The 230686-nt window shown below is 45.6% G+C and carries 203 protein-coding genes, 13 tRNA genes, 1 other RNA gene, 1 pseudogene and 1 riboswitch (1 of these 219 cut by a window edge); of the genes and pseudogenes, 136 read left to right on the forward strand and 82 right to left on the reverse strand.

Annotated features, from left to right (window positions below; translation table 11 throughout):
- The 3 genes and pseudogenes from EKG38_RS12405 to EKG38_RS24935 form a co-directional block, all read left to right on the forward strand.
- A partial coding sequence (locus EKG38_RS12405; RefSeq protein WP_221767758.1) for a S8 family peptidase occupies nucleotides 1-1122 on the forward strand: 1122 nt, incomplete at its 5' end.
- 157 nt (nucleotides 1123-1279) lie between these two features.
- A complete protein-coding gene (locus EKG38_RS12410) occupies nucleotides 1280-1687 on the forward strand; it encodes a hypothetical protein (RefSeq protein ID WP_126520578.1) in 408 nt (135 codons plus the stop codon).
- Nucleotides 1688-2067: 380 nt separating this feature from the next.
- Nucleotides 2068-2205: pseudogene (locus tag EKG38_RS24935) on the forward strand (MmcQ/YjbR family DNA-binding protein); the annotation flags it as partial.
- 88 nt (nucleotides 2206-2293) lie between these two features.
- Here the strand turns inward: EKG38_RS24935 and EKG38_RS12415 are convergent.
- Both EKG38_RS12415 and ettA read right to left on the reverse strand, forming a co-directional pair.
- A complete protein-coding gene (locus tag EKG38_RS12415) occupies nucleotides 2294-3382 on the reverse strand; it encodes a metallophosphoesterase (protein WP_126520579.1) in 1089 nt (362 codons plus the stop codon).
- 514 nt (nucleotides 3383-3896) lie between these two features.
- A complete protein-coding gene (gene ettA, locus EKG38_RS12420; RefSeq protein ID WP_126520580.1) occupies nucleotides 3897-5564 on the reverse strand; it encodes an energy-dependent translational throttle protein EttA in 1668 nt (555 codons plus the stop codon).
- 512 nt (nucleotides 5565-6076) lie between these two features.
- Between ettA and glyA the strand changes: the two genes are divergently transcribed.
- The 9 genes from glyA to EKG38_RS12465 all read left to right on the forward strand — a co-directional run bounded on the left by glyA (nucleotide 6077) and on the right by EKG38_RS12465 (nucleotide 13661).
- Nucleotides 6077-7333: a serine hydroxymethyltransferase gene (glyA, locus tag EKG38_RS12425; protein WP_126520581.1), complete on the forward strand. Its 1257-nt coding sequence runs from the start codon at nucleotides 6077-6079 to the stop codon at nucleotides 7331-7333.
- A gap of 165 nt (nucleotides 7334-7498) precedes the next feature.
- On the forward strand, nucleotides 7499-7948 hold the full coding sequence (nrdR, locus tag EKG38_RS12430) for a transcriptional regulator NrdR (protein ID WP_126520582.1): 450 nt from the start codon (nucleotides 7499-7501) through the stop codon (nucleotides 7946-7948).
- Nucleotides 7949-8012: 64 nt separating this feature from the next.
- Nucleotides 8013-9137, forward strand: coding sequence for a bifunctional diaminohydroxyphosphoribosylaminopyrimidine deaminase/5-amino-6-(5-phosphoribosylamino)uracil reductase RibD (ribD, locus tag EKG38_RS12435; RefSeq protein WP_126520583.1), 1125 nt, complete (start codon nucleotides 8013-8015; stop codon nucleotides 9135-9137).
- A 4-nt stretch (nucleotides 9138-9141) separates the two neighbouring features.
- Entirely contained in the window at nucleotides 9142-9804 is a 663-nt protein-coding gene (locus EKG38_RS12440; protein ID WP_126520584.1) for a riboflavin synthase, read from the forward strand.
- Between the two features lie 109 nt (nucleotides 9805-9913).
- Nucleotides 9914-11017, forward strand: a complete 1104-nt coding sequence (gene ribBA, locus EKG38_RS12445) for a bifunctional 3,4-dihydroxy-2-butanone-4-phosphate synthase/GTP cyclohydrolase II (RefSeq protein ID WP_126520585.1) — start codon at nucleotides 9914-9916, stop codon at nucleotides 11015-11017.
- 179 nt (nucleotides 11018-11196) lie between these two features.
- Complete coding sequence (gene ribH / locus EKG38_RS12450; protein ID WP_012141623.1) at nucleotides 11197-11679, forward strand: 6,7-dimethyl-8-ribityllumazine synthase; 483 nt, start codon at nucleotides 11197-11199, stop codon at nucleotides 11677-11679.
- Nucleotides 11680-11687: 8 nt separating this feature from the next.
- Complete coding sequence (gene nusB / locus EKG38_RS12455; RefSeq protein WP_126520586.1) at nucleotides 11688-12092, forward strand: transcription antitermination factor NusB; 405 nt, start codon at nucleotides 11688-11690, stop codon at nucleotides 12090-12092.
- A gap of 115 nt (nucleotides 12093-12207) precedes the next feature.
- Nucleotides 12208-13167, forward strand: coding sequence for a thiamine-phosphate kinase (gene thiL / locus EKG38_RS12460; protein ID WP_126520587.1), 960 nt, complete (start codon nucleotides 12208-12210; stop codon nucleotides 13165-13167).
- On the forward strand, nucleotides 13167-13661 hold the full coding sequence (locus tag EKG38_RS12465; protein WP_126520588.1) for a phosphatidylglycerophosphatase A family protein: 495 nt from the start codon (nucleotides 13167-13169) through the stop codon (nucleotides 13659-13661). Before thiL ends, EKG38_RS12465 begins: the two co-directional genes overlap by 1 nt.
- A 431-nt stretch (nucleotides 13662-14092) precedes the next feature.
- Here EKG38_RS12465 and recN read toward each other — a convergent pair whose 3' ends face one another.
- The 5 genes from recN to barA all read right to left on the reverse strand — a co-directional run bounded on the left by recN (nucleotide 14093) and on the right by barA (nucleotide 20645).
- A complete protein-coding gene (gene recN, locus EKG38_RS12470) occupies nucleotides 14093-15754 on the reverse strand; it encodes a DNA repair protein RecN (RefSeq protein WP_126520589.1) in 1662 nt (553 codons plus the stop codon).
- A gap of 95 nt (nucleotides 15755-15849) precedes the next feature.
- The gene (locus tag EKG38_RS12475) at nucleotides 15850-16809 is read right to left on the reverse strand and encodes an AEC family transporter (RefSeq protein ID WP_185826849.1); all 960 of its coding nucleotides are present in this window, start codon (nucleotides 16807-16809) and stop codon (nucleotides 15850-15852) included.
- Nucleotides 16810-16971: 162 nt separating this feature from the next.
- Nucleotides 16972-17223 (reverse strand): hypothetical protein, encoded by a 252-nt coding sequence (locus EKG38_RS12480; RefSeq protein ID WP_126520591.1) that lies wholly within the window; start codon nucleotides 17221-17223, stop codon nucleotides 16972-16974.
- A 22-nt stretch (nucleotides 17224-17245) separates the two neighbouring features.
- Nucleotides 17246-17857, reverse strand: coding sequence for a YjaG family protein (locus EKG38_RS12485; protein WP_126520592.1), 612 nt, complete (start codon nucleotides 17855-17857; stop codon nucleotides 17246-17248).
- Nucleotides 17832-20645: a two-component sensor histidine kinase BarA gene (gene barA, locus EKG38_RS12490; protein WP_126520593.1), complete on the reverse strand. Its 2814-nt coding sequence runs from the start codon at nucleotides 20643-20645 to the stop codon at nucleotides 17832-17834. Before barA ends, EKG38_RS12485 begins: the two co-directional genes overlap by 26 nt.
- A 97-nt stretch (nucleotides 20646-20742) precedes the next feature.
- Between barA and rlmD the strand changes: the two genes are divergently transcribed.
- From rlmD to rpoS, 13 genes are all read left to right on the forward strand, one after another.
- Nucleotides 20743-22071, forward strand: a complete 1329-nt coding sequence (gene rlmD, locus EKG38_RS12495; RefSeq protein ID WP_126520594.1) for a 23S rRNA (uracil(1939)-C(5))-methyltransferase RlmD — start codon at nucleotides 20743-20745, stop codon at nucleotides 22069-22071.
- 151 nt (nucleotides 22072-22222) lie between these two features.
- Nucleotides 22223-24430, forward strand: a complete 2208-nt coding sequence (gene relA, locus EKG38_RS12500; protein ID WP_126520595.1) for a GTP diphosphokinase — start codon at nucleotides 22223-22225, stop codon at nucleotides 24428-24430.
- Nucleotides 24431-24535: 105 nt separating this feature from the next.
- Nucleotides 24536-25327 carry a nucleoside triphosphate pyrophosphohydrolase gene (gene mazG, locus EKG38_RS12505; RefSeq protein WP_126520596.1) on the forward strand — a complete coding sequence of 264 codons (792 nt, stop codon included), beginning with the start codon at nucleotides 24536-24538 and terminating at the stop codon, nucleotides 25325-25327.
- Nucleotides 25328-25449: 122 nt separating this feature from the next.
- Complete coding sequence (pyrG, locus tag EKG38_RS12510; protein ID WP_126520597.1) at nucleotides 25450-27087, forward strand: CTP synthase; 1638 nt, start codon at nucleotides 25450-25452, stop codon at nucleotides 27085-27087.
- A gap of 118 nt (nucleotides 27088-27205) precedes the next feature.
- Complete coding sequence (gene eno / locus EKG38_RS12515; protein WP_126520598.1) at nucleotides 27206-28501, forward strand: phosphopyruvate hydratase; 1296 nt, start codon at nucleotides 27206-27208, stop codon at nucleotides 28499-28501.
- A gap of 207 nt (nucleotides 28502-28708) precedes the next feature.
- Nucleotides 28709-29011 carry a cell division protein FtsB gene (gene ftsB / locus EKG38_RS12520; RefSeq protein WP_126520599.1) on the forward strand — a complete coding sequence of 101 codons (303 nt, stop codon included), beginning with the start codon at nucleotides 28709-28711 and terminating at the stop codon, nucleotides 29009-29011.
- Nucleotides 29012-29055: 44 nt separating this feature from the next.
- Nucleotides 29056-29760, forward strand: a complete 705-nt coding sequence (gene ispD, locus EKG38_RS12525; RefSeq protein ID WP_126520600.1) for a 2-C-methyl-D-erythritol 4-phosphate cytidylyltransferase — start codon at nucleotides 29056-29058, stop codon at nucleotides 29758-29760.
- An 85-nt stretch (nucleotides 29761-29845) separates the two neighbouring features.
- Nucleotides 29846-30331 (forward strand): 2-C-methyl-D-erythritol 2,4-cyclodiphosphate synthase, encoded by a 486-nt coding sequence (gene ispF / locus EKG38_RS12530; RefSeq protein WP_126520601.1) that lies wholly within the window; start codon nucleotides 29846-29848, stop codon nucleotides 30329-30331.
- A gap of 70 nt (nucleotides 30332-30401) precedes the next feature.
- On the forward strand, nucleotides 30402-31469 hold the full coding sequence (gene truD / locus EKG38_RS12535; RefSeq protein ID WP_126520602.1) for a tRNA pseudouridine(13) synthase TruD: 1068 nt from the start codon (nucleotides 30402-30404) through the stop codon (nucleotides 31467-31469).
- Between the two features lie 64 nt (nucleotides 31470-31533).
- Nucleotides 31534-32283, forward strand: coding sequence for a 5'/3'-nucleotidase SurE (surE, locus tag EKG38_RS12540; protein ID WP_126520603.1), 750 nt, complete (start codon nucleotides 31534-31536; stop codon nucleotides 32281-32283).
- Nucleotides 32280-32915, forward strand: coding sequence for a protein-L-isoaspartate(D-aspartate) O-methyltransferase (locus EKG38_RS12545; RefSeq protein ID WP_126520604.1), 636 nt, complete (start codon nucleotides 32280-32282; stop codon nucleotides 32913-32915). The genes surE and EKG38_RS12545 overlap by 4 nt, the downstream gene beginning before the upstream one ends.
- Before the next feature lie 40 nt (nucleotides 32916-32955).
- Nucleotides 32956-33870 (forward strand): peptidoglycan DD-metalloendopeptidase family protein, encoded by a 915-nt coding sequence (locus tag EKG38_RS12550; protein ID WP_126520605.1) that lies wholly within the window; start codon nucleotides 32956-32958, stop codon nucleotides 33868-33870.
- A 76-nt stretch (nucleotides 33871-33946) separates the two neighbouring features.
- Complete coding sequence (gene rpoS / locus EKG38_RS12555) at nucleotides 33947-34918, forward strand: RNA polymerase sigma factor RpoS (protein ID WP_126520606.1); 972 nt, start codon at nucleotides 33947-33949, stop codon at nucleotides 34916-34918.
- A 224-nt stretch (nucleotides 34919-35142) separates the two neighbouring features.
- Here rpoS and mutS read toward each other — a convergent pair whose 3' ends face one another.
- Nucleotides 35143-37722, reverse strand: coding sequence for a DNA mismatch repair protein MutS (gene mutS / locus EKG38_RS12560; RefSeq protein ID WP_126520607.1), 2580 nt, complete (start codon nucleotides 37720-37722; stop codon nucleotides 35143-35145).
- Nucleotides 37723-38063: 341 nt separating this feature from the next.
- On the opposite strand from mutS, the gene recA reads away from it, so the two are divergent.
- From recA to EKG38_RS12660, 20 genes are all read left to right on the forward strand, one after another.
- Nucleotides 38064-39125, forward strand: coding sequence for a recombinase RecA (gene recA / locus EKG38_RS12565; RefSeq protein ID WP_126520608.1), 1062 nt, complete (start codon nucleotides 38064-38066; stop codon nucleotides 39123-39125).
- A gap of 418 nt (nucleotides 39126-39543) precedes the next feature.
- On the forward strand, nucleotides 39544-42168 hold the full coding sequence (gene alaS, locus EKG38_RS12570) for an alanine--tRNA ligase (RefSeq protein WP_126520609.1): 2625 nt from the start codon (nucleotides 39544-39546) through the stop codon (nucleotides 42166-42168).
- Nucleotides 42169-42841: 673 nt separating this feature from the next.
- Nucleotides 42842-43039 carry a carbon storage regulator CsrA gene (gene csrA, locus EKG38_RS12575; RefSeq protein ID WP_012141666.1) on the forward strand — a complete coding sequence of 66 codons (198 nt, stop codon included), beginning with the start codon at nucleotides 42842-42844 and terminating at the stop codon, nucleotides 43037-43039.
- Nucleotides 43040-43506: 467 nt separating this feature from the next.
- A tRNA-Ser gene (locus EKG38_RS12580) sits at nucleotides 43507-43598 on the forward strand.
- 21 nt (nucleotides 43599-43619) lie between these two features.
- Nucleotides 43620-43696 (forward strand) — tRNA-Arg (locus EKG38_RS12585).
- A gap of 34 nt (nucleotides 43697-43730) precedes the next feature.
- Nucleotides 43731-43807, forward strand: a tRNA-Arg gene (locus EKG38_RS12590).
- 34 nt (nucleotides 43808-43841) lie between these two features.
- Nucleotides 43842-43918: transfer RNA gene (locus EKG38_RS12595), tRNA-Arg, on the forward strand.
- 74 nt (nucleotides 43919-43992) lie between these two features.
- Nucleotides 43993-44069, forward strand: a tRNA-Arg gene (locus EKG38_RS12600).
- A gap of 16 nt (nucleotides 44070-44085) precedes the next feature.
- A tRNA-Ser gene (locus tag EKG38_RS12605) sits at nucleotides 44086-44177 on the forward strand.
- Between the two features lie 120 nt (nucleotides 44178-44297).
- A tRNA-Arg gene (locus tag EKG38_RS12610) sits at nucleotides 44298-44374 on the forward strand.
- Between the two features lie 45 nt (nucleotides 44375-44419).
- Nucleotides 44420-44496 (forward strand) — tRNA-Arg (locus EKG38_RS12615).
- 77 nt (nucleotides 44497-44573) lie between these two features.
- Nucleotides 44574-44650: transfer RNA gene (locus tag EKG38_RS12620), tRNA-Arg, on the forward strand.
- Nucleotides 44651-44727: 77 nt separating this feature from the next.
- Nucleotides 44728-44804: transfer RNA gene (locus EKG38_RS12625), tRNA-Arg, on the forward strand.
- Between the two features lie 77 nt (nucleotides 44805-44881).
- Nucleotides 44882-44958, forward strand: a tRNA-Arg gene (locus EKG38_RS12630).
- Nucleotides 44959-45032: 74 nt separating this feature from the next.
- Nucleotides 45033-45109, forward strand: a tRNA-Arg gene (locus tag EKG38_RS12635).
- 17 nt (nucleotides 45110-45126) lie between these two features.
- Nucleotides 45127-45218 (forward strand) — tRNA-Ser (locus tag EKG38_RS12640).
- 488 nt (nucleotides 45219-45706) lie between these two features.
- Nucleotides 45707-45952 carry an OadG family protein gene (locus EKG38_RS12645; RefSeq protein ID WP_126520610.1) on the forward strand — a complete coding sequence of 82 codons (246 nt, stop codon included), beginning with the start codon at nucleotides 45707-45709 and terminating at the stop codon, nucleotides 45950-45952.
- A gap of 25 nt (nucleotides 45953-45977) precedes the next feature.
- On the forward strand, nucleotides 45978-47792 hold the full coding sequence (gene oadA / locus EKG38_RS12650; protein ID WP_126520611.1) for a sodium-extruding oxaloacetate decarboxylase subunit alpha: 1815 nt from the start codon (nucleotides 45978-45980) through the stop codon (nucleotides 47790-47792).
- An 8-nt stretch (nucleotides 47793-47800) separates the two neighbouring features.
- Nucleotides 47801-48931 carry a sodium ion-translocating decarboxylase subunit beta gene (locus EKG38_RS12655; protein WP_126520612.1) on the forward strand — a complete coding sequence of 377 codons (1131 nt, stop codon included), beginning with the start codon at nucleotides 47801-47803 and terminating at the stop codon, nucleotides 48929-48931.
- A 418-nt stretch (nucleotides 48932-49349) separates the two neighbouring features.
- Nucleotides 49350-49535 (forward strand): hypothetical protein, encoded by a 186-nt coding sequence (locus EKG38_RS12660; RefSeq protein WP_126520613.1) that lies wholly within the window; start codon nucleotides 49350-49352, stop codon nucleotides 49533-49535.
- A 61-nt stretch (nucleotides 49536-49596) separates the two neighbouring features.
- On the opposite strand, the gene EKG38_RS12665 is transcribed toward EKG38_RS12660, so the two are convergent.
- From EKG38_RS12665 to EKG38_RS12675, 3 genes are all read right to left on the reverse strand, one after another.
- On the reverse strand, nucleotides 49597-49932 hold the full coding sequence (locus EKG38_RS12665; protein WP_126520614.1) for a PBPRA1643 family SWIM/SEC-C metal-binding motif protein: 336 nt from the start codon (nucleotides 49930-49932) through the stop codon (nucleotides 49597-49599).
- A gap of 151 nt (nucleotides 49933-50083) precedes the next feature.
- Nucleotides 50084-50269 (reverse strand): hypothetical protein, encoded by a 186-nt coding sequence (locus EKG38_RS12670; RefSeq protein ID WP_126520615.1) that lies wholly within the window; start codon nucleotides 50267-50269, stop codon nucleotides 50084-50086.
- Between the two features lie 174 nt (nucleotides 50270-50443).
- Nucleotides 50444-51727 (reverse strand): dicarboxylate/amino acid:cation symporter, encoded by a 1284-nt coding sequence (locus tag EKG38_RS12675; protein WP_439332658.1) that lies wholly within the window; start codon nucleotides 51725-51727, stop codon nucleotides 50444-50446.
- Between the two features lie 288 nt (nucleotides 51728-52015).
- Here EKG38_RS12675 and EKG38_RS12680 point away from each other — a divergent pair, with 288 nt between their 5' ends.
- From EKG38_RS12680 to EKG38_RS12700, 5 genes are all read left to right on the forward strand, one after another.
- Nucleotides 52016-52438 carry a YqaA family protein gene (locus tag EKG38_RS12680; protein WP_126520616.1) on the forward strand — a complete coding sequence of 141 codons (423 nt, stop codon included), beginning with the start codon at nucleotides 52016-52018 and terminating at the stop codon, nucleotides 52436-52438.
- Nucleotides 52439-52458: 20 nt separating this feature from the next.
- Nucleotides 52459-55293 (forward strand): M16 family metallopeptidase, encoded by a 2835-nt coding sequence (locus EKG38_RS12685; protein WP_126520617.1) that lies wholly within the window; start codon nucleotides 52459-52461, stop codon nucleotides 55291-55293.
- A gap of 216 nt (nucleotides 55294-55509) precedes the next feature.
- Nucleotides 55510-57144 carry a glutamate--cysteine ligase gene (gshA, locus tag EKG38_RS12690; RefSeq protein ID WP_126520618.1) on the forward strand — a complete coding sequence of 545 codons (1635 nt, stop codon included), beginning with the start codon at nucleotides 55510-55512 and terminating at the stop codon, nucleotides 57142-57144.
- Nucleotides 57141-57581: a hypothetical protein gene (locus tag EKG38_RS12695; protein WP_126520619.1), complete on the forward strand. Its 441-nt coding sequence runs from the start codon at nucleotides 57141-57143 to the stop codon at nucleotides 57579-57581. Before gshA ends, EKG38_RS12695 begins: the two co-directional genes overlap by 4 nt.
- A 206-nt stretch (nucleotides 57582-57787) precedes the next feature.
- On the forward strand, nucleotides 57788-58405 hold the full coding sequence (locus EKG38_RS12700; RefSeq protein ID WP_126520620.1) for a transglycosylase SLT domain-containing protein: 618 nt from the start codon (nucleotides 57788-57790) through the stop codon (nucleotides 58403-58405).
- Between the two features lie 141 nt (nucleotides 58406-58546).
- Here the strand turns inward: EKG38_RS12700 and EKG38_RS12705 are convergent, their stop codons facing one another.
- Complete coding sequence (locus EKG38_RS12705) at nucleotides 58547-59767, reverse strand: sensor domain-containing diguanylate cyclase (protein ID WP_185826858.1); 1221 nt, start codon at nucleotides 59765-59767, stop codon at nucleotides 58547-58549.
- Nucleotides 59768-60285: 518 nt separating this feature from the next.
- Here EKG38_RS12705 and purE point away from each other — a divergent pair.
- The gene (gene purE, locus EKG38_RS12710) at nucleotides 60286-60795 is read left to right on the forward strand and encodes a 5-(carboxyamino)imidazole ribonucleotide mutase (RefSeq protein WP_126520622.1); all 510 of its coding nucleotides are present in this window, start codon (nucleotides 60286-60288) and stop codon (nucleotides 60793-60795) included.
- 66 nt (nucleotides 60796-60861) lie between these two features.
- On the opposite strand, the gene dauA is transcribed toward purE, so the two are convergent.
- Nucleotides 60862-62586, reverse strand: coding sequence for a C4-dicarboxylic acid transporter DauA (gene dauA / locus EKG38_RS12715; protein ID WP_126520623.1), 1725 nt, complete (start codon nucleotides 62584-62586; stop codon nucleotides 60862-60864).
- 486 nt (nucleotides 62587-63072) lie between these two features.
- On the opposite strand from dauA, the gene EKG38_RS12720 reads away from it, so the two are divergent.
- Genes EKG38_RS12720 through EKG38_RS12725 form a run of 3 tightly spaced genes read left to right on the forward strand, consistent with a single transcriptional unit; the run spans nucleotide 63073 to nucleotide 64521 of the window.
- On the forward strand, nucleotides 63073-63687 hold the full coding sequence (locus EKG38_RS12720; RefSeq protein ID WP_126520624.1) for a sigma-70 family RNA polymerase sigma factor: 615 nt from the start codon (nucleotides 63073-63075) through the stop codon (nucleotides 63685-63687).
- Nucleotides 63677-63802, forward strand: coding sequence for a hypothetical protein (locus EKG38_RS25350; RefSeq protein ID WP_281277000.1), 126 nt, complete (start codon nucleotides 63677-63679; stop codon nucleotides 63800-63802). The genes EKG38_RS12720 and EKG38_RS25350 overlap by 11 nt, the downstream gene beginning before the upstream one ends.
- Nucleotides 63799-64521, forward strand: coding sequence for a hypothetical protein (locus EKG38_RS12725; protein WP_126520625.1), 723 nt, complete (start codon nucleotides 63799-63801; stop codon nucleotides 64519-64521). Before EKG38_RS25350 ends, EKG38_RS12725 begins: the two co-directional genes overlap by 4 nt.
- A gap of 48 nt (nucleotides 64522-64569) precedes the next feature.
- Here EKG38_RS12725 and EKG38_RS12730 read toward each other — a convergent pair whose 3' ends face one another.
- A complete protein-coding gene (locus EKG38_RS12730) occupies nucleotides 64570-65268 on the reverse strand; it encodes a DNA alkylation repair protein (protein WP_126520626.1) in 699 nt (232 codons plus the stop codon).
- 26 nt (nucleotides 65269-65294) lie between these two features.
- Nucleotides 65295-65771, reverse strand: a complete 477-nt coding sequence (locus EKG38_RS12735) for a hypothetical protein (protein WP_126520627.1) — start codon at nucleotides 65769-65771, stop codon at nucleotides 65295-65297.
- A gap of 199 nt (nucleotides 65772-65970) precedes the next feature.
- Between EKG38_RS12735 and EKG38_RS12740 the strand changes: the two genes are divergently transcribed.
- From EKG38_RS12740 to EKG38_RS12755, 4 genes are all read left to right on the forward strand, one after another.
- Entirely contained in the window at nucleotides 65971-69249 is a 3279-nt protein-coding gene (locus EKG38_RS12740) for a S41 family peptidase (protein ID WP_126520628.1), read from the forward strand.
- A 241-nt stretch (nucleotides 69250-69490) separates the two neighbouring features.
- A complete protein-coding gene (locus tag EKG38_RS12745; protein ID WP_126520629.1) occupies nucleotides 69491-70378 on the forward strand; it encodes an outer membrane beta-barrel protein in 888 nt (295 codons plus the stop codon).
- 168 nt (nucleotides 70379-70546) lie between these two features.
- Complete coding sequence (locus EKG38_RS12750) at nucleotides 70547-71116, forward strand: lipid-binding SYLF domain-containing protein (RefSeq protein WP_126520630.1); 570 nt, start codon at nucleotides 70547-70549, stop codon at nucleotides 71114-71116.
- A gap of 390 nt (nucleotides 71117-71506) precedes the next feature.
- Complete coding sequence (locus tag EKG38_RS12755; protein ID WP_126520631.1) at nucleotides 71507-71740, forward strand: hypothetical protein; 234 nt, start codon at nucleotides 71507-71509, stop codon at nucleotides 71738-71740.
- Between the two features lie 189 nt (nucleotides 71741-71929).
- Here EKG38_RS12755 and EKG38_RS12760 read toward each other — a convergent pair whose 3' ends face one another.
- The 4 genes from EKG38_RS12760 to EKG38_RS12775 all read right to left on the reverse strand — a co-directional run bounded on the left by EKG38_RS12760 (nucleotide 71930) and on the right by EKG38_RS12775 (nucleotide 74870).
- Nucleotides 71930-72409, reverse strand: a complete 480-nt coding sequence (locus EKG38_RS12760; RefSeq protein WP_126520632.1) for a hypothetical protein — start codon at nucleotides 72407-72409, stop codon at nucleotides 71930-71932.
- 138 nt (nucleotides 72410-72547) lie between these two features.
- A complete protein-coding gene (locus tag EKG38_RS12765; protein ID WP_126520633.1) occupies nucleotides 72548-72889 on the reverse strand; it encodes a DUF3325 domain-containing protein in 342 nt (113 codons plus the stop codon).
- 4 nt (nucleotides 72890-72893) lie between these two features.
- Complete coding sequence (locus tag EKG38_RS12770) at nucleotides 72894-74567, reverse strand: PepSY-associated TM helix domain-containing protein (RefSeq protein ID WP_126520634.1); 1674 nt, start codon at nucleotides 74565-74567, stop codon at nucleotides 72894-72896.
- Nucleotides 74568-74570: 3 nt separating this feature from the next.
- Entirely contained in the window at nucleotides 74571-74870 is a 300-nt protein-coding gene (locus tag EKG38_RS12775; RefSeq protein ID WP_126520635.1) for a DUF3649 domain-containing protein, read from the reverse strand.
- 631 nt (nucleotides 74871-75501) lie between these two features.
- On the opposite strand from EKG38_RS12775, the gene hpf reads away from it, so the two are divergent.
- Nucleotides 75502-75858 carry a ribosome hibernation-promoting factor, HPF/YfiA family gene (gene hpf / locus EKG38_RS12780; protein ID WP_126520636.1) on the forward strand — a complete coding sequence of 119 codons (357 nt, stop codon included), beginning with the start codon at nucleotides 75502-75504 and terminating at the stop codon, nucleotides 75856-75858.
- Between the two features lie 135 nt (nucleotides 75859-75993).
- On the opposite strand, the gene EKG38_RS12785 is transcribed toward hpf, so the two are convergent.
- The 3 genes from EKG38_RS12785 to EKG38_RS12795 form a co-directional block, all read right to left on the reverse strand.
- Nucleotides 75994-77916 (reverse strand): monovalent cation:proton antiporter-2 (CPA2) family protein, encoded by a 1923-nt coding sequence (locus EKG38_RS12785; RefSeq protein WP_126520637.1) that lies wholly within the window; start codon nucleotides 77914-77916, stop codon nucleotides 75994-75996.
- Between the two features lie 27 nt (nucleotides 77917-77943).
- A complete protein-coding gene (locus tag EKG38_RS12790) occupies nucleotides 77944-78561 on the reverse strand; it encodes an NAD(P)H-dependent oxidoreductase (protein WP_126520638.1) in 618 nt (205 codons plus the stop codon).
- A 293-nt stretch (nucleotides 78562-78854) separates the two neighbouring features.
- Complete coding sequence (locus EKG38_RS12795) at nucleotides 78855-79031, reverse strand: carbon storage regulator (protein ID WP_126520639.1); 177 nt, start codon at nucleotides 79029-79031, stop codon at nucleotides 78855-78857.
- A gap of 286 nt (nucleotides 79032-79317) precedes the next feature.
- Between EKG38_RS12795 and EKG38_RS12800 the strand changes: the two genes are divergently transcribed.
- The 5 genes from EKG38_RS12800 (at nucleotide 79318) to EKG38_RS12820 (ending at nucleotide 84413) form a co-directional block, all read left to right on the forward strand.
- A complete protein-coding gene (locus EKG38_RS12800) occupies nucleotides 79318-79896 on the forward strand; it encodes a PhnA domain-containing protein (protein WP_126520640.1) in 579 nt (192 codons plus the stop codon).
- Nucleotides 79897-80006: 110 nt separating this feature from the next.
- On the forward strand, nucleotides 80007-80459 hold the full coding sequence (locus EKG38_RS12805) for a YaiI/YqxD family protein (protein ID WP_126520641.1): 453 nt from the start codon (nucleotides 80007-80009) through the stop codon (nucleotides 80457-80459).
- A 403-nt stretch (nucleotides 80460-80862) separates the two neighbouring features.
- The gene (locus EKG38_RS12810; RefSeq protein ID WP_126520642.1) at nucleotides 80863-81954 is read left to right on the forward strand and encodes a PfkB family carbohydrate kinase; all 1092 of its coding nucleotides are present in this window, start codon (nucleotides 80863-80865) and stop codon (nucleotides 81952-81954) included.
- On the forward strand, nucleotides 81948-82862 hold the full coding sequence (locus EKG38_RS12815) for a pseudouridine-5'-phosphate glycosidase (RefSeq protein WP_126520643.1): 915 nt from the start codon (nucleotides 81948-81950) through the stop codon (nucleotides 82860-82862). The genes EKG38_RS12810 and EKG38_RS12815 overlap by 7 nt, the downstream gene beginning before the upstream one ends.
- Nucleotides 82863-83129: 267 nt before the next feature.
- Nucleotides 83130-84413 carry a dicarboxylate/amino acid:cation symporter gene (locus tag EKG38_RS12820; RefSeq protein ID WP_185826850.1) on the forward strand — a complete coding sequence of 428 codons (1284 nt, stop codon included), beginning with the start codon at nucleotides 83130-83132 and terminating at the stop codon, nucleotides 84411-84413.
- Between the two features lie 50 nt (nucleotides 84414-84463).
- On the opposite strand, the gene EKG38_RS12825 is transcribed toward EKG38_RS12820, so the two are convergent.
- A complete protein-coding gene (locus tag EKG38_RS12825) occupies nucleotides 84464-85570 on the reverse strand; it encodes a sensor domain-containing diguanylate cyclase (RefSeq protein ID WP_126520644.1) in 1107 nt (368 codons plus the stop codon).
- A 349-nt stretch (nucleotides 85571-85919) separates the two neighbouring features.
- Here EKG38_RS12825 and gltS point away from each other — a divergent pair, with 349 nt between their 5' ends.
- A complete protein-coding gene (gene gltS / locus EKG38_RS12830; protein WP_126520645.1) occupies nucleotides 85920-87149 on the forward strand; it encodes a sodium/glutamate symporter in 1230 nt (409 codons plus the stop codon).
- Between the two features lie 141 nt (nucleotides 87150-87290).
- Here gltS and EKG38_RS12835 read toward each other — a convergent pair whose 3' ends face one another.
- From EKG38_RS12835 to EKG38_RS12850, 4 genes are all read right to left on the reverse strand, one after another.
- A complete protein-coding gene (locus tag EKG38_RS12835; protein ID WP_126520646.1) occupies nucleotides 87291-87812 on the reverse strand; it encodes an NUDIX domain-containing protein in 522 nt (173 codons plus the stop codon).
- Nucleotides 87813-87989: 177 nt separating this feature from the next.
- Nucleotides 87990-88709 (reverse strand): tRNA (adenine(22)-N(1))-methyltransferase TrmK, encoded by a 720-nt coding sequence (locus tag EKG38_RS12840; RefSeq protein WP_126520647.1) that lies wholly within the window; start codon nucleotides 88707-88709, stop codon nucleotides 87990-87992.
- A 176-nt stretch (nucleotides 88710-88885) separates the two neighbouring features.
- Complete coding sequence (locus tag EKG38_RS12845; RefSeq protein ID WP_126520648.1) at nucleotides 88886-89212, reverse strand: hypothetical protein; 327 nt, start codon at nucleotides 89210-89212, stop codon at nucleotides 88886-88888.
- Nucleotides 89213-89435: 223 nt separating this feature from the next.
- On the reverse strand, nucleotides 89436-89675 hold the full coding sequence (locus tag EKG38_RS12850) for a hypothetical protein (RefSeq protein ID WP_126520649.1): 240 nt from the start codon (nucleotides 89673-89675) through the stop codon (nucleotides 89436-89438).
- Nucleotides 89676-89931: 256 nt separating this feature from the next.
- Between EKG38_RS12850 and EKG38_RS12855 the strand changes: the two genes are divergently transcribed.
- From EKG38_RS12855 to EKG38_RS12865, 3 genes are all read left to right on the forward strand, one after another.
- On the forward strand, nucleotides 89932-90693 hold the full coding sequence (locus EKG38_RS12855; RefSeq protein ID WP_126520650.1) for a transporter substrate-binding domain-containing protein: 762 nt from the start codon (nucleotides 89932-89934) through the stop codon (nucleotides 90691-90693).
- Between the two features lie 212 nt (nucleotides 90694-90905).
- Entirely contained in the window at nucleotides 90906-91085 is a 180-nt protein-coding gene (rsmS, locus tag EKG38_RS12860) for a pleiotropic regulatory protein RsmS (RefSeq protein ID WP_126520651.1), read from the forward strand.
- A 243-nt stretch (nucleotides 91086-91328) separates the two neighbouring features.
- Nucleotides 91329-91586, forward strand: a complete 258-nt coding sequence (locus EKG38_RS12865) for a hypothetical protein (RefSeq protein ID WP_126520652.1) — start codon at nucleotides 91329-91331, stop codon at nucleotides 91584-91586.
- A gap of 118 nt (nucleotides 91587-91704) precedes the next feature.
- On the opposite strand, the gene EKG38_RS12870 is transcribed toward EKG38_RS12865, so the two are convergent.
- Both EKG38_RS12870 and EKG38_RS12875 read right to left on the reverse strand, forming a co-directional pair.
- Entirely contained in the window at nucleotides 91705-92361 is a 657-nt protein-coding gene (locus EKG38_RS12870) for a cupin domain-containing protein (RefSeq protein ID WP_126520653.1), read from the reverse strand.
- 53 nt (nucleotides 92362-92414) lie between these two features.
- Entirely contained in the window at nucleotides 92415-93206 is a 792-nt protein-coding gene (locus tag EKG38_RS12875) for an SDR family NAD(P)-dependent oxidoreductase (protein WP_126520654.1), read from the reverse strand.
- Nucleotides 93207-93405: 199 nt separating this feature from the next.
- On the opposite strand from EKG38_RS12875, the gene EKG38_RS12880 reads away from it, so the two are divergent.
- Both EKG38_RS12880 and EKG38_RS12885 read left to right on the forward strand, forming a co-directional pair.
- A complete protein-coding gene (locus EKG38_RS12880) occupies nucleotides 93406-93729 on the forward strand; it encodes a winged helix-turn-helix transcriptional regulator (RefSeq protein ID WP_126520655.1) in 324 nt (107 codons plus the stop codon).
- A gap of 293 nt (nucleotides 93730-94022) precedes the next feature.
- Nucleotides 94023-95012, forward strand: coding sequence for a sensor domain-containing diguanylate cyclase (locus tag EKG38_RS12885; RefSeq protein WP_126520656.1), 990 nt, complete (start codon nucleotides 94023-94025; stop codon nucleotides 95010-95012).
- A gap of 50 nt (nucleotides 95013-95062) precedes the next feature.
- On the opposite strand, the gene EKG38_RS12890 is transcribed toward EKG38_RS12885, so the two are convergent.
- The 4 genes from EKG38_RS12890 to EKG38_RS12905 form a co-directional block, all read right to left on the reverse strand.
- The gene (locus EKG38_RS12890; RefSeq protein ID WP_126520657.1) at nucleotides 95063-95398 is read right to left on the reverse strand and encodes a hypothetical protein; all 336 of its coding nucleotides are present in this window, start codon (nucleotides 95396-95398) and stop codon (nucleotides 95063-95065) included.
- A 177-nt stretch (nucleotides 95399-95575) separates the two neighbouring features.
- Entirely contained in the window at nucleotides 95576-96157 is a 582-nt protein-coding gene (locus EKG38_RS12895; RefSeq protein WP_126520658.1) for a hypothetical protein, read from the reverse strand.
- A 25-nt stretch (nucleotides 96158-96182) separates the two neighbouring features.
- The gene (locus EKG38_RS12900) at nucleotides 96183-98324 is read right to left on the reverse strand and encodes an LruC domain-containing protein (RefSeq protein WP_126520659.1); all 2142 of its coding nucleotides are present in this window, start codon (nucleotides 98322-98324) and stop codon (nucleotides 96183-96185) included.
- Between the two features lie 305 nt (nucleotides 98325-98629).
- The gene (locus EKG38_RS12905; RefSeq protein WP_126520660.1) at nucleotides 98630-99274 is read right to left on the reverse strand and encodes a hypothetical protein; all 645 of its coding nucleotides are present in this window, start codon (nucleotides 99272-99274) and stop codon (nucleotides 98630-98632) included.
- Nucleotides 99275-99503: 229 nt separating this feature from the next.
- Here EKG38_RS12905 and EKG38_RS12910 point away from each other — a divergent pair, with 229 nt between their 5' ends.
- From EKG38_RS12910 to EKG38_RS12945, 8 genes are all read left to right on the forward strand, one after another.
- Nucleotides 99504-100784: a serine hydrolase domain-containing protein gene (locus EKG38_RS12910; RefSeq protein ID WP_126520661.1), complete on the forward strand. Its 1281-nt coding sequence runs from the start codon at nucleotides 99504-99506 to the stop codon at nucleotides 100782-100784.
- A 351-nt stretch (nucleotides 100785-101135) separates the two neighbouring features.
- Complete coding sequence (locus EKG38_RS12915) at nucleotides 101136-101930, forward strand: hypothetical protein (protein WP_126520662.1); 795 nt, start codon at nucleotides 101136-101138, stop codon at nucleotides 101928-101930.
- A gap of 506 nt (nucleotides 101931-102436) precedes the next feature.
- The gene (locus tag EKG38_RS12920; protein ID WP_246033158.1) at nucleotides 102437-103117 is read left to right on the forward strand and encodes a hypothetical protein; all 681 of its coding nucleotides are present in this window, start codon (nucleotides 102437-102439) and stop codon (nucleotides 103115-103117) included.
- A 146-nt stretch (nucleotides 103118-103263) separates the two neighbouring features.
- Nucleotides 103264-103557, forward strand: coding sequence for a putative hemolysin (locus tag EKG38_RS12925; protein ID WP_126520663.1), 294 nt, complete (start codon nucleotides 103264-103266; stop codon nucleotides 103555-103557).
- Nucleotides 103558-103630: 73 nt separating this feature from the next.
- Nucleotides 103631-104200, forward strand: coding sequence for a type II secretion system protein (locus EKG38_RS12930; protein ID WP_126520664.1), 570 nt, complete (start codon nucleotides 103631-103633; stop codon nucleotides 104198-104200).
- A 346-nt stretch (nucleotides 104201-104546) separates the two neighbouring features.
- Nucleotides 104547-108944, forward strand: coding sequence for a response regulator (locus EKG38_RS12935; protein ID WP_126520665.1), 4398 nt, complete (start codon nucleotides 104547-104549; stop codon nucleotides 108942-108944).
- A complete protein-coding gene (locus tag EKG38_RS12940) occupies nucleotides 108937-109845 on the forward strand; it encodes a diguanylate cyclase (protein ID WP_126520666.1) in 909 nt (302 codons plus the stop codon). The genes EKG38_RS12935 and EKG38_RS12940 overlap by 8 nt, the downstream gene beginning before the upstream one ends.
- A 122-nt stretch (nucleotides 109846-109967) precedes the next feature.
- The gene (locus tag EKG38_RS12945; protein ID WP_126520667.1) at nucleotides 109968-111197 is read left to right on the forward strand and encodes a response regulator; all 1230 of its coding nucleotides are present in this window, start codon (nucleotides 109968-109970) and stop codon (nucleotides 111195-111197) included.
- A gap of 118 nt (nucleotides 111198-111315) precedes the next feature.
- Here EKG38_RS12945 and EKG38_RS12950 read toward each other — a convergent pair whose 3' ends face one another.
- Nucleotides 111316-112314 carry a lipid A deacylase LpxR family protein gene (locus EKG38_RS12950; RefSeq protein WP_126520668.1) on the reverse strand — a complete coding sequence of 333 codons (999 nt, stop codon included), beginning with the start codon at nucleotides 112312-112314 and terminating at the stop codon, nucleotides 111316-111318.
- Between the two features lie 147 nt (nucleotides 112315-112461).
- Nucleotides 112462-112923, reverse strand: coding sequence for a hypothetical protein (locus EKG38_RS12955; protein ID WP_126520669.1), 462 nt, complete (start codon nucleotides 112921-112923; stop codon nucleotides 112462-112464).
- Nucleotides 112924-113203: 280 nt separating this feature from the next.
- On the opposite strand from EKG38_RS12955, the gene ohr reads away from it, so the two are divergent.
- The 3 genes from ohr to EKG38_RS12970 all read left to right on the forward strand — a co-directional run bounded on the left by ohr (nucleotide 113204) and on the right by EKG38_RS12970 (nucleotide 114894).
- A complete protein-coding gene (gene ohr / locus EKG38_RS12960) occupies nucleotides 113204-113626 on the forward strand; it encodes an organic hydroperoxide reductase Ohr (protein WP_126520670.1) in 423 nt (140 codons plus the stop codon).
- Nucleotides 113627-113706: 80 nt separating this feature from the next.
- A complete protein-coding gene (locus EKG38_RS12965; RefSeq protein WP_126520671.1) occupies nucleotides 113707-114093 on the forward strand; it encodes a DoxX family protein in 387 nt (128 codons plus the stop codon).
- A 273-nt stretch (nucleotides 114094-114366) separates the two neighbouring features.
- Nucleotides 114367-114894 carry a type II secretion system protein gene (locus EKG38_RS12970; protein ID WP_126520672.1) on the forward strand — a complete coding sequence of 176 codons (528 nt, stop codon included), beginning with the start codon at nucleotides 114367-114369 and terminating at the stop codon, nucleotides 114892-114894.
- A 151-nt stretch (nucleotides 114895-115045) separates the two neighbouring features.
- Here the strand turns inward: EKG38_RS12970 and EKG38_RS12975 are convergent, their stop codons facing one another.
- A complete protein-coding gene (locus tag EKG38_RS12975) occupies nucleotides 115046-115603 on the reverse strand; it encodes an NnrU family protein (protein WP_126520673.1) in 558 nt (185 codons plus the stop codon).
- A 338-nt stretch (nucleotides 115604-115941) separates the two neighbouring features.
- Between EKG38_RS12975 and EKG38_RS12980 the strand changes: the two genes are divergently transcribed.
- Nucleotides 115942-116337: a hypothetical protein gene (locus tag EKG38_RS12980; RefSeq protein WP_126520674.1), complete on the forward strand. Its 396-nt coding sequence runs from the start codon at nucleotides 115942-115944 to the stop codon at nucleotides 116335-116337.
- A gap of 383 nt (nucleotides 116338-116720) precedes the next feature.
- Here the strand turns inward: EKG38_RS12980 and EKG38_RS12985 are convergent, their stop codons facing one another.
- Nucleotides 116721-117623: a phospholipase D family protein gene (locus EKG38_RS12985; RefSeq protein WP_126520675.1), complete on the reverse strand. Its 903-nt coding sequence runs from the start codon at nucleotides 117621-117623 to the stop codon at nucleotides 116721-116723.
- Between the two features lie 178 nt (nucleotides 117624-117801).
- Here EKG38_RS12985 and hsdR point away from each other — a divergent pair, with 178 nt between their 5' ends.
- The 8 genes from hsdR (at nucleotide 117802) to EKG38_RS13025 (ending at nucleotide 130653) form a co-directional block, all read left to right on the forward strand.
- Nucleotides 117802-120330: an EcoAI/FtnUII family type I restriction enzme subunit R gene (gene hsdR / locus EKG38_RS12990; RefSeq protein ID WP_126520855.1), complete on the forward strand. Its 2529-nt coding sequence runs from the start codon at nucleotides 117802-117804 to the stop codon at nucleotides 120328-120330.
- Nucleotides 120331-120409: 79 nt separating this feature from the next.
- Nucleotides 120410-121909 (forward strand): N-6 DNA methylase, encoded by a 1500-nt coding sequence (locus tag EKG38_RS12995; RefSeq protein ID WP_126520676.1) that lies wholly within the window; start codon nucleotides 120410-120412, stop codon nucleotides 121907-121909.
- Nucleotides 121909-123852: a restriction endonuclease subunit S gene (locus EKG38_RS13000; RefSeq protein WP_126520677.1), complete on the forward strand. Its 1944-nt coding sequence runs from the start codon at nucleotides 121909-121911 to the stop codon at nucleotides 123850-123852. Before EKG38_RS12995 ends, EKG38_RS13000 begins: the two co-directional genes overlap by 1 nt.
- Before the next feature lie 2 nt (nucleotides 123853-123854).
- The gene (locus EKG38_RS13005) at nucleotides 123855-125501 is read left to right on the forward strand and encodes an AAA family ATPase (RefSeq protein ID WP_126520678.1); all 1647 of its coding nucleotides are present in this window, start codon (nucleotides 123855-123857) and stop codon (nucleotides 125499-125501) included.
- Between the two features lie 2 nt (nucleotides 125502-125503).
- Complete coding sequence (locus EKG38_RS13010; RefSeq protein WP_126520679.1) at nucleotides 125504-126370, forward strand: HNH endonuclease; 867 nt, start codon at nucleotides 125504-125506, stop codon at nucleotides 126368-126370.
- Between the two features lie 38 nt (nucleotides 126371-126408).
- Nucleotides 126409-128142, forward strand: coding sequence for an McrB family protein (locus EKG38_RS13015; protein WP_126520680.1), 1734 nt, complete (start codon nucleotides 126409-126411; stop codon nucleotides 128140-128142).
- Nucleotides 128123-129436, forward strand: coding sequence for an McrC family protein (locus EKG38_RS13020; protein ID WP_126520681.1), 1314 nt, complete (start codon nucleotides 128123-128125; stop codon nucleotides 129434-129436). Before EKG38_RS13015 ends, EKG38_RS13020 begins: the two co-directional genes overlap by 20 nt.
- Nucleotides 129437-129477: 41 nt before the next feature.
- The gene (locus EKG38_RS13025; RefSeq protein WP_126520682.1) at nucleotides 129478-130653 is read left to right on the forward strand and encodes a hypothetical protein; all 1176 of its coding nucleotides are present in this window, start codon (nucleotides 129478-129480) and stop codon (nucleotides 130651-130653) included.
- Nucleotides 130654-130887: 234 nt separating this feature from the next.
- Here EKG38_RS13025 and EKG38_RS13030 read toward each other — a convergent pair whose 3' ends face one another.
- The 7 genes from EKG38_RS13030 to smpB form a co-directional block, all read right to left on the reverse strand.
- Nucleotides 130888-131448 (reverse strand): YagK/YfjJ domain-containing protein, encoded by a 561-nt coding sequence (locus tag EKG38_RS13030; RefSeq protein ID WP_126520683.1) that lies wholly within the window; start codon nucleotides 131446-131448, stop codon nucleotides 130888-130890.
- A 188-nt stretch (nucleotides 131449-131636) separates the two neighbouring features.
- Complete coding sequence (locus EKG38_RS13035) at nucleotides 131637-131891, reverse strand: helix-turn-helix transcriptional regulator (protein ID WP_221767759.1); 255 nt, start codon at nucleotides 131889-131891, stop codon at nucleotides 131637-131639.
- 78 nt (nucleotides 131892-131969) lie between these two features.
- Nucleotides 131970-132149 carry an AlpA family transcriptional regulator gene (locus EKG38_RS13040; protein WP_126520684.1) on the reverse strand — a complete coding sequence of 60 codons (180 nt, stop codon included), beginning with the start codon at nucleotides 132147-132149 and terminating at the stop codon, nucleotides 131970-131972.
- A 181-nt stretch (nucleotides 132150-132330) separates the two neighbouring features.
- The gene (locus EKG38_RS13045) at nucleotides 132331-133209 is read right to left on the reverse strand and encodes a hypothetical protein (RefSeq protein ID WP_126520685.1); all 879 of its coding nucleotides are present in this window, start codon (nucleotides 133207-133209) and stop codon (nucleotides 132331-132333) included.
- A gap of 58 nt (nucleotides 133210-133267) precedes the next feature.
- Entirely contained in the window at nucleotides 133268-134467 is a 1200-nt protein-coding gene (locus EKG38_RS13050) for an integrase domain-containing protein (protein WP_126520686.1), read from the reverse strand.
- Nucleotides 134468-134643: 176 nt separating this feature from the next.
- Nucleotides 134644-134998: a transfer-messenger RNA gene (gene ssrA / locus EKG38_RS13055) on the reverse strand.
- Nucleotides 134999-135107: 109 nt separating this feature from the next.
- The gene (smpB, locus tag EKG38_RS13060; protein ID WP_012141754.1) at nucleotides 135108-135602 is read right to left on the reverse strand and encodes an SsrA-binding protein SmpB; all 495 of its coding nucleotides are present in this window, start codon (nucleotides 135600-135602) and stop codon (nucleotides 135108-135110) included.
- A gap of 234 nt (nucleotides 135603-135836) precedes the next feature.
- Here smpB and EKG38_RS13065 point away from each other — a divergent pair, with 234 nt between their 5' ends.
- The gene (locus tag EKG38_RS13065) at nucleotides 135837-136268 is read left to right on the forward strand and encodes an SRPBCC family protein (RefSeq protein ID WP_126520687.1); all 432 of its coding nucleotides are present in this window, start codon (nucleotides 135837-135839) and stop codon (nucleotides 136266-136268) included.
- A 350-nt stretch (nucleotides 136269-136618) separates the two neighbouring features.
- Nucleotides 136619-136951: an RnfH family protein gene (locus EKG38_RS13075; protein WP_126520688.1), complete on the forward strand. Its 333-nt coding sequence runs from the start codon at nucleotides 136619-136621 to the stop codon at nucleotides 136949-136951.
- A 120-nt stretch (nucleotides 136952-137071) separates the two neighbouring features.
- Here the strand turns inward: EKG38_RS13075 and EKG38_RS13080 are convergent, their stop codons facing one another.
- On the reverse strand, nucleotides 137072-137575 hold the full coding sequence (locus EKG38_RS13080) for an outer membrane protein assembly factor BamE (protein ID WP_126520689.1): 504 nt from the start codon (nucleotides 137573-137575) through the stop codon (nucleotides 137072-137074).
- A gap of 437 nt (nucleotides 137576-138012) precedes the next feature.
- Between EKG38_RS13080 and EKG38_RS13085 the strand changes: the two genes are divergently transcribed.
- From EKG38_RS13085 to EKG38_RS13110, 6 genes are all read left to right on the forward strand, one after another.
- Nucleotides 138013-138843, forward strand: coding sequence for an SAM-dependent methyltransferase (locus EKG38_RS13085; protein ID WP_246033159.1), 831 nt, complete (start codon nucleotides 138013-138015; stop codon nucleotides 138841-138843).
- A gap of 180 nt (nucleotides 138844-139023) precedes the next feature.
- Nucleotides 139024-139245, forward strand: coding sequence for a hypothetical protein (locus EKG38_RS13090; RefSeq protein ID WP_126520690.1), 222 nt, complete (start codon nucleotides 139024-139026; stop codon nucleotides 139243-139245).
- 12 nt (nucleotides 139246-139257) lie between these two features.
- On the forward strand, nucleotides 139258-141081 hold the full coding sequence (locus EKG38_RS13095; protein WP_246033160.1) for a tetratricopeptide repeat-containing diguanylate cyclase: 1824 nt from the start codon (nucleotides 139258-139260) through the stop codon (nucleotides 141079-141081).
- A gap of 794 nt (nucleotides 141082-141875) precedes the next feature.
- On the forward strand, nucleotides 141876-143588 hold the full coding sequence (aceB, locus tag EKG38_RS13100; protein WP_439332659.1) for a malate synthase A: 1713 nt from the start codon (nucleotides 141876-141878) through the stop codon (nucleotides 143586-143588).
- Nucleotides 143589-143751: 163 nt separating this feature from the next.
- Nucleotides 143752-145077, forward strand: coding sequence for an isocitrate lyase (gene aceA, locus EKG38_RS13105; RefSeq protein WP_126520691.1), 1326 nt, complete (start codon nucleotides 143752-143754; stop codon nucleotides 145075-145077).
- 408 nt (nucleotides 145078-145485) lie between these two features.
- On the forward strand, nucleotides 145486-146967 hold the full coding sequence (locus EKG38_RS13110) for an HDOD domain-containing protein (protein ID WP_126520692.1): 1482 nt from the start codon (nucleotides 145486-145488) through the stop codon (nucleotides 146965-146967).
- 62 nt (nucleotides 146968-147029) lie between these two features.
- Here EKG38_RS13110 and EKG38_RS13115 read toward each other — a convergent pair whose 3' ends face one another.
- The 6 genes from EKG38_RS13115 to EKG38_RS13140 form a co-directional block, all read right to left on the reverse strand.
- Nucleotides 147030-147563: a nuclear transport factor 2 family protein gene (locus EKG38_RS13115; RefSeq protein WP_126520693.1), complete on the reverse strand. Its 534-nt coding sequence runs from the start codon at nucleotides 147561-147563 to the stop codon at nucleotides 147030-147032.
- 55 nt (nucleotides 147564-147618) lie between these two features.
- Entirely contained in the window at nucleotides 147619-148443 is an 825-nt protein-coding gene (locus EKG38_RS13120; protein WP_126520694.1) for a M90 family metallopeptidase, read from the reverse strand.
- A gap of 107 nt (nucleotides 148444-148550) precedes the next feature.
- Nucleotides 148551-150296 (reverse strand): diguanylate cyclase, encoded by a 1746-nt coding sequence (locus tag EKG38_RS13125; RefSeq protein ID WP_126520695.1) that lies wholly within the window; start codon nucleotides 150294-150296, stop codon nucleotides 148551-148553.
- Nucleotides 150293-151729 (reverse strand): ABC transporter substrate-binding protein, encoded by a 1437-nt coding sequence (locus EKG38_RS13130; RefSeq protein WP_126520696.1) that lies wholly within the window; start codon nucleotides 151727-151729, stop codon nucleotides 150293-150295. Before EKG38_RS13130 ends, EKG38_RS13125 begins: the two co-directional genes overlap by 4 nt.
- Before the next feature lie 286 nt (nucleotides 151730-152015).
- The gene (locus EKG38_RS13135; protein ID WP_126520697.1) at nucleotides 152016-152465 is read right to left on the reverse strand and encodes a CopG family transcriptional regulator; all 450 of its coding nucleotides are present in this window, start codon (nucleotides 152463-152465) and stop codon (nucleotides 152016-152018) included.
- Nucleotides 152425-153168 (reverse strand): AAA family ATPase, encoded by a 744-nt coding sequence (locus EKG38_RS13140; RefSeq protein ID WP_126520698.1) that lies wholly within the window; start codon nucleotides 153166-153168, stop codon nucleotides 152425-152427. The genes EKG38_RS13135 and EKG38_RS13140 overlap by 41 nt, the downstream gene beginning before the upstream one ends.
- A gap of 586 nt (nucleotides 153169-153754) precedes the next feature.
- On the opposite strand from EKG38_RS13140, the gene EKG38_RS13145 reads away from it, so the two are divergent.
- The 3 genes from EKG38_RS13145 to EKG38_RS13155 all read left to right on the forward strand — a co-directional run bounded on the left by EKG38_RS13145 (nucleotide 153755) and on the right by EKG38_RS13155 (nucleotide 155119).
- Nucleotides 153755-153979 (forward strand): DUF3820 family protein, encoded by a 225-nt coding sequence (locus EKG38_RS13145; protein WP_012141770.1) that lies wholly within the window; start codon nucleotides 153755-153757, stop codon nucleotides 153977-153979.
- 143 nt (nucleotides 153980-154122) lie between these two features.
- Nucleotides 154123-154425: an NrfJ gene (locus EKG38_RS13150; protein ID WP_126520699.1), complete on the forward strand. Its 303-nt coding sequence runs from the start codon at nucleotides 154123-154125 to the stop codon at nucleotides 154423-154425.
- Nucleotides 154426-154567: 142 nt separating this feature from the next.
- A complete protein-coding gene (locus tag EKG38_RS13155; RefSeq protein ID WP_126520700.1) occupies nucleotides 154568-155119 on the forward strand; it encodes a GNAT family N-acetyltransferase in 552 nt (183 codons plus the stop codon).
- Between the two features lie 155 nt (nucleotides 155120-155274).
- On the opposite strand, the gene EKG38_RS13160 is transcribed toward EKG38_RS13155, so the two are convergent.
- Complete coding sequence (locus EKG38_RS13160; RefSeq protein ID WP_126520701.1) at nucleotides 155275-157020, reverse strand: bifunctional metallophosphatase/5'-nucleotidase; 1746 nt, start codon at nucleotides 157018-157020, stop codon at nucleotides 155275-155277.
- Between the two features lie 274 nt (nucleotides 157021-157294).
- Complete coding sequence (locus EKG38_RS13165; RefSeq protein WP_126520702.1) at nucleotides 157295-158377, reverse strand: CNNM domain-containing protein; 1083 nt, start codon at nucleotides 158375-158377, stop codon at nucleotides 157295-157297.
- A gap of 156 nt (nucleotides 158378-158533) precedes the next feature.
- Between EKG38_RS13165 and rlmN the strand changes: the two genes are divergently transcribed.
- The 8 genes from rlmN (at nucleotide 158534) to der (ending at nucleotide 167447) form a co-directional block, all read left to right on the forward strand.
- Nucleotides 158534-159655 carry a dual-specificity RNA methyltransferase RlmN gene (gene rlmN / locus EKG38_RS13170; RefSeq protein ID WP_126520703.1) on the forward strand — a complete coding sequence of 374 codons (1122 nt, stop codon included), beginning with the start codon at nucleotides 158534-158536 and terminating at the stop codon, nucleotides 159653-159655.
- 33 nt (nucleotides 159656-159688) lie between these two features.
- On the forward strand, nucleotides 159689-160471 hold the full coding sequence (gene pilW, locus EKG38_RS13175) for a type IV pilus biogenesis/stability protein PilW (protein ID WP_126520704.1): 783 nt from the start codon (nucleotides 159689-159691) through the stop codon (nucleotides 160469-160471).
- Complete coding sequence (locus EKG38_RS13180) at nucleotides 160471-161394, forward strand: RodZ domain-containing protein (RefSeq protein ID WP_126520705.1); 924 nt, start codon at nucleotides 160471-160473, stop codon at nucleotides 161392-161394. Before pilW ends, EKG38_RS13180 begins: the two co-directional genes overlap by 1 nt.
- A gap of 103 nt (nucleotides 161395-161497) precedes the next feature.
- Nucleotides 161498-162613: a flavodoxin-dependent (E)-4-hydroxy-3-methylbut-2-enyl-diphosphate synthase gene (ispG, locus tag EKG38_RS13185; protein WP_126520706.1), complete on the forward strand. Its 1116-nt coding sequence runs from the start codon at nucleotides 161498-161500 to the stop codon at nucleotides 162611-162613.
- 155 nt (nucleotides 162614-162768) lie between these two features.
- Complete coding sequence (hisS, locus tag EKG38_RS13190; RefSeq protein ID WP_126520707.1) at nucleotides 162769-164043, forward strand: histidine--tRNA ligase; 1275 nt, start codon at nucleotides 162769-162771, stop codon at nucleotides 164041-164043.
- Between the two features lie 13 nt (nucleotides 164044-164056).
- On the forward strand, nucleotides 164057-164677 hold the full coding sequence (locus tag EKG38_RS13195) for a YfgM family protein (protein WP_126520708.1): 621 nt from the start codon (nucleotides 164057-164059) through the stop codon (nucleotides 164675-164677).
- Between the two features lie 11 nt (nucleotides 164678-164688).
- Complete coding sequence (gene bamB / locus EKG38_RS13200) at nucleotides 164689-165876, forward strand: outer membrane protein assembly factor BamB (protein WP_126520709.1); 1188 nt, start codon at nucleotides 164689-164691, stop codon at nucleotides 165874-165876.
- A 104-nt stretch (nucleotides 165877-165980) separates the two neighbouring features.
- The gene (gene der / locus EKG38_RS13205; RefSeq protein WP_126520710.1) at nucleotides 165981-167447 is read left to right on the forward strand and encodes a ribosome biogenesis GTPase Der; all 1467 of its coding nucleotides are present in this window, start codon (nucleotides 165981-165983) and stop codon (nucleotides 167445-167447) included.
- Between the two features lie 145 nt (nucleotides 167448-167592).
- On the opposite strand, the gene EKG38_RS13210 is transcribed toward der, so the two are convergent.
- The 3 genes from EKG38_RS13210 to EKG38_RS13220 all read right to left on the reverse strand — a co-directional run bounded on the left by EKG38_RS13210 (nucleotide 167593) and on the right by EKG38_RS13220 (nucleotide 170419).
- Nucleotides 167593-168384 carry a glycine betaine ABC transporter substrate-binding protein gene (locus EKG38_RS13210; protein ID WP_126520711.1) on the reverse strand — a complete coding sequence of 264 codons (792 nt, stop codon included), beginning with the start codon at nucleotides 168382-168384 and terminating at the stop codon, nucleotides 167593-167595.
- Nucleotides 168385-168548: 164 nt separating this feature from the next.
- The gene (locus EKG38_RS13215) at nucleotides 168549-169718 is read right to left on the reverse strand and encodes an MFS transporter (protein WP_185826851.1); all 1170 of its coding nucleotides are present in this window, start codon (nucleotides 169716-169718) and stop codon (nucleotides 168549-168551) included.
- A 29-nt stretch (nucleotides 169719-169747) separates the two neighbouring features.
- A complete protein-coding gene (locus tag EKG38_RS13220; protein WP_126520713.1) occupies nucleotides 169748-170419 on the reverse strand; it encodes an SDR family oxidoreductase in 672 nt (223 codons plus the stop codon).
- A 122-nt stretch (nucleotides 170420-170541) separates the two neighbouring features.
- On the opposite strand from EKG38_RS13220, the gene EKG38_RS13225 reads away from it, so the two are divergent.
- A complete protein-coding gene (locus EKG38_RS13225) occupies nucleotides 170542-171435 on the forward strand; it encodes a LysR family transcriptional regulator (protein ID WP_126520714.1) in 894 nt (297 codons plus the stop codon).
- Between the two features lie 180 nt (nucleotides 171436-171615).
- On the opposite strand, the gene EKG38_RS13230 is transcribed toward EKG38_RS13225, so the two are convergent.
- Both EKG38_RS13230 and EKG38_RS13235 read right to left on the reverse strand, forming a co-directional pair.
- Nucleotides 171616-172908 (reverse strand): HD-GYP domain-containing protein, encoded by a 1293-nt coding sequence (locus tag EKG38_RS13230; RefSeq protein ID WP_246033161.1) that lies wholly within the window; start codon nucleotides 172906-172908, stop codon nucleotides 171616-171618.
- Between the two features lie 225 nt (nucleotides 172909-173133).
- Nucleotides 173134-174036, reverse strand: coding sequence for a LysR family transcriptional regulator (locus tag EKG38_RS13235; protein ID WP_126520715.1), 903 nt, complete (start codon nucleotides 174034-174036; stop codon nucleotides 173134-173136).
- An 88-nt stretch (nucleotides 174037-174124) separates the two neighbouring features.
- On the opposite strand from EKG38_RS13235, the gene EKG38_RS13240 reads away from it, so the two are divergent.
- Nucleotides 174125-174343 (forward strand): DUF2798 domain-containing protein, encoded by a 219-nt coding sequence (locus EKG38_RS13240; RefSeq protein ID WP_126520716.1) that lies wholly within the window; start codon nucleotides 174125-174127, stop codon nucleotides 174341-174343.
- A 95-nt stretch (nucleotides 174344-174438) separates the two neighbouring features.
- Here EKG38_RS13240 and EKG38_RS13245 read toward each other — a convergent pair whose 3' ends face one another.
- The 6 genes from EKG38_RS13245 to EKG38_RS13270 all read right to left on the reverse strand — a co-directional run bounded on the left by EKG38_RS13245 (nucleotide 174439) and on the right by EKG38_RS13270 (nucleotide 181309).
- Complete coding sequence (locus tag EKG38_RS13245) at nucleotides 174439-175005, reverse strand: acyltransferase (RefSeq protein ID WP_246033169.1); 567 nt, start codon at nucleotides 175003-175005, stop codon at nucleotides 174439-174441.
- Nucleotides 175006-175074: 69 nt separating this feature from the next.
- Nucleotides 175075-175797, reverse strand: a complete 723-nt coding sequence (tsaA, locus tag EKG38_RS13250; protein WP_126520718.1) for a tRNA (N6-threonylcarbamoyladenosine(37)-N6)-methyltransferase TrmO — start codon at nucleotides 175795-175797, stop codon at nucleotides 175075-175077.
- Between the two features lie 60 nt (nucleotides 175798-175857).
- Nucleotides 175858-176241 (reverse strand): Rcs stress response system protein RcsF, encoded by a 384-nt coding sequence (gene rcsF, locus EKG38_RS13255; RefSeq protein WP_012141788.1) that lies wholly within the window; start codon nucleotides 176239-176241, stop codon nucleotides 175858-175860.
- Nucleotides 176242-176365: 124 nt separating this feature from the next.
- The gene (locus EKG38_RS13260) at nucleotides 176366-177685 is read right to left on the reverse strand and encodes an amidohydrolase family protein (protein ID WP_126520719.1); all 1320 of its coding nucleotides are present in this window, start codon (nucleotides 177683-177685) and stop codon (nucleotides 176366-176368) included.
- 2 nt (nucleotides 177686-177687) lie between these two features.
- On the reverse strand, nucleotides 177688-180756 hold the full coding sequence (locus tag EKG38_RS13265) for an amidohydrolase family protein (RefSeq protein WP_126520720.1): 3069 nt from the start codon (nucleotides 180754-180756) through the stop codon (nucleotides 177688-177690).
- 160 nt (nucleotides 180757-180916) lie between these two features.
- Nucleotides 180917-181309: an H-NS histone family protein gene (locus EKG38_RS13270; RefSeq protein WP_012141791.1), complete on the reverse strand. Its 393-nt coding sequence runs from the start codon at nucleotides 181307-181309 to the stop codon at nucleotides 180917-180919.
- Between the two features lie 321 nt (nucleotides 181310-181630).
- Between EKG38_RS13270 and EKG38_RS13275 the strand changes: the two genes are divergently transcribed.
- The 3 genes from EKG38_RS13275 (at nucleotide 181631) to EKG38_RS13285 (ending at nucleotide 185326) form a co-directional block, all read left to right on the forward strand.
- Nucleotides 181631-182380: an electron transfer flavoprotein subunit beta/FixA family protein gene (locus EKG38_RS13275; protein WP_126520721.1), complete on the forward strand. Its 750-nt coding sequence runs from the start codon at nucleotides 181631-181633 to the stop codon at nucleotides 182378-182380.
- Nucleotides 182380-183303 (forward strand): electron transfer flavoprotein subunit alpha/FixB family protein, encoded by a 924-nt coding sequence (locus EKG38_RS13280; protein WP_126520722.1) that lies wholly within the window; start codon nucleotides 182380-182382, stop codon nucleotides 183301-183303. Before EKG38_RS13275 ends, EKG38_RS13280 begins: the two co-directional genes overlap by 1 nt.
- A gap of 156 nt (nucleotides 183304-183459) precedes the next feature.
- Nucleotides 183460-183679, forward strand: a riboswitch (Lysine riboswitch).
- Between the two features lie 81 nt (nucleotides 183680-183760).
- Nucleotides 183761-185326, forward strand: coding sequence for a Na+/H+ antiporter NhaC family protein (locus tag EKG38_RS13285; protein WP_126520723.1), 1566 nt, complete (start codon nucleotides 183761-183763; stop codon nucleotides 185324-185326).
- 144 nt (nucleotides 185327-185470) lie between these two features.
- Here EKG38_RS13285 and EKG38_RS13290 read toward each other — a convergent pair whose 3' ends face one another.
- A complete protein-coding gene (locus tag EKG38_RS13290) occupies nucleotides 185471-187624 on the reverse strand; it encodes a M3 family metallopeptidase (protein WP_126520724.1) in 2154 nt (717 codons plus the stop codon).
- Nucleotides 187625-187903: 279 nt separating this feature from the next.
- Here EKG38_RS13290 and EKG38_RS13295 point away from each other — a divergent pair, with 279 nt between their 5' ends.
- Nucleotides 187904-188482 (forward strand): thymidine kinase, encoded by a 579-nt coding sequence (locus tag EKG38_RS13295; RefSeq protein ID WP_126520725.1) that lies wholly within the window; start codon nucleotides 187904-187906, stop codon nucleotides 188480-188482.
- A 180-nt stretch (nucleotides 188483-188662) separates the two neighbouring features.
- On the opposite strand, the gene EKG38_RS13300 is transcribed toward EKG38_RS13295, so the two are convergent.
- The gene (locus tag EKG38_RS13300) at nucleotides 188663-189100 is read right to left on the reverse strand and encodes a hypothetical protein (RefSeq protein WP_126520726.1); all 438 of its coding nucleotides are present in this window, start codon (nucleotides 189098-189100) and stop codon (nucleotides 188663-188665) included.
- A 219-nt stretch (nucleotides 189101-189319) separates the two neighbouring features.
- Here EKG38_RS13300 and EKG38_RS13305 point away from each other — a divergent pair, with 219 nt between their 5' ends.
- Nucleotides 189320-189802, forward strand: a complete 483-nt coding sequence (locus EKG38_RS13305) for a TlpA family protein disulfide reductase (RefSeq protein ID WP_126520727.1) — start codon at nucleotides 189320-189322, stop codon at nucleotides 189800-189802.
- Here the strand turns inward: EKG38_RS13305 and EKG38_RS13310 are convergent.
- From EKG38_RS13310 to EKG38_RS13350, 9 genes are all read right to left on the reverse strand, one after another.
- Nucleotides 189799-190362: a prepilin-type N-terminal cleavage/methylation domain-containing protein gene (locus tag EKG38_RS13310; RefSeq protein WP_342775843.1), complete on the reverse strand. Its 564-nt coding sequence runs from the start codon at nucleotides 190360-190362 to the stop codon at nucleotides 189799-189801. The two genes, EKG38_RS13305 and EKG38_RS13310, sit on opposite strands and share 4 nt — an antisense overlap.
- 455 nt (nucleotides 190363-190817) lie before the next feature.
- Nucleotides 190818-191474, reverse strand: a complete 657-nt coding sequence (locus EKG38_RS13315; RefSeq protein WP_126520729.1) for a 3-oxoacid CoA-transferase subunit B — start codon at nucleotides 191472-191474, stop codon at nucleotides 190818-190820.
- Nucleotides 191475-191490: 16 nt separating this feature from the next.
- Nucleotides 191491-192204: a CoA transferase subunit A gene (locus EKG38_RS13320; protein WP_126520730.1), complete on the reverse strand. Its 714-nt coding sequence runs from the start codon at nucleotides 192202-192204 to the stop codon at nucleotides 191491-191493.
- A gap of 13 nt (nucleotides 192205-192217) precedes the next feature.
- On the reverse strand, nucleotides 192218-193108 hold the full coding sequence (locus EKG38_RS13325) for a hydroxymethylglutaryl-CoA lyase (RefSeq protein WP_126520731.1): 891 nt from the start codon (nucleotides 193106-193108) through the stop codon (nucleotides 192218-192220).
- A gap of 1 nt (nucleotide 193109) precedes the next feature.
- The gene (locus EKG38_RS13330) at nucleotides 193110-195185 is read right to left on the reverse strand and encodes an acetyl/propionyl/methylcrotonyl-CoA carboxylase subunit alpha (protein ID WP_126520732.1); all 2076 of its coding nucleotides are present in this window, start codon (nucleotides 195183-195185) and stop codon (nucleotides 193110-193112) included.
- A complete protein-coding gene (locus EKG38_RS13335; RefSeq protein WP_439332660.1) occupies nucleotides 195185-196009 on the reverse strand; it encodes an enoyl-CoA hydratase-related protein in 825 nt (274 codons plus the stop codon). The genes EKG38_RS13330 and EKG38_RS13335 overlap by 1 nt, the downstream gene beginning before the upstream one ends.
- A gap of 156 nt (nucleotides 196010-196165) precedes the next feature.
- Nucleotides 196166-197773, reverse strand: coding sequence for a carboxyl transferase domain-containing protein (locus tag EKG38_RS13340; protein ID WP_126520734.1), 1608 nt, complete (start codon nucleotides 197771-197773; stop codon nucleotides 196166-196168).
- A 70-nt stretch (nucleotides 197774-197843) separates the two neighbouring features.
- A complete protein-coding gene (locus tag EKG38_RS13345) occupies nucleotides 197844-199013 on the reverse strand; it encodes an isovaleryl-CoA dehydrogenase (RefSeq protein WP_126520735.1) in 1170 nt (389 codons plus the stop codon).
- Nucleotides 199014-199182: 169 nt separating this feature from the next.
- Nucleotides 199183-199581, reverse strand: a complete 399-nt coding sequence (locus EKG38_RS13350) for a MerR family transcriptional regulator (protein ID WP_126520736.1) — start codon at nucleotides 199579-199581, stop codon at nucleotides 199183-199185.
- A gap of 536 nt (nucleotides 199582-200117) precedes the next feature.
- Here EKG38_RS13350 and EKG38_RS13355 point away from each other — a divergent pair.
- The gene (locus tag EKG38_RS13355) at nucleotides 200118-202022 is read left to right on the forward strand and encodes a propionyl-CoA synthetase (RefSeq protein WP_126520737.1); all 1905 of its coding nucleotides are present in this window, start codon (nucleotides 200118-200120) and stop codon (nucleotides 202020-202022) included.
- Nucleotides 202023-202068: 46 nt separating this feature from the next.
- Here the strand turns inward: EKG38_RS13355 and EKG38_RS13360 are convergent, their stop codons facing one another.
- A complete protein-coding gene (locus tag EKG38_RS13360; protein ID WP_126520738.1) occupies nucleotides 202069-203481 on the reverse strand; it encodes an HD-GYP domain-containing protein in 1413 nt (470 codons plus the stop codon).
- Between the two features lie 132 nt (nucleotides 203482-203613).
- Between EKG38_RS13360 and EKG38_RS13365 the strand changes: the two genes are divergently transcribed.
- Nucleotides 203614-204561 carry a hypothetical protein gene (locus EKG38_RS13365; RefSeq protein WP_246033162.1) on the forward strand — a complete coding sequence of 316 codons (948 nt, stop codon included), beginning with the start codon at nucleotides 203614-203616 and terminating at the stop codon, nucleotides 204559-204561.
- Nucleotides 204562-204767: 206 nt separating this feature from the next.
- On the opposite strand, the gene EKG38_RS13370 is transcribed toward EKG38_RS13365, so the two are convergent.
- On the reverse strand, nucleotides 204768-205640 hold the full coding sequence (locus EKG38_RS13370) for a 1,4-dihydroxy-2-naphthoate polyprenyltransferase (RefSeq protein ID WP_126520739.1): 873 nt from the start codon (nucleotides 205638-205640) through the stop codon (nucleotides 204768-204770).
- 421 nt (nucleotides 205641-206061) lie between these two features.
- Between EKG38_RS13370 and EKG38_RS13375 the strand changes: the two genes are divergently transcribed.
- The 5 genes from EKG38_RS13375 (at nucleotide 206062) to ompW (ending at nucleotide 210180) form a co-directional block, all read left to right on the forward strand.
- Nucleotides 206062-206985: an SDR family NAD(P)-dependent oxidoreductase gene (locus EKG38_RS13375; RefSeq protein WP_126520740.1), complete on the forward strand. Its 924-nt coding sequence runs from the start codon at nucleotides 206062-206064 to the stop codon at nucleotides 206983-206985.
- A gap of 109 nt (nucleotides 206986-207094) precedes the next feature.
- On the forward strand, nucleotides 207095-207961 hold the full coding sequence (tesB, locus tag EKG38_RS13380; protein WP_126520741.1) for an acyl-CoA thioesterase II: 867 nt from the start codon (nucleotides 207095-207097) through the stop codon (nucleotides 207959-207961).
- A gap of 97 nt (nucleotides 207962-208058) precedes the next feature.
- Complete coding sequence (locus tag EKG38_RS13385; RefSeq protein ID WP_126520742.1) at nucleotides 208059-208448, forward strand: YbaY family lipoprotein; 390 nt, start codon at nucleotides 208059-208061, stop codon at nucleotides 208446-208448.
- A gap of 203 nt (nucleotides 208449-208651) precedes the next feature.
- A complete protein-coding gene (locus EKG38_RS13390; protein WP_246033163.1) occupies nucleotides 208652-209167 on the forward strand; it encodes a nucleotidyltransferase family protein in 516 nt (171 codons plus the stop codon).
- 365 nt (nucleotides 209168-209532) lie between these two features.
- A complete protein-coding gene (gene ompW, locus EKG38_RS13395; RefSeq protein WP_185826852.1) occupies nucleotides 209533-210180 on the forward strand; it encodes an outer membrane protein OmpW in 648 nt (215 codons plus the stop codon).
- Between the two features lie 90 nt (nucleotides 210181-210270).
- On the opposite strand, the gene EKG38_RS13400 is transcribed toward ompW, so the two are convergent.
- A complete protein-coding gene (locus tag EKG38_RS13400; RefSeq protein ID WP_126520744.1) occupies nucleotides 210271-211038 on the reverse strand; it encodes an SDR family NAD(P)-dependent oxidoreductase in 768 nt (255 codons plus the stop codon).
- Between the two features lie 579 nt (nucleotides 211039-211617).
- Here EKG38_RS13400 and EKG38_RS13410 point away from each other — a divergent pair.
- From EKG38_RS13410 to EKG38_RS13450, 9 genes are all read left to right on the forward strand, one after another.
- Nucleotides 211618-212046 (forward strand): YbaY family lipoprotein, encoded by a 429-nt coding sequence (locus EKG38_RS13410; protein WP_126520745.1) that lies wholly within the window; start codon nucleotides 211618-211620, stop codon nucleotides 212044-212046.
- An 82-nt stretch (nucleotides 212047-212128) separates the two neighbouring features.
- Nucleotides 212129-213073, forward strand: coding sequence for a homoserine O-acetyltransferase MetA (gene metA / locus EKG38_RS13415; RefSeq protein ID WP_126520746.1), 945 nt, complete (start codon nucleotides 212129-212131; stop codon nucleotides 213071-213073).
- A 389-nt stretch (nucleotides 213074-213462) separates the two neighbouring features.
- A complete protein-coding gene (locus EKG38_RS13420; RefSeq protein WP_126520747.1) occupies nucleotides 213463-214653 on the forward strand; it encodes an acetyl-CoA C-acyltransferase in 1191 nt (396 codons plus the stop codon).
- A gap of 178 nt (nucleotides 214654-214831) precedes the next feature.
- The gene (locus tag EKG38_RS13425; RefSeq protein ID WP_126520748.1) at nucleotides 214832-216337 is read left to right on the forward strand and encodes a CoA-acylating methylmalonate-semialdehyde dehydrogenase; all 1506 of its coding nucleotides are present in this window, start codon (nucleotides 214832-214834) and stop codon (nucleotides 216335-216337) included.
- Between the two features lie 219 nt (nucleotides 216338-216556).
- The gene (locus EKG38_RS13430; RefSeq protein ID WP_126520749.1) at nucleotides 216557-217714 is read left to right on the forward strand and encodes an acyl-CoA dehydrogenase family protein; all 1158 of its coding nucleotides are present in this window, start codon (nucleotides 216557-216559) and stop codon (nucleotides 217712-217714) included.
- 141 nt (nucleotides 217715-217855) lie between these two features.
- On the forward strand, nucleotides 217856-218629 hold the full coding sequence (locus tag EKG38_RS13435) for an enoyl-CoA hydratase (RefSeq protein WP_126520750.1): 774 nt from the start codon (nucleotides 217856-217858) through the stop codon (nucleotides 218627-218629).
- Nucleotides 218629-219789 (forward strand): enoyl-CoA hydratase/isomerase family protein, encoded by a 1161-nt coding sequence (locus EKG38_RS13440; RefSeq protein ID WP_126520751.1) that lies wholly within the window; start codon nucleotides 218629-218631, stop codon nucleotides 219787-219789. Before EKG38_RS13435 ends, EKG38_RS13440 begins: the two co-directional genes overlap by 1 nt.
- Nucleotides 219790-219909: 120 nt before the next feature.
- A complete protein-coding gene (gene mmsB / locus EKG38_RS13445) occupies nucleotides 219910-220836 on the forward strand; it encodes a 3-hydroxyisobutyrate dehydrogenase (protein ID WP_126520752.1) in 927 nt (308 codons plus the stop codon).
- 4 nt (nucleotides 220837-220840) lie between these two features.
- Nucleotides 220841-221599 (forward strand): SDR family oxidoreductase, encoded by a 759-nt coding sequence (locus EKG38_RS13450; protein ID WP_126520753.1) that lies wholly within the window; start codon nucleotides 220841-220843, stop codon nucleotides 221597-221599.
- Nucleotides 221600-221657: 58 nt separating this feature from the next.
- On the opposite strand, the gene EKG38_RS13455 is transcribed toward EKG38_RS13450, so the two are convergent.
- From EKG38_RS13455 to EKG38_RS13465, 3 genes are all read right to left on the reverse strand, one after another.
- The gene (locus EKG38_RS13455; protein WP_126520754.1) at nucleotides 221658-221969 is read right to left on the reverse strand and encodes a hypothetical protein; all 312 of its coding nucleotides are present in this window, start codon (nucleotides 221967-221969) and stop codon (nucleotides 221658-221660) included.
- Nucleotides 221970-222592: 623 nt separating this feature from the next.
- Entirely contained in the window at nucleotides 222593-223093 is a 501-nt protein-coding gene (locus tag EKG38_RS13460) for a hypothetical protein (protein WP_246033164.1), read from the reverse strand.
- 1118 nt (nucleotides 223094-224211) lie between these two features.
- Nucleotides 224212-224454, reverse strand: a complete 243-nt coding sequence (locus EKG38_RS13465) for a hypothetical protein (RefSeq protein ID WP_126520755.1) — start codon at nucleotides 224452-224454, stop codon at nucleotides 224212-224214.
- A gap of 141 nt (nucleotides 224455-224595) precedes the next feature.
- On the opposite strand from EKG38_RS13465, the gene EKG38_RS13470 reads away from it, so the two are divergent.
- Nucleotides 224596-224844 carry a hypothetical protein gene (locus EKG38_RS13470; protein ID WP_126520864.1) on the forward strand — a complete coding sequence of 83 codons (249 nt, stop codon included), beginning with the start codon at nucleotides 224596-224598 and terminating at the stop codon, nucleotides 224842-224844.
- 39 nt (nucleotides 224845-224883) lie between these two features.
- Entirely contained in the window at nucleotides 224884-226935 is a 2052-nt protein-coding gene (locus EKG38_RS13475; protein ID WP_126520756.1) for a S9 family peptidase, read from the forward strand.
- A 94-nt stretch (nucleotides 226936-227029) separates the two neighbouring features.
- Here the strand turns inward: EKG38_RS13475 and EKG38_RS13480 are convergent, their stop codons facing one another.
- Nucleotides 227030-227410, reverse strand: a complete 381-nt coding sequence (locus EKG38_RS13480; RefSeq protein ID WP_126520757.1) for a MerR family DNA-binding protein — start codon at nucleotides 227408-227410, stop codon at nucleotides 227030-227032.
- A 143-nt stretch (nucleotides 227411-227553) separates the two neighbouring features.
- On the opposite strand from EKG38_RS13480, the gene EKG38_RS13485 reads away from it, so the two are divergent.
- Together EKG38_RS13485 and EKG38_RS13490 are read left to right on the forward strand one after the other, a co-directional pair.
- The gene (locus EKG38_RS13485) at nucleotides 227554-229812 is read left to right on the forward strand and encodes a heavy metal translocating P-type ATPase (protein WP_126520758.1); all 2259 of its coding nucleotides are present in this window, start codon (nucleotides 227554-227556) and stop codon (nucleotides 229810-229812) included.
- A 154-nt stretch (nucleotides 229813-229966) separates the two neighbouring features.
- Nucleotides 229967-230686, forward strand: partial view of a LysR family transcriptional regulator gene (locus tag EKG38_RS13490; protein WP_126520759.1) — the 5' portion only. The gene runs 210 nt beyond the window's last position; only the first 720 of its 930 coding nucleotides appear in the window; it begins with the start codon at nucleotides 229967-229969; the stop codon falls past the right edge of the window.

The raw sequence follows: 230686 nt of genomic DNA on the forward strand, positions 1-230686 counted from the left end.
CTTAATAATGACACATCTATCACTCCACATTCTCCTGCTCAGGGGTGGCAGGAGGTATTAAATATGTGGATCAGTTTTCAATGCAAATTAGGGGGGAAAGTGGATCAGTTTTGGATGCAAACTAACAAGTACAGCAATGGAACATTGAAAGAAGGTGACAATGGTTATGTTAAGCCAATTTCTACACCTGTTGATATTATCAACTTAAGTTTGGGTGGCAAGTCTACAATGAGTTGTGAGTCTAACAGCTATATGCAAGACGCAGTTACCGCAGCTTATAAGATGAACATTAGTATTGCAATTGCGGCAGGTAACGAAGCAACTGATACCACTTATGTGACTCCTGTAAACTGCGAGGAAGCGCTGGGTATTGCATCTTCAAAGATGAGTGGCGAAATCAGTTCATTCTCTAACTTTGGTCAATTTGCAGACATTGCATTTAACGGTGAAGATATTAATAGTGCTCTCATCGGTACGTCTCTTTATGGTAATACTAGTGGCTACTGTAGTACTTCTGCAAACTATGACAATTGCTATGGTGAAGGATCAGGTACGTCAATGTCTGCACCTAGTGCTGTTGGTGTTTTGGCTTTATTAAAAATGGTTCACCCTGATTTATCTGCAAAAGAGCGTGAAGCAATGATGTTAAGCACTGCTGCACCTTATGAGTTGAATGGTCATGGTCAGGCATCACGTGCTTCCAAGGTGGGCTACGGAGCTGGTGTTGCTAATGCTTACAATGCAATCCGAAATGATGCACTAGCAATTGATAGCGTTAATGTTCAGCATCGTTATGAAGAGTTTGTTTCACCAGCACAAGAAGCATATTTGACTCAGATGATTGAAGTTGTACCTACTGCTTGCTCTATGTATAACGTGCAATTTGGTTCGCTACAACATCATGTTAGCGGTATTAGCTATAACATCATGCAAACTAACGCTACTGGCAACATTAGCTCTGTTAGCTTTGATAAAACCATTGTTACTGATGTTCCTCGAACCATTGTTGACACTACTACATACTTAAGAGCCGCAGTACAATCTTGTAAGAATGGCACTTGTGGTGACATTGTTGAAGTAGATTTTAGCCATTCTGTATCACCTAGCATATGTGAGGGCTAAGGTTTGAAATCATAAATGCCCTTCCTCTTAATGAAGGGCATTTATAGCTCAATCTCTCGTTGATTTCGTCGTTGGTTTATTTGTTTATTTAACGCTTGAGCTAACATAAATGCGAAGCATCATAAGCCAAAGTGTCTCTATATTGCCAAGGATTAGTATGTCCCCCATAAAACGTAAGGCTATCGTTCTCGCTCTCCCACTCTTTCTAGTACCTTTGATGATATCTGGCTGTAGTCAAGTTAACGACAAGCCCATTTCTGAACCTGCAGCAAATATTGTGAAAGAGAACAAGGGAACAGAAAGCCTAAATGCTGAAGCGCAGATGAGAAGAAAAGTCAGCATGACCTATATTGTCTACTGGAAAGAAGGTCTGATTGAGAACGGGTCCAGATTAGAAGCGCTTAAAAAAACCACTAATTTGAATGTTGAGAGCATTAAAACTAGAAAAAATATGGATGTCATTATGGTCAAAGATAACTTAAGTCCACATGACATACTGATGAAAATAAACAACTCAGGTATGGTTAATCAGGTAGTACAAGAGCAACTAATCACAACACAGTGATCACAAGAATCAACCGTGTTAGCCAAGGCTAAATTCCACATTTGGCTGTATTATGCGTCTTAACGGTATTGGTGCCTTTAACCGCCATATGTGGAGGAAATATACACTGCATGGAGCATACATGAGCTTGCACGGCACTCATCGCAGGTGATAGATAACCATGACGTTACTCCTTTCAAACAGACTTTCTTCAAACACACTCCCCAATATAAAAAACCAAAAACAGAAAATGTAACCAGCTTCATGCTCAAGCTTCGACCATCTTTTTAGAATGTCATCTCACTTATTCAGGTCAATTTTTAGGAACAATATGAAGATCCTTGCCGATGAAAACATGCCTTATGTGCGATTTAACTCTGGGTATATTGACACTTAGTGTTAAGGCGTTGTGGAACACCGTCATTCTCGATGGCTCGATCCCACAAGGTGAAATCGAGCGCATGATAGATAACTCATTTCTCTTGGTTGTGGCTAAGATGACCAAGAAGGCACAGGCCTCTGTCTTGGTTCATCTTTAAGTTAACGTTTAGCTAAACCTTTAACTTAACATTGTCTTCGAGTGAAGCCTCCTTTCTCGATGACCCCCCGCGGGGTTATGCCGTCGGGCTATAACTCGACACGGTCCCCGTTATACAGGCCACGAGTCAAGGTATTGTCCTCCATGAGCAATAGCTCACCGGAAATTCCCTCTTTGATACTGCTGTCGACCGCTATGACCTTGTTGTTATACAGGCCCAACACCCGCTCTTGTGAGGTATGACCGACGACGATATGTTTGACATCGAAGTCGCTTAGTATTCTGTCCAGCTCAGCCTCATCATAATCGGACTTGAAGTAGCCCCTGAACCAGGTCGGTCCGTTACCGAAGAAGAGAAAATTAAGTAGCTCGCTCTGTTTCAGCTCTGGCTTGGATCTGTCGATATTCTTGCGGTAAAGGTCATTGGCGATATCAAGCGTTAGCCCTCTGTCGATCCACTCGCCACTGATCCCACCATGTAAAAATAGGGTGTCGTTGATTTTCACTAAGGTGTTTTTGCTACGAAGCCACTGACCTATTTCACTGCTGCTGTCGTAAAGCTCATCGTAACTTCTCTCAAGCAGCTTGCTCGATACTTGGTAACGTTCATGTACGTAACGAAGATCGCCGCGCATCACCATCTGTTCATGGTTCCCCATTAACAGATGAAGTTTTCCACCAGCCTCTGTGGCCTGTCGATCGAGCTTATACATAAACCAGAGTACTTCATTAACCTGATGGCCTCGGTCAAACATATCTCCCGTCATCACCATATGGCCATCACCGAAGGCCCAATTGTTATCTATATCGATAATGTTCTGGTTTCTAAGCAGGGTGATCAATATATCGTATTGTCCATGGACATCACTGAGAGCCACGACTTTTTTGATATCGGTGTAGGTGTTGGCGGAGACATCAAAGGCCTGAGGATTCAGTGTCGGCTGTGGTAGCTGGCCGCAGTTATCGGGACTCACGAGCCGCAAATCTTGAACTTGGGTGGTACGTAGCTTGTCTGAGCAGATCCAGTAAGCGGTTCTGGGCGCGTCTGGATTTGCTTGAGCGAACAGATAGGGGCCATCGGTTACAGTCAGTTCTGTGGGGGATGAACTTGCCGAGGCGATGGCCAATTGACTAAAAGCCAGCAAGGCGAGTGAAGTTAAGGCGATGAACTTTTTCAATGAGGGCTCTCTGTTTTTATTATTAGTTATTTTAGTTATTTTAGTTATTTTTGTTATTTTAAAACTGTTGAATACCACTCTTAGGTGGAGTCCCCATACTAGCATTCTTGTTAATATCTGTCTCAGATTGAAAAGTATAAAAACCAAGCAGGTTCAAGGAGACATAATGAAGGTTTATACCCATCCCTGGTAAATCTTCATAAATGTTCTGACTGCTAAGGATGGCGGAAATGCCAATAAATGAATGGAACATTTATGGCCAGACATAACGAAGATTTATATCCATCCTTGGTAAATCTTCATAAATGTTCTGACTGCTAAGGATGGTGGAAATGCCAATAAATGAATGGAACATTTATGGCCAGATATAACGAAGATTTATATCCATCCTTGGTAAATCTTCATAAATGTTCCAGACATAAAAAAACGAAAACCTAAGTTTTCGCTTTTTTAATGGCTTAACGTTTTAGGGCTCAACCTCAGCTAAGAGAGTCGGGTCACCATTAAGTCGGCTCTACTTGTTCATTCGCTTGTACTTAAGGCGATGAGGTTCGACGACATCGGTACCGTAGGTATCTTTTAACCAGGTAGAATATTCGGTGTAGTTACCTTCATAGAAACTGACTTTACCCTCATCTCGATAATCAAGAATATGGGTCGCGATGCGATCGAGGAACCAACGGTCATGGGAGATGACCATGGCACAGCCAGGGAACTCGAGTATCGCCTCTTCCAGCGCACGTAGGGTCTCTACGTCGAGATCGTTGGTGGGCTCATCGAGTAACAGCACGTTGCCGCCGGACTGGATAAGCTTAGCCAAGTGTACCCGGTTACGTTCACCACCGGATAGAGTGCCGATGATCTTCTGCTGATCGCCACCACGGAAATTGAAGCGGCCAACATAGGCGCGACTCGGGATCTCTGTGTTATTGATACGCATTATGTCCTGGCCGCCGGAGATCTCTTGCCATACCGTGTTCTTGTCATTCATCGAATCACGGAACTGGTCGACAGAGGCAAGCTGCACGCTTTCACCCACTTCGACGGAGCCACTATCGGGCTGCTCTGCACCGGATATCATCTTAAATAGCGTCGATTTACCCGCGCCGTTCGCACCGATAATACCTACGATAGCGCCCTTAGGAACCGAGAAACTTAAGTCATCGATGAGTACACGATCGCCATAAGACTTAGTGAGATTTTTAACCTCGATCACCTTATCGCCTAAGCGTGGCCCTGGTGGAATAAATAGCTCGTTGGTTTCATTACGTTTCTGGTAATCGTTGGTATTAAGCTCTTCGAAGCGAGCCATACGTGCCTTACCCTTAGATTGACGACCCTTAGCACCCTGTCGTACCCATTCAAGCTCTTTGGCAATAGTTTTCTGACGAGCGCTCTGTGTTGCCGACTCCTGTTGAAGTCGGGCGTCTTTCTGCTCAAGCCATGAAGAGTAATTGCCTTCCCACGGTATGCCTTCACCGCGGTCGAGTTCTAAGATCCAACCCGCTGCATTATCCAGAAAATATCTATCATGGGTAATGGCCACAACGGTGCCAGCATAATCCTGCAGGAATCGCTCAAGCCATGCGACAGATTCGGCATCTAAGTGGTTGGTAGGTTCATCGAGAAGCAACATATCAGGCTTCTCAAGCAGCAAGCGACAGATGGCGACACGGCGACGTTCACCACCCGACAGCACTTCAATTTTTTCATCCCAATCAGGAAGACGAAGTGCGTTAGCCGCGCGTTCAAGCACGTTGTCGAGGTTATGGGCATCTTGCGAGTGAATAATGGCTTCCAGTTGTCCCTGCTCTTTAGCAAGTGCGTCGAAGTCTGCATCGGGTTCGGCATATAGCGCGTAAACCTCATCGAGCCGGGTGAGGGCATTTTTCGCTTCAGAAACCGCCTCTTCGATCGCTTCGCGCACAGTCTGTGATTCATCAAGCTTTGGCTCCTGAGGCAGGTAACCGATTTTAAGATCTTGCATTGGGCGAGCTTCGCCCTCAATTTCGGTGTCTATACCGGCCATGATACGAAGCAGGGTCGATTTACCTGAGCCGTTCAGACCGAGTACGCCGATCTTAGCGCCGGGGAAGAAGCTTAATGAGATATCTTTTAGGATCTGCTTCTTGGGTGGAACAATCTTACCCACCCTAAGCATGCTATAAACAAACTGAGCCATATTTTTATCTTATCTGATAGAAGAATTGGGCTAATTCTACTCGAATCCAGAGTTAACATATACCAATTGGTATTTAATCTGATATTCATAGATCGAACCGTCATAGGTATTAATGCCCATTCATCATCGCCTGGTGTGATGTCGATCAACTCGAGCCGATAAAATGGAGCGTTCGATGATTGTTATCCAGTTTGAGAGAGTATTGGGCCGTAAGTCGATAAAAATGCACCTTTAGGCTGGGTTGGCGGAGTTAATCTAGAGATAAACTAAGGTTGAAAACGAAAAAGAGTTTTCTGGAATTGCCTTCAAACCAATGAGTTTTATTTAAAATCTCGAATAAAACAGAGAAAACAGTCACTCAATGGGAAGATCCGCGCGGCTCTGTCTGTTTGTGAGCACTGCTCACAATGAATAGCAAGGAATTTCATGTTCTAAATGCTGGGATTGTGATCAATTGCGCTGTAGAATACCGCGCAACCCTACTATAAGAATTTACAGCTGGAGTGATTTTAATGCTGAAAAAAGATATGAATATCGCGGACTTTGATCCACAACTGTTTCAAGCGATTGCAGATGAAACTCGTCGTCAGGAAGAGCACATCGAACTTATCGCTTCAGAAAACTACACCAGTCCACGTGTTCTGGAAGCTCAAGGCTCTCAACTAACCAATAAATACGCAGAAGGTTATCCTGGTAAGCGCTATTACGGTGGTTGTGAACACGTAGATATTGCTGAAGAGCTCGCAATTTCTCGTGCCAAAGAGCTATTTGGTGCTACCTATGCCAACGTACAGCCTCACTCAGGTTCTCAGGCCAACTCAGCTGTATTTATGGCACTGCTTCAAGGTGGCGACACGGTATTGGGGATGAGCTTAGCTCATGGCGGCCACTTAACTCATGGTTCACACGTGAGTTTCTCTGGCAAGCTATATAATGCCGTTCAGTACGGAATTGATGAGACGACAGGCAAGATAGATTACGCCGAAGTTGAGCGTCTTGCCATTGAGCATAAGCCTAAGATGATCATCGCTGGTTTCAGTGCTTACTCAGGTATCATCGACTGGGGCAAGTTCCGTGAAATCGCCGATAAAGTAGGGGCTTACCTCTTTGTTGATATGGCTCACGTTGCAGGTCTGGTTGCTGCCGGGATCTACCCGAATCCACTCCCGCACGCCCACGTTGTAACGACGACAACCCATAAGACACTAGCTGGCCCCCGTGGCGGTTTGATCCTATCAGCTTGTGATGATGAAGCTATTTATAAAAAGCTTAACTCTGCGGTTTTCCCTGGTGGTCAGGGCGGTCCGTTGATGCATGTTATCGCTGCTAAAGCGGTGGCGTTTAAAGAGGCTCTCGAGCCGGAGTTTACAGCTTATCAAGAGCAGGTCGTTGTGAACGCGAAGGTTATGGCTAAGACGTTTATCGAACGTGGCTATGATGTCGTTTCAGGCGGAACTGATAACCATCTGTTTTTACTTGATTTGATAAGCAAAGATATCACAGGTAAAGACGCCGATGCGGCTCTGGGTCATGCTAACATCACGGTTAATAAGAACTCTGTTCCTAATGACCCGCGTTCTCCGTTTGTAACTTCTGGTCTTCGTATCGGCTCTCCGGCAATAACTCGTCGTGGCTTCAAAGAGGAGCAGTCGGTTGAGTTAACTCACTGGATGTGTGATGTGCTGGACGACATCACAGATCAAGGCACGATTGAGCGTGTTAAGAATCAGGTGCTTGAATTGTGCGCCAGGTTCCCTGTTTACGGTTAACCTTGTAGGTTAAATCAGGTAAACTTCAATGGCCGCTTTTTAGCGGCCATTTTTGTGTCTGGAGATCATCGAGTATCGAGTATCTAGTATCTATGATCTCTATTCCTGACGGTCGAGTAGACCCTCTAAACAGTCATTCCAATTTTTTACTTCTTCGGAGGCTCTATGCATTGCCCATTTTGCAGCGCAACAGATACTAAAGTGATCGATTCACGCTTGGTGGCAGACGGTCACCAAGTCAGGCGTCGCCGTGAGTGCGCCGAATGTCATGAGAGATTCACCACATTTGAAGGGGCCGAACTTGTCATGCCACGAGTCGTCAAACAAGATGGCAGCCGTCAACCATTCGATGAAGAGAAACTCAGAGGCGGTATGCTAAGGGCTGTTGAAAAACGTCCCGTGTCGATGGATCAAATTGAGCAAGCGCTGACTAAAATTAAATCGACCTTACGTGCAACCGGCGAGCGTGAAGTTAAGTCGGAGATGATCGGTAACCTGATGATGGATCAGCTGGTTAATCTGGATAAGGTGGCCTATATTCGTTTTGCCTCAGTCTATCGTGCATTTGAAGATGTATCTGAATTTGGTGAAGCTATCGCTAAGCTGCAAAAGTAAGTGGCATTAAGGTGTGAATAGTTTCAACAGCTACTTACTCTAAATAATATGTGGTTTGAATAATATGTGGTCTGTAGAAGATATTGAGATGATGAGCCGTGCAATTAAACTTGCGCGTAAAGGGCTATACACCACCAGGCCTAACCCTTGTGTTGGCTGTGTGGTGACTAAAGCTGGCCAGGTCATTGGCGAAGGATTTCATATTCGGGCTGGTGGCCCTCATGCCGAAGTGTATGCATTAGCCATGGCTAGTGACAATGCCAAGGGCGCAACCGCCTATGTCACACTCGAGCCATGCAGTCATTATGGTCGTACCCCTCCATGCGCAGAAGCCTTGATAAAGGCTGGTGTTGCACGTGTGGTTGTGGCAATAGAAGATCCAAACCCTCAAGTATCCGGACGTGGGATCAAAATGCTCACGGACGCCGGTATCCAAGTTGACGTCGGTCTGTTGAATGTCGAGGCCGGTGATATTAACCCGGGTTTTATGAAACGTATGCAGTCCGGGCTGCCAAAGATCACAATAAAATTAGCATCGAGTTTAGATGGTAAGACAGCCCTTAAAAATGGTGTCTCCAAGTGGATAACGGGCAGTGAAGCCAGGCGTGATGTTCAGCGTTTAAGGGCCAGACACTGCGCCTTAGTTACAGGCATTGAGACTGTGCTTATTGATAACCCATCGTTGAATGTGCGTCATAGTGAGCTCGGCGTGTTGGCCGGTGAGTTCGCTCCGAGTGAGATTCATCAACCACTTCGAGTGATATTGGATAGTAGAGCAAGGTTAACCAAGGGGTTTAAGCTCTTCTCGGTCAATAGCCCCATCTTGCTGGTCTCCTGTACCGATTACCCTCTCGAAGAACAAACGGCCTGGCCTGAGCATGTATCCCATCTCAAGTTGCCCGCCGATGATTCTGGTCGTGTCGACTTATCACATCTGTTTAAGCATCTTGGTCAATCATGTAACTCAGTGCTTGTCGAAGCCGGTGCAACTCTGGCTGGGAGTGTTATCGAGCATGGGCATGGGGATGAGCTGGTATTATATCAAGCGATGAAAATATTAGGGTCGGCTGGGCGTAATTTAATCTCACTGCCCGGCTATGAAGTGATGGCTGATATTCCAGCCGTCGAGTTAATTGATGAGCGTAAATTGGGTAAAGACACCCGTTTAACGTTAAAAATAAGGTCATAATTTCATGTTTACTGGGATCATAGAGTCAGTCGGTACACTGAGAAAAATTGAACGTTTAGGTGATGATATTCGCTTGAACGTTGCAAGTGGTAAACTCGACTTAGGCGATGTTCGTTTAGGCGACAGTATCGCGACCAACGGAGTATGTCTCACGGTTGTTGAATACCTGAGTGATGGATATGTGGCTGACATTTCGGCTGAAACCGTGAGTTTAACCGGATTTGCCAATTATCAGGTGGGTACTAAAGTTAACCTGGAGAAAGCGGTAACGCCGACGACTCGTCTTGGCGGTCATATGGTCAGCGGTCATGTTGATGGTATCGCTTCTGTTGATGATAGACAGTTCCGCGGTAAAGCGATTGAGTTTTGGCTCACTGCACCGCAGAGCTTAGCGCGCTATATTGCTCATAAAGGCTCCATTACTATTGATGGTGTCAGTCTTACCGTTAATGAAGTGAAAGATAATCGCTTCAGATTAACCATAGTGCCTCACACCGCTGGTGAAACGACTTTGGTTGAGCTGAAGGCGGGTGATACCGTGAACATCGAAGTGGATCTGATTGCACGTCACTTAGAAAGATTGATGACTTACTCAAGTGAGGCGGCAGGAGTGCCAGAGTCCAATGTGACTATGGATCTGTTAGCTCGCTCAGGTTTTTTGCGTTAAACACTGGCAAAACCTGTAAATAGAAGATTAAATTATAACTAAAATATATCTATTCAGTTATTTCTGTTGCTGACTAGGGAATCGTTACAATAAAAATGAAGGCCTTACAATGTCGTTACACAGTATAGAAGAGATCATCGAAGATATTCGCCTCGGTAAAATGGTTATCTTGATGGACGATGAAGATAGAGAAAACGAAGGTGACTTGATCATGGCTGCCGATATGGTGACGCCTGAAGCTGTTAACTTTATGGCTAAGTTTGGTCGTGGTTTAATCTGTCAGACCTTAACTAAAGCTCGCTGTGAACAGTTAAACTTGCCCTTGATGGTGACGAACAATAATGCTCCGTTTTCGACTAACTTCACGTTGTCTATCGAAGCCGCTGAAGGCGTGACAACGGGTATTTCGGCTCAAGATCGAGCCGTTACTGTGCTTGCGGCTGTAGGTAAAGATGCGAAACCTACGGACATCGTTCAGCCTGGTCATATTTTCCCATTGATGGCGCAAGAGGGCGGGGTACTTATTCGTGCCGGCCATACTGAGGCGGGTTGTGATTTAGCACGTCTTGCAGGCTCTGAACCTTCGGCGGTAATTGTTGAAATTCTTAATGACGATGGCACTATGGCCCGTCGTCCCGATCTTGAGATTTTTGCCGAAAAACATGGTCTGAAAATAGGTACCATTGCCGATTTGATCGAGTACCGAAACACCAAAGAGACCAGTGTTGTGCGTGAAGCACAATGTAAGTTACCGACTCGGTTCGGTGAGTTCGATATGTTGACCTACAGAGACACCATAGATAATCAGCTGCATTACGTACTGATTAAAGGTGAGGTCAAAGAGGATGTGTTGGTTCGAGTGCATCTACAAAATACGTTCAATGACCTGTTACATTCAGAACGCGATCAACAGCGTAGCTGGCCTCTCGAAAAGGCAATGAAACGCATTGCCGATGAAGGTGGTGTATTGGTGTTGTTGGGTCACCAAGAACATAGTAGTGACATCTTGGCGAAAGTAAAAACCTTTGAATTGGAAGATAGCGGTCAAGCAGTTGCACCAGCTCAATGGCATGGCACTTCACGTCAGGTCGGGGTCGGTTCACAGATCCTTGCTAATGTCGGTGTGACCAAGATGCGTTTATTAAGCTCGCCAAAGCGTTATCATTCACTTTCCGGATTCGGTTTAGAAGTCACTGGCTATATCGCCGAGTAATGAAGATTACTTCTATCTTAAACTGTTTTTTTAAGCGAAAAATTGTGCCGGGTGGAAACGTTAGTAAGAATAATTGAACAATTCTGATGAATTGCATGGGGAACAACGCTGGGGGCTGTGCTATTATACCGCCTCTTCCGCGCCCGTGCTGGGTAAACAAGCTAATTTAGGTAAGATAAATGAACGTAGTTCAAGGTAATATCGAGTCGAAAAACGCCAAGATCGCTATCGTAGTTTCACGCTTCAATAGCTTCCTTGTTGAAAGCCTACTTGAAGGTGCGGTTGATACGCTTAAACGTTTCGGACAAGTCTCTGATGAAAATATCACAGTAGTACGTGTTCCTGGAGCGGTTGAGTTACCACTTGCAGCGCGTCGTGTTGCTGCTAGCGGTAAATTTGACGGGATTATTGCACTGGGTGCAGTTATCCGTGGCGGTACGCCACACTTTGATTTTGTTGCAGGTGAGTGTAACAAAGGTTTAGCTCAAGTCGCACTTGAGTTTGATCTTCCTGTTTCATTCGGTGTGTTAACTACCGATACCATAGAGCAAGCCATTGAGCGCTCTGGTACTAAAGCGGGTAATAAGGGTGGCGAAGCTGCACTTGGCCTGCTTGAAATGGTTAATGTACTGCAAGAACTAGAACAGCAGTTGCAAGATTAGGAATATAAATGAAGCCTTCTGAGCGCCGTAAGGCCCGCCGTTTAGCCGTTCAAGCCATTTACTCTTGGCAGTTAAGTGGAAATAACATTGCTGATGTTGAGCATGAATTTCTAACTGAGCAAAAGATTGATGGTATCGATGTTGCCTACTTCCGTGAGCTACTATCGGGAACAGCGACAAAACAGTCTCAAATAGACGAGCAAATTATCCCTCACATTGAGCGTCCTTATGATGAGGTCTCTCCAATTGAGAAAGCCGTGTTAAGACTGGCGACTTATGAGCTTACATTCCGTAAAGATGTACCTTATAAAGTTGCAATTAACGAAGCTATCGAATTAGCTAAAGCGTTCGGTGCTGAAGATGGCCATAAGTTCGTAAACGGTATTCTCGACAAGATTGTAGGTCGTAAGTAATACAAGATAACGGCATCCTAGGATGCCGTTTTTTTTGTTCATTCTATTTATCGTTTGTAATGATATTGCCGACAGTCTTAAACTCATCTCAAATATCTAACGGGTTCCTATTACCGTGAAAGAATTCCAATTAATAGAAAATTTCTTCACCAATCGTTCTATCTCGCGCCGTGATGTAGAGCTAAGCATAGGTGATGATTGCGCGTTGGTTCAACCTGCACTGAATAAATCTATCGCCATCTCTTGCGATACCTTGGTTGAGAATGTCCACTTTTATCCCGATATTCCACCTCAGGCACTGGGGTACAAATCACTAGCAGTCAATCTTTCCGATCTTGCCTCCATGGGCGCAGAGCCTGCCTGGATGACACTGGCATTAACCCTACCTGATGTGAATGAGCAGTGGCTGACAGAGTTTAGCTCAGGTTTGTTCGATGCCGCCGAGTATTATGGGGTGGCATTAATTGGGGGGGATACGACTCGCGGACCGCGCTCAATTACTATTACGATAAACGGCCAAGTTTCTACGGGAAAAGCGTTAACCCGTGGTGGAGCCAAAAATGGTGATTGGATCTACGTCACTGGTACCATAGGTGATTCAGCCCTTGGACTCGATGTGATTCGTGGTAAACGACACGTCGATCCTGAGCACCATGAATACCTGGTTAACCGGCATTATTACCCGACGCCGCGCGTGCTGGCGGGACAATCTTTAAGAGGGCTGGCATCGAGTGCTATCGATCTTTCCGATGGTTTGGCTTCTGACATAAAACATATGCTTAAACGTTCACAAGTTGGCGCCGTGATTGATGTTAATCGGTTGCCCATATCGAGTGCGGTGACAGACTCCGTGTCAAAGGATGAAGCATTAAACTACGCTTTAATGGGCGGAGAAGATTACGAGTTACTGTTTACCGTTCCGGAAGCGCAGAAGGGAGCGCTTGAAACTGCCTTGGCCAATGCCGGAGTCCAGTTTACTCAAGTAGGACAGATCACTACGGGTGATTCTGTTAAATTAATTCGCGACGGAGAGCGTTTTATATCGAATAACCTAGGTTTTGAGCATTTTTCTTGATGAATATATTTTCCAAAGATGCAGCATTAACTCGTCTTTCACTGACTAATCCCGTTCATTTTTTAGCTTTAGGTTTTGGTTCTGGCCTAGCTGCTAAGGCTCCCGGGACTTTTGGCACCTTGGCTGCTATTCCCTTGTACCTAATCATGGCTCCATTGAGCTTGCCTTGGTATCTGGCGCTAACACTTTTGAGTGTGATTGCCGGTTTTTATATCTGTGACAAGGCCGCTAAAGATATGGGCGTGCATGACCATGGCGCAATCGTCTGGGATGAGATCGCCGGTCTGCTGATCACTATGATTGCGGCGCCAGCTGGTTGGATTTGGTTACTGGTTGGTTTCGCCCTATTTCGCTTTTTCGATATCATTAAGCCTTGGCCTATTCGTTGGTTAGATGCCAAGGTGAAAGGTGGTTTTGGCATCATGATAGACGATGTACTTGCGGGGATCTTCGCTCTTGGTTGCCTGCAGGGCCTAGCCTACTATTTGGGTTAGACTTTTTATGATTTCCAAGCATGTGGCACTTGATGTGAGTGCCACAGCTTTTGAAATCTTGACGAGGCGTTTAGATACTAGGGCCTGTTGACCTTTCATGGTTGTTTTTGCAGCTAGTTGTTGGCCTTTACTCTTTATCTATGAGAGTTAGGCGGAGCTTGTGTGGTGTAGTTACTCTCGGTAACTGCTCCTGCGTTACTCTACCTTCTGCACCCATGCAGTCGTACATAAATAAGCGATAACACAGTAATTCTTGTTAAAAAAAGGCGGCTAATAAACGCGGCCAATAAACGCTGTCCTACGGGCTCATCTCAATGGTCTTATTGCTGTGTTGCGAGATTTTCGCTTAACCCATTAGGCGTCATTGCTCGATGCCTTGCACTAAATCCATTGAGATTAAGCAAAATTCAAGCTCGAAAGATAAACAGTCCCTAAGAGTGTAAAAGCTCTTTCGCATTAGCCAATGTGTTGTTGGTTATAACGTCGCCTCCCAGTAATCTTGCCAACTCTTCAATACGTTGCGTCTTATCTAATGGCACCATAGAGGTTTCAGTTTTCCCTGCTTTGGTCTGCTTATTTACAAACATATGTTGATGACCCTTGCCGGCAACTTGAGGCAGGTGAGTCACGCAAATAACTTGAGTCGACTCACCTAAACTACGAAGCATTTTTCCTACGACGGCTGCGGTCGAGCCCGATATCCCTACATCGACTTCGTCGAATATCAAGGTCGGCGTGGAGACTTTCTTGGCGGTGATCACCTGAATACCTAAACCGATACGTGACAATTCACCACCCGAAGCGACTTTAGATATTGGTTGTAATGGTTGCCCTGGGTTGGTGGTAACCAGAAACTCTATGTTGTCACAGCCGTTAGGAGAGATATGGGATTCATTGAAGTTTACCGAGATGCAGAACTTTCCCTTCGGCATACTCAATTCGTGAATAGATTGAGTGACTTTTTTATCAAGCTCTTTGGCATAACGGATGCGGCTCAGGCTGAGTTTTTTTGCATGAGCGATGAAGTTTGCTCGACTCGCATCAACCTGCTCCTGTAGTGACGTGAGTGCTTCCTCGTCAGAATCGAGTGATGTAAGCTCGCCGACCAGAGTCTGGTGGTGTGCGTAGAGTTCATTGGGAGTCACTTGATGTTTTCGAGACAGGAGCATGACTTTCGAAAGTCGTTGTTCGAGGTAAGAAAAGTGTTCCGGATCGAGTTCCAATCCATCCAGATAACGTTCCAGTTCGCTACTGCTCTCCTGAACTTGAATGAGTGCTTCGTTCAGCATGTTAACCACACTATTTAGCTGCGGATCATAGCCCTCTAGTTCTTGAGCCTGACCTATGCCGGCGTTGATGAGTGACTCTACACTGCCTTGATCATTGTCTTGCAGGATAAAGAGCTCATTGCGGCAAGCTTCAATCAGCGCAGTACCATTTGCCAGTCTCTTATGCTCAGCCTCTATCTGTACAAACTCACCGTCGCATAGGGCAAATTCGTTAAGTTCTTCAACCTGATATTGAAGTAGTTGTTTTCTGGCTATGCGCTCATGTTGTGATTGTTGAAGTGTCTTAAGTTCTTTCTCGATAAGTTTGCACCGTTGGAAACTGCTCGATACAGACTCTAGCAATAACCTATGGTTGGCGTAGCTATCGAGTAAGGTCAGTTGGTGTTCACTTTTTAGCATCGCATGGTGAGCATGTTGGCCGTGGATGCCAATTAAGAGCTGCCCAAGGTTTTTTATTTGAGCTAATGGCACAGGGTTACCATTAATGTAAGCTCTGGATCGGCCGTCACCGCCTATAGTGCGTCTCAGGATACACTCATCACCTAACTCAAGGTCATTATCTTCAAGCCATCGCTTTGCCAGTGGTACATCCCCCAGAGAAAATCTGGCACTAAACTCAGCTTTAGTCGCACCAGGCCTGAGCGTATTGGCATCGGCTCGGTTACCCAGACAGAGCCCTAAAGCATCAATTGCTATCGACTTACCCGCACCCGTTTCACCTGTGATACTCGTCATCCCGGGTTTGAAGTCAAGCTCCAGAAAGCGGACTATGGCAAAGTTATTGATACTGAGTTGGCAAAGCATAGCGACATCCTTTTTAAATGTACTGTGTTTTTAAACAGTATATACTGATTTTATATACAGTAAAGCTTTGAGTGAATATTACCCGACTAGCTCCTTCAGTGATTTTTTAGCAAGGTTTGGATGACTGGTAGAGTCAAAATACTGAATAAGGTCCCCAACACAATCGCCATGGCACTTATCTGTGCTTTGACGTGATACCTTTGGGCCAACAGATAGACACTGGCCGCAGTGGGGAGTGAAGCTAAAATAACGCCCATGATCAGGTATTCTCCTTCGATGGAAAAGGCTGACAATAAAATATAGGCTAGAAAGGGCTGAATGATAAGCTTACATAGATTTATCCAGCTTAATTCCATAAGTTGGTTCATCTTGTTGGTGTGCTGGTGCTGATTGGTGGCTCGAGCTTTTGCCAGCACCATACCTATAGCAAAAAGTGCACATGGGCTGGAACTCATACCAATCTGTTTTACCATCATAGATATGGCATCGAACATCTGTATCTGTAACGCAGAAAGAAGAACGCCTATGCCACTGCCAATGACGATTGGGTTTTGTAGTAGGGATTGGGCAATCGTTAATAGTGGAGATTGCTTTTTTTCGCCCTGATACAGCTCCAGTGTCACCAATACAATTGCAAATACCACAACCGACAGTAAACTAGCGATTGCCGCCGCCGTGAACGCACTTTGTTGGCCTGGAAACATCATTGAAAGAAGTGGAATTCCAATAAATGCGGTGTTGCCGAAGGTGGTGTTTAACGCCCGTACTGCGGCAATATCTGAACGATTTTTATTGATGAGTAGAGAGATAACGGCAACCAATAGGTATGTCAGCAGCATCGCTATACTGTAACCGGCAATAAATCCCCATTGAAGGATCTCCTCTATGGGGGTCTGCGCCAGCGCGATTAGCATGATAGCCGGGAAGGCGATGTAATAGACATATTGGTTTAGCACCTGATCGGTATCGCTCGGCAGCACTTTGAGCCTTTGGGTCAGTGACCCTAATAACATAATCCCGAGGACTGAAAATAGTGGGGTCAAAATAGGCGACATCAATAGCATTCCTAAAACGTTCGATTGTTACAAATACCATAAAACATTGGGGAAAGGATATTACCCTAAGGTCTTAATACGTCGTTACTTTGTCTGTCAGTTTTTATCTAAATGGAAGGGATTCGATTGTGGGATGGCACTCGAAGAGCAGCCGAATCAAGATTAATTCGACTTACCTCTTTTAGTTGATGGGGCCTTGCCTATCTTTTTTCCGCTATCATTTTTAGCGGTCTTTGCTGCTAACAAACTCACTCTTAGGGGAGGAAGTACGCCAAGCTCTTGATAGAAGTTGACTTGTCTTCTTAATTCAAACAGAGAGCCGATACGGCTCTGTGTCCCAATGATGAGCTTCAAGGTGTCGGTCAAACCTTCAGAATTCGTTAGAATATGACCTTCATAAATCAATTTACGCATAGTTATACAGAATTAGTTAAGACTAAACTTCTGGTGTCGCTATGCCAATATTTGACACGCCTGCCTCGATGATCTCCGTGCGTAATGCCTTAATAAAACCAGCATCCAATTTAGGGGCATCTTCGATAAGTTGCAGTAGATAGTCCTGAAGCGTTTTCTCTTCGACCATGACTTCATGATTAAATATGTAGTCATCGAAAGCATCTTCATCCATACCTACATCTACATCAGAAATGGCTTCAATATAGTTTGCGACTGTACTTGACGACAGCTTACTGATATTGACCATATCCTCTTCGACTTTCCCCTGAATTGCACTGAGAAGTGAGATGAGTGCTGTAGAAGCATCCATAGCAGGATAGACTCCGTAGACATCGAAGTCTGAGGCATCTGGCGTGTTAAGCTCTAATCTTTCCAGGTAGATATCAATATTCAGTTTGAGTTTTTGATCATAGCAAGATTGCCATAGCAAGTTTAAGACAGTGTCTAAAATCTGAGGATCGCCAAATTCACAAACTTGAGAAAACAACTGATAATTGGGAAGCATGCGTTGGCATAAGGCAATAGCAAATACTTTTTTCTGTTGGAAATCTAATGCTTTTACGCGCTTAAAGAAGCCTGGTTTGATTGTCATCGATTATGTCCGTTGATAACTGGGATATTACTTGATTTGCAGCCGATTCTACCTTAGTTAGCTCGTCAAGTAACTCAAGTATTTCAGGTTCGACATCGGCTACACTCGTGCCTTGCTTTAATGTTGACTCAATCTCCTGGCATAGCTTCTGTGTGGTTGGAATGCCACAATAACAACTAGCACCATGTAATTTATGTATGGTAGTTAGCATCTGCTTATCATCGAACTGCTCAAGCGCACCCTCTATCTGTTGAGTCGTTTCCCCAAGAGAGTCTAATAGCATTTTCAGCATGTCGAGGGCTAAGTCCTGCTTATGGTTTGCTTGGGTTAAACATAGCTCCCAATTGAGTGTGAATTGATCGAAGTGAGTGAACTTAGGCCTGGTCTTCCAGCGATTTATCACGCTTTTTAAGGCCGCTTCATCGATAGGTTTAGGCAAATATCCATTCATCCCACTTTGTTGAATTAGCTCACGCTCCTCGGCGATGGCATGGGCCGTGACAGCAATAATTGGCGTATTTCGGTTTAATGAATCCTGACGGATAAGCTTGGTGGCACTAATACCGTCGGTACCCGGCATTTGAATATCCATAAATATCAAGTCGAAGCTACGCTCTTGCGCGATACTCACAGCCCCTTGGCCACTATCGATCACGGTAACTTGATTGACTAGCTCTTTTAGTAGGGTGTCGATAAGCTTTAAATTTGCAGGGTTATCATCGACTGCCAGGACACGTAAAGGTTGCCTTTCAATGGGTTCCGGTATGCCTAAGTCTTCCAATAAATAGGCACTATCTGTATCGGGTTGAGGATCGATGAGGATTTGGGCTAATGCTTTTTCACCAATTGGCGCAGGGATCACTTTATCGACAAAAGGCAATAAATTATGGGTTATGGCTTCATTACTGCTGCATAGAAGGACCAGATATTGGCACTGTGCTTTTATCTCTTTCAGTTGAGATGAAATATTCCCGTTTGCATCTAGCCCTTTACAGCTGATTAATGCGTAATCAAAAGTACTCGTTTGTTGATTGAGGGCGTTACCTAATTGCTCGAAAGAGTGAGCGTTAGTCACCTTCATTCCCCAGTGGTTAACGAGCCTATTGAGCGTATTATTCGATAATTCTCTGGGTTCTAACAAGAGTACGCTCTTGCCCTGTAATTTATCCAGGGGCAATATTTGTCCTATAGAATATTGACTGGTCTGTAGAGGAAGAGTGAACCAAAATGTTGAGCCTTTATCGAGCTTAGAGATACACCCTATCTGTCCGCCCATTCTATTGACCAGACGCTTAGTAATGATTAATCCCAAACCTGTTCCACCAAACCGGCGAGAGATAGAGGAGTCTGCCTGCCCAAATGCCTGAAACAGCATCTCTTTCTGGCTATCATCAATACCTATTCCGGTGTCGGTAACTTCACATCGTAAATTAATCTGTTCATTATTAGATTCGGTCAATTGCAGCCTGAGGTGCACGCTACCTTGATCGGTAAACTTGATGGCATTTCCCACCAAGTTCGTCATTATTTGGCTTATGCGCATTGCATCGCCGGATAGGTCTTCGGGGACGTCAGACTCGATATCGATAACAAGTTCGATATCTTTTTCGCGTGCGCTGTTTGACAGAAGCGTGATGGTATCATCGAGCATTTCTCTGAGTGCAAATGGCATGTTTTCCAGCACCATCTTGCCCGCTTCTAGTTTGGAGAAGTCGAGAATATCGTTGATGATGCCAAGAAGGGTGGTCGCACTCTTTTCTATGGTATTGATATAGTCCTGCTGGCTGGAGTGTAACGGCGTTTTTAGTAGCTGTTTTGCGAAGCCGATAACGCCATTGAGTGGGGTTCTGAGTTCATGGGACATGTTAGCCAGAAACTCTGACTTGATTCTGCTGGCTTCCAGGGCTCGCTTTTTCGCCAGATCGAGTTCGACGTTTTGGATCTCAATTTGCTCGAGCGTTTCTCGTAGATCTGAGGTGGCCTGATCAATATTCTGCTGCATTTCGTCGTGGTAGTCGGACAGGGAACCTGCCATGGCATTGATACCACGCTTAAGTAAATCCAGTTCTCCGATGAGGTTTCCATCCACTCTTGTATCGAGTTTACCTTCACGAATTTTCGCGACAACTCGGACCATCTCGGTGATCGGCTGGGTGACATTTTTTACCAGTCTGAAGGTAAATAGCAGGTTAAGCTGAACGCCGATTAATACGATGATAAATGCGGCAACGGCGGCTCTGTGTTGTTCCAACAGTGCATTTTCTTTATTAATAAGCACGGCGATATAACCCAGCTTAGTCGCAATAAGCTGTTCTGCATCTTGCTCTTCGAAGGAGTTAACTTTGAGTTCATGTTCAGATGAGAAAATCGGGCTGCGTAAAATTAGGCTATCACCCACTTGTTCGAGTTCGGTGCGCATTAAGCTACTCAAGGGCTGATCATATCGCATGAGTTCGTGATCTTTATAGTGGTGAGAGGTGACAATGACTCGGTTGTTGGTATCGAAAATGGCAATAAATTGTACTAATGACGATTTATTCAGTTGAGCTGCGGTGATCAGTTTCTTCGTGGTTTCAAAATCTTTCTTTTCGAGTCCTATTTCGGCGGCTATCGCCAAAGGCTCAATAATATTGCCGCCTTGCTCTATGAGTGTTTGTTCGAGTTCATAGAAACGATTTATGGTAAAATAACTGCCCAGTAATATCCCGACCAGAATTGTCGGAGCTAACGCCAGTACCAGAACCCAGGAACGGAGACTGTATTTGGTCATGTTTTTGGCATTATTCATTAGGTTAGCTGATTTACCAGTTTCTTGACAAACGTTACACTAGACTGCCAGAAGAGAGGCTGTCTTGGCCAGTATTATTATTTATTTAGAGGCCTAAATGGCACAGTTTTTTAAAGCAAAACCAAACAGTTCTAAGCAACTATCGGCAAAAGTTACATTAGACGTGACTAAATTGGATCATTTGGGGGCCGGAATGGCACAGCATCAGGGGAAAATTGTATTTATTCCCGGTGCGCTTCCCACCGAAAAAGTGACCGTACAGCTCACCGAACAAAAAAAGCGTCACGCCCGCGCCAAGTTGCTTAAGATAGAGTCTGATTCAAATGACAGAGTCGAACCAAAGTGCCCTCATTACCAACAATGTGGTGGTTGCGATCTTCAACATCTCTCTATAGATAAACAACGCAGTTATAAACAGTCTGCATTGGTCGATCTTATGGCAAAGCTGAGTCATACCGAAGCCGAGTCATTAGCGCCGGCATTAATAGGCCAGGAGTGGGATTATCGTCGACGTGCTCGGTTAGCGACTTACTACAATAAAGAGAGTAAGCAAATAACCTTAGGCTTCAGGGCCTCTGCGAGCAAACAGGTTATCAATATCGATGCATGCCCGGTACTGGCTAAGCCATTATCTGATTTAATTGCGCCATTATCACTGTTGCTGAATCAACTTTCGGGTAAGAAGGCCCTAGGCCATCTTGAGTTAATTGATGCCGATAATGGCTATTTTGCCGTATTAAGGATGACCAAGGCACTATCTGATAAAGATGCACAAAAACTCACCGCTTTCGCGAATGAGAAAAGCATCAGCTTGATTGTTCAGGGAAATGAAGGTGAATTCACTCTCCTGGGTGATCGTAATGAGTTGCCATATTACGCTTTGGACGATGTGACGCTAAACTTTACTCCCGGTAACTTTATTCAGGTCAATGCTGCCATCAATGAATCTATGGTGAAGCAGGCCGTAGATTGGCTGTCAGTAAAGCCAAATGAACGGGTGCTAGACCTGTTTTGTGGTGTAGGTAATTTCAGCCTGCCGCTGGCAAAATCCGGCGCCGAAGTCATTGGTGTCGAAGGTGTTCCCGAGATGGTTAAACAGGCCAGAGATAATGCTGCTGACAGCGGATTAGATAATGTGTCATTTTTTCATACCGATCTTAGTGCCGACCTCTCTAAAGAGGCGTGGTTAGGAAAGGTAGATAAATTATTGTTAGATCCCGCCAGAGCCGGGGCGTTCGAGAGCCTGCAATGGTTGAAAAAGATGAAACCGAAAGCGATAGTTTATGTCTCATGCGACCCTTCGAGCTTAGCCCGGGACAGTGAGCCACTGTTAAAGCATGGTTATAAGCTTAAAAAGCTTGGCTTGATCGATATGTTCCCTCAAACCCATCATATCGAAGCCATGGCGTTGTTTGAATTAAGCTAAGTGTTGAAAAAATAGCTGATTAAGGACTATTCAGCTTTTGTTAATTGACAATGAGATCACAATGCTGAAGATAGGTCTCTATATTATTGATTTGTGTTGCAGTCATTTTTTTGTAACCTATTTTTGATTCAACGTTAAGGATGAAATTGAGATGGTATCAGTTCGAGAAGCACATTTTAGCGATCCTAATTTTCAACTAGAAGAGTGGGTCAACCGCTATATTAGTGACACGGATGAAGCTCAAACCTTATTCGAACTGCTCTGTTGTATCGAGTCCATGGTTGCAAAAAGCAAAGGGGACAATACTCTTCAGCTTCAACGTGCCAGAGAGATGATAGAGATCTTGGCTCCGCTAAATATGGATATCGAAACCCTGCAGGCATCGGTGCTATTTGTGGTATTCGATGCCGGGATCCTATCTAAAGAGGTGCTAGAGGAGACTTTCGGTAGCGAGCTTGCCAAATTAGTGATGAGTGTCGAGACCATGAATGCCATTGGTGCACTTAAGGTCGACAATCAATCCCGTACCAGTGATCTGAAAATAGATAATATTCGCCGTATGTTGCTCGCCATGGTCGAAGATGTTCGCGCCGTCGTGATAAAACTCGCCGAACGGATCTGTCTGCTGCGAGAAGTGAAAAATGCGGATGAAGAGACTCGGGTTTTATTGGCTCGTGAAATTGCCGACATCTATGCGCCATTAGCAAACAGACTCGGGATTGGACAGCTGAAGTGGGAGCTTGAAGATATCTCGTTTCGCTACCTTCATCCTGAAACTTACAAAGAGATCGCTAAACAACTCGATGGAAAAAGACTCGATCGTGAAACCTTTATCGATGACTTTGTCGCTCAGCTTCAGGCCAGATTAGATAAAGATCAGATCAGAGCGAAAGTGTATGGTCGTCCTAAGCACATCTACAGTATCTGGAAGAAAATGAAGGGGAAGCAGCTCAAGTTTGATGAGCTCTTCGATGTCAGAGCCGTGCGAATTGTGACCGACAGGCTTCAGGACTGTTATGGCTCCCTCGGTGTTGTCCACACGCTTTGGCACCATATTCCAAGAGAGTTTGATGACTATGTGGCAAACCCTAAGCCCAATGGATATCAGTCTATCCATACGATAGTGGTAGGTCCTGAAGGGAAAACGGTCGAGATACAGATCCGTACCGAACAGATGCATGAGGATGCCGAACTCGGCGTTGCAGCCCACTGGAAATATAAAGAGGGCGCGAGTGGTGGCAAGCAGAGTGGATACGAGGAGAAAATTAACTGGTTGCGTAAAATTCTTCAGTGGCAGGAAGATGTCGCCGAAAGCGGCAACCTGGTCGAAGAGGTACGCAGTCAGGTCTTCGAGGACCGCGTCTATGTATTTACACCAGGTGGTGAGGTGGTCGACCTGCCTCTGGGCTCAACCGTGCTGGATTTTGCTTACTATATTCACTCTCACGTTGGCCACAAGTGTATCGGGGCTAAGGTCGATGGCAGAATTGTGCCATTTACCTATCAGGTTGAAACTGGTGAGCGGATTGAGATCATTACCTCTAAGCATCCAAATCCTAAACGAGACTGGCTAAACCCTAACTTAGGCTATATTCGTACCTCTCGTGCTCGTTCGAAGATTCAACACTGGTTTAAACAGCAAGACAGAGATAAAAACATCGTTGCCGGTAAAGAGATGCTCGAAGCGGAGCTTTCACGTTCCGGATTGAAAATCAAAGATGCGCAGAGTGCCGTTGAGCGCTTTAACATGGTGAGCATGGATGATCTCCTTGCTGGAATTGGTGGAGGCGATGTTCGTCTCAATCAGGTCGTAAACCATGTTCAAAGCCAGATGCGGATCAACCATCTGACGGAAGAAGAAGCGGTCGAAGACCTGGTTAAAAAGAGCCAGAGCAAGTCCACTCGAAAGGGGAAAGGCCAGGTTGAAGTCAATGGCGTAGGTAACTTAATGAGCCATATTGCCCGGTGTTGTCAACCTGTACCGGGAGATGAAATTTTCGGTTTTATCACCAAAGGGCGTGGTATTTCAGTTCATAGAGCCGATTGCGAACAGGTAAAAGAGTTGATGCGTGCTCATCCGGAACGTGTTGTCGATGTTGTGTGGGGAGAGAACTACTCCGGGGGATACAAGATCCGTATGCGAATAATTGCCAATGATCGCTCGGGATTACTGCGAGACTTAACATCTGTGCTTGCGGCCGAGAAAACCCATGTCATGGCGATGAGCTCCTCATCAGATGTCAAAACTCAAACCGCAGCGATTGAGCTTGAACTCGAACTCTACAATTTAGATGATTTATCCAGAGTGATCGCTAAGCTGACTCAAATTGATGGAGTGAGTGAGGCCAGAAGGTTATAGAGCTGGCACAGATGCTAATACCACGATAATGACGGCCTAGGCCGTCATTTTATTTTTTATTTTCATTTTCATTTTAAGAATTCAACATTAATTCAAGGATCTTCGATGCATAATAATGCCGATATGCAGCCCCTTCTCGATATCATGGCTAAACTCAGAGACCCGGATACCGGTTGTCCCTGGGACAGGGCGCAGACGTTTGAAACGATAGTGCCTTTTACGCTGGAAGAGGCCTATGAAGTTGCCGATACCATAGAGCGTATGGCACTCGATGAGCTCCCCGATGAGTTAGGCGATCTACTTTTTCAGGTGGTGTTTTATTGTCAACTGGGGAAAGAGCAAGGGCTATTTGATTTTGACGATGTGATAGAGAAAATCTGTACTAAACTCACTGCAAGGCATCCACATGTTTTTGGCGAACTCGAAGGGGCCACCACAGAGCAGGTGAAAGATAGCTGGGAGAAGATCAAGGCTAATGAGCGTAGTGAAAAACAGCTACATTCGGTGCTGGATAATATTCCTCTAGGCTTGCCGGCATTGACTCGTTCGGTAAAAATTCAAAAACGGGTCGCTCGTGTCGGCTTCGATTGGGCAGAGCTTGCGCCTGTGGTCGATAAAATTCATGAGGAGATTGCCGAAGTCTTGCATGAAGTTGAACAAGAGGAGGTGATTCCATCTAAGGTACAAGATGAGATGGGAGACCTTTTGTTTGCGGTCGTCAATTTATCGAGGCATCTTGGTGTTGAACCGGAGCTGGCCCTCAGGCAGGCCAATACAAAGTTTGAGCGTCGGTTCAGAGGCGTTGAAACGTTAGCAGAGCAGAGCGGGAAGTCGATGCAAGAGCACAGTTTAGAGGAGCTGGAGTGTTATTGGGGTGAAATAAAATTACAGGAATAGCCATTTAGTTCAAATTTATTGTTTAACTTGTTTGTCGAATCGCTAGGGCTTTGGTATAATTGCGCCCCGTCCTAGTGCTTTCATACAAGCACATATTTCCAACTCACTTTCTCAGGTTCATAATGACAACAAGGTATATCTTCGTTACTGGTGGCGTAGTTTCATCACTAGGTAAAGGCATTGCAGCAGCATCTTTAGCAGCAATTTTAGAGGCCCGTGGCCTTAATGTAACCATGATGAAGCTGGATCCTTATATCAATGTCGATCCGGGTACTATGAGTCCGACGCAGCATGGTGAAGTGTTTGTTACAGAGGATGGCGCTGAAACTGATCTCGATTTAGGTCACTATGAGCGTTTCATTCGTACCAAGATGAATCGTCGTAATAACTTCACTACCGGCCGTATCTACGAAGAGGTACTTCGTAAAGAGCGTCGTGGTGATTATTTAGGCGCCACTATTCAGATTATTCCTCATATTACCAATGCGATCAAAGAGAAAGTGCTTGCGGGCGGCGAAGGGCATGATGTTGCTATCGTCGAAATTGGCGGAACCGTTGGTGATATTGAATCTCTTCCATTCTTGGAATCTATTCGTCAGTTAAGTGTCGAGTTAGGGCGAGAACGTTCTCTCTTTATGCATTTGACTCTGGTGCCATTCCTTGGCGCTGCTGGTGAAGTGAAGACGAAACCGACACAACATTCAGTGAAAGAGCTTCGCTCCATCGGTATTGCACCGGATGTACTGGTTTGTCGTGGTGATCGTCCTGTTCCAGCGAATGAAAAAGCAAAAATCTCTCTCTTCTGTAATGTAGAAGAGCGTGCAGTTATCTCGCTTAAAGACGTAGATAGTATCTATAAGATCCCTGCACTACTTAAGGCGCAAGGCCTTGATGAACTCGTGGTTAAACGTTTTGGTATTACTTGTCCTGAAGCCGATCTGCATGAGTGGGAACAGGTGATCTATCAAGAAGCTAACCCAACGGCTGAAGTGACTATTGGCATGGTCGGTAAGTACATTGAACTTCCTGATGCTTATAAGTCTGTAAATGAAGCGTTGAAACACGCTGGTCTTTTTAATCGCGTTTCAGTGAACATCAAGTATATCGATTCACAAACGGTTGAAGCTAAAGGCGAAGAGGTACTTCAGGGCTTAGATGGTATCTTAGTTCCGGGTGGATTCGGAGAGCGTGGCGTAGAAGGTAAGATCCTTGCGGCTAAATATGCCCGTGAAAACAACCTACCTTATTTTGGTATCTGTTTAGGTCTGCAAGTTGCTTTAATTGAATTTGCACGTCACGTTGCAGGTCTGGAAGGCGCTCATTCAACAGAATTTAACAAAGAAACGCCGCATCCAGTGGTTGGTCTAATCACCGAGTGGATTAATGATGACGGTGATGTTGAGCAACGCCATGAAAAATCAGATCTTGGTGGGACAATGCGTCTAGGCGCTCAGCTTTGTCATCTTGCTGAAGGTTCTAAAGCAGCGATTGCTTATGATGGTAATACTTGTGTAGAACGTCACCGTCATCGCTATGAAGTCAACAACAACTATAAAGATCGTCTTGAAAAAGCAGGCTTAGTATTTAGTGGTCTCTCTTCCGACCGCCAGCTAGTCGAGATGATTGAACTGCCAAACCACCCATGGTTTGTGGCAGGTCAATTTCATCCGGAATTTACATCAACACCTCGTGATGGGCAGCCATTATTCGTAGGATTTGTTGCTGCAGCCACCGCGTATCAGAAACGCGATTTAGGCTAAACCAATTTAGAGGCCGCTTCCGTTGACTGGAAGCGGCCTTTTTGTTTTTTGGTAATGTAAATTTTGGTGACCAGATTTTATTTTAACTTTTAATTTTTAAACTTAAATCGAGGTAATTATGTCTAAAATCATTAATGTCATTGGTCGCGAGATCATGGATTCACGTGGCAACCCAACAGTGGAAGCTGAAGTTCATCTTGAAGGTGGATTTAACGGTATGGCCGCAGCACCATCGGGCGCTTCTACCGGTAGTCGTGAAGCATTAGAATTACGTGATGGCGATAAAACTCGCTACATGGGCAAAGGTGTATTAAAAGCTGTTGCTAACATCAATGGTCCTATCCGTGATGCTCTAATGGGCAAAGATGCAACCAATCAAGCTGAACTCGATCAGATCATGATTGACCTTGACGGTACTGAGAACAAAGACAAGTTAGGTGCTAACGCTATTTTAGCTGTCTCGCTTTCAGCGGCTAAAGCTGCGGCGTCATTTAAAGGCTTGCCTTTATATGCACATATCGCAGAGTTAAACGGTACTGCAGGTCAGTACTCTATGCCTGTACCTATGATGAACATCTTAAACGGTGGTGAGCACGCTGATAACAACGTGGATATCCAAGAGTTTATGGTTCAGCCAGTTGGTGCTAAATCGTTCCGCGAAGCACTTCAGGTCGGTGCCGAGATCTTCCATAACTTGAAGAAAGTACTTCAAGAGAAAGGTCTGAGTACTTCTGTTGGTGACGAAGGTGGTTTCGCTCCTAACTTAGCTTCGAATGCCGATGCACTAGCAATGATTAAAGTTGCTGTTGAGAAAGCAGGCTATAAGTTAGGTGAAGATGTCACTCTTGCTCTGGACTGTGCGGCTTCTGAGTTTTACAAAGATGGCCAGTATGACCTTACCGGTGAAGGTAAAGTTTTCAGCGCTAACGGTTTCTCAGACTTCCTGAAATCATTGACTGAACAGTACCCAATTGCTTCTATCGAAGATGGCCTTGACGAGTCAGATTGGGATGGTTGGGCATACCAGACTCAAATCATGGGTGACAAGATCCAGCTTGTAGGTGACGATCTGTTTGTTACCAACACTAAGATCTTAAAGCGTGGTATCGATAACAATATCGCTAACTCAATCTTGATCAAGTTCAACCAAATTGGTTCTCTGACTGAGACCTTAGCGGCTATTCGTATGGCGAAAGATGCTGGTTATACCGTTGTTATCTCTCATCGTAGTGGTGAAACTGAAGATTCAACGATTGCCGATCTTGCTGTTGCAACATCTGCTGGTCAAATTAAGACAGGTTCTCTATGTCGTAGTGACCGTGTTGCTAAGTACAACCAACTGCTTCGTATCGAAGAGCAGTTAGGTGAAAAAGCACCATACCGTGGTCGCAGCGAAATTAAAGGTAAAGCATAATTTATCGATTTACTTTTAGCTGACAAATTATCGTTAAGTGATATTTGTATATCGACTCTTAAGTGCTAAAACAGGCAGTTAAGATGACTGATACAGCAAAAAGCGATTAAATTACTGTGAAAATTGAAAAGGTCACCATTAGGTGGCCTTTTTTGTTACTATCCATTCAATATCATCGAATTTTCAATAGTGAGTATTGAACTAGCTATGAAACGTCTCCTGTTTGTATTAGTAGTCCTACTAGGCTTACTTCAATACCAGCTTTGGTTAGGAGTAAATAGCCTACCTGAATCGTTTCACCTGCGAGAGCAGATAGGTTTCCAGCAAGTGAGTAATGCTAAATTAGTCGCGCGAAATCAAGTCTTGCGGGAGGAGATCAGCGACCTTCGCAGTGGTACTGAGGCATTAGAGGAGCGTGCCAGAAATGAATTAGGCATGGTAAAGAAAGGTGAGACATTTTTCCGAGTCGTTGGAGGTCAACGTCAGTCTCTTAATGTTTCAAACCAATAACTCCTCATTATTTTACCGATTAGAAATAGCATGAGCCTTCTAAAATGAATGACAGCCAAGATAAGATTGTCGCTATCGTACCCGCTGCCGGAATTGGTAGCCGAATGGGAGCCGAGATCCCAAAGCAATACCTACTGATTGATGAGAAGACCATTTTACAATTAACATTGGAACTACTGTTAACTCATCCAAAAATAGATCATGTGGTCGTTGCACTTCATCCAGAAGATCAATTTTTTAAAGGCTTACCCCTTTCATCACATCACAAGTTACACACCGTTGTTGGTGGCTGTGAGCGAGCCGATTCAGTTCTCGCTTGCTTGAATCATCTCGGTGGTGATTGTTGGGCTATGGTGCATGATGCCGCTCGCCCCTGTTTGACTCATGGTGATATCGATAAGTTAATTGCATCGCGGCAACGTTTTCCGCAAGGTGCAATTTTAGCGGCGCCGGTTAGGGACACCATGAAACGTGGCAATGCTGACGGAACCGTAAAAGAGACTGTGTGTCGGGAACGGTTATGGCATGCGTTAACCCCTCAGCTTTTTCCGGCTACCCTTCTTAAAGGTAATCTCGAACAAGCGTTAGCTCAGGGGGCTAATATTACCGATGAAGCCTCTGCGATGGAATGGGCCGGAGTGTCTCCGGGATTGGTGGACGGAAGAGTCGATAATATCAAGATCACTCATCCGGATGACCTTTTATTGGCTGGGTTATTCTTAGGGAATGCGAACAGCTTAGAGCGATAATATTTCATTTATTTTTCTAACTGTCGCTGTATTCCAGAGCCGTCCGTATGGCAACGGGCGTTATGAACACAAATATGGATTGCAAATGAATATACGTATAGGTCATGGCTTCGATGTGCATAAATTTGGTGGCGAATCTCCACTCTTGTTAGGCGGGGTTCATATCCCCTATGAGACTGGCCTTATTGCGCACTCGGATGGTGACGTGGTGTTACATGCTATTTCAGATGCAGTTCTAGGAGCCGTTGCGCTTGGAGATATAGGCAAGCATTTTCCCGATACCGATGAAGAGTTTAAGGGAGCCGATAGTCGTCATTTGCTTCGTCATTGTTATCGGTTAGCGAAAGAAAAGGGCTATTCGATAGGTAACCTCGATGTCACTATCATTGCACAAGCTCCTAAAATGTCATCTCATATCGAGGCCATTCGTGCGGTCTTAGCACTCGATTTTGAAACCGATACTGACAATATAAATGTTAAGGCGACAACGACCGAAAAACTCGGGTTTACGGGACGTAAAGAGGGCATTGCCGTTGAAGCCGTTGTGCTTCTCGTTAAGTCAGCCGATTAACTGAACACACTTAATTATACCAATCGGTATAATAGTAACTTGGTACATATGACCGAGATAAAGAGCGACCATGATTGAACTTCATTACTTACACGGTAAACCAGTTTCTAAAGCAGATCTACGTACTCATAACAGCGACTTTCTTGTGCAGGAGATATTACCTTTCGCGCCGACGGGGGAGGGTGAACATCATCTGCTTCATATTCGCAAAGATGGCCTGAACACCGCGGATGTGGCAAAAATTCTGTCGGGTTTCGCTCATGTTCACCCTAAAGAGGTGACCTATGCCGGTCAGAAAGATAAAAATGCGGTCACTGAGCAGTGGTTTGGCGTTCGGATCCCTGGTAAGGAAACACCGGATTGGGCGAGTCTGAACAGTGAGCAACTTACCATCCTTTCGAGCAGCCGACACGGTAAGAAGTTACGTATCGGCGCTTTGGCCGGAAATCGGTTTACTCTGACACTGCGTCAGGTTTCAGATATGGAAGATGTGATTGCCAGAATTGAAAAGATCAAAGAGACCGGCGTGCCTAACTACTTTGGAGAGCAGAGGTTTGGTCATGATGGCAAAAACTTGATCTTTGGTCGTCAGATGTTTGCCGGACGTAAAGTTAAAGATAGAAAAAAAAGCAGTATGTATCTATCTGCGGTGCGTTCCTACCTGTTTAACCTCGTCGTGTCGGCAAGGCTCGCTGAACATGGTTTAGCCAGACTCGATGGTGATAGCGTTATGTTGGCCGGGAGTAAAAGCTATTTTGTTGCAGAGCAATGGGATGAAACGCTACTGAACCGTCTTGCTGAGAAAGACATTCAATTATCTGCTCCAATGTGGGGAAGAGGGGCTGCTTTACCTCAAGGGGAGGCGGCTGAATTTGAATCTAAGGTACTCGCCGAACTTGAACAAGATCGTGATGGCCTGGAACACGCAGGTTTGAGTCAGGAGCGACGGCCCCTGTTATTAGAGCCGCAACATTTCAGTTATCAACAAGAGGGAGATGACGTCTTAGTCATCAAGTTTGCCCTGCCTGCCGGTAGCTTTGCGACCTCGGTATTGAGGGAGCTGTTTGATTATGAAGATGTTAACGACCGCGAATTTCGATTGCGCCAGCAAGCAAGACTAGAGGAATCTACTGCTTAAATAACGAGTCAATTAAGCATAGATTAAAATCAGTATAAAATTGTAAAACCGGGGCCAGTAACTAATGATAAAGATCCTTGTAAGTAATGATGATGGTGTTACGGCGCCGGGCATAAAGGCACTTTCAGATGCTCTATCCACTTCTTATCAGGTGATGACTGTTGGCCCTGACAGAAACTGTTCTGGTGCGAGTAACTCTTTGACCTTGACGAACCCTCTACGTATCAATACCTTAAGCAATGGGTATGTCTCGGTAAGCGGAACGCCAACTGACTGTGTGCATCTTGCCATTCGCGAGCTATACACCGATGAACCCGATATGGTGGTATCAGGTATTAATGCCGGAGCAAACTTAGGTGATGATACCTTGTACTCCGGTACCGTTGCTGCGGCGATGGAAGGACGTTTTCTCGGCTTACCCGCAATTGCGATTTCATTGGTTGGTTCAACGCTTACTCACTATGAGACGGCGGCTCATTTCGCCTGTAAAGTGGTTGCGGGGCTAATGAAGAAACCGATAGCACAAGATCAAATTTTGAATATTAATGTTCCCGACCTTCCCATCAAACAGATAAAAGGGATCAGGGTGACGCGTCTGGGAGCACGGCATAAAGCCGAAGGCATGGTACGCACTCAAGACCCCGCTGGCCGTGATATTTTTTGGTTAGGTCCTCCCGGTGATGAGCAAGATGCCAGTGAAGGCACCGACTTTCATGCCGTGAGCAATGGCTATGTGTCTGTAACGCCATTGACGGTAGACTTGACCGCTTTTGAACAGATCTCAACAATGCAACAATGGATAGATAAGATATGAATGGGGTAGCGACAAAGTCTGCGTTGAATCTAGCGAGAAGCTTGTATGATGCAGGGATTAAAAATGAAGATGTTTTAAAAGCCTTGGCTGATACGCCAAGAGAGATGTTTTTGGATGCGGCGCTTGGTCACAAGGCTTATGAAAATACAGCATTACCCATAGGGCAGGGGCAAACTATCTCTCAACCCTATATTGTCGCAAGAATGACTGAGCTTTTATTGGAAAACGCACCTAAGAGAGTGTTAGAGATTGGTACGGGCTCTGGTTACCAGGCCGCCATCTTAGCTAAGCTCGTTCCTGAACTATGCACGGTTGAACGCATAAAGAGTTTACAAATCCAAGCAAGACTGCGCCTTAAGAGGCTGGATCTTCACAATATCTCTTTTAAGTATGGAGATGGTTGGAAAGGCTGGGCCAATAAAGGGCCGTTCGACTCCATTATGGTTACGGCAGCTGCAAGCAGTGTCCCTGAGGCGCTGCTTACTCAATTAGCGGACAAAGGCGTGCTCGTTATACCTGTAGGGGATGAATCTCAACAATTACTAAAAGTGGTCCGTCATGGCGATACCTTCAGTTCTGAAGTGGTCGAAATGGTTCGATTTGTTCCATTGGTTAATGGTGAACTGGCATAGCGTTCTGCTTGTGGCCGAGAATTATGTTTAGGAGCGTTTTTTGGTAGTTACGTTTAAAAGGTATTGGGGCGGTCTGTTTTTTTGCTTCATATCGCTAATTATAGTCGGCTGCAGCTTTCAGTCTGATAGGCCTGCACCTGTGGCAAGCGTCAATATTCCCGTTAAGACTGCTTATAACAAAGGTTCATTAAAATCTGATTCTTATCGCGTAAAGCAAGGTGATACTCTCTATTCCATAGCGTGGGCATCTAACAATGATTTTATTAAATTAGCTAATAAAAACAAGCTGAAAAAGCCCTATACGATCTTCCCCGGTCAGAAGCTTAACCTCAATTTGACACGCTCTGTTACAAATAGTCAACAGTCTAAAAGTACGTCAAATAATAGTCCGAAAGTTGTACAGCCCATAAAGAAAACCCCTACTAAACAGGAGGATAACGAGCCTTCCTCGGTTCGGGTAGTAAAAGCGACACCGTCAAAAAAATCACTTGATCAACATCACAAGTCTGCGTATTCTGTAACAAGCGGTCAACAAGATGTTAACCGAACTGTCCACAGGCCAACCGATACTCTACCAAAGAAGGTAAGTCGGTGGCAGTGGCCAAGGAGAGGTAAGTTGATTGGCACTTTCTCTGCCAAAGAGCAGGGGAATAAAGGAATTAAGATTACAGGGAATCGTGGTGATATTATAAAATCCGCAGCCGATGGGCGTGTTGTATATGCGGGTAGTGCACTTCGAGGCTATGGAAACTTAGTCATTATCAAACACAGTGATGATTACTTAAGCGCCTACGCACATGCTGATAAGATCTTAGTCAAAGAGAAGCAGTTTGTAACAGTAGGACAAACGCTGGCAAAAATGGGTAGTACAGGTACTGATAGGGTCATGTTACATTTTGAGATCCGTTACCATGGAAAATCTGTTAACCCACTAAAATATTTACCTAAACAATAATGGTTTAGGAGCCAATTTTGGCATTTGGAGGATAGTAAAGTGCAGTAATTTTTGAAAAAATTTGGGAGATCATTTTATGGGTCGTAAAAATAGTACCGCAATAGCGGAGCCTTTAGTGGACTTGTCTAAGAACGAGTCTGATAGTGTCACTAAGAAAGGAAATAAAGCACAAGAAAATGAGCTTGAACAGCAAGTGCAGGGTGATTTACAAAAAAATCTGGATGCTACTCAGCTGTACTTAAGTGAAATTGGTTTTTCCCCCCTACTGAGTGCGGAAGAAGAGGTTTATTTTTCCCGTAAAGCCTTAAAAGGCTGCGGAAAATCTCGTAATCGCATGATAGAAAGTAATCTAAGACTTGTCGTCAAAATTGCCCGTCGTTATAACAATCGTGGTTTAGCGCTATTGGATCTCATTGAAGAGGGAAATCTAGGCTTGATCAGGGCTGTTGAAAAGTTTGATCCCGAGAGAGGTTTCCGTTTTTCAACCTATGCGACTTGGTGGATCAGACAGACTATTGAACGTGCGATAATGAATCAAACCAGAACGATTCGTTTACCTATCCACGTTGTTAAAGAACTCAATGTTTACTTGCGTACTGCCAGAGAGCTAGCACATAAGCTAGATCATGAGCCTACGGCTGAAGAGATTGCAGAAAAGCTTGATCTTCCCAGTGCAGATGTCAGCCGCATGCTAAAGCTAAATGAAAGGATCACTTCAGTAGATACGCCCTTAGGTGGGGATAATGATAAGGCATTACTCGATGTGCTTGCCGATGATGATAGTGTTGGCCCGGACTATAAAGTTCAAGATGAGGATATGTCTAAATCAGTAGTAAAATGGTTAGATGAACTCAATACAAAACAGAGAGAGGTGTTAGCGCGCCGTTTTGGATTGTTGGGATATGAACCATCTACACTTGAAAATGTAGGAAAAGAGATTGGCTTAACCCGAGAGCGAGTTCGTCAGATCCAGGTAGAAGCATTAAAACGACTCAAAGATCTGCTTGGTTCACAGGGATTATCGGTTGAGGCGATTTTTAAAATTTAGAGATGCATGACTACTTAACGCATTTAAGAGTTTTGACTTTTTTAAAAGTAGTTAATGCTCCGATGAGTCCTTATCTCTTTATAATCATATTTATCGGTTTTGGTTCGTCAGTATCTGTATTCGTTGTAGGTAAATGATGATTTTTTCAGGCATCCAATAACTTAAAAGCGCACATTTATGTGCGCTTTTTGTTATTTAGAATAAAATACTTATCCCGATCGGTATTAGTGAGTTAATCGCTTGAGCTCATACAAGATATCGAGTGCTTGTCTTGGGCTCAATTCATCGGGATGTATTTTATCTAATGCATCATTTAAGGCGGAATTTACCGGTTCATCAAATACCATACTCTGTTGATTTGAGCTGGCCGTTGAGTCTACGGCGCTGTTAGTGTCACGACTTTCTAAGTGGTGTAGCTTATGTTTTGCGGCGACAATGACCTTGTTGGGAACCCCAGCCAGTGCAGCGACCTGCAAACCATAACTTTTACTTGCCGCTCCTTCCTGAACTGCGTGCATAAAGACAATCGTGTCACCATGCTCGATAGCGTCAAGATGCACATTTTCAACATTCGACATGAGCTCGGGGAGTTGAGTGAGCTCGAAATAGTGAGTGGCAAATAGGGTCATAGCTTCAATTTTTTGAGCTAAATATTCGGCAGCAGACCAAGCGAGAGAAAGGCCATCATAGGTCGAAGTGCCTCGACCAATCTCATCCATTAATACCAGACTTTCCGGGGTGGCATTATGAAGAATATTTGCCGTTTCAGTCATTTCGACCATAAAGGTTGAACGACCCGAAGCCAGATCGTCTGCTGCGCCAATACGGGTAAATATGCGATCGACAGGGCCGATTATTGCACTCTGGGCGGGGACATAACAACCTATGTGCGCCATTAAAGTGATTAAGGCAACCTGACGCATATAGGTTGATTTACCGCCCATATTTGGCCCGGTTACGATTAACATTTTTCGTGCCGGATTCAAGGTGACCGGATTAGCAATAAATGGTGTTTGGCTTACCTGTTCTACAACCGGGTGACGCCCGGCTTCTATGTGTATACCGGAAGCCAGTGACAGTGTAGGGCAGTTGTAATTCAATGTTTCTGCCCGCTCCGCGAAGTTATTTATCACATCGAGTTCAGCGGCGCCCTGTGCAAAGAGTTGTAAGTCATGAAGCTTAGGCAGTATCTGATCGAATAGTTGTTCCCATAAATGCTTCTCGCGTGCCAGCGCCTTCCCCTGACTAGAGAGGACTTTCTCTTCATGCTCTTTTAGCTCTGCGATGATGTAGCGCTCAGTATTTTTGAGTGTCTGTCTGCGCTGATAGCTCAATGGAACCAGATCAGACTCTCTGCGACTTACCTCAATATAGTAGCCATGGACTCGGTTATAGCCGACCTTAAGTGTCGAGATACCGGTCAGCTCTTTCTCTCTTGCTTCAAGCTCGGATAGATAATCCGTCGCACCTTGGCTAAGTGCCCGCCATTGATCCAGTTCGGTATCGTAGCCCTCTTTCAGTACGCCTCCATCGCGGATAAGCATGGGGGGGTTATCTACAATAGCGCGTTCTAATAGTTCAAGTTCTTCGGGGAATTCGCCGAGCATTCTTGCAAGATGATGCAGATGGGGAGACTGGCAGCTGGCAAGAGATTGCTGAATTTCGGGTAATAAGGATATGGCTTGTTTGAGGCGGGAAAAATCCCTTGGCCGGGCACTACGAAGGGCCAGTCTTGCGATGATCCGCTCGACGTCACCCAGAGCTTTCAGTTGAGATTCCAGCGTCTCGAACAGGCTAGTGTCTAATATCTCTGTGAGTGCACTCTGACGAGACTCGATCTGCTGTCGGTTTCTGAGTGGCTCATGGATCCAGCGCTGAAGCATACGGCTACCCATAGGTGTTGCCGTATTGTCCAGCACCGAGGCCAAGGTGTTTTCATGACCACCTTGGAGGTTGACCGTTAATTCGAGATTACGCCGGGTTGCGGCGTCCAGGACGATACTATCACTCTGATTGAAGTGAACTATCGAATTTATGTGCGGCAGCGCCGTTCGTTGAGTGTCTTTCACATATTGCATTAAACAGCCAGCTGCTTGCAGTGAAAGGCGCGCGTTGTCCAGGCCAAAACCACGGAGATCTTTTGTGCCGAATTGATCAAGGAGTAATTTTTGGCTGGTATCGAAATCAAACTCCCATTCAGGACGTCTGCGTTTACCATTAAAGCCAGAGATTAACCCCATCTCAGAGAAATCTTCGCTATAGAGTAGCTCGGCTGGATTAGTCCGTTGAAGTTCGGCCTCAAGTGCCTCGGTTGAGGCAAGTTCTGCGACGACAAATCGACCCGAACTGATATCTAAGGTGGCGTATCCATATCCACTCTTGCCGTGATAGACGGCCGCGAGCAAGTTGTCTTGTCTTTCCTGCAACAGGGCCTCGTCGGTCAATGTGCCGGGAGTCACGAGGCGCACGACCTTTCTCTCAACTGGTCCTTTAGATGTCGCCGGATCACCGACTTGCTCACAAATAGCGACAGACACCCTGAGTTGGACTAACTTGGCTAAGTATCCTTCAACCGCATGATAAGGGAGGCCCGCCATAGGAATGGGATCGCCGCCACTTTTTCCTCTGGCAGTGAGTGAGATCCCCAATAATTCAGAAGCCTTTTTAGCGTCATCATAAAAAAGTTCATAGAAATCACCCATGCGATAAAAGAGCAGCATCTCCGGATGTTCAGCTTTTAGCGTCAGGTATTGACGCATCATAGGTGTGTGTTTTTCTAAATTTGGGGTATCGATAGCATTCATCTACAGGTCGTCTCTTTTCTGACGTATTAAACAGGCTTTACCAACGAATTGGGCTGCCATAAATAGTTGGCGCCAATATTATCAATATTTTCGACATTGTTGAGCTTTTTGTCGTTAAAAATCGTGAGATTGAATTTTTTTAGCCGTAACAGATGCTTCGATAGTCGAATTAAGTGAGAGAAAAAATAATCATGATCAGTACTTGATACTGTATGATTGTACAGTATACTAGTTTGCATATTGAGACTCCCTGACTGGATATGTTTTTCTGTCTAAGTTAAATCGCGGAGTCAACACGAGATTTATATCAGCGTAATCGCTGTGCCTCTGAGGATATTGAAATGAAGATAGATGCGAACAAAGAGAAAGCACTTAACGCCGTTTTAGGGCAGATCGAAAAGCAATTCGGTAAAGGCTCTATCATGAAGTTGGGCGAGAACCGCTCAATGGATGTTGAGACTATCTCTACCGGTTCACTCTCTCTGGATGTAGCCCTGGGCGCTGGTGGTCTTCCAATGGGACGTATCGTTGAGATTTATGGCCCTGAATCATCGGGTAAAACCACACTGACGCTGGAAGTTATTGCAGCCGCTCAACGTGAAGGTAAAGTGTGTGCCTTTATCGATGCCGAGCATGCACTGGACCCTATCTACGCTAAAAAGTTAGGTGTTGATATCGATAACCTACTTTGTTCTCAACCTGATACCGGTGAGCAAGCGCTAGAGATTTGTGATGCTTTGACTCGCTCTGGTGCCGTCGATGTTATCGTTGTCGATTCCGTTGCGGCATTGACGCCTAAAGCTGAGATTGAAGGTGAGATTGGTGATTCCCATATGGGACTCGCGGCTCGTATGATGAGCCAGGCGATGCGTAAACTTGCGGGTAACCTCAAGCAAACCAACACCATGCTTATTTTTATTAACCAGATTCGTATGAAGATTGGTGTGATGTTCGGTAACCCTGAAACCACCACGGGTGGTAATGCTTTGAAGTTTTATGCTTCGGTTCGTCTCGATATCCGCCGTACCGGTGCCATCAAAGACCGTGATGAAGTGATTGGTAACGAAACTCGAGTCAAAGTTGTTAAAAATAAGATTGCGGCGCCGTTTAGGCAAGCCGAGTTCCAAATATTATATGGTCAAGGTATCAACAGAACTGGCGAACTTGTCGACCTGGGTGTTGCCCATAAGCTTGTTGAAAAAGCGGGTGCCTGGTATAGCTACAAAGGGAATAAGATCGGTCAGGGACGTGCTAACGCCGGTAAGTATCTGATAGAGAACCCTGCCGCTGCACAGGAAATTGATACAGCACTTCGTGCCTTACTGTTAACACCGGCAGGCCCTGTTGCAGAATCGGCGACCGGAGATGAAAACATCGATCTTGAAACGGGTGAAGTGTTTTAATCACGCCAGTGAGTTAAGCGTTTAAACGTTTAAATGAGTAAAGCTGAAAGCCACTTGGCACACTATTTCGCGGTTGCGCAACTTGCGCGCCGCGATTTTTTTGTTTAATTTCATAGCAAACTCAAGGGCTTTGAAGCTGTTGAGATTGAAGCTAATAGTTATTCTCGGCAACAAGCTCCTGCGTTGCTCTGAATTGATAACAATATTTATTGATACTGGTATTAGCATTCCCAAGCAAATATTTTACCGCTTTAAAACTTAGAATCTCTTCAAGAGTGGCACTTTCCCCCCCCCTTTGCGGCTTTGTGTTCCTAAAACTCTGGTTGTTATCATTTAGACTGATTATAATGTTCGGCTAAATAGAATGTCGGTGATTTTAAAAATCACTGTTAGCCTTAATCTTATTCAGGATGATTTCATGTATCAAACCACTGCAGCGCTAAGAAGTGCTTTCTTAGAGTATTTCCGTACTAACGGTCATCAGGTTGTGGACAGTAGTTCACTGGTACCTGTAAACGATCCAACCTTGCTGTTTACTAATGCAGGTATGAACCAGTTTAAAGATGTATTTCTGGGTGAAGATAAACGCAGTTATACGCGTGCGACCTCGTCTCAGCGCTGTGTTCGCGCCGGTGGTAAACACAACGACTTAGATAATGTGGGTTACACGGCTCGTCACCATACATTCTTTGAGATGCTGGGTAACTTTAGCTTTGGTGATTACTTTAAGCGTGAGGCAATCAGTTTTGCATGGAATTTTCTTACTCAAGAGTTAAAGCTACCTAAAGAACGTCTATGTGTCACTATCTATGAGACAGATAATGAAGCCTATGATATCTGGACTAAAGAGATCGGCGTACCTGCTGAAAACCTTATCCGCATAGGTGACAATAAAGGCGCACCATATGCGTCAGACAACTTCTGGCAGATGGGTGATACCGGACCTTGTGGTCCATGTTCTGAAATCTTTTATGACCACGGTGACCACATCTGGGGCGGACGCCCGGGGACGCCGGAAGAAGATGGTGATAGATTTATTGAGATCTGGAACATCGTTTTCATGCAGTACAATCGCCAATCTAACGGTGAAATGTTGCCGCTACCTAAGCCTTCTGTGGATACCGGTATGGGTATCGAGCGTATCGCTGCCATTATGCAGGGCGTTCACTCTAATTATGAAATTGATATATTCCAGGCGCTGATTAAGAAAACGGCCGAAATATTATCGGTTACGGATTTAGAAAATAAATCACTGCGTGTTATCTCCGATCACATCCGCTCATGCGCTTTCTTAATTGCAGATGGTGTGATGCCTTCAAACGAAGGTCGGGGTTATGTTCTTCGTCGTATTATTCGTCGCGCGGTTCGTCACGGTAATAAACTTGGCGCTAGTGATTCCTTCTTCTATAAGCTGGTCCCAACCCTAATTGAAGTTATGGGCGATGCGGCTAAAGGGTTAGTGGCAACTCAGGCTATCGTTGAAAAATCATTGAAAGCCGAAGAGGAGCAGTTTGCTCGTACACTCGAGCGTGGTCTGGGCATTCTCGATGGCGCTCTAAACGCACTGAAAGGTGATGTATTAGATGGTGAAACGGCATTTAAGCTTTACGATACCTATGGTTTTCCGGTCGACTTGACCGCGGATGTCTGTCGTGAGCGTGAGATCACCGTCGATGAGGCGGGTTTTGAGACCGCGATGGCAGAGCAGAGAACTCGAGCTCAGGCTGCAGGACAGTTCAATACCGATTACAATGATTCACTGAAAATTGATGAGCATACGCACTTTTCCGGTTATACCGAATTAACTGCTGCGGGAAAAATTACCGCTATCTATAAGGCGGGTGTATCTGTCGACTCATTGAGCGTCGCAGAGGAAGCGGTTATTGTTCTCGACAGCACACCTTTTTATGGTGAGTCAGGCGGTCAATGTGGTGACAGAGGTGTATTGTCGGCTAAAGGTATCGAATTTAATGTGAAGGATACTCAAAAGTACGGTCAAGCCGTTGGGCATCAGGGAACGTTAACGTCAGGTACTTTATCTGTTGGTGATAGCTTAGAAGCTAACGTTGATAAAAAGCTGCGTCATCGTACCGAGTTGAACCACTCTGTGACTCACTTACTTCATGCCGCATTGCGCCAGTTATTGGGCACACACGTGAGTCAGAAGGGCTCACTGGTTGACTCAGAAAGATTGCGATTCGATTTTTCTCATTTCGAGGGTGTTAAGCCTGAGGAGTTGAAGGCGGTCGAAGAACTTGTTAATACTCAAATCCGTAGAAACCACAAGCTTAGTGCCGAAGTGATGGATATGGACCAAGCGAAGGAGAAGGGGGCTATGGCGCTCTTCGGTGAGAAGTATACCGACGAAGTCAGAGTTGTCACTATGGGTGACTTCTCTATTGAGCTTTGTGGTGGTACTCACGTTGGTCGCACCGGTGATATCGGACTGTTTAAGATCACCTCTGAAGGTGGTATCGCTGCAGGCGTGCGTCGTATCGAAGCGGTAACCGGTGCGGCTGCTATGGCTTATGTTGCAGCGCAAAAAGCGGAGTTAGACCAGGCGGCGGCTTTACTTAAGGCCGATAGCGCATCTGTGGTATCTAAACTTAAGGCACAGCTCGATCGCACTAAGCTGCTTGAAAAAGAGTTGTCTCAGCTTAAAGATAAGCTTGCAGCGGCTACCAGTGCCGATTTAGCGGGTGAAGCCCAGCAGATCAACGGTGTCAATGTGCTGGTTAAAAAGCTCGACGGTGTCGAAGCTGGTGCGCTACGAGGTTTGCAAGATGAGCTTAAGCAGAAGCTTGGCTCGGGCATCGTCGTTCTCGGTATAGCTGGAGAGGCGAAAGTTAACCTTATCGTGGGTGTAACCAAAGATCTGACCTCTAAAGTTAAGGCCGGTGAGCTGGTCGCTTCGATTGCATCGCAAGTCGGTGGTAAAGGCGGCGGTCGACCCGATATGGCGCAAGCGGGTGGTAGCCAACCTGAGAACCTGGATAGTGCCTTAGAGCAAGTTATCCCATGGCTCACTGAGCGTTTGGCTTAACCTTTAGCTTTGTCTGTTTAAAAGCGCTTCAGGTCTCTGAAGCGCTTTTTTTATGTAGGACCTGCTTCAGCCGGGAATGGATTATACAAATACAGGCAGATGCTTCGCGGCTTAAGCCCGCTCCTACAAGGGAAGGGTAACTCGCTTGTGTAGGACCGTAGTTAGCCGAGAATGGATGATACAAATACAGGCAGATGCTTCGCGGCTGAACGAGCTCCTACAAGGGAAGGGGAAATCGCATGTGTAGGACCGTAGTTAGCCGGGAATGGATGATAAAAATACAGGCAGAAGCTTCGCGGCTGAAGCATGCTCCTACAAGGGAAGGGGGATTCGTGTTTTGTAACCGTTTGACGATGTTAATGTAGGGTTTGTTAAAGTAATGGATAGCCAATGGTTCTATCTGAATGATAAAGGGCTTTGCTCCTTGGGTAATGGTAGATTTAATGCTAGCTTAACCATAGAGTCTGGCATTAGCTTAGCTACTGCTAAGGGCCCTATCATGTTATCTGGTGCTGTTCGGGGGCTATATCACGCTTTTGAATTAAATAAGCTGCATTTTAATGATGGAATTCGGTAAGAGTACTATTAATTTGTACTAAGCTAACCTTATAATACGTATATATAACGGATTAGTGCCGTATAGAGCAGAATTTGGAACTAAAGGAGTAAACGAATGCTGATATTGACTCGTCGTGTTGGTGAAACACTGATGATTGGTGATGAAGTAACTGTCACTGTTTTAGGCGTTAAAGGTAATCAAGTACGTATTGGTGTGAATGCACCTAAAGAAGTCTCGGTACATCGTGAAGAGATCTACCAGCGCATTCAGTCTGAAAAAGCTGGCAACCCTTCTGAAGGTGGCAATTTTTAGTCTAGCCTGCACAAGATTAGTCTTTAAATAGAGAAGTCAGTTAATTGCTGGCTTTTTTGCTTTCTGGCATTAGTGAATCTTAAATATCAGATGTGGTGTCTCTCTGTGTTCCGCGACTATAGGGGTATAGGAGGTACGAGTCCATATATGGCGAAGGGAGAATAATGCAGGAGCAATTATCTAGAGCGAAGCACGACTGAATGGATTCAGGAGGTAGAGTAACGCATGGAGCAGTTACCGAGGATGCTAGAGCCGAGGAGCAATTATCGAGTGTACCTCGTGGTTCTGCTACCAAGAAGCAAATAGAGTCTTTGCCTATATTGACTCGATTCCCGCTGAATGATCAGATATTTAATAGGATTGGTATATTATTTGTTTGATCTGTTTAAAAACACTCCAAACAGAAATGCTTTATGAGAAATGGTTTGACTTATTTTCTTCAAACAGTAATATGTGCGCCAAGAAACGGAGAGGTGGCCGAGTGGCCGAAGGCGCTCCCCTGCTAAGGGAGTATGGGCTTTAAATCCCATCGAGGGTTCGAATCCCTCCCTCTCCGCCATTTCTTACTTGCAAATACGTTGCGGATGTAGCTCAGCTGGATAGAGTACCTGGCTACGAACCAGGCGGTCGGAGGTTCGACTCCTCCCATCCGCACCATTTTGTAAGATGACGGGATATATTGAAACGCGTTGCGGATGTAGCTCAGCTGGATAGAGTACCTGGCTACGAACCAGGCGGTCGGAGGTTCGACTCCTCCCATCCGCACCATTCAATATGAAAAATCGAAAAAAGTTTTATTTGTGCGGATGTAGCTCAGCTGGATAGAGTACCTGGCTACGAACCAGGCGGTCGGAGGTTCGACTCCTCCCATCCGCACCATATTTAGCTTCTCGTTGATGGTTAACTAGAGGTGAAATTGCCTGTTTACAGGTGTTAGTAAAAAAATAATATTTGCGGATGTAGCTCAGCTGGATAGAGTACCTGGCTACGAACCAGGCGGTCGGAGGTTCGACTCCTCCCATCCGCACCATTTATTAGTAAGTTTAGGAGAGGTGGCCGAGTGGCCGAAGGCGCTCCCCTGCTAAGGGAGTATGGGCTTTAAATCCCATCGAGGGTTCGAATCCCTCCCTCTCCGCCATTACAAATAAGCCCGTTGATGTAATCAACGGGTTTTTTTGTGGCTTAAGGTAGTTATGACTATTTATAGTTTTAATCCATAGGCTGTGTAAATCGGTTTTGAATTGTAAAAGAAAGACTTGCGCGTGTAGCTCAGCTGGATAGAGTACCTGGCTACGAACCAGGCGGTCGGAGGTTCGACTCCTCCCACGCGCACCATCTCTTTTAGATTAAGTCAATAATCGGTGTTAAAGTGTTATTTGTGCGGATGTAGCTCAGCTGGATAGAGTACCTGGCTACGAACCAGGCGGTCGGAGGTTCGACTCCTCCCATCCGCACCATATTTAGTTTCTTGTTGATGATTAACCAGAAGCAAAGTTGCCTGTTTACAGGTGTTAGTGAAAAAAGTTTTATCTGTGCGGATGTAGCTCAGCTGGATAGAGTACCTGGCTACGAACCAGGCGGTCGGAGGTTCGACTCCTCCCATCCGCACCATATTTAGTTTCTTGTTGATGATTAACCAGAAGCAAAGTTGCCTGTTTACAGGTGTTAGTGAAAAAAGTTTTATCTGTGCGGATGTAGCTCAGCTGGATAGAGTACCTGGCTACGAACCAGGCGGTCGGAGGTTCGACTCCTCCCATCCGCACCATATTTAGTTTCTTGTTGATGATTAACCAGAAGCAAAGTTGCCTGCTTACAGGTGTTAGTGAAAAAAGTTTTATTTGTGCGGATGTAGCTCAGCTGGATAGAGTACCTGGCTACGAACCAGGCGGTCGGAGGTTCGACTCCTCCCATCCGCACCATATTTAGCTTCTCGTTGATGGTTAACTAGAGGTGAAATTGCCTGTTTACAGGTGTTAGTGAAAAAATGATATTTGCGGATGTAGCTCAGCTGGATAGAGTACCTGGCTACGAACCAGGCGGTCGGAGGTTCGACTCCTCCCATCCGCACCATTTATTTTGAAAGTTTCGGAGAGGTGGCCGAGTGGCCGAAGGCGCTCCCCTGCTAAGGGAGTATGGGCTTTAAATCCCATCGAGGGTTCGAATCCCTCCCTCTCCGCCATTAAGCCCGTTGATAATATCAATGGGCTTTTTTGTATCTATCTCTTTCCTCTTTCCTCTTTCCTCTTACCCCCTTTTCTTACCTCTCACCTCTTACCTCATCACTTTCTTAAAGTACTGCATAACTTTTCAATCTGGTCTTTTTTTGTCCTTTATTTCGAATTCAATTTCTATCTCTTCGCTGCTCCATTTACTAAAAAGTAATGAGAAATACTTGGCAGTTAATGATTCCTCATAAATGTCTCGTTTAAATTAGTGAATTCTCTTCGTTGGCGGTTTTGTTTTGTCATTATTGGTATGACCAATTTACAAGGTGCTCGCAATTTTGTTATAGATTAGTTATTGTTTTTCCCGTGAACAGCGAAAATTTACTCTAATAATGGATGGATTTTGTCATTCACTTGGTGCTTTTTAGGCCTCAATTGAATAAAAAGCTACCTGATGGTGCTATATATTCAGTGTTGGAGTAACTTTGATACAGAGGGTGATATGAATTCGATATCTGAACAAATTATTGAAGCACTTGGCATCATGCTTTTAGGCATGGGGCTGGTTTTCGTGTTTCTAACCGTGCTGATCTTAGGCGTTAAGTTGGTGGCTTACAAATTTGCCCCACAGCCGATCGGACATAAGGCGCTAGCTGAAAATAGCGATACAGCTTCCGCGCAGGGCGTCGATCCCCTGATGGTTGCGGTTATCACTTCAGCCATTCACCAATATCGTGCAAAAGCATAATAAAAAATACTAGTAGGGAGTTTTTATGAGCAAGCCACTTGCGTTAACTGATGTCGTCTTACGAGATGCACATCAATCAATCCTCGCCACTCGTCTTCGCACCGAGGATATGCTCCCCATTGCACCACTGTTAGACAAAGTCGGTTTCTGGTCTTTGGAGTCTTGGGGCGGGGCTACATTCGACTCCTGTATTCGCTACTTGGGTGAAGATCCTTGGGAGCGGCTCAGAGAGCTAAAGAAAGCGATGCCAAATACGCCACAGCAGATGTTACTTCGTGGGCAAAATCTGCTTGGTTACCGTCATTATGCAGACGATCTGGTACATAAGTTTGTCGAAAGGGCGCACATTAACGGCGTGGATGTCTTTCGAATCTTCGATGCCATGAACGATGTTCGCAATCTTGAAACCGCAGTAAAGTCCGTTATTGAAGTTGGCGCACATGCGCAGGGCACTATCTCCTATACTACCAGCCCGGTGCATACCCTCGAGACCTGGATCGACATGGCTAAACGTCTGGAAGATATGGGGTGCCATTCATTATGCATTAAAGATATGGCGGGATTGCTTAAGCCCTATGATGCGTTCGATATGATTAGTCAGATTAAATCTCAGACCGATCTGCTCGTTTCAATGCAGTGTCATGCAACGACAGGTTTAAGTTCGGCGACATACCTAAAGGCCATTGAGGCTGGAATTGACGTGCTGGACACGGCTATTTCGCCGATGAGCCAGACCTATGGACACAGTGCAACAGAGACCTTAGTTGCCATGATGGAAGGGACAGAGAGAGCCACAGGTTACGATATGGCTCTGCTCGAAGAGATAGCCGCTTACTTTAGAGTCGTACGAAAGAAGTATGCTCAGTTTGAAGGTGAGTTAAAGGGGATCGATTCCCGTATTCTACGTGCTCAGGTACCAGGCGGCATGTTAACTAACATGGAAAGTCAGCTTAAAGAGCAAGGGGCTGGTGATAAATTAGATCAAGTACTGGAGGAGATCCCAAGAGTACGTGAAGATTTAGGTTTCCTGCCATTGGTTACTCCCACATCGCAGATTGTAGGCACCCAAGCTGTGATTAATGTGTTGACCGGAGAACGTTATAAGTCGCTGACTAAAGAGACCGAAGGCGTGCTTAAAGGAGAATATGGTGCGACACCAGCGCCTGTCAATGCAGCACTTCAAGCCAAGGTTTTAGATGGTTCTGAGGCTATCACCTGCCGTCCCGCAGATCTGTTGACTCCCGAGTTTGAAAATCTTAGTGCCGAACTTGTTGAGAAGGCGCGCAGCGAAGGGCTTACATTGGCTAAAGAGTTAGCCGATGACGTGTTGACTTATGCGCTGTTTCCGCAAGTAGGCCTTAAGTTCATCAAGAATCGTAATGACCCCGATATGTTCGAGCCTAAGCCCGAGTGTGCGGCGCAAGTTAAGGCGCCAGCGAGTTCTGTAACGGCTTCGGGTACTGAGCGCGGACCCGAGACATACACGGTAAACGTACAGGGCCAAAGTTTCGTTGTTCAGGTCTCTCCCGGTGGCGATATCAATCAAATCACCCCCAGTGAGAATGTGGTACCTTTCGTGGCACCTCAAATCAGTACTGCTGTGTCTCAAGCGCCTGCGGGCGAAATCAAATTAGAGATGAATGCCCCCTTGTCCGGCAATATATTTAAGGTCAATGTTCAAACCGGCGATGCCGTTCGCGAAGGTGATGTGGTTATTATCTTAGAAGCGATGAAGATGGAAACTGAAATCAGGGCCCAGGCTGATGGTGTCATCAGCAAAGTATGGGTAAAAGAGGGGGATTCTGTCTCCGTTGGTAATCAATTGCTTGGTATAGCTTAGGAGGCCAAATGGAAGGATTAATTGCATTTTGGTCTGAGTCAGGCATTGCAAATTTCACCCCCGGGCAGCTACTGATGATGGGAGTCGGAGCCTTGCTTCTGTACCTTTCGATTGTGAGAGGCTTCGAACCCTTACTTCTACTGCCTATTGGGTTTGGTGCTATTTTAGCTAATATTCCCAATGGAGGCTTTACGGAGGAGGGAGGGCTACTCTATTTTGCCTACCATGTAGGGATTGAAACGGGAGTATTTCCGTTGCTCATCTTCATGGGGGTCGGTGCGATGACCGATTTCGGTGCGCTGATAGCCAACCCTAAGATGTTGCTTCTGGGGGCCGCAGCCCAATTCGGTATCTTTTCCACATTAATCGGTGCTATCGCCCTGAATTTTGTCCCAGGTTTCGAGTTCTCGATGCAGGATGCCGGCGCTATCGCCATTATTGGTGGTGCCGATGGCCCTACGGCTATTTTCTTGGCCTCAAAACTTGCACCTGATCTTTTGGGGGCCATTGCTGTCGCGGCATACTCCTACATGGCATTGGTTCCGTTAATTCAGCCGCCAATCATGAAGTTGCTAACGACAGAGTCTGAACGGCAGATAAAGATGGAGCAGCTGCGCGAAGTGAGTAAGAAAGAGAAGATCATCTTTCCGCTTATGGTGCTGGGTTTAACGATTCTATTTTTGCCTGCAGCGACACCACTGGTGGGCATGTTTTGTCTGGGAAATTTGATGCGTGAGTCTGGTGTCGTAGACAGGCTGTCTAACACGGCTCAAAATGAGTTGATCAACATAGTGACCATTTTCCTGGGTTTAGCCGTGGGATCAAAACTCTCTGCGGATAAGTTTTTACAGCTCGAGACATTAGGCATCTTACTCCTTGGCGCCGTAGCATTTGCAATCGGTACAGCCACCGGGGTGTTAATGGCCAAACTCATGTGTAAGCTCTCTGGGGGCAAGATCAACCCATTAATTGGTGCGGCAGGTGTCTCTGCGGTTCCAATGGCTGCAAGGGTCGTGAACAAGGTAGGTTTAGAGTCAAATCAACATAACTTCTTGTTGATGCATGCTATGGGACCTAATGTTGCCGGTGTGCTGGGTTCGGCTGTCGCGGCAGGTGTATTGATTGCTGTATTGGGGTAAGCGATTCAGAGATAACATCGAAAGACTTACTCACACGTAATCTGTGACCTAAGTTCTCTGGTCAAGGTTCTCTGGCCTAAGTGATTTAATTCCAATCTATTGAAGTCTCGCAGATTAATATCGCGAGACTTTTTTTTACGTTTTTTTTACCTGAATTGTGTTGATTTTAATGCGGAATTTGGTGATAAACGCTGTTTTCAACTTTTGTCTGGTTTGGGTATTTCTAGGCTCTTTGATTTAGATCAATGTCTCTCTAAGCCATTTAAGGTCTTATAAAGGTGATCGATATCACATATGCAACTCTTGGTTGCGGGTTATTGTTGTTGGTTTGGGATTTTTTAGAGGTGCGTCACTATTTTGGGGCGTCGTTTAGTTTGATTCAACCGAACCGTTACGAACATATTTAAGAGGTGTACATATGGAATTATTACCGAACTGCTATACGGATCTATGTATCAATGGGAAGTGGTTTCATTATGATCATGGTGAAAGCTCGGTGTTTATGCTTAACGGTGGAGACCCACTGACGTTCGAATTGGAAACCTTGCCTACAACCGAAGATGAACTGGAGCAGCACTTAACCGTTATCTCAAGTAATATGTAGTCTCAACTTATCGAGTAGATATGTCACTGGTTTAAACCTCTAAACCAGTGACATCTGTGTTTTAACCACAGCATTTCTTGTATTTCTTCCCACTGCCGCAAGGGCAAAGATCATTTCTGTTGGGCTTTTTATCAAAACGAGTGGTTTGTGGTTTATTGAGTAAGCCATCTAATTCACTGATGTTCTCTTCTGCTTCTGCGTTAACCTCAATATTGGCCAATAAGTTATGTTGGCTCAAGATAGCCTCGACTTCAGCTTGACGCTCCACTGACTGGACCACTAAGGTCAATGGGTTATCACTGGTGCCCGGCTTAGCCACTCGTTTAGTGTTATAGCCAAAACTTTCATGTTTAGGCTTAGGGGTTTGACGCCCTTTAAAGAAAAATTTATCTGACATGGGACCTTCTAAAACTGCTTAATGCTTATACCCTTTGTATTAATAATAGGGATCGCGCTAAATTTAGAGTGCTTATACTATAAATGTCGATAAAAATAAATCTATTGAGGTATTTTTTGATACAAATTTATTAAGCAAGGGCTAGAGCGGATTAACTTCGTATATTTTGCTCGGCTGTGATCCACAACAAGAGGCCAAGAGAGAGAATAATGGTTACGCTGATGGCAATAATGTAGATAAAGCCCTTCTTGCCCTGCTTCAGAGGGACGCCATTAAAATGTAGAAACAGTGTCCAGAACAGGCATAAGATGATGGGGAACAGGAAGAATTTTGCCATACTTTATTTTTGCCTTGTACTCAGAGTGTTGGGACTGGGAGAATAAGTATAATACTAATACCAATCGGTATATAACTCAATTTGAACAGTTGATTAGCGATTAGCTAAAACAAAACAAGCCGCATTAGCGGCTTGTTATATAGTGTGACATGGAGCTAGCGAATCCAGTATGACTTACTCTGAAACCGGCTTAGATTTGGCTAATAGCGCTTCGGGAGCATCCTCACCTATGGCGTCATCATTGGCATAAAATTGCTGCTCATCGAGCTGGCCTTCTGATTTTCCGATCACTACCGCTGTCATCATATCGCCGGTGACATTGGTGCTGGTTCTTATCATGTCGATGATACGGTCGATGGCAGCGATAAATGCGATTCCTTCCAGAGGTAAACCGACGACCCCCAGAGTCACAGATAGCATGACCATGGCGCTTCCTGGGACGCCTGCGGTGCCGACCGATGCTACCGTCGCAGTCACGGCGATTAGCATATAGTCTGTCATATCGAGTGGTATGCCATAGATCTGCGCAATAAAGATGGCGGCGATTGCCGGGTAGATACCACCACAACCGTCCATATTCATCGTGGCCCCTAGTGGCAGAACAAAAGAACCATATTGCTTAGACACCCCCATAGACTCGGTACAGCGTGTGCTGGCCGGTAAAGTGCCAAAACTCGATGCGGTAGTGAAAGCCACTAACTGAGCCGGCATCGCTTTTCTGAAAAATTGAACCGGGCTGAGTTTCGCTGCAAACTTTACCAGGCCACCGTAAACAAAAACGATATGTATCAGTGCAGCCAGATAGATAGCACCAATAAACTTACCTAATGGTAAAAGCGTGGATAAACCATACTCACCGACGACCCAAGCCATCAAACCGAAGACGCCGATAGGGGTCAATTGTAATACCATGCGGGTTAACTGAAACATCACCTCTGCCCCCGCCTCGAAACCGCGTTTCAGGGGCTCGGCTTTCTCACCCACTTTATTGATTGCGATACCAATTAAGGCAGCAAAGACGATGATCTGAAGTACCTTGCCTTCGGCCAGAGAGGCAAAAGGATTAACGGGGATCATGTTCAACAATACTTGAGCGAAGCCGGGAACATCACGTTCACGTACTTCAGTCGCAACCAGCTCCATTGAGCCGCCCATGTCGATCAGGGAGCCAACAGTGAGGCCAATGAGTGAGGCGAGTGTGCCGGTAAACATAAACATGGCCAGAGTTTTAAAGCTCAAACGTTTCAGGTTAACCTGTGAGCCTAAGGAGGTAATGCTGACGACGATGGCACATAAGATTAAAGGGGCGACCAGCATTTTTATGGCGCTGATAAAGAGATCACCCAGAGGTCTGAGGACGGTTGCCGATTCGCCAAAAATTACGCCTGTTAACGCGCCTAAGATAAAGCCCGCGAGAACTTTTTGCCAGAAGGGGATCTGTTTAATGGTCTGCCACATTATAAATTCCAATTAATTTTTATTCTTAATATTCAAAAAAGAGTTAAACGGTAATCTTTGTCCGTTTAAAAAGCTGAGGACCAACTCATCCCTTAAATTAGGGTTAGGTTATTATCCGAAGTTTTCATTGTATAGATAGAGTATCTTGCAAAACAAACCGATTTCGTTATAACTTATTGTGATAATTAAGTTTGTTTTAATAACTTTAACCGTTAACACTTGGGTAACATAGCGTTATTGGCGTTATAGATAAACAAAAAATTACGAATTTTCATTAGGTAAGCTTTAATGACAGAGTTATGGTTGATGTTTAGCGCAGCTTTTCTTGCTGCAACCTTGTTACCAGGCGGATCAGAAGTTTTACTCGTCGCTATATTGAATGATGATAGCTCCATCTGGTTATCTTTAGTCATAGTGGCAAGTATCGGGAATACTTTAGGGGCGATAACCAGCTATTATCTTGGTACCTTAGGTCGTTTTGCACGCAGTCCGGAGGCGATGGCTAAGGGGAAGTACCGACGGTCACTAGGTCTGATCCATAAGTATGGTTATTGGGCTCTGCTTCTCTCGTGGGCGCCGCTCATTGGAGACCTTTTGTGTTTATTAGCGGGATGGATGAAACTTCCGCTGGTGAAATCGAGTCTGATGATATTAATAGGCAAGAGTATTCGCTACTTGTTGGTGGCAGCATTAGCGCTGCATTGGTTGTAATTGGTATTAGGAGTAATAAATTGAAAAAATGGATATTAGCTACGGCAATCACTGCGATTTTAGTTGGCTGTGCAGGCCAGCAACCGCAATCAAGTTTACCTACAGGTGTCACATTACTCGAAACGGTTAAAGTTGAAGAGTCACAGGTAGGCATTCCTTACAAAAAATATCTATTGTCCAACGGATTAACCCTTATCTTGCACCAAGATAGCTCAGATCCCTTAGTACATGTCGATGTGACTTATCATGTCGGTTCTGCCAGAGAGGTCGAAGGACGTTCTGGTTTTGCCCACCTTTTTGAACACATGATGTTCCAGGGCTCTGAACATGTCGGCGACGAACAGCATTTTAAAACCGTGACCGAAGCGGGTGGAACCCTTAATGGTACGACTAACACCGACAGAACCAACTACTTTGAAACTGTGCCCAGTAACCAGCTGGAAAAGATGTTGTGGCTTGAATCTGATCGTATGGGATTTTTCCTGCCGGCCCTGACAGAGAAGAAGTTTGAAGTACAACGCGAAACGGTAAAGAATGAACGCGCGCAGCGAATCGACAATCAACCCTACGGGCGAATGGGTGAGCTGTTTAATCAGGCGTTCTATCCCCAGGGACATCAATACTCCTGGCCTGTTATTGGTTGGCCGGAAGATCTGGAACGTGCCGATGTCGATGATGTGAGGCACTTCTTTCAACGTTGGTATGGCCCGAACAATGCGACGCTGACTATTGGCGGAGATTTCGATGAACTGCAGACCTTAGCTTGGGTTAATCAATATTTTGGTGAGATCCCAAGCGGTCCGGCAGTGACTGCGGACGAAAAACCATTAGTTACACTCGATAAAACTCGTTATATCTCTTTGGAGGACAGGGTACACCTTCCTCTGATACGCATAGGTTTCCCAACCGTTTATGCTCGTCATCAGGATGAGGCTGCACTGGATCTGCTCTCTAATATTCTGGGTGGCGGAAAAACTTCACTGTTTTATAAGAATTTAGTTAAAGACGGTTTTGCCGTTCAGGCTGGCGTGAGTCATCCATGTCAGGAGTTGGCTTGTCAGTTCTCTATGTATGCTCTGGCAAATCCAGCTAAGGGGGGGCAGCTGGCGGATCTTGAAAAAAGGATGCGAGAGTCGATCAGTGAGTTTGAGCAACGTGGTGTGACCGATGATGATCTGCAGAAAGTAAAGGTTCAGTTTGAGGCCAGTACCATATTCGGTCTTCAGAGTGTGTCTGGAAAAGTGTCGACATTAGCATTCAACCAGACCTTTTCGGGCAATCCGGATATGATCTCCTCTGATTTGAAGCGTTACGCTAACGTAACCAAAGCCGATGTGATGCGGGTCTTTAACCGATACATTAAAGATAAACCTATGGTTGTTATGAGTGTGGTTCCCGAGGGACAAAGACAGCTCATTGCCCATGAAGATAACTTTATTGCACCCGCATTAAATGTGTCTGAGGTTGCTGTGCAAGGTGTTACCGATTATCAACAGATCTCTTCATCTTTCGATCGCACAACAATGCCGAAGGTTGGCGCCTCTGTGGCACTGAAATCTCCTGAGATTTGGAGCGGGCAACTTGCGAACGGCATTGAGGTGAGTGGAACCGAGAGTGAAGAGACCCCAACTGTTGAACTCGTTATCTACCTTAATGGTGGCCATAGACTCATTCCTGTCGATAAGGCCGGTTTAGCAGGGCTAACGGCTTCTATGCTGAATGAATCGAGCCTGCAAAGAAGTGCTGAAGCGCTGGCTCAGGCCTTAGAGATGTTAGGCAGTAGTGTTAGCTTTGGAGCAAGTACCTATCAAAGCTACATTAAGGTCACGAGTCTGACTTCTCATTTAGACGAAACCTTAGATATCGTGAGGGAGCGTCTGTTTGAACCTGGATTTAAAGCGGCCGATTTCGAGCGACTCAAGCAGCAACAACTTCAAAGTTTGCAGCATATGATGTCGGATCCGGGCTATCTGGCTAATACCGCATTTGATGGTTTACTTTACGGTAATACTAATCCACTCGGTGTGAGCAGTAGCGGCACATTAGAGACGGTTTCGTCTCTCACCTTAGATGATGTAAAGGCGTTCTATCAGCAACAATATAGTGCAGGGAATGCTCAAGTTGTGGCCGTTGGTGATCTCAATGAATCTGAGATCTTAACTAAGTTAGCTCGCTTTTCTACTTGGAAAGGAGAGGGGGCTCAGTTACCCGACTTAACTCAGCTGCCTGAGTTGGCAGGTGGCACCATCTACATTCTGGATAAGCCAGGTGCCGCTCAGTCTGTCATCAAGATAGGTAAGCGAGCGTTACCCTATGACACTACAGGCGACTTTTATAAATCTTACCTGATGAATTATCCGTTAGGTGGGGCGTTTAATAGTCGTATCAACCTCAATCTGCGCGAAGACAAAGGTTACACTTATGGTGCCAGAAGTTATTTCTCCGGTGGCAGCGAGTTGGGTGTGTTTGTCGCCCAGGCTAATGTTCGCAGCGATGTAACATCACTGGCTCTTGTTGAGTTTTTCAAAGAGATTAAAGGATACCGTCAATCCGGGATCACAGACGAAGAACTTGCTTTCATGAAGGCTTCGGTTTCTCAAGGAAAAGCGCTCGATTACGAGACTCCTTATCAGAAAGCCGGTTTCCTGCGTCTTATTCAACGTTATCATCTCGACGCTAACTTTACTGAGCAACAGACAGAGATCACTCAGAGTGTGACCAAAACTGAGCTTAACCATCTGGCCAAAGAACAGTTGGATCTCGATGAGATGGTGGTGTTAATTGTGGGCGATAAGACGACGATAGAGGCGGATATTAAAGCACTTGGATATCCGGTGAAAACTTTAGAGTTGTAATATTCGAAATTGACCATATATCTAAGAGATATAAAAGTAGCGGTATCTGTAAATTTATCAATGACAGGAAAGAGTAACTGCTTCTGTGCCGTAGATATTTTGATACCGCTTTACTTTATGACTCAATAGAGAGTTAACTAGCTAAATAGGAATGTGAGCCTTTAATGCTTTACTGAAAGTAATGAATGGCTGGGCTGGTCTTACTCGTATAAGTAAATGATGATGAAACTAGAGAAAAAAATATTGAACTCTTTCAATGAACTGATTGGACATCTCTCTGATTCTGAGGGGCGTAATGCACTAAAGGGAATGCAGCGTGGAATTGAACGCGAAGCATTGAGGATCAATAGCTCTGGACACCTTGCTACAGACGGTCATCCTAAGGCGCTAGGCTCTGCATTAACTCACCCAAGGATCACTACAGATTACAGTGAATCTTTACTCGAGTTTATTACTCCGGTCTTCAGTGATATAAATAGTTTACTCGACGATCTGACCTATACTCACGCCTTCACCGTCCAGAATTTAGATAGTCAACGCCTCTGGCCTGTCAGTATGCCTTGTTATGTGGGCGATACGGCAGCGATTCCTATTGCTGATTATGGCTCGTCAAATGTGGGTCAGATGAAACGCTTATACCGAAAAGGTTTAACCTATCGTTATGGCGCTCAAATGCAGATTATTTCCGGTGTGCATTTTAATTTTTCTGTGTCAGATACCTTGTGGGACAAGCTCTACAATTTAAGTGATACTCAAGTCTCTAAGAGTGATTTTATCTCCGAGTCTTATCTGGGACTCATTCGTAATTACCGCCATATGGTTTGGGTGTTACCCTATCTGTTTGGTGCCTCTCCAGCCTTGTGCGGCTCATTTATTAAAGATCAGAAGACAGACATCGAATTTGAGAAGATGGGTAAGGGGACATTATACCTGCCTTACGCCACCTCACTGAGAATGAGCGATCTCGGGTACACGAATAAAGAGCAAGAGCAGTTAGACATCAGCTATGACTCCCTCGAACAGTATCTGGAGGGGATGAACGGTGCGATAAACATGCCGTCAGCTAACTTCGAGAAGATAGGCGTTAAGGTCGATGGCGAATTTCGTCAACTGAATGCCAACGTACTCCAGATTGAAAATGAATTTTACTCGCCTATCCGTGCTAAGCGTGTAGCTTTAGATGATGAAAAGCCTTCAGAGGCACTCGCGCGGGGCGGTATCGAATATATCGAAGTCAGGGCATTGGATGTGAACCCGTACAGTCCGGTGGGTATCGAGGCATCACAGATCCGGTTTCTCGACTTATTCTTAATGTATTGTCTGCTAAATGAATCGCCAACATCCGATTCTGTGCAAGAAAATGAAATTTCAAATAACCTTAATCGAGTGGTTTTAGAAGGTCGCAGGCCTGATCTTGAGTTAAGTCGAAATGGTGAGTCTGTCCTACTCTCAACCTGGATGAGGGAGATGTTCGATGAGTTGAAAAAACTTGCGTCGTTACTCGATAATGAAGGTGAGCATCACTATAGTGATGCACTCGACAGATGGCAAAGTGCTGTGACCGATCCTGATTTAACCATCTCAGGGCAGATCATGAAAGAACTTAGTAGCTCTCAGGTCGATCATGGTTGTTGGGTCAAAAAATTAGCCGAAGAGTATCACGACATACTGAGTCGTTACTCCTTGCCTGAGGAGGTGTTGTTGCAATATCAGCAAGCGGCAAGTCGTTCTTTAGAGCAACAGGCAAAGATAGAGTCAGAGTCGACTCAAGACTTTGAAGAGTATTTAGCCGACTATTTTAATGATGACAGCGTTTCATTTGAAACCTCAAAGGTTGTTAGTTCAGTATGAGCCGCTTATGCTCAAGGGGGGCTTTAGCCCTGCTAGCTAGCTTAGTACTTTTATCGGGCTGTGCTTCACAGCCCGATAAGAGTCTGCAATGTGGCATCGTTTCGGGTTATCTCGAGCCGGATGCTAATCAGGACCTTTATCGTGTAGTGGTTACCCATCTCAATGGTAAGCCTGTGATCTCTAAACCTAACTATCAGCTCTCTCCCGGAGTCTATGAGTTTACCCTCGCTGAGTTGATTAGTTCGCCATCGCTGAAAGTAAAGCTCGCCGCAAGAACACCTAAAGTACTCTCTGTAACCGTTGACGCTGAGCAGCGCTATCATTTAGGCGCAAAGTTTAATACGGATAAACGCTATAGAGGCAATGACACCGGGTATTGGCAACCTGAGGTCTGGCTTCAAGAGTACCATGAGTGCGAGCTATCCCAACCTGAGTAATAAAACTGCAGTTTGGCGCGAAGACTTTTTATTAGTGGTTTTTGTGTGGGTTTTATTATGAGGGGGATTGGTATTATTGGTCGAATCTTTCTCTCTAAATAAATTCCGTGTCAATTCTCCCTGTTTTTAACATACGATAATTGCTTCTTTTTTCTATCAATGTGAAACTATTACTTTGATAATTTTGCTCTTTGGTCTCCGCACATATGAAATTGTATTCGGTTTTTATTTCGGCTTGTTTAGCACTGTTTCTTTCGGGATGCGCCACCTCTCCTCCTAAAGAACCCGAAAATTTATGTTCTATCTATAAAGAGAATCGCTCCTGGTATAAAGCCGCCAAGAATACTCAAGAGAAGTGGGGAGTACCGGTGCACGTCCCTCTGGCTATGATGTATCAGGAGAGCTCTTTTAAACATAACGCCGCGCCTCCGATGGAGTATTTCCTTGGCTTTATCCCGATAGGACGTGCCAGTGACGCCTATGGTTATGCCCAGGCAAAGACGATGACATGGGATGATTATGTCAAAGAGACGGGGAACTCCTGGTCCAGTCGAAGTGATTTCGATGATGCCATGGATTTTATGGGCTGGTTTATCTATAAAACCCATAAGATCAACGGGGTGTCTAAGTGGGATGCCAGAAATCAGTACCTGAATTATCATGAAGGCTGGGGCGGGTACAAGCGTAAGACCTATAATCAGAAAGCCTGGTTAGTTAAAGTGGCTAAAAAGGTCGACGATAGGTCGAAACGTTATGCCGCTCAATATCGCACTTGTCAGGAAGATCTCGATTCATCCTGGTTATGGCGTTTGTTCTTTGGTTAGAGTTTCTATGTTATTGCCCGCTCTTTAAGATTAAGCCCCCGAATGTACCGGGGCTTTTTATTACTTATAAAAAGTGCCTGCTAGGCTAAACCGATATTTATACCGATTGGTATTATACCTGCTGGAGTATGGCTAACATCGCTAAGCGCACTGTTTACTGCGCTTATGATCATACATACCTATATCTGCGGTTCGAAAGGCCTGTTGCCAGTTGTTTCGATATTCTGCGATTCCGAAGCTGAAGTGAACCTTTGTCGTTTCACTATCCAGTTCCTGCTGGATTTTGGCCAAATCGGCCATAATATTTTCTAACGGCCCATGACATATGGCAATAAATTCATCGCCCCCATAACGTGCGACGAGTTGATGTTCATGCCAATGGCGCTTTAACACTCGTGCCAGTAACCGTAGGGCGTTATCTCCGGCTTGATGACCGCCACTGTCGTTGATCTGTTTTAAGTTATCCAAATCTATCAGTATCAGGAAACAGCCAAAATGAGATTTAATGGTCCAGTGTTCCAGCCTTTCTTCGAAGCGTTGACGGTTGTAGAGAGAGGTGAGGCTATCGTAGTTAGCTAACGTCTGGATTTGACGCGTTTTTTGATACAAGGCGATGGCATTCTCGGCTTCGTGGGTCAAGATGCTGACAAGATTACGGTCATAGTGACCGAAAGCCTTAGTCACGCTACTGTCTAAATTAATCATCGCATACAGCTTGCCATCAATCTGGATAGGGCTTGAAAGCGTAGAGCGGATAGGGCAGTCAGGTGCGGTCAGAAGGAGTTCCTGTTCTGCATCGGTTAATGAACTATGGGAATTAATATTCTCTATATTATCAATGACGACGACTTTATCGCAGCGACCTTCGGTCAATCGGAATTCGAAAGACTGCTCCAGATGAAATTTAACTTGTCGTATTTTTTCGATATTGATGCCAACCGCCGATTCGAAGTGGAGTTGCTGATTATCGGGATCGACTCGGATGATACTTCCCATCTCTGCGCCTTCAATGCTGCTAACGGCTTTTTTCAGCAAGGCATCTAAGAATGCCTGTTCATTTTTATAATGACTGGAGAGGTTAACGAGTTCAAAGGTGGTGTTATTGATATGCACTATCTGTTGCAGGTGCAGCCATAGACGGTTTAATCGTCCCTGATGCAGGTAGTAACTCAAGCTATAACCCAAAGTGTAGATGCTGGAAACCAACAGCAGTTTCAATAATAAAGCACTATCAAAACTTGAATTGAAAAATGTCAGCCAAGTGACAAGTAAGAGTAATAGTGGTGCACCGAGCAGACCAAAGTGAAACTTGAGATCTAAGCTATCAATTTGTCTCTTCTTTAGACCGTCTCTTTCTGTCACTTTGGTTATTCTATCCATAGTAAACCTGTTTACTTTGTTCAAATTGCCTTTGCATAGGCGCTTAGGAAAATTTATTGTCTGATTGTAAGTGAAAGTCAGTAATTTTTTTACCTTTTATGGTGATAATAAGTCAATAAGCGGGTTTTAAAAGTGTGCTTAGTCTCATTGGTGATGCCAGATAATAAATACTATTGATTTAAATGGTTATAAATCTGTATCAATAAGTTATTTGCAGTGTAATAAGCGCTAGGCGATAATCACGACCTGGCTTGGGGGAGCCGTTTACTCTAGGCGTTATTTATATTGTTAAGTCATCCAGATATGCAGCTTCAAGCGGGTGAATAGAGAGTGGTATTTCTGGTTCTTTTGCCGGGAACGACACTCAACTTGCTGGCAGAGACTGAGAAAGACCAGGCTTAAAGACTTGGAACTCGTTCTCTTTGGAACTCGCATTAGCAGGTGGCTTACCTATATAATGCGCCCAAAAATATAAGTAACACCCTACATAAGGAATAAAAATGAGCAAACCATTTGTTGCAGTGTTAATGGGATCTGATTCTGATCTACCCACCATGCAAGCTACCCTAGATGTGCTAAAAACATTCAATATTCATTTTGAAGCTAAGGTCACATCAGCGCACCGTACACCAGCGGCGACTCATGCATACGTTACAGATGCAGAAGCGCGTGGGTGTAAGGTCTTTATCTGTGCCGCTGGCCTCGCGGCTCATTTAGCGGGCGCCGTTGCTGGTATTACGACTCGTCCGGTTATCGGCGTGCCTGTCGATTGTGGTCCATTGCAGGGTCATGATGCACTTTTATCAACAGTGATGATGCCTGGCGGCGTGCCTGTTGCTACCGTGGCTATCGGTAGTGCCGGTGCTAAAAATGCGGGTTATTTAGCCGCGCAGATGCTTGCCGTTGCTGATGATGAGTTGGCGCTTAAGGTTAAAGAGGAGCGTGCATTATCGGCCGAAGCCGTTCAGGCGAAAGATGCCAAACTTCAAGAGAAGCTAGCTAACGCTTAATCTGATTGAAATCATTAAGTAGCGCCATCGGGTCTTAGGTTCGATGGCGTTTTTTATTGTCGATTTTTAATTATTGGAATGCCGATCTAGAGCTTCCCTTAAAGTCGGATAAAAATACAGTAAGCCGTCGACAGGTTGCACCTTAGCTCTTGCCAGTGTTCTGATGGGTTGAAATTGTAGATCGGCAATAACCAAATGTGTGTTTGTCTGTTTTAATTTTCCTATCAGTTTATTTAATGCCGCTAGCCCCCCCGCATCGAGAATCGATACGCCATCCATATAGAGAACGACCGTCCGCTTGTGTTTGGCGAGCAGGGTTATCTCTGAAAAGATAGCGTCGGCTGCGGCAAAAAATAGTGGCCCGTTAATTTTTAATACCAGCCAATTATCCCTAATGGGCTTATCGATATATCGTCTATTGTGGCTGATATCGTAAAGCCTTGTCATCTCCGCTATCTCTTTCATAAATAGCAGTGCTGCCAGTACTATCCCTACGGTGATGGCGATAACCATGTCAAAGATCACCGTGAGAGAGAAGCAAGTGAGAAAGACTATGATGTCACTGCGAGGTGCAGACTTGAGCAGATGCAGGGCCTTGGGAGCTTCACTCATATTCCAGGCAACGACTAAGAGCAGTGAAGCCATCGCCGGCATGGGCAGATAAGCCAGAATGTTGGCCAGTGAGATTAAGCCAATCAAGAGCACCAGAGAGTGAATGATGCCAGATACCGGACTATAGGCCCCCGCTTTTACGTTGGCGGCACTTCTGGCTATGGCTGCAGTTGCTGGGATCCCGCCAAAAAAGGGCGCGATTATGTTGCCGATCCCCTGCCCAAGAAGCTCGCTGTTTGCACTATGGCGCTTACCCGTCATGCCATCTAAAACCACGGCACATAAAAGTGATTCAATTGCGCCGAGCATAGCGATGGCGAACGCGCTGGGGAGGAGCGCCTGAACCATGCTCCAGCTGAGTCCTAGCGGGGAACCATCTGCACCATTTTGTAACCAGGGAAATTCGAAGGTGGGTAGAAAAGGGGGGATCCCCATGCCGGTGCCACCATCTGCTAATGCGTAATGAAAACGTGTTCCTATGGTGTCAATCTGCGCCCCATAATGGTTTAACGCTAAGGCCAGTAAACTACCGACCATGATTGCGGGGAGATGTGACGGTATCTGCGTCTTAAATCTCGGCCATATCAGCATGACCAATAAGGTGACTATTGCAACGACAGTACTGGCGCCATCGGCCGAAGGCATGGCCAATATCAGGGTATTTACCTTATCGACAAAATGTTCGGGTAGGTTAGTATTCGAAAGCCCAAAAAAATCTTTGAGTTGCAAAACTGCTATGACCACCCCGATACCACCTGTAAAGCCAAGTGTTACAGGCTCCGGGATATATTGAATGAGACGGCCAAGCTTTAACAGAGACATCATCACTAAGATCACCCCTGACATGACCGTAGCCATAAGCAGTCCAGCTAAGCCAAACTCCTGGGCTATGGGATAAAGCAGGACAACAAATGCAGCTGTGGGGCCGGAAATGCTATATCGGGAACCGCCGGTCAGGGCGATGATAAAGCCTGCGACAATGGCGGTATAAAGACCGTATTGAGGAGGCACCCCACTTGCGATAGCGAGCGCCATCGCTAATGGTATTGCAATGATCCCGACCGATATACCGGCAAGAATATCTTGTTTGAGATTTTTAAAGCAGTAGCCATTCTTGATACAGGAATGATATAGCGCATGGCCGAGGGTTAATGAGAAAAGATGGGCTCTGTGTGGCACGTTTAATCGCCTTGAGTGAAGTTAGGGGATGGGTAGGTAAAGCAATAAACACCTATTGCCATGGGAGGGGCAGGTGTCAGTTGAAACGCATGCTATGTGATGCAGGTGATAATCATATTCTTTGGTACGTATTGTTGCTAAATAATGTTGGTAAGTATTGCGAGAATTAAACTTTGTTGGTATCAGGTAAAAGTAGCACAAAACGTGATTTGAAAATGTGATGGATACCACTTGCATATTTATAATGCGTTTAACCCTTTCCTCATGCTCTGCCGTTTATAGCTATAACGGTATTAAAATCTTGGCGATAATCCTTGGCTTTAAAACCGGGCTAAACCAAGCTGTAAACTTCTTTTTAACTCATACTATTAGATAGACAAACTTGTGCCGGGAAGGCAAACTTTCTAACAAGAATGAATCTATGTTCGTCTTCGCATGTTGCGGGATGGACGGGCGAGTTGAATTGAAGATAGCTTGGAGAAATGCGTGGCAGAAGCGTTAGAGCAGGATAAGTCTACAGAAGCTGAGGCGGATCAACGTTTGATGTTGCAATATGCCGCAGGGGATCCATCGGCTTTTGAGTCACTGTATCAGAAGCATAAGGGTGGCCTGTATCGGTATTTCGTTCGCCAAACAGGCGATCAGCAACTTGCCGAAGACCTGTATCAGGAAACATGGGGCCGCGTGATAAAGGCTGCTGCGAGTTATGAAACCAGTGCCAAATTTACGACCTGGTTATATCGTATTGCACATAATTTGCTGATCGACCATGTTCGTGCGGTGAAGCCGGTCGATCTGTTTAGTGATGCATTCAGTGAAGAGCTGGAGTGTGATAACCAGCTGCCATCGGATCAATTCTCTCCCGATAGTGCATTGGAGGAGGATATCAAAGCCAAGCTGCTTAAACGGTGTATAGACTTGTTGCCCACAGTGCAAAAAGAGACATTTTTACTCAGCATGGAGGCGGGGTTTACCGCAGGGGCTATTGCCGAGATTGTAGAGGTTACACTCGAGGCGACAAAGAGTCGTATTCGATACGCAAATAAGGCACTGAAAGAGTGTGTTATGAATAAATGGCAGGAGGTCGACAATGAAAGATGATAAAACAGATAAATCTGCTCAGTTCGACTCAGATCTTCAGCGATGGTATCGAAGGGTAAAGCCGGAGCAACCTTGCCTAGCGCTCGATGATAAAATGGCAGGAGGTCGACAATGAAAGATGAACACACTGATGAACCAGCTCAATTCGACCCTGAACTTCAGCGATGGTATCGAAAGATGAAGCAGGAGCAACCCGGGCCAGAGCTCGATGAGAAGATCATCGCGATGGCGAAGCGAGCGACTGATAATGCTCCGAAAGATAATGTGGTGAGAGTGGAGCATAGCTTTTGGCGTCAGTATCGCTGGCCCCTATCTTCTGCGGCCTCGGTGATGTTGGTTGTGACCTTGCTACTCCTCAATCCTGAGGTGCCTCAGGATGTACTGCGTGATGATGCCATGCCTGTGATGATGCAGATGAGTGAGCCGGTGGAAGTTCAAGGCGGACAGGCCGGTGAGGAGCAGGCTCTAAAGGCCGTAGCACCAAGAGGTATGTCAGTAAAGCCTGATGGGGAGAGTTCTGACGTTAATGGCACTGCTACCCAGCGAACCACTTCGCAAGCTTCTGAGCCACAGAGCCAGAAGGGAGCCGCTTACCGGCTTAGTGATACCCTTGAGAAACAGCCAAGCTTAATTAAGAGCTCGACGCAACGTGAAGCCGTGATTAGTGCCAAGCAGGCATTGAATCATTTAGTGCAGCTGGTGGATAGCAAACAGTGGGATGAGGCTAAAAAGCTTGCTCTGAAGATAGAGAAGCAGTATCCACAGCTTGGGGAGCCTAGTCATCCTCAGCATCAAATATGGAATGAGCTGCGGGTATTACTTAAACAGCATTAGACTATTTTTAACCTGAAAAAGGCAGCTATCGGCCAGATAGCTGCCATTTTACTTTTTCATATAATGGTGGCGAAGCTCAGTCGGAAACTTCTCTATCGCATATCTGAGCATGACTCTCGGCATCTGCTTATTATGTTGGTCTAAAAATGCCTCCAACCTTGCTCTGTCTCGCTTTCCTACCTCTCTAAGCATCCAACCCACAGCTTTATGTATAAGATCTTCAGGATCGGTGAGTAGCTTTTCACTGAGCCTGATGATGTCATCGAAGTCATCATGTCTGATAAAGGTGAAGCAGCTGATAACTGCAATGCGGCGTTGCCAGAGTGTGCCATTCCCGGCGAGTTTGTATAGCGTCTCCCTAGGGCGATTGAGCAGATAGGGGCCGACAATTTTATGGGCCGAGCAGTCTACGATATCCCAATTATTGATAAATACATGATTTGCCAGGTACAGTTGGTATATCTCCTCTCTGCCTGTTTCATGGGCCCTGTTAAAGTTGTCAACTAAGGCTAATGTGGCGAAGAGGCGGATCTCATGAAACTCACTGCGAATAAGTTTAGTAATAGTGTCGAGGGGGAGAGGTGACAGGGCCTTTACTCTGGCCCGAATGACAGGCACCCTAATGCCTATAAATCTATCCCCGGCGCCATACTCCCCTGGAGCGGTTTTGAAGAACCCCTGAGCGTGGCGGGCAATATGGATATCACCCAATTCCAAAAAGTGAGCGGTTATTTCAGCTGCATTCATTTTTATCACAGTCCCTTAAATCTATTTTACCATAGCTCCCTAAACCAATCCCAAACACCCAGCGAGGTCCCCTCGAGTAGATCTATGCCCAGAGCCGATTTGAGAAGATATAGAGTCAATAAGCCAAGCAGTACACTGATGCATAAAAACAGCAAGATTAACCCCATAAACATCAGTAATGAGGCATGCTTCTCCCGGCGCGTGTAGGCTCTTCGGTTCTTTCCCAATAGTAATACATAATAAAATCGCCAACGTACGAAGGTGATGGCGAATGTCCCCCTTCTGTCGATGAAATGTTTTCCCCAGGTTCGATCGCCCAGGGCGACCCTGAGCCCTTGAAGTTGTCTTTCTGAGTAGCTGTCTGCAATGTCATCCGGTAGTTTACCGAGTAATTTTTTTATGACAGGGTCTTGCCTGACCGAAGTGGATTGCTCATCACTAAAGAGCTCAATATCTTCAGATATTGAACTGGATTTACTCATCTCCTCCTCATTATGTGCCATCTATGAGTCCGCTTTTGCTGCTACCGTCTACAGAGTATAGCTGGGGAGTAAGCCAGGGAATAAACGACAAAGATAACTTGTACACATTTGCTAATAATTATTGTGAAACATTTTACTGTTGCTTTAAGAAAAGTTTGCTACCTTGTTGAGCTTAAAACTGTGACTTCAGAAAATATTTAATAAGAATAACGAGCTAATAATGAAACTTCGTCTCTCTTTTGTCTGCACTTTATTCGCACTTGGCAGCCTAAGTGCCTCCAGTGCCTTCTCATCCGAATCGGAAAGTTTAGGTTATTACCGCGCCCCGGCCCTGAGTGATAACACGCTCGTCTTTACCGCCGAAGGCGATCTCTGGACTAAAGAACTGACCCAAAGCCGAGCTCAAAGACTCACCAGCCTTCCGGCCGAAGAGTTAGGTGCCAGCATCTCAAAAGATGGTCAGTGGGTGGCTTATGTGGCTAATTATGAAGGTGTCAGCGAAGTGTATGTGATCCCGATTGCCGGTGGGAAAGCAAAGCGAGTTAGCTTCGAAAATAGTCGGGTCCGGGTACAAGGTTGGACCGCCGAGGGCAAAGTGCTCTACGCCACCGACAATGCTTTTGGCCCTGCAAACTACTGGGTCTTAAGAACCGTTAACCCCGAGACGTTAATGACGACCGATCTGCCGCTGGCCGATGCCATAGAAGGGGCTATCGATGATAGCGGTGAGTATCTCTATTTTACCCGTTTTGGTCTGCAAACCACGGGGGATAACGCGAAAGTATATCGAGGTGGAGCTAAGGGCGAGTTATGGCGGTTTAAACTGGGCTCAAAACAGGAAGCCGAATTGTTAACCGCTTCTCACTCAGGCTCTGTTCGTCAGCCTATGCTGTGGGAAAACCGCCTCTATTTTGTGAGTGATAGCGATGGCAATGACAACATCTGGTCGATGATGACAGACGGTCAGGGTCTGAAGCAGCATACCCAATTTACTGATTGGCAAGTAAGAGGGGCGCGTTTAGATAAGGGACGTATCGTATTTCAGCAGGGCGCGGATATAAAACTGTTCGATATTGCGGCCAATGAAACCCGTATCTTAGAGATAGATCTGGTCTCAGACTTCTCTCAACGTCGTGAGCATTGGGTCAACAGCCCGATGAAATATGCGACATCGACACAAGTCTCCCCGGCGGGCGATAAAGTCGTTATCACCGCCAGAAGTCATGTGGCCATAGCCGGCATAGATGGATCACGTCTTGTTGAGATAGCTCTTCCCGGAAATAGTCGTATTCGAGCCGCGGTAATGAGTCCTGACGGCCAGTGGATCTATGGTATCAGTGATGCGTCCGGTGAGCAGGAGATCTGGCAGTTCCCGGCCGATGGGAGTCAAGGGGCCAGGCAGCTAACCAAAGATGGTAAGACGCTAAGAATGTCATTGAGTGTTTCACCCGATGGACGTTACATCGCCTCGGATGATTACGATGGCAATCTCTGGTTGTTAGATCTAAAGAAAAATCGCAGTAAGAAGATCATCACACAAGGGGAAGGGTTAGGTCCTTATGCCGATGTAGTATGGTCAGGCGACAGCCGATTTATTGCCGTTACTAAATCTGAACTGGGTAAACCCAGACCTCAAATTGTGTTGTATTCACTGGATGAAAACCGCAGTGAAACGGTGACGAGCGATAAATATGAATCCTATTCTCCAGCCTTTAGTAGTGATGGTAAGTGGTTATATTTCTTATCTAATCGTCAGTTTACCGCGACGCCAACCTCACCATGGGGCGATCGCAACATGGGACCGATGTTCGATAAGCGTAGTGAGATTTTCGCCATCGCACTGGACAAGAGTGCCAGCTTTGCGTTTCGAAAACCTAATGAACTTATGCCTGCAGAGTCTGACAAGAAGTCAGATAAAGACGCCGATAAGGTTAGCGTTGACTGGAAAGGGCTTAATCAACGCCTATGGCAAGTGCCGGTCGGTTCAGGTAATTACTCAAAGCTGAGTCTCAAAGAGGACAGCTTATATCTTTTAGACAGGGCATCGGGACGCAGCAGTAAGCCTGGCCTGAAAGTGGTTAAGTTCGATCCCTTAAGCCCTAAGGTCGAGACATTTGCCAAAGACGTGGGAGATTATGCGCTCTCTGCCGACGGAAAGAAAATATTCATACGCAAGCACAGCAACAGTGGCAAAGAGATGCTGATTGTCGATGCGGTTGATAAACTACCTAAAGAGTTGAAAAATGCCAAGGTGCAAACAGGGCAGTGGCAACTCGCTATCGAGCCACAACTGGAGTGGCAACAGATGTTCGAAGATGCCTGGTTGATGCACAGAGACTCCTTCTTTGACAAGACGATGCGTGGCTTGGACTGGCAAGCAACTAAGGCTAAATACCAGCCATTGGTCGACAGGCTAACCGACAGGCATGAGCTGAATGACATCTTTAAGCAGATGATGGGCGAGTTGGACTCGTTGCACTCTCAGGTGCGCGGAGGCGATCTCCCTAAAGACAGTAAGATGGCCAAGGCATCGAGTCTCGGGGCTCGCCTCGAACAGACTCAGTCTGGCGTGAAAATATCCCATATTTACCAGAATGATCCTGAGCTGCCTGCACAGTCATCACCACTGGCCAGGGTCGACGTTGATGCTGAAGTGGGCGATATTATTCTGGAGATCAATGGTAAGTCGGTCACCAATGTGGCCGATGTGACGCGCTACTTAAGAAACCAGTCTAAAAAGCAGGTACTACTGAAGCTTAAGCGTGGAAAGAAGCAGCATAAGACCATCGTCATGCCTGTTGACACCAGAGTCGATGCCAAGCTGAGATACTTAGATTGGGTCAATCATAATGGCAATAAGGTCTCACTGGGCAGTGAGGGTAAGATAGGCTATCTGCACCTGTACGCTATGGGCAGTGGTGATATTGCCAGCTTTGCACGTGAGTTTTACGCCAACTTTGAAAAAGAGGGGCTGATTATCGATGTGCGCCGTAATCGCGGTGGCAACATTGATAGTTGGATCATCGAGAAACTACTGCGCCGTACCTGGGCATTTTGGCAACCGACTCGTGGTACGCCAAATGCCAATATGCAACAGACATTCCGTGGGCACTTGGTCGTACTTACCGATCAGTTGACCTACTCGGATGGCGAAACATTCTCGGCCGGTATCAAGGCACTGGGTGTTGCTCCTTTGATAGGAAAGCAAACGGCGGGAGCGGGTGTTTGGTTATCCGGTCGTAATTCGCTGACAGACAAAGGGATGGCACGGGTGGCCGAGTATCCGCAGTATGCGATGGACGGACGTTGGGTGCTCGAAGGGCGAGGTGTTAGTCCGGATATCGAAGTCGATAACCTACCTTATGCCACATTCACAGGTGGTGATGCTCAATTACAAAAAGCGATCTCTTACCTGAAGCAGGAGCTTATTCAACAACCGATTAAACCACTCAAGGCGCGTCCAATATCGCCTAATGGAATAGCTGAGGATATCAAGTAACGATTTGTGTTAAATAGGCGCTCACCACGTCTATAGCAAGCACCTTTAGGGGGTTACGGCCAAGCAGTTCCCAGGCTGTTAACCCCCATTTTTATCTCCGTTAGAGCCATATTCCTTCCTGCATCTTTGCTACCTCATCCATTTGATTCATAGCTCCTTTACTCAAGAATATTGGCTGTTTTGTGCCTGTAAAATTAAATCGCTGCTAAAGTTAACCCTGTCAGGTCATCGGAGGTTAAAGATGAAATGTTTACATACAGAAGCGGAGGAGTCCTTATTCTTCGTTGCCATCAAGACACTTGTATCTTGTTCTTTACTGCTCTCCTCTTTCATGACTCTTGCCGATGAGAGTCGGTTACGGATCGCGGTGGGTGGTTTTTATTCAATATCTGATTCGGGAATGGAGGTGACCAACCCCTTAACCGATGAGAGCTTTGAGCTGGATTTCGAATCAGATCTCAAGTTGACTGAAAGTGAATTCTTGCCATTTTTTGCCGTGTCATACTGGTTTAATGGACATCACGGGGTCTACCTGGATTGGAAGCGATTACACCGTGATGCCACAAACCTGAATATCACCACCCCCTTCGAATATGAGCACCCTGAAACCGGGGATAAATATTTAGTGCAGTCAGGCAGCGTGATCACCACAACATTTAATGTCGATATTGCCCGCATTGGTTATGGCTATGATTTTTACCGCGATGATGAGTGGGACTTGATACTGACCGCTGGCCTGCACGTGATGTGGTTTGAACTGGGTTTTACCGGGGATATCGCGGCTTGTGTTGACAACAATTGTGGCTCAGTGGCTCTCGAACCCGACAATATAGTATTCACCGATGCCACAGCCCCTCTGCCGGATATCGGTGTCGTTGCAAATTATCAGTTTGCCGATGGTTGGCGACTTGGGACTCAAGCTCAATATTTTTATTTGAGTTTAGATAACATCAGCGGTCGATTGGTCGATTTGAGTGTGGGAGTCGAGTATACATTCAGGGATAGTTTTGCCACCGAACTCTCTTATAAATATTATAAAGTATCGGCGGATATTGAAGATGACAACTCCACACTGAAACTCCATTATAGTTTTCGTGGGCCCATGTTAACGCTCTCCTATACATTTTAATGTCGATGACTGGTTGTTTATGCCTGATTGTTTAAGTCATCTGCGGGGAGATCTCCATATTATTGGCTTTGTCAGAAAGTGAGCTGATAATTATCATAGCCGCCGAGATAATGGGAGGGCTATGAGTAGAGTTTCGAATGTTTTCCCATCATTATTTAAGGTACCTAAATGAAAAAATTGAAATTAGTGTCACTACTTCTCCCTGTTTTACTTGTTGCTTGCGCCACGGGAAATACTCCCGAGGCGAAAAAGAAAAATGCGCGTGAGGAAACTCAGGCTGCATTGAAAGAGATTTATAGCGAACATAAAGGTGCGGCTTCGGCTGTGGCTGAATCGGTTGCCTATGTCACCTGTACTGGCAGTAACAGCTATCTGTTTGCCATATCTACCGGAGGCGGAGTTTGTGTGCTCAATGAACAGGGGCGCAAGTCATATTATCGTTTCGCCACCGGTGGTGTCGGTGCAGGCATTGGCTGGAAGCAGGTCGCATTCGTGCAAGCTTTTATGGATAAAGCTGCCGTTCAGCGCTTTAAGGATGCAGGTTTCGAGGGGCAAGCGCAGGCAGAAGCTAGCGCCGAGTACGAGGGGAGTGGTGGTCAGGCATCTGCCAATCAATCCGCGGATCTCAGTGGAGTTAAAACCTATCAGGTTAATTTAATGGGAGCTGCCGCTCAGGCTACGGTTCAGGGCTATAAATACTGGGAAACAAACTTTGAAGATGACTTTGTTGAAAACTAACGTCGTCGATTTATCCCGGATAATCTAAAGGCGCTAATAGCGCCTTTTTTGTCCCCGCACTAACTGATTTGTGGTTTAACTTCATAAATCAGTTGCTTGTGAAGTGGAAAAGTCACCTTCTTCAATGAAGGTATCATTTTCTTATAGCTAAGCTGTATATAAAAAGGGGAATTTAGACTTTTATATCGTCGCCGCTCTTTTTCTGTTGGTTAGCAACCATACTTATAAATTAGAGAGTCGAAAGCATAAAAGTGGTCAGTAAAGATAAAGTGGTTAGCGTAGAGAAAGGTATCGAGCGAACGAGCTAAGGAAGCTAATCGAGTCACTAAACTGCCGGGTCACTTAATGGCTAGGGCTTATATTGGGGCGTTTAAAGTTAAGGGGTGACTCGTGGCTAATTCTACTAAGATCCTGATTGTACTCTGTCTACTCTTACTGGTTATTTTTTCTGGAAGTCTTGCCGCACAGGAGCAGCGTTATATCGTCAAGTTTAAACCCGGCGTAGATGAAAATAAACAGCATGCGAGCTTTTCACTAAGAACCAATCAGGTGGAGCTAGCCGCCCCTGGGGTTCACGTTTTATCATCCGTTCCTATGGGGACTGGATTAGCTACTACAACGTAGGTTGCGGGAGCTGGTTATAACACCATAGGGATGGATGGTTCCCTTTTGGGAACCGAAAGCGGTTTACTGGTCGATTGTGGATTAGGGGACTCCCAGTGTAACAATAATCCATGCAGAGGCAGGAACTGTCCTTAATAAAAAAACGCCGCATTTAGCGGCGTTTTACTATCTTAAATAGGGGGGGGGGAGCTAGTACCAGTCATCGATACTCTGAGTCGTGTTTGCATAGGTTTGCATCGCTGAGACCTGTTGCTGCTGTGCCTTAGTGTCTACGACGGCGGCGCGTGCCTCATCGTTATTTGAAAGGTAATAGGCAGTCGATGCCGACATCCCCTTGCTGTTGCCTGTCGCTATCCCGGCCATGTCAGAGTAGATCTGATACTGAGCCTTGGCTTTTCGATATTCGACATAGTTTTCAACTTTCTCTCCTTCATTGGGCAGACTTGGTTTTGCCGGGAGAGTTTCAGCCTCTTTAGCGCTTGGCTGAGCTTGAGCCTGAGATGAAAGCTCTGCTGCCTGTTTAGAAATTGTCACGCTGTCGCTACTTGAATGCTGAGTCGTACTGAGGGGGGAGTCGGTCTTAGGTTGAGTAGCGTTCTGTACCGGTTGCTTCGATGCAATAGCCTGTGTGGCCGGATTCGTGTTTTGAGAAGTTGAATTAATTTGCATCTCAGCCTCGTGTAAAATGATATCAATTGAACCACTTTACAATGGTAAAGCTGAATGCAGGCTGAATTCGATTGAAAAAGCGACACTTCGTGCCGTTTTTAAATAAACTCAGCCTGCTCTCTGTGCTGCATACATATTTTAAGCGAAGAGCAGCAGTAAGGTACCCAAGACTCCTGAGCCTGCCATGAAGTGTGGCAGGTGATGAGCCCGGTAGCTTAAAGTTAAGATCACCAATAAACCTGCCAGAGATATGATTCCGGTGAATAGTATACTGCCATAGGCAAAACCTTGGTAAAGGATACCGATATAGTAACTTACGGCGAGAACTCCCCAGCCAAACCAATAGAGTAACCTGCTCTGTGCCGGGCTTGGTGAACGATCAAAAGCCCCGCGAAAGTGAGAGAACATGGCTAAAGCCAGGCTACCGAATGCGAGGTAGCTAAAGTTAAGTAAGCTTAGCGTCATAGAGTTAGATATCATAATGTTACTCCCCCTCCTTAGCTGACAGCTCCGGATCTGAGGCCACCTTTGCTGAAGCGGTAGGAACCCGTTTACCCTTATTCGCCCGCGAAGCGCTTGCTGCGACACGATTAGATGACTTAGTGTGAGTTTGTGCTAATTTTCTCCTCGCAAACCATAACGCTATTCCAATCAGAAGAGAGAGAAGATCGAATCCTGCTAATGCCCATTGATGGCTGGCAATATTTTGAAACAGGTGTTGACTGGAGGTCGCCCAGTTAAGAAGAGGGATCGCCATGAAGGCAACTGCAGAAAGTCCCAGCACTCTGCGCCAGCTTGTCAGGCTGCGGTCAAAGTAAGCCAGTACTGCGGTTAAAAAGATAACGGCAAAGAAGCTGTGTACCTCCCATTGAGCCCGGTCAGCCATCTGTGTCGGCAGGAGCCGGTTAGCATAGAAAAATGCACCGGTTGCCAGAGGTAAGCCGGCGATAAAAGTCAGATTAAGTCCTTCGACGAGGCGCAGGCCAAAGCTTGGTTTGTTGCCCTGTTTGATAAGCTTTTGTTGTTTCTGGCGGATTTTCACGGCCCATAACAGTGTGCCTGTTGCTATCATGGCGCAGCCCATAAAACCGCAGATAAAGAAAAAGAGCCTTAATACCGGCTCGGCAAAACGAGCCGTGTGCAGGGACATTAACGTATCGTGTGTGGCATGAGCTGCCGAGGGGGTATCGGAGGCTTGGCTCAGCTGCTCGCCGGATACGCCGCTGAATATCAGAGGTATACGCAGGTCTGTCACTGACTGTTGGGTATTTTGATAGAAACTGATCCGACTATTTTCATCATCGATATTACTGATCACCACCTGTTTAATCGGCGTATTTCCCCAGCTCGCCTTTACGGCGGGGAGTAATGTACTCAGTTGAATTAAAGGTGCCGGGGTACCTGAAGCGGCAACTTGCTCTCGTCCCGGTTTCAGTTCCGCGCGAAATGCACGAGCGTCACCTTCATAGGCGGTGATCACCCCCCAAGGCATATACATCAGCATCAAAGTGATTAAGCCGGTATAAGTGATCATCAGATGATAGGGCAGCGCGAGTACCGAGCTGATATTGTGGGCATCGAGCCAGGAACGCCCCCCCTTGTTGCGTCTGAAGCTGAAAAAATCCTTGAAGATGCGCTTATGGATAACGATGCCACTGATCAAGGCGAGTAACATGAACATAGTGCAAAACCCGACTATCCAGCGAGCGATTTTTGCCGGCATGTAGTGGAGGTCAAAATGTAACCGGTAGAAGAAGTTACCACCCCGAGAACCCCGTATGTCGGTAACCATATCCTGACCATCTATATGGGCTATATGCTCAATAAACTGCCCCCTTCGTTCGCCGGGCTCTGGGTGTGTCTGCCAGCTATAGCTGAGATATGGTTTACGTTCGGTAGGAAAGTTAATGCGCCAATCTTTTGCATTTTCAGCATGTGCAGACAGGTAGGCTTGTCCTTCTTGAAGCTGGTGAACTAAGTTGTCTGTTTGATAGGCCTGAAGCACATCGCTGTGAATTTCCGGCTTGGTCCATAGGGAGATCTCATAGCGGTAGTAGCTAACCGTGCCTGCAAAGAAGACTAACAAAAGTACCCAACATACCAGCAATCCAACCCAAGTATGTAACCAGGTCATGGAGCGAAAAAAAGTCTCTTTCATTGCTTAATTTACCCACAAAATAAAGATATAAAGAATGGCACTGATTAGTAGTAGATCCCGCCAGGCTTGCCAGCTTGTCCTGACACTAAACGCCCAGATAGCCGCCGCAGCGTAAAAGCTAAATGAGAGCATCATTGCGGTTAGTGTGCTTTGGGCTGCGGACAAAGGCATGATGAGAGCCAATAAACCACAGGCGCTAGCCGCGACTAAGTAACCTGCAAAAATGGCTGCAAAACTGCGAGACATGATGTTGATAGGTTGCGAGCTGATAAATGCTCGCCAGTTTATATTGGGTAATACCACGGTGATTTGTTCCAGGTGAAAAGGCTGGTGCCTGTGTTGATTTGGTAAAAACTGTTGTGATTCTACCTTAAACTTACCTAGGTGATAACCATTTTCATTCGCATTTAATGTGTAAAGATTGCCGCTGTGAGCGCTGGATCCCAAAAAAGACTGTGAGCCAGGTAGTTTAAAAAGTTAAATGAGTCGATGTTTGTCGATAAACTAAACACTTCTGCTTCAAGGATCGTTTTTTTAGCATATGCTTAGTGAGTCCCCCCCCATTTATCGGTCATTCGAGTAATAAAAAAGCATCAAATTGATGCTTTTTATAACGATTATCTTAGTTTTGTCTTAATTTTGGACATTGAATATAGCCGTTACTTGCTTTTATGAAATATGAGGAGTACATATTAATACAAGAAGTTTGAAAGTACTTATTGAGGACACAGTGTGGGGAACTCGTGTTGGTTAGTTCAAGAGTATTTGTAATAGTTAGAATGGATACAGAGCTTGTATAAGCCTGGTTGAGTGGGAAATACCGATAAAAGTGTAGGGCAAAATTAGTAGCGTAAAAATATTTTACATGCCCCCTTGTGTTTTCGACTGTCAGCCCCAAGTTCTATTATTGAAGTAATTCTTAAAAGGAAAACCTATGAAAATAAATCTTTCTGGTCACCACGTCGATGTTACCGATTCAATCAAAGAGCATGTGAACGAAAAGTTTTCCAAAATCGCCACTCATTTCCCAACGTTAATCTCGTTAGATGTCATCATTTCTAAGGAACATGGCGAGTATCAGGTTGAGCTGCGTACTAATTATGAAGGTAGCCGAATTTCTGCATCAGGGAATAAGGATGTGATGTATCCGGCTATTGCGACTGCGGCTAAGAAGCTTGACGCAGCGCTTAAGCACAGAAAAGGTCAGCTAAAAGCCGATCTTCATGAGAAGCCGGTGAGTACGACGCCTGAGATTGCTCATGAGATAGTTCAAGAGATGAAACTTGTCTAAATAGACGAGATCAGTTTCTCGCCGTTGAGGCTGAGAGTTTGATATATCCTTGATATAAAATTTAATAAACCACCGATTGTTCGGTGGTTTTTTTATATGAAAGGGGCACTACCTGGATAGTTATACCGATTGGTATTATTCGCTCCTGTTAATCTTCTCTTCATAGTCTTTAGGCGGTGGTGTCCAGCCACGTTCGACTTTAGCTTGTTCATCGAAGTGTTCGCTCTTCATCGCTTTCGCTATGGCGGTCTCGAGTTCGATAAATAGCTCTCTGAAGTGAGCGCTGTACTTGCTGTCCTCAGTTTTCTTTTTCCAGGACTCAAACAGTGAATCTTTATAGCAAAGTTCCAACTCGCGCAGCGTGGCCTTCTTCTGCTCGGCTTTAAACGGGTGTACTCCGAGAGAGATCAAGGCCTCTTTGCCAAGTTCTAAGGCTGAATGGTAGGTTTCACTGATGATAAAGTCGGCACCGGCATGTTTAAGCTCGAAGTGATGTCCTCTATCGAATGCGCGGGCAAAAATCTTCACCTTAGGATAGGTGTGTTTTACATATTTGGTCAGTTCTACCGCACGTTCATTGTTGTCTATGGCGATGACCAGCATGGTGGCATCTTCGATTCCTGCGGTGTGGAGCAGGTCTGGTTGAGTCGCATCACCATAGAAGCTCTTAACATTGATCTTTTTCAGGTTTTCAACTTGAGATATCTGATGATCCAGCACCACAGTATCGATTTTGTTGGCCCGTAAGAAACGGTTCACCATCTGGCCGAAGCGGCCAATTCCCGCGATGATCACCGTGCCCTTTTCGGTGATCTCATCGGCCTCCCGGTCATTTTCGGAGTGTTCATATCTTGGCACAATCACCTTGTCGAAGAAGATAAACAGTCCTGGTGTGAGAAACATAGACAGGGCGACAACCAATGAGAGCATTTGGGCCAGATCGGTTGGGATCACGTGGTTTTGCACTGTGTAACTGAGCAGGACGAAACCAAACTCACCGGCTTGAGCCAGGCTCAGGGCAAACAACCAGCGATCGCTGTTTTTAATTCTGAATATGAGAGCTAATACAAATAATACCAGGGCTTTTACCAGCATTACCCCGGCGGTGATCCCAAGCACGGGGCCGATATTACTGGCCAGAACACCAAAGTCGATGCCTGCGCCAACAGTAATAAAAAAGAGTCCCAGCAATAAGCCCTTAAAAGGTTCGATATTTGACTCTAGTTCATGACGAAATTCACTGTTAGCCAGTACCACACCGGCTAGAAATGTTCCCAGAGCAGGGGAGAGGCCGACCAGACTCATCAATGCCGCGATGCCGATAACCAGCATGAGTGCGGTGGCGGTGAAAATTTCTCTAAGGCCAGAATTAGCGACATAACGGAACAGGGGGCGACTGAGGTAATGCCCACCAACCACAACGGCTGCGATGGCCAACATGACCACGATTCCGTAAGCCCAACCAGGCAAACCGGCCACCAAAGAGAGCTCTTCATGCTGCTGAGCTGCTTGACCAACCGCAGCTTGTGCCTGTTCGACCAACTCGGGTAATGCCAACAGTGGAATGAGTGCCAGCATGGGGATCACGGCTATATCCTGAAACAGGAGAACCGAGAAGGCATTCTTCCCCCCTTCGGTTTTTGACAGGGCTTTCTCGTTAAAGGTCTGCAGCACGATGGCGGTAGAAGACAGTGCGAATATAAGACCGACTGTCAGCGCGATACTCCAGCTTAAGCCAAAATAGAACCCTGCTGCAGTGATGATTGCGGTCGTTAAACCTATCTGCAGGCCGCCTAAGGCGATAAGTTTATTACGCATATCCCATAGCATTCGTGGCTCGAGTTCCAGGCCGACGAGAAATAACATCATGACGACGCCAAATTCGGCAAAGTGTTGCAGGGTGTTAGTTTCACTGCCGACCAGACCGATGATCGGACCGATAACGACTCCCGCTATCAGGTAACCCAATACTGAGCCTAAGCCAAAACGTTTGGCCAGAGGCACCGCGATGACTGCCGCGCACAGGTAGATAAAAGCTTGAATGAAATAAGCTGTCATTAGGAACCCTTTGTTTAAATCTTGAAATTAAGCGATAAATAAGTCAGATAAATTGCTGTTTAATACGGGCAAAGATCTTGCCGTTTCAATATCTAAAGTATCTTCAGCCAGCGCGGTTAAAAGGTGACGTAAATTTGTGATATGAGCATTAACGCGATTCTCTTCTACCGCATTTCTGGCGCTAAACAGTACGAAAGGGGAGAGGTAATTCATCCCGGTTAATGATGCTGTTTGTTCCAGTGGTTGGAGCAGCTCCCGGACAGTGAAATGGTTATAACCCTCACTCTGATAGGCAGCCTCTGAGCCGCCAGCCGTGATGGCACACAAAAAGGTTTTGCCGATTAGCGCATTACCGTTAGGGCCATAGGCGAAACCATATTCGAGAACCAGATCTTGCCACTGTTTTAAGATTGCGGGAGTGGAATACCAATAGAGAGGAAACATAAAGATAATCACATCATGTTCGCGCAGTCTCTGTTGCTCTTTGTCAATATTGATATGAAATGTGGGGTATTCCCGATAGAGATCGATGGCCGTCACATCGCTGTGTTGCTGACAGGCGGTAAAAAGTGGCTTGTTGACCTCTGAGCGCTCTTGAGCTGGATGCGCAAACAGCACTAAGATTTTCTTCTTGTCCTCGGGCATAACAGATCCTTGTGAGAGTCAGTCACTTAGCTTTCGTTTAATAAGCTGGTTTTGCTAAGTTATCATAGCTTCCATCGAGGGATAACCGATTATTCAATATATTAGGTCATAAACATTTGTTCAGGCTCGTTCGGTTGCCGGGCTGTAGCCCGTTATTAATTGGCATTGAATCGATAATATCTACTCTATTGAATTGCTCTTTTTTCACTCTTGCGCAGAGTGGGTCATGATTTCGTGGGGTTAATAACGCTGCCAGCTCGGTAAGCCTGCGATGCACAATATTACTCACCTAATTATTCTCCGAGCTGAAGTATCTCACTTCGATAGATATCTACCGAACTGTCGGCATCGATTCCGATTCGGTTGTCGGCGTAGATATTGATTTCTATGTCTTTTAAGGGCTCACCATTTTCATCATAGACATTGGTTATGGTAACTGAAGTATTCGTCTTTCTCGTTAGAATAAGCATATGACCTCCCTGTGCATGCTTCACTGTCTTCTAGGTGTAGCAGTGAAGTCGTCATTATTCAATGTGAGACCTGAAATCAGGTAGCGTCTCTTAACCCGGGATGTCCGGGGGCAGGGAACTGAGTAACTAATCACCCAGTTAGTCTTTATAACGAGTAGTTAAGAGATAAAATTTTTGATATGTGTCATGAAGCAAACATAGGCGGGATGGGCTGGCTGTTGTGAATTGGCTCAATATGTTATAGTGCCGCCCATTATTGAGACCCGTTTAGATTGAAGAGAAAGAGATGACTAAAGAACTATTAAGCCGCTGCGGTGGCAAGTGTGAATTATGTGGTAGCGAATCAAACCTAGCTGCCTTTGAGCTGCCTGAGTCGAAGGGTTACGGTGATGCGCGTATCATGATTTGTGACACTTGTACTGGTCAGATCAAAACCCCTGCAACTATCGATATGAACCATTGGCGTTGTCTTAATGACAGCATGTGGAGTCAGGTGCCGGCCGTTCAAGTTATGGCTTACCGTATGCTAAAGCAGATAAGTACAGAAGCATGGGCACGTGATCTGCTTGATATGCTTTACCTCGATGAAGATATGCAAGCATGGGCAGAAGCGGGAATCGAAGAGGTCGATGAAGATTTTGTACCTCACAAAGACAGTAATGGCGCAATCTTAGAGGCGGGTGATAACGTCGTTATCATTAAAGATCTTAATGTTAAAGGCACCACGTTTACCGCTAAGCGCGGCACAACCGTTCGTGGTATCTCTTTGACGAATAATCCAGAGCATATCGAAGGTCGTGTGAACGGTACTCGTATCGTTATCTTGACCTGCTTCGTTAAGAAGGTTATGCCAAGCGAAGAGTAAGTCGGGCAAATACTCGATTGACTTTAAAGCCGCCGTTATCTCATCAATTTCGGTGGCTTTATCATTTCTGGTTAACTCGCATTAGTGAGCGTGTATTTTAGGAGATAAGTATGAAGATTTGGGTCGATGCAGATGCTTGCCCTGGTGTAATTAAAGAGATTTTATTTAGGGTTGCCGATAGGGCGCAAGTCGAGGTCACCTTAGTGGCAAACCACTCCATGCGTATCCCGCCATCTCGTTTTATCAAGATGGTGACGGTGCCTTCGGGTTTCGATGTGGCCGATGATGAGATTGTGAAGCGTCTCGACGTCGGGGATCTGGTGATCACTGCCGATATACCACTCGCATCGGAAGTGATAGATAAAGGCGGCATTGCCTTAAATCCCCGTGGTGAGCTCTATACCGTGCAGAATATAAAATCGATTCTGAATATGCGGGACTTTATGGATACCATGCGAGCCAGCGGGGTTCAAACCGGAGGGCCTGCAGCGATAGGCTCGAGCGATAAACAAGCCTTTGGTAATCAGTTAGATCGCTTTGTCACCAAATATCATAAGCTGTAAGCTACGAGTTTCGGGCGACGGTGACCCATGTAGGAGCGGCTTTAGCCGCGAATGTTTCAGGACCATGGTTCACGAGTTTCGAGCGATGGTGATCCATGTAGGAGCGGCTTTAGCCGCGAATGTTTCTGAGCCATGGTTCACGAGTTTCGATATTTAATCTTTTTAACTTTCTTTGATTTGTCGTTATTGATACTTCCTACTTCCTACTTCCTACTTCCTACTTCCTATCGTGACATTGCGCTAGTTTAGCTTTGGCTGAACTATTGTTGGTTCACATTTTTCACCTGGTAATTACATTTTTTACTTGAAGTTTATCTCTATTGGGCATATTTTAGCTTCAAGCTTAAACTTAAGTTTGGTATCCAAACAAATGTTTGTTTGGCGTGTAACCTGGATAATAAAGATGACAGAACGCGAACTAGAGATACTGGCACTACTTAAACAAGACCCACTCATCGCGCAACAGAGCTTAGCCGATCAGTTAGGCATAAGCCGTTCCGCCGTTGCCGGGCATATCATGAACCTCACCAATAAAGGCGTCATTCGGGGAAAAGGTTATATCTTAGCTGAATCCCGATATGCGGTTGTGATCGGCGGGGCCAATATGGATATTCTTGGTCGTCCGTTAAATTCATTGCAGGTCGGTGATTCAAACCCCGGCAGTGTGAGCTGCTCTCCCGGAGGCGTCGGGCGTAATATCGCCGAGAACTTAGCAAGGTTAGGTTCCGAGACGCGGCTAATCAGCGCCATAGGTAAAGATACTTATGGGCAGATGATCGTGAGTCAATGTCAGCAAGCCGGTATCGATATGAAAGGCTGCTTACAGCTCAATGATGCTAATACCTCCACCTACCTTTCTGTACTCGATGGCGATAGCGATATGCATGTTGCTATCAATGACATGGCCATTTTAGAGCGTTTGAGTGTCGAGGTTCTCAAAGAGAAGGAGGAGCTATTAAGGCGCGCAGATCTTATTATTCTGGATGCAAATTTATCAGCAGAGTCATTGGAATATCTGCTCAATAACTTCTCCGACAGACCCATCTTTGTAGATACCGTTTCTTGTGTTAAAGCGAAGAAAATTAAGCCATTTTTAAGTTCTGTACACACGTTAAAGCCCAATCTTAAAGAGGCCGAACAGCTCTCAGGGATCATCATAGAAGATTATAGCGAGCTACCGGGTTTAGCTAACTGGTTCCATAACCAAGGGGTTAAGCGCATCTTCCTCAGTCTGGGTAGTGATGGTGTCTTTTACAGTGATGAAGGTGCTCAAGCCCTTATTCCTGCCATCCCAATAGCAATGGTTAATGCGAACGGAGCCGGAGATGCGTTTCTTGCCGGTCTTGCTCATGGCTGGATCCAGGAATGGAGCATAGAGCAATCCACCAAATTTGCTATGGCCGCAGCAGTCGTGGCGTTGTCACACATTGCGACCATTAATCCAAATATGTCAGAAATTTCCGTAAACCGAATTATCAAGGAGTCAACATGTTAGAGCAGTACCTAGATATTAATCCAGAAGTCGCAGCGGCAATTGCAGCCGGAAAGCCAGTTGTTGCACTGGAGTCTACGATTATTTCACACGGAATGCCTTACCCACAAAACGTGGAAACGGCCCTGAAAGTTGAGCAGATAATTCGTGATAATGGCGCGATCCCTGCGACGATAGCCATTTTGAAGGGACGATTGAAAGTGGGTATGACTCATGAGGAGATCGAATATTTAGGTAAGGCAGGTTTAGATGTCATCAAGACCAGTCGCCGCGATATCCCCTTTATTGTCGCTAAGCAGGTCGATGGTGCGACTACCGTTGCTTCTACCATGATTTTGGCATCGATGGCGGGTATCAAAGTATTTGCCACTGGCGGTATCGGTGGTGTTCATCGTGGTGCACAACAGACATTTGATATCTCAGCCGATCTTCAAGAGTTAGCCAATACCGATGTGGCGGTAATTTGTGCCGGCGCTAAATCTATTTTGGATATCGGCCTGACTCTGGAGTATCTGGAGACTCAGGGCGTTCCGGTTATCGGCCATCAAACTGATACACTGCCTGCTTTCTACACCCGTGAAAGTGAGTTTGGTGTCGACTATAGACTGGACAGTGCCGAGCAGATCGCTACGGCGATGAAAGCCAAGTGGGAGATGGGATTAAAAGGTGGCGTCGTCGTTGCTAACCCAATTCCGGAAGAGTATCAGCTCGATCGCGCCATGATAGATCAGGTGATCCTCGATGCCGTTGCCGAGATGGACAGTAAAGGGATATCGGGTAAAGAGTCTACCCCATTCTTGCTGGCTAAGGTTGCTGAGAAAACAGAAGGCACCAGTCTGAAAGCCAACATCGAGCTTGTGTTTAATAACGCCAAGTTGGCGGCTGGAATTGCTGTCGAATATGCGAAGTAAGTAGCAAAATGTCTGTTTAATTCAGACATTATTTGCAAAAGAGAAGGCGCCTGAGGGTGCCTTTTTTGTGTCCAGTCTTTGTTTCATGGAGTTAACAGACCTGAATTTTTTTGGGGGGGGAAGTGAAAAGAGGAGAGGGATATTTCAGCTTACCGGTAATGAGCGGAGCGTCAATTCTGTCCTTAAAGAGAATGTATTTGGTTGAATATTCATTTCTTGTCTAGGATTAGTGTACAGGTATTAACCTGCCTGGCGGAGATAACACTGATGAAGCTACATTGGCAGATCTTGATTGCCATCTTACTGGCTATCTTAGTCGGTATTGTGACAGTCCCCGAAAGTGCGATATATGAAATTTATGATTTCATCGGCACTATGTTTCTCAATGCCCTCAAGATGGTAATTGTGCCTCTGATCATGTCATCTATTATCTCGAGTATGGCCGGCCTTAACCATGGCGATAGTTTAGGGCGACTCGGGCTAAAGACAATGGCTTATTACACCATGACCAGCCTGTTAGCCATCTTGATCGGTTTGACTCTGGTTAATATTACTCTACCGGGGATCATCGATGGGCAACCCGCTGGAGAGTTACTCAACCTCAATACCAACAGCTCAGAGGTTGCGTCGACACTAAGTCAGGTTGAGGGGCGAGGTAGCAAAGATCTGGTTGAGATCTTTGTCAGAATGATCCCGACCAATATTGTGGAGGCGGCAAGCGAAGGGCAGATGTTGGGGCTTATCTTTTTCAGTTTACTGTTTGGCTTCTTTATGGGGCGCGTCGAGGGGCGCAGGGGAGAGGTACTGCGGGACTTTTGGAAAGGCGTCGCTAAAACTATGGTACTTATTACTCAGTTTGTCCTTAAGTTTGCTCCTTTGGGAATATTTGCATTGATTGCAAGGACGGTGAGTGCAACAGGCTTTAATGCGTTCGAGCCTATGTTGGTATTTATGTTTACTGTTATCTTCTCTCTGGCACTTCACGCGTTCATCGTTTTACCTCTGCTGCTAAAATTTGTTGGCAGAGTGAGCCCCATAAAGCAGATTGTTGCTATGTCTCCGGCGATGTTAATGGCGTTTTCAACGGCTTCCTCCTCTGCGACTCTGCCATTGACCATGCAGTGCATACAAAAGCGAGCCGGAGTGTCGAGAAAAACCGCAAGCTTTGTTTTACCTTTGGGGGCTACGGTCAATATGGACGGCACGGCGCTTTATGAGTGTGTGGCCGCGATGTTTATTGCCCAAGCCTATGGATTGGAGCTCGGGTTTATCACACAATTTACCATTGTGTTAGTGGCACTGCTCACTTCAATTGGGGTCGCGGGCATTCCGGCTGCGAGTTTGGTGGCTATTACCGTGATTTTGGGGGCTATAGGTTTGCCGCTTGAAGCGATAGGTTTATTACTGGTGACAGATAGAATACTGGATATGCTACGAACATCGGTCAATGTATTCAGTGATGCGTGTGGAACCGTGATAATCGCAAAATCAGAGGGGGAGAGCTGGGTGCTCAATCAAGACAGTGAAGTGGTCGAGGCTGTGGGGGATTGAGCGCGACTTATTATCTGGGTTAGAGACGATAAGTCGCGAGAACAGTGCTTTTACTGAGCGCACCTGACGCAATTTTTGCCAGCTTGCTTAGCCAAGTAGACAGCCTCATCCGCCCGCTTTATCAGTTCACTGTAATGTTGCATCTGATCTGTCCTGGAAGAGACTCCGACACTAATACTGCCCTGCCAGCTGCCACTTCCGAATGAGACCGTCATGGCGGCCACTTTAGCGTGAACCTGAGTGGCAATGTGCCTGATACCACTAAGATCGGTTGCCGGGCAGATGATAATAAATTCATCTCCCCCTAAACGGCACACTATGTCATCGGTACGTACGGCATGTTGCAACTCTCTGGATAACTCGCATAACACCTTATCGCCGGCATCATGCCCATAGGTATCATTAACTATTTTAAAGTGGTCTGCATCTAACATCATACACGCCAGTGGTTGTACGCCTGGCTCACACTCCTGCCAAAGTTGAGTGAGCTTCTCCATGGCAAATCGCCGGTTGGGTAAACCGGTTAGTACATCGGTAACCGAGAGCTTTTCCAGGTGGGCATTGGCGTCTATTAACTCTTGCGTGCGCTGCTGAACCTTCTCTTCGAGTGAGTGATTAAACTCTATTAGCTGTTTGTTACGTTGGGATACCTGTTTAAACAGGCCATTGAGCGCCTTGAGTAATGGGGCTGTGGCACTATCGGTTTGAGACTCCTCCCTTTCGAAGGCTTGTGCAGAAGATAAACCAGAGTCTATGGCGACAATCTGTCTGGCCATATTCTGGTCGGCGCCTAAGATATGGTAGGCAAGCCATTGAGTCAGAAAATCCAGAAGGTATTTAAGGGTGTCAGGGCTGTCGACAGAGGTTGAAGCTTGAATCGCCTCCATCTCGCTCAAGAAGTAGTTGTGGGCTTCTTTTTGCAGCTTTACGTGTCGCTCATCGACCCCTTTCTCTTGCATCAGGGCTTCTTCATCTTGAAAATGATGCCGGGTATAGCGCCACAATTCACTGAGAACCTGGTTGATATCGCTTGATTTCAAATTATTACTGGCGAGCAGGTGCCCAAACCGATTGATCAGGTTTACAAGCTGGTGGTGTTGCCTGTCAACATCATCTAAACCGGTAACAAAGTGTCCATCCCACTGAAACGAATCCATACGATTTTACAAACTCACTAAAATTTTGCCGACGATGATTGTAGGTTTAGTCATATAGATTGTCTTTGTTCTGGCGCACAGTTTTACCAGCTAATATTACTCATTGTTTTTAAGTGATTATTTGGTCAGGGGGGGATAATCACTGACTTTAAAAGGGGTAACTCAGATGTACGTTACACCGTTCATACCGGAGTTAACTCACCGCAGTTTCTGCTGTTTGTAAGATGAATGCTTGCTATAGAGGCATGAGCTTTAAAAAGCCTGATAACTCACTGAAAATTTAGCTTTATACCCGCTGAAGATGTTATAGTTTTGTAAATTGACAATTCGATTTTAAAGGAACTGTAAAATGGAACCTCACATCCTTGAGATTAAAGACTTTGTCTCCTTTACCTTAGCCATTATTGCGCTATTTATCGGTAAAGCGATCATCTCTCGTTACGAGCTATTGCGTAAGTACAGCATTCCCGAGCCAGTGGTTGGGGGCTTTGCCTGCGCCGCTATTGTCGGGATCCTCTATTATGCCTTTGGTTTACAAATTGAGTTTAATTTGGATGTCAGAGATATTTTGCTGCTCTATTTCTTTGCCGGAATAGGCTTGAAGGCCGACTTCGCGACTCTGCTCAAAGGGGGAAAGCCCCTGTTGATCCTGATACTTCTTTCCAGTGTATTTATCTTCTTACAGAACTTCACGGGAGTGAGTGTTGCTACTCTATTTGGGTTAGATCCCAAAGCGGGGCTGATGTCTGGTTCTATCTCGCTTATCGGTGGCGTAGGTACTGCTATGGCGTGGACCCCCACCTTTGTGGAGGAGTTAGGTATCGCTAATGCTAATGAGTTGGGTATCGCATCGAACACATTAGGTTTAATCTCTGCCTGTGTTATCGGTGGTCCCATCGCGGCTTACCTGATGAAGCGCCATCATATTAAACCCAACCTGGATGAAGAGCTCGATATCGGCGCCAGCCATAAGAGTAGTTCAAACCATATTCAGGTCGATTATTTTGGTGTACTCAGAGCCTGGTTATGGTTAAACGTGACACTGATTATTGGTTATTTTATCGATCTGGCGATGCAGGAAGCCGGGCTTAAATTGCCTATGTTTGTCGCCTGCCTGCTCGCGGGTATTATTATCGGCAATGTCGGTCGTGGGCTACTGAATCGTAAGAAAGACAGAGACCTTACCTATGTGGAGGAGGCGTCCAGAGGGTTATCCTTAATTCAGGATATCTGTTTAGGTATGTTCTTAACGATGGCGCTGATGAGTCTGAAGATATGGGAGCTCGAGGGTAGTCTATTTTATATCTCGGTGGTGATGTCGATACAGGTATTGCTGTCGGTGTTGTTTACCGTATTTATCGTGTTTCGCGCCATGGGTAAAGATTATGAGGCGGCGGTTATCTGCTCCGGCTTTGGCGGGGTAACCTTAGGCTCTACGGCTACAGCTATCGTAAATATGACGGCGGTATCTCAACAATATGGTGCGGCGCACAGGGCCTTTATTATCGTGCCTTTGGTATGCGGTTTCTTCATCGATATCATCAATGCGATGATCATTAATCTGTTTGTGAACTTTTAGTTTATAAGAGTTAGTTTATAAGGATTAATGTGTAAGGGGGAGTTTACAGCTTTAGTTAACAAGACTAGCTTCACTCCTGATAAATGGTGATATCGATAGAGCCTCTATCGATATCATTTCTAGCTCTGGCAAGGTTGCCGATTACCCTTGGATGAGTTCGTCCACAATCAGTTTCAGGAGGAAGGTTTCTCTCTCGATCGACATCCCTTTCTTCGGGCTGTTAGCCATGGTGTGTTCGTTATGGGCTATTGCCTCATGAATATTAATCCATACCGGCTCCATACCATTTTGTATCTCGTGCTCTTCCAGTCGGGTTTCGCCCAACTCTGGGTGGATATTACACACATAGCAGTAGGACTCCATATGCATGATATCGTGATCGTCTTTATACCAAGGCCGGTACTCTTCGTATAAACCAAACTCACTCATAACCTCAATATGTTGAGCGCCGGTTTCCTCCTCTAACTCTCGGAGTAATCCGGCTTCAATCCCTTCGCCGCCATCGATACCACCACCGGGAATACTGTAATCATGATAACGCTCGGTATAGAGCATTAAGATATTCTCACCGTCTAAAATGATGCCTCGGGCGGCCTTACGGTGGAACTGCTTGCCTTCGAGTGTTTGAATATCAGGATGAATAGTGGATTTTAATAGGCGCATGAAAGTGTCTGGTGCCGGAACGAGGATAGTGGGCTGCGAGTATAACTCAGAGTCTTGAATAGCGTGTCATCTGAATTGGAGTAGCAAGCTGACTTTCCTTTTACTGGCTTGAGGGGGACTGCCTGAGAAGTCCCCTTATGATGCTATTTAGCCTGAACTCGGGTTAACGAATTCAGGTTACTTAATACTTTTTTCCAGTGCGCGATAGTCATCGATGATCTGCGCCAACATATCAGTATCCTCACCAGCACTTTTTTGCATGCGTTGATAATGCAATATTGTTTTATGCAGGTATTGTTTGTCCGCATCCTGAGACAGGTTCCACATGATAGAACCGACGTTTACGATGGCTTGCTCGCAGTCAGTAGACAGATGCATTATTTCATAGAAACGTTTGTTCTCCTGAATGAGACATTCATTGACCAGACCTAACTTCAGTTGACCTAATTGCTGCCTGAGTTTGTAATTGTGATGAACCGGGCAGAGGATAAACTCAAAATGTTTGCTTGGGTAGTTAGTCATAATTGAGCCGATTAACTCGATAAGCAACTCACCTCCGACCCCTGCAATGATGATTAGATGTGACTCACAATCGTCAAAATCAGCGATAGGCAGATGTGCCACATCTATGCAGTGAACTTGCCAATGACTCGTCTGCATTTCATCAGGCGAGGAAGTGTCATCGCTTAATTGGTCTGAGGGGAAAAAGCGGGTGAGTTTTTTTTCGAGATCGATCATCAGTTCATCGACGACATCAACGAAGTGAATGGTGCCGGCAGCGCCTCTTTGAAGGAGTCTGGCCCCAAGCAGCCCATGATCACAACAACAATCCCAAATATGGTCATAGTGATTGTTTATCATCTTGTCTATTTGACTCAATCGCTGGCTGATTTTCACGGCGTCCTCCTGTTATACCAATCTCATTTAATCCGTATTCAATGACCTGAATCGGTCACTTTCTTATACAGATTGGTATTATTTCACAATAGGCTATTGTACCGCTTTTCTCCATTATAACTTTTGAGAATGTTAGGTATTGAGAATGTTAGGTATTGAGAAAGTTGATATCGAGCTTACATTATCTTGATGATGTCGACGATACTCACAGCGCTCCCTTCACTGAGATCTTTTTGAGTTTTAACGTCTGTTATTTTTACCTCATCGCTGCCGAAATAAGCCTTTACATCATCAGAGGATGGCATTCTGACATCTTGGGTGTTCTCAGCTTTAGTTGTTGTTATCGTTCCGGTTTCTTGTAGCGCTGAGTGGCTTTTAGAGCCGACTAAATTGATGGCGGTGGACAGTAAAATGATGATAGCTATCAGCAGTTTCATATTTATTGGTATGTTTTGTTGGCTGTGAGTAAGTAAGATGATGAATGGCTTTTCTTTCAGAGTCATTTGAATGAGTCCTAATGATCCATAGAGAAGGGGGCAGAGATTAAGTGGAAGAGATAAGGGGGACTCAGAGATTCAGCGTTTATTTATGAAGTGGAGTTGAGAGGGAAGTGGACTGCTGATTTAATAACTTGCCTGGATAAAGATAAATGCGATTGCCGAGACTCTGTAGAGTCATGATTATCTATTCAGGCAAGATCAAATCAGGAACCATTATCATGAACGCTTAAAGTAGTAGCTCTATCTCTAGCTCGATGTCTGTACAGTGCTTCTTGCAGAACACCCCGTATTTTTTCTCTGCCCCATTTTCTGTCGGCACTATCAGCTTCAAGGGTTGTTTGCAGGTTTCACAAAGTACGGTATTGCCTTTAAACAGACGCTTAATTAAGTTCTTCTGTTCATTGAAAGACTTAGCCGTTGTCTTATTGATGTTTGAAAAATCGATTTTTTGAGTCTCAGTAGTCATAAGTTGATCTTATATTTTTAGATATTGATAGAAGTATATCCTTAGCTTGGGGTTGGATGAAACGGATTTTAATGAAATTCAGTGATAGCCGGACTTTTTTGTACCGCCTCCGTTAGCTAATGTTCGAGAATTTGAGTTTTAAGACCCATACTTAAGTTGTATTTTGGTATCTGGAGCGAATAACTCTGATAATCTAATATACAATTTCAATAAATTTAATGAGTTATATTAATAGGTATTAGCCTAGGGAGGAAAAATGCTACGAGCCGCTTGTGCCTTACTCTGTTTTTCCTGCCTGATGATCCAAGCCGGAGAACTTAAGGTTACAGAACTTAAGGCTGCAGGGTCTGAGGTTCAAGGGCTTGAGATTGCAGAGCTTGAGGTTATTGCCATGGATTATGCGCCATTTACCTCTGAAACCTCTGATGACAATGGTCTGGCATTTAAGTTGTTGAGTGATGCCTTGTCACAGAGTGCAACCTTGGTGAAACCTCAGTTTTTGTCGGCCGCACGGGCACATCGAATGGTTCAGGAGGGGAAGTGGTGTGCCAGCTTTTACCCCCCGCAAAGCCCGGTCGATGATCACCGCCTTATCGGGTTGGCGGATGAACCGATAAAGTTGGGTTTATATCGACGCCGGGAAGCGACGCCATTTGTCTGGAACAGCCTAACCGAATTAGCGGGTAAGCGAGTGGCCTATTTCAGGGCGTTAGAGCGTGATGGCCTTGGCTTTGAGATGATACAGGCCGGTATGGATATTTTTAGTGTCGAAACCACCCGACAAGGTCTTCAACTTCTCGCTAAGGGGAGGGTGGATTATGCTTTCGGTGACCAAACTTCAGGCCCTGCCTTAATGAAGCAATTGGGGCTTAATCCCGATGATTACCAATTTTCTGAAACGGTTTTCAGAGCGCTCCCCGTAGGGATCTGGTTAAACCTCTCTTGTCCGCAAGCTTTAACTGCATTTCACTACCTGGATAGCCATGGGTACCTACAGATCGATATAGATAATCTATAGATAAGTCATAGGTAAGTTACATAGGTATCATGCCAATTGAGACACCGCAGTCCTGTTTTCGTCACGCCTCTATTCTTCATTCACCTCTTAACAAACTTGTCGTTCGTGGCTGAAATATTTAAAATACCCGCTTCGAATGCGATATCGCTACGGTTTGGCGCTAAAGCTTCACAATCCCTTAATAAAAATAGTTAACAGAAGAGCTGCATATTATGTCAAAAGATGAAAATACCGATAAGAATAGTGGCTCATCGATTGATGACGCACCAGTTGAAGTTCAGTTGGCTGTCGACCTTATCTATCTTTTTGAGAGTAATGAGATAGACCCCCAAGTTGCGCTGTCAGCATTGGAGATGGTTAAGTCAGATCTGATGGCTAAACTCTCGAAATAAATGCTCCAAGTGAGTGGTTCAAGTAACTTGTCCAAGTCAGTGGTTCAAATAAACTCGCTTCCTTACTCTTCAGGCCTATTTCTTAAAAACATCCGATGGCGATTCTATGGCCACCACTTTGATGAAAGTTTTAGCAGGCAAGGACGGTCTCTTATCACATGAAGGGGCTAGCTCTTTTCGGCGCTCCGCTCACTATCTGTAAGAGACAGTATCAGAGACAGCCGAATAGCTTGAGGAGTGAATATGTGCAGCACGCCTAAAACGAATTTGACCGCTAAAATGCCCAAGACGCCATTTCGAAGTTTTATGGCGAGCATGACGCTTACCCAACGTAAACGTTTTGCAGAGGTTGCGAATCGAGCCGAAGAGCGTCGTGAAATTAGAGAGCATTATCGTCAGCGAGCCAATCAGAAAGTCCAATCCCTTAACCAGTCACGACCTTCGCCAAGCCTGCTAGAACGGGTGAAATTACTTTGTGAGCAGATGATTAAACTGATGTGATCTCGTTTCAGCATCCTTGATAAAGTAGTGGATGCTCGATATCTGTAACATCATCTATTTTCCCGAAGATTGTCCTGACCGTCCAAACGGCTTTGTTAGAACGGCCATCTCCTCCCCCTTAAACTGGTAAGTGCCCAACTTTAACGAGGATTATTGTCTCCTCTTTCACAAAAGGGTGATGCTCACTCAAATGTGGGCTACGTATCCAGGTGTGTGTCGGGTACTTTCCGTGTTCATCTTCAAATTGTCCTGACAGCACCAATATCTCCTCGCCACCAAAATGTCTGTGGGGCTGAAAAACCTCATTGGCTGGCCATTTGACTAATGCCGTATGTTGCTCCTCAAAATCATGCAACGACATGACCTTAAGTCCACCAATTCCGGCTTGCCATGGCTGGGCACGGGTATCGATACGCACTCGCTCTGTATCGTTAACATCAAATTGATTGAGTTTGACGAATAAGGTGCAGCCAGCCGTGCTGAAAGGACGATGAGAGCTGCCAGGTGGATTACGGATATAGGTGCCTTGGGGGTAATCACCATCTTCATCGGAAAAGGTGCCTGCTAAGACAAATATCTCCTCACCCATTGGGTGGCTATGAGCACTGAAATGCGAACCCGCCTGATAACGAACTATGCTGGTGGCATGGCCACTCTCCAGATCCTCCCTCGCCAGAGGCTTGCGGGTGACACCTTCGAGCGGGCTGGGAAGCCAATCTATGGTGTTTGAGTCGAGAACGACTCTTTTAGATAAATCCATATTAAGATGCTGCATATGTCACCTGTGTTGTATCTTATGTTACTCGAAGCTCGAAGGCTTATATAGGCTTAATTACGTCCGGCCATCACACCACCATCGATATCCCATATTGCACCAGTCACCCAATCACTGTCACTGGAAAGTAGAAAACTGATACTGTTGGCAATATCAGTCGGTGTACCGATACGACCAATAGGATGGAAGCTATTAAAGCCTGCCAGAGCTTCATCCATCTGTGCCGGGTCGATAAAAGTTCGGTAAATTGGGGTCTTAACGACGGCAGGTGACACGGCGTTTACCCGGATATTAAAATCTGCCAACTCCATAGCCATATGCTGAGTCAAAGTATGTAACCCGGCTTTTGCCATTGAGTATGCCGAGGAGGGGGTCGCTTTAATGGCTTGTTTAGCCCACATGGAGCCTATGTTTACCACATTGCCACCACCATTTTTTATCATGTTTTTAGCCACTGCTTGAGAGATCATAAAGGTAGCCCTATTGAGCCCCATATAGATATCATAATCACTTTCATTATGCTCAACGAAAGGTTTTGGGTTGAAATACCCGGCGGCATTGACCAGGTAGCCTATGTTAGTCGTTGGTTGTTCGATAAAGTCTGTGATGCGTTGCACATGGCTTGCTTGGGACAGATCGGCCTGAATACCAGATGCTTTATCTTGGCCGGTATTTATGCTCTTCTTTAAGGCGTTGAGCTCAGAGAGTGCCCTATCGAGTTTCGTTGCATTATTGCCGACGATGACGACTTCAATACCTGCCTCGATGAGTTGTTTTGCCGTCTCGAAGCCCATGCCGCTGGTGCCGCCTATGATGAGTGCCACACCTGTTTGAGTAAATTTCATAACTGATATGTCCTGTTTCTATTCGCTAACCTCATGGTTGAGTCAGCCTAAAATTGATGATGGGCTAGCGGATGAAGCCAGCTCGTTAAGTGTGGTAATCTTAGGCCTCTCCCCCAGGTGAAAAAAGTAAGCACAAATTGGTTCGCTAGGTACTTTTTGGTACATCTTTATGACTTTAAAAGAGAAAGAAATTTCAAATATGCAGGAAAGAGTAGTAGGCCCGAGTGAAAGTACCCGCATGGTCGAAACCATAGTCGGCTGTAAATGGTCGCTGACCGTATATCAATTATTGGATCAAGATATCAATCGACCCGGCGAGATGGTGCGCAGTGTCGAAGGTTTAACGACTAAGGTGCTTAATCAATGCCTGAAGCGCAATGTCGAATTTGGCATCTTAGAAAAAATCAGTTACCCGGAGATCCCGCCGCGAGTTGAGTACCGTGTTACTCCGTTTGGTGAGAAATTCATGCTTATTCTCGACAGTTTGAGTCAACTTCAGCGAGAAATTGACGGGAATACCTAGTTTGGGGTTGATAGCCCAGCCGTTCTGGTTAATTCATAGGTTTCACCAAGGCCAATGGCACATGTTTGTCACCGCCATTGTGATCGCATTTACTTGGGCTTATGACTTTCCTCTCCCACTCCTATCTGGATACAGCCTCCTGCTTAGTGCGGAAAAGAGGCTGCTGATAACAGGTATTTTATTATCGGGATAAACCTTCATTAGGGAAGGGGATTCCGTTAAACTAGCAAAAATTACATTTTTGTTACAAATCTACTATTTATTTCTATGGGTAAAAGAGCCGGGTTGAGGATATGGACTGCAAGCAAACCATTGCACAGCTAAAGGAAGAGATAGCACTGTTACAAAGTGAGAACCTTAAACTTCGAGTCGAAAAAGATAGCGTAGAAGAGAAGCTGTCTGCGGCGCTCGATGGCACAGGTTTATGTCTGTGGCAGCAATATATTCCTACCGGTGAACTCACTATTTTTAACCGGGAATGGGGGGATCTGTTAGGTTTTACTGAGCAGGAGCTTGCCGCTACTATTGATAGCTGGAAAGGCAACCTGCACCCGGAGGATAGAGATTGGGTGATTGCCGCTTTTGACGACCACGTTCAAGGCAAGTCAGATACCTACCAAGCCGTACACCGCATGATCCATAAAGATGGCAGCGTGAGTTGGGTGTCAGACAGGGGAAGAATTATCGAATATGGTCCTAAAGGTGAGCCGCTTAGGATCATGGGAACCCATATTGATATCACCCAAGAGAAGCGTTATGAGTTGAGCCTGGCACAATTAGCACATGGCGATCCATTAACCCACCTGTTAAACCGAAAGGCACTCGAGAAAGCCTTTTGCGAAAACAGACTCGCTGAAGAAACTATCGGTGGTGCGATGTTCTTTATCGATCTCGATGGGTTCAAAGCCATCAACGACAGGCATGGTCATCGATTCGGTGACCTTCTGTTGATCCATGTGGCAGATTCACTACGCTCCATAGTGGGGGAGGACGCAAAACTTGCGCGTATGGGAGGCGATGAGTTTGTCATACTGCATCCGAGCTGTGATGTGGAACGACTTGCTAATGTGGCGCAAAAGCTTCTGGAGCGATATCACTTACCCATAAAATTGGACGGGAAGTTAGTTTCAATTGGTCTGAGTATTGGGATCAGCCTATTTAAACCAGATGATGAGTTTATCACTGTGTGCGAGTATGCAGATAAAGCCATGTATGAGGTTAAGCGTCAGGGAAAGCATAACTATGGCTTCTGGCAAGAAGCGTTAATCTGTGCGAGTCGATAACAAGAGTCATTTAAGCGATATATAATCGATTGTTATTTTGACTGTTATCGTTATTCAATATTCAGGCTGACAGCATTGCAATAAACTTTATAAGCCTGAGATTGTTCTCCCCGAAGCGACTCTTTATTTAGAGGGCTTTGATTCGATGGCTCTTGATTCAACTGCTCTTTGTTCAGGAAGAAGTACAGCGGCTCAAGTTCCACACGATATTGACCGGGAATTAATCGAAAAGCCTCGCTTAACTCAAGTTCAATTCCAACCTCTTCACCCGTTTCGATCACCAAATAATCTTCATCATGGGGTTGGCCACGTTTAGCAAGTGCCCCCTCGTAGATGACAGACATTCCTACCAAAATCACGCGGATAAATTCACTGAACCATGGCATTCTTCTGTATGAAGAGCGTTGAGAGAAAAGAGCCGAACCCGCTAGCATTAGCTCAACTAAAAGCGACTGAGTCGCACTGTTGTCGTAGAACCCTGGAACCAGGGACGGTGCTTAACCGACCTGGTAATAGAGGCGCGACGAAAGTGAGATCTGCTTTATTTTATTAGTTTAATCTGGCTAGTTTAGCGTGAGTCGCTGATCTTGGGCTTGGTCATCATATTGCCAAATTTGATATTTAGGTGCCGTGCCATCGTAGAACCAAAGTACGGCTATCAATTGCCCATTATGGTTGGCAATTTTGAGATCTGTATCAAGCTTGCCATTCACGGTCGGCCCCCGGTACTGACAAGACTCGAAATTCACCCTGTAGTCGTTATTACTGCCACTGAATTCATCGCAAAGAGAAAAATAGGCGCGTTTTTGTGAGTCGATATCTATGGCTATTGTAAGTTCGAAAGTGGCTTGCATAGCATTGTCGGCATCGACTATCAGATCATCCAGTGAGGTTGGATCCGGTATCGGTTCAGGATCCGGTGTTGTGGTCTCAGGTGGTGTCGTAGTCGTGGGTGTCGTTGTATCAGTCGTTGGCGTGACGCTGGTCGGTGCACTAGTGGTTCCGGCTCCATCATCACCGCCTCCGCCGCAACCCGAGAGTAAAGTCGAGATAATGGTGATGACCAAAATCGGTGATATGAAAATGGTTCGGCATAATTTGGTTATGCTGTGTCTGATTATGCTTTGTTTCATTGCGAATGTCATAAGCTGCTCCTTATTCCTGTCTCGTCTAATCCTGGAAAATCAGTGATAGATTTGCATTGAGGTACCAGTTGGGGTTGGTGTTTCCCGTTTTATCTGCAGCAAAGTTAAGAAATTCCGAGTAGGTCATATCTAACCTCTCTCTTTCGAGAGGGTGTTGCCAACTCGTTGGGATCTCGATAGCCCAACTCATGCCATTCTCATTGAGGAAATATTGGCCCGCATCGGGGTCGGATCTATCCTCTCTCGATCCGAAATAAGCGGTAGCAAATTTATCGGTCGGGGCCCTGTTTTTCAGGTGGATCTCGAGCTTACGTCCCGGCAGTTCTCCAACCACGTTCTTGGCCGCTAAGCCGTGGTCGGTGTCGGGAGTTGCAAAGATGAAGGGGTCATAGGGAAAGTCCGGCATCTGTGATTGGGCAATAGTGGTTTCGAAGGGGACTCGCATCTTCCAGGTGGTTCGATAGCTGGTGCCACAACCAGATTCGGTTCTCAGGTAGTTACACCCGGTCGATAAACTGATGTGATCCCACAAGTCTTGGGTAAAGATAAATACGGCATTGGTTTGTCCCGACTCTAATGGAGAGCCAGCCTGAGCGACATCATCTATGCTCCATTCGATGGAGTTTTCTTTAACCTTGCCCATAGCAACATCGGGTAGTTGTATCGCAAACCCGTTATGGTAGGCGGCGCCCATTGCGGCAAGCTGAGCTTCGAACTCGACCCTTATTATCTGGTTACTCTTGATATACTCGATCAATCTCAGGTGAAAGATGACGTCGTTCATATCGTAATCTTCCTGATCGGGGTAGAGATCTTCATAGGCAACCGAGGTGTAGCTTGAAGATGATGGGTAGTAATTAATCGTGACCCCGGTTTCGGTTATGGTGATCTGATGATCTTCCACCTCACCGTCACCGACACCGCCAGTCGGACCGATATCCGCCAAACTGCTGAAGCGAAATCGTGCCCAGGATTGGCCGGCTTTTCCCCAGGTTGGCACATCTAAACTCACGCTGTTACTGCCAGAAGAAAGTGCATGGCCGATAATTGCCTGTTCATCACTGTCGAAACTGCCGTTTTGATTCCAATCGAACCAGGCATTGAGGTAACCACCAGTACCTGTAGCGGTCGCTAATATTACAGCCGATTCTCCCAGCTCGAAGCCAGTCGGAAAGCTGATACCATCCTCATCATCTATGCCATCACTGCTGTCATCAGAAAGCGGCAATGGGTAACCATTAGCCTCATTATCGACGAGTGAGCCCAGGTAAAAGTCGTCGATAATCGAGTGTCTGGCACCGTTTGATGCCATATAGGTGCCGTATGAGTCTGGGGCATCACCGAAGTCAACATTATCCCCGACGGGGACCTCGGCCAAGGCGCAGCGGGCGCCATCATTACTCGATGATGAGGGGCCATAAGCAAATATATCTGCACTGGGGTTCGCTTCCTCGACATTGAGGCGATAGATCTTTCCGTCACTGTTATTGCTGAGGTAAAGGGTTCCGTCAGGATCGAAGAACTGGGCACCGAAGGTAAAATTTGAACCCGATGAGGTGACCACAACACCTAAGTTATTAGCCGAACCATCTGAGGGATCTATCTGCAGTAAGCTACCAGTGGCCCCATTGGTCACTGCATAGATGTATCCATTACTGGGATGGAAGGCAAAGTCAGTTATCTTATAGGTGGCATTACCGGTGCTTCCGGCAACCAATGACATTGAATAGTTATTAGGGTCATCGAGAGGGATTTTAAATAAGCCTTTGTTTTTTTTATACCCGTACCAAACATTTTCATCGATGGCGACATCACCCACGAAGAAGTTACCTGCAGCGGCGGCCGAGGTATCCTTAGTGACGTTTAACGGCTCGATAATGTAATCATCGCCAGTCTTACCTAAGGTACTGCTTTCGTAATCCCAGCCATAAATGTAGTTATCATGATAATTATATCCGACACCGTTATAGGCTTTAATGCGATTCATGTCGTTTGAAAGTATGACATAGCTTCCTGTCGCCAGCTCCACGCCATAAGAGATAGGCACTGAAGAGGGCGTTTGTATGATAAATGCTTGAGTTGGACAGTTAGAAAACTCTGCCGCCCATGACGTTCCCTGGCTGAGCAATAAACACGTGGTGATAACCGAGCAGTATGCTGTTTTCATTGGGCGTCCCTATATCCATCTTCTCTGTGTAGAGGGTTAAATGCAGGGGATATGCCATAAATTAAAAGTGTAAATTATCAGGTTGTTATATTTAGTTTGTTGTTGGTTTGTTGAAAGGAGGTGCAAACTGCGAATCAAGTTGCAATTGGAAGGAGGGCAGGAAAATAGGGTTAAAAAGCGGTGAAATTTGTAGGGTGAGAAACTTATACCGATTGGTATTATTCAGCATTGAGCTCAACGGTTCTCGATTGTGCTCAATGCTGAGTGGGCCTTTAAGACCGACTTTTTATACGAATAGGTATTACTTAATTGGCGATGTAACTACACCATTCACTGAGTTCACGCGGATCGCCATAGGCTTTCATCCAGCGAATAAAGCTTTGTGGGCAACGAGTACTGAGATTTAACTGGCACCAGGCATCGAGCGCTGCCTGTGTATTATACCCTTCATAGTAGGCATCGAATGCCTTATCTGAGTGTCGCCAGAATTTATGATCGATTCTGCCACGTTCAGCCAAAAATGGATGGTCGCCCTTAGGTTGAACTTGCTTACGAACGTGATTACTCAGATCATTTAATATACGCTGTAGAACATCGGCGCCAATCTCATTCATCGCCAGCTCGTCGATCTTGTCGATGTCGGCACCCACCAATAGATTGATACGTTCAATTAAGTAGTCGGTATTGAGTGAGATAGCCAATTCGTAAGCGAAAAGGTCTAACTTTGCGAGGATCCGGTCTCTGTACTCCTCTTTAGAGAACAGCTTATCTTTAATTGCCTTGTTGTAATCTCTGACACCTGGATGCTTACTGATAAGCTCCTTCTGCAGTAGTGGGTATTCACTTAATTGCTCTTTAGGGAGTAACGACAACAGATTAACCAGCTCAGAAGTATTGACCATTAAGCTGCCAAGTTCTGCCTTAGCTTTAGGTGATAATTTTGTTGTCATCTTAGTCTCATAGCGCTTCAAAAAGTAACTTCAATATTACCTGTTTATGACTTCACTGCATACCGCTAAGCACTTGAATGAGGGGTTTATCACTAGAAATCACTAATAGGAATATTGTTTTATAGTGAAGCGCTGCTTGGCATAGTGTGGCCCATGAAGTCTGTAGCGTAATAGAAATTACATCGCTATTTAAACAAGCGTTACCAAGTTTCTTTTCAGGAGATTTTAGATGAAGAGCATTGCATCCATACTATTATTGGCGCTTCCCTTAGCCTTAGGTTATCAGGCACAAGCGGTGGAATTTAAGCCTGTCGATAACGCATTTGTCCAGCAATCGGCAGCTTTTGGCGTCACTCAGGATAACTGGGACCATGGAGCTCACGCTGCAGCGACATTTCCTAATGCGTATCGGTTTACCCCTCATATGGAGATCTCACTGCCTGTCGATGTTAAGCCTCGTGAATGGCCAAAGCGCCCTCAAGCACTGTTGCAGTTGACAGCTGCTGATCTCGACGGCGAGCACAGCTTAGAAGTGCTGCTCAGAGACCGATTGAAAAATCACTCTATGGTGGTGCTTAACAAAGGGGTCTTAGTGCATCAGCACTTCTGGAATGGTTATGGCGCTGAGCAGACACATCTGCAGATGTCAGTGACTAAGTCTTTTACATCCCTATTGGCTTCTATTGCCGTAGCGCAGGGCAAGCTGGATATGGACAGAGCCATTATTCATTACCTGCCCGAGCTGAAAGGAACGGGTTTTGAGGATGCGACGGTGCAAGAGCTTGCCGATATGCGTTCAGGCATAGGTGTTAAGTTCAGCGAAGGAAAGCTGTGGGACGACCGCATGACTGAAGCCCAAGATTGGAACGGCGACAGTAAATATCCGGATATGCGCGGTGTGATGGATTATGCCAAGACTCTGGATAACCACAGGCCGATAGGCAAGGTGTATGATTACCTGGATGTGAATACTGAGCTTTTAGGTAAAGTCGTCGAGAAGGTACAGGGCCAACCGTTATCAGAACTGCTTGAGTCGCAAATCTGGAGCAAGATTGGGGCGCAGCAGCCTGCCAGGTGGATGAGTAACCGTAATGCTGAAGTGGTGGCATCGGGAGGGTTGAATATGACAACCCGAGATCTCGCTAAAGTGGGTGAGATCATCGCCAATAAAGGGGTTAATCAACAGGGCGAACGAGTCATCCCTGCCGAGTTTATCGATGCGCTCTTTCAAGGTGACGATAAAGTTCGTTTTGCCTGGCAGCAGGGCAAGGAGTCGGCGCTTGCGACAGGTTGGTATAAGGATCAATTCAGGGTACTCGATATTAAAGGACATAAGTTTATCGCCATGGTCGGAATTCATGGTCAGATCTTGGTGATAGAGCCTAAAAGCCAAACGGTTATTGCGATGAACTCAGGTTTCGGTGATATGGAGCCACCACGGATGGCCATCTTAATTTTTCAGCAGATTATTCCTGCGATTTTGGATAAGCTGGCACTGGATAAAGTTTAGTAAAAGTTTATGGACTCTCTGAAGCCACGGATGGCCCCCCTTTCTTAAAATCGTTCTCTTATGATTGATACTTCCTACTTCCTACTTCCTACTTCCTACTTCCTACTTCCTACTTCCTACTTCCTACTTCCTACTTCCTACTTCCTACTTCCTACTTCCAACTTCCAACTTCCTACTTTTATGGCTTCTATTACCCCCGTATTACTAACCCTCTTAATGATGCTTAATCAAGCTTAATCCTTAGAATATTAACTAAAGCAGAGTGCTGGAAAGTTAATTATCTCAATGCCTTTTAGCCTTCGTAGCCCACTCAGTTAACCATTTCAGTATCTATGATTTTGAGGATTTATTATGAAGAAAACACTTATCTCTATCGCGCTGGTTATCGGTTTTTCTGGTGCGGCTTTTGCCGGCGACAAGCAGCCGGATCCTTCAGACTTAACCGCCGTTAACTCATTTGCTTATGGCACCATAGACAATGAAGGCAAGCTTAACGGCATGTTAGGCATTGCCGGAGCCTATTCTGAAGGGAATAACTACATCGGCCTGGTTGAGCATGCTGTCGCTACCAAGAACAATGAGTTTGGCAAGAAAGCACAGAACTCGCGTCTTCGCTATTTTCAAGTATTAGATACCGGCAGCTCAGTGCTTCCACAGGCTGGATTCTCTGTCGACTACATGAAAGGTTGGAAGAGTGACGATAAGGATGTCAGCACAGATATCGTTGCCCTGGGGGCCATTGCAAAAGTGACCACGCCCTGGGAAGCATTATCTATCTTTCCTAACGTGGCTTATGTAAAGGGAGAGGCTGAGCATCAGCATGGTAAATTCGATTTAACGGGTTATCAGGTGAACCTTTTTGGCTCTATCGCCATAGGCGACATGGGCAAATATCTTGTTATTCAACCAGAGTTTATGCATCTCGATGGTGAGCCAAGTAGCAATGGTAAGGGCGAAAAAGTGTCTGCCGATATATTCAAGGTCAAAACTGGTTTCGGTATGCCAATAAGCGCAGATGGTAAATGGTGGACCGAGGTGAGCCATACCTATACCCGAACCGATGCCGAAATGAATATTATAGGAACGCCTATGAGTGAAATAGATAACGACAATAAGTTTGAAGTTGGAGTTTCCTATTACTTCTAGGGATGTGGGGGAAATAACTTAAGTTCGATATTCATGTTTGTTCTAAATTAAGTTGATGTGTCTAGTACTAAAATAGGTTGACGGTTTTTATTAAGCCAGTTGGTATTTCCGACTGGCTTTTTTTATGCATTTTATTTAGCTTTCCTTCTATATCACTAAGATTTTGCCTGCTGAATAACCTAGTTACATAAAAAAATGTCTCGGGAATAACTCTATTTTGACAGTTTTGTTTGTTCAGTAACCGTCCGTTAAAAACAGTCACCATTTAGTAACACTAAAGCGGCAATTTTCCTTTTTTGTATCTCTAAGACTTATCAAATTTCTTAATGATGTTTGGTAAATCGGCCCTCTATATCATGAACTCATCTTAACGAAGAGAGGGAAAGCCTTCTCTGTTAAATCTTTTTAACCCTTAGTCGTTCACTGGTGACCCGCTATTGCAGCTTGGCTCACAAAGGTGAACAACCTGGCATGAAGCCAACACATTCAGAGAACCAGAGAGAATTATGATGAAAAAAGTATTATTAGCGTGCGCCTTAACTTCAATGCTTGCCCTATCCGCTTCGGCAAGTGCGAGTGAATTTACAATCAACCCTATGGTTGGTGTTTCAAACAGTAAGGCCATGGGAACCAAGGCTGCCATCGGTTTGGAAGCGGGGTACAGTGACTTCGTTTTTGGTTATACCTACAGCGGTGCCGAGAAAGGTCAGAATATGAATACCAGCTTTGAAACAGACGTCATGTCTGGTGCCCCTGATGTCGAGATGATTCAAGTCAGTGGCAGTGAAAGAAATGATTATAAGGCTCACACTCTATATCTTGGCTATCAGTTTTCTGTGGGTGCAGGGCAGTTGGCAGTTAAGGCCGGCGCCGAGTTTTCGAAGCTAAAAGCAGTGGGCCAATATGAATTTAATAATGCGACTCCTGGACAAGAAGCGGTAGATATCGCAGAACTAAGCTTAAACACCGCTAGCAGCACCGTGATTAAGCCTATGATTGGTGTCGGATACTATATGGATAACGGCCTGAACTTCAACTTGCATTATACCTTCCACAGCGGCGATCGTGATATGAAAGGAACGGGCTCGATACTCGACGCCAGAGGTACCGATGCCGGAGCCGTATCTTACTCAATCGACGACAAAGACTTCAGCACTGTGATGTTTACTGTCGGTTACCGTTTCTAAGTCCTGATTTAGATGAAAAGCGATAAATGATAAGCCATAAACGATAAACCTTATCGCTAAGCGTCCACTCGGGCGCTTTGTTATATCTACAGGCCGATAAGTGAGAGCTTATCTGTCTGATATCGAAGATTATCTGGAGTTATTTCATGAAAAATATGAACCCTGGTTTGTTTAGCAAGATCTCATTTGAGAATATGATTAATGGCGTCTTTATCGGTGTCGGTCTGGGTATTATTTTCTTAGCCCTTGCAGCATGTTCCATTCATGAAGAGGCCGCTATGGTAAACATGAGTAACCCGGCTTCCGACTACTGCCTTGCATTGGGTGGAGAGCTGGAGATTGTCACTGGTCCCGATGGACAACAAGGTGTTTGCACGCTTCCCACTGGTGAAGTCATTGAAGAGTGGGAATTGTATCGTCGAGAACATCAAGATAAATAACATCTTCTCTTATTTAATCTGGCTACTTATAGATCTATAGCGGTTGTTTTTAATGCCTCAGAGGGAAAATTTAATGCATGCATCAAGTGTTACTTTAAAAGCAGATTCAGGTTTTACCTTAGTCGAACTCGTAATCGTGATTGTCATTCTGGGTATTTTGTCAGTGATTGCGGCGCCCAAGTTTATCAATTTAAAAAGTGATGCCCACCGTTCGGTATTAAATGGTGTAAGAGGGGCTATCTCAAGCGGAAACCAGCTGGTTTACTCTAAAGCTGTGCTACAGGGAAAAGAGCGGCAAGCTGTGGCCGACGTTCAACTGGGAGGAAGCTTAGGCAGCGCCGTATTGACCTATGGTCATATCCCTTCCTCTTTGCCGGTGTCACAAAAAGCCAGCACAAAGAACATTGATAGTGCCGCCGTATATGAAAGTATCACTCAGGTTTTAGCATTAGATGCTGAACATCTCAAGGATGAGTCCTCTGTCGCTACTCGCCAGTGGGGTATTTATATCCACGGCAATGATAATTTTGTCAATTTTGTGCCCAAAGGTTTATCAGTCAACTCAGAATGCTTTTTGCAATACTCGGGCATAAATGGGCTGGAAGATAAGGTTAGAGTCGAATTAATGGATTCGGGTTGCTAAGAGTATGATGCTGAGTCGTATCTGAAAACTGACTTCTTTCGTCATCCCATTATCCCGGCATCAAGTGGCGAGGAACCAGATATCCGGGATATAGCTGGACTTAAGCCCCTTAGATTCCGTATAAGTTTGTCCCTCACTTTATGGAATGACAAACTTATCAAAATTTGTGCGACTTACTATTAGTCGTTGCCTTTTTCCTGTATTTGTTCGAGTCGTCATCTCCCTTGTCTCTGTTTTATTTCCGCTTTTCGTGAATTATCTCACCAGCTCTACTAAGCTAAATTCAACCTTGTTTTGCATTCAGTACGTTATCGGAGCAGTCAATAGTGATAGTTAAAAGGTGAATATGGACGATAAGCCGAATGAAATAGATAGCCCTGCTAAAAGTAAGTACGGCTCTTTGAGTCTCAGTTTGATTCTATGGTTTCTGATGCTCTCATTAATCCCATTGGTTGGAGTTTCCTGGTTTAGTTATGAGCAAGCGAAACAGAGCCTGGTCAATGAGTTGCAAAAGGAGCTGACTCAGTCCTCCTTATTGAGCACAAAAGCCATTCAGAACTGGTTTCAGTATCGAATGGTCGACCTTAATGTTGAAGCCGCTTCTCCCAATAACTCCCTCTTACTGCAGTCACTTATTGCGGGGCTGGAGAGGAGTAAATTGGAGGGCGATGAGTATGTTCGAACTTCTGAGTGGGAGCAGATAGTCGACACCTATCAGCATGAGCTTCTGGCGAAGGCTCATCAGTATGATTATATCAGCGATCTGTATTTGCTCGATACGCAGGGAAATATCCTCTTTACCGTGACCAAAGAGGAGGATCTGGGTCAGAATATTTTTAGTGAACAATTCAGAGATTCGCTGTTTTCGACCGGTGTTCGTTTAGCGCTTGATACCGGCGATGCTAATTTTTCCGGATTAGAGCGCTATGAAGCGTCATCTGAGTCTATTGCGGGTTTCATCAGTGTACTCCTGTTTGATGAGTTTGGAGAGCCCATCGGGGTTTTCGCTATCCAGTTAAAGTTTGAGAAGATATTGAATCTATTAGGTTCTACTATCGGAGGGCATAGTTCGTTATCACACTACCTGATAGCTGAAGATGGCACATTAAGAACGCCCATAAAAGATAATTGGAATGAAGTGCTTGTGAGAAAAATTGATACTTTTCAATTTAACTCCTGGCGTGACAAATATCAATTGCGCAACAGCGATAGCAGGAATGCTGGTGTGGTTGAGCCAAGTATTAGAGAGTCGGCCTCAGAGTATATAGGTCCTAATGGCCAGAAAGTCATTGGCATTCATCAGGAGGTGAAACTGGCTAATGTGACCTGGCTACTCATTAGCGAGTTAGAGCGGGATGAAGCGTTATCGGCAATAAACTGGTTAGGCAAGATAACCATGTTTTTAGTCATGCTAACCGCTTTAGTAGTGATCATATCGGCTATCTATATCACTCGAAAAATCACATATCCGATTAAGGTGTTAGCGGCGGCGAGCCTGAAGATGGCCTCCGGGAAGGAGGTGGGTGAAATAACCATCGAGAGTCATAATGAGATAGGCCAACTGACCGATGCATTTAACTCTATGCTGGTTTCAAGAAAGGCTCATGAGCAGGCCCTATACAAGGCAAATGAACAAACTCAATCGGCAATAGATAGCTTAGAGGGGCAAAAATTTGCACTCGATCAGCATTCAATCGTCGCCGTGACAGACCTTAAGGGCACGATCACCTATGTTAATCGGCTTTTTTCTGAGATCAGTGGATATGCCCCCGAAGAGCTTCTGGGTAAAAATCACAGAATACTCAACTCGGGTCATCACCCCCGGGGCTTTTTTAAACAGATGTACGAGGTGATCACTAAGGGAGAGGTATGGAACGCCGAGATCTGTAATAGAGCCAAAGATGGCACCTTGTATTGGGTCGATACGACGGTTGTTCCGCTTAAAGATGCTGATGGTAATCCCCATAGTTATATTGCCATTCGCACCGATATCACCGAACGAATGAACGCATCGATAAAGACCAATGAAGCACTCTCTTTGATGCATTCGGTACTGGAATCTACCGATAACGGCATCCTGGTGACCAGCATTCAAGGCAAGATACTGCAGGTCAATAATCGTTTCATGGAACTCTGGAAGATAACAGATGATAACTTGATTGGAAGCGATGACTCTGTGCTCGCCCATCACGCAAAATCTCAACTTGTCGATCCAAAAACCTTTATACAAGGTATTGAGCGGCTCTACACAGAGCCTGAGCTTGAGTTATTCGATACTTTAGAATTTAAAGATGGCAGGGTATTTGAGCGAGTTTCACTTCCTATGATCTCCGAAGGTGGGGTCCTTGGTCGGGTTTGGAGTTTTCGGGATGTTACCGAGAGTATGAATATTCAAAATGAGCTGATGTTGGCTAAAGAGGGAGCCGAGCAGGCGGTCAAAGCCAAGAGTGAGTTTTTGGCCAGCATGAGTCATGAGATACGCACCCCGATGAATGGCGTGCTGGGTATGCTGGGCTTGTTACTCAATACTAAATTGTCGGATTTTCAGCGCCGAAGAGTGAGTATCGCCCAATCGAGTGCTGAATCTTTACTGACTCTTATCAACGATATTCTCGACTATTCTAAAATTGATGCCGGTAAGCTTGAGCTCGAAAATTTAGATTTTAATTTACGCGGTATGCTGGGAGAGTTTGCCGAAGGTATGGCGCATCTGGCACAGGATAAAAATCTTGAGCTCATACTAGACGTCAAAGGGGTCGAGCACTCTATAGTCAATGGCGACCCCGGGCGTCTTCGACAAGCATTAACTAACCTTACGGGTAATGCGATTAAGTTTACCAAGCAGGGGGAGGTGGTCATTAAGGCCGAGCTTACTCCCTGTGATGATGAGACATTATGGCGTTTCAAATGTTCGGTTTCAGATACCGGCATTGGTATCGCAGAGGATAAAATGGACTCATTGTTTGACTCTTTCAGTCAGGTGGATGCTTCAACGACCCGAAAGTACGGCGGAACCGGGTTAGGGCTCGCCATCGTCGATAAAGTCTGCCACCTGATGGGAGGATCTGTATCGGTAGAGAGTGAAGAGGGGCAGGGGAGTTGTTTCAGCTTCGAGGTGAGTTTAGGGCGAAGTGAACATTCACACTTGGTTGTGCCTAAGGTCGATATTACCGCCTTAAAGTTACTGGTCGTCGATGATAATGAAACCAATAGAGAGGTGATTCGTGGTCAGCTGGAATATTGGGGAGCCGATGTAGTCGAAGCTAAGAGTGGCCCCGAGGCCATTCAAATCTGTGAAGAGTATTTTGAAGATCCGGATAAGCAACAATTCGATGTGGCATTTTTAGATATGCAGATGGCCGATATGGACGGGGCCGAGCTGGGAAAGAGGCTAAAAGCAGACAGAAGATTTGAACCGATTAAACTGGTAATGATGACCTCTATGTCACAAATTGGTGATGCAAACTTCTTCGCCGAACTCGGTTTTAGTGCCTATTTCCCTAAGCCCACAACGACATCCGATCTATTTGATGCTTTATCGATTGTTTCTGAAGGAGGCAAAGTCCTTCAAGAGGCAAAGCCATTGGTGACTCATCATTACCTACAGTCATTGAGCCATGTTGAGGAGGGGAAGGAGTTTCGCTGGCCCGAAGATTCCCACATTCTTTTAGTCGAAGATAATTACGTCAACCAGCTGGTTGCCAAGGGGATTTTAGAAGATTTAGGTTTGCCTGCAGAGATTGCAGATAATGGCGTGTTGGCATTGGAACAGTTGCGGCAAGGTGGCAGCAAGCCATACTCACTGATATTGATGGACTGTCAAATGCCTGAGCTCGATGGCTACGAGACCACCAGGCAGATCAGAGCCGGAAATGCGGGTGAACAATATCTTGATATTCCTATTGTGGCGATGACGGCAAACGCCATGATGGGAGATAAAGAGAAGTGTTTAGATGCCGGGATGAGTGACTATCTTTCTAAACCTATAGATTCAGACAAACTGCGTATAAAACTATATCAATGGCTTACCGTTAATCATGGTGAGCAAGGAGGAAAAGAAGCGGATCTGTTTTCTCCTCCTGTTGAATCAAAGCCTAATGAACAAGACGCTCAAGTGGGTGAATGCCAGACCTGGGATAGAGAGGGCTTAATGAAGCGAGCCATGGGGAAGGAGTCACTCTTTAATTCAATCGTGACCCTTTTTATGGAGGATATCCCCACTCGGGTAGATTCACTCTTGCTTGCAGCAGAATGTGAAAATATCGAGCAGCTCAGGCAATCGGCGCATACGGTTAAGGGCGTTGCGGCTAATATAGGGGCAGAAATGCTACGGAAAGAGGCCGAAACGATTGAGTCAGCAGCGAAAATTTTCGATATCGATTCGATTAAGAAAAATATACCTGCTTTTAGTTTGGCCTATAGTGAATTGAAAGCTTGTATCGAAGACTTTCAAAGTAACAATGTCCCGCAACTTCAGCAACAGAAATGCATTAGTGAGGATGAGTTAAATCTGATGCTGGAGGATATTGGCAACCTTCTCGAGGATGGCAGTTATATCGATGTGGATGATTTTTCCAGTCTAAAGTGGGCGAGCGAAAATACAACCATGCAGGAACGGTGTAACCAGCTACTGAATCAACTGGCCGATTTTGAGCATGCCGAAGCCACAACTACATTAAGACTGCTAACTAAAGCGCTAACTGAAAGTCACTCGATACTCAACAAGGACCTGGTTAATGAATGACTTACCAACTATTTTGATCGTTGATGATACACGGACCAATATTCAACTCTTGGCTGGATGTTTAAAAAAAGACTATCGGCTAAAAATTGCAATGAATGGGCAGCGATGTCTCGAACTCGCACGCACTGCGCCCTTGCCTGATCTCATTTTATTGGATGTGGTTATGCCAGAAATGGATGGTTATGAAGTATGTCGGAAGCTTAAGGCTAATCCACATACTCAGCATGTGCCTATCATCTTCGTGACTGGGAGAGATAGTGATGATGAGGAGGAGTATGGCTTACAACTCGGAGCAGTAGACTACATCACTAAGCCCATTCGTCCCGCTATCGTTACCGCCCGGGTAAGTACTCAGATCATGTTGAAACAAAAGAGTGATGAATTGCGCAATATGGCGCTGCACGATCAACTTACCCAGCTTTATAACCGACACTTCCTGATCGAAGCTGCCAATCAAAAAGTGGCGGAATCTATCCGCCACAGCAATCCATTGTCGATATTGATGATAGATATCGATCATTTCAAGCTGGTCAACGATCAGTTCGGCCATCAGGCCGGGGATAGTGTGCTGCAGGCCGTTGCTAAAGTTTTAGCCGAGAGTAATCGCAAAGAGGATGTGGTAGCACGTTTCGGTGGGGAGGAGTTTGTTGCCTTGTTTGAGCATTGCTCAATAGAAAGTGCCGAGGAAAAGGCTGAGATGTTAAGGGGGAAAATTGAACGATTAATGCCGGCAGGGATCCCTGTCACCGCCAGTTTTGGTGTGGCAGAGCTTAGGCCTAATGAAGAGAGTTTCGAACAACTATTGGCGCGCGCCGATGAAGCCGTTTATCGCGCGAAAGAGTTGGGAAGAAATAGAGTCGTACCGGCCACGATTCAGTTAAGTTGTGATGAAAACTATTAGCAAAAAATTATTCGTAAAAATTATTAGTAGAAAATCATTCAGGGCGTTTCACTCAGTACCGCCATTTTATGTGGCTGAATGAGTTAAAGCGGCTAAGTTAAGCATTTACCGGAGAGTCAGAGATGAAGCAAGGTTCTAATATATTAATCGTTGATGATACTGCTATTAGTCGTTTAATACTCAGGGGGATGCTTGAGGATAAGTATCGTGTTACCGAAGCCGATAGCGGTGAAACTTGCCTGACCATGATAAAGCAGTCCATTCCGGATCTGTTACTGCTGGATGTCGATATGCCGGGCTTAACCGGTTATGAGGTGTGTGTTGCACTGAGAAAAGAATCAGTCACTGCAAAATTACCCATTATTTTCGTATCAGCCCTCGATACCGTTGAGGAAAGGCTGGCAGGCTTTGAAGCTGGAGCCAATGATTATATTGTTAAACCCGCCGATCCGGAAGTGCTTAATGAAAAAGTCGATGCCTGCCTCGAGCGGTATTTAGAGGTGTTTAATGCCGAGCAGTCGGCATTCGAAGCAACAGAGATAGCCATGGAGGCCATGACTGTCAGCAGTGAATTAGGCCAGATAGTTAAATTTATTAAGGATGTACAATCCATTGAGCATCCCCATGAGGTGGGTCTTGCCATCATAAGCATTCTCAGGAACTTTGGGATGCATTCTGTGGCGAGAGTTGACACCGGCTCCGTTGTTTTTGTGGACTGCGGCGAAAACAGTATGGAAGCACAAGTGCTTTCTCGGTTTGTTGTTCATAGTGAACGAATATTGAGTGTGGGGATCCGTACCGTTATCAGAGCGCCGCATATCGTCTTGCTTATCAAGGATATGCCTTTAGATGATGAGAAACGATGCGGAAGGTTCAGGGATCATATTGCTGTATTAATGGATATCGCAGGTGCTCATCTGGCCACCTTAAAAACACGTGAGGAGATGGTTGAGCAAAGACAGCTCATTTTTACTCAGGTTATTGCCGTTGCCGAGAAGCAATTGGAGTTAACGACCGAGCGACTGATTGAACATGACAGGCATTCTCAAGGGATCATGCATAGTATGGTCAATCAATTAGAGGGGATGCTTTTTGGGCTCGGGCTGGAGGATGATCAGGAGAAACAACTTATGGCTCTTGCAGATCAGACATCGTTAAAGATAGAAGAGACTCAGGGTGAAACACAGCTGGTGAGCAAAGAGTTAGGCACGATACTCGAAAGCTTATATGATTTTTTCAATACTCTTAACGATAACACTCACCGTGACGATGTTTATGATAGCGGTTATGAAGGATCTGCGCGTAATGAGCGTTCTCCCTTTGAGGTAAACTCGGCTGATATGAGGTCATGACTTTCTTATTGTTGCCTCAGTTTAGAACCTGTCTTTTTGAGGGGGGGGGATTTAATTAAGTAGATATTGGGATTAAGCATGTCTCATGGTGCTGATGCTCACAGGTATTAGTACTTGTTCACAACTGCCAGCTGATGATCAATGAGCCATAACCATGCCATTCATCGGTATCGCTCTGGTACTCTTTGGTGTAAGCATTAAAACTCCATGCAAGAGACCAGCTTGGATGGGACCAGATAATGCCGGTGGTGACACCAGCCTGATTGTTTTCAAGCTCAACATGGGAGTCGTAGGAAAGGCTGCCATCTATGGTCAGATCATTGAATCGATAACCTAGGTAAGCCCGGGTGAAGAATATCCAGTTACTGGACTTAGCGGTGGCTGAGATATTTCCGAATTGACCAGTATGCTGGCTTAAGCGACCAAATGAGTCTGATAAATTAGTTCCCCATCTGAAGGTTAACCCTAGATCCGTTTCGCTGCGAAAATTCCCGGCTTGTGAATGACTAAAGCCGCTCAGCTCCCATTGGGTTTCACCTATAAATGCATTATTGAATGCATCTCTCCGCAAAATGAGCGCATCTACCTCATAGGCAATTTGAACTGTAAATTGATTTTCAATCTGGTGTTGCCAGCCATTTGGTGTCGATGATCCCGTCAGCTTATGGACCACCTCCTGTAGCTGCTCGGTACCGGAAGCAGGTCCTAAAATACCCAATGATAACCAGTTTTTCTGGGCCCAGTTTTTTCCGTAAGTTGCGGTATGACTTTCAAATGCTAAGTAGCCGGCATAGGGTCGATCGTAGGGTTGAGGAGTCTCAATCTCGATTTCACCGGGTGTCCACATCTGCTGTGTGAGTTTCACTCCCCATGCTTGTTCTGCATCGTTCTGCTTGAAGCTAAACAAACTTTGCCAACGTATAGGGGAGGTTGTGTCATCCAGGTTTTGCACCGGAGCACTCTCCCAACCAAGCATTAAGCCGTTGGTATAGTTACCGTCATCACTGAAGACGAAGTCATTATCTACCTGCAGATACCATTGCCCTGCACTTACCCAAGGAGAGATGAGTAACAGAAAAGAGGTACTGATAAAGCGTTTTGAAACCTGATAGTTCATATTCAGCTCCAATAAACGACAGTAAGTGATAAAAGTATGCTCTTGAGCATAAACAGATCCCTGGCAACTCTTCAAGGGAATAGATGTGACGCTTTGTATAACTTTATCAAGATGGAGCGCGAGCCAAGACCAGTATAGACTATCGACTTAGTGGATCACTTGTTTGGATACCGCTTCGAATCCGTTTAATGAAAAGCTTTGATCATAAAATTGCACCCGAGCAGCACCTTGCATTATACCAATGAGTTTCATGCTGGCTTTCCCATTAACCTCTGCGAAAGAGACGCCCTGATTGCATCCAATTAATGCAGGAAATGACAGAAGCTGTAATGCTTTATTGACTTCGAGTTCGACATCTATGCTGGTGGGGATGGGCTTAAACAGCGCATCTTGGCCGCCACAATAAGCCAGATCGTCAAGGTGGGTAAAAACCACTACCGCTTTGCCCGCACCAGTGTCGACAAGTTTCATCTTCTGGTATCCGTGGCTTGAGACGATAGCGGCTTGAGCTTGAGAATGCTGTAGGGTCCAAAGCTCACGATTGAACTCATCCGCGAAACTGGCACCAGAGCCTAGTAAAATACAGACGCCAACAATTATCTTTCTCATGACTCTCCCCCTAAAACTCGATGTTTTCTCATCAAGGCTAGTCGATACGCCCTTAACTCACGCTGAATAAAGCACCGTTCTGTATCGACTTAGTGATGATATTTTTCCACTTCCATTTGTCTAATACTGTTTAATATAATATGAATCGCGCGCAATTGAGTTGCGCGCAACTTGTCGGCGTGGTATAAATTACGTTAATTCAGTTGCGCACAATCTTTATCGGTGATGTTTATCGGAAGTTTAGGTAATGTGCCCCTTTTACTAAATACGGAGTTAAACAATGAAAGCACTATATAGCACTCAAGCAACGGCTAGCGCAGGACGTAATGGCAATGTCGCAACAGATGATGGCAAGTTATCCTTAGCATTAAGCTATCCTAAAGAGATGGGAGGCTCGGGAGAGGCGACCAACCCGGAACAACTTTTTGCCGCAGGTTATAGCGCCTGTTTTTCAAATGCCCTGTTGCATGTTGCCCGTGAAGGTAAGTTGGCCTTAACGCAAGCGCCGGTAACTGCAACCGTGGGTATTGGAGTCAGAGAAGAGGGCGGGTTTGGATTATCCGTTGCCCTGACCGTAGAGCTGGAGTTGCCTCAAGAACAAGCCGTAGCTTTGGTGAGGAAAGCGCACCTTGTCTGCCCATATTCAAATGCGGTTCGTAACAATATCGATGTGGCGCTAACGGTAAACGGCGAGAGCATCTAACTTTAGCGATGCTCTGAATATATGAGTTAGGGTATTAATATTAAGGGCTAATTCATACAGGCCGTTGAGAGAGAACGAAGATGAATCAAAAATTTGTGACTGTGGGGCGGGTAATGCTGGCACTTTATTTCTTACTGCCCGGTATTATGAAATTTGTCAGTTGGGATATGCATATCACCTTAATGGAAGCCCATGGGATGATCATGATCCCTCAACTGCTGGCTGCGGCGGCAATCTTCGAGATCACTGCCGCCATTGCCCTGTTGATGAACCGTTATACCGCGCTGGTATCGATACTGCTTGCACTGCTTGTGGTGGTGATAAATGTCAGCTTGCATGATTTTTGGAACTTCACAGGAATCGAAGCCGCCCATGAGATGCAAAACTTCATTAAAAACCTTGGGATCCTGGCAGGGCTGCTTGTGTTAGCCGGTCACTCTGGAGAAAAATCCAAAGATAAAAACTAATCTTAAGGCTGTGGGCTTATCCGGCCTTGAATAATGGAGAGTATAACTGAGCTTATTCAGCCTCTGAAAAATAGCATTGAGATTTAGATGAAAACGGCTAACTCAAATCGGTTAGCTTTTTTCAGTATTAGACATAGACTGGGATCATCGGCGATTAGAAGACGAGAGATAGATCTGTCTTTACCTTTCTCGTCATCCATTTAGCTTGAACTCTGCTCCTATCATGGGCAAAATCTAGCCACCTGAAAACGTTTGAATGTATTGGTTAATTGAATGGACTCGAAGAAGTACTCAAGTTCGGATGGATTTACGCTTATAGAACTCGTCGTCGTTATTGTTATATTGGGGATTCTGGCTGTCACCTCGTCCAGTAAATTCATTAGCCTGAGCGGCGATGCTAAAGATGCTGTGTTGCAACAATTCGACGCCTCGGTTGTTGAGGCAAATAAGCAGATGTATATCTTATCTAAACTATCCAGCTACCGGGCTCAGCCCGTACCGGGCCGTGGCGACCTTACCGATGTAGATGTTGACGGTGACGGCGTATTCGAAACTCGTTTGAAATGCGGATACTTGGATAATACCGATGTGGCTAAGAGATTAAATTACAGCGATGACCGTTTAGGCTCTGAATTTGAGGGTGTCGATAAGGTCTACTTTGGCTTTGACCAGAGTGATATAAAATCCAGCCAATGTTATTTTATGTACCAGCAAGCCTACGGTACGACTAATCCCGCTACCTGTAATCAGGATGACCCAAAAGCCGCGCCGGTTTATGAGGTTGTGATCGAAGGCTGTTGAGCCAGCTTAAATTAATTCTGTTCCTTGTTTACTAGACGAGTTATCAAAAGCTTAAGTTATCAAAAACTTAAGTTATCAAAAACTTAAGTTATCAAAAGTAGCTCATCAAGGGGGAGCAAATCCCCCCCCATCTTATCCGTCCACCATTCCATCAGCCGATCACGGGCACACCGAATAGTGTTTGGTGGCCGCGCAGTACTAAACCATAGACAATCAGTCCAACCACCACAGCGATAGCGTCGAACTTAGCTTTAGGTTCACCTTTGGGTACGATACTGTCTCTGGATTTTGCCAGTAAAATGTCGGTTAAGGCATAGAGGAAGAATCCGCCAAATAGTACGCTGGAGGCTAGGTCACCGTTGGCAAGCAAGTGCACTAAAGCCCATAAACAGGTGGCAATCAACATTGGGTGTTTGAGCTTTGCGCGTATATGGGTATTGAGATAGGCTGAAATAAGCAAGATAAATACCAGTGGCATGATGGCGTGTACCAGTGGCCTGGCGAAAGTCAGTGGCTGCCAGAGTTGCTCCTTAGAGGCCATGCCAAAGCCATTGATGATCAGCACAAAACCGATAAGTGAAATGACGGAAAACAGCGCCAGATAGGTAACTCTCCCCAGTTTATCTATCAAGGCTTGCCGAGCTTGTACCTGAGTTGGAAATAGATGAATGGCGATAAATAGCACCATTCCCAATAATAAAGCTGTCATGCCAATCTCCTTATAAAATGGTGTTACTGTTTTTGAATTTTGAGCCCAAATCACTGGGGTGATAAAAGCCTCACTGAATACAACAAGGCTATCCCCCTACTTTGTTTTAACGTATTGAACTATTTTGATTAATTTAGTGCTTAAAGTGAACAAAAGTTCTGCTACAGTAAAGCATATCAAGAGTGAAAATGCTGTTATTCGAAGATGATTGTTCTATCTTAAAGTGTGAATTATAGATAGGTGTGAATTATCGCTAGATGCAAACTATCGACACTAGTGGCATTTAGATGATCGACATGCAGATATATTGTTTTTCAACATAAGATGAAGCTATAGAGATGAATATCGAAATCATTTGGTTTGTAATTATCGCTATTTCAATTCCGTTGGCGGGTTTTATCGGTTTCTCGGTACAGGTGAGAAGCATGAAAAAGCTACGGCTTGAGAATGATAAATTGACGTTAGAAAACTTGGCGTTGAGGGCTGCTCAACAAGATGCGACCAAGTCTTCCGTTACTCCAATCAATACAGCCAGGCAGGGTATGCAAGGAGTCGATACACAAGGAGTCGATGATATAAGCCCCTCAGAGGAATCTATAGAGGAGGATGTCGAAGATCTTCTGTCAGACATAGATTGGAGAGACAAGTTGATTCAGATTGGTACGCTTTTCCTTCTCTGTTACTTCCTCTATGACATCTATAGGTTCGGAACCTGGCTATATTCATTGATCTAATTGATGAAGCGCTTTTCCTGCCATCGTTACTAGCTAAACTGTGGTCATTTTCACTTTCAGTTTTACCTCATACATGTGACGAGTCCTGATATAGATTGGCTTTCCTTAGAATTGATTGAGGGTTGATATGGGGCTAGGATTTTTTTCATCAATATAATTAGACATAAAAAAGAGCCAACCCGCTAAGGTTGGCTCTTTTTCTGAATTGGTGGAGGCGGCGGGGCTCTGTTTGTGTTTTTAAAGTGCTGTTTATGTTGATTTTACTCGTGCAGCATCTCTAATGGTGTTCCATTCGGTGTCACAATAAAAGTGAGTTACTTTGCTTAGTTTAAAAAAATACTTAATGTGATACTGCAAATAGGCTCCCTTGAGGCATTGCATTGTCACCTACACTGGTTTGCTCTCTGTAATTTTTCAAGACCTACGGTTGCCCAATATCTAATTTCTTTTGAAAAGCTTTTGTCCGTGCTTAATACTTCTAAAAAAGCTAATACGTTTTCCCGAGTACGTAAATCATCCATCCTGCTTGATATTTGGTCAGTAGAGGTGAACACTCTGCAATTAACTATATTGGTTTTAATCGTCTTACCAGATAGGACCCACAGGAAGTTCGCAGCTTGAGCCGGACTCCACACACTACGTTTTATTGATGCTTTTTCATTAATTAATTTATCAGGTTCGATCGTTTCTAAATACCTTCTTACTAGTCTACTGCTGGCCATTCTTATTTCATTATGAGGGTTAATTTCAAGTTCAAAAAGTTCACTTGCTTGCAGTTCTCCATCAGGCTTGTCTAATGGTGCATTATATGTAGAGTCAATTTTCTGGTCCCAAGCACCTTCAGCCTTTCGGAGGTCTTCTTCGGTTATTTGGGTTGATGCCTCCCAAAGATTTATGAACCAATTTGTTATAGATTCATCTGTTTTAGTTGTTATTGATGCTTCGATTAGACCGCAGCTTTCAGCTTGGCCGTACCCTAGTCCATTCGCTGAAAAATTAGCAGACCCAATTATTGTCTCTTTTTCACCTATTACTACTTTTGCATGAAGTCGCTGCAGGTGGTGAATTTCAATATTTTCTAATTCCATTATGCGCCTAATTGCATGAGGGTTTGTTCCGCCATCAGTTAAATTGCATATGACATTGTATTTTCTATGTTCACTCAACATTTGCTCTGAATCTTTTCCCCAATAAGCAACGGCAATAAGAATCGGCTGCTCGCTTGATTGAAGGGCTGTTAGTCTGTCAATGTTTTTCCTAATTGTTGTATTACTATCTAAAAACATGCTTTTACTCTCCGTGTGAAAGGGTCAATCCGTTGTAAGTGATACATCAAAATTACTATAGTTGTTTTCTATGCATAAGGCTCCTTTCTTGACCTAAACCCTGTGTTTGATAATCACTTTATGGCACAATCAACGTCCGTAACTGTTTGTTATCTTATGAGAAGGATCTTGATTGACAATGGGCATCAATAAAGCAACGTTAACAGAAACTGAAGTCCGAAATATTTATATTCGTCCAGCCATTGTTAATGCTGGTTGGGAGCCTATTACCCAAATGCGGGAAGAGGAAATGACTAAGGGGCAGGTCATTGTCAAAGGTAATGCTTCATCTCGAAATAAAGATAAAATTCTTAAGCCAGATTTTACTCTGTACTACAAGCCTGGTATCCCATTGGCTGCAGTTGAGGCTAAAAGTAATGAATTTTCTGTAGAGCATGGTATAGAACAGGCAATAAATTACATTCGTTATTTAGATGTTCCTTTTGCTTTTAGTTCGAATGGTGATGGTTTTATCTTTCATGACAAAACAGTACTTCCCCACCAAGTGCTCGAAACAAAAATTAGCTTAGAAGAGTTCCCATCACCTGAAGAGCTATGGACCAAATATGCGAAATGGAAGAAATGGACGCAAGAACAGGCATTATTCTGCGGTCAAAACTACCATAGTGATGATGAAAGTGACCGTTCACCTCGTTATTATCAATCTATTGCAATTAATCGCACCATTGAAGCTATATCAAAAAAACAATCTAAAATATTATTAGTTATGGCAACAGGTACAGGTAAAACCTTTACTGCTTTCCAAATAATAAGCCGTTACAGAAATTTCCATATTGAACAAAAAGGCACTCAGCCCCGGATTCTTTTTCTAGCAGATCGAAATATATTAGTCGATCAAACCATGGTAAATGATTTTAGGCCGTTCAAAGGTGTTATGGCTAAGCTGAATGCGAAATCTAAAACGGTTGAGCGTAGTGATGGCACTGAAGAAGTGTTAACAAACGCCATTCACCAGGGGAAAATCGATAGTTCTTATGAAATATATCTTGGCCTGTATCAGTCAATCACCGGTAAAGAAGAATACAAGAAGGTGTTTAAATCATTACCTGAAAACTTTTTTGATTTAATTATTATTGATGAATGTCATCGTGGTAGCGCTAAGGAGGAATCCGCTTGGCGTGAAATCCTAAATCATTTTGATTCAGCAACACAAGTCGGTTTAACAGCCACACCGTTAGAAACTAAAGAAGACTCTAATAGTCAATATTTCGGTGACGCTATCTATACCTATAGCTTAGCGCAAGGTATTGAAGATGGTTTTCTAGCTCCTTATAAAGTAATTAATATAGGGTTTGATATTGATGAGGCCTGGGAACCAACGCCTGGTATGAGAGATGAGAAGGGCGAGTTGGTTGAGCAACGCATCTACAATGTTAAAGATTATGATAGAAAACTGGTTATTGATGAGCGAACTAAAAATGTCGCTAAAATATTTTCAGACCACCTAAAGAAAACGAATAACCGTATGGCCAAAACAATTATATTTTGTGCCGATATCAACCACGCTATTCGAATGCGACAAGCTCTGATTAACGAAAATCAAGATTTAGTTCTCAAAAATGACAAATACGTTGAGCGAATTACCGGTGACAATAAAGTAGGTAAAGACCAACTTGACTACTTCATTGACCCCGACGAAGCGTATCCGGTTATAGTAACAACCTCTGAATTAATGACTACTGGAGTTGACGCTCAAACCTGCAAATTTATTGTCTTAGATCAGGTGATGAACTCTATGACTAAGTTTAAACAAGTTATAGGTCGAGGTACTCGTATTTACGAAGACGGTGGACATAATAAAACCTGGTTCACTATCTTTGATTTCAAAAATGTTTCCAAACTAATTTATGAAGATGACTTTAACGGGCCATCAATCTGCATATACAACCCTAAACCAGGTGAAACAACTGTTCCTCCAGATGAGCGAGAACCTTCTGATTCTGCTGGTGAAGCAGGCGAAAACGGTGAACCAGGGTTCACTACCGCAGGGCCAGACGAAGGTGGAGGAAGTAATACTGGCGGTGATGATACTGGAGGTGAAGGAGGCGGCAGTTCAAGTGAAAAAGTGTTCGTTAAAGGCGTCGTTGTGAACCAATCACATCATTCTGTCGCTAATGTTGGTATTACAGGTGAGCTTGAAACAGAGTCCTACATACAAATAGTGTCTGAGGCTAAAGGAGCGTTTCAACAGAAGTTCACATCATTAAATGACTTTATACGCAAATGGAATGATGCAGATAAAAAGCAGGCTATTATCGATGAGCTAGCCGACCAAGGCATCGTTTGGGAAACCTTATTTGAAGCAGTTAATAAACAATTAGACCCTTATGACTTAATCTGCTACCTCGCTTTTGCACAGCCGCCGCTAACAAGGGCTGAACGCGCCAACAACGTAAAAAAGCGTAATTGCTTTGGTAAATATTCTGATTCAGCCAAAAAGGTACTTCAAGCTCTGCTTGATAAATATGCCGATAATGGGATTGAAGCTATTGAAAACAATGATATTCTTAGGGTGCAACCAATTTCTAACCTAGGTAACAAACGAGAAATTTACCGAGAATTTTTTAACGGTAAAGATGAGTACCAACAAGCACTCAAAGAGTTAGAAGATCAAATATATAACGACGACTATAAACAACAAGCATAGCAACTAAATAATTCGGTATTGGAGCGTCTTTAGACCTTATAATACCGCCTCTTCTGTTTAGCGGGTAATACAAAAAAACATGTCTATTTCTTCAACAATTAAGAGCATACAAAATATCATGCGTAAAGATGCTGGTATTGATGGTGATGCACAACGTCTTGGTCAATTATCTTGGTTATTATTTCTAAAAATATTTGACACGCTTGAAGAAGATATAGAGGAAGAGTTAGGGGATACATACGTGAGCCCTATCCCTACAGAGTTGCTCTGGCGTAACTGGGCGAAAGGTGAAAAACCAATAACCGGCGACTTGCTACTAGAATTTATCAATAACGAATTATTTCCTTCTTTAAAAAAGTTACCAGTTAATAAAGCCGTTAATCCTCGTAGCTATGTAGTGAAACAGGCATTTGAAGATGCTTATAATTACATGAAAAATGGGACTTTGTTACGTCAGCTGATTGATAAGATTGACAATATAAACTTTGGAACAAGTGATGAACGCCACCTTTTTGGTGATATGTATGAACAAATTTTAAAAGATCTACAAGCAGCAGGTAATGCCGGCGAATTTTATACTCCACGGGCAGTTACTCGGTTTATGGTGGAGCAAGTTAATCCGCAATTAGGTGAGAAACTCATTGACCCTGCGTGTGGAACTGGCGGCTTTTTAACCTGTTCAATTAACCATATAAAACCGCAATGCAAAGATGGTAAAGATTTTGCGGTGCTTCAACAGCAAATTAATGGTGTTGAGAAAAAACAATTACCGCATTTACTGTGTGTAACTAACTTGATGCTGCACGGCATAGAAGTACCCAGCAATATTCGCCATGGCAATACCTTAGAAAAAAATCTACGTGAATGGAAATCAGATCAAAAGTTTGATGTCATCATCACTAATCCGCCATTTGGTGGCACTGAAGAAGACGGTATTGAACATAACTTCCCTGCTGCGACTCGCACCAGAGAAACCGCCGATTTGTTCCTACAGCTTATAATTCATGTACTAAAAGATAACGGGCGAGCTGCAATCGTATTACCCGATGGCTCATTATTTGGTGAAGGCGTCATCACTAAAATTAAAGCCAAGCTATTAGCAGAATGTAATTTACATACAATCGTTCGACTCCCTAATGGCGTATTCAACCCTTACACTGGCATCAAGACTAACATCTTGTTCTTCACCAAAGGTCAGCCAACCAAAGAAGTATGGTTCTACGAGCACCCGTACCCAGCAGGGGTCAAAAACTACAACAAAACCAAGCCAATGAAGTTTGAAGAATTTGAAACTGAGATGAGCTGGTGGGGCAATGAGGCCGATGGTTTTGCATCACGCGTTGAAACAGAACAAGCATGGAAAGTCTCAATCGATGACATCATTGCACGTAACTACAACCTCGATATTAAAAACCCACATGTGGGTGAGGTCATCAGCCATGACCCACAAGAGTTATTACAAGACTACGCCAAGCAACAAGCCGATATTCAAGCCTTACGTGACCAGCTAAAAGGCATTCTTTCTGCCGCGCTTGCTCCGACAGCTGTCACTCCAGTAAAGAGCGGAGAAGCTAAATAATGGCTGAGCATGACTTGTTAACTACAGACACTACAGCCAAAGCGAACGTCGATAAGCTAGTCACCGAGCATTTAGATATCTGGACGACTGCCATCGAGCAAAAGTCAGCATCAGGCCGTGGTTCATCTAAGAAGTTTTCACTGCATGGCATCAAAAAGCTACGTGAACTGATTTTAGAACTCGCCGTGCGCGGTAAGCTAGTTCCACAAGATGAGAAAGACGAACCTGCATCAGTCTTGCTTGAACGTATTGCCGCTGAAAAAGCGCAACTGGTGAAAGACAAGAAGATTAAAAAACCGAAAGCCTTGCCTGAAATTAGCGACGATGAAAAGCCGTTTGATTTGCCGAAAGGTTGGGAGTGGATTCGATTAGGTGACTACGCACAAATATTCTCCGGCAATGCTTTTAAAAGTGGTGATTTCTCATCAGAGGTAGGTGTTAAGTCAATTAAAATTACCAACGCAGGTGTAGGCAATTTAATTGAAACAGATGAATACTTACCAAAAGAGTTTTTGGATTTATACAGTTCATTCAGTGTAAAAAAAGATGACCTAATACTCGCTTTAACACGTCCGTATATCTCCGATGGGTTAAAGGTAAGTATGTGTCCTCAGAGTTACCACAACTCATTACTTAATCAGCGTGTGGCAGCTATTCGAGCATATGTGAATCCTGAGTTCGCTTTTTTTATGTTACGTAGTCCTTATGTTTTAAATACATATAAAAATCGTTTCAGTGGTAGCGGGTTGCAACCAAACTTAAAAATGAGTGATGTAACAGACCTTCTAATACCTATTTGTTCTGAACAAGAACAACATCGCATCGTCGCTAAAGTCGATGAGCTGATGAGTTTATGTGATGCCCTAGAAGCGCAAACAGAAGCGAGCTTAGTTGCACACCAAACCTTAGTGGAAACCTTACTCGGGGCATTACTGCTGCCTTCTGCTCATAAAGAGAACACTAACAGCGAAAACAAGGCTAGCGATGCAATTATTGATGCAACTAGCAGTGCAAACAGCCCTGCGCAAGTCAGCAGCCTTGAGCATGCCGTTGAAAACAGCCCTGAGCGAACTGTTGCAAATAGCTTTGAGCAATCTCTTACTCATAGCTTTGCAAAGGACTGGCAGCGCGTTGCCGAACACTTCGATACGCTATTCACCACCAGCGCCAGTATCGACACCCTAAAACAAACCATCCTACAACTCGCCGTCATGGGCAAGCTGGTGGAACAAGACGACAATGACGAACCAGCAGACAAGTTACTAGAGCGGATCAAAGCAGATAAAACACAGTTGATCGCAGACAAGAAAATAAAAAAACAATCTGCAGTAGAAGCAATTGGTGAAATTGCAGCTTTACCAAACTCATGGCTACAGATTGTTGTGCAAGACTTTGCAGATATTCGATTAGGCAGTACCCCCAGTAGAGCTGAATCATCATTTTGGCGTGGAGATATAGCTTGGGTAAGTTCAGGAGAAGTTGCTGGGAATATTATTAAAGATACTTCCGAAAAAATAACTCAACGGGGCTTTAATAATTCAAGTACTTCAATGATACCTAAACGAAGCTTACTAATGGCGATTATTGGGCAAGGCAAAACAAGAGGTCAAACTGCTTTACTTGGAATTGATGCGTGTACAAATCAAAATGTGGCAGCATTTGTTTTTAATGAAAAGCAGGTTGTGCCAGAGTTTGTTTGGATGTGGGCGCAAAGCAAATATGAAGCTCATCGCGGTGACGGTAGAGGAGGTGCTCAACCTGCTTTGAATGGAAAAATAGTACGTAGCTTTAGGTTTCCACTCCCACCGTATGATGAACAAAAACGTATCGTCGCTAAAGTCGATGAGCTAATGGTACTTTGCGACCAACTTAAAGCCCGTTTAACTGATGCCCAAACCACCCAACTTAACCTCACCGACGCCATTGTCGAACAGGCTGTTTAATCATGGAAAGCAATAAAAAGTTAGACGTTATATTTTGTGAGAGTAAAGGGGTTACTGCTTCACCTCTTGGTGGTCAGGTATTGGTCAGGCAGTCAAGTGATTGGAATGACTTTGGTTACAATATTAACGCTACTTACGAATTGTGTATGTGGGACTGTAAAACGGTCTTGAAAGGTGACTTATTAATCGGTTTTTTACCGTTAGCCAAAAATAAATCTGACTTAGAAAGTATGGATAAAGAACAATGGGAACTGCTCAGTAACATTGATAAAGCATTAAAATATAAAAGTAATGGTGAGGATTTTACCTTTTTCACTCATTTCCCTAACTTGCAAGAATATAGAAAAGTAGTTCTTAAACTAGGCGTAAAAGATACAGAATTATTTTTGAAATCAATGAATAACGTATTGCTCTCCGCCAACTTTTCATCCCCTAAAGGCCTATACGAAAAGGTGCTTACTTCTGTAGCTTTTAGTCGTGCTTTTATGCGTAAATCTGAGTCTTTTTTCGCTTTTCATAATGCAGAGTCAATTATTAAAGGAATTGAGTTAGAAAACTACTCAGCAATTTCAAATTCATTTAGCTTAGAGTTTAAATTAAATGGTTTTAAAAACAGCCATTTAATTGACTTTAATTTTGATGGCAAGGCACTGATTCCAAGTCGAATAAGTGTACTTATTGGAAAGAATGGGTTAGGAAAAAGCCAAAGTTTAAACAAGTTATGTCGAGCACTCTTGAGAAGACCTGAGCCAGATACAACTACAATATCGACAAACGATAACCTCTTAAAACAACCAATGATAAATCGACTATTAGCACTAGTGAGCCCCGGTGAGGCAAGCTCGACATTCCCAGGTGAATATGCAAATAGCCAAAAGTTGTTTTATCGGAAGATTGATTTAAACAGTTCTTCAGCTTCTAACAATAAATCCATAGGGGATTTATTTGAACAACTGCTGAGAAGCGAAAGTTATATTAGAAAGACCTACCGTATTGATATATTTAAAGAGGCGTTGTCAAAAGCTATCGATGTTCAATCATTGTTTTTAAAAATAACTGATACTTACTATATTCCTGTAAAGAACTTAAATTTTGTGGATGGCTTTACCGAACAGGGCTTGAAAATTGCTGAACTCGTTAAGGGCTGTAAGCAACCAGTCGTTAAAGTAGGTGATGAATATTACGATTTAAGTAGTGGGCAATTAACATTTTTTCAATTTGCCTTGCAGTGCTGCTTATACATTGAGAATGGGACTCTTATTGTTTTAGATGAGCCTGAAACCCATATGCATCCTAATTTTATTGGTGAATTTGTGGAACTATTAGATTACCTGATAGAGCACACTGGTTCATTTGCCGTTATAGCGACTCACTCGCCTTACTTTGTTAGGGAGGTAGGCCGCAAGCAGGTTCATATTTTCTCATCTAATGATGGGGGTATTGATATACAAATACCTAGGTTAAGAACATTTGGTGCTGATATTGAGTCTATATCCCAGTTCGTTTTTAATGAAGATGTTGAAAATCGCTTAACAGATAAAATCTTTAAAAAAATTAAACACAGAACATTCGAATCTGTTGCAGATGAGTTGGGCGTTGAATTGTCATTAGGTGCACTAATGGATTTGAAATCTAGGTTTGAGGATTAGCTATGAAGAAGCTAACTCCTGTTATAGTTAACGACCTCAGGTATTTAGACGAGTTAGCTGAAAATGACAGCCTTCATAAAACGACCTTTCCGGAGCTGAGAGACCAAAAGCAAGTCTTGATACAAGCATACAATGACTATGTAGTGAATTGCGGAAATCCTTGGTCGATAGCTGTCCCTGCAATAAATGACAAATTAAAGTCTGGATTACTTAGTCATTATTCATCGCCACCGGTATCAATCGACTATTTAGATAGAATTAAAGATTCTTCACCTGATGTTTGTCCTATGTGTGGTGGTTTTAAGCCGTTTACTCGTGACCACATTCTTCCTAAATCGGACTACCAAGCATGGGCTATTTTCTCTAAAAATTTGGTTCCTGCATGTGACTGTAATCTGAAGCGTGGTACTGCACTAAAGGGCAACATAGCTACACAAGCTAGAGTCTTGCATCCGTATTTTGATGATGTATTAGCTGATAGGTTACTTAGTTGCAAAATAACCCACCGCAGTAATTATCGTTGGTTTGATTTAGACATAGTTTATGTAAATCCCATTCATCCTGAGATAGCCTCGATAAAGTATCACACTCGAAATATTGTAATTAAGTCAGGGGTAGAAAAGTGGCTTAAGGGGCAATTAACTAAGCTAAAAGAACGACCCTCGACAGTTATTCAAACTCTACCTAAAAGAAGGCCATTAACAGAAGAAAGAGTAAGAGAGGGGATTGAAGATTGCCTAGACAGAAATGACGAATTAACGGGCTCAAAAAATAATTGGTTATCAATATTATGTCACGGCTTACTGAATTCAGATGGAATGGTTCATTGGCTAACTGAAAGACATAACGCAACATTGGTTCAGCCTTAGAACTAACAAAACTAACCTCAAAAATTTCGAGTATTTGGATGCTAAATTCAGAACAAGTTCATAAAGTTTTACTTAAGTTAATAGGGACTGCCCATAACCATAATCATCCTTCCTATGCTTATGAGCACTGCCTAGATCAAAATTCGTATATTTATGTCAAGCGCAAATTAGGTAAAGTCGTTGAGAAACAACCGCTTGTGCTTCACCCTGGTGTCGTGAACTTGAAAGGTGAGGTTGATGCAATAGAAGGCGTTGAGACTGATTGGCAGACAACTAAGAATACTAGTTTTCGTCGATTACCTAAATTTGAGGGTAAATCTCAATATGGTTATGCTTTTAATGTTGAAAATGAACACGCTGTTCAACAGTTGTTGTCATTGATAGGACTAGCTAATCAATCGAATGAAGACATTGCAAAGCAGATAACTAAAGCGGGTGACCAAGTGACAGCATTGAATCAAATTTTATATGGCCCACCAGGTACGGGTAAAACTTACAATACCATCAATCAAGCAATTGCAATTATAGACCCTGATTATCTAGCTCAATATGAAGGTAATCGTACTAAAATTAAATCTCGCTTTGATGAGCTTGTGGCCAAAAACCGTATTGGCTTTGTGACCTTCCATCAGAGTTTCAGCTATGAAGATTTTGTTGAAGGTTTAAAGGCCAATAGTGATGACGGTGTGTTGTCATATAGTGTTGAGGCTGGTGTTTTTAAAGCCATATGTGAACGAGCAAGTTCAAGTCATTCACAAGTGGTATCTGTTGATGCTTTTGAAGATGCTGTGTTACAACTTCAAGAAAAATATGAAGAAGCTGATGACCGTATAGAAATGGAAACCGTTCGTGGTAAGAAGTTCGAAATTGAATACTCTGGTGGAGCTACTTTTAAAATATTCCCACATTCCACCGAAAGTACTGACCCCAAGTATGTAGCCTCAATAGCTAATGTGAGAAAGCTATACCTTACAGGCTCGAAACAAGGCATTTATAACACCTCTTATGTTGAAGGCTGTTTACTCTACTTAAAGAAGCATTTCGGGCTAAAAGAATATATTGCTGAGATAGCAAATCATGAATCCACGCAACAGCCATTTGTTCTAATCATCGATGAAATAAACCGTGGCAATATCTCCAATATCTTCGGTGAACTGATCACACTAATTGAACCTAGTAAACGTGCTGGTGGAGCTGAAGCTCTATCGGTGAAGCTGCCGTATTCTAAGGAGCTTTTCTCGGTTCCTTCTAACCTTCATATTATCGGCACGATGAACACTGCTGATAAGTCGTTGGCTCAAGTTGATATTGCGCTCCGTCGTCGTTTCGAGTTTGTTGAGATGATGCCTAAGCATGAGCTGATGTCAGGCGTTGATGTCGAAGGTATCGATATCGCTAGGTTGTTAGAAACGATTAATAAGCGTATTGAGCTGCTATATGACCGTGAACATACCATTGGCCACAGTTTCTTTTTACCACTGAAAGAAGAATGCACCATTGAACGCTTAGCCCGTATTTTCGAGTTAGAGATTCTACCTTTGCTAGAAGAGTATTTCTTTGAGGATTGGGAGCGTGTAGGGCAGGTACTTGGCGATCATCTTAAATCTGATATCAGCTTGAAATTCATTGAAGAGAAGTTTACTGATGCTTCTGTATTGCAGTTGATGGGTAATGACTGGTCACAAGAAGGCATTAGACCTTATCAACGAAATAACGCTGCATTGCTTAATCCTAAAGCATATAAAGGCATTTATGACTCGCAACAAGGTTAACAATGTCACTGTTAGGGAGTTTGCTCTTTTAACTAATGAGGGCGACAACAGCAGCATAGATTGTCACTCAATACCTAAGAGTGCGTTTGAGTGGCTGCTTGCTAATGGCGTAAGTAATGGTGAAAAGCAGCGGGAGCTCGTTAAAGTAAAGCGCTACGGTAAATCAGTTGCTCTGCAGGTAGTTAACTTTGTCGGGGTACTTGAAACACCATGCCTAACCCGTATCGAAATTTTACCTAAGACTTCAAGTCAAGCTTGTGATCCTGAGTCTGCCCGTAAAATCTTGCTAAAAATGTTGGCTCGTGTTGAAAAGCTAAAATTAGAAGAGTTTCAACAATCTCAGCTACAGCTATTGAAGCAACCACTTTACGAGTTATTGATTTCGCATTTTATAAAAGCGGTCTCTAAGCTGGTGAGGCAAGGTATTAGAAATGAGTACCAACGTATTGAGAGGGAATCACCCTACCTTAAAGGGCAGCTGAAAGTTGCTAAACAACTCAGGCAACGCCCTGGTCGACAACATCATTTTCATGTTGCTCATGACATCTATAGTGCAAATCGCGCTGAAAACCGTTTACTGCACTCTTCATTGAAACAAGTACTTAAATGGTCTACGTCGAGTGCCAATCAACGTCTAGCCCGTGAATTGCTATTTGTATTTAATGATATCGATTTATCGGCTAACTATGCGCTAGATTTTAGATTATGGAAGGATGATAGGGGGCTTGCACATTACCGCCCTTTAAAGCCGTGGTGTGAACTGATTTTGAGTTATCAGTCTCCTGTTGCTATGGTGGGACAACATAACGGTTTATCGTTCCTATTTCCGATGGAACAGCTGTTTGAGCGCTATGTTGCCAAGCAGCTACAGCGACAACTACCACCAGCATTAAAGTTAAAAGAGCAGGTCTCTAGCCACTGCTTAACAAATCACAGGGGTGACGACTGGTTCAGGCTAAAACCGGACATTGTGGTTTATGACAAAACTTGTGTTATTTCTGTGATGGATACCAAGTGGAAGCGGTTAGATTCCTCTCTTAGCACTACTGAGCATAAGTACAATTTGAGTCAATCAGATATGTATCAGCTGTTTGCTTATGGTGAAAAGTACCTGCAAGGGCAAGGTGACTTATATCTGATCTATCCAAAGCACGCAGGTTTTACTGAGTCCTTAGAGCACTTTGAGTTCAAACCTGGTTTGAAGTTACATGTTGTGCCTTATGACCTTGAAACGGATGTGTGTCCGGTAGTGAGCCTTACTATGTCGTTTATGCAGTTGCGTGCAGTTATTTAAATGATTTTGTTCAAAACCATCTAGCCATAAGGATATGATTAATGTTCAGGTTTCTAAGCCAAATTAATAGTGGTTTTTCGCTTTGGGATAGGTATAAAAGTTGGCGTAACCCACAACCTATCGTTACCAATACTGCACAGCGCTTCATTCGTTTGTTTGAGGCGCATGGTGTTGCCCGTGCGCAGATACCGCGTTTCTTTGGCCATAACCTTACCATTCATCAAGTTGAGCAAGAGAGTGAGCTCTTGAAGGCTCTAAATGCAGATGTACTTGAAGCGGCTGCTATCCTGTTCGGGGTTCGTGTTGAGTGGCTTGAAGGTGGCTCTGAGGAGCTATACGACATAAAGTATTTCTATAAACAACCTAAGATGTTTGGTGATTGGCTAGACGCACTATTGCAATCAGCTGATGGACATAAGATTGATGGTTGGTTGTTAACCTCTGAGTTTATGACTGATGAATATGATGCGCTCATTTTAATGAGAGAAAAGGTGGGCGAGGTAGCTGATGAGCCAATTTACCGATATCATTTTTGTGAACAGTGGATTTATGGCTATTGGAAGTGTAGAGCCGATATTGCAGCATGCGTAGCACAAGCCTGGAAGCGTAATTGTTATGTATCAGGTCGAATGATTTCTCCTGAACGGTTTAACAAGCTGACCTCATTTAAACACATTCCCAATAGTGATTCAGAACAGACTCTGATCACTAATGATAAATTTTATGCTGAAGACCTAACTACAAGCCCCGAGTTTTATGTGAAAGGTCTGGATGAAGGTCACTTTGGTATCAATAATGCTGTTGCACTATGGCTTGAGTACCACCAGCAAGGTCTAATGGATTCAGGCTTTGGTGAGCATGGCCAAGCCTTCAAGGGTTTTAGTTTTTTAAAAGAAGAGAGGGAAATCAGGACTCCAGGAAAATATGCAGGATTAAAATCTCGAACTTTGCGTTTAAGTAGCCGATTGAAGGTAAGTTTACAGCGTTGTGAAACAGGGAGGGAGATGTTCATCACTTTTGAAATCGCTGGCTTTAAGTATATAGATAAAATTACTAAATACAGCGAGGATGAATCTGGTGAGTTTTACCGCGTTCTCCATACAGAAAGGGGGGTACTAGGTTTCACAGCGGAAGAGTGGGGAATGTTTAATGAGTTAAACAGAGATGTGACACCAGACTTGCCTCGCTTTGTTACTTGTACCCTTTCCTCATGCTAAATTATTTATGACTCGTAAATGAAAATGAGTCTTTTTATTAATAAATATTAGCGCGAACAATGTACGAAAAACACGATCCTTTTTAGTGATCCAAAAATAATTTATCTTGCCAGATATTGCTTTGTCTATCAGTAAGTTGGGCTAAACAGTTCTATTTTTTAGGAAGTTTGCTTTCCGTTTCGTTTTTGACCGTTTTTAAATTTGAAACATGATCCATTTCTATTATTTTTCTTGTTAACCTCTTTTCCCATAGCGGTTGATCTTTCTAGGGGTAAACTCCTTAGTATGGTTTTTAGCAAGGTAACTGGTGCGGTAGATGGCTGAGTATAAACTTTTTATGTCGTTTCGGTTGATGACGTAATTACAGTTATCAGGCCAATAAAAGTTGATGTCAGCGACTAGGTAACGGGCACGCTCAAGATATGGTTTTAACCCAAATGAGTTCTTGGCTTTGCTCCCATTAAGGATAACGAAGCAGTGGTAGTGAATATTGTTCTCAGGTGTTTTTTGTTCACGAACCCAGAAATACCCAACCTTAGATTTATAGTGAGATTCAAGTGATCGGGTTAATTGCTCCATGAAATCACCGATAAGTTCATTTTTGCCGTCAGATTGGTACAGTCGAATATCGACACGTACTAGTAATAGCCTGGAGTAGATTGCTAGCATGCGATTTATCTGAGAGATGATATGGTTCATGATTTTCTTATTGACACCACCTGATAATTTCTGGATAGGCAGAATTTGATCTTGGTATACATAAGGTTGATTGTTGTCAGGTATTGGTAGGGGCATAATAATAAAACCCGTCGTATTTAGACCCAACACATTGCCCAATGGCGCTATACCAAAGGGCTATGCTGAAATTCATTCAATATTTCTATGGGAAAAAGAGCACTTGGGAATGCATAAAGGCCTATAAGGGCTTTAATACACCGAAAGGGTCTAAAGCCATTAAGGCGTAAGAACAAAGGCGTATGTGTTTAGGTGATACCGTTTTTTCTTTTCCACTCCTGGTGTAACCAATTGAAAACATCCATAGCTCTCCAGCCAATAGTTCGGCCATTTTCACGTATGGGTTCAGGGAATAATCCGTCCTTAACCCAGCGGTAAATTGTCGATTTGCTTACAGGTACACAGCCTAAAGCTTTCTCAATGCTCATAAACTCCCCTGTTGCGACACGTTTGATGTTTTCTTGTTCTAAATATTTATAAAAGCCAGCATTGGTACTATTCATGATAACTCCAATCGGAATGTTGATTATTTTAGGTGTAGCCCCTGTAGTCAGGGGCAAATTGAGAGGTCCTAATTAGAGTTAGTCACGTGCTGCAGCTTTCTCTGAAAGCCAGTCATCGATCTCCTGCTCTATCCAGCCTACGCATCGAGGGCCTAGAGACAGTTGCTTGGGGAACTGGTCCTGTGCAATCAGTTCATAGATAGTTGAGCGGGAAAGGTCTGTTTTAAAAATTACTTTTTTTAGTCTGATGATCTTCATCGGATCTCCTAGTTAAGTAGCCGTATTGTTCAGCTGGTGCCAGATTACCTAGGACAGAGTGATAAAGGGTATGAGATAAATATTCAGCAGTATGAGATAAGTCTTTTTGCAAGGTAACCTGTTGAATTTATGGTTTGAATTACCTTGCAGCAAAAGTGGGGGATATGTTTTTTTAGCGTTATCACCGATTTTTTTTATTCTTTAACTTAGTAAACCATCCTTTAAAGGTGCTTTCCTCAATAGCAATGGCTTCATTCTTGTCTGCTAAAAGTTTTTGGATGATTAAATACTGTCTCGGACGAGATGTTGTTCCATTCAAAGCGGGTATTAGACTCAATAGTTGTACAATAAATCTAACTGTTGGAAAATCTACCCGTGGCTTTCTAACATTCTTTAGCTGAGTGGCTGTTGTTAAGTCGCAATCGGCGATACTGGGAAAGGGCTCACCATATTTGAGGTATAAGGCGATTTTTTCTAACTCCTCTCTAGCAATGCTGAGCTCATTTACATTAACGGTGTATAGTTGGTCTAACTCGACATCACACATCATCGAGAAGTCTGTGCATAAGGTATCAATTTCAATCTTGTCAGTTGTTCTAAACTTAAGTGCGTAATAAGACGGTAATACCCAGCGCCCTTCTATGGCCGAAATGTAACGGTATGTGCGTTCATTCTTAACTACAGTGATGAATGAAAGTCTTAGTTCTTCAATATCACGTTTCTTTTGTTGTATCTCCTTCAAAACTCGTATTTTCTGGTCTTTCTGGTCTTTCTGGTCTTTCTGGTCTTTCTGGTCTTTCTGGTCTTTCTGGTCTAATAGCTTTAATTCTGTGTTTATATCGTTTTCTACTTGTGAGTATGCATTGATGTGGGTATTAATCTCTTGGCCATCACCTTTGATGTGTAGTACATCATCGAGGTGTATATGCACCTTGATTTTTGATTTTTGCGCCCAGTTAAGAAAGTCTTCCCTTTCAATCTTAAAAGCTTTGGCAGCCCTGTCTAGGGAGCAAAATTCAGGGACGAAATCAAAGTAAGTGAGCAACGGGTTGTTAGCCATTAATTTTCCTATTGAATTAAAGTCATATTTCATGTTGTAAAGAGTAGCTTTCTCTTTATCATGCCTGTCCAGGCTGGTGGATATGTTCGCTCCACCAGCACATAAGTTCTCTTCTTCTTTCGATATAGTCAGCTCGGTTATAGGCCGCACGAACTGTGTTCTTATCTACGTGAGCCAGCGACACCTCGATAAGTTCAGCATCAAAGCCTTGCTCGTTGAGGGTAGTACTGGCTAATGCACGTAGACCGTGAGCCACTAAGCGCCCTTTGTATCCCATGCGCCTGATAGCCATATTGGCGGTTTCAGTATTGGTATGAGTGTTTGGGTTCCTATCGGCAGGGAATATGTACTCTAAGTGGCTGCTCATAGGTTGCATACGCTTTAGTAGCGTTGTGACTTGCGGTGTTAGCGGTATGATGTGTTCGCGCTTCATTTTCATGCGCTCTGCAGGTATTACCCATATGTGCTTATCAAAATCTATCTCAGTCCACTTAGCCATAGCGGCTTCCGCTGGGCGAGTCATGGTATGAAGCTGTAGTTCAATCAAACAGCGAGTGGTCAGCTTGATGCTGGCGTAGGACAGCGCTTCCATAAACTCAGGAAGTTCCGCAGGCTTAAGTGTTGGCATTTGGCGTTTCTCTGGTACCCCAAAGGCCGCAGCTATTCCAATAAGTGGATTGGAATGAATGACGCCGGTATTTACGGCAAAGGTCATCACCTCGTTTAGCCAGCTAATCACCCGTTTACAGGTTTCGATATTGCCTTTAGCTTCGGCAGGCTTGAGCACTTTGATGACTTGTGGGGCGGTTAGGCTACCGATGGGGAGATCACCCAGGGCAGGGAACAGGTAGAGTTCAAGGCGGCGATAAAGCTTTTGACCGTGGTTTTCAGAGACCTTTTGTTTTTTAATTTCGAACCAGGTATCGGTAACGAGTTTAAGGGTATTACATTGCTCTATACGTTCTTGCTTCTCTACCTCTTTAGAATGTAGCTGAGGATCTATGTCCTGCGACAGAAGTACCCTGGCTTCGTTACACTTCTTCCTAGCACTTGCCAGCGTCACTTCAGGGAAAGGACCAAAGCCTAGGTTTGTTCTTTTCGTTGTATTGGGCCTGACATAGTTAAACAGCCATATTTTTGAACCGCTAGGTTTGATCCTCAATCTCAACCCTCGACCATCACAGAGGCTGTACTCTTTCTCTTTTGGTTTTGCGTTGGCAACTTGAGTTGCTGTGAGTGGGGTTGTGGTTCTAGCCATGATAGGAACACCAAGAACGAGTAATGTTACCTAATAGTACTACCAGTGTACTTATAAACTCAAGCTGCCCTCGGATGCTATCGTTGTTTACTTCGGCCGATTACCACGTAAGTCATTGATTCTTGGTTTCTATAGGCAGAAAAAAAGACACCCTAGGGTGTCTTCGTTTCTATATTTGGTGGAGGCGGCGGGGCTCGAACCCGCGTCCAAAAAGCCTACATCCAAGGCGCTACATGCTTAGTCTCTCTTTTGGTTAACCTTGCAAGCTCCGAAAGACAGGATATTACAAGGCGAGTTCAGTACTGTTTCGCGGTTCACCCCTGAACGTGGTTCCCTCGCTATCAAATGTAAGATGACCATCTATAAACCAAACCCATTTGAGAAGTTTCGGCAAGATGGCTAGCTAGCCTAAGCTGCTAGAGAGTAGTTAGAGTCGTTTGCAACTATAACAGTGCGGCTTTTTACGAGGCCAACCGCCCCTCGGCATGCTCCCAGGGTTTCGAGAATCTTGTCGAATCCAAAATCGCCCCCAAGTACAATGTGATTGTAACGCGTCATATCTCGTTTACCAAGGATAAAAACTGCATTCACAACCGATTGCTCGATATACGTACGTTCTAACGTTCGTACGGTATTGAAATTACTGTTGAACCGCCTTTTTCATGGTTCGAGCCTTTTCTATCTGCCACTCTCTGTCTTTGGTATCGTCACGCTTATCGTGCTCTTTCTTACCTTTACCAAGACCGATCTCTATTTTTACCCATGCGCCTTTTTGCCAATACATAGAGATTGGTACGATAGAGTAACCTTTACGATCGACGAGTCCCTGCAACTTATCTAACTCTTTACGTTTAAGTAGCAACTTACGCGAACGCATTGGATCACAGACAACGTGTGTGGATGCGGTATTCAATGGGGCTATGGTACATCCGAAAAGAAAGGCTTCGCCATCTCTCATAAATACATAGCTTTCTGACAAGTTAACCTTGCCCATACGAATAGACTTCACTTCCCATCCCATCAGGGATAGACCTGCTTCCATCTTCTCTTCGAACTTATAGTCGAATGTCGCGCGTTTATTACGCGCAATAGATGCGGAGGAGTTTTTTGATTTTTTTGCGTTTTTCTTAGCCATAGGCTGGCTATTATACTCGGCGATACAGTTTTTGGAATTGCTCCCACCAATTTATTCGATGATTTTTAGTAATTACCGTGGGTTTGGTTGGTTTTTGTACATATTAGGTGTGCGTTATTCCGTTAGCTGCACCATTTACCTGTCTGGTTGGAAATATGCGTTTTCAGAGGTTCGTGTTAAAATCCCATAAATAGAAATTACAAACAGCCACAGTTATCAGGTCAAAGAGTTAAAATGCCACAGATATCCCGCAGCGTGTTAGTGCGCTTTAGTGCAATGCAGATGTATGAAATTGTTAATGATGTCGAATCTTACAAAGAGTTCCTGCCCGGCTGCGTCGGTGGCAAGGTGTTGGAATTCGATGGTGAAACCATGTTGGCTTCCGTAGATGTCTCGAAGGCGGGCATCAGCAAAACCTTTACGACCAGAAATCAAATTATCCCAGGAAAAAGCATCCAATTAGCTCTCGAAAATGGTCCCTTTAATCATCTGATCGGTGAGTGGCGCTTTACTGAGTTGACTGAAGATGCTTGTAAAATTGACTTTGAGTTGAATTTTGAGTTTTCAAGCTCTCTGGTCGAGATGGCCTTCGGTAAGATTTTCAAAGAGCTGATGGCTTCGATGGTGACGGCTTTTACCGGTAGAGCCAAAGTTATATACAGATAGTTATTTACTGGCAGCTTTTTACTGATAGTAATACCAATCGGTATAAAGGTGTGCTCACTCAGCGAGAGTTTAGCGCTTGTGAGGCAAGGCAACGAGTGAGGAACATAGTTATTCTACGTTTAAGCTCGTTAACGCCGTATCGGAAGTGCTAAAACTCGCCTTTCAGGAGTGTTTTTGGCAGCCTACTTCTGTGTTGAATGAGTTCAAAAGGGATCACCATTCCCTCACTCTTTCGCCTTGAATTATGCAGCCAAAAATAACTCTGAGTTGACCACTTTCTTATACCGATTGGTATAATAAGCCTCGGACTCCTCGTTCAGCATCCTGCGACTTTTTAAGAGATAAGATTGATGAATATAGATCAAGAAAATTTTGAGGTAGAGGTTATCTATGCCTTGCCAACACAACAAAAACGTATTCAGATCAAGGTAGCACCGGGTACGACCTGTATCGAAGCGGTTAAACAGAGCGAAATCACCACTTTCTTTCCCGAGATAGATCTCGAAAACGTTAAGCTAGGCATTTTCAGCCGTTTAGTGAAACATCACGAGGTGTTGGTGACGGGACAAAGGGTTGAGATATATCGTCCACTTATTGCCGATCCTAAAGATGTGCGCCGTAAAAGAGCCGAAAAGGCTAAAGATGAGGGACGGATAAATAAGAAGACTGGCGCAAAGGTGTAACTAAAGTTTTTATTATAGATTCAATTAAAGTTTCAACTAATAGCTTCAACTAATGCATCAAGTACAGGAATCTAGATCCTAGGTTATGAAACCTAGGATCTTGCTGGCAATTACCAGAGACTATTCAAATTTCTTCTTAGCCTGTGCTTCCGGCTCAACCTCTTCAATCAAAGGCTTGCTATCCGGGCGTTGCTCAGGGATCAAAGGTTCAGTAGCTTCTTCTGGCTCGGCCTCTACTCCATCGGGTAGACTGCTCTGCTCCAGTGGCGTATTAAAGTCTTCAGCTAACTCATAATCACCCTCGACTTTTGTCAGCATCTCACCTTCAAAATGTATGATCAGCTCTTTATGTGTGATGCTGGCATCACGTCCACTCTTGTAATGGTATACATAGTACCAAGTGTCATCGGAGAAGCTGTCACGAAGCACCGGACGTCCGAGAATGTATTCAACTTGCTCTTTGGTCATCTCAATACGCAGTTTTTCAACCTGTTGAGTTTCCATGTAGTTACCTTGCGGAATATCAGGCTTATAGATCAGCCAGTCAAAAACGCTACAGGCACTGAGCGATAACGAGAGCGCAGCTGCGCCCAAAAGGGTAAGACTTTGCTTTTTAATTGTCATTGAATACGCTACTTCCTAAAAATCTGCTGGCCATCATACCCAAGCACTCCCTATGCTGACAAGGGCTATCGATACTCAGGTTCAATGAAAAGTCATTTGTTTTAAATGGATCGATTATCGCCAGCCCCTCTATGGCATCAACATGGCATTCAAACGGGCGTTAAGTTCAATCCTGTAGCTTCGACCTTCAGAGTTGATTTTTGTTCCTTGAACTCTGTGAGGCGGCTATTTGGCGTCAATATTGAGTATTCCAGCACTAAATGCTTAAACTTGAGTAATATCAGAGAAATATGTTTCAAATTATTTTATGACTAATAACCACTTGCAAAGTGTTAAGAAAGTTATGAGAATGTGGTTAATGCTTGAAAATTATGCACAAGTACCCGAGTTGTAAGAAAAAATAATTATAATAAACCCGCCTCGATGGGATGAACAGGATGACACCAGTGCCAATGGATAAGAAGCAAGAGGTCGCAAGAGGGACATTAGTGTGTGTCGGCACTGGTCTTAATCTGGCTGGACAGATCAGTGTTTTGAGTAAAAGTTATATTGAAAATGCCGATGTGGTGTTCTCCTTGGTTCCCGATGGATTTGCGCAGCACTGGCTGGAAACACTCAACGAGGATGTACGCAGCTTACAACCCTATTATGCTCAAGGCGATGAGGTTAAGAACCGACGCGATACCTATGCTCAGATGGTTCAAGCCATACTGATTGAGGTTCGTCTGGGTAAAAAAGTGGTGTGTGCCCTCTATGGTCACCCCGGTGTGTTTGCCTGCGTGTCGCATTTTGCGATAGCACAGGCGAGGGAGGAGGGCTACAGCGCTAAGATGGAGCCGGGGATCTCCGCCGAGGCCTGTTTATGGGCCGACTTAGGTATCGATCCTGGTAACTCGGGCCATCAGAGTTTTGAGGCCAGCCAGTTTATGTTTTACAGGCATACGCCCGATCCGACGACACATCTACTACTTTGGCAGATTGGGATAGCCGGTGAACATACTCTGACTAAATTCAGCACCTCATCGGATCGTCTGCAGATACTGGTCGAGCAGCTGAGTGAGTGGTATCCGCTGGAGCATGAGATTGTACTTTACGAAGCCCCTAACTTGCCGGTGCAGAGCCCGCGTATCGACAGACTCCCTTTGAAGGATTTGCCTTTTGCCGAGCTAACCCCTATCAGCACGCTGTTGATCCCGCCGAGTCGAGAGCTGGAATTCAACAGTGAGATCTTGGCCAAATTGGGGATCTCGGAAGCCGATTTAGGGTAAAAAGAATGCACCTTCCAGCTTAAGCTTCTAAGCTAAGGGCTGGTAGTCCCGTTATTGATGATTAAGAACAAAGCCTATTAGGGCAAACAGGTTTACCGATAACAACAACCAAGATGTGCGCTAGCAAGATGCACTTTAAGTACGCTTTGAGATGGTACGTTTATAAAAAGGAGAGTATAGATGTCAAATTTTAATGATTTTTTCGAGAAGTTGGGTACCGATTCCGATCTGATGGATGCCTATAAGCAAGATCCTGAAGGTGTGATGAAGGCCAACGGCCTAACTGATGAAGAGATTAAGACCGTCATGTCAGGGGATACGAACAAGATAAAATCACTGTCGGGGGAGAGCGTGGAAGCTAAAACCTATATGATTATTGCCAGCCCCAAAGATCAAAAGTAATACAGAGATTTAATGAAAGCTCTAAATGTAGTTGTTTTATTTATAGTCATCATGGTGTTTTCAAACACTGTGGTGGCTACCTCTGATAGCTACGATCAAAAATTAGATGAGCTAAGTGAGGTTGTGCATTCTAAGCCCGATCGTACCCTCACTTTGATAGAGGAGCTTTCATCTGCAAAAGATGAACTAACCTCTGATCAGCACTCCCGGTTGCTGGTCTTGCAGAGTGTGCAGCACCTGTATGGAGGTAAGTTCGCCGAGGCCATTACAAAATTAAAGCAGGCCGAGAGCTTAAACCCGCCTAAAACATTACGGAACTCTATCTATCTCTATCAGGCGAGTGCCTATCTAGGTCAACATGAGTATCAGCAGGCCCTGGATGTGATGTCGACTAACCTCTCAAGAATAGAGGAGATAGAAGATACCGAGATCAAAATCAGCTCCTATCTGAGATTAGTTAACCTCTATTTAGATCTGCAAGCCTACAGTGAGATGTCAAGGTATGCGGAGCTTGCACTCATGCTGAGTCATGGCAATAGTGCTAAGAACGAGTGTTACTCGCTGCTTTACTTAGCAGTTGCCGAGTTGAAAACACAAAACCTGGAGATGGCAGAAAGCCGTTTTAAAAACAGCCGCGACTTTTGCCAGCTAAACAATTTGCCTGTCATCGTCGCCATGTCTAAAAAGGGCTTGGGTGATGTGGCAATAAAACAGGGAAACTATGCGCTTGCGGAAAAGTACCTGCTACAGGCTTTAGAGGAGTATCGTCCTTTTAAGTTTCAGATTGAAATTGACAGTACGCACTCCCTTCTCAGTGAGACCTATCTGGGTTTGTTGCAAACCGAAAAGGCGCAAGAGTATGCCGGCTTAGTGATGAAGTTGCCCGATGAGCCTATCAACCTCAGTTACAAGAAGAGAGCGACTAAGGTGCTGGCAGAACTTGCCAGTGAGCGTGGTGAGCATGCACAGGCTTATCAATACCTGAGCCAACATCAGAATATCACCAATACTCTTCTCGATGACACCAAAGCCAAAGCGAATGCTTACCAGATGGCCAAGTTTGAAAACGGTGAGAAAAGTCGTGAGATAAACCTGCTTAACCATGAGCGTGAGCTCTATACCGCACGGGAGCAGATGAGAGCGTTAAAGCGGAATAACGACCGTATGGGGTTGTTAATTGTGGGGGGGGGCTTCGTACTCCTTGCCATGTTCGCCATTGCAATAACCGGTCAGAAACGTAAATACAAGAAGCTGGCTCAAAATGATCCTCTCACCGGCATCTTAAACCGTGGTACGGCGCAGAATATGGCGGAAAACCGTTATATTAAAGATACGTTTAAGTCACTCGAGTTCAGTGTGATCATGTTCGATGTGGACCACTTCAAACGTGTTAACGATAATTTTGGTCATGCTACCGGTGATTGGGTATTGAAGCATGTCTGTGAAACTATCTTAAAAAATTGCCGCTCAAGTGATATTTTCACCCGATTCGGCGGTGAAGAGTTTGTGCTGTTTCTACCCGGCACTGATGCTGAAACTGCGCAAAAAATTGCCGAGCAACATAGGCTTGCTATCGCAGCCATGGACACTAAGTATTCCGGCCGTGATTTTACCCTCAGCGGCAGTTTTGGCGTGACGTCAAGCTCAAGTGCTGACTTGAGCCTGGATCCTTTACTGCACAGAGCCGATATCGCCATGAATTACTCTAAAGGGAATGGGCAGAATCGCGTTACCCTATACACCCCAGAGATTGGACTGTCTCGTTCACCTGCTTTTATCGTGAAGCCGGATGAAAGCCCGAGTGAGTTTGTCGAAAGAACTCAGGTTGAAGGTTAGGCTATTTAGCTATGAGCTACGAGCTAGCCGGGAGCAATGATACCGAACGATGACAACTACAGGGCAAACATCGCGGCTAAAGCCGCTCCTACATCACCAGCTAGATTCGTGAGCAGTTAGCGTGTAACCCCTTCACTCCTGTCGCTCATCAACCATTATCACTCGAAATGCCATTTTTTTCGTTTTTTTTCATTTAAACCAATATTTATTAGTATGTTGATCGACAAACACGCACTAAATATTCCATTACCTCTAATGGCTTGCGTTTGCCGTTAACGTAAGCGTAATATTGAAACGACTGTTTGAATGGGGTTGTTTTTTACCACGGTTCAAGTGGTTGAAATTAAGGTGTTTTTTTAATTAACCTTAAGGTTAATTAAAAACGGCAACTAGAGTTTACTTACATCCATTTCGATGAATTTCTTGGACACTTATCTTTACTTTTCCTTATTATATTCCGTAATTAAAAAACATGTTCAAGCTGTGGTTCATTTGTCAGACAAATTTTAAATTCGCTTTCATACTCAATAATACAAGCTTTGCATTGTTCTTAAGTTATTGTTATTTATTGGGTATCGTGATTGGTAATACCATTTTATCTCTCTCTGTTTTCTACTCTTACCTCCTCCAGCCTCTCATTCCGAACTGTTGCAAATACAACCTTTTATGAGTAGCTTTTGTTCAAATGAATTATTTAAGCATCTGCAATTTATATTTGAACCAGGTGTTTACTGACATATTGAAGCAAGGTGCCTAATTAGCTATTTGGCCTTATATCATAGGGGGAGAGAGGGATGACACACGAAGTAACCGACAACAGACAGAATGATTCAACGCTTGCATCATCGGCATTTGAACATCAGATGTTCAAAGAGAGCACTGCCACCCGCACCTCTGAGACAGAAACGGATATAAGAGATAGGCTTACTGTTAAAGGGGCACACGTCGAGGGGCAAGAGCAGGTTTTTACCGAGGGGGCCATGAGTCTGCTCGAACTGCTGTGTAAACAGTTTGCCTCAGAAGTGCCACAGCTTCTTTCAAACCGAGTGAAAAAGCAGGCGTTAATCGATGCCGGTGAGCTGCCGAATTTTCTGCCCCAGACCCGCGCGATAAGAGATGGTGATTGGCAGATCCGTGGGATCCCACAAGATTTAACCGACAGGCGTGTCGAGATCACCGGCCCTGTCGACCGAAAGATGATCATCAATGCTTTAAATGCCAATGTGAAGGTGTTTATGGCCGATTTTGAGGATTCATTGGCGCCGAGTTGGAATAAGGTGGTTGAAGGTCAGATTAACCTTCGTGATGCGGTGCGCGGTGAAATTGAATACACCTCGCCAGAGACAGGTAAGCATTATCAACTCAATGATTCCCCTGCGGTATTGATCTGTCGCGTTCGTGGTTTGCACTTGCTCGAAAAGCATGTGGAGTTTGACGCGTCGAGTATCCCCGCATCCCTGTTCGATTTTGCCCTCTATTTTTACAATAACTATCGACAACTTTTGACAAAAGGCAGTGGCCCCTATTTTTATATTCCCAAATTAGAGAGTCATGAGGAAGCCCGCTGGTGGGCCAAGGTGTTTGCCTTCGTAGAAGATCGTTTCTGCCTGCAGCCGGGCACGATTAAGTGTACTTGCCTGATTGAGACGCTGCCCGCAGTGTTCGAGATGGAGGAGATCCTCTATGAGCTGAGATCGAACATAGTGGCACTTAATTGTGGCCGCTGGGACTACATTTTCAGCTATATAAAAACATTAAAGAATCATCCGGATCGTATTTTGCCCGACAGGCAAGCGGTGACCATGGATAAGTCATTTTTAAGCGCTTATTCAAGGTTATTGGTTAAGACCTGCCATAAGCGCGGCGCTTTGGCCATGGGGGGAATGGCTGCATTTATTCCCGCCAAAGAGAGCGAAGTGAATCGAGAGGTGCTTGAAAAGGTACGTAGAGATAAAGAGCTCGAGGCGAGAAATGGACACGACGGCACTTGGGTGGCACATCCGGGCTTAGCCGATACCGCCATGGGGATCTTCAATGAGTACATAGGTGAAGATCACGTTAACCAATTACATATCACTCGTGATGTGGATGCGCCCATTCACGCCAGAGATCTGCTGTTGCCCTGTGAGGGAGAGCGCTCCGAAGCCGGGATGCGGGTCAATATCCGCATCGCATTGCAATATATTGAGTCTTGGATAAATGGCAATGGATGTGTGCCTATTTATGGCCTGATGGAAGATGCGGCCACCGCCGAAATATCACGAACTTCAATTTGGCAGTGGATCAAACACGAGCAGAAACTCTCTAATGGTGCTTTGGTGACTAGCGCCCTGTTCAAAGAGATGCTGGTGGAGGAGCTGGCGAACGTGAAGCTTGAAGTGGGGGCGGAGCGGTTTACCCATGGCAGCTTTACTCAGGCGGCTGTTTTACTCGAGCAGATAACTATCTCCGATGAGCTTGTCGATTTCCTGACTCTACCTGGATATGAAATGTTAACCAGCCAATGAGGCTGTGGTTAATCGCTTCGGCTAAGTGCCCCTTGACTGAGGGGCTGTTCGGCTCAACACCTATTACCTAACGTATCGCCGAACTTATGGCCGATAGGCTTAAGGTAAAATTTATCGCTGATGCCAATGAGACGATATCATTGGCGAGTGAAAGGAGATGATTATGAATAAGGCACCGTTACCGGTTTCACGGCAGGAACAGATCCAAGCTATTGAGAAGGATTGGAGTGAAAATACTCGTTGGAAGGGGATTTCTCGTCCCTATACTGCCGAGGATGTGGTGGCTCTGCGAGGTTCATTGGTCCCTGAGAATACGCTGGCGAAACGTGGCGCCGCCAGATTATGGGAACTGGTTAACGGAGGCGCTAAGAAAGGCTATGTCAATTCACTCGGAACCTTAAGCGGTGGTCAGGCGGTTCAGCAAGCAAAGGCGGGAATAGAGGCGATATATCTGTCGGGTTGGCAGGTTGCGGCCGATGCGAATTTGGCCGGAGCTATGTACCCCGATCAATCACTCTATCCGTCAAATTCGGTACCGGCGGTTCTAAATAATATCAATAGTGCATTTCGCCGTGCGGATCAGATCCAGTGGAGCAATGGACTCAATCCGGGTGATGAAGGTTACAGAGACTATTTCTTACCCATAGTTGCCGATGCTGAAGCTGGCTTTGGTGGGGTACTAAATTCGTTCGAGTTGATGAAGAGTATGATCGATGCCGGTGCTGCCGGGGTTCACTTTGAAGACCAACTCGCATCGGTGAAAAAATGTGGCCACATGGGGGGCAAGGTGCTTGTCCCGACGAAAGAGGCGATACAAAAACTGGTGAGTGCGAGGCTGGCTGCGGATGTGAGCGGAGTGGAAACCTTAGTCATAGCACGCACCGATGCAAACGGTGCCGATCTCTTGACCTCAGATTGCGATCCCTATGACCATGATTTTATCACGGGTGAGAAGTGCGAGGAGGGGTTCTATCGCGTTAAGGCTGGAATTGAGCAGGCCATATCCCGCGGTTTGGCTTACGCACCTTTTGCCGATCTCATCTGGTGTGAAACAGAGACGCCCTGTCTGGATGAGGCCAGAAAGTTTGCCGATGCAATTCACGAGCACTTTCCGGATCAGCTGTTGGCCTACAACTGCTCCCCCTCATTTAACTGGAAGAAAAATCTGGATGACGAGACCATCTCGCATTTTCAGAGAGAGCTGTCGCAGATGGGGTATAAGTATCAATTTATCACCTTAGCGGGCATTCACAGCATGTGGTACAACATGTTCGACCTGGCTTATGACTGTGCTCGGGGAGAAGGTGTTAAACACTATGTTGAAAAGGTGCAGGAGGCGGAGTTTGCGGCGGCCAGGAAAGGCTATACCTTCGTGGCACACCAGCAAGAGGTGGGCACGGGCTACTTCGACCGGGTAACGAATGTGATCCAAGGTGGCCACTCCTCGGTGACGGCATTAACCGGCTCGACCGAAGAGAAACAGTTTTAAGGTATATTTTTTTCAATTAGTTTCAATCAGTTTCAATCAGTTTCAATTTGCTGCCTTGCAGCCGTTGTCCCCCATGCCGTACCCCTACATGCGGCGTGGGTTTTTCCTTTATATTTACTATTCCAGTTCCCATCATTGCTACGACAATGTCCGCTTGTGCTTACCGCTCCCTTGGTTCGCCTTTTGTTGCGATTATGTTTGTCTTCTGGGTTGGAGTGGTAACTTTTTTAATGTCATAATGTAGCTTGTCAGATGATTTGTCTGGTCTGGCCGTTTATACAGTATCTATACGTTTAATGTTTAAACTAATAATAGGCGTCATATTATTGTTTTCATTGCCTATACTTAGGGTCTGTAAGATCACACTTAGCTTGCTTGCAAGCACTACCTACTGAGTAGAGATAAAAATTGAAGCTTTCCAATAACCAATCTAATGCCAAATCGAAGGGAGTCGATTATTGGACCAAACGCATCAGCGATCAGGAGATGCCGGCATTGTGCTCTACGGTCAAGACCTTAGAGAAGCTGGCAAAAGATGATGTCTCATCCCTGAGTATATTAGGGAAGAGTGTGATGCATGATAATGCCTTAACCTCCCGAATTTTGCGGGTGGCGAACAGTGCAACCTATAGTAAAGGCGTTAGCCATGTGACTACGGTGAGTCGTGCATCTGTCGTCTTAGGTTTCGATACCATACGTAATATCTGTATCACGGCAAAGCTGCTCAGTAGTCTGCTGGAATCTGAAGGCTTGACTCCGGGGGTGTATCAGAGGCTTATCAAGTTGATGGCGAGAGCGTTTCAGGCTGCCATGTTAGCCAAGATGATGCTGCGAGATCACGATGAGGAGCTACAAGAGGAGGTCTTTATCGCCTCGCTACTCTACCATCTGGGGGAGAGTGCATTTTGGAGCACTGGCTGCGATGAAGCGGTGGAGCTCGATGCCTCTATGGCAGAGTGTGAGGACCCGATACAGGAGAAGGCGATGATCCGTGAGGTTTTAGGCACCTCGTTTAATACCCTGTCCTTAGGTATTGCAAGAAACTGGGGTTTAGGTGATGTGTTATTAAAGTCTCTCAGCAACCCTAACCAGAGAACGCCAGAGATCCGCAGTATCTATCTGGCCAATCAGATCAGTGAACTTTTAGCACAAGACCCCCTTCCGGCAGAGCTACTACAGCAGAGGCTTAAACAGACCGCCGACATGCTGGAAATCAAGGTCGATGAGCTTAAAGGACGGATGATACGGTGCAGTAATGCGACAAAAAAGTTAGCCGAAGCCTATGGGGCTAAGGTATTAGTCGAGCACCTACCTAATCCTAAGCATTTAACCAAAGATCTCAATGCCAAAGTCGACGCCCCTCTCGTTCGTATGCCCGATATGAATGAACAATTGAAGAAACTCAGAGAGCTCACTAATTGCGCTATGGTGAAAGCCGATTTCAACCAGGTGATCACAACGACCCTAGAGGGCATTCTTACCGGGGTTGGTGTCGATCGTTGTGGCGTCTTGCTGCTTTCGCCCAACCGCAAGCGTTTGCAACCGCGTGTCGTACTGGGAGATGGTGCGGAGCAGATGAAAAATGAGTTTATCATCACACTCGAACAGCCTCAGTGTCTGTTTTGTGACTGCATTGATCTGAAACAGCCCATGTTTGTGGATGAGCCCAGTTCGCCCAAGTGGCGTCTGTATATGGATGATGATCTGAAAAATAAAACCTCATCCACAGGCTTTATGATATCGCCGCTATTGGTCGAACAGAAGGTTATCGGGATCATCTATGCCGACAGAGACAGTACAGATCGCAAACTCGACCAGTCGGAATTCGATAACTTCACTCATTTCTCTCAACTGGCCAATGTCTGTTTATCGGCAGCGATGGGGCACTAACTAATACTAGGGCACTAACTAATCAAAGAGCCAGATCACAGGCCCAGGGATCTGGCACGCTTTTACTTCTTTGCAGTTTTAATTCTTCCGGTGATCTCTTTCGCTATCTCATTGGGAATGGGGAAACTGAGGTGATACTGGGCAATTTTCCAGCCGGAGTTTGTTAAGAGTAAGGTACCGGTTCCGCGGCAGAGGCCATATGAAGCGCTGTTCAGTAGTTCATCGAATACCAGCACCTTATCACCATTGAGTGTCGTAAGAGGGACTAGGGTTCTCCCCTGAACTGTATATTTCCATCCATCAGTTGGGCGAGCATATCCTTCAAATTCAGACATGGTCCAATGTTCTGTCGCATCGGTGCCGATAAAGATGGCATCGGGCAAGTAGAGGGAGAAGTATCTGTTCCAGTTTGCCTCAGCGGCCGATTGATGCAGGCTGTTTAACACCGCTTCGGCTTGGCTCCATTGTTTTGCTGTTTCGGCACTGACCGATGTCGCTGTGACCAAAAACATTGCTGTTGTCAGCAGTTTCAGAAGCGAAGAGCGCCATTGAATGAGGAGGGAGGTACTAGGTATTGTGTTATATGAAGCGGTCATCGGAGTTCCTTTATCTCTTTTTATCTCTTTCTGGATTTTTTAGTTATTTTTCGGTTTATTGCCAGTTAATAGGATCCAGGTTGAAGAATACACTCAGCTCTTTGTAGAGACTCTGATGCTGAAGGTAAAATTCCTCAGGACGTTCGAAGAATACCTCAGTTATCACCGCAAAAAATTCGGCCGGGCTGGTTGCACCATAATAACTGAAAATTGATGGATTGTTTTGCTGAGCATCGAGTCGTAATGTTTCGTATTCCTCACTAAGCACCTCAGACCAGGTTGAATAATCACTCATTCTATTCAACAGTGGTGCACCATTGGCATCGCCTGCCTCTTGATCGAGCTGATGAGCAAATTCATGGAGTACGACATTACTGCCATCTCCCGGGTTGGCCGCATCGGCCTGAGTGGTTTGCCATGAGAGTATCACTTTTCCCTGTCGCCATGACTCACCGGAGAGAATGCGTTGCCGTTCTGAGATGACACCGCCATCTCTCTGCTCCTGGTTATTGACGATAAATATTGAGGGGTAAACTAATATCTGTTTCAGGTTAGGGTAGAAGTCGGTGTGACGATTTAACAACAGTAGGCAGGCTTGTGCCGCAATCGTTACGCGGATCTCATCGTCTATCTCTATGCCATCGCAGCCGACGAACTGTTTTTCATTGATGAATACCTGAATATGCTGCTTGAGCTGTAGTTGAAGATCCGTAGGGAGTGAGCGGAAATAGGGCATTCGTCTCTTAAGGATATCCCTCCAACGCTTTGGAAATGCGCGGTTGATGATCCGCTTTCGTTGCCGCTCGACCCGCCATGAGTGTGATGCAATCCAGCTTATTGCGGCGATACCTATGATACTGACTAACGTAATGGCTAACATATCAATTAATTACTCTCTTGTGTCTTTCAGTATTCTGTTTATTTTGATCTCCTAATTGATATTGGGTTGAGTTGCGTATAATTCAATCGCTACTTGTTTTTATCTCTCTATGACAGCTCTGTGAAGATAACCCCTGTGTCGGCTGCTCTTACACAATTTTTACCTGCCTGCTTGGCTTCATACAGGGCTTTATCTGCCTGAATAATGATTGACTCGGTTGTCGTGTCGTTATTTGGGAGCGTTGTGCAGACTCCAATACTTACAGTGATATGTTGTCGATGAACAGAGTCTTCATGGGGGATCTGCAGATGAAATATTTTTTCTCTCATCAGTTCGGCGATCTCTTTTGCCAAGGTAGCACCTGTGTATGGGAGGAATACGATAAACTCCTCACCTCCGTATCGCGCAAATATCCTGTCTTGCAGTTCCGGCATCTCCTTCATTGAGGCCGATATCTGTTTCAGGCATTGGTCTCCGCTAACATGTCCATATCGGTCGTTGAATTGCTTAAAGTTATCGACATCGAAAAGAATAATAGATAGAGGATGCGGCTTATTGTGTGCTGACTGTATGGCTTGAACCAGCCGTAGATCGAAATATCGACGATTAAATGCACCGGTTAACCCATCAATCTCAGAAATGGCTTTTACCTGAGCGGCATAGCTTTTCAGGGTTTCTAAGGAGCTGACCATCTGTTGCAACTCAAGATTATTGGTCTTTGGAAGTGGTGTATCGGTTTTCTCATGGGCGATGGCTTGCATCGCGTTGCTGGTGGCGATGACGGGTTGAATAATTCCTTTTGAGATGAAGTGCCAATTGGTTAGCCAGATAAGGAAGGTATAGAGCACGCCTGCAATAAAAATTAAGATGACAAACGAGTTGCTGTCGTTCTTTAATTCCGCCCCCGCCAAATTAACTTGCTTGTTCGCCTCTTCAACCCGCTCGCTGGAAAATCGAGCAATGTCTTGTGCTGAACTCGCTTGAATTTCGAGGTAAGTATCCGCTATTCGTTTGCTGTTGAGGGCTTCACGACTAAAGGCGAAAATATTGGCTTCACCTACCAAGTTAGGCTCTATCTGTGAGATCCAGTCACTCTGTATCTCCTTAGCCACGATAGAGTCCATGGAATGTTGTTTTAAGGCAAGGAAGTGACGCATAGATTCTCTTTGTAACAGATTTAACTCTGCGTTATCCGAACTCTTGTTCACGGCCGCGACTAACCTGAAAAGCTCCTCACCTTGATGTAAAAACTGCGCAAGTTGCCTATGTTCATCCAGTACGCGCTTTAACTCATTAAACGCTTGTGTGCCGAGTAAGGTGTTAGCGTATTGGTCCAAAATACCGAGCAGTTTCTGAACGCTACGGGCGAACCCTTTTTGGATAAGCTCCATATTCAGGTGAAGGTGACTGGCCTGGATCTGCGCGGCGATAGCCGTCTCGGTGAGTTGCTCCAGTAAGGGTTGTTGCTCTGTGGCCTTTTTTATGTCGGATGAGAGGCGATTGAGCTTTTTGATCCTCTCATCATGGCTTGCCATACTTGTTAATTTTTCGAGTCCCCTTGCCAATGTCTGCCACTGTCGTTGCAAGTCAGACAGGAGCAGAGTTCGTTGTTCCTCGGAGTCATTTTTTGATAACTTGGCACTGATGACCTGTAGCTTTTGACTCTCTTTGGACAGCTCGAGAGCGTAAACAATTTCATTAATATGATGGTTTATCATCATATCGACTCTTTTTTGCAGATCGATAGAGAGGCAAATTGAAACTAAGCCTATCGCTAATGTAAGAAATACGACGATATAAAAAAGCAGCCTTATTTTTTTCTTCAGGCTTATTAATGGTTTGATTGATTTCATTTCGCTACCACTGGCACTTCACCATGACGATTCTGAAGTTGTATTATGATCTGGTTGAGTCGATTGATTTCAGCATCTATATTCGTTTGCGGCCTGGATAATGCGTAGCTGGTCTTGGTTAGTTCAGGATAAATATTTCCCATCGCCGTACTGGTAAAATGACCCAGTTTGAGTACATCATCTGACCACTTGATATTGGCTTCATGACTGGCCATGAATGCACCCCCGATATGACGTAATTCCGTTTTTTGAAATTCGGCAGCGGTGGTGACATCGATTCGACATGGGTTCCCTCCGCCAGAGGCATAGGCAAATTGAGCCTCGAAGGATCCCATGTATTTGAGCAACCAGTAGGCGGCTTGTGGGTTGACACTGTCGTAGGCTACGGCGAACGCGTAAGCGCCATTGTAGGGCTTGCCTCCCGGGACCTGCGCGACGGCTAACTTTGCACCGGGCTGATTCGATTCGACTTGAAAAGAGGCGTGCCAAAGGTTGTTATAGGCAAATGGCCACATGGCGACATCGCCGTTAGCCATAGCGCCAGCCGCCTCTTCGAATGCGAATTGCTTATCTGCGGGGTAGGCGTATTGCATTAACTTGCGGTAAATATGTGTCGTCTGTTTCAGCTTCTCATTATCAGACGGGAGTTCAAATAGTTTAAGCTTCGAGTCGTTACCGTAGTCGGGTTTCATCCAGTAGCCATCCAGGCTCCAGAGGATAGATGAAAACTCATCATTGATATGAGGACGGTTTCCTGACATCAGAGCAAGGCCATAGAAGGGTTTTTCGAGTACCTTACCCGCCAATCTCTCTCCGGTTTTTCTGGTAAAAAACTCACTCACATCCAGAAGTTGTTGCAGGTTTTCCGGTGGTGCCAGCGGATACCCATATTGGGCACTAAATTTTATCTTCTCTTTCGGGTGTTGAAACAGATCGGCGCGATAATGATTCCCCATTACATAGTTATTGTAGGGGATGGCATGGATCTCTGAGTGATAAGAGAGAATGTTGAGTAGGGAAGGGTAGTATGGTTCCAGATAATTTTTCATCGCTCGTTCACCATTGGGATCATAGAGCTTTGCCAATTCGTCCAAAGGGACGGTAAACCCATTTGCGGCCCACTCTTTAGCCCAGCCAGCTTCCATGGTTAACAGGTCAAACTTTCCGCTCCCTTTGACTAAAGAGTTTGTTTGCAGGGTAAACATCTCATCGAGTGATGTGGTGATGACATTAACTGTGATACCTGTGTGAGCGGTGTATTTAGGGAGTAGCTTCTCTTTGAGGTGCTCTGTCCAGAAACCGGATTCGGCGACGAGTGTTATGGCTTGTTTATTCTCTATCTCTGGGATCTGGTCGAGTGAAAACTGAGCCTGGCACAGTGAGAACTGAAAGCTAAATGTGCAGATGATTATTTTGGCAACAGCTCTTAACACGTGATATTACTCCATTATCCACACGGGATTCTTAATAGTAATACTATTGTGTTACTTATTTGTACATGATTTATTGCACTTTAGATGTAAATGGTACTTTGTGCTGAGGCTTCACTGATCTCTGCTTAAAAAAATACTGGCAGCCAAGAAAGTACTCTTTGGGAAAAGTCTGCTGCCAGCGAAGGTTGGGAAAAACGGCTAAAGGGTTAATTGAATTAATCAGGCTTTCACTGAATAATTTGTCTTCTCGATCCATGTCGCCAATGCGAAGTTCGGTGCAATAGCGCTAGTCCACAATAATGGATCTCTCCTTCTCTCTTCGTTCATCATCACCGAGTGAAAAATGGTGTTCGATAAGGAATCGAATGAGTTTTGACTTTGCGACATCACAACCGCTAGCCAGTTCGGCTAAATGCGATATTGCCGACTCACTCAATGTAAATGTCGCTTTTCTAAAAGGCTCACTACCTCTGAGTACCTTTTTCACCTGTTTAAGTTCGCTACGGCTAATGGCGTTGCTCAACGGCTGTGATTCCGGGACGCTAAAGTGTGACGCCAGCTCTATGACGTCGGCCATGGCTTTATCAGATATAGATTTATCACTCGACGAGAAACCAGCGGCGTAGATTGTCGCATCGTCAATAAACTCATCGAGCGACATCTGCAGCTTTCTTATTCTCGCGCTAGAGTCAGAATCAGACTGCGTAGAGCTTTTCTTGAGATCGGCCAGACCCATAGTCACCTCTCATTTTGTTTATCTTTGTCGTCGCTAAGCGGTTTCTTATCTCTGTTGCGTTTTGCGCCTCTAACATTTCACAGGCTATTCCACGCATCTCTGCCGCCGCTTTCCCTGTCGGCTCAATCTCGATGACTGACAGGCCAGACTCTTCACTATCATCATAGATATTACGGCTATAGGTGATGGCATCTAATACATTGATGTCGTAGGTTCGACAGACATCCTTCGCTTCAAAAATTCGATTTGCTTGGTTAGGCAGGCTCGGGCATTGGGTGATAACAAAAGATGCGCGCATCTTGGGGTTGATCATCATGCAAGTCGCGACAATATCGTCCATATGGCTGACGGTCTTAAGATCCCGGCGCTTAGGGCGTAAAGGCATCAGTACATGTGAGGCTACAGACATGGTTGCCCGAAGAGCTAGATTATCCTGACCACCGCAATCTACGATGACAAAATCGTAGTGCTGCTCGAGACTCAATAGGTCGTTACGTATCTTACCGTAAAGCTGAACACAGTTGATGCTGGCAAGTTCAGGATTGTTATTCCTTGCTTGAATCCAATCCGATGTTGTTCGTTGAGGATCGCAGTCAACCATGATGATTGAAGCACCACATTCGGCAGTTAAGAATACTGCGATGTTTTGAGCTAAACAGCTTTTACCACTGCCGCCTTTTTCGCCCCCGACTAATATGATCATTTCCTATCCCCTTTCACGCTAATTACTGTCCAACTTTTATCAAGTGCTTGCTTGTCTGTACTATAGGTATGCTATCTACTTTTATATTAAATCAGGCCGTATGCCAGTCATCTATCTTAAGGTGTACACCAAGCGTTAAAGTAAATTTAGTGATTTATTAAATTCGTGTCAATTACCTGATTTTTGACGGTTTTTTGTTTTTTGTCTGACGACAGATATTTGACTAAATGACATTTTTGGCAAAATTTTGACATTTCAACTCACATCAAATTTTTTTGATATTTATACATTTGTTATCATGTGGTTACGGGTGAATTGCTCGTGCTGATGGGGATGCCGATGCTTTTGTATTAAATTTTTCTATGTCGGTTCAGAAATCATAGACTCAATATATATTCAAAACATTCAGAAATTATTGTTTTTAGATGAAAATAATATATGCGATTCTAACTTGTCAATGCTTAAAGTTGGGCGAATTTGGTGTTTACACCGATTGGTATTAAATGAACGCCTCTATTGCGATTTGCTGTTTCTTCGCTATGCTGCACAGTGAAAAGTTGGATGCCAAAAATGAGTATAGAGAAAGATGAATCAAGAGTTGTTGTTGGAAGCCATTAACCAAAAGATGCCCTTTGGTAAATATGCCGGGCGAAAATTACTCGAGTTACCAGAGCCGTATCTGGTATGGTTTCACTCTAAAGGCTTTCCCGAAGGCAAGTTGGGTGAGCAACTCGCTCTGATGTATGAGATTAAACTCAATGGACTGGAGGGGATGTTACAACCCCTACTCAATAAAGTTCAAAAAAGCTGAGTGTGCATCTCAGGTTCTGAGACCTTGATCAAAAGATGCATATTGGTTTGTTATTTAGTGACTTTTATTAGAGATTTATTAAGTGCTCCGTGTTTAAATGATTTGAATTGTAAAGCCGAGCTAAAAAATAAGAGGAAGTGGCAATGATAGCTAAATTGGTTAAATTGGTAGCTGTAGCAACACTGGCATTAGGGATCTCTAGCGCATGGGCCCAAGGTGCTATGCATGAAGGTACAGTTGTCGACACAATGAATGGCGGTGGATACACCTACGTACAGATTAAAGAGTCAGACAAAACTTTTTGGGCTGCGGGTCCGCAAATTGAAGTGAGCAAGGGCGATACTGTTGTTGTTCAAGAGCAGATGTGGATGAATGACTTCACAAGTAAGACTTTGGACCGTACCTTCGACGAATTGTTATTCGTTGGCCGTATCGATAAGAAGTAGCTCTACTTTTTATCGATCAATAGGTCGTATTAAAAGTGGTGAAATGGTGGCTTGATTATCTCGATAATCGCCACCATTTTCTTTTGTGCGGAACTGCTGCGATAATAGCGATACCCAAGCGACCTCAAGTTGTTCGTTAACTATGTCATCAAGTCAGATGCTCTCACACCAGCCTCAATTCTCCCTGATCCCATACCGGGCGTGTTATGCCCAATCGGTAAGTCAGATTTTTCATGATGCGATCCGTTATATCGATGATGATGTGTACTCGATAGAGCAAAAACAAGCCTGGTCACCCAAACCTAGATCGACCTATCATTGGAACAAACGGTTAACGAGAAGCAAAGCCTGGTTGGTTGTGGATGAGGCTAAGATTGAAGGCGGGCACCCTAAGTGTTGTGGTTTTATCAATGTTGAGACGCACTTTAACAATAGAGGCTACATAGACAGCCTATATGTTCATCCTGCTTATCAGCATTGTGGTGTTGGCCATAAACTCTATGAAGCCATGGAAGAGTGGGCTTTAGAGCAGGAGTACCCTAACTTAACCGTCGATGCATCCCTGCTCTCTAAGTGGCTATTTCTCTCCCATGGCTTCAAAGTGCAACATAAGAGCTATCAGGAAAAGTTAGGCCAGATATTTATGGGCTTTCTTATGAGTAAGACGCTTAAATTAACCACCGTTCCCGGCTAAAGCCGGTCTTACAGTAGGAGCGGCTTTAGCCGCGAATCACACAGAATCTAAACCTATGGGTAGTCCTTGCGGCGACGGGCCAAAGGCCGTCATCTTGGCCTTCAAACCTTCAAACCTTCAAACCTTCAAACACTCCACCCTTTCACATTCAGGCACTAGATGTGACTGATATATTCGATTTGGGGCAAGATATCTTGCTTGAGTGACTGCTCATGGCTCATGAAGCGAATAAATGCAGAGGGGAGGGTGAGTCCCTCAATCGCTTGCTGCCAACAGGCTTGGAGCAGTGGATAATATCCCTCCTTACCCGAAGCGGTGTAGGCCGATGAAACACCAAAGTAGTGCTCCTGTCTGTCGACGCTCTCCCATGTTTCAGGCTCGTCTGCTATACCATCACTGCGTAATACTTCGAGCGTCAAAATGCGTTGCCCCTGGGGTTTACGGCCGTCATAAAAATACTTTAAACCGTAAGTGTAGGGAAAGCTGCCAGCCCCCGTGCCGGTTACGCTGTTATTGGTTGCAGAGTTAATTGCCGATTCAATTGCCTCATATAGGTGTTGTCCTCTTATCTGATATTTAACCAGAGAGAGCTCGAATGGCAGCAGACGCCCGACAACATCGGCAACTGTGATTTCCCCTTTATTGAGAGACTGTCGAACGCCCCCCGCATTGTGAAGGGCAAAATCGACTCTGGGGTACATGAGTTTCGCTTCATGATAGATACTCTTACACACCAAAGGGGCTATTTCACTGCCATGTGGAAGGGATTTACTGGGTAACCGGGTATGAACCAGGTTTCTGGGAATAAAGCCCAGCACCTGTTTTTCAAGTGCTTCAATGGCTGGGCGGTATTGAGAGTTGATCACTTGCGTGACCAAAGCATCCTCTTTGTCCCAACGGATCCCTGGATGACTGCGCAGGTAGGCTCTGATCGCATCGTAATCTGAAGTGGTAATGCCATGTTTAGATTCGAGAATAAACTGATCGTCGAGCATGAAGTAGTTATGACCATCGAGTGAGATAACCTGTCCGCCTTCATTAAATTCGACGTCTGCAATACCGATGGTTTCGGCGTGCTTTCCGGCATGTAGAATGGCCGTATTATTGACTCTGACTCCATAGGAAGTCGAGCTTAGACCTAAGGCCTTAAACTCACCTTGCAATGTATGTGTGTGGCCGCCAACGATAAGGCTGATACCGTCAACCTGCTCGGCTAAAATCTTATCCTGATTGAATCCGAGGTGACTGAGGACCAGAATATGGTCTATGCCTTGTGTCTTGAGATGCGCTACAGTATTTCGAGTCGTTTCGATGGCATTGATAAAAATCATGTCGGGATCGGGGCGTGCTATCTCCGCCATCTGATCCAAGGTGATCCCAATAATGGCAACTTGCTTATCTTTTAGCGGTTTAATCAGAACTTTTGCTCTGCCGTTGGCATCATCATAATCGAATAACTGCTTATGTCCTTTGATAGGGGAGCACTTATCTGACGCTTCCTGGCTCATATCCATATTTCCGGCCAGCAGTGGAAATGATATATCGTTAAGAAACGCTAAGATAGGTGCACTGCCATCATCTACTTCATGGTTGCCCAGCACCATAGCATCGGGCTGTAGCAGGTTTAGCAGGTGTGCGTTGGCCACTCCCTTAAAATGGTTAAAATAGAGAGTGCCTTGAAAGCTATCACCGGCATGAAGAAAGAGAAACTCTTGCCCGACCGATGCCGCTTCCTCTCTCGCCTTTGTAAGCTGATACTTAATTCTCGCGTAGCCGCCACTGTGGCTATAGATGTCGTAAGACTTTCCCTGGGTATCGACAGAAAAATGCACCCGACTCGAATCGAAATGGGAGTGAGTGTCGTTGATATGGGCAAGCTTAAGTGTGTATCTGTGGGGCATCTAATGGCAATCCGTAAAAAGTCTGAGCAGGAAACGAGAGTCAATATCCCGATTGATCATGTTATACGGCGGCTCTGCCGCAATAAAACAGCTGGAGCGTTAGGCTGGGTCAACTAAACAGATGAGCGCTTCAATCGGGCGAAGATTATATCGACAGAAAAGTAAAAGGGAAACCTGAGTTTCCCTTTTTTATTGCAACTCTGACATAAGCCGGTATTTACCTATGACATTAGTGTCGCAGTTACAGACTCAGGTTACCTTGACTATATCAGTATTAAGGTTTTGGAGTCTGGATGTAAGATTCAAACTCGCCATCATCCGAGAGACGGATCCCTTTGTCTTTTATGCGCTTTTCCCATAATTTATGGGCCAACTGTTGCATGTCGGTGACGGGGTCGTTGGTGTCGACGATCTCGAGACCCAAAAGCGATTCGACGATATCTTCTAATGTAACAATCCCTTCACCGGTACCGTATTCGTTAACCACAATGGCAATCTTGGTATTTCGCTTAATTAGCAGTTGAAATAGCGGCAGAATTTTCGCCGTTTCGGGAACCACGACTAAGTTGCGCTTCAACTCACTGATAGGGGCTTGAGGGGTTTTTCGCTCGGCAAGCATGATATCGTTACGGTTGATGTAACCGATAACGTCATCGGGCTCTTTATCGTAAATGGGTATACGAGAAAATGGCGTGCCCTTGTGCTTGATGGCAAACTCTTCCTGTGAAAGTGCCCCTGACAGACTGAACATCACTGTTCTTGGCGTCATAATGGCGGTCACCGGCATCTCTTTGACCGATAGCATTTGAGTCAAAATCAGTGACTCTTGTTCGTCGAGCTCTCCGGATTCATGTCCTATTTTCGCCATTGCACTCATCTCTTGACGAATATACTGACCCTCATCTCCTTTTCCTAAGAGCTGAGTCACCTGTTGTGACATCCAGATTAGTGGCTTAGTGAGACGCTCCATCCACAAGAGGGCGATTGAAACCGATGGAGCGAGTGAACGCCAATAGTTTGCGCCTAATGTCTTAGGAATGATCTCAGAGAAAAACAGGATCAGGAATGTCAGGACACCGGAGAACACACCGAGCATTTCATCTCCAAATACCTTAGCGGCTTGAGCGCCCGCCACTGCCGCACCGACTGTGTGAGCAATAGTGTTCAGGGTGAGAATTGATACCAGTGGAGATTCGACATTATCTTTCTGCTTTCTGAGTCGCTTGGCGGCTTCAGGGTTTGAATGCCCCAATGTTGCGACATAGCTGGGAGTGACAGAGAGAAGAACGGCTTCGAAAACGCTGCAAAAGAAGGATATCCCGATAGCAACGGCTACAATAACGATGAGGGTGATCATTTATGGTATTACATTTACGGACCAATATTAGTCCAAGTCAATTCTAACATTAAGTATGCAGAAATGCTTGCGGCTAGTAAAAATTGCTTGGTGTCTGTATAATTTGCCGCCCCGTTGTGGGTATTAGGTCTGTATTAAGTGTTGAGGTTAGTCGAAATGAGTGAAAAGAAGATCAATTTATTGGATCTTGACCGTAAAGGGTTAAGAGCATTATTCACCGATATGGGTGAAAAGCCTTTCCGTGCCGATCAATTGATGAAGTGGATGTATCATTTTGGCGAGACTGATTTTGACGCGATGAACAATATCAATAAGGTGCTGCGAGCTAAGTTAAGTGAGCGATGTGAAGTGGTAGCGCCTGAGATTACTAGTTACCAAAAGTCGGCTGATGGTACGATTAAGTTCGCCATCAACGTCGGTCAGGGCCAGGAAGTTGAAACTGTCTATATTCCAGAGGAAGACAGGGCAACCTTGTGTGTCTCTTCTCAGGTGGGTTGTGCACTGGAGTGTACTTTCTGTTCTACGGCTCAACAGGGTTTCAACCGTAACTTAACCGTTTCCGAAATTATTGGTCAGGTTTGGCGTGTTGCCGATTTTATCGGTTTCCAAAAAGATACAGGCGAAAGACCTATCACTAACGTAGTGATGATGGGCATGGGTGAGCCGTTGCTTAATCTGGCTAATGTTATACCTGCAATGGATATCATGCTCGATGATTTCGGCTTTAGTCTGTCTAAACGCCGTGTCACAGTATCTACATCTGGTGTCGTTCCAGCTCTCGACAAACTCGGTGATGCACTTGATGTCGCGTTAGCCGTGAGTATTCACGCACCTAACGATGAACTGCGTGACGTGTTGGTTCCCGTCAATAAGAAATACCCGCTGGAAGAGTTTTTGGCCGGGATACGTCGCTATATTGCAAAGTCTAATGCTAACCGTGGCCGCGTTACGGTCGAGTATGTGATGCTGGATCATATCAATGACAGCACAGATCAGGCCCACGAACTGGCTAAATTGATGAAAGATACCCCCTGTAAGATTAATTTGATTCCATTTAATCCTTATCCGGGCTCTCCATACGGTCGCTCTTCTAACTCACGCATCGATCGTTTCTCTAAAGTTCTGATGGAATATGGGCTTACCGTTATCGTAAGAAAAACCCGTGGAGACGATATTGATGCGGCTTGTGGTCAGCTGGCAGGGGATATTCGCGATAGAACCAAGCGTTTAGCGAAAAAACGCATGCAAGATAGTCAGATTTCGGTCACAATAAACTAACTCTTTGTAATATGTAGATAGATAGGCTTGCCAATGAAGCAAGGATTAACCCAAATTACAGCCCTTATCGTCATGGGCTTGTTGAGTGGATGTGTATCAGAGCGTACCTATAGCGGCACGGATATCCCGGTGGCCGAGAAGGAGTTTGATGGCGAGTCAGCTGCCAGGCAGAGGGCACAACTTGGATTAACCTATCTACAAAAAGGCAACAGTCAGCAGGCTAAATACAACTTAGATAAGGCGGTCGAGTACGCACCTGACCTTGAGGCTGTGCATGTCTCGATGGCCTATTACTATCAGACTGTTGGCGAACTTGAAAATGCCGAGGCATCCTATCGCAAGGCGATAAGAACCAGTGATGCTTCAGGCGATGCTATGAATAACTTTGGTGTTTTCTTGTGTCAGCAAGAGAAATATAAGCAGTCAGAGGAGATGTTCCTTAAAGCTGTGCGCATGCCTAAATATACTCGTTCAGCCTCGAGTTATGAGAACTTAGGCATCTGCAGCCGTAAAGCGGGTCTGTTAGATAAAGCGAAGAAATACTTTGCCACGGCCTTGAAGTACGATCCGCGAAGGCAGGTGACTTTAATTGAATTAACAGAGATCGACGTTGAAACCGGCGATTATCTCAATGCAAGGGCTCAATTAGTACGTTATCATCGAGTCGTTGCTGAGTCCGCGGAGAGTTTGACGTTGGGAATAAAAATTGAGCAAGGCTTAAATGATTTAGATGCAGCCAGAAAATTTGGCATTTTGCTTCTAGCAAAATTTCCGGCATCCATAGAGGCTAAGCAGTATCGAGCTAGTATGCACTGATGACTAAAAAAGAAATCGATATGCTCAAGGATGAAGCTGAGACTCATGTAGAAACGGATACTTCTGAACAAGAGGATTCGCTCGGATCCATATTAAAAGCAGCCCGTGAAAAACAGGGCGCGAGTGTTGCCGATATCGCAGGACAACTGCACCTACGCCCTTGTATCGTTGAAGATATTGAGGCGGATAATTTCGGTGAAATAGCCTCAGCGACCTATGTTAAAGGCTATGTGAAAAATTACGCTCGTATCGTTCAGGCCGATAAGAAAGCCATTCAAGCTTGTCTGGACAGGCAGTTACCTAAGTCTTCAGCGCCTGAGATGCAGAGCTTTTCCCGTAAAACGACACGTCAGGCCCGCGATGGCCGTTTGATGTTTGTGACCTATTTGATTGCCTTTATCTTATTGGCTCTGCTGGTGCTTTGGTGGGTGCAAAAGTCTGACACCCTGTCCGATATCGATCTTTCCAAACCAACCGTTGAAGAGATGGCCGATTCTCAACTGACACAAGTCGAGGTTGCATCGACGCTTGTCGAAGAGGGAGACCCCCTAACCAGTTTGCAAGCAGACACTCCTACAGCCACCTCTACAAAGACCCTGAGCAGTAGAGAGATCGAGCAAGCCGATGCCGTTGAGATGGAAAGTATACAGCCCAGCGTAGAAAAGGTGGTAGCAAGACTGTCATCATTGAGTTTCGACCTAAATGGCGACTGTTGGATAAACGTCAAAGACGCGAAGGGCGATACCTTAATTAATGATCTTAAGACCGCCGGCAGCCAGCTCAATGTTTCCGGAGTCGAACCATTTAAAATTACTCTGGGGGCCCCTCAGGCTGTAAGTATCAAATTAAATGGTGAGAAGGTAAGCCTGAGTGACTTTCCTAACGGGCGGGTGGCAAGGTTAACCTTGCCGATGGCGCAATAAGCACTCAGTTAAGCTTTGCGAAGAACAAGATTCTGTTGATGCTGTTTGTAGCCCTGTGGTTACCTGACAACTCAATGAAATAGACATATATAGAGTAAATAAGATGTACAGCGAAAATCCAATCAAAAGACGAGCTTCAACCCGTATCTATGTCGGCGACGTGCCTATCGGAGACGGTGCCCCTATTGCGGTTCAGTCGATGACCAATACTCTCACGACAGATGTCGAAGCAACTGTTGCACAAATCCGAGCCTTAGAGAATGTGGGCGCGGATATTGTTCGGGTTTCAGTACCGACCATGGATGCGGCAGAAGCGTTTAAGTTGATTAAGCAGCAGTCGAATATCCCTTTGATTGCAGACATTCACTTCGATTACCGCATCGCGCTTAAAGTTGCCGAATATGGCGTTGACTGTCTGCGTATCAACCCCGGTAATATCGGTAATGAAGAGCGGATCAGAAGCGTTGTCGAATGTGCCCGTGATAAAAATATTCCCATTCGGATCGGTATCAATGGTGGTTCATTAGAAAAAGACCTGATGGACAAGTACAAAGAACCCACTCCCGAAGCCCTGCTTGAGTCGGCCATGCGTCATGTCGACATTCTGGATAGGTTGAACTTCGATCAGTTTAAGGTCAGTGTGAAGGCATCGGATGTGTTCCTTGCAGTTGAAGCCTATCGTCTGCTTGCTAAACAGATTGTGCAGCCTCTGCATCTTGGGATCACCGAGGCGGGTGGCTTACGTTCCGGCTCTGTTAAGTCAGCCGTGGGTCTGGGTATGTTATTAGCCGAAGGTATCGGCGATACATTGCGTGTCTCTCTGGCGGCCGATCCAGTTGAAGAGATCAAGGTTGGCTTCGACATATTGAAGTCACTGAGAATCCGTTCTCGCGGCATCAATTTTATCGCCTGTCCATCGTGTTCTCGCCAAGAGTTTGATGTGATAAGTACGGTCAATGAGCTCGAACGCCGTTTAGAAGATATCGTTACGCCAATGGATGTTTCTATTATCGGTTGCGTCGTGAACGGTCCCGGTGAGGCATTAGTCTCTGATATCGGGCTTACTGGTGGCGCTCGTAAGAGTGGCTATTTCGATGACGGCGTCAGACAGAAAGAGCGTTTCGATAATGATAATATTGTCGACTCTCTTGAGGCTAAAATCAGAGCCAAGGCATCAATAATCAATGGGCGTATTCCTGCTCAAGATATAAATAAGTAATTAACACTCACATATGAGACGGTCGGCTAAATGCCGGCACGGTACTCTATTGTGCCTGTTAACTGAATATCAGTTTTACGTTTAGTAATGAAGCGCCAGGGTATATACTGCGGGACGCTTTTAATTTTACAGCTAATTTCGGACGAGTCTTTATCGTGGCAAAACAGATCCAAGCGATTCGCGGAATGAATGACATTCTGCCTACCCAAAGTCCTCTATGGCAAAAACTAGAAACCGTACTGAGAGAAACTGTCAGTGCTTACGGCTATAGTGAAATCCGTACTCCAATCGTAGAGAGTACAGACCTTTTTAAACGTTCAATCGGTGAAGTTACTGATATCGTTGAGAAAGAGATGTATACCTTCGATGACAGAAACGGTGACAGCTTAACACTCCGCCCCGAAGGTACTGCTTCGACGGTACGTGCCGGTAACGAGCATGGTTTGTTATATAACCAAGAGCAGCGCCTTTGGTACATGGGTCCCATGTTTAGACATGAACGTCCACAGAAGGGTCGTTACCGTCAATTTAACCAGTTCGGTGTTGAAGTCTATGGCATAGGTAGTGCAGACGTCGATGCTGAAGTCTTGATGCTGTCGCACCGTCTTTGGGAAAAGTTAGGCATAACCGAGCATGTGACCTTAGAGTTGAACACACTAGGCGACCCGGCTGAGCGAGCGGCCTATCGTGATGCGCTTATCGCTTATCTTGAGCAGTTTAAAGAGCAGCTCGATGAAGAAAGTCAGCGCCGTATGTATACCAATCCACTGCGCGTTCTCGATACGAAAAACCCTGAAGTACAGGCCTTGTTAACCGATGCGCCTGAGCTGATGGAGTATCTTGGTGAAGAGACCCGTGCACATTTTTCACATTTATGTGAACTCTTAGACGCCGTTGGTATCAAATACGTGATTAATCCACGTTTGGTTCGTGGTTTAGATTACTATAATCGCACCGTTTTCGAGTGGGTAACATCGAGTCTGGGCGCTCAAGGTACTGTACTCGCTGGCGGACGTTACGATGGCTTGGTGGAGCAATTAGGCGGTAAGAATACCCCTGCCGTTGGTTTCGCCATGGGACTCGAGCGTATCGTGTTGATGCTTGAAACACTCGAATTAACCCAAGATATCCCTGCTACTGTCGATGTTTATGTCACAGCGATGGGTGATGCGAGCAAGATTGAAGCGATTAAGATTGCCCAGTCATTGAGAAGTGAACTGCCTCATCTGAGGGTGATGAGTCATTGTGGTGGCGGCAACTTCAAGAAGCAGATGAAACGTGCAGATAAGAGTGGTGCTCAGGTGGCCTTAGTGATTGGTGAAGATGAACTTGCCAATAACCAAGTTGCTGTTAAATATCTGCGTGACAAAAAAGAACAAGAATTAGTTGCCCGCGATGCTTTGGCAACTTATATTGCAGAACTGATTTAGAGAGGAAGAATACGTGGAAATTTATAGCACAGAAGAACAACAAGTAGATGCTATCAAACAGTTCTGGAAAGATTATGGCACATCCATAGTCGTTGGTGCTGTGGTCGGTCTTGGCGGTTTATTTGGTTGGAACTATTACTCAGAATACAAGGTGGCAAAAGCCGAGTCGGCTTCTGAAGCATTTCAGGCCATGAGTGGCAGTGCAACTTCTGATGCCGCTATGCTGAATGCGGCTGAAAACTTCGCTAAAGATCATAGCCAGAAAGGTTATCAATCACTGTTATCACTTATCGTTGCGAAAGCGGCGGTTGAGTCTGGCGATCTGGGCAAGGCTGAAGCGGCGCTGAAAAGCGTGATCGGCTCGGCACCCGATGCCAGCCTAGTTATGGTAGCGACGATGCGTTTAGCTCGTGTTCAAGCTGAACAGGGGCAGGTCGCTACAGCGATCACGACTCTTGAGCAAGTTTCAGATCCTGCATTTATCGCTCAAAAAGAAGAACTTAAAGGTGATTTTCTGGTTCGCAAAGGTGAAGCCGAGCAAGCCAAAGCCGCTTATCAAGCTGCAGTAGATAATGGTGGGGCGACATCAAGCCCTGCTTTACAGATGAAGCTAGATAATTTAAATAAGGCATAAGGAAACGGCCCATGAAGTCTTGGTGCAAAACATTGCTCGCATGTGGATTGAGCTTGGGGCTGTTATCGGCCTGTTCGTCCAGTGATGTAGAAGAAGAGCCGATTAGTCCTTTGCCTGAGATTGAGGCAAGTGTCTTTCCTGAGGTAAGTTGGAGTGCTTCTGTAGGTAATGGCGTGGGAGATTATTACTCGCGTCTTCGACCTGCAGTGCGTTACGACAAGTTATATGTCGCCGATAGATATGGCGAAGTCACCGCATTCGATGAGAAAACCGGTGAAAAAGTTTGGAGCCAGGATTTCAGTTCGGCATTTAAGGACAACATTCTTGCTAAGAACAAGGGGGCTAAATTAGCCGCCGGTGTTACTGCAGCCCGTAATAAGGTGTTTATCGGTGGAGAGAGTGGCATATTAGGTGCGCTCGATGCTGAAACCGGTGAGACTCTCTGGTCGGTTATCGCAGGTGGTGAGCTTTTGTCAGCCCCTTCAGTCGGTGAAGACCTTGTGGTCGTCAACACCAGCTCGGGAACACTCGAAGCCTTTAATGTCGATGATGGTGAGAAACAGTGGAGCTACGAGTCTAAGCTGCCAAACCTAACCTTGCGTGGTACAGGTTCTGCAAGTTTTGAGTCTGGTGGTTTCTTTGTTGGTACGGCAGACGGTAAGATCGCGGTTGTCATCAAAAATAATGGTCAGGCGGCTTGGGAACAAGCGATTTACACGCCTAAGGGAGGTAACGAGTTTACCCGTATGGCCGATATCGACATGAAGCCATTGATCATAGGTGAAAACCTCTATGCCGTTAGTTTCAACGGTAACTTGGTTTCTATGGAAGTGAGAACCGGACGCGTTGTATGGACTCGTAAATACTCGAGTTTCCATGAACTTGCAGACTCGGGTGTAAGCTTATTCCTCGTCGATGACCATAGCCGTATATACTCAGTCGATAGACGTAGTGGTTTAGAAAGCTGGAGCAATACAGAGTTAACTAACCGTAACTTAACATCGGCTGCGGTATTTAAAGATTATATTGTTGTCGGAGACTTCGAAGGTTACCTACACTTTATCAATAAGAGTACTGGCGCCTTGGTGGGCCGCATTCAGGTCGATGGTTCAGGTTTATTTAGCCAGCCACTGGTCGAAGGTGATAACATCTATGTTCAGACTCGAGATGGTAAAGTTGCTAGAATAACGCTTCCGTAAGCTTTAGCTGAATAGATTTTTAGCCCCTGGAAGTTTGTTCCGGGGGCTTTTTAGTTATATAAAATTAATATTTTTGAAAAAAATTGTAGATTAGAGGCAAAAAAATGATTCCAGTTGTGGCCCTTGTTGGCCGACCTAATGTGGGTAAGTCGACCCTTTTTAATCGTCTGACTCGCACTAGAGATGCGTTGGTGGCCGACTTTCCTGGGCTGACTCGGGATCGTAAATATGGTCGCGCTTTCCTCTCTGGTTATGAGTTCATCGTTGTTGATACCGGTGGTATCGATGGCACCGAAGAGGGGATTGAAACCCATATGGCTGAGCAATCGCTTGCAGCGATTGAAGAAGCCGATGTGGTATTATTCCTGACCGATGCCAGAGCCGGTTTAACGGCAGCAGATCAGGCTATATGTGAACACCTGCGCCGCCGGGAAAAAACCACCTTTGTGGTTGCTAATAAGGTCGACGGTATTGACGCCGACTCGGCTTGTGCCGAATTTTGGGCCTTAGGTCTGGGCGAAGTGTATCAGATGGCTGCAGCGCAAGGGCGCGGTGTGACCAACATGATAGAGTACGCGCTAGCTCCTTACGCCGAAGCGCTAGGTCTTAATCGCGAGGGCGAAGGCGATGAAGATGAAGAGGAGAGAGAGTACAGCGAAGAGGAAGCGGAAGCCGAACAGAAACGTCTTCAGGACCTGCCTATCAAGATGGCCATTATTGGTAAGCCGAATGTGGGTAAGTCTACGCTAACTAACCGTATTCTTGGTGAAGAGCGTGTGGTTGTTTATGACTCTCCGGGTACCACTCGTGACAGTATCTATATCCCCATGGAGCGAGATGGCCGTGAGTATGTGATGATCGATACCGCAGGTGTTCGTCGTCGCAGTAAGGTGCATGAGACCGTTGAGAAGTTTTCGGTGATTAAAACACTGAAAGCCGTTGAAGATTGTAACGTCGTACTATTGATTATCGATGCCCGAGAAGGGATCGCGGAGCAAGACCTGGGCCTATTAGGCTTTGCGCTTAATGCCGGTCGTGCACTGGTGATTGCCGTCAACAAGTGGGATGGTATCGATCAGGATATCAAGGACAGAGTGAAGAGCGAACTCGATCGTCGTCTGGGCTTCATCGACTTTGCCCGCATTCACTTTATCTCGGCGCTTCATGGCACCGGTGTAGGACACCTTTTTGAATCTGTGCAGGAAGCTTATGACAGTGCTACACGTCGTGTGAGTACCTCTATGCTGACCCGTATCATGCAGATGGCACAAGATGATCATCAGCCTCCATTGGTTAACGGACGTCGTGTTAAGCTTAAGTACGCTCACGCCGGTGGTTACAATCCACCTATTGTGGTTGTACATGGTAATCAGGTTAAGAAGTTACCGGACTCTTATAAGCGCTTCATGATGAACTACTATCGTCGTTCATTGAAAGTCATGGGTACGCCTATTCAGATCCGATTCCAGGATAGTGCTAACCCATTTGAAGGCATGAACACCAAGAAGCTGACGGTAAGTCAGGAGCGTCGCCGTAAGCGTATGATGACGCATATTAAAGATAAGAAGTAGGTTTCAACTCTTAGGCTCCAAAGCCTGGCACTAGCATCTAGTGCAAGAGTAGACCTTATGTAAACGGCCGGCTAAGTAAAATTAGCTGGCCGTTTTTTTATCCATTTTATTGAATATGCTATTAATTCAGAGTCTTTCAGACTTTTTAATTCCCGTTGAATGAGCTGTTATTTAGCTCAATTTGTGTTACTTCATCCAGTGGTTTACCTTCACGGGAAACCTGATAATCCAGCGCTGCGATTATCTCGTTTGAGAAACGTAATGAGTCTAATTTTTCAATCTGTTTCTCGGTGAAAAGTGAAGCTCGATCTTGGCGAAGTAGTAATACCGCACGGTCAACTATGCCTAATAAGCCTTTTGGTTCCGCAATTTCACGGATATTGTATTTATGGTGTAAAAATTGTGGTTTCCATAATGGTACGACTACCCACTCTTTATTTGCGACGGCTTGTTCAAATGCGGCAAAACAGTCCTCTTCGCTACCAGTGTGGAAGGTATAACCGGCATCATTTAAACCGTATTCTTCCATCATCTTGATGGAGAACCGGGTGATACCGGCTCCGGGGTTAATGCCCTGAATCTGGCGATTCATACGAGTAATGACTTCAGGTTTGAGTAAGTCACTGACTTCAGCAATAGCTTCTTTTGGAACATAGTCAGGAACCCCCCATAGAGCATACGGTTCATAGTGCAAACCTAACTCAATTAATGGCTCAACCGCCTCGGTTTCGGATTTATATATTCCGTGGCTAGATGGAAGCCAAGCTGAACACAAGATATCGACCTCGCCTGACTTTAACTTTGAAAAGTTCTCTTGATGTGCTGAGTAAACTCGCTTTACCGTAAATCCCATGTCAGATAATACATGGGTTAGGAGCGATGCTGTCACTCGGTGAAAAGAAAGGTCAGTAACGCCAATCGTTATTTTATTTGTCATAATTAGGTTCTCAAAATCTCTTTATCTGGTGCTGTAGAAGCTAATATCGATCGGTATTAGCACGTTCTGCACTATAGGAAGTCCAATTGTTAAATTAGATTAGTTGGTGTTTTTCTGCAGCTTGAATGGAAGCGGTCAACTCATTGAGTTGACCGTGAAGAGAGCTATACCGCAACCTTTTGGGCGGCGCGTGTTTCTTGGCTCATGATAAATATGATGCCGATAACCGGGATTAGCATCGCAGCATATGGGATCATAGACGCTCCCATTGTGCTATCCACAACATAAGCACCGATGGCACCACCGAGAGCATTGGCGATATTAAATGCTGATATGTTTGCCGTCGCTGTTAGTTCAGGCGCTTCTGCGCCATATTTCATTACACGCATTTGTAATGATGGAACGTTAGCGAAAGAAGCGATACCAAAGATAAATGAAGCGATAACGAAAGGTATTTTATAAGGTGCTGCCATACCAATAAATGCTAACGATATCACCATGGCAATAGGCCACATAATAAGAGATAGACTCAGGTTATTATCTGCAGTTTTTCCACCAATGACGTTACCTATGACTAAGCCTAATCCCACAATAATGAGTATCCACGTCACGTCAGCTCGGCTGAAGCCTGCAACGCTCTCAGCTATTGGTGCTATGTAGCCATAGAATCCCATGAAGCCAACCCAGGAAAGTGTTGTTATAAGTAGGCTGGCAACCAGGTTCCAGTTCTTAAATGCTTTCAATTGTGAACTGATGCCAACGGTTGCTCCTTTTCCTTGGCTCGGAATAGTTATGGCGATAGCAAGGGCTGCAATAACACCAAGTGCCGCTACGACAATGAACGTTGAGTTCCATCCGAAGACCTGACCGATAAATGAACCACCCGGCACTCCGAGCACATTGGCTAATGTAAGTCCGGCAAACATCTGACCTACGGCACGCCCGGCCATTTTGTTAGGTACCATGGATGTCGCGACTACTGCGCCTATTCCGTAAAAGGGCCCTTGCGTCAGACCGGCTATCACCCGGCTGAGAAGTAGCACATGATAATTGGTGGTGAATGCGGCGATGATGTTGCCTATAACAAATAGGCCCATTAAGCCTATGAGGACCTTACGCTTATCAAACCGGGCCAGACCTAATGTGAGAATGGGTCCGCCAATGACAATTGACAGGGCATAAGCCGTAATAAGGTTGCCTGCTTGACCTTCTGTGATGTGAAGGCTTTCTGATACCGTTGTGAGTAGCCCGGCGATAACGAACTCTGCGGTTCCGATAGCAAATGCTGATAGCGTTAAGATCCACACTTGAAGTGGCATTTTTGATGTTGTCATAATATTTTCCTATTCTTTATTGGCATTAATTAGTTAATTAATGCGCCGCCTTCTAAGTCGATAACTGCACCAGTCATAAACAGATTGTCGATAGCAAATAGGTATCCATCAGCTATATCATTTGGCTGTCCAATACGCCCGGTCGGTAATATGCTGGCATTACGCTCAAACATCTCTTTTTTGTTTCGCGATGCCATCCCTATGTAAGCCTCGGTATCAGTGATGCCCGGGCTGACGACATTGACTCTGATTGGGGCCAGTTCCTTAGCCAATATTTTAGTGGTTGCTTCGAGAGCCGCGTTCATTGCCGACTTAACAAAAGCCCCTTTTGTGGTTTTTCGAGACAGGAAGCCTGAGGTGAGGGTAATGCTTCCACCTTCTCTGATGTGCTTTGCAGCCTCCTTTACTACAATAACGGTTCCCCAAAATTTAGTGTCAAAGCCCTGCTGAGCATCACGGATATCTATATTTGCAACTTCTCCCGCAGGAGCGCTTGAACCCGCTGTGATGACGAGGTGATCGAGTTCACCCAAGGAATCAAAGTATTTCCTTACCCGTTCCTCATTCGTCATATCTAAGCCTGTTCTACGACTGGCAACGACCACAGTTCCATTACGTTCTCTCAATTTCTCAGCGACTGAATAGCCGATACCTGATGTCCCGCCGATAACCACCGAGATGGTGTGTTCTGTTAATTTCATATCTGACTCCTAAATCATAAATTTATTTACTGCTTGCCAGTAATCTGAGACAGATAGTAATTGTTTACCCTTGAATATATAATTGGGTGAAAGTCGATAACACTATAAGGCCGGGCCGTATAATGGATAGGTTAGAGCACTTAGCATTGTTCATTAGAATCAATGAAAAAGGTGGTATAGCGAGCGCTGGCAGGGATTTTGGGCTTACTGCGGCCACAGCTTCAGATAGGCTTGCAGCGCTTGAGAAGCATTATGGTGCAAAGTTATTAAACAGAACCACTCGTGCGATTAGTCTTACCGAAGAGGGAAAGGTGCTACTGGATAAGGCTAAGTTTATCGTCTCAGAAGCCGATGATTTAGAAGCGCAGATAAAATATGGTGTAGAGCGGTTATCCGGAACCATTCGCATAAGCGCCCCTAACGATCTTGGTTGTAAGCGCATAGCTCCCTTGTTAGATATTTTTATGGATACGCATCCAGATGTAAATCTAGAACTGAGCTTAGGTGATGGCTATGATGATCTTGTTGGGCGTGGTGTGGACTTGGCAATCAGACTCGGTGCATTAAGGGACAGCTCTCTTAGAGTGAGAAAGCTGGGTGATAACAGACGGGTTATTTGTGCTTCCCCCTCTTATCTTGAAAGGTATGGTATCCCAACGCACCCAGACTCGCTTGAACACCATAACTGTTTAACCATGAAGTTGGGAGAGGTCCTGGACCGTGAGTGGGTATTTAAGGTGAACGGGCGTAACAAAGCCTATATGGTGTCCGGTAACAGAACGGCAAACAGTGGCGCTCTCGTAAGAGATTGGTGCATCGATGGTCGGGGTCTTGCTTTGAAATCAATATGGGATGTTACAGATGATCTGCACAGTGGAAAATTAGTGGAGGTTCTCTCAGAATATGCTCAAGACAGCCAAACCGGGTTACAAATTGTCTATCCTGGCGGGATGAACACGCCACGTAGAATTCGCGCCTGTATCGATTTTCTGGTCAGTGCTTTTGAAAGTAAGTAAGAAATGTAAAGAGAGTAATAAAAGTATCTGGTATTAAAAGGAAGAAGATGTATCCCTACACTTTTTCCCTCCGGCCGCCAATAGCCCGTAACGCGGGATAAGTGGGATATCTTTGGTGGCGATATAGTCCATGACCGATTTCCCCTTAAGTAAAAGCCGGTGGCTATCGGTACTCTTTCTCTAACCTTCCTTCAAAAAATTTTGCTGCGATTGGGTGCAAAAGTTCAACTCATCTACAGCATCTTGCTGTAATTCACCTAAGGAAGCTTTCGACAGCTGTTCAAATTGCTCATTAATAGCGATAAAGCTCTCGACCAATTTGGGGTCAAAGTGGGCGCCTTTACCCGCTGATATCATCGACACTGCCTCTGGATGACTGAAAGGGCGTTTATAGCATCGAGGGGAGGTAAGTGCATCGTAGACATCAACTAAAGCGACGATGCGGGCTGATAAGGGTATCGCTTCGCCCCTTAACCCTTTTGGGTAGCCTGAGCCATCCCACTTTTCATGATGTCCACCTGCAATATCTCTTCCCATCTGTATAAAATTGCATTGTGGTGCGTATGTGCGCAAGCTTTCTAACACTGTCGCACCTATGCTTGGGTGAGCCTTGATTTGTTCAAATTCTTCTGGGGTTAACCGTCCGGGTTTAAGCAAGATTGCATCGCTGATCCCCACCTTACCGATATCATGCAGGATGGAGGAGAGGGTAATATCTTGAATGAAGTTGTCAGTAAGCTCTTCAGGTGTATCCGCATCAAGCTGGCGTTGACTGGCAAGCATATTTGAATAGTGCTGCATTCTGATGAGGTGCGCGCCAGTCTCGTTATCTCGATACTCTGCCAGTTTTGCAAGGCCCATGACGGTTGCGTGTCTGGAGGCTAACGTTGCCTCTAAAGAACGCGTTAGTTTACCCAGTAAAAATGAGGTTGATAGGGTAACCATTGCATTAGTTACGATAAAATTGATGCTGACCACAAACCAAATAAAGGTGCTGTACCCTTCGGTGATTGGCCATTGTAGGACTCCGGAACTGTAGGCCACTCCAACAGTAAGCAGACAAAATCCATTTAGAGCCTGAGCGATAATATTGGCCTTTTTTCCCAGAAGTATGGCTGTCAGAGGCGGAAATACAAATAGCCAGAAAAAACCAGCGCCTGTGGGCCCTATAGTGATGAGGAACGCAAACCCGATGCCATAGGCCAACAGGCAGCCTGTGATGTATTTGTAGCGTTCACTTAACGATTTTACCAGTAATATATAGAGCAACACGCCATAAGCTACAGTATCAAATAGCGCCATAGACCAAAGGTTAGAAACGATGCAAAGATAGACGCTGGTAATGTAAACGGGCACACAAAGTATTGCCAGTAGTCCAAATAACCGATCAAAGATCAATCTTCGCCATAGAGGTAAGGTATCCGCTAAACCTTGTTGCACAGGCATTGAAAAATAACGCGATGATATATTCATTCCTTTGAATCCTTCATTCGAGTTGAATCGATTGATAACTAATGATGGAGTCGGATACTCATCTACTAATTCACAAAGGCTATATCTTGATACTGAAATACTTATCAGATAAGTCTACTGTATTATTACGCGCTTTTAGTATTAATGACGAATATAACTGGCTTTGGTTGAAGCGACCAGAGCTCCCGGCATTGTTTTTCGGCTGAGTTAAGCTGTTCCCTTTGTTCATTGCTTAGCTGCAAAGTGTTTTTCCGATACGCGTTCTATCAAGGCATTAACTAATAAAGTTAATGCCTTGGGTTGATATGTTCGTTGTTTATAGACCAAATAAGATTGACGTTTACCTCGATGATAATCCGGAAGAATTCGGATTAAATTACGTTCTTTTTGTATGTGCCGTAAAGGTAATGAAGCGATACCGAAACCATTTTCAACGGCTTGAATTACTGCATTGATATCGTTGACCACGAGTCTGGGTTTTACGGAAATCAGATCTTCGGGTTTGTCACCTCGATAGATTGGGATATCGGTATCTTGAGCAAGAGAAACCCATTCCAAGTTAACCAAATCGTTTATCTCGGTAATTTGTCCCACTTGTTTTAAATATTCCGGGCTGGCAAAAAATGCATGCTTTGCACTGAAAAATGGCCGAGCAATCATGCCATCCATACCTTTAATGTCGAAAGTTATGACTAGATCACGATCCGTTTCGGGAGCTGAAAGTCCTTGGTTCAGGAGTATGTTTAGCTTCACTTTGGGGTGATCCCGCATAAATTGTTCTATCACGGATGCCACAAAGCCCTGATAAAAACTGTGAGGCATAACAAGTCTAATCTGGCCTTCCACCTGTTTGCTTTGTGCATTTAGTGCTTGTAGACCAAGTTCGATCTGCTCCATTCCACTATTGAGATGGCTGAACGCCGTTAACCCGGTTTGAGTCGGCACTAACTCTCTGCCATGTTTTTCCAGTAGGCGCATACCTAAACGTTGTTCTAAAGCGGTCAAGCGGCGTGACATCGTAGAGACGGGTAAATGCAATTTCCGGGAAGCGGCCAACAATGAGCCCTCCTCCACAACAGAGCAAAAGAGATAAAGATCGTCAACGTTTCCAAATGTGGAATTAACCATTCAAATTAAACCTGTATATTCCATTTATGGTTGAGCATACACTATTTGTATCATTTAATTAAACATAGAATATCTAACAGAGGTATGTATGAATCAAGGTAAACAATTCTGGATTTCAGCCTTGTTATCTTCGCTAACCATGGCGCTGATCATGTCTGGGGTTCTTTCTGGCGCAAAGATGGGCTTTAGCGCCCAGTGGCCGACTGTTTGGCTGAGCAGCTTTCTTATCGCTTGGCCTTGTGCTCTGGCATTGAACCTGACGGTTCTTCCAAAAGTTCGTAAGCTATCGCAATGGTTAGCTTGCTAGAAGGTGCAAAGCTGATACCGCTGAATGGTCAATCTTTCAAATGAAGCTGAGCAGTATTTTAATAAGTGAGCTAAAACACTGTTCATAGTGAAATGCTACACCTTCTCCCTTCGGTCGCCGATAACCCGCGCCGGATTGCCCGCCACAATGGCATAGTTGGGGACATCTCTGGTGACGATGCAGCCCATGCCAATGACGGCGCTGTCGCCAATGGTGATGCCATCGACGATGCCAACCTGCGCGCCTATCCAGACATCTTTGCCTATGACGACCCCCTCAGAGGTGACACTTTGCTGGTAGATAGGTTGATCCGGGTGCATTCCATGGTTGAAGGCGTAGATAGTGACGTTATTGGCGATACGGGTCTGGTCGCCTATGGTGATGCCGGCGCGGCCGCCGTCCAGGGAGCAGCCGTGGTTGATTGCAACCTCATCGCCTAAGGTGATGGGACCATGGAGAAAGCTGTCGGCGGCTATCATACATAGATCGCCGACCTGGATACCTCTGCCCGGTTCGGCGAACAGATTGACCTCGGGAGCGATGAAACAGTTCTCTCCGAATGAGACGGTCTCCAATGCCATAAAGTCGGCCTGAACCTGCTCCTGCCAAGGCTTTGCCCAGCTCAGGAGTTTAGGTTTGAGGCTGAAATAGAGCCAGGGCATATGAGAGAGCCGTTTCTTATGCTGGCTCTGATAATCGGGTGTATTCAAAGTGCTACCTGTCGTTCCTCATTACACTGACACGCCAGATTTAATCTCATGTACCAGGATGCGTTCATCGATGACATGCCAGAGAATATCGAGATCAAACAGGGCGACCTGATAAAGCTTAGGATCGGCTTTTGACTTCTTATAAGCCGGGCGGGGATCTTGTGCCAACACCCCAATGATAAGCTCCTCGAGGCGTGGATACTGCTCCAACTTGCTGTAACCCAGCAGCTGCGCTTTGGCTTCTTGGGTAAACGATACATCAATCAAATGTGGCGCTTCGTGTGCGATGCCGCCCAACGCATCGGGCTGAGAGTCAGAGAAGGGGATATAGGGTTTAATATCGATAATCGGTGTGCCATCGAGTAGATCCATACCTGAGATCTCTAAGATAACGCTGCCCTTCTTTTGATGGATCTTATGCAGCTTAACCACCGACTGACCAATACCATTGGGTCTGAAGGTCGAGCGGGTAGCAAAGACCCCCAGTTTTTCATTGCCTCCGAGGCGAGGCGGTCTGACGGTGGTCTTCCAGCCCTGAGACAGATTTTCATGAAAAGAGAAGAGTAACCAGAGGTGAGAGTACTGCTCTAATCCCCTCACGGCATCGATATGATTATAGGGGGCTTGCAGCTCGACGAAGCCCCGAGCCGAAGGCACGAGCCCAGGCTGTCTCGGAATACCGAATTTTTGCTTATAGGGAGTGCGGCAGAAGGCCACCGCCTCAATTTGACAGTTAAAAGTCATATTTTTACAGATCACAGTGTTGGACTAAGAATGCATCGAATCGGTTTTGGACCGGCTCAATTATTTGTCTGTTTCAGGTGTCTTAATCGCTTGTCCTACGCAGATAGCTCTGCTGATACACGCCTGACTTTTCTCTTCGAATACCATACACTTCTTGATTAGAATCGCATTGGCACCTTTATCGGCGGCGGCCCTTCTGGCAAGAGTGCGAGCCTCACTTATCGAGGCGGGGGCGTCGTTGACGCTCTCCTGGCAAGTTTCACCTTCGACTAAGCCGATAATCTCGTAAGGCACTGAGGGATGGGTATTGCCTTCAAACACGGCGACATCCGATGCTTTAAAGTAATCGTCGATAGCTTCACCATCGAGGTTAGTATTGAACTTATAGTCGCCGGCACATGCGCTGAGAAGTAAAACTAAGGGGGCAATCAAAAGCGTTTTCATAATTCAGGCCTGTCATTATAAACGTGGGTTGGAAGCTGTGTTTTTTGGCAATTTATGATTTTAAATCATTAAGATCGGAGTCAAACAAGCGCTTAACCTGTTATGACTCCTTCGAGGTAGAATTCTATCGCTTTAGGTACTTTTGATAAAGCTGTTGTTGCCGATTATTTAGATCGACGTCCCTGCCATCGATATAGACCTTTACGATCTTAGTCACCATAGGGTCGAGAATGTCGCCACCAGAGATAACCAGGTTGGCTCTATACCCGACGGCGATAGCGCCCATATCCTCTACACCTAATATCTTAGCCGCATCGAGCGTGACACTTTTAAGGGCTTCCTCCTTACTCAGCCCGTACGCGACCGTTTGTCCTGCTGCCAAGGGTAAATTTCGGCTGTTCCAGTCGGATGAGAAACCCAATGCAAATGGGACCTGCGCCTGTTTGAGCAGGGCGGGGATTTTAAAACTCATCTCTATGGGTTCATCTTTACGCATCGGCAAGCTTAGAGTTCGAGTATAGATCACTTTTGCGCTTATCTCGTTTAAAAGATCCGCGAGTCGCCAGGCATCATATCCGCCAACGATAATTAACTTAAATTGATAGCGTTTTGCCAGAGCGGCGGCTTCCTCGATCTGTTTCTGCGTGTCGGCGTGGACAAACAGCTGAGCCTCTCCCCGATAGAGCGGCAGCATTGATTGCCAGCGCATATCGAGCTTACTCTTTGTCTCGGCTTTATGGGTCAGGTAGTAGCGATAACCGTCGGTGAATGCCTCCGATATCAGAGAGACCCGATCTTGGTAATCTTTTCTTTGTTCCTCTCTTTTTTTCGTATCACTGGGTAGAGGTTTGAGTCTGGGCCAATATAGGTGAAAGGCTGTCTGTGTCGGCACAATCGCCTCTTCGACGGTCCAACTATCCAGCGATACCAGAGCCGATTGACCGGCTAAACTTTCCCCCCGGGGGACAATCTGAGCGTGAGTGATGCCATTGACTCTGACGGTCGGGATGATCTCCGAATCCGGGTTAAAGGCGGTCAATGCCTCGAGTTGCGGGTTAATTTCACCGACCTCACGGCTGTCATTACTCGGGCGCATCATCTCAACTTCGACTAAGCCTAAACTGGTATCCAGCGCGATGAGTCCCGGGTAGATATGTTTCCCGCTGGCATCATAAACTGTCGCCTCGGGAGCGAGGAGCTCCTTGCCGATGGCCATTATCTTGCCATCTTCTATTAACAGGTCACTGTCGGCCTTTACCCCATCGACGGCCGTGTGAATCGTGGCATGCTTAAAGAGGATCGCGGATGTCTGAACCGGCGCAGGTAAAATATCATGGGCCTGAGTTGGCATGGTGAATGCGCTCAGCATGAGTAAAGGCAGAGCTAAAGTACTTCTCAAGGCCCAGGATAAGTTTAGGTAAGTTTTAGTGTGTCCGTTTATCATAGCTAGCCCCTTCCTTGGCTGGATTGTTTCCAAACATCGAACTGAGTATCACAATGCCATTCGGGCTCGCTCTTATCTTCGATGATCTCTCCGGGCGGGAGTGTACTTTCGCTCTCTTCACTGGATAATATCTTTTGAATGAGCTGGGCTCTTTCGGCTGCAATGGACTGCTGCGCCAGCTTATCCTGTTTGCGGTCAAAATAAGGTTTACCCTGGATCCAGGTTGACTCAACCTTAGCGTAAACCGATAAGGGGTTGTGATCCCACAGTACAATATCCGCCTGCTTGCCCTTAGTGATCGACCCTAAATCGGTGTCTACTCCTAGTTGTATAGCAGGATTAATCGTAACCATTTTCCACGCATCTTCGGCGGACATATCACAATACATCATAGATTTGGCCGCCTCCTGATTTAAACGTCGCTGCATTTCGTAGTCATCAGAGTTAATGCTGGTGAGAACGCCTTTGTTCTGCATCAGACAGGTGTTTTGAGGGATCGCATCATAGACCTCAAATTTATAGGCCCACCAGTCGGAGAAGGTCGACGCTGATGCGCCGTGGTCGGCCAACTCATTTGCGACCTTATATCCCTCGAGAATATGGGTGAAGGTTTTGACTTTAAAGTCGTACGCTTCGGCTAAGCGCAGAAACATTAAGATCTCCGATTGTACATAGGAGTGAATATGAACATCTCTTTGTTGATCGAGTACTTCGACTATTGCCGCTAATCGATAGTTAGGCTTAGGTGCAATGTGATTGCGCTTTTCACTACTTCTGAGGCGTTTATAGGCTTTAAGCTCCTGTTGATAGGCACGGGCCTCATTAAATGCCTCACTGAAGAGAGACTTGACCCCCATACGGCTCTGAGGAAAGCGGCGGGTAAACTTGTCGCCCCAGTTACTCTGTTTAACGTTTTCACCTAAGGCGAACTTAATACTGGCCGGCGCCTCAGTGTATTTGAGGTTTGCTGCACTCTCGCCCCATCGCATCTGAATCACCTGTGCCTGCCCACCGATAGGATTGGCGCTGCCATGTAATAGTTGAGCCGTGGTCACACCGCCGGCTAGTGCACGGTAGATGGCGATATCATCGGGATTAAGGATATCCCCGATGCGAACCTCAGAGGTAATAGCGTCTGAGCCTTCGTTGGTGCCGCCATTGATGGCGATATGCGAGTGTTCATCGATAATACCTGCCGTCAGATGCTTACCGCTTGCATCGATAAACCGGTAACCGGATGGGGTGGACAGGTTTTTACCCAGACGCTCAATTTTGCCCTGGGAGATAAGCAGATCAGTATCTTCCAGTATCCCCTGTTCATCGGAGGTCCAGATGGTGGCGTTGCTGATATGAAGCTTCTCTGAACTAACTGAGCCCTCTATACCATAGGCGACATTAGGTTTAGTGAGCCTGGAGATGAGGGAACTCTCAGGTTTATCCTCAGCAAGTGGCGCAGCGATAACCTGTTCTGTGGGTATTCCAGCTATCGGTGTTAGGGTGTTGTGCTTGTCCAGCATACGTCCACGCAGTCCCTGACTATCGAACCATAGCGTAAATCGGTTGACCCCTTCGAATCCGGCGTCGCTCATTTCGGCCGTAAAGTTGAGTCTTTTATCGTGATAGGAGATGTTCGATAGCGTTATCTCCTGTTCGCCGCTGGAAAGCGTGCCGGTAATTTTATCACTGTCGGCTTCGCTATTATCTAACATGAGATCCAGCGTCAGCTCGCCAATTTGGATCTGGTAGGTTAAATCCAATAGATGACTGTTACGGGCAATGAGCTGCTGCTCATCACCTTGCAGCCATACGCTGTGTATGGAGCCATCTTTAAACAGGTTGCCCTTTGAGATGACCAGATCGGCCATATAGCCGGGTTTTAATCGGCCACTGAAGTCTGCGATGCCGGCTATCTCTGCTGCTTCGGTCGTTAATGCGGCTAATGCCGCATCTTCACTAAGGCCATACTCAATAGCCTGTTTAAGCCTCGGCCAGAAAGCATCGCTTTTAATACCATATTGAGTTAAAGCGAAGGGCACCTTGGCGCGCTCAACCGTCATCGGATTAGCCGGAGCGCGATCCCAATGTCTCATCTTTGCCAGTGAAACCTCCCTTTCTGCATCATCGTCACCGACCTCGGGCGCTGCAGTAAAGTTCAGAGGCAAAATTAAACCGTAAGAAAATGCACTGAGTTCATCAATACGCGCATATTCTTTACCGTTTCCTAATAGTGTGGCCTTGAGCTCATGATCGATTGAAATTTGAGCGGCTCTTAGTTGGTCGTTTAGATTATCGGTATCGAAGACGATCTGCTCATTTTCGATATTTGAAAGTTTATCTAAGGCATTATTAAATTCGACAATGTTATTTCCGGTTTTAGAAAATGATTTGCTCTTATTCTCTTTATACCAAGTGGCATCGGCTAAGGTTTGCCTAATAAGCGCAATGCTTCCCATTAATGATGTGGGGTAGTCTTGGGGGGAACTGCCTTTATCGAATGCTAAGAAATGAGCCGAATTCGAGCGATATATTATTTCATTCGCCGTTTTATCAGCTAGAGATAATGTAACGCCCTGACCGCGGAATATTCCATCCTGATAGCTGCTTTGTACACTTGTGAAACCATTGTTTATCCATTTGTTAGCTTGTTCACTATTAGGGTGAACATAGTTAAACCACTCTTTTTCTGAATGAATTGCCCCATTTTTGGCGTTGCCGCCTATACGCTTTATTTCATAAATGGGTGATGTGGCTTCAACTTTAGGATATTCAAACTCGATGCCGTAATCGGTAAAGGGGTCAATAAAGCCGGGGTAGACGGTATAACCTTTTAAGTCGATAACATATGCCTGTGAAGGCACCTTATTATTTTTAATTATCTCGATAATCTTATTGTTTTCGATTAGAAGTGTCGCATCATCGAGTATCTTACCGGGTTCTATCATGAGCCTGGCATGGGTGAGCGCCGTTATTTTAGGAGTATTATCAGTTAGTTGGTCATTTGCTTCCACTGCGGAGACATAGGGAAGTACTAAAGCCGCGAGTATGATTATTGTTTTTATTTTGCGATTCATAGTAGGGTTTATATCGATAAACGAAACATGAGGGAAAGGTTATCTTAATCTTTATGTAAACACCAATTACACATGGTGTTTTAACTTAATAAAAAAACGCTTCTTAGAGGCATAAAAAAACCGGCCAGGCCGGTTTAATATAGAATGTACTGATGTAAGGTTAGATGAGGAAGTCATCCATGTTACGGCCTTTATCGAGTTCATTTTTAAATACAGTCGGCATACGGCCTTGGCCAGTCCAGGTGATGGTCTCACCATTAGCATCGATTGTATATTTAGCCGGACGAGGTGCGCGCTTCTTAGGAGCAGGTTTAATAGCAGCAGTACCTAGATCGTCAATCGATAACCCAACAGCTTCCATCTGCTTACGGATTTCATCGATTTTAGCATTGCGGTCAGCCATTGCAGCATTAACAGCTTCAGCTTCTGATTCTCTTTCCGAGATAATTTTATCGAGCTTGACGGCTAATTCTTTTAAATCTTCAACAGACAGTTCTTTGACTGCGGCTTTAAAACGACGGCCATGAGTTAGTATTTCAAGAAAATCGCTCATAATTATTGGGGTCCAATTAATAAAAGTAAGTAACAGGTATTTCTGATGGATAATAATAGGAATTAATAGAGCAAGTATCAAATAGTATTTGTATTTATTGCTCAATAATTAAATATATCATATAAACGGCTCATATTTTGATTATTTAAATAACCAAAAGTAACCAAAAATAACCATTTTGAACAAAGCCTGCCTCAAAAATACAAACGGTCGTTTGAATCGCTGTTGACGTTAACGTTAACAGCACGTAAAGTGAGTCTACTTAAGTGTAGGTTCACCCCTACACCCAACTCCGCTAGAATATGACGTAAAGGAAGCCCTATGAAAGTATTGGTGCCAGTTAAGCGCGTCGTTGATGCTAATGTAAAAGTCAGGGTTAATGCTGACAATACAGGTGTCGATACCGCAAATTTGAAGATGGCGATAAACCCTTTCTGTGAAATTGCTGTAGAGGAAGCCGTACGCTTAAAGGAGGCCGGAGTGGCTTCTGAAGTTGTTGTGGTTACTGTGGGCCCTAAAGCGGCTCAAGAGCAGTTACGTACCGCTATGGCTTTAGGTGCGGACCGAGGCGTTCATATTGAAACGGATGAGGAGTTGGTGCCTCTGTCGATAGCAAAATTACTTAACGCTGTGCAGAGTAAAGAAGAAGCACAACTTATTATCTTAGGTAAGCAATCTATCGATGGTGATAATAACCAAACTGGTCAGATGTTGGCAGCCTTAGGCAAGATGCCCCAAGCTACGTTTGCTTCAGAAGTTAAGGTTGAGGGAGGTCAGTTAGCTATCACCCGTGAGATAGACGGTGGATTGCAAAGCATTACTCTGCCGCTTCCAGCCGTCGTTACTGCCGATCTGCGTTTGAATGAACCGCGTTATGCCAAGCTTCCTAATATAATGAAAGCCAAACGTAAGCCGTTAGAGACCCTCTCTATTGATGACTTAGGGGTAAGCCTGAAGTCTCATCAAAAAGTATTGAAAGTGACACCACCTGCCGAGCGTAAAGGTGGTGTGATGCTTGCGTCTGTTGCAGAGCTTGTTGAAAAGCTGAAAAATGAAGCGAAGGTGATCTAATGGCAATTTTAGTAATAGCAGAACATGATAATGCCAGTTTAAAACTGGATACTGCCAAAGTTGTTGCCTGTGCTCAGGCTATCGGCAGTGATGTGGATGTGTTGGTTGCCGGACACGAATGTGACGCCGTTGTTGAAGCGACCACTAAGCTGTCTGGTGTTAGAAGTGTGCTGGTTGCCGATGCGGCCGTGTACGCTAACGCTTTTGCAGATAATACTTCTGAGCTGATCGTAGGCATAGCTTCAGACTATGAACATATTTTGGCTGCGGCGACGAGTCACGGCAAAGATATACTTCCTCGTGTTTCGGCGCTTTTAGATGTGGCTCAACTGTCAGAGGTCGTCGAGGTGGTTAGCCCTGATACTTTTGTTCGTCCAATCTATGCGGGTAGTGCAATGGCTACTGTGCAGAGTCTTGATGATAAGAAAGTGATGACGGTGCGCTCTAGTGCATTCGATGCCGTGGCTAACGATGGCGCCGCTGTGACGGTATCAATCGAAAAAGTCAGTGATTCACTATCTCAGTTTGTATCCCAGAGCCTGACAGAGTCCGAACGTCCGGAACTGGGTGCCGCTTCTGTGGTGGTATCGGGTGGTCGTGGCTTAGGTAGCAGTGATAACTTCGCTATTTTAGAGCAGCTTGCCGATAAACTGGGTGGCGCATTGGGCGCATCTCGTGCGGCCGTTGATGCGGGTTTTGTTCCCAATGACCTACAAGTGGGTCAAACGGGTAAAATTGTCGCGCCGGATCTCTACATTGCGGTGGGGATCTCCGGTGCCATTCAGCACCTTGCCGGCATGAAAGATTCAAAAGTTATTGTCGCAATCAATAAAGATCCTGAAGCGCCAATTTTCCAAATTGCCGATTACGGTCTGGAAGCCGATCTTTTTGAAGCGGTTCCACAACTGCTTGAACTCATCTAGATATGTGAACGCGGTGTAACGTGCAGGTTGCCAGTGCATTAATTTGCGCTAAATAAGCGTGAACTCGATCACATTGAGCGGCTTTGGGGTAGAATCCTCAAAGCCGCTTATGTTTTTATGACCTTCACGTTTTTTGGAGCCATTCCAATTAACGTCCTGAGAAGTAGAGGTGCATTAAATATCAGTAGTGATAGTCAGGGTGATTCCGTTTATCTATCATGAAAGGATTTGATGCCGAAGTAGTAAAACATATCAAGGTTTACTGCTGGGGCTGTCATCGAATAGGTGCGGCACTGCCATAGTATTTCTTATCCGGAAGATAAGAAGATTTTATACCTTTTAACATAGGGTATTGCTATGGAGCGCTACTGATAGGACAGGTGTTTTCTGTGATATTTCTAGTATCCCACCAGTTCAGTCGCCCTCCATTCGTACTTAAAACGAAGAAAAGACATCAATGACAACTTTAAGTTATGCCGATTCGGCACTTTCATTGCTACCTCCTGTGGTTGCGATTTTGCTGGCGATTTTTACTCGTCGGGTTTTATTCTCTTTAGGGATAGGAATTTTACTGGGTGCGGTATTGATCACCGACTTTTCGGTGATGAGTTCCGGTCAGTATCTGGGTGAGCAGGTAGTAGGGCTCTTCTGGGATGATGGCAGCATCAATAGCTGGAACATCTATCTGTTAGGCTTCCTTATTTTACTGGGCATGATCACGGCTCTCATCACGGTCAGTGGTGCAGCTAAGGCCTTCGCCGATTGGGCTCGCACTAAGATAAGAAATAAACGCGATGCAAAATTACTGACCATGTTCTTAGGTTGCGTCATCTTTATCGACGACTACTTTAACAGCCTGGTCGTGGGTAGCGTTGCCAGACCCTTAACGGACAGGTATTACATATCACGCAGTAAGTTAGCTTATCTGCTTGATTCTACTGCCGCACCTATTTGCGTTATCTCACCAGTTTCCAGCTGGGGTGCCTATATCATAGCGCTGATCGGCGGTATCTTAACGGCGCATGGTTTTACCGACTCCGGGCATCTGAGTGTGTTTATCCAGATGATCCCGATGAACTTCTATGCCATCTTCGCTCTTTTATTGCTGCTCTGTGTCGCCTTTATGGGGCTCGATATCGGTCCTATGCGCCAACATGAGCTCAATGCACAAAAAGGTAACCTTTATGATGAAGCTAAAGGGTTACCACCAGGAGCCAACACAGATCTACCCGAGGCCGATAATGGAAAAATCTTAGGTCTGTTCCTGCCTATTACCGTGCTGGTTTTTTCGACTTTTTACTTTATGGTCAGCAGCGGTGGCGATGCATTAGCAGACAAGGGGCTAGAGTTTAGCCTTCTGGGCGCATTTGAAAATACAGATGTGGCATCTTCACTATTTTTCGGTGCTGCAGTCGGTCTCGCATCTACACTCGCATTAGTGCTTATCCAGGGACTGAATAAGTCATATATCCTTCAGGGGATGGTTGCCGGCGCACGCTCTATGTTGCCCGCTATCTATATTCTTCTTTTTGCCTGGACGATTGCCGGGGTGATTGGTCAGCTCGAAACGGGTAAGTATATGGCAAGCTTAGCGACGGGTAATATTCCCTTTGCACTGCTGCCAGCCGTGTTATTTGTGCTTGCAGGACTGACGGCTTTCTCGACTGGAACGAGTTGGGGGACATTTGGTATTATGTTGCCGATTGCTGCAGATATGGCGATGGGAACACATACCAACATGATGTTACCTATGTTGGCATCGGTACTCGCCGGGGCGGTATTCGGGGATCACTGTTCACCCATCTCCGATACCACGATTCTCTCATCGACAGGGGCAAACTGTCACCATATCGACCACGTGATCACTCAGTTGCCTTATGCCTTGATTGTTGCGGCGATAAGCTTAGCCGGTTACACAGTACTGGGGTTCACCGAGTCTTTAGCCGCAGGTTTAGTTACCTGTAGCATCTTGTTTGTCATCACGATTATAGTGCTTAAGATTAAAGTGAATAGGAGAGCCTGATAAGTTAAGGCTATCGGTTTTAACACTATCGGTGATAAATGCTGAATATAAAGAAAGCCACTCATAATGAGTGGCTTTCTTGTATTTGATGGCGGGTTATATCTATAGGTATAACCCGCCCATTCTTTAGCCGATCATTCGTGGTTACTTGTCCAGGCCGCGGCGTTTAAGCAGGGCCTCGGTTGTCGGCTCTTGTCCCCTGAATGCTTTGTAAGCTTCCATTGGGGCGACACTGTTACCGACCTCTCTGATCGTCTTACGGAATTTCATGCCTATTTCACGATTTAATCCGCCTTGAGTTTGAACATAAGCGAAGGCATCGGCGGCGAGGATCTCACTCCACATGTAAGCGTAATAGCTCGACGAGTAACCGCCGGGGAAGGCGTGAGCAAAATATGTTGATTTGTAGCGAGGTGGAACCGCCGGCAGGTCTACACCATGCTTTTTCAACGCGGCGGCTTCGAAACTGACGACATCCTGCAATGGCGCTCCGGCTTTAAGTGAATGCCACTCTAGATCCAACAGGGCGGCCGACATATATTCTAATGTATCGAAGCCTTGATTGAAGCTGCGAGACTTTAACAGTTTATTGAGCAGATCTTCGGGGATAGACTCACCTGTTTCATAGTGTTTAGCATAGTTTGCCAGCACTTTTGGGTGGGCGGCCCAATCTTCTTCGAATGTCGATGGGAATTCGACAAAATCACGGGATACAGCGGTGCCGGATAAACTGGGGTAGGTGACGTTCGAGAACATGCCATGGGTGCCATGTCCCATCTCATGGAACATGGTAGTGACCTCATCATAACTGACGAATGTCGGCTCACCCTCGGGGGCTTTTTTTATGTTCATCACATTGACGACAACGGGTTTACTGTTCAATAAGCCAGATTGAGTGACGAATGAGCTCATCCAGGCACCACCACGCTTTCCTTCCCGTGCGAAGTGATCGGCGTAGAAGATGGCCATGCTGCTGCCATCGTGATCAAACATCTCGTAGGCCTTTACATCCGGATGATAAACCGGCAGATCCGGGCGAGGCTTGAATGTGACGCCATAGAGCTCCTCTAGGGTGAAAAATACGCCATCTTTGAGTACGCGATTAAATTCGAAATAGGGTTTTATCGAGTCACCGTCGAGATCAAATTTCTCTTTACGTACCAGTTCGGCGTAATAAGCCCAATCCCACGGTGATAATTCAAACTCGCCACCGGTTTTGGTTATCATGGCTTGAATATCGTCGGCTTCTTTCTGCGTGTTGGCGATGACGGCTGGAACCATAGAGCCAAACATCTTATAAACGGCTTCCGGGGTCTTAGCCATCTGAGGCGTTAAGCGATAGTCTGCCCAGCTTTTATAGCCAAGTAACTCGGCACGCTCTGAGCGCAACTGCGCCAATCTGGCCACTAAACTGGCGGTCTCATTCTCACCACTGAGGCCACGGTTCGATGACAGCTCCCATACCTTTTGGCGCAGCTCTCGGTTATCGAGTTGAGACAGTACAGGTTGGCGTGTGGTGTTGGTGATGTTGAGCTGGTATTTATTGGTGTGGCCATTTGCATCGGCGTCAGCCTTGGCGGCCCTTATTGCACTTTCAGACAGGCCTGCTAGCTGCTGCTTATCATCGATAACCAAGGCTATCTCTTTTGTCATGCGCATCAAGCGCTGTGCAAACTCATTGGTCAGTGTCGATTGTTCCTCATTGAGGACGCGGATCTGCTGTTTTTGACTATCGGTGAGTTTTGCTCCGGCCATCACGAATCTTTGGTGATACTTCTCTATCAGCCTTATCGATTCTGGCGTCAGTTCGAGTGCATTGCGAGATAAGTAGAGGCTGTCAATTCGTTTAAACAGTTTGGTATTAAGATTGATGTTGTCAGAATGAGCCGCCATCTTAGGGGCCATCTCACCTTGAATGGCTCTGAGGGTCGGGTTGCTGTTCGAGCCGGCTAAATTATAGAACACTTTTGACGTGCGATTTAATAGCTCACCACTCGTTTCTAAAGCAACTATGGTGTTGGCAAACGTCGCTGGCTCGGGGTTGTTAGCAATCTCAAGGACTTGTTGGTAATGCTCTGTTATTCCCTGTTCTAATGCCGGCTGAAAGTGCTCATCTTTTATCTGGCTGAAGTCAGGCGCTTGATATTGAAGAGTGCTGGCTTGAAACAGTGGGTTCTCTGTTTGTAATCCTTGGGTTTGTGTATCAGATGCTGCAGCTTGTTGAGTCGTTGCGGTGCCAGAGCAGGCACTCAAAGTCAGTGCTGCGGTAATCGTAACCGCGAGTAAAGTTTTTTGCATGAATCAAATATTTCCTTTTAGTTTTTTTCCAATCTAGCAATTGTTTCTTAAACGCATCTGAAATTGCATGGATGTTGGTTTTGATTAATTTTCTCATACCAAATGATTTAAAATTGGTAGAAGTTTGTAGGTATTTAAAGTCATTCGTTGCAGGGTTATCATAATACGGTTTGGCAGACATTAAGTTGATGCACAGCATACTGTGACCTGATTCAGCGTGATTTTGTGGAAGTAAAAGTGTTAAGATATTGCAGAATTTAAGCACAAGGGATATCAGTTTTGGCGCAACTTTATTTTTATTATTCGGCGATGAATGCCGGTAAATCAACTTCTTTATTGCAGTCTTCTTATAATTACCGCGAACGCGGGATGAATACCTTAGTGATGACGGCCTCTATCGATGATAGATATGGAGTGGGTAAAGTCGCGTCAAGGATCGGGATAGAGACCGAGGCTCAGGTGTTTGCAAGCGGCGATAATCTGGCCAACATGATTGAAGCTGCACTCGAAGAGCAGCAACTGCATTGTATCTTAATTGATGAGTCACAGTTCTTAAGCAAAGAACAGGTTAGGCAGTTAACTCACGTCGTCGATAACTTGGATATTCCCGTCCTGTGCTATGGCCTCAAAACCGACTTTCAGGGCGAGCTTTTCACCGGTAGTCAATATCTGGTCGCATGGGCGGATAAGTTAGTCGAACTTAAGACTATCTGTCACTGTGGCCGCAAGGCGAACATGGTTGTGCGCCTCGATGGTGACGGCAAGCCTATGCAGGAAGGCGAGCAGGTGGCGATAGGCGGTAATGAGAGTTATGAGTCTGTCTGTCGTAAACACTTCAGAGAGTTTCTTTGGGACTAGCATAATGTGAGTGCTTATAGGCGGCAATGGTAGTTACGCGATTCTAAGTGCCGTTGTAAACACTTCAGAGAGTTTCTTTGGGATTAAGCGAAAGTCACGAGCTACGAGCTACGAGATGTAAGCTGTAAGCTGTGAGTAATATATAAACAACGGGGAGATGAGGTGACTTATCTCCCCGTTTTAATCTAATTTAGACAGCAAGAAGCGGACCTCATCACGGGTGTCATCTATCGCATCAACGACCGCTACGGCGCTCGATTCACTGTCTGTCATCGTTTGCCAGTTAGCCTGCCACTCCTGTTTTAGCTGTTTCGCCGAATCTTTGATTTCTGCTTCGGTTATCATGCTTAAATCGGCAATCAAGTTGACCTTAATCCAACCTTTTCTTGGGTTTCCGGCCACTGTATCTTGATCATAATGCGCGGCGTAGACGATCCCTTCGAGCTCGGAAAGTTGCAACAAAAGCTCGAAACTTGCCGAGCGCATATTACTGTTGTACTCACTGATCTCCATACGCCAGACATTGTAGCTGAATCCCACCAGGGCAAATAACATACTGAACACGGCGGTGATTTGAAAAATGGATATTTTCTGGTCACCTTGCAGGTTGAGTCTCATGTGAGTCCCCTTAGAATAGTTTTCATAACGGACTTTCTTTTAATCGAGTTAAAACATACATCAAACTAAGAGAGTAGTTAAACCTGTCTGATTTATCTATGAGTACTCAAGAGGTAAATTAAAGGAAGTTGAACAATTATTTCATTTTCTGCGGTCTATTTTTAATGCCAGAGGGCTAAAGCTCGAGACTCACTTACTTAAATAGGCAAAAGGGAAAATATGAGATTGGTGAAAAGTGTACTGCTCTTCATTTTATTCACCGGGACACTTCAAGCGGCAGATGCCGTCAAGTCCGCGCCGGATTTTAGCTTATTAGATCCCGAGGGAGGGCTGCATACCTTAGCCGAATATAAAGGTAAGCCTCTTATCATTCATTTTTGGGCAACCTGGTGCCCCTATTGCAAGAAACTACAGCCGGGGCTGGATCAATTAGCGCAGGACTATCAAGACACAGATCTACAAGTGTTAGGCATAAGCTTTAATGAGGATGAGGGGGCTTTGCCTGCCGAAACCTTAATATCGCGTGGGATCCATTTCCCGACGCTTATCTATGGTGAACCAGCCGCTAGAGATTACGGCGTATTGGGAACCCCAACTACTTTGTTTATCAATCGGAGCGGGGAGATCGTCTGGACAACGAATATCTCAAATCCTATTGACCCCAACCTAAAAGCGGCGACTGAGTATATTTTAAAGTACTAGCAATCATCGGTGACGGCGCGAATATAATAGCTATAGGCCGGAACCGGAGAGCGATATTCGACGTGGCATTTGAACTTCTCATTTTGAATGTCGGCTAACTTGTCGGCAAATTTTTTGGGGATGGCAGCAAATGAACCGTTAGCACCGATTCCGAATACAAAATCGTCAATGGATAATCCCATAACTGTCTTGAAGTTATCCCCTACTATGGTATTGCTTTGAGAGGTGCCTTTGGACATTGGATAACCATCTGATACGTACAACCGCGTGCCGGAGACATCGACAAAGTAGTATCCGATTTTTGAGTCCCAGTTGGGGTGACCGTTACAGTCATGTGAGCAATCGCGTACATCGGCGATGCCATCGATCTGGGTCTTGCTGTGCACTATCTGATTCATCGAGGCGATAGAACCTGCCACGCCTTCGAGGCTCGATGCCTGCGCTTCGTGGCTCAAAGAGAGAAACTTAGGCGCTGCGATAACACTTAATATGCCCAGAATGATGATCACTATGACCAATTCAATCAGGGTAAAACCTTGCTGTAGTTTATTCGAGCTCACAATCGTATATTTCATATTACTAATGATGGGCGAAATATACTGAAATTCAACTGACCACACAAGTAATCTTCAGAGTATTTAACGAGTAAAACATCAATAATTTCAATGTGTAAATGATTAACGGTTGTTTTGCGCTCAATTGGTTTCTGGTTGGTTATCGCTTGGTGTAAGAGTGGTGTTTGTTGGTTTTGAATATGTTATTGATGTTGAATGTGAACGTTTTTTTATCAATAACTTTACCTCGTATTGTGAATTTAGCCATCACGCGATGTAACCCTTTGATACGTTTGTAAGCCTGAGGGGCTAGGTCAGAGGGGCTAGGTCAGAGGGGCTAGGTCAGAGGGGGTAGGTGCTAGGTTGATAGGGGAGGCTGAGCTAAAACAAAAAATGGCGTGGCTCATAGGTTAACGAATGAGCCAAGCCTTTGCTATTATACCAATCGGTATTAGGCTAGATTAGAAGCGCATCTCAGGCACTTCTACCGGGATGATAAGCTTACCGGCTGTCTTAGCTACTATCTCTTCAACCGATACGCCAGGAGCGCGCTCTAATAGATGGAATGCGCCGTCTTTGATCGCCATGAAGGCCAGATCGGTTAGCACGCGTTTAATGCAGCCAAAACCCGTTAATGGCAATTCGCACTTAGGCAAGAGTTTCGAGTTACCCTTCTTATCTGCATGCATCATGGTCACGATAATATTGTCAGCGCCCGCGACTAAGTCCATGGCGCCGCCCATCCCTTTGATAAGCTTTCCGGGGATCATCCATGAAGCGATCGAGCCTTGCTCGTCAACCTCGAAGGCACCCAATACCGTGAGGTCTACATGACCGCCGCGGATCATGGCGAAGCTTTCGGCCGATGAGAAGAAAGAGGCGCCATCGACGGCCGTGACCGTTTGTTTTCCAGCGTTAATCAGATCTGCATCTATGGTCTCCTCGGTGGGAAATTCTCCCATGCCAAGTAAACCATTTTCTGATTGCAGCATGACTTCTATATCTTGGGGGATATAGTTCGCCACTAAGGTGGGAATACCTATACCTAAATTAACGTAAAAGCCGTCTTTAAGTTCCTGGGCTACACGTTGTGCGAGTTGTTCTCTGGATAATGCCATGATGTCTCCCTCCCTTTTAAAGAATAACCGGTGCGGCTTTAACGGTGCGTTGCTCGATACGTTTCTCAAACTTGCCCTGAATGACACGGTTCACGTAGATGCCGGGTGTGTGGATATGATCCGGGTCTAACTCTCCGGGCTCGACGATATGCTCTGCCTCAACCACAGTGATCTTGCCTGCCGTCGCCATCATGGGGTTGAAGTTTGCTGCGGTTTTACGGAAGACTAAGTTCCCCATGGTATCGGCTTTCCAGGCACGAACTAAGGCAAAGTCGGCGGTCAGTGAGGGCTCGAGCACGTAGTGGCGACCATCGATCTCTCGGGTCTCTTTCCCCTCGGCGATAGGTGTACCGTAGCCCGTTGCAGTAAAGAAGGCTGGGATCCCGGCGCCGCCAGCACGGATTTTCTCGGCCAAGGTACCCTGAGGAGTCAAAATCACCTTTAGTTGGCCCGATAACATCTGCTGCTCGAAGGTGGCGTTTTCGCCGACATAGGAGGCGATCATGGTATCGATTTGACGTGTTTTAAGCAGCAAGCCAAGGCCGAAATCATCGACACCGGCATTATTCGATATAGCGGTTAAACCAGTGACACCGGACTTAACCATCTGGGCGATCAGGCCTTCTGGTATACCACAAAGACCAAATCCACCGACCATGACGGTCATGTCATTACTTAAGCCTTTAAGGGCCTCTTCATAACTGCCGACAACTTTATTGAGTCCTGCCATTGTTCTTGTCTCCTTATTTGCCCATCGCTCGAGCGACCTTTGAGCCGGTTGTTTTGCCCAGTACCTGACTGATCCTGTTTCCTGCATTAACCAATGAATTGAGATCGATTCCGGTATCAATACCCAGTCCACGCAACATATAGACGAGATCTTCGGTGGCTAAGTTACCCGATGCGCCTTTGGCATAGGGGCAGCCACCGAGGCCCGCAACCGACGAGTCGATAACGCTCACTCCGGTTTCTAAACAGGCCAGAATGTTGGCCAGTGCCTGTCCGTAGGTGTCATGAAAGTGTAGTGCGAGTTTATCGACAGGAACCTTGCGGCTCACCTCTTCAACCATTTTTCGGGCATTATGTGGTGTGCCAACGCCTATGGTGTCACCGAGTGAAATTTCATAGCAGCCCATCTTGTAAAGGATTTCAGACACCCGCGCGACTTCACTCGAGGCGATATCTCCTTCATAGGGGCAGCCAAGCACACAGGACACATAGCCTCTGACCGGAACGTTAGCCGCCTGAGCCTGCTCTATGACAGGGATGAAGCGCTCTATCGACTCTTCGATGGAGCAGTTGATGTTGCGTTTACTAAAGCTTTGGGAGGCGGCACCGAATATGGCAACTTCGTCGGCGCCCGCGTCAAGGGCAAGTTCCAGCCCTTTCAAGTTTGGGGTCAGGGCGCTGTAGGTCACGGCGCTGCTTCGGTTGATGTTTTTAAGCACCTCTCCCGAGTCGGCCATCTGTGGTACCCACTTGGGGGAGACAAAGCTTGCGGCTTCGATACGCTTGATGCCTGCACTGGCTAAATCTTCTATTAAAATTATCTTGTCTTGGGTGCTGACACTCTTTTCGTTCTGTAACCCGTCACGGGCGCCAACCTCGAAAATACTTACCTGTTTCGGAAACATCTCAGGCCTCACTTTTTTCGGTTGGCGCTTCATTGGCTGTTACTTCGACCAGCAGGCTACCGTCGCTGACCAGTTCTCCCGGCTCGAAGAAGAAAGCTGTTATGATGCCGTCGAAGGGAGACTCGATGGTGTATTCCATCTTCATAGCTTCCATCACCATCAGGCCTTGCCCCGCGCTCACAACGTCACCTGTTTCTACTAAGTGGGTGACGATCGTGCCGTTCATCGGCGCCTTTAGTTTATCTTCCAGACACTCTTGCTCTTCATCTATTTCAGTTTGAATCGCTCGGAAGTGATGACTGGTCGAGTTAATAAACAGGGTGAAGTCATCGCCAGTCTGGCTGACTGGCACCTTGATTTTGTGACCACTGGTTTTTTGTGTGTCGCTACAGTCGCCATGGGCATGGTTTGAGATCTCTGCGTGCAGCATCTCATCCCTTAATTCGCCTTTTAACACTAAATGGCTGCCGTTAAGCTCGAATTGATAGAGGGATTGCTCACCCAATAAGGTTTCTGTGATCGTCAGATGTTGAATGTCGTGGTTGTCATCGAGTAGTGCAACATGATGCAGACTCGCGCTGTTCAGCCTGAACCCGCTAGCCGTGCCCCAGGGAGAGTAAGGGTCCTGGCTATTCACGGCACATGCTTTGGCTTCGACCTTGCGGGCACAAAGTTGATAAAGTGCTGCCAAGGCTAATGCCGTCTGTTCGTCACTCGACGCCATGCCGATAAGGGATTCACCGTAACGTTCGATAAAGTCGGTACTGAAATTGGCATCGCTGAAGGCTTTGTGTTCGGCGATATTGGCCAGAAACTCTATGTTGTGCTTCAGGCCGCTGATTTGGTAAGACTCTAATGAATGCACTAAACGTTGCAGTGCCCGAGGGCGCGACTCATCCCAAACGATAAGTTTGGAGATCATAGGGTCGTAAAAGTTACTGATCACATCATTTTCACGAATGCCCGAGTCGATGCGCACATGCTTATTCTGCTCCGGCTCGCGCAGGAAATTGAGTTTACCGCTGGCCGGCAAGAAATCGTTCTGGGGATCTTCGGCATAGATACGTACCTCAAAGGAGTGACCATGAATGCGCACCTCCTCTTGAGTGAGCGGCAGTTCACACCCACTGGCGACCATGAGTTGCCATTTCACTAAGTCTTGTCCTGTGACCATCTCAGTGACAGGATGTTCTACCTGAAGGCGGGTGTTCATCTCCATAAAGTAGAAGCTGCCATCGGTATCGAGCAGGAATTCGACGGTTCCTGCGCCTCGATAGTCGATAGCCTTGGCCGCTGCGACGGCGGCTTCGCCCATCTTGACTCTGAGTTCATCACTCAGGCCCGGCGCCGGTGCCTCTTCTACCACTTTTTGATGGCGGCGTTGTATCGAGCAGTCACGATCTGATAGGTAGATGCAGTTGCCCTGAGTATCGGCGAACACCTGTACCTCAACATGGCGGGGTTGACGCAGATAACGCTCCATCAGGAGCTTGTCGTTACCGAAAGAGGAGATAGCCTCCCGGCGCGCAGATTGGATAGCCTCGAGTACCTCATCGCTGCTTTCGACGATCCGCATGCCCTTACCGCCACCGCCATAGGCGGCCTTGATAAGCAGAGGAAAGCCCATCTTATTGGCTTCATCGACGAGCAGTTGATCCTCTTGTGCGTCACCGTGATAACCCGGGACCAGTGGCACATTGGCCGCGCCCATGATCTCTTTCGCCGCACTCTTGCTGCCCATCGAGTCAATCGCGTCGGCTGTGGGGCCCACGAAACTGATCCCCGATTGTTCACATAGCCTGGCGAAGTCTGCATTTTCTGACAGGAAGCCATAGCCGGGATGGATAGCCTGAGCACCTGACTTCTTGGCGATATCTATGATAGCTGAGGCTTTAAGGTAGGAGTCTGCCGGTGCGCTGCCACCGAGATAAAAGGATTCATCGGCCATGGCAACATGGCGAGCGTCGATATCGGCATCGCTGTAGAGGGCGACCGTTCGTACTCCCATGGCCTTGGCTGTTTTGATAATACGACAGGCAATCTCACCTCGGTTGGCGATTAGAAGTTTAGTAAACATTATTTAGCTCCTTGCGTATTATCGGTGCTGCTGTTCCATTGAGGAGTGCGTTTTTCGAAGAAGGCATTGAGTCCCTCTTGACCTTCATCCGATACCCGGATTTTTGCGATACGTTCACTGGTGTGATCTAAGGTGTCTTGATCTATCACCCCACCTTCGAGTCGGGACAGTAAGGTCTTTACCCACGCCATACCCTGTGGGCTATTACTGAGCAGATGACGAATTATCGGCTCTGCAGCGCTTTCAAGGTCGTTGTTAATTTCGTGGACCACCTGCAGATCCTGCGCCTTTGCTGCATCGAAACGTTCGGCGGTCAACATGTAACGTCTTGCGGCGCGTTGCCCCATAGCGCGGGTGACATAGGGGCTAATCACCGCTGGAATCAAGCCCAGTTTGACTTCGCTCAGGCAGAAGCTGGCCCTCTCATTAGCGATGGCGATATCACAACAACAGATGAGTCCTAATGCACCACCGAAGGCAGCACCCTGCACTAAGGCTATCGTAGGTTTAGGAAACTTATCGAGTAGTGACATGAGTTTAGCCAACTCGTTAGCATCATTCAGGTTCTGTTCGAAATCCATCTTTGCCTGTTTGCGCATCCAGTTAAGATCCGCGCCCGCGCTGAAACTCCTGCCGTTCGCCTTTAGCACCAGAACCTGACAGGCGGGATCCTCGGCAAAGTATTCTAAGGCGCTTATCATCTCGCCTATCATCACCTCATCGAAGGCGTTATGTTTGTCGACGCGGTCGAGTATCATTTCGCCGACACCCTTGCTGAGTGTGCAGGTGACATAATTAAGCGTACTGGAAAATTCGGTTGTCATGGCTGAGCCGTCCATTGTTCTTCTAACCTGTTTATCTTAAATCTAGCTATCTGAAACATCGCGGCGCCTACTAAAGCGCGGCGAATTTCACTCTCGGTACTTTATCAGGGTTATCATTAGGGCTTATCAGCAGGCAGCAGACTGCCTGCTTCATGATCACATACGGAATACACCGAATTTAGTCTCTTCAATCGGTGCATTTAACGCCGCAGAGAGAGCTAAGCCGACGACATCACGGGTTTGCGCCGGGTCGATGATACCGTCATCCCACAGGCGTGCGCTGGCGTGATAAGGATGGCCTTCCTTGTCATATTGTTTGACTATCGGCTCACGGAACTCTTGCTCCTCCTCGGCCGACCACGAAACCCCTTTACGTGCTAAGCCATCCCTGCGAACGGTGGCGAGTACCCCTGCGGCTTGCTCACCCCCCATCACAGATATTCTGGCATTGGGCCACATCCACATCATGGTTGGCTCAAATGCTCGTCCGCACATGCCATAGTTGCCCGCACCATAACTGCCACCGATGATGACGGTGAATTTAGGCACATTGGCGCAGGACACTGCGGTGACCATCTTGGCACCATGTTTAGCGATACCCTCATGCTCATACTTCTTGCCCACCATGAATCCCGTGATGTTTTGCAGGAAAAGCAGAGGGATCTTTCGCTGGCAACACAATTCGATGAAGTGAGCGCCTTTTTGAGCGGACTCGGAGAACAGGATGCCGTTGTTGGCGATGATACCGACGGGGTAGCCATGTATGCGGGCGAAGCCGCAGACTAAAGTGTTACCGTAGTTGGCCTTAAACTCATCGAAATCAGAATCGTCAACGACGCGCGCGATGACCTCTCTGACATCATAGGGCTTCTTCAGATCGGTACCGACAATGCCATACAGCTCATTGATATTGAACTTCGGCGGCTTGACCGGGCTTAATTGTGACAGGATCTCTTTTTGATGATTGAGTCGGGTGACGGCTTTGCGGGCAAGTTCGAGGGCATGGTCGTCACTGTGCGCCATATGATCGGCTACACCGGAAATTTTAGTGTGGACTTCGGCGCCACCCAGCTCTTCGGCGGTGACCTCTTCGCCGGTTGCCGCCTTTACCAGTGGTGGACCGGCCAGGAAGATGGTCCCTTGCTCTTTTACGATAATAGACTCATCGGCCATGGCGGGAACATAGGCACCACCTGCGGTGCAAAGGCCCATGACGACGGCTATCTGCGGGATCCCTTTGGCTGACATCTGCGCCTGGTTGTAGAAGATACGGCCGAAATGGTCACGGTCCGGGAAGACTTCATCTTGGCGGGGCAGGTTAGCGCCACCTGAGTCAACGAGGTAGATACAGGGGAGGTGACATCGACTCGCGATCTCTTGTGCTCGCAGGTGCTTCTTCACCGTGACCGGATAGTAAGTGCCCCCTTTGACAGTGGCATCGTTTGCGATGACCATGCACTCTACACCGCTAACACGTCCGATACCGGCAATGATGCCCGCCGATGGCACCACATCTTCATAGAGTTCAAATGCGGCAAACTGTGACAGTTCAAGAAAAGGTGAGCCAGGATCTAATAGCTTTTCGACTCGCTGACGAGGGAGAAGCTTACCACGGGAGAGATGACGTTCGCGGGCGACGATGCCACCTCCCTGTTCAATCTCGATAAGCTTTAATTTAAGATCTTGAACAAGGGCCGCCATGTCTTCATGTTTCGCCTTAAATTCATCGCTGCGGGTATTAATTCGACTGCTTAGTTGACTCACTATTTCAATCCTTTTTAAGCTGAAATCCAACACCTTACGGGCTGTTTAATCGCCCGTAAGTGAGATAGTCCTATTTAGATTCGTTGAAGAGTTCACGGCCTATCAACATGCGACGAATTTCCGATGTGCCGGCACCAATCTCATAGAGTTTGGCGTCGCGCAGCAATCGGCCTGTCGCGTAATCGTTGACGTAACCGTTTCCGCCCAGGAGTTGAATGGCGTCGAGTGCCATCTTAGTGGCGAGCTCGGCCGAATATAAAATGGCACCGGCGGCGTCTTTACGCGTTGTCTCACCGCGATCACAGGATTTTGCCACGTTGTAGATATAAGATTTTGCGGCGTTCATGCCGGTGTACATATCGGCCAGTTTGCCTTGTACCAGTTGGAATTGGCCTATGGATTTACCAAACTGCTCACGCTCGTGAATGTAGGGGATGACGATATCCATACAGGCGTTCATGATGCCTAACGGACCGCCGGATAGCACTACGCGCTCGTAGTCCAGACCACTCATTAACACTTTAACGCCGTTATTGAGCCCGCCAAGAATATTCTCTTCGGGGACCTCACAGTCTTCAAAGACGAGTTCGCAAGTGTTAGAGCCGCGCATGCCAAGCTTGTCCAGTTTTTGTGCTGTGCTGAAGCCTTTGCTGTCGCGTTCGACGATAAAGGCGGTAATGCCATGAGCGCCTTTATCGAGATCCGTTTTTGCGTAGATAACATAGGTATGGGCATCGGGGCCGTTAGTGATCCACATCTTGTTGCCATTAAGGATATAGCGGTCACCCTCTTTACGGGCATGTAGTTTCATCGAAACTACATCTGAACCGGCATTGGGCTCGCTCATCGCCAGGGCACCAATGTGTTCACCTGTTATTAGCTTTGGGAGGTACTTGGCTTTCTGAGCCGCATTACCGTTGCGGTTGATCTGGTTGACGCAAAGGTTAGAGTGCGCTCCATAACTTAAACCAATAGAGGCCGACGCTCGTGAGATCTCCTCCATGGCAACGACGTGGGCAAGGTAGCCCATATCGGCACCACCATACTCTTCAGAGACGGTGACACCGAGTAGCCCCATATCACCGAGAACCGGCCAAAGTTCATTAGGAAAGGCGTTATCGAGGTCGGTTTTAGCGGCTAATGGTGCGATTTCATTGGCGGCAAACTGTTGGACTGCATCGCGCAGCATATCGACGTCTTCGCCAAGGCCAAAATTGAGAGATGAGTAGAGTAGAGTCATTGCTTGTGTCCTATCAATTTTTTAAGGTAATTACGTATTTATTATTTTTATCGTAATGAGTTAGATTTTATTATTAGAATATTTTTCAGTATTTATTTTTATGGTATTTGTTTAAGTGTTAGTTTTTATGGTATTGATTTTTAAGGTGTTGGTAACACCCAGCAAAGATTTAGCCTTGCTGTTTATCTAACGCCGCACGACACTGCTGTTCGGCGGAGTTTAGCTCCATCAATACCACCTTGATGTCATCCATCTGCTGTTGCAGTGAAGACTTCTTGTCTTCGACGAGATCTAACATGGTTTGAAGTTGTGAGCTGCTGTTCTTATCAGCATCGTAAAGTTCAAACAGACGGCGCGTTTCGGCCAGCGAAAATCCCAGACGTTTGCCTCGCAGGATCAACTTAAGGCGAACTCTGTCCTTCAAGCCGTAGATACGCGTTTGACCACGACGTTTAGGTTTAAGTAACCCCTGATCTTCATAGAAGCGAATACTCCGAGTCGTAATATCGAACTCTTTAGAGAGGTCGCTAATGGAGTAAGTGGTTTGTGGACTTTGATTCTCGCTCATGAATAACACCATAAAATTTAACTTATCTGAAACGATATATGAAGTTTACGTAAAGGTAAAGCTGGGGGCGATAGTTTCTGATTCCATGAGTGTCATATGTTCTGAACATAACAAAGACGCAGTCCTTTGTTGTTTGGTGGCTGGTTGTTGATTTTTAACTGTTTTTTGTTGGTTTGATTATTCTTTTCAACACTGCGGTTAGACTTTGGTTTAGGTGCCCTCCCTCCTCGGTCTGTGATGCACGCGACTCACCTATTCTTAAGGTTAATGAGATTGAGCGCTTAGTGTATCTCTGACATCTATTAATAAGTTTGTAGGGTTAAGTTTTTGTTTTAATTCAATGGCGAGAGCTCCCCCTTATCCCAAGGTCTAATGGGAATGGCTGGTGGGGTTTGCATAATGGAATGATCAACCTCTATTAGTATCGACTGATAAAGGAAGTATCGAAGGAAGGGAAAGCTGACAGTGGCGCGCCTTCAGGGATAGTGGGTTAAGCCGATGGCTACCCGACACTGCTGTTATTGTGGGAGAGCAAAATGAAGACACCGAACTGCGAGTTACACCATCAGCTACATAGCAAGTCATTGGCAGAGCCTGACAGATTCTGGGCCAAGGCGGCACAAGAGTTAGACTGGGATCGGAATTGGGATAAGGTGCTCGATGACAGCAAAGCGCCTATGTATTCATGGTTTGCGGGAGCAGAGCTTAATACTTGTTATAACGCCGTCGACAGGCATGTGGAAAATGGCCGGGGAGAGCAAGTTGCCATTCAATATGTCAGCCCGGTAACAGAGTCTGAATATGGTATTACCTATAATGAACTGCTAGCTCAGGTCAGCAGACTTGCCGGATATATGGATTCGATAGGCGTGAAGAAAGGTGACCGCGTTATCATCTATATGCCCATGGTTCCTGAAACTGCCTATGCCATGCTGGCCTGTGCTCGTATTGGTGCGATTCACTCAGTGGTTTTTGGCGGCTTTGCAGCCAGTGAACTGGCGACCAGAATCGATGACGCTAAGCCTAAATTGATCCTGTCGGCCTCGTGTGGCATAGAGCCTTCCGGCGTCGTGCCTTATAAACCTCTTCTCGATGATGCGATAGGGCAATCTAAGCATCAGGTGGATACCTGTATCATCTTAAACCGTAGTCAATACACGGCAGATCTGGTGACGGGGCGCGATGTGGACTGGCAAAGCGCGGTTGCAAGCGCACCGGATATTGCCTGCCAAACCGTTGCGGCAACCGACCCTCTCTATGTCTTGTATACCTCAGGTACGACAGGCCAACCTAAAGGCGTCGTGCGTGACAATGGTGGCCACGCCGTTGCACTTTCATGGTCAATGAAGCATATCTACGATATTGGAGCAGGTGATGTTTTTTGGGCGGCTTCCGATGTCGGCTGGGTGGTGGGTCATTCCTATATTGTCTATGGTCCGCTTCTGGTTGGCGCCACAACCGTCCTGTTTGAGGGCAAACCGATCGGTACACCTGATCCCGGTATATTTTGGCGAATAATAGAGAAGTATCAGGTGAAGAGTTTCTTTACTGCCCCAACGGCGATACGCGCCATTAAGCGAGATGATCCTGATGGCGATTTTCTTAAGGATGTCGATCTCAGCTGTCTCAAAACTCTCTTCCTAGCGGGGGAGCGCTGCGATCCCGATACCCTTCATTGGTCCGAGGAGAGACTCAATAAGCCGGTGATCGATCACTGGTGGCAGACCGAAACAGGCTGGCCGGTTGCGGCTAACTTAATGGGTACGGCACCCGTTGAGGTTAAGGCGGGATCTGTGCCGGGTTATCAGGTTGAGGTGGTAGACGAAATGGGGGACGTTGTCGAGCCGGGCGCTTCGGGGAATGTGGTGATTAAATTACCTTTACCGCCGGGGACGTTAACGACGCTATGGAATAATGAGCAGCGTTATCTGGACAGTTATCTCTCTATGTATCCCGGTTACTACCTGACCGGGGACGCCGGTTACATGGATGAGGATGGTTACCTGTATATCATGAGTCGTATCGATGACATCATCAATGTCGCCGGTCATCGTCTCTCTACCGGGCGATTCGAAGAGGTTCTGTGTCAACATGAGGCCGTGGCCGAAGTGGCGGTGATTGGCGTCGATGACAAACTCAAGGGGCAACTGCCTTTGGGATTGGTTGTTCTCAAGAAAGGGGTGACATTGTCCGATGAGGAGCTATACCGTGAGCTGATCACCTTGGTTCGGGAACATATAGGTCCTGTCGCATCATTTCGTCTGGTCAGTGCGGTTCAGAAATTACCGAAGACCCGCTCAGGCAAGATTTTAAGAGGAACGATGCGAAAGATAGCCGATAACCAGGAATATAAGATGCCTGCTACCATAGAAGATCCGCAAACCTTAGAGTTGGTGCGCAATGCACTCACGCGTATGGGATATGCAGATGCCCATGTGTAGGCAATAATCAAGTCAGTGACGGCTTCCTACAGGAGGCCGTTTTATTTTATTCATAGTTTTCCCAGGCATCGTTCAGATCTTGTTGGAGCTGCTCAACCATCTTTGTTATCTGGCTACTATCCTGTTCCGGTGACGTTATCTCATCAGAAACTAATCCCGGTAAAAGCCTGCTTGCCCTTTTTATCATCCATAATAGCTCATACTGCATCGCATCAATCTCCTGAAGCTCAAGGTGTGCACCTTCGAAGTCCTCCTCGGTGAGTCTCTGTAGCCATTGTATTATCTCCGGGCTACTCAATCCGGAACGATTAAATGTTCTAAAGATATGATTGCTGGAGTTAATAAATGACCTGCAGCGTTTACCATGGGCACTGGAGCTCAGTTTCTCATTGAACAGGATTAAACCCTGATATAATTTCTTGAGCTTTATTCTCTGCTCAATGAGTCGTTTCGGAAGGATAGGGAAGTCTTCTCTGTTAATCAGGTCGGTTACACCCAAGTTTGAGCGATAGATGATATTGTGTATCGCCTGATATGATTCAAACATGAATGTATTTGAGTTTATCTGCAGGTAGGGCACGATGTCGGCCATATTTCTACCCAGACGGGAGAACTGACGTGTGCGTATATGGAACAGAATGTCGGCTAAGCCGATGATCTGACCACAATAAGATAGCTTGTTCTTGAGTAATTCGTTAGGGTAACCGGTTCCATCACAGCGCTCATGATGCTCCATTATTCCTCTGTATACATCCGTATCACAGGCATTGCTCCCCCTGACAATAGCCCTGCTAATACACATATGATGCTCAATCGCGTGCCATTCATCATCACTATAGTGTCCTTGCTTATTGACTATTTCAGGGTCAATGTGGAGCAAACCAAGGTCATGAAACAGCCCGGTAAAGAAGACGTTGTGTACTTGTCTCGGAGATAACTCCATCTCTATCGCGATCATGCTACCGAGCCAGCTGCTGAATAAGGTTTGTTCAAAAATATCCGGTAGCTGTTCCCTTAAGATAGTCAGCTTTTGGAGTAATATTCTGGGAATTTGTTGAACGGTACACAGGTGCTTGAGGGTGACTTCAAAATGGTTGTCTTGATGTATCTGGGTCAGGTCCAGATACCTGGAGAGAAATTCATTAAATTGTCTTAACAAGGATTCATTGGTCAGACAACCTTTAATACCTATCGAGCTGTCCAGCTCTTTTTGCATCTTGTGACCGACGAGAAAATCTAACACTCTTCGCTCTATATTGGCATCTTTCGGAATGAGTAATACGCCAAATTCGTTATAAATTCCCTCGACCGCCACCACAGGCATTTTTTTATTAACTGCAGCCAGATGCTCCATGTAACAGTCGGGTTTACATGGATCATAGCTATTGTCTGAATGCGGAATATTTATCAAGGTGGCTAATCCGTCAGCTGGTTCATTATTATTTAATAAATAAAGCATAGTCCAATTTTTCAGCCGTGTGTGGCTGTTAAGTGTTGGGGTGAGTGTTTAAGCTAAGGTATGGTTTTTGCTATGATTTGAGGTGGTAGATGTTAGTATCTATCAATGCCGTATTGGACGAATGGAATTCAGTTGTATCTGAAGATTGCTGTTTTACTCACTTGTATATTTGTCGCTTCAGTGTCAGCCGAAGAGGATGAACCGACGCCTCCTGCCGAGCCCATTGAAGATCCCTGTTTCAGAGAGTCCTCTGAAGACGCTGCGCTGGATCAAGCCTTCGATTACCTCAATACCAAATTCTGTCAACCGGCAATTTGGTTCGATAGCTTCTTTAAGGATGACCGCATCGAAGATGATGCGCGAGCCGGCACCATCATACGTTGGTACAATGACTTTTCTTACTACGAGAAAGAGGGCTTTAAATACAGGGCCAATTTAAATGCACGCCTGAACCTCCCCGGGGTGAATGAAAGGTTGAAGTTTATTTTTGATTCGACGGGAGAAGATGACCCATTTTCCTTCTTAAAGGGACCAGACGACAAGAGTGAGCGGGATGTCGGTTTACGCTATGACTGGTATGCGAAAGGTAGGGTCAGTTTTAATATCAAGGCCAATTTAAAACCAAAATTGGAGGCTCGCTGGCGTTACACCTATCCGATTTCAGAGAGTACGACTACGCGTCTGACTCAAAAGGTTTATCAAGAGAAAAAAGTTACGGGTGAGTCTACCGAGTTGGATATCGAGCATGCGTTTAATCAAACGTATCTGCTGCGTTGGACGGCGGCTGCCAGTTTTGAAAATGATCTCGATGTCTGGGAGCTGGGCACGAGTCTCCAGCTGTATCAATACATCAGCAATTCACAGGCGATTAGCTATCGCGCCAGTATTTATGGTGTCGATGAGCCGTATCATTATATCAGTAATGCCAATATCGGCCTGACCTATCGGCAAAACTTTGCCCGTGAATGGCTTTTCTTTCAGATCACTCCGGAATATAACTGGAGTAAAGAGGTCGATAGCGAGCGCCTCAATCAAGCCATCATTACCTTTACGATAGAGATCCTGTTCCAGAACATTTAGTTTGTCGATGCAAAATTTGTTGAGATAAGGTTTGTCTGAGATGAGGGAAGATAGAGTCGAATATGTGTTGAAAGTTCGTTGAAAGAGAGTCGATTTTAATGAAGAGTGGAATATAAGATAAACACCATGGAATATTATCCCATGGTGTCTGAAAGTATTTTTTGTTTTAAAGCGATATAAGGCCTATTGGCTTGATGGCTTTAACATCACACGAATACCAATCCGATACTGAACAGTCCGCTGAATATCATGGTGAGTTTGGCCGTGTTGCCGAGGAGCGGGTTTAAGGCTTCACCGGAAGTATGACTAAACTCACTGTTTAATTTACGGGCAATAATGAGTGAAACTCCCGCCAGTAAGACGGGTAATCCCGGCAAGAAACCGAGAATAAAACCACCTATGATGAGGGCGAAAGGCAGGAATACCAAGGCTTGGTAGAGCAGCCTGGCTTGTCCCTCTCCGATATGTGCGGCCAGTGTATGTTTACCCGCCTTGATATCAGTTTGCATATCTCGGGTATTGTTGACCAGCATAATAGCCGCATTAAGAAAGCCTATGGCGCTGCCTAAAATCCAGGCTGCCGTGCTGGTGTCACCCGCTTGCAGGTAATAACTTCCGACAACAGCAACCAGACCGAAAAAGATAAAAGCGGCGACCTCTCCCAACCCATGTGAGGCCAGAGGGTAGGGCCCTCCACTGTAGCCGAGCGCACCTAATATGGACGCCGCCGCCAGAAAGGCGATGGGCCAGCCACCGTGATAAATAAGATATGAGCCAACTAAAAGTGCTAATGCGAGACTGATGAATATGGCATTCCTGACTTTATTAGGGGCGAGCAACCCGCCTTGGGTGACTCTCACCGGGCCTATTCGCTCCTCAGTGTCTATCCCACTTTTAAAGTCGAAGTAGTCGTTTGCCAGATTCACGGCTATCTGCAATAAGATGGCACAAAGCATCGAAGTACAGGCTATGAGCCAGGTGAACTGTTCCGATTGAAGGGCTAGAATATTTCCCACCAAGAGCGGGCCAATTGCCGCCGGCAGTGTACGAGGCCTAATGGCCAAAATCCAAGGGTTCATTGTTTTAATCGTTTTTATAAAGGGAGTGAACAGCAGTTCTGGTGAAGTCTACTGAATGTTAATCAGCACATGATAACAAGTTTATCAGCTTCAATGAAGTGACCCATTTTGATGCGTGTCTCTTTGAAGACAAATTATTCAATTTTTAACTATCTCAATTTCAATTTTTGACTATCTGAAATTGAATTTTTAACAATCCTAAACTGTATGCAATTCTGTTATCTGGCTCAAAGAAAATAGCCTGTGGATGTGCTTTTATAGCTGTCTGAAGGGAATATTTATTGATGGGAGGAGAGATAAATACCCCTTTTAAGAACATATGTATGCTCTGGCTCTTTATTAAATGACGTTGTATTGGTAATTGAACTGTTTGTGAGCATGTATCGAATCATTTGAGGCTATTCATTGAGGAAGAGTATCGATGCGTTTTGATAATAAAGTTGCAGTGATTACCGGAGCTGGAACCGGGTTAGGGCGTGCTTATGCGATAGCACTGGCAGAGCGTGGAGCCAACGTGGTTTTGATAGATTCGGGTTATGCGGAAAGTGAACCGAATTTAGCTGTGATGAACTACTCCGGACTCGAACGCTGTCACAAGGCGGTTGAGGAGTTAGGTGCCAACGCCCTGATGTTCAGGCTGGATGTCAGTGATGTCGATGGTATCAAACAAGCAGTCCAAGAGGTGGTAAACCTATGGGGACGCATCGATATTTTGGTGAATAATGCCGGGGTTCACACACCTTGTGCGTTTGAAAATCTCACTGTCGAAATGTGGCAAACTCAATTAAATGTCGATCTCAGTGGCAGCTTCTATATGACTCAGGCTATCTGGCCTCTGATGAAACGTCAGGGCTATGGCCGGATTATGATGAGCTGCGCCGCCAGTGGCTTATATGGTGATATGCACGAGACCTCTTTCAGTGCCAGTAAAATGGGGCTGATTGGTCTGGTAAATAGCCTTTATCTCGAAGGGGTAGAGCACAATATTAAGGTCAACAGTCTTACCCCCCACGCGTTAACCGGCATGACAGAAGGGCGTTTAGCTGCATCCGTTAAACCACTATTTTCCAAGTCTTCTATAACAGCCAGTATGTTGTTTCTATGCTGCACCGATGCACCAACGGGTCAGCATCTGCTCACAGCAGCCGGCAGTGTCAGTCACGGTCAGTTTACTGAGTTTAAACCCACCTATTTTGAAGCCGATACCTGCAAACCTGAAACCTTGCTTAGCAGCTGGGAACAGATCCATCATGCGCTTCCGGTTAATTTACATAAAAGTGGCGAGGATCAGGTGTTGGCTTGGGCGCGGCGTGGTGCAGCGGAGAGGCATATAGTCATCGAGTGACCGGTATATACCGATTGGTATTATATAAGCAATCTCCATGTAAAGCTCTGGCATGACAGCTGAGTTCTGAGTTAAGCTGTCGGGCTGTTTAATTGGGGATTGGAATGCGATGAGTCAGGTATTAAACGATCTATTATCTTTGCTCTCACTGGAGCAAATTGAAGTTGGCTTATTTCGCGGACAGAGCCAGGACCTTGGATTTGGTCACGTGTTTGGTGGCCAGGTTATGGGGCAGGCGTTGAGTGCGGCTAAACAGACCGTTTCCCCTACGCGTAAAGTTCACTCTTTTCACTCGTACTTTCTTCGCGCCGGAGATGAGAAGCTTCCTATTATTTATGATGTTGAAATCATGCGTGATGGAGGGAGTTTCAGTGCCAGAAGTGTTAAAGCTATTCAGAAAGGCCGTCCGATTTTTAATATGACCTGCTCATTTCAGGAACATGAAGAGGGGTTTGAGCATCAGGCGCAGATGCCTGATGTACCGGGCCCCGATGGTCTGTTAAACCAGCAAGAGCTTGCCATGACCATGGGGGACAAGGTACCTACTAAAATGTTAGAAAAATTTATGGCTGACGCGCCCATCGAGATGCGTTTGGTCAACCCGGAAAATCCTTTTTATCCCCGTGCCAGAGAGCCTAAACGTAATATTTGGATCCGCGCAAATGGCAAGATGCCAAGCGACCACTCGGTTAATGAATACCTGCTGGCATATGCATCTGATTTTAATTTTCTTGTGACTGCCGCACAGCCTCATGGCGTCTCATTTTTAACGCCGGGTATGCGTATGGCTACCATAGATCATGCGATGTGGTTTCACCGACCATTGGACTTGAATGACTGGCTACTGTACAGCAATGAAAGTCCCCACGCCGGAGGTGGCAGAGGCTTCGTGAAAGGCCAATTTTTTAATCAGGCCGGTGAGCTGGTGGCCTCCGCAACACAGGAAGGCTTGATTAGGCTATCACAGGGAAAATAGTCTGGTTAATTAGCTTATTGAATTAGTCTGGTCAATGATGAGCCAGATCCGATAAAATGCGTATCGAACTATGAACGCGATTAGGAAGATATTTGTAATGATGAAAAGAGCCCTTGTATTAATTTGTGTGATGATGCTTTCCGCCTGTGTCACTGTAGCTGAAGATAAACCGATAATCGTCAATGGAGCCGCAGGTTATCTGGAGAAGATCGCGTTGCCCAAGGGAAGTTCGGTCACCATTGCCATTATCGACCTCGATACTCCCGGCGTTATTGTTGCCCAGAAGAGTTTCGATATCGCCCGTGCACCTGTGCCATTTAAATTTATTCTGCCATCTGATACGGTGAGTTCCAGCATCAACTACGGGATTGTTTCCATGATTCAATATCAAGGGAGCGTGATCTTTCAAACCTACGATCGTTTCCCTGTGATAAATAATGGACTATACACGACGGAAGTCGTGATGAAGGCGGTGCCGATTAAGTAGTTGTAGTTAACGACTTTCATAGATTTAACAATATTGATATTAAAGGAGCTTAGGCTCCTTTTTTGTTGGGTTATACCGATTGGTATTATTGAAAATAACGCTGATTTTAAAAGGAGGGGCTGGAACTGAATTACTATGAACAGCAATTAGGACAGTGGATAAACGAATCTCCCCGGCATATTCGTGCATTACAGGCAGCGAGTATGCTGGCGTTGCCACAATGGATGTTGGCGGCGGGATTTATACGAAACTTGGCCTGGGACCGACTACATGGAACAGATGCCTCACCATTTACGGATATCGATCTGATCTACTTCGACCCGACGGATCTGTCCAGAGAGACAGAAAGACGCTTTGAGGCCAAATTGCGAGTCTTAGCACCAGAGTATCCCTGGTCGGTAAAAAACCAAGCCAGAATGCATCTGAGAAATGGTGACAAGCCATACTCCTCTGCACTGGATGCCATGGGCTATTGGCCCGAAAAAGAGACGGCTATCGCTGTTTCACTGAGCCCCGATGGAGCAGCGATGGGAGATAACTCCTTAATCGTAGAAGGATGCGGTATAGTATTCAGTTCAGCATTTGGACTCGAATCGCTGTTTCAGCTGCAGTTGACTCCTAACCCTAAACGCCCCCTCACACTGTTTAACCATAGATTACGAACCAAGGGGTGGCTTTACACATACCCTCGCTTACAAAACTCATCTCACAAACCTTAGCTTATAAAAATTAGCTTACAACCCTTAGCTTACAAATGAATCGCGGCTGATATGCCGCCTCATTATTTACCATTTATCTCCAGCGAAGTTGTTGCTGAATTGTTGCGTTCGCGATTGTTTATCTTGATGTTTTCTTGTTTGGTGAACTTGAAGACTTTTGACTTTGGTCACCAAAATAAAGCTGTATTTATCATGCTTCTTTTGTTTTTTGTGAGCTGGATCATGTGTTGGTATCTATAAATAGGTAGGTATTGCGTAAATTGATCTGGATCAATGGAAAGCGACTTGGCGTCTGGCAGGATGCACGCGAATGTTAAGGAACTTAATAATAATAAAGAATTTTCGTGTTGTATTAATGGAGTAGTATGATGAACAAAACTATTGTGTCTGGATTAATCGCGGCCGCCCTACTATCTACCGGTTTCGCTTCTTCTGTTTCAGCCCATCAGGCGGGCGATATTATCGTTCGTGCCGGTGTTGCTGTTGTTGCACCTAATGAGTCGAGTCAAGATGTCGCGGGAAATGGTGAGTTTGGCGTCGATGATAACACTCAGCTGGGTTTGAACTTCGGCTATATGTTGACTGACAATATCGGTATCGAGCTTTTAGCGGCTTCTCCGTTTACTCATGATATCTCACTTGATGGTATAGGAAAGATTGCCGAGACTAAGCAACTGCCACCGACCTTAGTCGCCCAATACTACTTCGGTTCAGCCGATTCTAAGCTTCGTCCATATATCGGTGCCGGTGTTAACTTCACTAACTTTTTTGACAACGAGTTTACTAACGATCTCGATGGTGCCTTAACAGATCTTAGTCTGACTAACTCTTGGGGCGTTGCTGCGCAAGTGGGTCTGGATTACCAAATCAACAAAAACTGGTTGGTGAATGCTTCAGTCTGGTACGCTCAGATCAGTACCGATGCTCACTTCAAACTGGCCGGTGATGCAGTTAAGATTGAAACTGATATCAACCCTTGGGTTTACATGGTGAGTGTGGGTTACACCTTCTAAGTGATATTGCTATCTCGCCAGAGATAAGACACCAGACAGTAAAAAGGAGCCTAAGGCTCCTTTTTTGTTTTAAGCTTGCGCGACTCGAACCTATTTTTTCCCTTCAGCCTTAGCCGCGAGGCGTTCGGCCTTAGTACGCCAGTGCCGGGTGTTGTAGACAAATTCCGGTAATAACTTAGTCAGCCAGGCCACTAAACGCCAGCGTTTAGTCACATAGACTCTTCGTTTCCCACCTTGCATCGCCTTAATTATCTGTCTTGCGACCTCATCCGGTGGAGAGAGCCATAAACGACTTTGCTGCATCGCAGCCTTATCGAGTAGGCCAAGCTGAATGTCTGTGATTGTGATGGGCAGTTTTAATCGCTGAGCATGCATGCTCAAACCTTCCAGATAATTAGTCGCAAAGGCCTTTGATGCATGATAAGCCACGCTTGGACCACCACGTAGCCCGGCAATTGAGTTTACTGCGGCAAGTTGGCCGTAACCTTGCTCTCTGAATAAGCGAAAAGCAGTATTGCAGACGGCCGAAAACCCTTGAACATTAACTGTGATGATATCTTGCTCAGGCCCCCAGGGAAGCTGTGGATCATAGCTGTTCAGACCGGTATTAACGAGGACGAGGTGTGCCCCACCTAATTGTTGCCACACATCTTCCAGAGTTGAGATAATGGTTTGAGGCTCTACAATTTGTAATGGAAACAGATGAACTTGTGTTGGAAGACTGTCTGCAAACTCTTGAAGTGAATCAGGATCTTGCGCGAGCAACGCAAGTTCGACACCTTGAGCGGCGAGTTGTTTTGCGATTTCTCGGCTCAGGAGTGAGCTAGCGCCCACAATTATGGCGGTGGCTTGTGTCATTAGGCTATTCGGCTTGAAATTGGTAACTTATGATAGGGAGATATGGGATTCAGGACAAGAGTTATAGTTATACCAATCGGTATAAAGGTGTGATCGCTCAGCGAGAATTTAGCGTTTCAGAGGCAAGGCCCTTTATTGCTCCTGCATAAAGGGCATTCACAACGTCCCTGTTGTTCGCAACGAGTGAAGAGCATAGTTATTCTACGTTTTAGCTCGTTAACACAGCATCGGATGCGCTAAGACTCGCCTTTTAGGAGTGTTTTTGGCTTCCTACTTCTGCGTTGAATGACTTCACAAGGGAACACCATTCCTTCATCCATTCGCCTTGAACTAGTTTGCCAAAAACAACTCTGAGTAGATCACTTTCTTATACCGATTGGTATTCAGTGAGCCCTGATAGCTGTCTCGTCTTGGGCTAAGTGGGGGAGGCCATAGCTAAATGATAAAAGTTAAATGACGAAGGTTACTCTTGAAGAAGTGAAAAGTGAGTTAGTCAAAAGTGCCAAAATTAAAAGTAACGATTTTTGATATGGACATATAGACATCTAGAAGTCTTGATGTATGATAAGGAGTAAGAATATGACAAAGTGGTTTAAGCGAGTGTTACCTTTAGTCGCAGCTGTCGGTACTTTGGTTGGAGCGATAGTCGTCGGTGCACTAGTCGGCTGTGCTACGCCTAATGCGGGCGTAGAGATCCAGGGTGAGGTTTGGTATAAGGAGCGAATCGCTCTACCACAAGATGCAGTGTTAACGGTGGAACTTAAGGATGTATCACTGATGGACGCACCGGCAATTGTGCTTGCGCAGATTGAGCGAAGCGATGTCAGTACACCAGCCCCATTTCAGTTTTTGATAAACAGAGATCAGTTTGAGTCGGGCCATACCTACGCCATAGGTGCCAAAATCACCCTCAATGACAAGCTGTTATTCATCAATACTCAAGCATATAACATAGATTTAGGTTCCAGTGAGCCTATGTCAGTGTTGGTACAGAAGGTCGGTCGCTAAGCATCATTTAAGCAAACATGCTGCGCCGATCCTACAGTCTGACACATGTATTTTAATGAATAGATAATGGAAGAGACGCGGTATGCCGGTTAAAATTCCCGATGATCTGCCTGCAGCAGAGATCTTAGAGTCAGAAAATATCTTTGTTATGTCTGAGACTCGGGCTGCAAATCAAGATATTCGTCCGATGAAAGTGCTTATTCTGAACTTGATGCCGAATAAAATTGAAACCGAAACGCAGCTTTTGCGTTTACTGGGTAATACCCCTCTGCAGGTCGATGTGGATCTGCTCAGAATTCACGATAAAGAGTCAAGACACACTTCAATCGATCACATGAATAACTTTTATCGTGATTTCGAAGCCGTGCGTCATAAAAACTATGATGGCTTGATTATCACCGGCGCGCCATTGGGTCAGGTTGAATTTGAAGATGTGAGCTATTGGGATCATATTCGTGAAATTATCGATTGGTCACAGCAACATGTCACCTCCGTGCTTTTTTTATGCTGGGCGGCCCACGCGGCCCTGTACCATCTCTACGGACTGAACAGAAATCTACTCAAGGAAAAACGCTCAGGCGTATTTCTGCATACGAGAACTCATCGACACGTTCCTTTGCTTCGCGGATTCGATGATGAGTTCCTGGCCCCGCATTCACGTTTTGCTGAAATGGATGTCCAGCTTTTAAAGGCACATCCGGCACTGCAGGTGTTAACTGAATCCGATGAGGCTGGCGCCTATATGGTGCTCAGTACAAATAACCGTAACCTGTTTGTTATGGGGCATCCGGAGTACCAGAAATCGACATTGAAAGATGAGTATTTCCGCGATCTGGGTGAAGGATTACAACCTGAGATCCCACAAAATTATTTCAGGAACAATGACCCTGGGCAAGACCCTGTCGCTCGCTGGTATGGTCACGGCAGCTTGTTGATTAGTAATTGGCTCAACTATTATGTTTACCAGTTAACCCCTTATAACCTCGATGATATGAGTGGCATCACCCCCTGGGAAAATGAGGTTTAGGCGGGGATGAAGTACGGGGTTCTAGACACGAGGTTCTAGATTCGAGCTGTTTCAGCTTGCACTAGATCCTCGCCCCTAGCTTCTAAAACCTCGAAGCTCGAAGCTTTCTCTGCACTATATTCCCAATCACTTTTTCTGACATTTCCCAAGAACCTGCTCCACTTCCCCCCTCTTTACCTCTATTCAATACGACTTATTACCTAATCTGTAAATCTTCAGTGACATCTCCACCTCATACTTTGGTAGAAGTTTGACCAGCTAACACTTGCTTTACGTTCGCGTAAACGTCAGAGTGATATTAATTGAGCAAGATCACACTTACTAATTGTTTTTAGATGTCGGTGATCACAGTTATTCACCGACAGGGCGAATCCATTACAGGAGTAGATATGAGTACAGAGCAGTCAAACCCGGAAATCGTAATCGTTGCCGCTAAACGTACCCCTATGGGTGGATTTCAAGGGGCATTGTCGAGTGTGCCTTCACCCAAATTGGCCGCGACGGCCATTAAGGGGCTAATGGATCAAACCGGATTGGCAGGAGAGCAACTCGATGAAGTGCTTATGGGGTGTGTACTGCCTGCCGGACTGGGTCAAGCTCCGGCGCGCCAAGCGACCTTGGGCGCAGGTCTTCCCTTGTCTGTTGGCGCGACAACGGTAAATAAAGTGTGTGGCTCAGGAATGAAAACCGTCATGTTAGCCCATGACCTGATTAAAGCCGGCAGTGCATCTGTGGTTGTTGCCGGTGGCATGGAGAGTATGAGCCTGGCGCCATACCTACTCGATAAAGCCCGCGGCGGGATGCGTATGGGGCACGGCAAGGTGATGGACCATATGTTCCTCGATGGCCTCGAAGATGCCTATACCGGTGGTGCTATGGGCACATTTGCTCAAGAGACGGCCGATGAGTTCAACTTGACCCGAGAGCAGATGGACACATTTGCGCTGAACTCACTCGAAAAAGCCAATGCCGCGATTGAAAGCGGCGCTTTTAAAGAGGAGATAACCCCGGTCACGGTTTCCAGCCGTCGCGGCGATACCCTTGTCGATACCGATGAGCAGCCCGGCAATGCACGTCCGGATAAGATCCCAAGCTTACGTCCGGCCTTTGCCAAAGATGGCACCATTACTGCGGCGAACTCAAGCTCAATCTCTGATGGTGCTGCGGCTTTAATGTTGATGACGGCTGAGCAGGCCAATTCTCTGGGGTTACCTGTGCTTGCCACTATCAAGGGGCATACCACTCATGCACAAGAGCCATCGATGTTTACGACAGCGCCTGTCGGTGCGATGAATAAGCTGTTTGATAAGGTGAACTGGAGCAAGGACGATGTGGATCTGTTTGAGATCAACGAAGCCTTCGCCATGGTGACCATGCTGGCAATCTCTGAGCTATCGCTCGATGAGTCGAAGGTGAATGTCAATGGTGGCGCGTGTGCGCTTGGCCATCCTATCGGTTGCTCCGGCGCGCGATTATTAGTGACATTAATCCATGCCCTTAAGGTTCGTGGCCTTAAGCGAGGCGTTGCCTCCTTATGTATCGGTGGCGGCGAAGCGACGGCGATGGCCATCGAAGTCTAGTTCTATTGTTTTAAAGCATGATTTATATGTATCACAAGTAACTATCGCAAATGAAGAGATGTGAGTTAACAAGCAGTCACTTACATGTAGCAATCAACGAGACAAGATGACCTACTTTTGCGAGCAAAGGCAATAATGCCGCAAAATTCGGTTCGAACCGATCTTAATGGGAAGCAATATGACAACTCAAGTTAAGCATTATATCGACGGCCAATTTATTTATGGTCAGGGAGAGCAGCAGATTTCGGTAACGAACCCTGCAAACAACGAGCAGATAGCGGTGATCAATAGTGCTACCGTTGCAGAGGTGGAAACAGCCGTTGCCAGCGCCAAACTGGCATTTAAAAGCTGGAAAGAGGTGCCGGTATCTGAACGTGCTCGTGTGATGTTTAACTATCAACACCTTCTTAAAGCACACCATGATGAGTTGGCGACTATCTTAGCGCAAGAGACGGGCAAGACGTTTGACGATGCCAAGGGCGACGTGTGGCGCGGTATAGAAGTGGCAGAACATGCCTGTAATATTGCGACCTTAATGATGGGAGAAACCGTCGAGAACGTCGCTCGCAGTATCGATACCTACAGTTATACCCAACCTCTTGGTGTTTGCGCCGGTATTACACCGTTTAACTTTCCTGCCATGATCCCGTTATGGATGTTCCCTCTTTCCATCGCATGCGGTAATACCTTCGTACTTAAACCATCGGAACAAGATCCAATGACGCCACAACGTCTTGTCGAACTGTTCGAAGAGGCGGGTGCACCTAAGGGCGTACTGCAACTGGTTCATGGTGATAAGGTTGCCGTAGATGTGCTTCTTCATCATAAAGATATTAAAGCTATCTCATTTGTGGGATCTGTCGGTGTAGGTCAATACATCTATAAGACAGGTACCGATAACTTAAAGCGCGTCCAGGCCTTTGCCGGGGCAAAAAACCACTGCGTCATCATGCCCGATGCCAATAAGCAGCAAGTGATCAATAACTTGGTCGGCGCCTCTGTCGGTGCAGCGGGTCAACGCTGTATGGCACTTTCGGTTGCCGTGTTTGTTGGCGCCGCAAAAGAGTGGGTTCCTGAGTTGAAAGAGGCGCTGGCTAAGGTTAAGCCCGGGCTTTGGGATGATAAAAATGCGGGTTACGGACCCGTAATTAGTCCTGCGGCTAAGGCGCGCGTGCTATCTCTCATTGAGCAGGGAAAAAATGAAGGCGCCGAGTGTCTGCTCGATGGTTCTGAGTTTACCGTACCCGGGTATGAGAATGGTAACTGGATTGGCCCGACTATGTTCACCAAGGTGACTACCGAGATGAGCATCTATAAAGAGGAGATCTTCGGACCTGTGCTGTGCTGCATGGAAGCCGATTCGTTAGAGGAAGCTATCGACATCGTCAACGATAGTCCCTACGGTAACGGCACCTCTATCTTTACCGCCAGTGGCGCGGCTGCCCGTAAGTACCAACATGAAATAGAGGTAGGTCAGGTGGGAATTAATGTACCCATTCCGGTACCTCTGCCATTTTTCTCCTTCACAGGGTGGAAGGGAAGTTTCTACGGCGACCAACACGCTTACGGTAAGCAAGCCGTCCGCTTCTACACCGAAACAAAAACCATCACTTCCCGTTGGTTTGAGTCTCAGATCTCAGATGCCGAACACGCAGCGCCCAATATGACCATAGCGCTAAAATAAGCCGGTATAAAAGTAGCCCGCTGTCTATGAGATTCAGCCCCATAGACAGCAGGGTTTTGACCCGTTTTACTCACATTATTAACGTAAGGCACAATAAAAACAGAGAGCAGTTCTTAGTCGCCAAGATTAATAGTCAGCTAAATGGCTAAACTTAATAATTAGTTCAACGAGCAGCTCAGCAACTAGCTCAATAATGAATGTGCCGAAGGAGACCTACAGATGGATTTCAATCTGAATGAAGACCAACGTCAGTTTGCCGATCTTGCCCAGCAATTTTCCCAAGAGGAGTTAGCCCCTTTCGCGTCGAAATGGGATGAGGAACATCACTTCCCTAAAGACGTGATCCAGCGTGCCGGTGAACTCGGGTTTTGTTCCCTCTATTCACCGGAAAGTGAGGGAGGCATGGGCCTGTCCAGACTCGATTCCTCTATCATCTTTGAGCAGCTTGCCATGGGATGTACCGCCACGACCGCCATGCTGACTATTCACAATATGGCGACCTGGATGGTCACCAGTTTTGGCTCACAAACATTAAGAGATGAGTGGTCAGAGTCGCTCACCACAGGGCAGAAGCTGGCTTCCTATTGCTTAACCGAGGCCGGGGCTGGAAGTGATGCGGCATCCCTTAAGACCAAGGCGGTTAGGGAAGGGGATGAGTATGTGATCTCCGGCGCTAAGATGTTTATCTCGGGTGCCGGTGCCACCGAAATGTTGGTCGTTATGTGCAGAACCGGAGAGGCGGGACCCAAAGGGATTTCGGCTATCGCAGTACCGGCCGATGCGGCGGGGGTTATCTACGGCAAGGCTGAAGATAAGATGGGCTGGAATGCTCAACCTACCCGCGAAATTACCTTCAATGAAGTGCGCGTCCCTGTCTCAAACCTGTTGGGCGAAGAGGGACAAGGTTTTACCTTTGCCATGAAGGGACTCGATGGCGGGCGCATTAATATCGCGACCTGTTCGATCGGTACGGCCCAGGCCGCACTCGAACGTGCGACACAATATATGAATGAGCGTAAGCAGTTTGGTAAACCTATTGCCGCATTTCAGGCGCTTCAATTTAAATTAGCTGATATGGCCACCGAATTAGTGGCTGCCAGACAACTGGTGCGTTTGGCTGCGTTTAAGCTTGATGAGAAAGATCCGGAGGCGACCGCCTATTGCGCGATGGCAAAACGTTTTGCCACCGATGTCGGTTTTCAGGTGTGTGATGCGGCGCTTCAGCTTCATGGCGGTTACGGTTATATCCGTGAATACCCGTTAGAGCGACATGTTCGTGATGTGCGTGTACACCAGATCTTAGAGGGCACGAACGAGATCATGCGTTTGATCATTGCCCGTCGTTTGTTGAATGAAAATGCAGGCCAGATCCTCTGATAGATCGACTACGTATCTCTATTGAACCCACTGCGTGGTGTTTGTTTTCAAAATTTTGAGTGCTAATGGCAAACCTTGTTGGAAGTAGAGAAGGTTAATGGTTCAAAGCAAAGAAGATTAATTGTTGAAAGGAAGCGTTTTATGACAGGAATAATTGAACGTATTGAAGGCCATACTGCCATTCTCACCATGAGTAATCCGCCGGCCAATACCTGGACCGCCGAAAGCCTGCAAGCCCTTAAAGAAAAGGTGCTTGAGCTTAACGAGAACAGGGATATCTATGCGTTAGTGATCACCGGCGAGGGGGAGAAGTTTTTCTCTGCCGGCGCCGATCTTAAGCTCTTTGCCGATGGCGATAAAGGCGTTGCTGCTTCGATGTCTAAACACTTCGGCGAAGCGTTTGAAGCCTTGAGCCAATTTCGTGGCGTCTCTGTTGCGGCGATAAATGGCTATGCCATGGGCGGCGGACTTGAAGTGGCGTTGGCCTGTGATATCCGTATTGCAGAAGTTCAAGCTGTGATGGCACTGCCGGAAGCGTCGGTGGGATTACTGCCGTGCGCCGGTGGCACTCAAAACTTAGTTGCATTGGTTGGTGAAGGCTGGGCAAAGCGCATGATTTTATGCGGTGAGCGACTCAAGGCCGACAGAGCCGAGTCTCTGGGTTTAGTTGAAGAGGTGGTTGAGACTGGCGGCTCTCTTAATGCCGCCATCGAACTGGCTGCAAGAGTCGCCAATCAGAGTCCAAGCAGTGTCGCGGTGTGTAAGCAGCTTATTCAGGCTGGACGGACGATGCCAAGAAGCCTGGCATTACCCCTGGAGCGAGAGCTGTTTGTCGGTTTGTTTGATACCGAAGATCAGGCGGAGGGCGTCAATGCTTTCCTGGATAAGCGCAAAGCCAATTGGAAAAATTGCTAATGACAGTTCACACATCCGCGGATACTAATGTGGTAACAGGGATAGATAACAGCGTTGTTTTTCAGACATTAGGTACAGCATCCGGTAAGCAGATAGGTGTCGTGACTCTGAATGTTGAAAAGGCACTCAACTCGCTTAACCTCAGCATGGTGAACGCCATGACGCAGCAGTTGTTGCAGTGGCAGAATGATGACGACATCGCCATGGTGATGCTCGATGGGGCGGGCGAGAAGGCCTTCTGCGCAGGCGGGGATGTCAGGGATATCTATCATGCTTCGATCAAATCGCCCGGTGAAGTGACCGATCAGGCCGAGACGTTTTTTGAGCGTGAGTATCGTCTCGATTATCTGCTGCATACCTTAGGTAAGCCCGTCATGGTGTGGGGCGATGGGATTGTGATGGGTGGTGGCCTTGGCTTAATGGCGGGCGCGAGCCACAGAGTGCTGACTGAGCGTTCACGTATCGCCATGCCTGAGGTGACCATCGGCCTGTATCCCGATGTGGGTGGTAGCTATTTTCTTAATCGAATGCCGGGTAAAACCGGGCTGTTTCTCGGATTAACCGCCTACAATATGAATGCCGGCGATGCTAAATATGTCGGGGTGGGTAACCACTATCTCAATAGTGATAGTAAGGAGCCATTGCTCGACCACTTAGCCACTCTGAGTTGGAGTGATGATAGTGAGTTAAATCATCGCTTGTTAACTGAGCAGCTCAATGCCATGGAGCAAGAGGTCTCGGTGCCATTGCCCCAAGGGCAATTAGAGGTAAACCAAGCTGGGATAGACGGCTTGATGACAGGCTCTTTGGTCGAGATTATCGAGCGAGTTTCCGGTTTTAATGGTCACGACTCCTGGCTCGAACGCCCGCTTAAGACGCTGCTCTCGGGTAGCCCTGTCAGTTGGCACCTCATCTATCATCAAGCCCAGCTTGGCACCTCGCTCAGCTTGGCCGAGGTCTTTAAATTTGAGCTGGGCGCTAGCGTGAACTGCTGCGCTATCGGGGATTTCAGTGAGGGAGTCAGGGCGCTGCTTATTGATAAAGACCGACAGCCAAAGTGGCGCTATCGAGAGGTTTCTGCCGTACCCCAAGACTTGATAGCGCAATTAATCACTTCACCTTGGGCCGATGCGCAGCATCCACTGAAGACACTTTCTTAAAAAAGGGGAGTCTTAAAAGGAATGTATCAACGGTGTGAGCGCGAACAAATGAACAGAATGAGCATGAACGACTAACAATGAATTGAGTTTATCTTCAAATTGAAGGCTAAGGAGCATGAGATGACAAGTGTCGCATTTATCGGGTTAGGGCATATGGGGGCGCCGATGGCGGCCAATTTAGTTAAGGCTGGCTTAACGGTGCGTGTATTTGATCTGGTACCCGAAACGATAAAGTCGCTTACGGATCTTGGTGCAATAGCGTCGAGCAGTGCCTGTGGCGCCGCAGCTGGCGCAGATGTCGTTATCACTATGCTTCCGGCCGGCAAACATGTTCGTTCACTCTACCTCGGCGAAAGCGGTGGAGGTGAAGGCAAGGGGTTGATTGATGTGGTTGCAAAGGGCACCTTACTGATAGACTGCTCTACCATCGATGCTCAAAGTGCACAGGTCGTGGCGAAGTTTGCCGTCGAGAAAGAGCTCGAGTTTGTCGATGCGCCTGTTTCGGGCGGAACGGCTGGCGCGGCGGCGGGAACGCTCACCTTTATCTGTGGCGGCAGTGACACGGGCTTCGAGCAAGCCAAAGAGGTGCTAAGCAATATGGGGGCGAACATCTTTCACGCAGGTGGGGCGGGCGCGGGTCAGGTTGCCAAGATATGTAATAACATGTTGTTATCTGTCCTGATGGTCGGAACCAGTGAATCTTTGCAGATGGGAATCGATCATGGTCTGGACCCCAAAGTATTATCTGAGATAATGAAGGTAAGTAGTGGTGGTAATTGGACGCTGAATAAATATAATCCTTGTCCGGACGTGATGGAATCTGTGCCCTCATCGAATGGCTACCAAGGTGGCTTTATGGTGGACCTGATGGTTAAAGACCTTGGGTTATCTCAAGAGGCCGCATTACTTAGCAATTCAAGCACGCCGATGGGCGCTTTGGCGCGCAGTTTATATGTTAACCATGCTCGTCAGGGCAATGGGACGCGTGATTTTTCCAGTATTTTTGAACAGTTTGCTAATGTTCAACAGATTAAAAACAAAGGGTAATTCGATGGATTTAAAAGATAAGGTTGTCGTCATCACTGGTGGCGCTGGTGGATTAGGTCTGGCTATGGCGCTGGATTTAGCTGAAGCGGGTGCCAAGTTGGCGCTTATCGATGTTGATCAGGAGAAACTTGAGCGTGCCTGTGCCGATATCGGCGACAGGGCAGAAGTTCAGGGTTACGCTTTCGATATCACAGATGAAGAAGATGTGGTTGCCGGCTTCGGGTTTATCATGGAAGATTTTGGCAAGGTCAATGTGTTGATCAACAACGCAGGCATCTTGTTCGATGGCATGTTGGTGAAAGCCAAAGAGGGTAAGGTTACCGGTCGTATGTCTTTCGAGCAATTTCAAGCCGTGATCAACGTTAACCTCACCGGTACATTCCTGTGTGGCCGTGAAGCGGCAGCAGCCATGATTGAATCTGAGCAGGAAGGGGTGATCATTAATATCTCCAGCTTAGCGAAAGCGGGCAACGTAGGCCAGACTAACTACTCAGCGTCGAAAGCCGGTGTCGCGGCTATGTCAGTCGGTTGGGCAAAAGAGTTAGCCAGATACAATATCCGCAGCGCAGCCGTCGCTCCGGGTGTGATTGAAACTGAGATGACTGCCGCGATGAAGCCAGAGGCACTTGAACGTCTGGAGAAGATGGTTCCGGTCGGCCGTTTAGGTCAGCCTTCAGAGATCTCTTCGACGGTGAAGTTCATCATCGAAAATGACTATGTAAATGGTCGCGTATTCGAAATCGATGGCGGGATACGTATCTAAACTGTCTCTGAATATCGGTCATAAAAAAACGAGCCTAGGCTCGTTTTTTTGATTTGAGCTACTCAACAATACGGTATACATCCCACTTCATCGTACCAGACACAATGTGAGGCTCGAGTTCAACACTCCATTGCTTATGGCCATCTAGCTCAGCTAGTTTGTCCCAAGACTCACTTAATTCAGCCAGGTTATCGAGAGTAATTTCAGAGACAACGGTTGACTCTAAAGCACCAACAGAACCTGTTAGAATTCTACATTTTCCTTCCCAGCCGATTTGAGCTCCAAAAATATTTTGCCATTTTGATAGAGAATCAATAACAGCAGGCTTATGTCCAAATTTTGCGTCTATAGACCAACGTGCAACTATCATATGAATTCCCTCCCTCTATGTTCATTTCGAAGTAATAAATATAGCCCATAAATTCTATTTATCTAGAGAATGAGTATCATTGCTAACTTTGCCTTGTGTCCCATTGCCATGAAGTTCTCTACAGAACTGCTGGCTTTTAGATATGGATATCGTTGTGAAGTCACGGAAGGCCATAGCCGCGTTTACACCGGACTCTGGTTTCGAGAAAGTTATCTCTTCGATTTAGAGCTTTCTGGCTGTGGCACGATTTTGGACAAAAGCTTGTTTGCTTGTCGGATAACAAGCTTGAAGTCTCTTTTATAGGTTCTTTGGGCTGATTGGGTATTGGCATATGTGTTTGAAGCTTGTTCCTTCAATTTTGTTTATCGCTTGCAGCGTGCTTTAGTGCAAGTAATCTCTCGGTACGCTGTGAATATATCCCTATACGCTCTGCGGTTTCATCCATGAAACCGAAGTCCTCGAGCTCACTCGCACCTGAGTTATTTGTTTCTTCGATTTGGGTTTACAAGTCCTCTCAAACTCGTTTCTGGACATAAACGAGTCAGAGCCTAGCCTCTAACTCGTGAGATTTTGGTTAGGAAAAGTATGGCAATTGGAGATGTGGTCCCTAAGGCTAGCCCTAGCTAGGAGCCGACTAAAAATACGCTATAGTCATAAGTGATCGGCTCATTATTTTCACCCCATTCTTCAACTAAAAATGAATCATTTAAGTATATTGGTAAATCATGATCAGTCTTAAGATTGCGAGGGTTTACTCTAAATTTTATTCTAGGTTTTAAATCCAAATAACAATTTTTACACTTTTCTACAGCGACTATTTCAAGCCGTAGCCCAGCCGGAATAGTTGTTCGCGACTTTACAAACCTATTATCGGTTCCGGGTGGCAGTGAAAATGAGTAAAAAACAGGGTGTTCCACTGTATGATCTGCTTCCGTCCATCCATGGAGGATAACCTTCTCTTTAGAGGTGACAATTAAACCTACAACTTCAGAATATGGTGTGATGGTACTTACATCATCAAAATCTACGGTCCCATAACCTGAGACCGTAATAGCCGCAATTATTATGATCCCTGAAATCATAGCTACAAGTGCTATCACTATGATTCGAATAAAAATTGTCATTTAGGCTCCTATCGCCGAACTCCATACCAAAAAATCCGAGTGAAACGCGTCAACTTGATGTTTTGTTAGATAAAAGCCATGCAAGCAATCATCTACTTCTCTTATCTCTTTGTTTGACAAAATAGAAAATTAACAGAAATATTAAAAATAGAATCGGTAAAAGAATAACTGAACCTGTCCAAAACATTATGCCAAGAGTCCAACTATCCACGTATTTGATGCCAGTAATAGCTTCATTCATAAAATCAACAGGATAAACTACTATGCCGGGAGCAAGCCAGATTAATGCATATACAATTGCAAACCAAAGTAGGTATTTTATGATAAAAGTTTTGATTCTCCTTCGCTCCATACTTTAGTTACCTAGCGACCATAGTTCATGAGCCGTAGATCTCATGTCACTGCTTGTTCTTTATTTCTGACAGAGGAGCTTGATGCTACTCAATCCGTGAGTTCATATTCCATGCCCTTGGGGCTTAATTGAGGTCCCCTGCGGCGTGAGCGAAGCATCGCTTCTTTACTTGAAGTCCATTCTAGCTAAAAAAGTGTAAACGCGCACAATTTGACCAGAGAATGAGCTTGAAATAAGTACAACTGTATAAAACGTATAGCTACTGATTAACTAATGCTACCGCTAAACAGATTAAGCTATCTTTCCAACTGATGAGAGAAAGTAATGGGAAAAAGGCTAATGCTGTATTGGACGAATTGAAGGTACTAACACGCAAAGGGGCATTTTCTTGTTAGCAACTTAACCAAGATAACCTCAATCGAAGAGAGAACTTTCTTGTGAATCAGCAAGTGTAGATGCGGCAGCGGACGTTGATGGAATGGATGCCATCGTCGAGCCTCCACGGATGGATTCACGGCGTTTCGCTGAAGTATCTGCACATACCTCGCCGGAGGTGATAGATAACAATGAAGGTACAACCTTCAAGCAAACTTCCCAATATCAACAACCCACAGAGAAAGTGTAATCAGCCTTCATTCGAAGGCTATCCAACTTGGGGCATTTTCTTGTTAGCAACTTAACCAAGATAACCTCAATCGAAGAGAGAACTTTCTTGTAAATCAGCAAGTGTAGATGCGGCAACGGACGTTGATGGCATGGCGAGGTTTCACATCGTGAAACTCTTCGAGCGAGAGATAGGGATATCGAACTGGCTTTTAAACAGGGATGTTGTTTGAAATCGCAGAGCGTATAGGGACATATTCACAACGATATCCATATCTAACAGCCAGTTCAGCATCCATGCTTCTCGTTCGTTAGATTGAAGCTTTGCTTCTCTCACCGTGTCACTGAAGTATCTGCACATCCCTCGCTGGAAGCGATAGATACCAATGAAAAGTATAACTTTCAAGCAAGCACTCCAATCCCAACTCAGCCAGAACCAAAACTAAAATGCAATCAGCCTTCATTCGAAGGTGGGTGAGCCTGAACGTCTCTTGAACTGTATCGCTAATCTAGGTGATAATGATCACGTTATGGGGATTTAGTATTGATGAGATTTGATAAGAAGATGGATTGGTTGGAAAAAGTAATTAGAAATATCATGTTATTTGTAGGGGTTTCAGGTGTCCTGGTTATCTATTGTGGCTTGTTTTTTATCCTGTTTAGTGGACGTGACACGACTGTGTTACCTTGGTATCTGCTGCTTTCTCCCTGGGTATGTATCTATTTTGGGCTAACCCAGACGAAACAATTGGCCGTTATTGAATGGTTTAAGCAAAAGATTGTCAGAAAGAAGTAACAGTATAATGATTAAGCAAGATGAACTTTGGAGGTATCAATGAGATTTCGCATGTATATGATCTATATCTTCTCGGCGTTACTCTTTAGTTTGCTTGTCGGCTGCTCTAAGAAGGAGCCCACCGAACCCACTGAACTCATCGATAAGCGCAGTGGTTGCCAGATTGACACTTATGGTAGCTGGACCTCGCCAATATCTGCGAGCGATGTCTACGGCTTATCAGACAATTTTGGCGAGTTACAGAGCGTCAATGATGCCGTGTATTTTGTACAATCCGATTCAGCCTCCAATGGCCGGGTCGGTATTAAACGCCTGGATTTTGATGGTAGCGTCTCCGATGCTGTGAGTAACGAGTTTGATGTCCGTTCTAAGGTGCACGAACACGGTGGTTCCCCTTTTCTCGGCATTGGCCAGAGTCTGTTTGTCTCTAAGGCTAAGGATCAGCTCCTCTATCGAATTGCGCCTAATCAAGAGCCTGTTCCGCTCACTCCCAATGGAACTCGTCATGCCGATTGCGTCTCCTATTCCAAAGGCTCCCGTATTATCTGTGTCAGGGAAGATCATCGCAATCAAGGTATGCCCGTTGCCAGTCTGGTTGCACTGAATTTGAATTTCTCTGGCGAGGGTGAACAGCTCATCTCCGGAGCCGATTTTTATTCGGCTCCCAGGGTCTCACCGGATAATAACCAGATGGCTTGGATCTCATGGAACCATCCCAATATGCCTTGGGATAATACACAATTATGGGTCGGTGAGCTTGAGCCTAAGGGCGGGCTACATAACGCCCGAAGGTTGATTGAAGATCGTCAAGGCTCGATCACCCAGCCCCTGTATAGCCCGAACGGTCAGCTCTATTTTGTGGCCGACTTTAATAATTGGTGGAACTTGTATCGCATCAATTCGCAGGGTGAGCTCGAACATGTGCTGGACATGGAGGCGGAGTTTGCCGTTCCCGATTGGAAGTTGGGTAACCATAACTACGCATTTGAGTCTGACAATACCATTATAGCCAGCTACAACCATAAAGGAGTGGCATCACTTATCCGTATCTATCTCGATACCGGATTAACAGAATCCATAGCGGTGGATTTTGGTGAGATATCCCAAGTCGTGAAAGGTGAAAATGGGATCTATTTTGTCGGCGCAAAAGTGACGCCGGAAAAGGGAGTTTATAAAGTTAATGGCCGCGGTACTCAACTAATCTATGCGCCGGAATTGCCGGTACTCGATCCTAACTATATCTCCAGAGCCGAAAATATCAGTTTTGAATCGGGGGATGGTGAACAGGTTTTTGGTTATTATTATGGTCCGGTCAACCCAGGCTTTGTCCCTCCTAAGGATTCTAGGCCGCCACTGTTAGTGATGTTACACGGTGGACCTACGGCTAAGGCGAGTCTCGCTTTCAGACGCGATATTCAGTTTTGGACCAGTCGGGGATTTGCGGTGATGGACCTCAATTATCGGGGCAGTTCGGGGTTCGGGCGTAAGTACCGTCAAAGTATCTATGGCCGCTGGGGCAAAGCGGATGTCGAAGATGCGGTCAGAGCGGCGGGTCATCTGGTGAACAAAGGTTGGGTCGATGGTTTGCAGCTTGCCATGCGGGGAAACAGCGCGGGTGGATTAACGGTGCTGTCATCATTAGCCTTCTTTGACACCTTTAAGGCCGGGGTGAGTTATTCGGGTATCAGCGACATGGAAGTATTGAGTAAAGAGGCGGATAAGTTTGAGTCAAAATACCTCGAACACTTAGTCGGACTCAGCACCGAAGAGCAAAATATCTATCGTCAGCGTTCTCCTTTGTATCACCTGGAGGAACTCGACGAGCCTCTGCTACTGATCCAGGGACAAGATGATGCCCTTGTTGCTCAGAAGCAGTCGAAGACCGTATTCAATGCACTTAAAGCCAAGGGGGTGCCTGTTGCTTATCTGGCTTTTAATGGCGAAGAGCATGGATTGAAGGACCCGCACAACAAGATCAAAGCCCTCGAGGTGGAACTGGCTTTTTACGGCAAAGTCTTTGGTTTCACGCCGGCAGGTGAGCAAGCGCCGTTACGTCTGGAAAATGCCCGCAATCTTAAACATGACCAATAGTTATTGTGTTGCACCTCTATTATTGCCCGTCGACCTATGCAACATAGCAACATCACTGCAAACTATAGTTTTGGGGCTGCTTGGACTATATCGGTTAACTTAAACTACTGATAATCGAGCAATCCGGCTGGTGCCCTCCGCAGCAGTCGTCCACCAAATGCTTTAGTTGTGCCTCGAGCGCCTGAAGCTTAATAATTCTACTACTTACCAGCTCGAGATGCGCCTTAGCTAAATTCTTAACGTCTTCGGCATCTCTTGTAGAATTAAGCTTAAGGTCGAGTAAGGCTCTGCAGTCATCGAGTGAGAAGCCTAAATCCCTGCTGTGGTGGATGAATTTTAGTGACTCAATTTGAGGTTGGTCATATTCCCTGTATCCGTTTTCACCGCGTGCAGCACAGATGAGCCCGATATCATGGTAATAGCGAATGCTCTTAATCGATAATCCTGTCTCTTTAGCAACTTCACCAATCTTCATATTTTGTCCTCTCTTCTATCCTCATTGGGCTATTTTTAAATTAGTTGAAAAATTTGTTTGACTCTCCCTTTAGGGGAGACATTACGCTTGTTCTACAGATAACGCAAACTCAATGAATCTTGGATGATTTGGAGTCAAAATTTATGACAAGCATGATTTTATATGTACCTAAAATGAACTGCGCCAGCTGTGTTGCCAAGATTGAGGGGGCATTTGCAAAGTTAGCCCCGGGGCCGTCAGGGGAAAACGTCGATGCGCGGGTGAATCTGGGTGAAAAGCAGGTGTTGATTAATGGCGAGATCACCAGCGAATTAGCCATATCAACGGTAGCCAGTGCAGGGTATGACAGCGAGCTGGTGCTCGATGCTAAGCTTGCTTCCGAATCTAAGGTTAAAGAAGAAAATATCGAGTATCGAACTCGTATTATCCAGTCATCCTTGGGTCTGGGCTTAGGTGTTCCTATGATGCTGTGGGGCCTGCTGGGTGGTGAAATGATGGTCAACAGTCCTAGTCAGCAACTCCTGTGGGGAGGGATGGGGTTGATAACTTTAGTACTGCTTATCACAACCGGAGGACACTTTTACCAGGGTATGTGGCGGGCCCTGAAAGCGGGTAGCGCTAACATGGATACCTTGATTGTGCTCGGTACCACGAGTGCCTGGCTATATTCCATGATAGTGGTGTTGATGCCTGGCGGATTTCCTGCCGAGGCCCGGCATGTTTATTTTGAAGCCAGTGTGATGATCTTAGGTTTAATCAACTTAGGTCATGCCCTTGAGCTCAGGGCTAAAGGCAAAACCGGTGAAGCGGTACAAAGGCTCATAGGTTTGCAGTCAACGACCGCTATCAGAGTGACCGATTCAGGCGATGAAGAGGTTGAAATCGCTTTTATCAAGATAGGTGACCGTCTCAGACTCAAGCCCGGAGACAGAGTCGCACTCGATGGTGAAGTGTTATCCGGTCATTCACAGCTTAATGAATCTATGTTGACAGGGGAGCCTGTACCCGTGAATAAATCTGTGGGTGATACCTTGAGTGCGGGAACCGTGAACGGCAACGGCAGCTTAATATTTGGCGTGACTGCAGGGCTGAATGATACCCGTCTGGCGAAGATCATCGAGTTAGTTCAACAGGCGCAAACATCTAAACTGCCTATTGGTCGCCTAACCGATAAAATATCGGCTTACTTTGTCCCTATCGTGGTGCTGATCGCACTGGCTGCGTCATTTATCTGGTTTATGGCCGGTCCCGCACCTCAGTTATCTCATGCGCTTATCGTACTGACCAGCGTGTTAATCATCGCCTGTCCCTGCGCCTTAGGTTTGGCGACGCCGATGTCGATAATGGTATCGGTGGGCAGGGCGGCAAAGATGGGGGTATTGATAAAAAATGGTGAAGCGCTGCAGACGGCGAGTAAAGTCAGCTGCGTGGTACTTGATAAAACCGGCACCATCACTATAGGTCGACCTTTGGTTACCGATATACAGTTGGCATCAGGAAATAACAGTATCGATGCTCCCGATAGGATAGAAACCTTGTTAACAAGCGTTGCGAGTCTGGAGCAACACTCAGAGCACCCGCTAGCCGATGCTATGCTAAGCGAAGCTAAATCCAGAAAGTTACCCTTGGTTGAGCCCGAACAGTTTACTAATTATCAAGGTAAGGGCATTGTCGGTGTTGTCGATGGCCGACAGTTGACCGTGGGTAACATGGAGTTAATGAAAATGCAGAGCGTCCATGACATAGATGCACTGGAAAATGAGGTCATAGAGTTTGCCGAGATGGGGAAAACCCCGGTTTTTGTCGCCCTAGAGGGGGCTTTGACGGCGGTTATCGCCATTACCGACCCGCTTAAACCCGATGCCTTCGATGCTATCTCGGCGTTAAAAAAATCGGGTAAGCGTGTGATCTTACTCAGCGGAGATAACCAGAAAACCGCGAATGCCGTGGCCAAGCAGGTGGGGATTGAGGAGGTGATAGCCGGGGTGCTACCCGAGCAGAAGCAGCAACATATTATCGACCTTAAAAGCAGCGGTGAGATTGTGGCCATGGTGGGGGATGGGATTAATGATGCGCCTGCATTAGTCAGCGCAGATGTGGGGATAGCGATGGGAGATGGCACGCAAGTGGCGATAGAGAGCGCCGATCTGACCTTCCTCTCTGGCAGATTATCAGTCCTGGCCGATACCTTCTCTCTGGCTAGTGCGAGTATGCGAAACATCAAGCAGAACCTGTTTGGGGCCTTTATCTATAATAGTTTAGGCATCCCCATTGCCGCAGGCGTGTTGTTTCCCTTTACCGGAATGCTGCTCAGCCCCGTTATCGCGGGAGGGGCGATGGCATTGTCTTCACTGACTGTGGTCACTAATGCGAATCGATTAAGACATCAGAAGTTGAATTAATCGCTATTGATGTTAGAAGAGTGCGCCTGCACTCTTCTAACCTATTGGTCCCGGTGAGTTAATGACCAGTCCACCATCTTGTTAAACATTCACTAACCAACTTGAAAATAAGAGGTTATATTAAAGTTGAGATGAACAAACGAGAAGGGCGAAGATGAAGACCAGGCTTGATGAATTCGATCTGAACTTGTTGAGAATATTAAGGGTGCTTGTGGCAACAAAAAGTACCCAAAAAACTGCGGAGCAGCTCAATATCTCTCAAACGACGGTGAGTCGTGCTTTGAGCCGTTTGCGCAGTGAGTTTGGTGAACAACTCTTCTTAAGAAAAGCACATGGGGTAGAACCCTCTTTTCTCGCTTATAAATTAGCACAAGCCTGTGAAGATATGCTGACTCCCATCTCTCATGTGGTCGAAACCTACCGGGATTTTAGTCCTTCAACATATGGTGGACGCATCTCTTTATTGATTAATACCTACCTGTTAGAAGTATTTAGTCAAGAATTGGTGACAGCCTTAACTGAAGCCTTTCCCAAGGCCAGCCTTGAGCTGGACTATTGGAAAGAGGGAAGTCTTGAGAAGGTGTGCAGGGGAGAGGTCGATTATTGTATTCAGTTTCAAAACTACGGTTTACCCCAAGAGTTACATCAAACTTCCTTGTTCTCTATAAGAAATACCTTACTCTTTGCTGGGTCTCACCCAGCTTTTGAGGGGGTAACTCATTTGGGGTGGGAGGAGTTAGCACAACATCCTATCGTTCAACTTTTGCTCCCTGAGTTTAATGAGCGTAACAGCCTTATCTCACAGGTTTACAAACGAGAAGGCTATGAAGCCGATATCAGGCTTAAAACTCACAGTCTGAAGACTGCTTGTTAT

It is taken from the genome of Shewanella canadensis (assembly GCF_003966225.1).
Taxonomy (GTDB): domain Bacteria; phylum Pseudomonadota; class Gammaproteobacteria; order Enterobacterales; family Shewanellaceae; genus Shewanella; species Shewanella canadensis.

What these genes read in the sequence shown, in the direction of transcription:
- alaS (WP_126520609.1), top strand. Translation starts at nt 39,544, where the DNA reads ATGTATCAAACCACTGCAGCGCTAAGAAGTGCTTTCTTAGAGTATTTC.
- rlmD (WP_126520594.1), top strand. Translation starts at nt 20,743, where the DNA reads ATGGCACAGTTTTTTAAAGCAAAACCAAACAGTTCTAAGCAACTATCG.
- EKG38_RS13410 (WP_126520745.1), top strand. Translation starts at nt 211,618, where the DNA reads ATGACAAAGTGGTTTAAGCGAGTGTTACCTTTAGTCGCAGCTGTCGGT.
- ftsB (WP_126520599.1), top strand. Translation starts at nt 28,709, where the DNA reads ATGAAACGTCTCCTGTTTGTATTAGTAGTCCTACTAGGCTTACTTCAA.
- mutS (WP_126520607.1), bottom strand. Translation starts at nt 37,722, where the DNA reads ATGAATGCTATCGATACCCCAAATTTAGAAAAACACACACCTATGATG.
- EKG38_RS12965 (WP_126520671.1), top strand. Translation starts at nt 113,707, where the DNA reads ATGAATCAAAAATTTGTGACTGTGGGGCGGGTAATGCTGGCACTTTAT.
- EKG38_RS13085 (WP_246033159.1), top strand. Translation starts at nt 138,013, where the DNA reads ATGACACCAGTGCCAATGGATAAGAAGCAAGAGGTCGCAAGAGGGACA.
- EKG38_RS12870 (WP_126520653.1), bottom strand. Translation starts at nt 92,361, where the DNA reads ATGCAGCATCTTAATATGGATTTATCTAAAAGAGTCGTTCTCGACTCA.
- nrdR (WP_126520582.1), top strand. Translation starts at nt 7,499, where the DNA reads ATGCATTGCCCATTTTGCAGCGCAACAGATACTAAAGTGATCGATTCA.
- ispD (WP_126520600.1), top strand. Translation starts at nt 29,056, where the DNA reads ATGAATGACAGCCAAGATAAGATTGTCGCTATCGTACCCGCTGCCGGA.
- EKG38_RS12930 (WP_126520664.1), top strand. Translation starts at nt 103,631, where the DNA reads ATGCATGCATCAAGTGTTACTTTAAAAGCAGATTCAGGTTTTACCTTA.
- EKG38_RS12995 (WP_126520676.1), top strand. Translation starts at nt 120,410, where the DNA reads ATGTCTATTTCTTCAACAATTAAGAGCATACAAAATATCATGCGTAAA.
- EKG38_RS12895 (WP_126520658.1), bottom strand. Translation starts at nt 96,157, where the DNA reads ATGACATTCGCAATGAAACAAAGCATAATCAGACACAGCATAACCAAA.
- EKG38_RS12905 (WP_126520660.1), bottom strand. Translation starts at nt 99,274, where the DNA reads ATGACAACAAAATTATCACCTAAAGCTAAGGCAGAACTTGGCAGCTTA.
- ispG (WP_126520706.1), top strand. Translation starts at nt 161,498, where the DNA reads ATGTACAGCGAAAATCCAATCAAAAGACGAGCTTCAACCCGTATCTAT.
- rpoS (WP_126520606.1), top strand. Translation starts at nt 33,947, where the DNA reads ATGGGTCGTAAAAATAGTACCGCAATAGCGGAGCCTTTAGTGGACTTG.
- EKG38_RS12410 (WP_126520578.1), top strand. Translation starts at nt 1,280, where the DNA reads ATGTCCCCCATAAAACGTAAGGCTATCGTTCTCGCTCTCCCACTCTTT.
- EKG38_RS12920 (WP_246033158.1), top strand. Translation starts at nt 102,437, where the DNA reads ATGATGAAAAAAGTATTATTAGCGTGCGCCTTAACTTCAATGCTTGCC.
- EKG38_RS12680 (WP_126520616.1), top strand. Translation starts at nt 52,016, where the DNA reads ATGACAGAGTTATGGTTGATGTTTAGCGCAGCTTTTCTTGCTGCAACC.
- EKG38_RS13285 (WP_126520723.1), top strand. Translation starts at nt 183,761, where the DNA reads ATGACAACTTTAAGTTATGCCGATTCGGCACTTTCATTGCTACCTCCT.
- EKG38_RS13235 (WP_126520715.1), bottom strand. Translation starts at nt 174,036, where the DNA reads ATGGTTAATTCCACATTTGGAAACGTTGACGATCTTTATCTCTTTTGC.
- EKG38_RS13245 (WP_246033169.1), bottom strand. Translation starts at nt 175,005, where the DNA reads ATGCCCTGGCTCTATTTCAGCCTCAAACCTAAACTCCTGAGCTGGGCA.
- EKG38_RS13485 (WP_126520758.1), top strand. Translation starts at nt 227,554, where the DNA reads ATGACAAGCATGATTTTATATGTACCTAAAATGAACTGCGCCAGCTGT.
- EKG38_RS13325 (WP_126520731.1), bottom strand. Translation starts at nt 193,108, where the DNA reads ATGTTTCCGAAACAGGTAAGTATTTTCGAGGTTGGCGCCCGTGACGGG.
- smpB (WP_012141754.1), bottom strand. Translation starts at nt 135,602, where the DNA reads ATGGCTAAGAAAAACGCAAAAAAATCAAAAAACTCCTCCGCATCTATT.
- recN (WP_126520589.1), bottom strand. Translation starts at nt 15,754, where the DNA reads ATGCTTTGCCAACTCAGTATCAATAACTTTGCCATAGTCCGCTTTCTG.
- eno (WP_126520598.1), top strand. Translation starts at nt 27,206, where the DNA reads ATGTCTAAAATCATTAATGTCATTGGTCGCGAGATCATGGATTCACGT.
- EKG38_RS12665 (WP_126520614.1), bottom strand. Translation starts at nt 49,932, where the DNA reads ATGTCAGATAAATTTTTCTTTAAAGGGCGTCAAACCCCTAAGCCTAAA.
- EKG38_RS13165 (WP_126520702.1), bottom strand. Translation starts at nt 158,377, where the DNA reads ATGATCACCCTCATCGTTATTGTAGCCGTTGCTATCGGGATATCCTTC.
- EKG38_RS13090 (WP_126520690.1), top strand. Translation starts at nt 139,024, where the DNA reads ATGTCAAATTTTAATGATTTTTTCGAGAAGTTGGGTACCGATTCCGAT.
- EKG38_RS12730 (WP_126520626.1), bottom strand. Translation starts at nt 65,268, where the DNA reads ATGAATGCAGCTGAAATAACCGCTCACTTTTTGGAATTGGGTGATATC.
- relA (WP_126520595.1), top strand. Translation starts at nt 22,223, where the DNA reads ATGGTATCAGTTCGAGAAGCACATTTTAGCGATCCTAATTTTCAACTA.
- EKG38_RS12925 (WP_126520663.1), top strand. Translation starts at nt 103,264, where the DNA reads ATGAAAAATATGAACCCTGGTTTGTTTAGCAAGATCTCATTTGAGAAT.
- EKG38_RS13095 (WP_246033160.1), top strand. Translation starts at nt 139,258, where the DNA reads ATGAAAGCTCTAAATGTAGTTGTTTTATTTATAGTCATCATGGTGTTT.
- EKG38_RS12835 (WP_126520646.1), bottom strand. Translation starts at nt 87,812, where the DNA reads ATGCGCCTATTAAAATCCACTATTCATCCTGATATTCAAACACTCGAA.
- EKG38_RS12675 (WP_439332658.1), bottom strand. Translation starts at nt 51,727, where the DNA reads ATGTGGCAGACCATTAAACAGATCCCCTTCTGGCAAAAAGTTCTCGCG.
- EKG38_RS13450 (WP_126520753.1), top strand. Translation starts at nt 220,841, where the DNA reads ATGGATTTAAAAGATAAGGTTGTCGTCATCACTGGTGGCGCTGGTGGA.
- EKG38_RS13330 (WP_126520732.1), bottom strand. Translation starts at nt 195,185, where the DNA reads ATGTTTACTAAACTTCTAATCGCCAACCGAGGTGAGATTGCCTGTCGT.
- EKG38_RS13230 (WP_246033161.1), bottom strand. Translation starts at nt 172,908, where the DNA reads ATGAATATATCATCGCGTTATTTTTCAATGCCTGTGCAACAAGGTTTA.
- EKG38_RS12915 (WP_126520662.1), top strand. Translation starts at nt 101,136, where the DNA reads ATGAAGAAAACACTTATCTCTATCGCGCTGGTTATCGGTTTTTCTGGT.
- EKG38_RS12800 (WP_126520640.1), top strand. Translation starts at nt 79,318, where the DNA reads ATGACTAAAGAACTATTAAGCCGCTGCGGTGGCAAGTGTGAATTATGT.
- EKG38_RS13480 (WP_126520757.1), bottom strand. Translation starts at nt 227,410, where the DNA reads ATGAAGATTGGTGAAGTTGCTAAAGAGACAGGATTATCGATTAAGAGC.
- EKG38_RS13030 (WP_126520683.1), bottom strand. Translation starts at nt 131,448, where the DNA reads ATGCCCCTACCAATACCTGACAACAATCAACCTTATGTATACCAAGAT.
- mmsB (WP_126520752.1), top strand. Translation starts at nt 219,910, where the DNA reads ATGACAAGTGTCGCATTTATCGGGTTAGGGCATATGGGGGCGCCGATG.
- csrA (WP_012141666.1), top strand. Translation starts at nt 42,842, where the DNA reads ATGCTGATATTGACTCGTCGTGTTGGTGAAACACTGATGATTGGTGAT.
- pyrG (WP_126520597.1), top strand. Translation starts at nt 25,450, where the DNA reads ATGACAACAAGGTATATCTTCGTTACTGGTGGCGTAGTTTCATCACTA.
- EKG38_RS12935 (WP_126520665.1), top strand. Translation starts at nt 104,547, where the DNA reads ATGGACGATAAGCCGAATGAAATAGATAGCCCTGCTAAAAGTAAGTAC.
- EKG38_RS13215 (WP_185826851.1), bottom strand. Translation starts at nt 169,718, where the DNA reads ATGACAACATCAAAAATGCCACTTCAAGTGTGGATCTTAACGCTATCA.
- EKG38_RS13015 (WP_126520680.1), top strand. Translation starts at nt 126,409, where the DNA reads ATGCTAAATTCAGAACAAGTTCATAAAGTTTTACTTAAGTTAATAGGG.
- aceA (WP_126520691.1), top strand. Translation starts at nt 143,752, where the DNA reads ATGAATAAGGCACCGTTACCGGTTTCACGGCAGGAACAGATCCAAGCT.
- EKG38_RS12825 (WP_126520644.1), bottom strand. Translation starts at nt 85,570, where the DNA reads ATGGATTCGTTTCAGTGGGATGGACACTTTGTTACCGGTTTAGATGAT.
- EKG38_RS13020 (WP_126520681.1), top strand. Translation starts at nt 128,123, where the DNA reads ATGACTCGCAACAAGGTTAACAATGTCACTGTTAGGGAGTTTGCTCTT.
- EKG38_RS13115 (WP_126520693.1), bottom strand. Translation starts at nt 147,563, where the DNA reads ATGACCGCTTCATATAACACAATACCTAGTACCTCCCTCCTCATTCAA.
- EKG38_RS12950 (WP_126520668.1), bottom strand. Translation starts at nt 112,314, where the DNA reads ATGAACTATCAGGTTTCAAAACGCTTTATCAGTACCTCTTTTCTGTTA.
- EKG38_RS13280 (WP_126520722.1), top strand. Translation starts at nt 182,380, where the DNA reads ATGGCAATTTTAGTAATAGCAGAACATGATAATGCCAGTTTAAAACTG.
- EKG38_RS12880 (WP_126520655.1), top strand. Translation starts at nt 93,406, where the DNA reads ATGCAGGAAAGAGTAGTAGGCCCGAGTGAAAGTACCCGCATGGTCGAA.
- EKG38_RS13305 (WP_126520727.1), top strand. Translation starts at nt 189,320, where the DNA reads ATGAGATTGGTGAAAAGTGTACTGCTCTTCATTTTATTCACCGGGACA.
- EKG38_RS13040 (WP_126520684.1), bottom strand. Translation starts at nt 132,149, where the DNA reads ATGAAGATCATCAGACTAAAAAAAGTAATTTTTAAAACAGACCTTTCC.
- EKG38_RS13385 (WP_126520742.1), top strand. Translation starts at nt 208,059, where the DNA reads ATGATGAAAAGAGCCCTTGTATTAATTTGTGTGATGATGCTTTCCGCC.
- EKG38_RS13140 (WP_126520698.1), bottom strand. Translation starts at nt 153,168, where the DNA reads ATGATCATATTAGTCGGGGGCGAAAAAGGCGGCAGTGGTAAAAGCTGT.
- EKG38_RS13275 (WP_126520721.1), top strand. Translation starts at nt 181,631, where the DNA reads ATGAAAGTATTGGTGCCAGTTAAGCGCGTCGTTGATGCTAATGTAAAA.
- EKG38_RS13460 (WP_246033164.1), bottom strand. Translation starts at nt 223,093, where the DNA reads ATGACAATTTTTATTCGAATCATAGTGATAGCACTTGTAGCTATGATT.
- EKG38_RS13240 (WP_126520716.1), top strand. Translation starts at nt 174,125, where the DNA reads ATGAATCAAGGTAAACAATTCTGGATTTCAGCCTTGTTATCTTCGCTA.
- EKG38_RS12765 (WP_126520633.1), bottom strand. Translation starts at nt 72,889, where the DNA reads ATGATATCTAACTCTATGACGCTAAGCTTACTTAACTTTAGCTACCTC.
- EKG38_RS13300 (WP_126520726.1), bottom strand. Translation starts at nt 189,100, where the DNA reads ATGAGACTCAACCTGCAAGGTGACCAGAAAATATCCATTTTTCAAATC.
- EKG38_RS13440 (WP_126520751.1), top strand. Translation starts at nt 218,629, where the DNA reads ATGACAGTTCACACATCCGCGGATACTAATGTGGTAACAGGGATAGAT.
- mazG (WP_126520596.1), top strand. Translation starts at nt 24,536, where the DNA reads ATGCATAATAATGCCGATATGCAGCCCCTTCTCGATATCATGGCTAAA.
- EKG38_RS13005 (WP_126520678.1), top strand. Translation starts at nt 123,855, where the DNA reads ATGGAAAGCAATAAAAAGTTAGACGTTATATTTTGTGAGAGTAAAGGG.
- EKG38_RS12945 (WP_126520667.1), top strand. Translation starts at nt 109,968, where the DNA reads ATGAAGCAAGGTTCTAATATATTAATCGTTGATGATACTGCTATTAGT.
- EKG38_RS13270 (WP_012141791.1), bottom strand. Translation starts at nt 181,309, where the DNA reads ATGAGCGATTTTCTTGAAATACTAACTCATGGCCGTCGTTTTAAAGCC.
- EKG38_RS12485 (WP_126520592.1), bottom strand. Translation starts at nt 17,857, where the DNA reads ATGACAATCAAACCAGGCTTCTTTAAGCGCGTAAAAGCATTAGATTTC.
- EKG38_RS13315 (WP_126520729.1), bottom strand. Translation starts at nt 191,474, where the DNA reads ATGGCATTATCCAGAGAACAACTCGCACAACGTGTAGCCCAGGAACTT.
- aceB (WP_439332659.1), top strand. Translation starts at nt 141,876, where the DNA reads ATGACACACGAAGTAACCGACAACAGACAGAATGATTCAACGCTTGCA.
- glyA (WP_126520581.1), top strand. Translation starts at nt 6,077, where the DNA reads ATGCTGAAAAAAGATATGAATATCGCGGACTTTGATCCACAACTGTTT.
- purE (WP_126520622.1), top strand. Translation starts at nt 60,286, where the DNA reads ATGAGCAAACCATTTGTTGCAGTGTTAATGGGATCTGATTCTGATCTA.
- EKG38_RS13420 (WP_126520747.1), top strand. Translation starts at nt 213,463, where the DNA reads ATGAGTACAGAGCAGTCAAACCCGGAAATCGTAATCGTTGCCGCTAAA.
- EKG38_RS12970 (WP_126520672.1), top strand. Translation starts at nt 114,367, where the DNA reads ATGGACTCGAAGAAGTACTCAAGTTCGGATGGATTTACGCTTATAGAA.
- EKG38_RS12940 (WP_126520666.1), top strand. Translation starts at nt 108,937, where the DNA reads ATGAATGACTTACCAACTATTTTGATCGTTGATGATACACGGACCAAT.
- EKG38_RS13345 (WP_126520735.1), bottom strand. Translation starts at nt 199,013, where the DNA reads ATGACTCTACTCTACTCATCTCTCAATTTTGGCCTTGGCGAAGACGTC.
- ohr (WP_126520670.1), top strand. Translation starts at nt 113,204, where the DNA reads ATGAAAGCACTATATAGCACTCAAGCAACGGCTAGCGCAGGACGTAAT.
- EKG38_RS12850 (WP_126520649.1), bottom strand. Translation starts at nt 89,675, where the DNA reads ATGACTACTGAGACTCAAAAAATCGATTTTTCAAACATCAATAAGACA.
- EKG38_RS13025 (WP_126520682.1), top strand. Translation starts at nt 129,478, where the DNA reads ATGTTCAGGTTTCTAAGCCAAATTAATAGTGGTTTTTCGCTTTGGGAT.
- recA (WP_126520608.1), top strand. Translation starts at nt 38,064, where the DNA reads ATGAAGATAGATGCGAACAAAGAGAAAGCACTTAACGCCGTTTTAGGG.
- EKG38_RS13065 (WP_126520687.1), top strand. Translation starts at nt 135,837, where the DNA reads ATGCCACAGATATCCCGCAGCGTGTTAGTGCGCTTTAGTGCAATGCAG.
- EKG38_RS12655 (WP_126520612.1), top strand. Translation starts at nt 47,801, where the DNA reads ATGGAAGGATTAATTGCATTTTGGTCTGAGTCAGGCATTGCAAATTTC.
- der (WP_126520710.1), top strand. Translation starts at nt 165,981, where the DNA reads ATGATTCCAGTTGTGGCCCTTGTTGGCCGACCTAATGTGGGTAAGTCG.
- EKG38_RS13375 (WP_126520740.1), top strand. Translation starts at nt 206,062, where the DNA reads ATGCGTTTTGATAATAAAGTTGCAGTGATTACCGGAGCTGGAACCGGG.
- hsdR (WP_126520855.1), top strand. Translation starts at nt 117,802, where the DNA reads ATGGGCATCAATAAAGCAACGTTAACAGAAACTGAAGTCCGAAATATT.
- barA (WP_126520593.1), bottom strand. Translation starts at nt 20,645, where the DNA reads ATGAATAATGCCAAAAACATGACCAAATACAGTCTCCGTTCCTGGGTT.
- EKG38_RS13125 (WP_126520695.1), bottom strand. Translation starts at nt 150,296, where the DNA reads ATGAAATCAATCAAACCATTAATAAGCCTGAAGAAAAAAATAAGGCTG.
- EKG38_RS13220 (WP_126520713.1), bottom strand. Translation starts at nt 170,419, where the DNA reads ATGAAATTAACAGAACACACCATCTCGGTGGTTATCGGCGGGACATCA.
- EKG38_RS13045 (WP_126520685.1), bottom strand. Translation starts at nt 133,209, where the DNA reads ATGGCTAACAACCCGTTGCTCACTTACTTTGATTTCGTCCCTGAATTT.
- EKG38_RS13160 (WP_126520701.1), bottom strand. Translation starts at nt 157,020, where the DNA reads ATGCCCCACAGATACACACTTAAGCTTGCCCATATCAACGACACTCAC.
- EKG38_RS12440 (WP_126520584.1), top strand. Translation starts at nt 9,142, where the DNA reads ATGTTTACTGGGATCATAGAGTCAGTCGGTACACTGAGAAAAATTGAA.
- EKG38_RS13225 (WP_126520714.1), top strand. Translation starts at nt 170,542, where the DNA reads ATGGATAGGTTAGAGCACTTAGCATTGTTCATTAGAATCAATGAAAAA.
- EKG38_RS12465 (WP_126520588.1), top strand. Translation starts at nt 13,167, where the DNA reads ATGAATATATTTTCCAAAGATGCAGCATTAACTCGTCTTTCACTGACT.
- EKG38_RS12745 (WP_126520629.1), top strand. Translation starts at nt 69,491, where the DNA reads ATGAAATGTTTACATACAGAAGCGGAGGAGTCCTTATTCTTCGTTGCC.
- EKG38_RS13210 (WP_126520711.1), bottom strand. Translation starts at nt 168,384, where the DNA reads ATGACAAATAAAATAACGATTGGCGTTACTGACCTTTCTTTTCACCGA.
- EKG38_RS13335 (WP_439332660.1), bottom strand. Translation starts at nt 196,009, where the DNA reads ATGACAACCGAATTTTCCAGTACGCTTAATTATGTCACCTGCACACTC.
- EKG38_RS13290 (WP_126520724.1), bottom strand. Translation starts at nt 187,624, where the DNA reads ATGCAAAAAACTTTACTCGCGGTTACGATTACCGCAGCACTGACTTTG.
- EKG38_RS13455 (WP_126520754.1), bottom strand. Translation starts at nt 221,969, where the DNA reads ATGATAGTTGCACGTTGGTCTATAGACGCAAAATTTGGACATAAGCCT.
- EKG38_RS12645 (WP_126520610.1), top strand. Translation starts at nt 45,707, where the DNA reads ATGAATTCGATATCTGAACAAATTATTGAAGCACTTGGCATCATGCTT.
- EKG38_RS13475 (WP_126520756.1), top strand. Translation starts at nt 224,884, where the DNA reads ATGAGATTTCGCATGTATATGATCTATATCTTCTCGGCGTTACTCTTT.
- EKG38_RS12760 (WP_126520632.1), bottom strand. Translation starts at nt 72,409, where the DNA reads ATGCAAATTAATTCAACTTCTCAAAACACGAATCCGGCCACACAGGCT.
- EKG38_RS13470 (WP_126520864.1), top strand. Translation starts at nt 224,596, where the DNA reads ATGAGATTTGATAAGAAGATGGATTGGTTGGAAAAAGTAATTAGAAAT.
- ispF (WP_126520601.1), top strand. Translation starts at nt 29,846, where the DNA reads ATGAATATACGTATAGGTCATGGCTTCGATGTGCATAAATTTGGTGGC.
- EKG38_RS12805 (WP_126520641.1), top strand. Translation starts at nt 80,007, where the DNA reads ATGAAGATTTGGGTCGATGCAGATGCTTGCCCTGGTGTAATTAAAGAG.
- EKG38_RS12700 (WP_126520620.1), top strand. Translation starts at nt 57,788, where the DNA reads ATGAAATTGTATTCGGTTTTTATTTCGGCTTGTTTAGCACTGTTTCTT.
- metA (WP_126520746.1), top strand. Translation starts at nt 212,129, where the DNA reads ATGCCGGTTAAAATTCCCGATGATCTGCCTGCAGCAGAGATCTTAGAG.
- EKG38_RS13145 (WP_012141770.1), top strand. Translation starts at nt 153,755, where the DNA reads ATGAATCAAGAGTTGTTGTTGGAAGCCATTAACCAAAAGATGCCCTTT.
- EKG38_RS12910 (WP_126520661.1), top strand. Translation starts at nt 99,504, where the DNA reads ATGAAGAGCATTGCATCCATACTATTATTGGCGCTTCCCTTAGCCTTA.
- nusB (WP_126520586.1), top strand. Translation starts at nt 11,688, where the DNA reads ATGAAGCCTTCTGAGCGCCGTAAGGCCCGCCGTTTAGCCGTTCAAGCC.
- EKG38_RS13435 (WP_126520750.1), top strand. Translation starts at nt 217,856, where the DNA reads ATGACAGGAATAATTGAACGTATTGAAGGCCATACTGCCATTCTCACC.
- EKG38_RS12770 (WP_126520634.1), bottom strand. Translation starts at nt 74,567, where the DNA reads ATGAAAGAGACTTTTTTTCGCTCCATGACCTGGTTACATACTTGGGTT.
- bamB (WP_126520709.1), top strand. Translation starts at nt 164,689, where the DNA reads ATGAAGTCTTGGTGCAAAACATTGCTCGCATGTGGATTGAGCTTGGGG.
- EKG38_RS12670 (WP_126520615.1), bottom strand. Translation starts at nt 50,269, where the DNA reads ATGGCAAAATTCTTCCTGTTCCCCATCATCTTATGCCTGTTCTGGACA.
- EKG38_RS13010 (WP_126520679.1), top strand. Translation starts at nt 125,504, where the DNA reads ATGAAGAAGCTAACTCCTGTTATAGTTAACGACCTCAGGTATTTAGAC.
- EKG38_RS12865 (WP_126520652.1), top strand. Translation starts at nt 91,329, where the DNA reads ATGTGCAGCACGCCTAAAACGAATTTGACCGCTAAAATGCCCAAGACG.
- EKG38_RS12725 (WP_126520625.1), top strand. Translation starts at nt 63,799, where the DNA reads ATGAAAGATGAACACACTGATGAACCAGCTCAATTCGACCCTGAACTT.
- EKG38_RS12845 (WP_126520648.1), bottom strand. Translation starts at nt 89,212, where the DNA reads ATGACTCTGAAAGAAAAGCCATTCATCATCTTACTTACTCACAGCCAA.
- EKG38_RS25350 (WP_281277000.1), top strand. Translation starts at nt 63,677, where the DNA reads ATGAAAGATGATAAAACAGATAAATCTGCTCAGTTCGACTCAGATCTT.
- EKG38_RS13350 (WP_126520736.1), bottom strand. Translation starts at nt 199,581, where the DNA reads ATGAGCGAGAATCAAAGTCCACAAACCACTTACTCCATTAGCGACCTC.
- EKG38_RS13000 (WP_126520677.1), top strand. Translation starts at nt 121,909, where the DNA reads ATGGCTGAGCATGACTTGTTAACTACAGACACTACAGCCAAAGCGAAC.
- EKG38_RS13150 (WP_126520699.1), top strand. Translation starts at nt 154,123, where the DNA reads ATGATAGCTAAATTGGTTAAATTGGTAGCTGTAGCAACACTGGCATTA.
- EKG38_RS13080 (WP_126520689.1), bottom strand. Translation starts at nt 137,575, where the DNA reads ATGACAATTAAAAAGCAAAGTCTTACCCTTTTGGGCGCAGCTGCGCTC.
- gltS (WP_126520645.1), top strand. Translation starts at nt 85,920, where the DNA reads ATGGAACCTCACATCCTTGAGATTAAAGACTTTGTCTCCTTTACCTTA.
- EKG38_RS12740 (WP_126520628.1), top strand. Translation starts at nt 65,971, where the DNA reads ATGAAACTTCGTCTCTCTTTTGTCTGCACTTTATTCGCACTTGGCAGC.
- EKG38_RS12820 (WP_185826850.1), top strand. Translation starts at nt 83,130, where the DNA reads ATGAAGCTACATTGGCAGATCTTGATTGCCATCTTACTGGCTATCTTA.
- EKG38_RS12480 (WP_126520591.1), bottom strand. Translation starts at nt 17,223, where the DNA reads ATGCGTAAATTGATTTATGAAGGTCATATTCTAACGAATTCTGAAGGT.
- EKG38_RS13355 (WP_126520737.1), top strand. Translation starts at nt 200,118, where the DNA reads ATGAAGACACCGAACTGCGAGTTACACCATCAGCTACATAGCAAGTCA.
- EKG38_RS13370 (WP_126520739.1), bottom strand. Translation starts at nt 205,640, where the DNA reads ATGAACCCTTGGATTTTGGCCATTAGGCCTCGTACACTGCCGGCGGCA.
- EKG38_RS13155 (WP_126520700.1), top strand. Translation starts at nt 154,568, where the DNA reads ATGTCATCAAGTCAGATGCTCTCACACCAGCCTCAATTCTCCCTGATC.
- tesB (WP_126520741.1), top strand. Translation starts at nt 207,095, where the DNA reads ATGAGTCAGGTATTAAACGATCTATTATCTTTGCTCTCACTGGAGCAA.
- EKG38_RS13390 (WP_246033163.1), top strand. Translation starts at nt 208,652, where the DNA reads ATGCTGGCGTTGCCACAATGGATGTTGGCGGCGGGATTTATACGAAAC.
- hpf (WP_126520636.1), top strand. Translation starts at nt 75,502, where the DNA reads ATGAAAATAAATCTTTCTGGTCACCACGTCGATGTTACCGATTCAATC.
- EKG38_RS12885 (WP_126520656.1), top strand. Translation starts at nt 94,023, where the DNA reads ATGGACTGCAAGCAAACCATTGCACAGCTAAAGGAAGAGATAGCACTG.
- rsmS (WP_126520651.1), top strand. Translation starts at nt 90,906, where the DNA reads ATGTCAAAAGATGAAAATACCGATAAGAATAGTGGCTCATCGATTGAT.
- EKG38_RS13400 (WP_126520744.1), bottom strand. Translation starts at nt 211,038, where the DNA reads ATGACACAAGCCACCGCCATAATTGTGGGCGCTAGCTCACTCCTGAGC.
- EKG38_RS12900 (WP_126520659.1), bottom strand. Translation starts at nt 98,324, where the DNA reads ATGAAAACAGCATACTGCTCGGTTATCACCACGTGTTTATTGCTCAGC.
- EKG38_RS13075 (WP_126520688.1), top strand. Translation starts at nt 136,619, where the DNA reads ATGAATATAGATCAAGAAAATTTTGAGGTAGAGGTTATCTATGCCTTG.
- ettA (WP_126520580.1), bottom strand. Translation starts at nt 5,564, where the DNA reads ATGGCTCAGTTTGTTTATAGCATGCTTAGGGTGGGTAAGATTGTTCCA.
- rlmN (WP_126520703.1), top strand. Translation starts at nt 158,534, where the DNA reads ATGAGTGAAAAGAAGATCAATTTATTGGATCTTGACCGTAAAGGGTTA.
- EKG38_RS13430 (WP_126520749.1), top strand. Translation starts at nt 216,557, where the DNA reads ATGGATTTCAATCTGAATGAAGACCAACGTCAGTTTGCCGATCTTGCC.
- EKG38_RS12890 (WP_126520657.1), bottom strand. Translation starts at nt 95,398, where the DNA reads ATGCCATGGTTCAGTGAATTTATCCGCGTGATTTTGGTAGGAATGTCT.
- EKG38_RS12660 (WP_126520613.1), top strand. Translation starts at nt 49,350, where the DNA reads ATGGAATTATTACCGAACTGCTATACGGATCTATGTATCAATGGGAAG.
- EKG38_RS13265 (WP_126520720.1), bottom strand. Translation starts at nt 180,756, where the DNA reads ATGAATCGCAAAATAAAAACAATAATCATACTCGCGGCTTTAGTACTT.
- EKG38_RS13320 (WP_126520730.1), bottom strand. Translation starts at nt 192,204, where the DNA reads ATGGCAGGACTCAATAAAGTTGTCGGCAGTTATGAAGAGGCCCTTAAA.
- EKG38_RS13360 (WP_126520738.1), bottom strand. Translation starts at nt 203,481, where the DNA reads ATGCTTTATTTATTAAATAATAATGAACCAGCTGACGGATTAGCCACC.
- EKG38_RS12855 (WP_126520650.1), top strand. Translation starts at nt 89,932, where the DNA reads ATGCTACGAGCCGCTTGTGCCTTACTCTGTTTTTCCTGCCTGATGATC.
- EKG38_RS12695 (WP_126520619.1), top strand. Translation starts at nt 57,141, where the DNA reads ATGAGCCGCTTATGCTCAAGGGGGGCTTTAGCCCTGCTAGCTAGCTTA.
- EKG38_RS13425 (WP_126520748.1), top strand. Translation starts at nt 214,832, where the DNA reads ATGACAACTCAAGTTAAGCATTATATCGACGGCCAATTTATTTATGGT.
- ompW (WP_185826852.1), top strand. Translation starts at nt 209,533, where the DNA reads ATGATGAACAAAACTATTGTGTCTGGATTAATCGCGGCCGCCCTACTA.
- ribBA (WP_126520585.1), top strand. Translation starts at nt 9,914, where the DNA reads ATGTCGTTACACAGTATAGAAGAGATCATCGAAGATATTCGCCTCGGT.
- EKG38_RS12475 (WP_185826849.1), bottom strand. Translation starts at nt 16,809, where the DNA reads ATGTCGCCTATTTTGACCCCACTATTTTCAGTCCTCGGGATTATGTTA.
- surE (WP_126520603.1), top strand. Translation starts at nt 31,534, where the DNA reads ATGATAAAGATCCTTGTAAGTAATGATGATGGTGTTACGGCGCCGGGC.
- tsaA (WP_126520718.1), bottom strand. Translation starts at nt 175,797, where the DNA reads ATGACTTTTAACTGTCAAATTGAGGCGGTGGCCTTCTGCCGCACTCCC.
- EKG38_RS12815 (WP_126520643.1), top strand. Translation starts at nt 81,948, where the DNA reads ATGTTAGAGCAGTACCTAGATATTAATCCAGAAGTCGCAGCGGCAATT.
- EKG38_RS12810 (WP_126520642.1), top strand. Translation starts at nt 80,863, where the DNA reads ATGACAGAACGCGAACTAGAGATACTGGCACTACTTAAACAAGACCCA.
- oadA (WP_126520611.1), top strand. Translation starts at nt 45,978, where the DNA reads ATGAGCAAGCCACTTGCGTTAACTGATGTCGTCTTACGAGATGCACAT.
- EKG38_RS13035 (WP_221767759.1), bottom strand. Translation starts at nt 131,891, where the DNA reads ATGAATAGTACCAATGCTGGCTTTTATAAATATTTAGAACAAGAAAAC.
- EKG38_RS13180 (WP_126520705.1), top strand. Translation starts at nt 160,471, where the DNA reads ATGACTAAAAAAGAAATCGATATGCTCAAGGATGAAGCTGAGACTCAT.
- pilW (WP_126520704.1), top strand. Translation starts at nt 159,689, where the DNA reads ATGAAGCAAGGATTAACCCAAATTACAGCCCTTATCGTCATGGGCTTG.
- EKG38_RS12545 (WP_126520604.1), top strand. Translation starts at nt 32,280, where the DNA reads ATGAATGGGGTAGCGACAAAGTCTGCGTTGAATCTAGCGAGAAGCTTG.
- EKG38_RS13260 (WP_126520719.1), bottom strand. Translation starts at nt 177,685, where the DNA reads ATGATAAACGGACACACTAAAACTTACCTAAACTTATCCTGGGCCTTG.
- EKG38_RS13120 (WP_126520694.1), bottom strand. Translation starts at nt 148,443, where the DNA reads ATGTTAGCCATTACGTTAGTCAGTATCATAGGTATCGCCGCAATAAGC.
- EKG38_RS12735 (WP_126520627.1), bottom strand. Translation starts at nt 65,771, where the DNA reads ATGGCACATAATGAGGAGGAGATGAGTAAATCCAGTTCAATATCTGAA.
- ribD (WP_126520583.1), top strand. Translation starts at nt 8,013, where the DNA reads ATGTGGTCTGTAGAAGATATTGAGATGATGAGCCGTGCAATTAAACTT.
- gshA (WP_126520618.1), top strand. Translation starts at nt 55,510, where the DNA reads ATGATGATGAAACTAGAGAAAAAAATATTGAACTCTTTCAATGAACTG.
- EKG38_RS13135 (WP_126520697.1), bottom strand. Translation starts at nt 152,465, where the DNA reads ATGGGTCTGGCCGATCTCAAGAAAAGCTCTACGCAGTCTGATTCTGAC.
- EKG38_RS12975 (WP_126520673.1), bottom strand. Translation starts at nt 115,603, where the DNA reads ATGACAGCTTTATTATTGGGAATGGTGCTATTTATCGCCATTCATCTA.
- EKG38_RS12795 (WP_126520639.1), bottom strand. Translation starts at nt 79,031, where the DNA reads ATGCTTATTCTAACGAGAAAGACGAATACTTCAGTTACCATAACCAAT.
- ribH (WP_012141623.1), top strand. Translation starts at nt 11,197, where the DNA reads ATGAACGTAGTTCAAGGTAATATCGAGTCGAAAAACGCCAAGATCGCT.
- EKG38_RS12750 (WP_126520630.1), top strand. Translation starts at nt 70,547, where the DNA reads ATGAAAAAATTGAAATTAGTGTCACTACTTCTCCCTGTTTTACTTGTT.
- truD (WP_126520602.1), top strand. Translation starts at nt 30,402, where the DNA reads ATGATTGAACTTCATTACTTACACGGTAAACCAGTTTCTAAAGCAGAT.
- EKG38_RS12785 (WP_126520637.1), bottom strand. Translation starts at nt 77,916, where the DNA reads ATGACAGCTTATTTCATTCAAGCTTTTATCTACCTGTGCGCGGCAGTC.
- EKG38_RS12875 (WP_126520654.1), bottom strand. Translation starts at nt 93,206, where the DNA reads ATGAAATTTACTCAAACAGGTGTGGCACTCATCATAGGCGGCACCAGC.
- EKG38_RS12985 (WP_126520675.1), bottom strand. Translation starts at nt 117,623, where the DNA reads ATGTTTTTAGATAGTAATACAACAATTAGGAAAAACATTGACAGACTA.
- EKG38_RS13050 (WP_126520686.1), bottom strand. Translation starts at nt 134,467, where the DNA reads ATGGCTAGAACCACAACCCCACTCACAGCAACTCAAGTTGCCAACGCA.
- EKG38_RS12955 (WP_126520669.1), bottom strand. Translation starts at nt 112,923, where the DNA reads ATGAGAAAGATAATTGTTGGCGTCTGTATTTTACTAGGCTCTGGTGCC.
- rcsF (WP_012141788.1), bottom strand. Translation starts at nt 176,241, where the DNA reads ATGAAAACGCTTTTGATTGCCCCCTTAGTTTTACTTCTCAGCGCATGT.
- EKG38_RS12790 (WP_126520638.1), bottom strand. Translation starts at nt 78,561, where the DNA reads ATGCCCGAGGACAAGAAGAAAATCTTAGTGCTGTTTGCGCATCCAGCT.
- EKG38_RS12980 (WP_126520674.1), top strand. Translation starts at nt 115,942, where the DNA reads ATGAATATCGAAATCATTTGGTTTGTAATTATCGCTATTTCAATTCCG.